Origin of the sequence: Paraburkholderia phymatum, assembly GCF_038900715.1 — a bacterium.
GTDB classification, from domain to species: Bacteria; Pseudomonadota; Gammaproteobacteria; order Burkholderiales; family Burkholderiaceae; genus Paraburkholderia; species Paraburkholderia phymatum_A.
In genome coordinates, this window is record NZ_JAYMRZ010000012.1 from 1 (window position 1) to 230,195 (window position 230,195).

Here is a 230,195-nt window from a genome sequence, read left to right on the forward strand (position 1 = left end):
GGTGCTAAAAACCGCCCTCGAGAGATAGGAAGGAGTCCAAAACCAACCCACACCCGGACCCAAAACCGACCTCAACCCCGACATTTCTAATTAGCCACAACCCCGACATTTCAAAAAAGCCTCGACACCTATTGTAGCGGCCGAGTTGTAATGTCCGCTTCTGGCTAGGTTCAAATGTCCGCTTTCCGGACCATCGCAAGCTGACCGGCCGCCGGCGAACCGGCACCGGGAGCTTCGATGGCTGCGACAGAACGGATCACGATGACGATGCGCGAGCTAACACGTACGAGCAGATCCAGCACGTAGCCGACGGCAGCCACGCCCGCAGTCACGCCGACGGACCTCGCAATGCACCAAATCCAGCGGCTAACTCACCATCATCGCGATCACGCCCCCAGCGGCGTACCCCTCATCAATCGACCCGTATCAGCGAAACCGGCACTCCGGCTTCAACCAGTTCACAGGTGTTGCACTTGTAGATCGCGTTCAGATTGCGCACGGCGCCCTTGACCAGATCGGAGACCGCAAACACGACGCCGTCGCCTTGCCATGGGTCGCACCAGACTGCGTCGGGGCCCCATGAGCGCAGGTTGTCAGACTGCCATCCACGATGCAGGCCGATGCCGACCCACACATGGTCGTAGCCTGCGGTGGCGAACTGCATCAGGTCGAGCGGACGCAGACCTTTGTCATAGAGATGAACGAAGGCGATGATGGCCTGCTCCCAGCAGTTGCCGTATTTCGTGTTTCTCACGTGCTCCGCGGTGCCGCGCAGATTCCCGAGTGTCACCGCGCGCACACCGGCGTCTCGCGTTCTGTCGACGCCCGCTCCCGCAGTGTCGTCGTAGCCGTGACCGACGACGTTATCTACGCCACCCGCCGCCTTGAGGCGATCCCCGAGCTTGTTGCAAGCGAGAACGCCCAGGCTCTTCACCTCTCTGACCGCGCTTTCGCCCAGCCGGATGTTGTCTGCCAATGCCATGATTTTGCCCCTTAAAGTAAATTGATCGTACCTGGCGAATTCGCCTTTAACGGCATTCATTGAAAGCGTGAATGCCCCCAAGAGTCATCTCGTCGGAACCTGTAAGAAGACGGACCGCGTACTGCCGACATCGTCTGCCGCGCCAACTGCGCAACTGCCCACCTGAACCAGAACTGCGCGAATCAAAACCGCGCGAACCAGAACTGCGCGAACCAGAATCGCGTGCTTCAAAACGGCGGTTCTATGACGCCGCCGACGCGCTCGACCATCGCACGGCACGCAGCGCATACATACGATTGAGAGCCGCGCCTCGTATCGAAGACGCCCCCTACTACCGCCCGGCTCCAACGCAGTCCCCGGCCGCCGCGATCGTGGATGTAAGCGGCCATGTTTTCTTCCGCATGAGGCGCCCCGCCGTCTTCGCGCCTGACGCCCTTCAGATGACACGGCACTTCGAGAATGCCCAATCGCTTCAATTCGTCCCGTTGCCTGTCATTGAAGCCAGCCGATGAATTGATGCCCGCGATGAACAGCCGCGTTTCGCCGATCTCGACCCAGGCGATCTGAATCGTCGCTCCGCGCATCCGGTCGCCGAGCGCCTTGATCCTGTTCGCGACGAGCGTCAATGCGTGCTCGCCCTTGCGTTGCATTTCGATTTCCATCAGCGTCGACATATCGCACCTCTCGATCGCATCGACTCGTGTCACCCCGTCACCCTGTCACCGCGTGGCCTCGGCCACTCTCTGCTTCAGCCTGCCGCGTATCGCCGCGACGTCGAATCCATTCGGGCCGGGCGCGTCGGCGAGCGGCATATAAGGCGCGGGCGTATGCAGCAGATAAGCCTGTGCTTCATCGATGACGATCCGGTCGCTCGCGTCATAACCCAACGCTTCCAGTTGGCGCGTCAGTTCCGCGCGCTGCTCGTAGCTGAGCTCGCGCCACCAGAACGAACGGCACGCCTGCGCGTATGCGTTGTCCGAGAAATACTGCCAATGACCCAGTTCGTGGCTGAGGATCGCGGCCCTCACGGGCGCATCGATGATCTCGCCGCCCGGCCCCTTTCCAAGCCCCGGAATCGTGATCAGAAAATCGCGTGCGCTGCGCGCTTGCCAGTCACCGTTGCGTTCGCCGATCAGGCCCATCTGCACGGCAATACGTTGCAGCGCGCGCTCGCCGGGCGTCAGCGTCAGATGCTGACTGCGCGCCAGCTCGAAGAAATGCGCAAGCTCGGTCGAGCTGAAGTTGTTGCCCGCAGTCAGGTCCGCTGCATTGGTGCGAAAGCGCCGCGCGTGCGTGGCGATCTCCGTCGCCGTGACGATGTGATCGCGCGGCATGTCGCGGCGTTCGAACAGCGCGACGACCCGCGAAAACATCGCGCCCTGTCCGGCCAGGCTCGGCGCATGCATCACGTAGAGGCCGGGCTGGTCGGCGATCGCGAAGAGCACGAGCCGCGCGTCGCCCGGCAGCGATGCTTCGAGCCTCGCAAGCGGAACACGTCTGATCTCGACGTGTTCGCTCTGCGCGTCGAGTTCAGCGGCGCCCGCTTGCGCGCAGGCGTCGCCGGCGAGCCATCCCATCGTCGACAACGACAGCGCGCATGCCGCCGCGAACCCGATGCCACGTGTGCGAAAAGACTTCATCGACGCCCGCGCCCCAATCGCCGCTAGTCCGTCACGGTGATGATCGTGACGCGGCGGTTTTCCGGCGCGATCGGATTGCGCCGGTTCAGCGGCTCAGTCGATCCCTTGCCGACCGACGACAGACGCTCCGGCGCGATGCCGTCCTTGTGGGTCAGATAATCGACGACGGCAGCGGCGCGGTCCTCCGACAGCTTCATGTTCGCATCCGCCGAGCCGCGCGGATCGGCATGCCCTTCGACGCGAAACCGGAACGCCGCCAACTGCTCGGACTGCAACGCGTGAGCCACCTTGTCGAGCGCGGCTTGGGCGCTATCGGTGAGCGTCGAGGAGTTGGTCGTGAACGTGATCAGCATCTGCAGCGACGGATGCTTCGCGGGACCGGCAGGCTTCACCGCCGCGCCGGGTTGCTTGTTCGACAGCACGAAGCCGCGCGTGACGATGTTGTCGCCGTTGTCCTCGGGAGCGAGCGCCTTCGTCACCGACTGTTCGTCGATGTCCTGTTCCTTGACGACGGGGTCCGCGGCATGCGCGACATGCACGCATGCGATTGCACTCAGCGCCATCGTCAGCGCCCTGCGTGCCGTGCGCCCGTCCACAAACGAAATGATTGAGCCAGACATACCGCGACCTCCGATCGACGCTTGACCTGTCCACACGCGCGCGAGCTTTCACCGCATTCATCCGCGCTCGTCCGCATTCACCCGCTTTCACCCGCTTTCATTCGCGCAATTTCACAACCCTCTGCCAGCCGCTGCGCGCTTCGTCGAGCAGCCCGACGAAGCGCTCGCCATCGGGCAGTCCCCGTCCGCACAGCAGCGACGCGGGCACCGCGCTCGACCCTTGCGTCCACCACACGCTCGATCCCGTCTCGACGCCGACAGCCAGCAACGCGGACAAGCCGCCTTGCGTGGCGATCGGCTGCATGTCGTCCGCTTGCGCGTGCTCCAGCGGATACAGCCGCCATGCAGGCGCGTCGCTTGCGGCCGGTGCAACTGGCGCGACCGTAAGCGGCCCCCACGCATCGAGTTCCGCATCGAAGCGATCGAGCACGAAATCGTCGGCAAGCGTCGACAGCGCGCGCCGCGTCGCCTCGTCGTACCAGCACTGCGCTCCACTGAGCCACGCGGCCGCATCGCTGCACGGGACGGGTGCGACCGGCGCGGCGATCGTGAACGGAAAATAACGCCCCACCCTGTCGACGCCCGGCATCACGACGCCCGCCCATGCCGACTCGCCGCAAATGGCCGCGCCGAGCGCAAAGCACCAGACAGGCGCATTCAGATACACGGGCAGCCACTGCGCACCGAACCACCGCTGCGCGAACAGCATGCCCTCCTGCAGGCACGCGTCCCACGGCGTGACGAACGCTGCGGGCAGACGCCGCGTGACGAAATCGCCATGCGTGCGAACCTTGCCGAAAAAGCCGGGCCCTTCTGCGACGAACTCGCTCATAGCCGGTCAGGACAGCGAAACTGGTCGAATATCCCTCGACGGAACGGATTGGTCACGCTGCTTGCGTCGAGTTGAAGCGCGAGCGTGCGTCCATCCGAGTCGAAGGTCATCTTGAAACGGTCCGCTTGCGCGGTCGGCTGCAAGCGCGCGTCGTCGACCAGATGCAGCAGCGCCCACGGCCCATCCGCCCGCGGCGCCGACGCATCGCCCGACGGCTCGAAATCGACATGCGCCTGTCCCGTGCCCTTGCCGCTCGGCCACTGGAACACCATCGACTGATCGACATGGGCGGCAACCAGCTGCTGCCCGTCGATGTCGATGGTGGCGTGGTCGATCGCGGGATCGATATCGAGCACCTTGAGCGAGAAGCGCACGGACACGTCGCGCCCGCCCGCGCGGAAAAACGCATCCCTGATCTGCGCAGCCCGCTGAAACTGCGCGAGCACATCCTGCGGAATGCCGAGCGAATCGGCGCCATTGCGCCAGCGCCACTGCGGCCCGGACATGTCGACGAGCGTCGCCAGGTTCTTCTGGAAGAAATCGTCGATCAGGCCACCGGGACCGAGCAGCCGGCCGAAGTCGTCGGATGCCGCATCGCGCGTGGAGCCGCGCACCAGCGGGTAGCGGCCGTCGAGCGCCTGCCGGCAAATCTGCGCGACATTGGCCTGCCACAGCGCATTGAGGCGCGCCCGCTCGCCGCCGATCATCAGCATCGAGCCGCCGTTCGCGATGTCGTCGGCGACGTTCGCGAGCGGCGCGGGCGCGCCCTGCGCGGCGAGCTTCAGCTTGTTCAGCGCGTCGCCGGGCGGCGCTGGGAGCCCTTGCTTGCGGGCGGAATCGGCGGTTTCGAGATACGTCGCCGCGTCCTTGAGCGCCGCGAGCTGCGTATCGAGCGGCACGGGCCCCGCCGCGCCCGGCTTGCCCGCGAGATCGTGCAACGTCTGGAAATGCGCATCGACGGGATTGACCTGCGCGGCCGGCGGCGGCGCTTCATCAGGCTGATTGCCGAGCGCGCTTTCGAGCCGCTTTTTCACCGCATCGAGCTTGTTGCCGAGCGCGGCGACGCCCTGCCCGGCCAGCGACCCGCCCGTCTTGACCGTGCCGAGCGTCGTCTCCTGCGCGGCGGCCAGCATCAGCGCACGCAACGGCGAATCGGGCGCGGCGAGCAGATTCGCGACGCGCGCGCCCTTCTCGACGCCGTCGAACGGCACCACGTCGACATCCGCGAGCAGCGCGTCCCACTGCCGGATGTACTCGTCGTAGTAGAGCCGCGTCATCGCGGACTTCAGATCGTCGATGCCGTTCGGCGTCAGCACCGACTCTTCGCGGCCGAGCACCCAGTCGTCCCGCGCGACATCGATCACGGCCGCGTCGCGCAACTGGCCGAACTTCTGATAGCCCGCCCGCGTATAAGCGCCAGCGACGCCGCGCGTTAGCGGCGCGCCGCTCTTTCTGACGAGCACGAGCGTGGCATTGCGTCCTCCCGCTGCCGCGACGCTGAATTCCGGCAGCTTCGCCTGTTCGAGATCGCGCGCGACGCGATTGAACATGCGCTGCGCGAGCGGCATCTTCGCGAGGTTCGTGCGTGCCTGCGCGATCAGGTTCTTGTCGAGCGGCAGCGACGCATCGAACTGCGCGGGCTGGAACAGCGCGGCGAGATGAGCGTCGATGTCGTTGCGCTGATCGTCGCTCGCATCGCGCAGCGGTCCGCGCCGCCAGTCGATATCGGCCCACAGGCGAACAGAATCCGCGTCGAAGTGCGACGCATCGCCGAGCATCAGATACGCGCGAAGCACCTCGTACTGAAAGTCGGGATTGTTCGCATCGCCGCGCCGCAGTTCTTCTTCCATTCGGCGCACGACAAGAGGCAGCAGCGTCTGCTTCAGGAGCCGCCGGTAGCTCGCCTGCGCTTCGAGGCCCAACTTGTCGCCCTGATACAAGCCGAGCCGCGAAAGCCACGGCACGCTCCTGTCGCGATCCGCGTAGCCGCCCGGCAAATCGCGCGCGGCATTGAGCAACGGCAGCAGCGTGAGCGGATCGTCGCCGGCCCGCGTGTTCTGCGCGAGCTTTTGCAGCGCGGTCACATGCTGCTGGACATCGGCGATATACGCGCGATTGCGCTGATAGCTGATGAAGAACAGCACCAGCGCAATCACGACCGCGAGGCCGATCAACGCGAGCGCGATGCGCTGCAACCATGTTCGACGGCGCTCCAGCTTCGGGTTCGTGCCGGCCAGCCCCGCTTCCTGGAAGATGACGTCGCGCAACAGCCGCGTGATGAAGTACGCGCGGCCGCTCGCCGGGTCGGGCAGCACGACCTGGCGCTGCAAGCCGAGCGCGGCCGCGACGGCGCTCATCACACGATCGATGGGCCGTCCCTCTTGCGTGCCGCTCGTGAAATAGACGCCGCGCAACAGTGCTGCCTCATCGAAGCGCGACGCGCTGAACGTCTCCTGGAGAAACGACGTCAGCACGTTCTCGAGACCGGCGAACTGCTGCGGAAAGCCGTACACGAGCGCGCGCCGCCGCGTGTCGGTCTCCTGCTGCATGCGTCTCAACACACGCGCCTGCAACTGCTTCTCCAGCCCGGCGAACTCGCCGGGGAACGACGCGAGCGCTTCATCCGGCGCGCCTTGCGCGACGTAGGGGAACGTCATGCCCCACACCTGTTCGCGCTCGTCGCGACCGAGGTCGTCGAAGAACTCGGCGAAGCCCGCCAGCAGATCGCACTTCGTGACGACCACATACACGGGAAACCGCATGCCGAGCCGCGTGTACAGTTCCTTTAGACGTTCGCGCACGGCGCTTGCCTGCACCGCGCGCTGGGTGTCGGACAGTTGCAGCAGATCCTGCACCGACAGCGCGACGATCACGCCGTTCAGCGGCCGGCGCGGCCGGTACTTGCGCAACAGTTGCAGGAAGCCGCCCCACGCGGCCTGATCCGCTTCGGCGAAACTGTCCTGGGTCGTGTAGCGGCCGGCCGTGTCGAGCAGAACGGCATCGTCGGTGAACCACCAGTCGCAATTGCGCGTGCCGCCGACGCCGCCGACCGCCTGCTTGCCGAGCCGGTCCGCGAGCGGAAACTTGAGGCCCGAGTGCAGCAGCGCCGTCGTTTTGCCGGTGCCGGGCGCGCCGACGAACATGTACCAGGGCAACTGATACACATACTGGCTGCCGAAGCGCCCCTTGATGCGCGCCTTGCGCAGAATCGCCATCGCATCTTCGAAGCGCTGCTTGAGCGCGGCGACATCCGCCTCCGATTCCTTCTTGCCCGGCTGCGGCGTTGCCTCGGCGACCACGCGCGTGAAGCGCACGTTCGCGAGCCGCACGATCAGCCAGCGCACGCCCCAATAGAGCGCCCACAGCGCGAACAGCACGACGATCACGATCCAGCGGCTCGTCGCCGATTCGAGCGGCGCCTTGCCCGCGAACGCCAGCAACGGGCCTTCGATCCACGCGATCAGCGCGAGCGCCAGCACGCCGAGGAACGTCAGCACGATCGGGCGCCTCAGCCAGCCAAAGAGTTTCATGGGCGATGGCCCTCGCAGGGTTGCGTGCGTTGCGCGCATTGCGTGCACGTGGCGAACGAATTCACGATGCCGCTCCCGGCGCAAGAATGGTGATGTCGACACGGCGGTTCTTCGCGCGATTCGCCGGTGTGTCGTTGGGCGCGATCGGCTCGGTGTCGCCGCGGCCTTCGGCGGTGAAGCGGCCAGGCGAGCCCGCGCGCGCGGCCAGCATGTCCTTCACGACATCGGCGCGCGCCTGCGACAGGTGCCAGTTCGACGGAAAGCGCGCGGACAGCAGACGCTGGTTGTCCGTATGTCCCGCGACGACGACGTTGCCCGGCACATCCTTCAGCGCATCGCCGATGCGCTGGATCAGCGGCAGATAGCTCGACGTGAGTTCCGCGCTGCCCGATGCGAAGAGCCCGTCGCCGTTGATCTCGACGATCGTCCTGTCCGGTTTTTCGGCGACGCGCACGAGCCCTTGCGCGATCTCGGGCGCGAGGAACTGCGACAGCTTCGGCGCAAGCGCGGGCGGCGGCGCGGCCTTCGCGGCGGCGAGCGGCGGCGGCGCGACGCGCACGCCGTGCAGCGCGGCGAACACGCGATCCGACTCGTCGTTCAGACGCAGGCTCAGCACCAGATGCACGCCGACGAGCAGCACGCACGCGACAGCCGCCGCGACCCACAGCGGCACCAGTTGCAGCAGCGGCTTGCGCTCCGCCTTGACGGGCAGCCAGTGCACGGACAGGTCGCGTTCGGCGGCGCCGCGTTGCGCGCGGATCATCGTTTCAAGCCGTTCGCGGATCGTGTCGAGTTGCGTGCGCCCGCCGTCGATCAACCTGTAACGGCCTTCGAAGCCGAGCCCGAGAATCACGTAGATCAGTTCGAGCACATCGACATTCGCGGCGGGATTCTGCGCGAGCCGCTGGAGGATCAGGAAGAAGCGCTCGCCGCCCGACGCCTCGTTGTGAAACGTCACGAGCAGGCTGCGGCTTGCCCACATGCCCGCGCCCCACGGCGTGCTCGCAATCGACTCGTCGAGGAACGTGCACAGGCAATAGCGCGACGCGCCGAGCTTCTCGTCGTCGATACCGCTTGCGCGCCCTTGCGTCTCGAACGTGCGCATCATCTGGATCAGTTGAGTGCGCAACTCTTCGACGTTCGGATGCGTCGGCAGCTGGCGCAGCGGCACGGCCAGTTCGAGCAGCGGATTGGCCGCGCGCAGCAGCGGATTGAGGCCGCCCGCGTTCGGCGCGATGGGCGCCGCGCTCGCCGCGGCCGCCACGAATGCGGCGCGCGCGCCGCCCGGCGTCGGGATCAGGATCGTCGCGCCGGGATCGTCGAGCGGGCCGCGCGGTTCATCTGGAGTCACGATGTGTGTCCTCGATCATTGCTTCAGCGGCGGATGGCCCAAAACTCCATCGCCAGCCCCGGGAATTCGCCCGCGACGTGCAACGCCATGCCGGCGGACGTCGCGAACTGCTTCCACAATTCATTGCCGCGATCGAGCTCGAAGTACGTGAACCCCGCATGAAACGGCAACTGGCGCGGCGCGACGGGCAGCGCGCGCAGCCCGATGCCAGGCAACTGCAGGTTCACGAGATCGCGGATGCGCTCGATCGGTCCGATCTTCACTTGCGGCGCAAAGCCCGTCAGGATGTTTTCCGCGGGCATCTGCGCGCGCACGGCCAGCACGAACATCGCCGAAGCAAACAGGTTCTTGTCCGGCACGAGCGCCACGCGCAGGCCGAACTTGCGTTCTTCGAGCGGAATGGGCACTGCGTGCGGGTCCATCACCATGCTCAGCGACGCGCGCAGATCGTCGATGACGGGCGCGAACGTTTCCTTGAGCCGCTCGTGCCGGTAGACGGGATACGCGGGCGGACGCTTCGTCGGCTGGCTGAACGTCGCGAGTTCGCCCGCAAGCTGCAACGCGATCGCGTACAGCGTTTCGGGATGCAGCCCCGTCATCGTCGACAGATGCGCGGCAAGCGGCTCGTGCCGGTTGATCAGTTGCAGCAGCAGGAAATCCGCCACTTCGGCGACGCCCGTCACGCCCGGTTGCGCGAGCCGCGCGGCCAGCGCTTCGCCGCGCTGATGCAGCAGGCCGACGAGATCGTCGACGAACGCGGCGAGCCGGCGCGCCACGCGATAGTCGAGACACGGCGGGCTGTAGTCGCCTTCGAGCACGACGCGGTTATCCGGCAGGCGCTCGACGACACGCGCAACGCCCAGCACCGCATACGCATTCGCGACATCGGGTTCGAGCGCGAGGCGCACGCGCAGCTTGCCGATCTGCATCAGCGCGGGCGCGGCATTCGGATCGTTGCTGTCGCCGACTTCCAGTTCGGACACGCGGTGCCGCGCGAAATTTTCTTCGCTCTCGTCGCTGCCCGTTTCCGCGACGCCTGGTCGGCGCACGGGCAGCGCCAGCGCGATCAGCGTATTGCGCGTGCCCTCCGGAATATCGAGCGGCTCGGGCAAGTCGTCGTCGGCGGGCAGATTGAACGGCGTGCCGTCGGGCATCACGCCCGCGCACGACAGCAGCGCGACCTTGCCGAGCTTGAGCAGCTGCTCGTCGATTTCGAGCGTCGTCAGCCCCCAGCCATACGGACGCAGTCCCGCAGCCCGCGTTTCCAGTTGCGTCTGCAAGTAGCGGTCGTGCTGCTGCAGATGCTGCGGCTGCAGGAACATCCCCTCCGACCAGATGACTTTGCTGTTCCAGGACATGTTTGTCGTCGCTTGCTAGTGGCGTTCTCGTGGCGAAAATGATCAGCGCTTGTCCGACGGGTCTGTCTTGCCGTTCTTGCGCGCGGCGCGCAGCGCATCGATCTGCGCTTCGTATGCGTCGTTGAACGCGTCGCCGAACAGGCGCTGGAAGTCGTCCTGCGCCTCGCGCGCGACGCTCTCATGCCGTTCGACGAACAGGTCCCACAGCTTTGCCTTGCGGTTGGACAGCACCTTGTCGATCACGCCGCCCTCCTTCAACTGGGCTTCGATCGTGGTGGGATCGAAGCGCGCGAGCACTTCCGCGAGCGCTGCGCGCATGCCGACGATCACGGCCAGCTCGTGCGACTCGATGTCGTCGAACGCGCGCTCCAGCGCCTGCGCCGGCGACAGGTAACCGGCGCCGCGGCCCGTCAGCATCTGCGCGAGCGCGCTGTCGACATCGGGGAAAAACTTCAGCGGGTTGTTGTCTCGCGCGACGATCAGCGTGACGTCGAGCCGCGCCTCGCGACGTGTCATCGAGCGCGCGCGCAGCACGGCCATCGTGCCGCGCAGCGCATCGCGCAGCATCGCGCCGACGAGCCGCGCGAGATCGGCAGGCGGAAGATTGGGCGCGCGCGAAGGATCGAGGCCGAGTCCTTCGAGCAGCGCGGCGTATGCATCGCCCGATGCTTGCGCGGCGCGCGGTGCTTGCTGTTCATTGGACGGCGCGGGTGCGGGTGCCGGCATCGCGCCAGTGTTTGCGACAGATGCGGCAGATGCAGATGCAGGCGATGGCGTTGGCGCTTGCGGTTCGGGCGCGGCTCCTTGCACAGGCTCGCGCGCAACAGGCACAGGAGCCTCCGCGGAAACAGGCGCGACCTCGGTGGGATCTTCGAGTGGCGCTCGCTGTGCGGGCTGCGCGAGCAGATCATCGAATGGCGTCGCTGGGCCACTCGCGGCGGCATCGTCGAGCAGACTGGCTGGCAAACCCGTCGGTCCCTGTTGCGAGATTGGAGCCGATGCGGGCGCAGATGCCGGAGCGGCCGGCGTTGCAGTCCGAGGCGGATGCGTCGGAGCGGACTCGAACGCCGGCGATGGCGGCGGCGCAAACAGCGGCGACGCGGGCGCGGCCACGGCAGGCGCGCCGCCAGGACGCGGCGACGATTCCCATTGCGCGAGCGCGTCCGCGAGCGGATCGTAGTCGGCGGGAATGCCTCCCGGCGATGCAGCAGGCACTGTGGAAGCACCGGACAAACCGGACGAACCGGCCGCGCCACGCGGCAGCGGCGGCACGAGAGGCGCGGACGCCACAGGCGCCGAAAACGCCTGAAACTCCGGTGCCACGTGATCGCTTTCGGAGCCCGCATAGCGCGGCCCTGACGCGACCGGCTTGCGCTCGCCGAAGGCGGGCTGTCCGAGCGGATCGAGCGCGCCGAGGCCGAACGGATCGCCTTGCGCATCGGCGGGCGACGGTTCGCCGAGCACCTTCACCGACGCCAGCGGATCGGGGAGCCCCGTCATGCTGCGCTCGCCCGTCGCGCGTTCGCCGATCGACACTTCGAGCAGATACGTGCCGATCATCAGCCGGTCGCCGCTCGCGAGCCGGGCCTCGCGCGTGCCGCCGAGCGCGCGCTGATTCAGCACGCTCGGATTGCTGCCAAGATCGCACAACAGATACTCGCCGTCACGAAACTCGATGCGCGCATGCACGCGCGAAATCGCGCGCTGCTGGTCGGGCAGGACCAGCGTGCAGTCGGTTGCGCGTCCAATGGTGCCGCCCGCCGTGCCGAACTCGACCGCGATCGGCTCGGCGACAGGCTCGTCATTGAAGCGCGCGACGCGCAACGAAAGAACCGGATTGCTCACGTCTATCATCCCCTGCGAATCATCCAGCCATCCCCTCATCACTTGAGCTTCTTCGTACCATCATCAGCGTCCTTCGGATCAGTCGGCGCGGTGGGCGACGAGCCGCTGCCCGACCCGGCCGAGCCGCCCGAATTCAACAGGATCGGCGTGCCCGACACCGCGACGCTCGCCGGCCCCACCACGACGAACGCACCCCCTGCCTTGAGTGTGATGCTCGCGCCCGCTTCGATCACGACATTCATGCCGGCCTTGATATGGATGTTCATGCCCGCATCGATCGCATAGTCCATTCCGACTTTTTCCTGCAACTTCTGGCTGACGTTCAGCGAGTCGTTGCCCTGCACTTTCGCGTTGCGATCGCCCGTCACGCTGTCGTGCCGCGCGCCCGTCACCGCGATGAATTCGTTGCCCGTCACCTTCAGATGCCGGTCGTTGCCGACGTTCGTCAGCATGTCGTTCTTGATCCACGTTTCATGGTCCTTTTCCGCGTGGAAGAACAGTTGCTCGCTGCCCTTCGTATCGTCGAAGCGCATTTCGTTGAACCCGCCGCCGCCTTTCGTCGAATTGCTCTTCAGCGTCGAGAGCGCGGCGTTCGCCGGCAGGTCATACGGCGGCATCGTGTTCGCGTTGTACACGCAGCCCGTGACGAGCGGCCGGTCGGGATCGCCCTCGATGAAATCGACGAGCACTTCCTGGCCGATGCGCGGAATGAAGAACGTGCCCCAGCGCTTGCCCGCCCAGTCGTGCGACACGCGCACCCAGCAGCGCTTCATTCTCTCGGCTGCATCGGCGGGCGGCGCGAACTGCTCCCAGTGAAACTGCACCTTGATGCGGCCGTACTTGTCGGTGAGAATCTCGTCGCCGTCGGGCCCGACGACCATCGCGGTTTGCGGGCCTGCCACGACGGGGTGCGGCGTGATGCGTTCGGCGCGGAACTGGTTTTCCTTGCGCAGCGCGGTAAAGCTGCAATCGAAGAACGGCAGCGTGCGCCTGTCGTCGCGGTTGTCGTTGCGGTTATGGTTCCCATTGTCGCTATAGGTCGATACGTACGTGTCGGAATTGATTTCGTAGTCGGCGCCGACCACCAGATAGTCGTGGTTCTGCGCATCGCACGCATGGCCTTGCAGCTTGAACAGGCCGCCCGGCCACACGCCGCGCGCGCTCGAACGTCCGCTGATGCTGTCGTTGCGGGCCTGGCGAATCTCGACGCCGACTTTCGCGTAACGGTCGCCGTCGCCGGACTGGATGTGGCCGCTCAGATGCTCCTGCATCGTGTACACGGGCGGGTCGTAGACCTTCGGACGCGTCGCGCGCGACAGCAGCCCTTGCTGGTTGCTCGACGACGGCTTTTCGAAGTCGTATTCGTTCACTTCGTACTTGCCCGTCTGCAACTCGGCGCCCGACGACCACTGATACACGCACTCTTTCTCGTGGCCCGGCTCGTACCATCCGTCGTAGGCGATCGTCGCGTAGTGATCGATCGACGTATGCACGTCCGCCGAATCCGTCATCACGAGCGTGTGCTTGCCGCTCTTGTGCTCGAAGTAGTAGTAGATGCCCTCGTGCTCCATCAGCCGGCTGACGAACGCGAAATCCGTCTCGCGATACTGCGCGCAATGCTCCATCGACGGATACGTCGCCGAGCATTTGTTGCTCATGTCGATGTCGTAATCCTGCAGCACCTTCGCGATGATGTCGGGCACCGTCATCTCATGGAAAAAGCGGCTATGCGACGCACGCGTGAGCAGCCACAGACGCGGCCGCACGACGGCCTCGTAGCGCGCCATCCGGTTGCGCGTGCGATCGCCGGGCGCGACGATGCGAAACGCGGTGACGATGCCGTTGATCTGCCGCTCGCCATCGGACGGCAGCGACACGGCAATCGACATATCCTGGCCGAGCAGATCGCCCGGCTTCAGATCGTTGCTGGTGCTGAGCAGATCCAGATGAAACTCGCTGAGCCGCCCGAGTTCCTCGTGCCCTGTCAGTCGCAGGAACAGCAGGTCGCTGCCGGCAGGCGCGCAACTGACGGTGATGTGGCGGAGCGGATCTTGCGTAGTCATGTCACGGAATCATCGTGTTGACGGTGGCCGGGTTGACGATGGTGACGACGCCGCCCCAGTTGCACATGCACTTCGACACGTTGTCGAGCGACGGCTGGTTGCCGAGCAGCACGGTCGGCGCGCCCGTGAGCCACGGCGACATCGTCGCGGGCACGCACGGCATCGGCGTGAGCACGCCCGACGCGGCGGCCGTCGCCGAGGCGACGGTCGGATTCGCGGGCGAGCTGCACATGCCGAACGGCATGATGTTGACCATCGGCACGTGGTCCATGATGTTCGCGGCGGGCGGCCCTTCGCCCATCACGCGATTCACGGGCAGCACGACGAGCGTCGAAGGCGCTGCGCCGAACGAGCACTGCAACGTGGCTCCGATGCTGACCTGTTGCGGCATATGCATCCTCCGTCAAGGCGCGCGCTCAATCGAACGTATAGACGAACTCGCCGTCGCGCGCGCCGATCTGCACCTTCGATACCGTGGTGCCGTTCATCATCCGCGTGAGGAACTCGTTGCTGATGTGAGGCAGCAGCGTGTTCGTCAGGATCGCGTCGATCATGCGGCCGCCGCTTTCCAGTTCGGTGCAGCGGCTCGCGATCAGCTTCACGACATCGTCGTCATACGCGAACGGAATCTTGTGCGTCGTGCGCACGCGTTTTTCGATCCGCCCCAGTTGCAAGCGGATGATCGCGCCGAGCATCTCGTCGGACAGCGGGTAGTACGGGATCACGACGAGGCGCCCGAGCAGCGCCGGCGGAAACACCTTCAGCAACGGCTCGCGCAGCGCTTTCGCGATGCCTTCGGGCTCCGGCATCAGCTCGGGGTCCTTGCACAGGTTCGCGATCAGGTCGGTGCCCGCATTCGTCGTGAGCAGGATCAGCGTGTTCTTGAAGTCGATCACACGCCCTTCGCCGTCTTCCATCCAGCCCTTGTCGAATACCTGGAAAAAAATCTCGTGCACGTCGGGATGCGCTTTCTCCACTTCGTCGAGCAGCACCACGCTATACGGACGACGCCGCACGGCTTCCGTCAACACACCGCCTTCGCCATAGCCGACATAACCCGGCGGCGCGCCCTTCAGCGACGACACGGTATGCGCTTCCTGGTACTCGCTCATGTTGATCGTGATGACGTTCTGCTCGCCGCCGTACAGCACTTCGGCGAGCGCGAGCGCCGTTTCCGTCTTGCCGACGCCGGACGTGCCCGCGAGCATGAACACGCCGATCGGCTTGTTCGGATTGTCGAGTCCCGCGCGCGACGTCTGGATGCGCCGCGCGATCATCTCGGTCGCATGCCCCTGGCCGATGATCCGCTTGTTCAGGTTTTCCGCGAGCTTCAGCACGTTCTCGATCTCGTTGCGCACCATCCGGCCCACGGGAATCCCCGTCCAGTCCTGCACGACGGATGCGACCGCCTGCTGGTCGACGGTCGGCAGGATCAGCGGGTCTTCGCCCTGATGCGCCGCGAGCTTCGATTGCAGTTCGCGCAGTTCGGCGAGACGCGTTTCGCGCGCGGCGGGATCGACGGAGGCAGCGGGTTCGATCGGCTCTGCGCTCGCCGCGCCTTCGACCTTGCCCGTCTCGTTGCGCAGTTGCGCGCGCAACGCGAGGATGCGCTCGACCAGTTCTTTCTCGCCCTGCCAGCGCGCTTCGAGTTCGGCGAGACGCGCGCGCTCCGTCGTGAGACGCTCCGTCGCGGCCGCGAGCCTTTCGCCCGTTTCGATCCCGACAGCCGTCTCGCGCCCGATGATCGCGAGTTCCGTTTCGAGCGCGGCGATGCGCTTTCTCGAATCGTCGACGGAAGGCGGCGTCGCGTGCTGGCTCACGGCGACGCGCGCGCAAGCCGTGTCCAGCAGGCTCACGGCCTTGTCCGGCAACTGGCGCGCGGGAATGTAGCGATGCGACAGCCGCACGGCTGCCTCCAGCGCCTCGTCGAGCACCTGCACCTTGTGATGCTTCTCCATCGTCGACGTGATGCCGCGCATCATCAAAATCGCCTTCGTCTCGTCGGGCTCGGGCACCTGCACGACCTGGAAGCGCCGCGTGAGGGCCGGGTCTTTTTCGATGTGCTTCTTGTACTCCGCCCACGTCGTCGCCGCGACGGTGCGCAGCGTGCCGCGCGCAAGCGCCGGCTTGAGCAGGTTCGCGGCGTCGCCCGTGCCCGCTGCGCCGCCCGCGCCGACCAGCGTGTGCGCTTCATCGATGAAAAGGATGATCGGCTTCTCGGAGGCCTGCACTTCCTCGATCACCTGACGCAGCCGGTTCTCGAACTCGCCTTTCATGCTCGCGCCCGCCTGCAGCAGGCCGACGTCCAGCGTGCGCAACTGCACGTCGCGCAGCGTCGGCGGCACGTCGCCCGCGACGATGCGTTGCGCGAAGCCCTCGACCACGGCCGTCTTGCCGACACCCGCTTCGCCCGTCAAGATCGGATTGTTCTGGCGGCGGCGCATCAGGATATCGACCACCTGGCGGATCTCTTCGTCGCGGCCGACGATCGGATCGAGCTTGCCATTGCGCGCCTGCTCGGTCAGATCGGTCGTGAAGCGATTGAGCGCCTCCTGCTTGCCCATCGCGGCGGGCGGCACCGCGCCGCCGCTCTCGCCTGACTGAGCCGCGCCCGCTGCCTGAAAGCCGTCGCTCGCGCTCATGCCCGCTTCGGGCGAGCCGCCGAGCAGGCTGTCGAACTCGTCGACGAGCGCCTCTAGCTTGATCCGCTCGAACTGGCGCGAGATGCCGTATAGCGCGTTACGCAGCGACGGCGTCTTCAAGAGGCCGACGACCAGATGGCCCGTGCGCACCTGCGACTCGCCGAACATCAGCGAGCCGAACACCCAGCCGCGTTCGACGGCCTCTTCGACCTGCGAGCCGATGTCGACGACGGAGCCCGCGCCGCGCGGCAGCCGGTCGAGCGCATCCGTCAGATCGCGCGCCAGCGCCGAAGGCTCGATGCCGAAATGCTTCACGATGCGGTGCAAATCCGAGTCCTGCAATTGCAGGATCTGATGGAACCAGTGCACGAGCTCGATATACGGATTGCCGCGCAACTTGCAGAACACGTTCGCACTTTCGATCGCGCGATAGCCCAGCTTGTTCAGCTTGCCGAACAACGCTGCACGTTTGATTTCGGCCATTTTGCTAGTCCTCGGATGAGTGTTGGGGTTCCGGCTGACGAATGCGCGCGTCGCCGCGCCCGGGTTCGCCGGGCCGTCCGGACAACGAAGAGGAACGGGAAGCGGGATGCAGCTTCAACTGACGCTGGTCCTGCGCGGCGGGGCCGCCCAGCATCCACGTCGTATAGCCGAGCCGCGCGCGGCGGCCAAGCGCGAGGCGCGGCACGTCGTCCTGCTTGAGCCACAGGTTCAGGTCCCAGTCGAGACCGTCGCGCACGTAGTTGCGCACCCAGTCGGTCAGACGGCGCAGACTGTCGCCGCCTGGCAGAAAGCGCTCGTAATCGGCGAGTGTCAGCGGCCCGATGACGATGCGGAACTTGTGCTGGCAGTCCCACACGCGCGCGCCGAGCAACGTCGATACGCCGAGCGCGGACGATCCGTCGCGCGCGCCCAGACGCGAGAGCGTGTCGCGCGGCAGCGGCATCCAGTGGCCGACCCATTGCTCGATACGCACGGGCAGGTTGAAGAAGCGCGAGAGAATCAGTTGCAGGCCCGCGGCGGGACGCGTCGGTGCGGCGAGCAGTCCGGCGAAGTGCAGCTTCGCGAAATCGGGCACCGCATCGCGCTCGCGCAGCGTCGCTTCGCCGAGGCCGAACGTGCTGCCCACATAGACAGAAAAGCGGTCGCGCTCCGGCCGGTCGAGACTCACGGCCGGCTGCGCGTTGGCCCACGCCCGATAGAACAGCGACACCATCCGGTGATGGAATACGTCGAGAAAGCGCGCGAACGTCGGGTCGTTCGCATTGCGCGCGCGGTCGCGCACGTATTCGGTCAGATGCACGGGCATCGGCCCGTTCGGCCCCAGCAGTCCCATGAAATTCACTGCGAGCCGTGCCGCATGTCCGTCACGCGATGGGACCAGCGCGGCGAGCGTCGCGGGATGAAAGATCAGTTCCGGCTCCTGTGAAAAGCGCACGGCATCGTCGCGCGGGCGCAGCGATTCGCCGATGCGCGGCTTGTCGCGATGCGCGTTCTCGATGAGCCGCAGCGCCTGAAAGAAGTCGAAGCGCCATGCGTGTGTTTCGAGTTCGCGCAGCAGAGTCAGAGCGTCAGGCATTGTCCGCCCCTCGCTGGCCAGCGCATGATCTCGCCGCGCGACAGCGTTCTCACCACCGTCTCCGCGAACGAATTGATCGACACGTATTGCGCAAAGTAATGCGACAGCACGGCGCCGAGCACAAACGCACCCGCGCCTTCGAAAGCGGCGTCGTCGAGCGTCAGCGTGATCGCAAGGCCTCGGCCGAACACGATCGGCCCTGCAAACGGCAGGCGTCGCGTCACGGAATGCGATTCGACGGAATGCACGCCTTCGATCATCCGCTGTGTCGCCGGGTCCCCGACGGGACAATAGAGGCTCAGCAGATCGCGCAACGCGCGTGCGCCCTCTTTCGCATCGCTATCGACGAGCGATGCATAGTTCAGCGACAGATGGCTCAGCAGCCGCCATGCGACGGCGCCATGCGCATATGACGGCAGCGGGCGGCTCGGGCCGCTCACGCAGCGCACGCTCTCGACGGGCGCTTCGACATCGAGTGTGAAGTCGCTCGCGCCGCTGCCAATCGACAGCGTGAGTGGCAAGTCGCGATTCGTGCAGAGCACCTGCAATCCGAGCTGACGCAGATCGCCGCGAAACGGCGCGTTTGCCGCATCGACAAGCGCGATGAACGTCTCGCTGCCCAGATAGCTCGTGCGCGGTCCGCGTTCGGCCTGCCGCGACGAGCGCATCCGCTTCTCTCGCCGCACCTGGTAGTACGCGTTCGCGCCGTGGCCCGCGCCGAGGTCGCGCGCGTGATAGAACGCATCGAATTTCTGCTCGGCGGCGGCACCCGCGCCATAGCCGGTGACTTCCTCGATCGAATAGATTTCGAAGTCCATCGGCCGCGTGCGATCGGCGATCACGTGATACTCGAATTGCTCGGCGGACAGCGCAATGCGGTCCGTGCGGCGTGAAAACAGATTGATCGCGGGCGTGCAGAAGAGCGCGAAGTTGGATGCGTCGAGCGACTGTTCGAGCAGCGGATCTCCGCGCCTGAGCAACACGATCACTTCGACTTCGTTGTCGCCGCAACGGCGCAGCGCGGGCTGCAAGCCATCGATCGCGACGAACATGAAGCGCTGCGCGAACGCGAAATACTCCTGTAGCAGCCGATAGCCCTGGAACGACTGCTTGCTGATGGGCAGCAGCGCTTCGTCTTGCGCAAAGCCGACGGGCACGACGGCCGTCGCCGGCAATTGCGCATGCCACGTTGCGGGCCGCGACACGGGCATCACGACGACGCCGACGGCCGAGCCGAGCAGGCGCTCATAGGTGCGTGTCGGCAACGCGTCTGCACCGCGCAGATACAGCACCAGCCTGTCGAGCTTCAACTGGTTGATCCTGAGGCCGCCCGTCGCGCGCAGCCGCAGCCGCAGACCCGCTTTCACGCCGGGCGGCAACGCGATGTCCGCGCCGCCGAGCGAGCCCGAGTGCGTGAAGAACTTTGCATCGGCGATTTCGAGCGGCCACAGCGTCAGGTCGTGAGCGCTGCGATATTCGCAGCGCGTCGAACCGTTCTTGTCGAGCACGCTGCGAAACGCGCTGCCGCGCGCGACCTTCACGCCTTCGGCGAGGCCGGGGTTGCTCAGATCGGGCCGGATCTGTACGACGGCCATCGACGGCGTCGGCGCGAGATAGTGCGGATAGACCAGTTCCGCGAGATGCTGCGTGAAGCGCGGAAACTCGGCATCGATCTTCATCTGCACGCGCGCGGCGAGAAAGCTGAAGCCTTCGAGCAGGCGCTCGACATACGGGTCCGCGCATTCGAGGCTTTCCAGCCCGAGGCGCGCGGCGACCTTCGGATATTCCTTCGCGAACTCCCCGCCCATCTCGCGCAAATGCTGGAGTTCTTCGCTGTAGTACTTGATCAGTTCGGGGTTCATGAATTCAACGCGCCCCGCTCTGGTCGATTACTCTGATTTCCCCGGCTTCGAGATCGAGCTCGGTTCTGAAGTACAACCGTTCCGGGTACGGTTGCGCCCACAAGTCGCCTTCGATCAGAAACGCCACGGTGTTATGGCGGCCCGTGGTTTCTTCGGACTGCACGGCCGTCACGCGCACCGTGTCGCGGATGATGCGCGGCTCGAATGCCCAGATCGCGTCGCGCACGTGCTTCTCCAGCTTCGCTGCATCGATGCCCGAAGCCGTCTTGCCCGCGATGTCCGGAAAGCCGAAGTTCAACACCGACGTGCTCACATACGGATAACCCGACAGGTCCTGCACGGAAGCGAGACCATTCGCGTTCAGGAGCCACGCGAGATCGCGCTGCACGCTCTGACGCAGCGCGCGCATCGACAGCACGCGGCGCTCACGCGCCTCCTGCTTCACCTCCGGCTCGTGGTCGGTCAGCCGGTCGAGCAACGAGGGCTGCAGCCGGTCGCGCGTGCTCGCTTCAGCCATGATCCGGCGCGGCGCCCGCGCCGCCCTCGCTGCCGGGCGGTGCGTCGACCGCCAGTTCGATCGTGCGGATATCGAGCAGCGCATAGTCGTTCACGTCGGTCGTCAGCATCCGTTGCCCGACGGGACGCGCTTCCGCCGCATCGCCGCCGACCCATTCGGTCAGGCGCGCGAGCCATAGCGCGTGGCTCTTTTGCGCCAGCGTGCCCGCATAGCGCGTCGGAATCAGCCCGGCCGCCTGGCCTTCGTTCGCCCATGTGAAGGTCGCGGGCGTCCAGACACGGTCGCGCAGATCGGCTGGCGCTTCGATCTCGATGCGCCTGATCCGGAAGAACGGCACCCAGTAGTAACGGCCGTTGAGCACCGTTTCGAGTGTCGGTCCGAGCCGGCCGTCGGCATCGGCGATCCACTCGAACGGCTCGCCGTTGATGCTGCCCGAGGTGGTGGGCGCGTCGGCGAGCGCCTGTTCGCGCGCGGCAGTGGCCGCCGCGCCGTCGCCTGCCGCATCGAGCCGCAACGCTTCGACGAGCAGCGCGAGCCAGCCCGTCGGCTCGCCGAAAATCAGCGGCGCGCGCGTGCCGTTGAACACCTGCTCGCGCAGCGCTTCGCATTGCAACGCTTCGCGGTAGGTCTGCACCATCGGCAACGCGGCGGCGTCGAGATCGCCGACGACGTTCAATTGATTCAGCGCGCGGTCCCACGAGCCCAGCACGGCGAGCAACTGGAACAGGAACACACGAAGGGACGCCTTCGACGGATCGTTGCGAACCTGCATCTGCAATTGGCGCAGGCTCTCGTCCAGATCGCCTTCGCGCAAGCTTTCCTCTGCGGTCATGTCAGTTCGCTCCGTCAGGCCGGGTCAAATGCAACTGCGTGCAACCACGTGCAACTGCGCGACAGCCGGATGCCATCGGCCCGCGCCGTCGCGTTGCCGTGCCACAGCGCCATACGAGTGCGGCACGGCGTTCTGCCCTCGTCTAGTTGCTCGGGTCGTTCTTCGGAATGTCCCACTTCACCTCGACGACGCCGCCCTCCTTCGCGCCCTTCGCGTTTTGAGGCTGATATTCGACATGGAACTTCTCGAAGTTCAGCGTCACGTTTTCGGTGAAACGGTCTTCGCCACCCGAGCCGCCCGTCGAATACGAACTGATCAGCAACGCGGTCAGCGTCACCTTGTAGTACTCAAGCGGGTTGTCGCCGCCCGCCTTGCGCACGGTCAACACGGCCGAGTCGATATGCGAGCCCTTGCAGCAGGCCGCCATGATCGCCGGCGACGCCTTGTCGACGTATTTGGTGAACGAGAGGTCCTGCACGTTCACCTTGCCGGCGCCCCCGCCCGTGCCCATGTGCATCGTGCCGCTCTGGCTCAGCCCCCAACTCCATGCGAGCACTTCGATTTCCTCCTTATGGGTCTTGTCCTGGGACTCGCCCTTGATGTCGCCTAGCTTCATGAACATATCGACGGCCATGTTCTTCTCCACTCAAAAACGTTTCGTCAGTAACAACGGAATTCCGTCATGCCGCCTTGGCGGACGGAAGCTTCGAGACCAGCCGCAACGACACGGTCAGGCCTTCCAACTGGTAATGCGGACGCAGGAAAAACTTCGACGTGTAATAGCCGGGATTGCCTTCGACTTCTTCGATCACGACCTCGGCGGCAGCAAGCGGCCGGCGTGCCTTCGACTCTTCGCTGGAATGAGCGGGATCGCCGTCGACGTATTGCAAAATCCAGTTCTGCAGCCAGCGCTGCATGTCGTCCTTTTCCTTGAAGCTGCCGATCTTGTCGCGCACGATGCACTTCAGGTAGTGCGCAAAGCGGCTGCACGCGAACAGATACGGCAGGCGCGCGGCGAGATTCGCATTCGCCGTGGCGTCGGCGTCTTCGTACTCGGCGGGCTTGTGCAACGATTGCGCGCCGATGAACGCGGCAAAGTCCGAGTTCTTCTTGTGCACGAGCGGCATGAAGCCGTTCTTCGCCAGTTCCGCTTCGCGCCGGTCGCTGATCGCGATTTCCGTCGGGCACTTCATGTCGACGCCGCCGTCGTCGGTCGGGAACGAATGCACCGGCAAGCCCTCGACCGCGCCGCCCGACTCGATGCCGCGAATCCGCGAGCACCAGCCGTACATCTTGAACGAGCGGTTGATGTTGGTCGCCATCGCGTAGGCCGCGTTGGCCCATGCGTATTTGCCGCTGTCGGCGCCGGCCGTATCTTCTTCGAAGTCGAATTCGTCGACGGGGTTGGTCTTCGCGCCATAGGGCGCGCGTGCGAGAAAGCGCGGCATCGCGAGGCCGATGTAGCGCGAATCTTCCGACTCGCGCAATGAGCGCCACGCGGCATGCTCGGGGGTTTGGAAGATCTTCGTCAGGTCGCGCGGATTGGCCAGCTCCTGCCACGAATCCATCAGCATGACGGCGGGGTCCGCGCCTGCGATGAACGGCGCATGCGCGGCGGCCGAGATCTTCGCGATCTGGGTCAGCAGGTCCACATCGGGACCGCTGTTGTCGAAGTAATAATCGGCGACGAGCGCGCCATAAGGTTCACCGCCGAACTGGCCGTATTCTTCTTCATAGAGCTTCTTGAAGAACGGGCTCTGGTCCCATGCAGTGCCTTTGTATTTCTTGAGCGATTTATACAACTCGCCCTTTGAAATATTCATCACGCGGATCTTGAGCGACTCGTCGGTTTCGGTGTTGTTCACCAGATAGTGCAGACCGCGCCATGCGCTCTCCACTTTCTGGAACTCCTCCGAGTGAATGACGAGGTTGATCTGCTCGGTCAGCTTCTTGTCGATCTGCGCAATCAGGCCCTCGATGGTCGCGAGAACATCACTCGAAATAACGGCTGTATCGCGCAGCGCCTGTTCCGCGAGCGTGCGCACGGCCGTCTCGACGGCCTCTTTCGCCTTCTCGCTTTTCGGCTTGAATTCCTTTTGCAGCAGATTGGCGAAGTCGCTCACTTCGAGCGCGCCTTCTGCCTGCTGCGTCTGCTCCTGGGGGGTGGGTTCGGCCATGGTCAGACTCCACTGTTGGTCGCGCTTATTCCTGTGGCTTCGGCGCGGATGCGAGCGATTGCAGCAAGGCCGGATCGTTCAGTACTTTCGCGATCAATTCCTCGGCGCCGGTCTTGCCGTCCATATAAGTCAGGAGGTTCTGCAACTGGCCGCGCGCCTCTAGCAGCTTCGACAGCGCATCGACCTTGCGCGCGACGGCGGCGGGAGAAAAGTCGTCCATGCTCTCGAACGTCATGTCGACGGCGAGATTGCCTTCGCCCGTCAGCATGTTCGGCACTTGCACCGCGACGCGCGGCTTCATCGACTTGAGGCGCTCATCGAAATTGTCGACGTCGATTTCCAGAAACTTGCGGTCCGCGACGGGCGCAAGCGGATCGGCGGGCTGCCCGGACAAGTCGGCCATCACGCCCATTACGAACGGGAGATGCACCTTCTTTTCCGAGCCATACACCTCGACGTCATATTCGATCTGCACGCGCGGCGCGCGATTGCGTGCAATGAATTTCTGGCTGCTTTCCTTGGCCACGACAGTTCCCCTGGTTGACACCGCACCGTCGATAGACGGGGCAGCGTATCAGTTGCGTTGCTGATCAACTCCCCACGACTATTCGTTTTCGATACCGCCAACCTGCCGGGCCTGGCCAAGACCTTCGGGCGCCAGGTCCTCGAGTATTTCCATGAAGTTCTTGTCGACGAGACGCCGCGCGCGGTTCAGCAACAGCGGCACCGGACTCGACGGCTCGTGCTTCTGGTAGTAAGCGCAGATCTTGTCGAGCAGGCGGATCACATCCTGCCGGCTGTTCACTTCACCCGTCGGCGGCGCGCTCGCTCGCGCACCTGTGCCCGTGGGCGCGTTCGTTTCCGCTTCGCCCGCTGCTGCTTCGTCCGCGTCTTCGGCTTGCGGCGCCTCTTCGCCGATGCGCTCGACAAGAAATCCCGACGCCTGCTGCAACAGGCGCGACAACGGCGACAGATCGATGGCCTGGGCCGTGCCGACGCGCTCCGTCAGCAGCGTTTCGATACGTGTGTTGCTGCTGCGCGCGCCCTGCAACGCAGCGACGACGCGCACGGCATCGTCGTGTACGTCGGCGATCGCCGCGTCGATCGATGCGAGCGTCAACGGTTCGACGCCTTCGGGCGAGGGTACGTCGCCGTTCGCATATTCGATGTCCCGCAGCCTGACGATCCCATGCGTGCGCGAAGTGACAAGCGGTGTATCGCGCACGTCAAGCAGCAAGCCGGATTGATCGACGAGAACGGTCAGTGCATTGATGCGCGCAGTCGGGTCGTTGTCGTCGTCGGGATCGAGTTGCGGATGGACATGATTCCAGTGCTGTTCGAGCAGCGCTTCGATCAGCGCAAGCCCTTCGGCAAGACCGGCGAAGCCCTGACGATGCAGCAGCGCGCGCGCAAGATGCGCGGCCACGCGCAAGTCGCGGCTCTTGGCGAACAGTTCGAGAGAAAGCGACTGAGCTATCTTCCAGTCGGGCGGCGTGGCGGCGACTACGGTTGCGCCGTACTGGACATCCGGCTTGCCGTGAACGGCCTGTTCGAGTTCGCGGAACAGCGGGTCGTATTCGACATCGTCCCCACAAGGGCTTTCTGGAGAGATTTCGGCAAGCAGTACCCCGGCATCGAGCGTGGCCATTTCTTGTTTCGCTGCAGTCAGAGACGAATAGTTTTAGCGTGCTCGCTCTTCGCGACGACTCACGCCACGTTAACTGTCGAAACTGGACTTCCCCCGGATCGAAGAGCCAATCGAAAACGATTTGGATTACTTAAGTAGGCACGCGTTTATACAGCCACGTCGTAACGCGGTCACTGCTGCGGCAGACCGATACGAGGATAGCACGCAATCCTTAAAATTAAAGGACAGGTTCGATGCTCTCGCTTTTGTAAAACCGATTCAAAAATTCAATTAAAAATGGCGTCTCTGAACGCCTTAAAAAAACGCAAGATGCGCATACGGCCTTGGTTTTACATGAATGGCAACCTGTGCGTCATTCGTCGGCATTACCATCTAGTAAACGTTCGAGTCTCACAAAATTGAAAAAAAGCACGATTGGACGCAATAAGGTAAACCCTCATATTGGTTTTGTCCCGGCGTGTGCAATACCTAATGCCTAAGGCAGTACTTTTCGCACTATTGCGGTGAATACCTGTTTCCTCTATTAGTCGACGCTGAACAACGGCGGACCGATAGCCGTATGTCAGCTTCCCAGCTTCAAACGAACGGACGCTTTTCGGGTACTGAATCCGCACAGCGCGATGCTGTGCTCATCATGCGGGGTGACGTGTGACACACATAGAATGCGCACGTGCGGTCGACCGTGCTTGCGATGCGGCGTTGCCGGACTTGTGGCAACGCCGTACATGTCTGAATCATGACGAAATGGCTTCAATGTATTTGATCGTTCGCCGCGCACTTCAGACGTATTACCCATTCGAATTACAGGCGCTAGGCGAAGACAAGGAAGAGTTGATCTCGCAGTTCATTTATTTCAAGGTTTTCCGTCTCGAAGCAGCACATGCGCACCCGGAAGCGTTCCCACTGCATAGCGCGCCTTCTAATGGTCACGCGGTGTGCGCATACTTCCGTCGTTATCTGATCGATTGCCTGCGCAATGCCGGTCATCAGCGCAACGTCATGTTCGACAACGAAGACGTATTGGCCGAGATCGAGCAACAGGCAGCCGTGCAAAGCGACCCTGTCGGCTCGGTGTTGCTGCAACACGGACTCGACGAGCGCATTGTGCGGGAATCGGCAGGGCGCTTCATCGCGGGGCTCGACAAAGTCGACCAGTTGCTGCTTGCGGGCAGCCTCGGCTGGCTCTCGAACGAAAAAGGCGGCCTGGCGGAAATCGCCACGCGCTACCGGATCGCGTCGTATCACTATCGCGCCCGCAAGCTCGGCGTCACGCTGAAGAAAGGCTCGCTGCCAACCGATTTCGCCGCGACGAGCATCGGTCGGTGGATCGCGAAGACGCTCGGCATCGACATCGTCGCGGAGAACAGGATCGCGATCCTGCTGGTGCTGGGCATCCTCGCCGAGCAGTCGCGCGCGCCAGCGGCCGAGCCCGCCCCTGAGCGAGGCTTCCTGTGCGACTTGCCACAGCAAGCCTGACGGACCGCGGCGGCCGGCAACGCAACGAAGACTCGCTCGGCGACTGGTCGAGCGAGCGCCTTTATTACTGCGTGCTTGCGGATGGCGCGGGCGGACATGGCGGCGGCGATACGGCATCGGCGATCGTCGTCGATTCGGTGCTTGCGGATCTGCGCTATCTGACCGTCGGCGAGTTGCCGCCGACGGGCCAGCGTCTCGCGAGCGCGCTTGCTCACGCGAACGACAACATCGTCGAAGAGCAGACGAGCGGCGGCGCCACGCTCAAGGACATGCGCTCGACGGCCGTGGTCCTCGCGATCGACTGCGAGCAGCACACGGCGGCATGGGCGCATTGCGGCGATTCGCGTCTCTATTGCTTTCGCGGCGGCAACGTCTGCGCGCAGACGCGCGATCACAGCATGGTTCAGGAAATGGTCGACGCGCGCCTGCTGTCCCCCGATGCAGCGCGTCATCACCCGCGTCGCAACGTGCTGCTCGCGGCGCTCGGCACGCGCGTCGATCTGCACATCACGGGTTCCCCCGGCACCTTCCGTCTGCTCGATCGCGATGCATTCCTGCTGTGCAGCGATGGGTTGTGGGAATACGTCGACGAAACCGACATGTGCGCAGCGCTGCACAACGCCGCGACGCCGGACGCCTGGCTCGAAGCACTCGCCGCGCAAGTGCGCGCTTCGGCGGATGCGAGCCGGGACAATCTCAGCGCAATGGCGGTATGGATCGTCGACGCGGAAGTCGGCGCGGAAGACCCGCAGGCAACCGTATTGCGGACGAGCCGCGCGCCTTCATGACAGTGCACATCGCGCGTGCAGTCGATCGCTGCGCCGACCGCGCCGAGCGTTGCTAGAAATCGCCGCACCCATGCGGACTGTTCAACAACATGCAACTGTTCAGATTGGGCTGCGAGCGCACGCGCTTCCATTCGACGGCGAGTATGTCCTGATTGTCGCCGGGTGCTGCCGTCGTAAAGAGCGGCTGATTCGAACCGATGCAGATATTCGTACCTTGCAGATTGTTTTCATAGACGAAGGTTTGCTCCTCGTTGCTGAAGAACGACTGCAAACCCGCTTGCGCGACGGGATTCAGCGGCGTGATCACGGTCAGCGTCGCGGGCACTTCGTTCACGACATAACCGACGTTCGACATGAAGTTCGGATCGATCGGATATTGGCCCGGCAGCGAGTTCTGCTTCGCGGGCGTCGTCAGTGAACCCGTCAGCGCGCCTGCCGCCGTGTCGCCGTTGATGAGTCCGCTCGCCGTGAACGTGAACGCCGGATTGGGCGCGCCGGCGATGCGCGTCGCGCCATTCGCGGTGACGGTCACAGTGGGCCGCGCGGCATAGACGTAGTGATTGCCCGTCACGGGCACGCTGCCGCCCCAGCTGCATCCGGCGCCGAAGAGGCATCCATAGAAGTTGGGCTGCGCGGTATTCGGCTGCACGTTGCCCCGCACTTCCTGGTTCCACGTGGCGGCCCAGATCCGCCATCCGTTCGTGGCGCTCAGCGCGCCCGGGTTGCCTGCCGTGAAGACGCCGTTCTCCATCACGAGATCGACGGTGCCGCCCGACGTCACACTCGTATTGAGCGCAACGTTGCCCGTCGCGGCCTGCGCGACCAGGTTTCCTGTAAGCGTCGAATGGGTGCCGTCGATCGTGGTCAACGCGCCCGCAGTCGCATTGTATGTCTGACTTGTGACGGGCCCGATAGCGAAGCCGTGCGAATCGACGAAGTTCACGTTGCCCGCGTTGACGAGCGCGAGCACCCCGACGTCGTTTTGCGGATCGGTCAGCGTGAACGAACCGGGCCCCGACAACAGCAGGTTCGCTGCCTGGATGCCGCCCGGATCGCTCACGGCGCCCGCCGACACCAACGACAGCGTATGTCCGGCGCCAAGCGACAATCCGAACGGCAGTTGAATGCCCTGACTGCCCGCACCCGGATTCGACAACGCGAGGTTCATGTTCAGACCGGGCTTCACGAGCTGGCAAGCGCCGCTCGCGGAGGCGCACACACCGTTCACGGTGATGCGACCCGTCTGCGTATCCGAGCCGAGCGTGAGCGTCTGGAAGTTCGTGAAGCTCGCGAACGTCTGCGCGTCGATGCTCATCCCGCCGCTCGTGCCGAATAGCGTAATCGGCGTCGCGTCCTGCGGCGTGAACGCGAACGTCGAAGGATTGACGCTGGCGGGCAGTATCGAAAGCACGCCCCCGCCGCCCGCGATGCTCGCGCTGCGGCTCAAGATGCTTTGCGACGTGTTGTCGTTCGCCGCGCGCAGCACGACCGATCCGTTCGGCGCGCCGTTGATCGACACAGGGCCCGCCGCGTGGAAGAAACTCGAGGCCTCCAACGAACCCATGAATGGCGGCATCGGCACCGCGCCGAACGCGAGACCCGCATCCGACGTGTTGGTCGAGCCGGCGAGCGAGATCGTGCTGCCAGGCTTCGTCGAAGTCACGCTGCCGTTCAGGATCAGCGTGCCGTAGTCGAACTGCACGTTGCCGCCGTTCGCGCTCGTCGTCGGGCTGGTCACGACGCCACGGATATCGATCGCGCCGCCGTTGTTCGACGCGATCTGCGTGCCGTCGGCGATCAGCACGCCTTGCGCATTCGCGCCGGAGCCACTGCCGTCGATGCTCAACTGGCCGCTGCCCGTCGTGACCGTCGAAGGCGTCGGCACAGCCGATTCAGTCAGGCTTTCGAGCACCACGCCCGTGGACGTGAGGTTCGTCGCGGGCGTGCCCGTGGTCCTGCCCGACAGCGAGATCGCGCCGCTCGTCGACGATATCGATCCGTTGTTGAGGTCGAACGCGACGCTGCCCGATGTCGTCGCAGGCGTGCTGCCTACCACGACGATGTTGCCGCTGCCGGTGACGATCAGCGGCAACTGCGTGACAGTGTTGTCGGCGTTCGTGACGAGGAATGCGCCGAACGTGCCGACGCCCGTGCCGAATGCCGTCGCGCCGTTGACCGTGCCGTTCACCGACACGTTGCCGCTCGTCGTGCTCATCGATGTATCGTCGAGCACGACGCCCGAGCCGCCCAGCGTGACATTCGTGGTTCCGCTGATCGACACATTGCCGGCGCCCGCGCTGATCAGCGTGTTCGTGAAGTCGGCGCCGTCGCCGGTGTTGCCGACCGTCGACGTGCCCGTCATGCCGATCGCGCCCGACGCGGCCGTGAGCCTCGCGTTGTTCACGCTGAGGCCGGTGCCCGTCATCGCTTGCGCGCTGCCGTTGACGGAAATCGCGCCCACGCCTGTCGCCGACAAGGCGGGCGTGGTGCCCAGCGGAGCCTGGTTCGTGAAATTGCCACTGACGATCACGCCCGTCGCCGGTCCGGTGGCCGTACTGCCCGCAGCGCCCGTCACGGCAATCGAGCCTTGCCCCGTCGTCCGCAGCGCGCTTTGCTCGATGTCGACGCCCACGCCTCCCAACGTCGACAAGCCGCTCAGGCTCGACGAGCCCGTCACGCTGATGTTGCCGTCGCCCGTGCTGACGAGCGCATAGCCGAGCGCGACACCCGATGCGAGACCCGTCGCCCCGTAGCCGATCGCGACCGCCTGACTGGCCGACGCCGAGCCCGTGATCGATACGCGTCCGCCCGTCGTGCCGATCGTCGCGTTTTGCAGCGTCACGCCCGCGCCCTGATTGGTGATGTCCGCGGAGCCCGTCAACGCGACATTGCCTGTCGTCGCAGCGAGTTGCGCATTGTTGAGATTCACGCCGGAGCCGCTCGTGCTGCCCGTGATGACGCCATTGATCGTGACCGTGCCGCTGCCCGTCACGTCGATGTTCGGAACCAGCGTCGTCGATTCGTCCGGATTCAGTTGCGCGTAGGGCCCGCCGGAGATGTTCACGCCGGAAGCACTGCCGCCGAACAGGCCCGCGCTGCCGCTGCCGCTGAGCGAAATCGCGCCGCTCGCGGTCTCGATCGCGCTCTGCTGCATGTCGATGCCGTTGCCGAACGGGCTCGAACCGGCGAGCGTCACGTTGCCGCTCGTCGTGGCGAGCAGCGAATAGCCGATCGCGATGCCGTGGAATCCCGATCCCGCCGCGCCGGCGATATTGATCGCGCCCGCTTCCGTATGCACCGTCGAGTTGTTGTTGATGATCACCGCGCTCTGGCCGGCGTCGCCGATCGTCAACGATCCGCCGTTGGTATCGATTGCGACGTTGCTGAGCCTCACCGTATTTGCGGGCGTCGCGCCGCCCACGTTCGCGTCGAACACGAGATTGAGCGGGCCTGCCTGCGACGTGATGCTCTGGCCGTCATTCGTGATCGAGCCGGCCGCGCTGAAGGTGAGCGTCGTTGCGTTGTTGCCTGCCGGCGACAGCGCGATCTTCGTGATCGGCGTCTCGATGGAAATATTGCCTGCCTGCTCGCCGGCCGCGCCCGTCGTGATCGTCACCGAGGTGCCGTTGCCAAGCGGCGTTTCGATGTCGGAACGGAACACGACGCTGCTGTTGGTCGTTGCCGCGAACGTCGTCGTGCTGTTCGGCGCCGCTGGTGCGGCAGCCGCCGTGATAGCAGCAAGTGCGGTCGGGTCCGGCTCGATGAAGACATCGAACGGATCGAGCAGCCACGTCCCGGCCCGCCCTTTGACAGCCGACGCGTCGATCTTCGCACCGGCCGTGTCGAGATAATGGCCCGAGGTCTCGATCAATCCGCCGTTGCCGCCCTGTGCGCCGCCCTTCGCCGATAACGTGCCGTATATGCGGCTTGCCGTCGCGCTGTACGCGACGACATGGCCGCCGTTGCCGCTCTGCGATGCGTCGGCGTGAATGCTCGCGCCCGGCGACATCCAGATCGCGTTCGCGTTGCGAATGTCGGCATCGCCGCCCGCCGCGCCGCTTGCATCGACATGCGCGCCGTCGGACAGCGCGACGTCATAACCCGTGATGTCCACGCGTCCACCCGTCAGGCCCGCGCCGCCCGTCGCATCGAGCGTCCCGCCCGCCATCACGACGCCGTTCGCGCCGCCGTCCAGCACGATGTGCCCGTTGCGCTCGGCGAGGCTCTGCGCGCGCACGATTCCCTGCTGGTTGATCACGGTGCCCGCAAGCGCATCGGCTGTCTGCGCGCTCATGATCACCGTGCCGCCGTCGGCCGCGAGCGTCCCGGTGTTGCCGATCAGCGCACGCGCCGCGCCTGCGTTGATCTTCAGCGTGGTCAAGCCGTCGCCGGCGAAGTCCACGGTGATGTCGCTGCCCGCGCCGAGCGCAACCGTGCCGAGACGCGCGCTGACCGTGCCCGTATTGCTGACGGTCCCGCCGAGCAGCGCGATCGTGCCGCCCGATCCCGCCGTGAGCGCGCCGGCGTTGCTGACGGGCGCCGCCGATGCGCCGACAAACCGGTAGTTGCCCGCGAGGAAATCGGCGTTCGAGATGTTGAGCGTCGACGCGACCAGCGAGCCGACGTTCACCGACGAGCCGGGCGCGAAGATCACGCCGGCGGGATTGACGAGGAATACTTTGCCGTTTGCCTGCAGGCGTCCCGCGATCACGCTCGGATCGTTGCCCATCACGCGGTTGAGCAAGGCCGCGCTCGCCGACGGCTGCACGATCTTCACGCCCTCGCTTGCGCCGATCGAAAACGTGTTCCAGTTGACGATCGCCTTCGGCGACGATTGCGTGATGTTCATCTGCCCCGCGCTGGGGGCCGCGACGCTCACCGTTCCCGACACCACTTGCGCACCCGTCGGATTCGCGAGCGCCGCCGGCCCGCATGACGCCGCGAACACCGCAGTCACCGCGCTGGCGATCGTGCCGGCGCGTAGCGAACGCACACCCGGCCCCATACCTCGACCCATGCCCGGACGCACACCCGGCCGCATATCGGATCGCACACTACAGGGCTTGTTCATCGCACACCTCAGGCCGATGGCCCACTAGAACGTCTTCGTCAACTGCACATAAAAGCGCGGCACCTTGTCGTTGCCCGTCGTGTCGGAGCCCGTCGTGCGCCACGCGACGGTGCCCTGCAAAGCGATGCCGCCCGGCGCCGACCAGAACGCGCCGAGGCCCACACCGCTTCTCGTGATCACGTTCGTCCCCTGGTTGGGCCGCGTGTTCGCGTTGTACCAGCCGGTGCCGAAATCGAAGAAGCCGAACACCGTCGCTTTCGACGTGACCGCGTAACGCCCTTCGACGGTCGCGACGAACCCTTCGTCGACGAGCGCCTCGGACGGCGAATAGGCGCGCACCGCGTGCGGCCCGCCGAGCAGGAAGCGCGACGAGTTGTCGAGCGTCGTGGCCGCCCACTGGCCGGAAATGCCCGCGAACATGCTGACGCGCTCCGTCACCGCATTCAGCCGGTTCGCAAAGAAGGTCGCGCGCATTTCGTTGCCTTGCGTGTTGCGGCCGAACGCCGACGCATCGATTGCCTCGGCCTGCGCGTTCCTGAAGTGAACGCTGCCGATCAGCAGCTCGACGTCCGCGCTATTGAAGCCGCCGCCGAGCAACGTATCGCGGCTTTCGTAGCTCAGGCCGACGCTGCCTTCGATCAGCGAACGCGGATTGTGCGAATCGACGACGCCCACGTTGTCGATCAGATCGCGATACTCCAGGTTGACGCGCGCGAGCAGGTTCTGGCTGCGCGTGCGCACGAGCGGATGCGTGAGCGTCAGGTCGACGACAGTCGCCTCGCCCTGTGCGTCGAGCGACGCGAACTCCTTGCCGAGCGCATAGTTGAGCCGCGACACGGCGACGCCGACGCGCGTGCCATACGCATTGACGGGCGCCTCGTAGCCGACGCGGCCATAGACGGTATCGAGCCGTTCGCTGCCGAGCAGGCGCAAGTCCAGGTTGTCGCCGATCATGAAAGGCGAGTTGAGCCGAGCCAATGCGCCCAGGCGCCAGGTTCCGCTTTCCGGCGCGCCGTAGTTGTCGACGTCGACGGCGAAGGTCCAGCGTTTGGCGGGCGAGACGCTGATGCTCAGGTCGACGGTGCCCGGCTCTTCGCCTGTCTCGATTGCCGACGTCACCTGGATGCCCGGCAAGTCGGACAGCAACAGCATCGTGCGTTCGATATCGTGCTGCTGCAAAGGCTTGCCGACAGGAATCTGCGCGACGCGCTCGCGTATCAGGTTTTCGCGGACGGGCGTGCCTGCCGCGATATCGAGCCGCACGTGGCCCACGCGCCCTTCGAGCACGGTGAACTCGACGGTCCCCGCGCTCACGTCCTGCTGCGGAATCACGACCTGCGCCAGCAGGTAGCCGCGCGCGCGATACAGCTGCGTGACCTTGGCCGCGATTGCTTCCAGATCCGCGAAGCCGATCTGCTTGCCGATCTGGTCGCGCACGGGCGCAAGCAACGCGTCGGAGGGGATCGTATCGTTGCCCTTGAACGTGATGCCCTTGAGCGTGAACGTCGGACCGGGCGCCGCGACGGGAGGCGGCGTCGCCGGCGGCACGGCGGGCAGCGCCTCGCCGCCGCCCGGCGGCGCTGGGCGCGTCTCGCGCGGCGCGGTCTGCTGGAGAATGCTGCCCGCGTTCGGCAGCGTCTGGCCCCACGCGAATGTTCCGCTGCAAGTCAATGCCGCGGCGATCAGTCGAAGTGGTGTCTTCATTCTTGTTCTTAGCGCGCGATGCTCAGGCGCCAACCTCCCATCAGGTCGAACGGTGCCCAAAAGAACGGATGCGCAAAGCGCGGATTCTGCATGACCGTGAGTTGCGCGGTCCGCATCGCGTCGATCGCCTCGTGGCCGTCAGCGAGTTGCGAGTAGAAGGTGCGCATCGTCAGCGCGCTCGATTCGTCGGCCACGGGCCACATCGACACGATCAGGCTGCTCGCGCCCGCATAGAAGAACGCGCGCGTGAAGCCGAGTATTTCGTCGCCGCGCGCGATCCGGCCGAGTCCCGTCTCGCACGCCGACAGCGTGACGAGCGATACGTTGTTGAGCTTCAGGTTGTAGATGTCCTTCGCGAGCAGCGAATCGGGACCATCGGCGGGCTGCGTCGCGGGCGCGAGCAGGATGCGCGAATGCAGCGGGTCGATCGTGTCCGCCTCGGCGTGCGTGGCCACATGCAGAACGCGGCCTGCGGGCGCATTGTCGCGAAAGCTCACGCGCGTCGCGCTTGCTTGCAGGAACACTTCGTTGCGCGCGAAGAGCGGCGCGATGCCGCGCACTTCGGCTTCGGCGCCCGGCAGCGCATACGCGGGCGCGATCGTCGGATTGCCGAACGCGACAAGGTTGCTCGCCACTTGCCGCTCGCGTGCTTCGAGTTGCACCGCGACGCTCGCCGACGGTTCGAGTGCGATGGAATGGCGCTGGATCAGAAAGCCATCGGCGCTGTGCAGCGCCTGAAACGGCAGATAGTGAAGCGCGCCGTGCGGCACGATGATCAGCCGATCGTTGTCGCGCAGCCCGAGTGGCGCGATCAGCAGCGCATAGAGCTTGTCGCCATATGTGATCGCGGCTGGCCGTCGGCGCACGATCGCGTTGCGGATGTCGGTGACGGCGGCATCCATGTCGGCGCGCGCGATCGGCAGCGTGTAGCCCTTGAGCCCTTCGTTGCGGATCACCCAGACGACGATAGCCTTGTCGAGGCTGTGATATTCGACGATCGCCTCGTTCGGCTTCAGCGCGTTGCGCACGACGTCGAGGCCCGGCACGTCGCCGTTCAGCTGACGGTCGTCGACGCCCGCGTCGACGCGGTTGCGCACGACGTCCAGCAGCGCGCGCGCGCGGCTGCGCTCGGACAGGCTCCATGCCGATGCATAGTCGCCGACCTCGACGGTCAGCGCGATCGCCTTTTCGAATACCGACTGCGTGTCGCCGAAGAGTCCCGTCTTGAACTCGTCGCTGCGAAAACGCGCGCGGATCTTTTCCGAATCGTCGACGGCGAGCAGATACGCTTCGCGCGCCCTGCCCTTGTCGCCGAGCACGAGATCGGCGCGGCCGATACCCTCGTGCGCCCACAGCCGGTCGTAGTTCGCATCGCCCGAACTGCTCTCCTTCAGGAGCGCGTTGAACGCATTGCGCGCGTCTTCCGGCTTGCCTTCGGCCAGCAGCAGATTGCCTTCGATACGACGGTACGCTGGCGCGAGTTCGGCTGTCGGCGGAGGACTCGCGGCATCGAATGTCGTGCGCGCGCCCGCCGTATCCCCAGCCGCGATCTGCGCATTCGTGATCGACAGCAGCACGAGCGGCCGGTAGCGCGGCGACGCCGTTTCCAGCGCGCGGTTGTACGCCGCCAGCGCATCCTGCGGATGGCCGCGCCGCAGCGCGACATCGCCGAGTACCTTGTTCGCGGGCGCGAACACCTGCTCGGGTGCTTTGGGCGTCGATGCGAGCGCTTCCTGTGCGTATTTTTCGGCGTCGGCGAGATCGCCCGCGTAGCTGTAGGCGATGGCGAGATCGCGCTTCGAGAGCGCGGCAAGATCGGCGTTGTCGGTGCGCTGCGCCATCACCAGCGCGCGGGCGGCCGCTTCGACGCTGTCGCGGAAGTCGCCGCGCTCTGCCGCCGACACCGCCATGCTGCAATAGTCGTAGGCAGGCAGCGTGACGTGATCGCGCGACAGCAGCAAGCGCCCTTCGGCCGTCAACGTCTGCAGTGTTTCGGCGTCGCGTTCGCGCTCGGCGGCCTGGCGAAAGCCGGATGATTCGGGCGCGAGGCCCGGTGCAGCGGAGTTGGGAGATGTGTTGGTGTTGGCGTCGGCGGCGCATGCAGGCGCGCTCAAGACGAGCGTCACAACGACGGCGAGCGCAGCAATGCACACGCTCAACCCTGCGACACGCGAGCGCGCGATGCGACGCTTCGCATCGGACCTATCCGTGCGCACAGCGACGCGCGGCACCGCTCGCCCGGCGTCGCACGCCCTCCAGGATCGCCGGATTCTTCTGAGTTCGTTCACATCGCCTTCCTACGGGACGGTCCTGGGACGCGACTGACTGGAGAGCCGTTGTGACTGAGAGCGCAGGCATGCAACGCGAGCGCCGCGCACACCTCGAACTACACAGAACTAGACGAATCATGCGGCGCTATTTTGAAAGCCGCCGGCGCGCAAGAAGCACGGCGGCATCGCGCGATACAACGCGGCCTCGACAAAGAGGCTTCATCAGCCGCCTTCAAAATCCGTCATGTCATTCGTCTTGTAAGTACACGCGCGTGTGCGTGAGGATGGCGCATGCGTGTTCGCAGCGCCGCGCGGCTGGACTCACATGAGCATCACGACCCGATGACAAGTCCCGACGACAAGACGGTAATCGTGTCGCAAGCGCCCGCTTCCGACAGCCGTCCTGCGACGTCATCGGCCGCGAGCATCGACTCGCATCACGCATTGGCGATCGGCACGCGCGTCGCCGAGTTCGAGATCAAGGGATTGATCGGCGAAGGCGGCTTCGGCATCGTCTACCTCGCTTACGACACGCAACTGGGCCGCAATGTCGCGCTCAAGGAATACATGCCCGCGGCACTCGCCTCGCGCGGCAACAACGCCGAAGTCACGGTGCGCTCGGAACGTCACGAAGAAACGTTTCGTGCGGGCCTGAAGAGCTTCGTCAACGAAGCGCGACTGCTCGCGCAGTTCGATCATCATTCGCTCGTCAAGGTTTACCGGTTTTGGGAAGCGAACGGCACCGCTTACATGGTGATGCCGTATTACGAAGGCGTGACCCTGCGGGACACGCTTCGCGCGATGAGTTCGCCGCCCGACGAAGCATGGCTGCGCGCGCTGCTGACGCCGCTTCTCAGCGCGCTCGGCGTGATGCACGCCGCGCAGTGCTACCACCGCGACATCGCGCCCGACAATATCCTGCTGCTCAAGGGCAGCGGCCGGCCGCTGCTGCTCGACTTCGGCGCGGCAAGACGCGTGATCGGCGACATGACGCAGGCGCTGACCGTGATCCTGAAACCCGGTTACGCGCCCGTCGAACAGTATGCGGAAGTCCCAACGCTCAAGCAGGGGCCGTGGACGGACATCTACGCGCTCGCGGCCGTCGTCTACTTCGCGATCGTGGGCAAGACGCCACCGCCTTCCGTGGGCCGCATGATGAGCGACAGCTATGTGCCGCTCGCGACGCTTGCCGCGAACCGTTATTCGCCCGCATTCGCGCAGACGATCGATCACGCGCTCGCGGTGCGGCCCGAAGAGCGGCCGCAGAGCGTGCAGACGTTCGCGACGGGATTGCGCCTCGCACTGGGCGGCGAGCACGACTCGCACGACGATGCGCTTGCGTCGGCTGCGTCGCGTGTCGCTGCGGCTGCTTCGATTGGCGCTGTCGAGTCTCGCGACGCAGGCGCGGCTGCCGTGGCCCGTCCGGACGCGAACGTTCGAGCGGATTCGCGAGCCTCTGGTTCGCCTGCTTCAGCACGCCCAGCAGATGACGCTCAACCGCATTCGAAGCGCGGGCGTTCTGCGGCGATAGCGGTTGGCGCAGTTGCGGTTGTCGGGCTTGCAGCGTTCGGCGGCTGGTACGCGATGCGTCCCGCACCACCGACGACACCTTCTGGCGTTGCCAGTTCCACCGCTGCTGCTGCCGGTTCGACAGGCCGTACCGACATCGCTCGTTCGGCAAGCAGCAGTCAGGCGGCGCCCACGGTGGCGACACCAACACAAACACGAGCAGCGTCCAGCACGACTGCGCCAGCATCGGCATCGAGCGCGGCCGCGAGCGTAAGTGCGAGCGCAAGCGCCAATGCAGCGCCAAACACGACCCGCGCCGCGGCAGTCCCGCTTCCGCCTTATACGCCAGGCGGCGAACTCGAACGGATCGCCGCGCTTTCCGATCCGTCGATTCGCGTCACGGCGACCTCGCGCAGCAACACCGCGCGGATCAACAAGGATCGTCTGCAATTCAGGATCAGCAGCAGCCGGGCGGGCTATGTGTACGTGTTCATGGTCGACCCGGCCGGGCAATATCTGATGCTGTTTCCGAACGGACTCGACAAGAACAACACGATCGCGGCCGGCCAGGCGATCTCACTGCCGCGCGCGAGTTGGCCGATGACGGCGGGCGCGCCGGCGGGCCCGAATCGCTTTCTCGTGCTGGTGTCGCCGACGCAGCGAGACTTCTCCGACGGCGGCCTGCATGGCGAATCCGTCTTCGCCGAGTTTCCCGAGCAGGCGCAGCGCGCGGCAGCCGTGCGCCGCACCGCAAGCTACTCGCCGTTCGCCGGTCAGGCGCGTTGCAAGGCCGGAGCCACCGATTGCACAGATACATTCGGCGCAACAACTTTCACGATCGACGTCGTCGGCCCGTCGACGTAGCGGACGATGCGAACGTCCGCGAGCGCGCGGCAAGGAGTTGGCATGCAGAGCCTGTATGCGATGCTCGGTGTGGCAGCGATATGCGCCGGTTGCGCGAGCAACCAGCCGGCCACGACGATGACGTTCGGCGCTGAGGCGCAGCCATCGGCGCAATCTTCGGCTCAGTCATTGCCGCAGTCATCGGCTAAGTCATTGTCTCAATCTTCGGCTCAGTCATTGCCGCAGTCATCGGCTGAGTCATTGTCCCAGTCTTCGGCTCAATCTTCGGCTCAGCCATCGGCCGAGGCCTCGTCGCCCTTGCCTGCCGCGAGCGCGCCTTCGACGAAGCCCGATGCGACGCCGCAGGCGGGCGTTCCAGCGCCAGCCGCCTCGGGCGCGATGCCAACCACACCCGCGACGTCCGCAACAGTCGCGAACGCAAACGCGAGCACGAGCGCCGCCTTCTCCACGCGCCACGCTTACTATGCGCCGACCCGTTTCGCCGACTTGCCCGGCTGGAGCACCGACAATCTCGGCAATTCGTGGGATGCGTTCAAGCGCAGTTGCGCGGTGCTCGGCTCGCGCGCCGGATGGTCGGCTGCGTGCATCGCGTCGCGTTCGGTGGATGCGCGCAACGTCGCCGCGATCCGGATGTTCTTCGAGACGTACTTCAACGCGTATCAGATCCGCAATATCGACAAGAGCGGCGAAGGCACGCTGACCGGCTACTACGAGCCGCTGTTGAACGGCAGCCCGCAATACGGCGGCGCGTTTGTCTACCCGGTCTACGGCACGCCCGACGACATGCTGTATCTCGACGCGCGACGCCTGCCGGAGCGCGCACGCGGGGCCGTGAGCGCGGCTCGCATCGAAGGGCGCACGGTCGTTCCCGTCACCGATGGCGCGGCGGGCAGCATCAAGGGTGTCTACGTGCTCGATCTGCGCGACAGCGTGCCCGACATACGCGACAAGAAGATCCGTCTGCGGCTCGATCGCGAGCGCATCGTGCCGTACTACACGCGCGCCGAGATCGAGCGCGGCGCGCTGAAGGCGCCGATTCTCGCGTACGTCGACGACCCGGCGATGCTCTATTCGATGCAGGTACAAGGCGCGGGGAAAGTGCGCATGTCCGATGGCACCGTCCGCCGCTTCGCCTATGCCGAGCAGAACGGCCGCCCGTTCGTGCCGCCTGTCGCGCGCGCGGGCGGCGGCAGTGGGCAGCGGATCACCGTGCGCGGAATGGATGTGGAGATCGAGGTCGTCGATGAAACGTCGACTGGCGCAACCAGCACCGTTGACGCGCAAACACCGGGCGATGCAGCGGGCGGCGTGGCCTCGGCATCGACATCGGCACGCGCGCAGGACGACGACGAACCCGTGTCGCCGCTGCTGCGCGGTTTCAAGCTCGCTGCGGCGACGCCGCAAAGCGGTGGCGCTGTCACGCCGGCGGTCAGTCCTTCGGCTTCGAACGCGGGTAATGCTGCGGCATCGGGTGCAAAAACGGCATCGACGGGAGCAGCAAAGGCGGCATCGACGCAACCGGCGGGCGCATCCACGGCAAGCGCATCCGTCAAGCGTGTGTTCGCGATCTCGGACCCGAGCTATGTCTTCTTCCGGCGCATCCCCGATTCGCCCGACGGACCGCTCGGCGCGCTCGGTGTGCCGCTGTCGGCGGGCCGCTCGGTCGCCGTCGATCCACGCACGACGCCGCTCGGCGCGCCTGTGTTCGTGTCGACGCAGGACGACCCGCAGACGCCCGGCGCCATCGACCGCTTGATGATGGCGCAAGACTCGGGCGGCGCGATCCAGGGCGCGGTGCGAGCGGACTACTTCTACGGCTTCGGTCAGAGCGCACAGGCGCAGGCGAGCCGGACGAAAGAACGCATTCGTATGTGGGTGCTGTTGCCGAAAGGGCTGCATATCGCCGCGCAGGAGGCGACGCTGAAAACGCGAGGCGGCGCGCCGGCGGTATCGAATGCGGATTGCCTCGTCAGCGATCCCGATTTGTGCGTCGACGATACGCCGTGAGCGCGACGTCAGTGAAAAATGCGTTCTTCAGCTTCGCATCCATCGATACAGGCCTCATCAAGCGGTTCCCCAATGCGGTAGTCTTCATTGCGATCGGCGCCGCTAAACGGCACACTGCATCCTCGCGTTACCACATCGGTCGAACCGGCATGACAAACATGACTCGCGCTCTTCATCTCTCCAACGTCCGGCTGGCCGATGGCCAACGGGTTTCCGTATCGGTTGCCGATGGCCGCATCGTGGCGCTCGGACCGCAAGCCGCTGCGCAACCCGGCGTGCCCGTCGAAGACGGCGGCGGCGCATTGCTGCTGCCAGGCTTCGTCGAAGGGCATACGCACGTCGACAAGAGCAACTGGGGCCGGTCGTGGTATCGCAACGAGGTCGGGCCTCGGCTCATCGACCGTATCGACAACGAGCGCGAATGGCGCAAGACGTCAGGCCACGATGCAGCCGCGCAGTCGCTCGCGCTGTCGCGCGCATTCGTGCAGGCCGGGACGACGCGATTGCGCACGCACGTCGACGTCGATACCGATGCGGGTCTGCGCTACCTCGAAGGCGTGCTCCGCACGCGGCAGACGATGCGTGACGTGCTGGACATGCAGATCGTCGCGTTTCCGCAGTCGGGCATGCTGGTCCGCGCGGGCACGACGGAACTGCTCGGCAGCGCGCTCGCCGAAGGCGCCGATGTGCTCGGCGCGCTCGATCCGGCGTTGATCGACGGCGATCCCGTCGCATCGCTGAACGCGACTTTCGAGCTGGCCGAACGCTATCGCAAGCCGATCGATATTCACCTTCACGAGCCCAGCGAAATCGGCGCATTTACGCTGAAGCTGCTGCTCGATCGCGTCGAGGCAATGGGCATGCAAGGACAGGTCGTCGTGAGCCACGCGTTTTGCCTTGGCGCGTTGCCGGAGCGCGAACGCGACGCGCTGCTCGAACGGATCGCTCATCTGCGCGTGGCCATTGTCACGAGCGCGCCCGCTTCGTGCCCCGTCCCGCCGCTGATCACATGCAGGGACAAAGGCATCACGATGTTCGGCGGCAACGACGGCATACGCGACACGTGGTCGCCGTATGGCGTGCCGGATATGCTCGAGCGCGCGATGCTGATCGGCCTGCGCTACGACTTGCGCCGCGACGATCACCTCGCGATCGCGTTCGACTGCGTCAGCGATGCCGCCGCGCGAGGATGCGGTTTCGCCGACTACGGCTTGCGCGTCGGCGCGCGCGCGGACCTCGTGCTGGTCGACGCGGAAACGGTCGCGCACGCGGTGGTGTCCCGGCCGAAGCGCAAGCTCGTTGTCGCCAACGGACGCATCGTCGCGCGCGATGGCGAGCTGACCGATGCGCTGTGAGCGAATCGGATTCTCGAATACGGCGTTTGAACGTTTGACGCGTCGCGCGAACTAACTATGTGAGAGCTTCAGCAAGCGATTACGAAACACCTGGCCTTCACATCCACTATGTCTTTGCACAAGCAGGCGTTGTCGACCGGCGCCGTGACATATCGCACGGCGCGACGCCAACGCAACAGCAGCACAAGCATTTGCGCTTGCGTGCGCGCAGGCATCTGCGCGACAGCCTTGTTCGCGATGGCCGCCTGCTCGACATCGATGCCGCCCAGCGCCGTCCCGCCAGCGTCTCAGGCCACCGGATGCCAGGTGCCGGGCCATTTCTGCGACACGTTCTTCGGACCTTGATCGCAAGCACGCACGGCGTGTTGACGCGCTGCTGTTTGCCTCGCGGAATGTCGAGGGATGCGGCATGCAGCATCTCGACGACATGCGAACCCATACCGAACACGTGCCCGTCAGCCCCGATGAACAGCGCAATCCGACGCGCGGGCCTTCGGAGTCGCCTACGACGACCGCGAAGCCCGACACGAAGCCCCGCCACGCCGCCGGGCACGCAAAGCGACCGCGACCGGCAGCGCTCGACGACTGACACGCATCGCTCGGCAACCGCGCCGCGCTCATCGATTAGTCTTCGATCGAGGACGACGCGCGTACGCGGCTAACGTCCGATACGACGCTGCCCCGCAAGACGCCGCACCGACTTTCCGATCCAACCCGCGAGTCCATTACGCACGACGAGCGATGTGATCCTGCGGGGTCCGATGATCGCGGCACTCACAACGATCAGCGTGAGTAGCGTGACATTCGGCGCGGTTGCAACCAGTTCCTGCACGCGAGAGAAAAGCGGCGGCTTGCGTCCCGGCGCCCCACTTCGCGTTGCGGCTTGCGCGGCGAGCAGTTGAGTACGTGAGGTAGCCATTCGCGTGAGCACCTGTTTCTCGGCGGTGTCCACGTCGGTCAAGCGTGCCGAATGCGTTTGTCCCGTCATTTCAGCGACTCCCTGATCGTTTCGAGATCGCGGCGCACTTCTTCTTCGAGCACCCGAAACGGGCGCCCGGGGTCCTGCATGCGCAGCACGGCGAACGAAATGAGCGACAGCAATAACCATGCACCCGCCACGCCCCAGACGACAGCGAGGAAATACGGCGTACCCCACGCGCTCGCGATGATGGCGATGGAAAAGAACGACAGCGTGAACAGTCCGGCGACGGCAAGCGCCACGAATGCGATCACTTCGCGGACGAGGCTTCTGCGAGTCTGCTGCAGTTCGATCGAGAACAGTTCACCGTAATCGGCGACGCGTCTCGCGCAAAAATAGCTGACATTGCGCCAGCGGGTGACTGCGGAATGAATCGACATCGTGCTGTCCCTTGTTGTTTCTCTTTCAGGTGATTCACGTGCCGGGGCGTGCTGTGTTCGGCGGCGCGTGCCTGGACAAAACGTAGTGCACGATTTGTGCCCCGTATGCGGACTCGCCGCGCGTGCGAAACCGGCGGCCGAACGATATGGGACACACAAAGTGTCGGATCTCCCGAGTTACTGACCGTTACAAGTTGAGCGGCAACGGTTTCACTTCCCCGCATCAGCGGCGACTATTCTGTAAACCGTTGCCTTACAGTTTTGTTTGGCAGAACTCGCGCGCCAGAAGCAAGTTGAAAAGGACGTTGATCATGAAGTACTCGATCTCTCTATTTTTTGCAGTTGCAGTGGCCGTCTGTACACCCGTGTCGGCTTCTGCCCAAGGGAACGTTGGTGTCTATCATGGTCTCGGTGTTCCGGGGCCAGTGGCTACGCCTCCGCCGTCGGTCATCAACCAGCCCGCCTATAACGCTCCCGGCACCTACGGACCGCAGGGTACTTACCAGTCGGCGCCGCCGCCCATCATCTATCAGGCGCCACCCGTCTACGGCTATGGCCAGTGGCATGGCAATGGCTGGCACAGAGGCCACGAGCGTCACGGGCAGTGGGATAACGATTGACAACCGGAAGATCGATCACCCGTAGCGGCTCGCGTCGATGACGCGGCGGCGATCGAACGTTTTTCATGCACGCGCGTTGGTGACGGCCGCGCCTTCGACGAACGAGCCGCGCTAGCGTGCCGTTGCCAGATGCGCATTCACGTGCAGCGGTGGCACGTCGTCGTGATAAGGGGGTTTCGGGCAAAACGTCCCGATGACGTCCGCGCGAAACAACATGCAGAAGGTGCTGCCGCCATACTGGAAGAAGCCGAGTTCATCGCCCTTGGAGACATGCTGTCCCGGCCGTACCGTGACCTGGCACGAAGAAACCTCGGCCATGCCGACGAACACGCACGCCATCTCGCCTATCGAAGCGTCGTCGGCGTCGATCACGATGATGGCGCGCGCCGCTACCGCTGTCGTGTAGCCTTGCGAGTCGTTGAGGCCGCCCGGATCTTCGCCTTCCGCCTCTGCGTCCGAATAGTAAGTGCCGTCTACGTTGTACGCATTGACCACGCGCCCGGCAACGGGCGCATGCCAGCGGTGATAGTTGAATGCGCTGAGATAACCCTGATAGATCGAGCCGCCGACAAAGCGCCGCGCCAGTTCGCGCTCGCCTTCCGTGAGCATGTCGACCAATGAATACGGCTGCTCCTTGATCCAGAATTCGTCCGTTTCCTTGATGTCCGTGCGTATGTTGAAAGGCGATGCTTCGCATGCGCTCACGATGATCTTGTGATTATCCGGTTCGGCGATGGGGCGCACGCCCTCGCGAAAACGCCGGGTAAAAAAGTCGTTCCACGATGAAAAGCCCCAGTATGGCGCGCCCGGCGAGCAGACAAACTGCGAGAGCCCCATCTTCTGCTGCGCCCTCTCGCAGAACCAGCCATCCCGTTCGTCCGCGTTCAGATGCGAGCGCGAGTGCGGGCCCGTCAGGAAACTGCACCAGTACGTCAGCACGCGCCGAAGCTGCGCATTGAACGCGGGATCGCGAAAGGCCGCATAGCCGGAAGGCATGCACATGAGCCAGTCGAGCACCGCGTTGAGCGGCGTCATCACGGGCGCTGTCTCGCTGAAGGGCGGCACATACGTCGTGATGTAATCGATGATCGGGAACAGTTCGTCGGTCGAGCGATAGCCGAGTACATAGCCGGCCTCCAGCGCCTCGCCGATTGCGCGCGAGATGTTCATCCGCAGCACTGCATCGCCGTGAACCAGTTGCGCAAGGTCGCGCACGACGCTCGACAGCGGCGTCCGCGATGCGCGTTCGCGCGCTTTCGCTGCGAGGTCCTGGCGGAACGCCGCGGCGATCTGCTCTTTCTCCGGCATCCAGCCGCCGAGTCTGCGTCGCTCGATGAGTGCTCCCTTGTTGCCGCCATTCATGGGCAAATGCTCCTTGTGTCGATCGTTGCACGAAGTCGCGCAGCACGCGCACGGGTAGTGGCGAGCATCAAGCATGCCTAATTCAGGGAATATTGCGCCGGGCGCAAGGCTCTTCCTGTAGACAGGACCGCTATGTACTTTTCGCGGATGACGAGTGCGAGCCTATTGCTGAGCGACGATCGAGCCGCGCATGAATGGTATTGCCAGGTCCAGGCATCGTGACGGAGAAACTGTATATATCTTTTTTTAGCAGTCACCGGTTCTTTGTGGTCCGGCGCACATGCTTTCACGTGAATTCACGCAAACCGGATGAATTGCGGCGCCGGGAAACAAAAACGCGCGCTCCACCGCGCGCGATGACAAAAAAAATCGGCGGCCAACGCCTGGTCAACGCTGGCCGCCGTCATAGGCGGGTACGGAGGGCTCTCTCCGTCCGCCGCCACAGAGCAGCGAGGGTGCCGATCTGCTGATATCAGCGTACACACGATCGCGCATAAATCCAATATGGCGAAGCTGTACGTAATAGATGCCTATCGGACAACTTGATGATCCCGGCACTGCCGGCGCCATCCGGCTTCAGCGTCCGGACATCGACACATCACGGGTATTAAAACAATATGACGTTAATAACGTTCGATACCGCCGATAAACGCCGACGCTTCTTAAAGCACGTCGCGTAACCGGTAGTAGAGCGTGCCGAGCAGCACTGCCGGCGAGCGAAAGAAACGGCCGCCCGGAAAAGGCCCATGCCGAATCCGCGCAAAAACGTCGAAGCGACCCGCCTGCCCTGCGATCGCTTCGGCGACGAGCTTGCCTGCCATGCCGGAGAACACGAGTCCGTGGCCCGAAAAGCCTTGCATGAAATACACGTTGCTTCCGAGGCGTCCCAGATGCGGCGCGCGGTTCAACGTGACGTCGACGAACCCGCCCCACGCGTAATCGATCCGCAAATCATCCAGTTGCGGAAACACGCCGAGCATGCGCTGCCGCATCCGTTCGACGAGATCATGGGGCGTTTTTGCGTTGTACGTTTCGCGCCCGCCGAAAAGCAAACGGTCATCCGCGCTCACACGGAAATAGTTGAGCGCGAAGTTGTTGTCCGATACGGCCGCGCGCTGCCCAATAAGCGAATTCGCGCGCGAACTTTCCATTGGCTGCGTCGCGACCATATAGCTGCCGACGGGCATGATCCGCGACGAGATCTCGGGCGCGAGTCTATCGCCGAATTCGCCGAGATAGACATTGCCGGCGAGGACCACGAAGCGGCACGCGACCTGCCCCGTGCCTGCCTTGACGACGGCGGTGTCGCCTCGCTCGAGCCGGAACGCGGGCGAACGCTCGAAGATACGCACACCTGTCGTTCGGGCGGCGTCGGCGAGCGCGAGGCAATACTTCAACGGATGCAGATGTCCCGAGAACGGATCGAACGCGCCCGCGAAGAAACGATCGCTACTGATCCATCGGCTCATATCGCCGCGATCGATCCATTGCAACGGATAACGGTACGCTCGCTGCACATGCTCGGCATATTCCAGCAACTCGCGGCATTTGCGTTTGCGGATCGCGACGGTCATGTGGCCACGGCTGTAGTCGCATTTCATCCCGAAGCGCTCGATGCGTTCCTGCAACAGGGACAACCCTTCGACGGAAATGTCCCACGCGCGGCGCGCGTCTTCCGCGCTGGACTGCTTTTCGATCGCGCATTCGCCTTGCGCGCCGAACCCGACAATCGCCTGGCCGCCATTGCGCCCCGATGCGCCCCACCCCACACGAAACGCCTCCAGCAGCACGACCTGAAAGCCGCGCTGCGCCAATTCCAGCGCGCAGGACAAACCCGCATAGCCGCCGCCGACGACGCATGCATCGGCTGTCACTTCGCATTCGAGCGCATCGCACGCGGGTTGGCGCTCCACACTCGCTTCGTACCAGGACTTTTCGATGACGGCGGATTCTCTTTGCAGTAGCACAGCGGCCTCGTCAGTCAACGCGAGAGTTCAGGAACTGCCAAGGGTTCGAGGCGTCGACGTTCTCTTCGTGGAGAGCGGTCCGGTTGCGCGGCGGCATCCGTTGCCCGTATGAGCAGACGCCCGTCGAGGCGTGCGAGTGTCGATGCCTGTTTCATCTGCCGTCCTTCGATATCGCGTGCGTGCATTCACAAGCGAGCATCGCGCGTGCCGACGATGCAATCCATATCGCAAACCGCGCAAACCGGTCGTCATTCGGGTCGGCCGCGATCGATCAGGCAAAAAAATACCGCCATTGGAAGGCGGATCAGGCGCAGTTCCTCATGCGTGAAATCGAATAACAGCGCAAGCGCCGCGCATCGATGAGAACGTCGACGCCCCGAACGCGCGCGGCCCGTCAGGCCGCCTTCGCTTGAGGATTGCCAACCGGCGCGGCAGACTGCGTGTGCCTGCGGAGACAGGCGTGACATGAGCAACCGCCCTCGACCATAGCCGGAGCGCGGCAGCGCAATGGCAGCGCGCGATCCGGGGTGGCTCGAACGGCGCCGACGCCGCCGGGAGTGGGCGTCGTTCAGCTACAGCAAGCAATACCGTACTGGCGACGATGACGGCTTACTGACCCGACGCGTGCGTCCTCAGAAACGCCACATAGCCGTTCTGCGTCTTGAGGATCTTCTCGGCGCACTCGTCGTAGTCTTCGCCCTTTGCCTTATCCGGCCCGTACATTCCACGGCATTGCGCAAAGAGCGTGAGCGTCGCGCCATCGATTTTCGCGACGCGCGTCGCGGAGAACGCGGCCTTGCCCGAATCGTAGGGCACGTCGGTTTCGATTGCGACGGCATCCGCGCGTGTCACGGGCGTGTCGGAGTGCTGCTGGATATAGCGCTTGGTCTCGGCCCACGCCGCGTCGCACTGAGCCGGTGCGCAGTCGACCACCGCATTGCGCTGGGCATCGGTGAGGCTGGTTTCGTTATGGATGAACTCCTGGGCCTGCTTCTGCTGCTTTTCCGGGGACGAGCAACCAGCGAGTGCAAGCGCGACGAGTGCGAAGGCGGCGATCTTTTTCACGTGTCAGTCTTCTCAGTTCACATTCGAGCGCGATTATAGCCGGGCATCAAAAGTATACGCATAGTCCATGTGCCGCTCCCGATAACGGCCCCGTCTCCAGCACAACCGCGTGCACCGAGCGGCACAGCAATTGCTAGAAAGAACTAATTGAGCATACGGGAGCGACCTTGACCCGCCGGGACTTTATTGCAATAGGTACGTCATCGGGCGGGGTCGATGCGCTTCGCGCCGTAGTGTCCATGCTTCCGCACGACCTGCGGGCGGCCATCGCGATCGTGCTGCACGTAGGCACCCACGGCAGCATCCTCCCCGCGCTTTTGAACATGGCCGGACCGCTGCACGCCGTCCATGCCGCGGACGGCGAAACATACGTGTGCGGCAGAATCTACGTGGCGCCGCCCGATCAGCACCTGATTGTCGAAGGCAGCCGGTTGCGGCTCGTACATGGCGCGAAGGAAAATTTTGCACGGCCCGCCATCGACCCGCTCTTTCGCAGCGCTGCCGCCGAGATGGGCCCGCGTGTGATCGGCGTGATCCTGACGGGCCTGCTGGACGACGGCGCGGCCGGCCTCGAAGCGATTCAGACGTGCGGCGGCGCGACGATTGTCCAGGACCCCGCAGACGCGTTCGCGAGAGGCATGCCGTTGCATGCTTCGCCCTTCGCGGACGACATCCTGCCTCTCGCCGGCCTTCCGCGCCGGCTGATCGAACTCATCGACGGCAGACGCGACGCGCGCACCACGGACGAGGCCGCGCCGCGCGACGCCCTCGAACGCGACGCGACCGCACCTCGCGTGCGGGACACCGACAGGACGCCCGCCGGCGCGCGGGGCCGCAGGGCAACGAGATCGCGATGAGGCGCGCGTAGCGGGTATTCCCGAGGGTATTCCGGGGCTTCGGAGCATTTCGCGAGCATTCCGGCCGACTTCGGTGATACGGCGCCCAAAGGCATAAAAGAACGATCCAAACGCGGACGACCCCAACGCGGCGCAGAATGACGGCAGGACTTTTGCAGTCTATGTTCCAGAGGGATAATAGTAGTTTGCGTAGATGCAATGCGGGAGAGGTCCGCATTGCCGCCCGGACCGGGTCTCGGGCGCACTATCATTCTTCGAACAGGACACGCAGCCATGCCTAAGAGACGGGCACAGACCATACCGAGCCAGGCAAACTATCCGATCGTCGGTATCGGCGCGTCGGCGGGTGGATTGGGTGCACTGCTGGAATTCTTCGAAGCGTTGCCGGCGCATACCTCGATGGCGTTCGTGGTGGTCGTCCATCTCGCGCCCGATCACGAAAGCAACCTGGGATCGCTGCTCCAGAAGGCGACCGACATGCCCGTGGCGGAGGTGACGAGCGCGACGCCCATTCAGCCCGATCACGTGTATCTGATCGCGCCTTCGCTCGAACTGACCATGGTCGACGACTTCCTGCGCGTCGCGCCCAACCGGCCGCAGGATGGACGCAGGGCCGCCATCGATCTGTTTTTCCGCACGCTCGCGGAAGCCCATCGCGAACGCGCGATCGGCATCGTGATGTCCGGCGCGGGTTCCGATGGTTCCGTCGGGCTGTCGAGAGTCAAGGAAATGGGCGGCATCACGCTCGCGCAAGACCCGTCGGAAGCCGAATACGACAGCATGCCGCGAAGCGCGATCGCCACGGGCATGGTCGATTTCGTGCTGACAGGCGCCGAGATGCCGCAACGGCTGATGGATCTGTGGTCGACGGCGCGGGAAATTCATCTACCTGTCGTCGAAAGCGAAGAGCGCGTAAGCGATCCGTCGAATGAGACGGCCGAGCGCGCATTGCGCGAAATCATGATCATCCTGCGCACGCGCACCGCGCACGATTTCCGCCATTACAAGCGGGCGACGGTGTTGCGCCGGATCGAACGCCGGCTGCAGGTCAACGGCATCGTCGATCTGCAGGCGTATCGCGACCATCTGCATCTGCATCCCGAAGAAACGCAGGCGCTGTTGCAGGACATGCTGATCAGCGTCACGAACTTCTTCCGCGACAAGGAGGCGTTCGACGTGCTGGAGCGCGAAGTGCTGCCGCCGCTTTTCGAAGGACGCGGCGAGCAGGATCGCATTCGCGTGTGGTCGGTCGGCTGCGCGACGGGCGAAGAAGCGTATTCGCTCGCGATGCTGTTGCAGGAGCGCTCGCTGAAGTCCTCGGAGGGCATCTCGTTCCAGGTGTTCGCAACCGACATCGACGAGCGCGCGATTTCCTTCGCGCGCGCCGGTCTCTATCCCGACTCGATTCTCGCCGACGTGACGCCCGCCCGCGTGCGCCAGTTCTTTTCGAAGGACGCCGCGCATTATCGTGTGAAGAAGGAATTGCGCGAGCACATGCTGTTCGCGCATCACAACGTGCTGAGCGATCCGCCCTTCTCCCGGCTCGATCTGATCTGCTGCCGCAATCTGCTGATCTATCTGGATCGCGAGGCGCAAATGGAAATCCTCAGGATGTTCCACTTCGCGCTGCGTCCGGGCGGCGTGCTCTTTCTCGGCAGCTCTGAGTCCGCCGACAGCGTCAGCTCGATGTTCAGCGTCGTCGACAAGCGCAACCGCATCTACCGCGCGAACATGGCCGTGCGCGGCGACACGCCCGTGCCCGTCGCGATCTCCGGGACGATGAGCACGCGCCCTGTCGTCGCCACGGTGCAGCCGCCGGGACGCCGCCGCTTTTCGTTCGGCGACCTGCATCAGCGGCTCGTCGAGCAATATGCGCCGCCTAGCGTGCTCGTCAGCCGCGACTCGGAGATCGTGCATCTGTCCGATCGCGCGGGCCGCTTCTTGCAGTATTCGGGCGGCGAGCCGTCGCACAACATCGTCGCCGTCGTGCGTCCCGAACTGCGGCTCGAGCTGCGCACCGCGATCTATCAGGCCCTGCACACGAATCGAAGCGTCGAAGCGCGGCGCGTGCGGATCGAGCGCGACGGGCGTTCGTATTTCGTCAACATGACGGCGCGCCCCGTGCACGATGCGGAAGCGAATGCGGACTTCGTGCTGGTGCTGTTCGATGAAGTCGAGGACAGCATGGGCGGCGCGGAGACGTCGTCGGCCGATGCGCAGAAGGACCCGATCATCACCCAGCTCGAACGCGAATTGCAGCGCACGAAAGAACAGCTTCAATCGACCATCGAGCAATCGGAAACATCGACGGAAGAACTGAAGGCCTCGAACGAAGAGTTGCAGGCGATCAACGAAGAGTTGCGTTCGGCGACGGAAGAACTCGAAACCAGCAAGGAAGAACTGCAGTCGATCAACGAAGAGCTGACGACGGTGAACGCCGAGCTGAAATCGAAGGTCGAGGAAACCGGCAAGATCAACGACGACTTGCAGAACCTGATCGCGGCAAACGATATCGGCACGATCTTCGTCGACCGCAATATCTGCATCAAGCGCTATACGCCGCGCGCGACGGACGTGTTCAGCATCATTCCTTCGGATATCGGCCGCTCGCTGCTCGACATCACGCACCGGCTCGAATACGACAAGCTCGCCGACGATGCGGCCGAAGCATTCGACTCGCTGCGCCTCATCGAGCGCGAGCTGAAGAGCAACGACGGCCGCTGGTATCTCGCGCGCTTCGTGCCGTATCGCACGACGGAGGACCGCATCGACGGCGCGGTGCTGTCGTTCATCGACATCACGGGCCGCCGTCAGGCGGAAGACCGGCTGCGCGAAGGCGAACGCCGGATGCGCATCGTGGCCGACGGCACGAAGGACTACGCGATCATCACGTTCGACGACGACGGCATCATCACCAGCTGGAACGCGGGCGCGGAACGGATCTTCGGCTACACGGAAGCGGAAATGATCGGCCAGTCCGCCGACGTTCTTTCGACCGAGGAAGACCGCGCCGGCAACGTTGCCCAGCGGGAGTTCGAGGAGGCGCGCTTGCATGGCCGCACCAATGAGGAACGTTGGCACACGCGCAAGGACGGCTCGCGCTTCTTTGCGAGCGGCGTGCTGTCGCGCCTGGACGAGCCCGGCGTGAGCGGGTTTGCGAAGATCGCCCGCGATCTCGGCGAGGCCGTCGACACGAAGACGGCAGGCCGCGGCGCGCAGATCCAGACGGTTCGCGACGCCAGCGAGCGAGACGCGCAACGGCGGCGCGATGAATTTCTCGCGGTCGTCTCGCACGAACTCAAGCATCCCCTCAACCTGATCTCGGCGAGCGCGGAACTGATTGCGCGCGCACCGGAAACGCGGCAAAGCCTCAATCTCTCGCGCGCGACCGATACGATCCGGCGCACGGTGATAGGCCAGGCGCAGATCATCGACGATCTGCTCGACATTTCGCGCGTGCGCACGGGCAAGCTGTCCGTGGTACGCACGGCCGTCGACATGCGCGAGATCGTGCAGCGCGTGAGCAATGCCGTGCAGGACGATGCGAAACACCGCGGCCTCGCGCTCAATGTCTCGATGACGGAGACGCCCGTCATCATTCACGCGGATCTCACGCGCATCGAACAGATCGTCTGGAACCTGATCAGCAATGCGTTGAAGTTCACTAGTCGCGGTTCGGTGAATGTGTCGCTGGAGGTCAACGAACATACGGAGGCCGTGCTTCGCGTGTCCGATACGGGCAGCGGCATCGAGCCTGCGCTGCTGCCGCATATCTTCGACATGTTCCAGCAGAGCCGCGACCCCACCACGCGCCGCGCCGGGCTCGGCATCGGGCTCGCGCTCGTCAGGGACCTCGTGAACCTGCACGGCGGCTCCGTGCGAGCGGAATCGGAGGGCGTCGGCAAAGGCGCGACGTTCACGGTCACGCTTCCGACACACGGATCGCTCGCGCACGTGAACGCGGACAGCGGCGGCGCGCTCCAGTCGCTGCAAGGCCTGCAGATCCTGATGGTCGACGACGACGCAGCAACGGTTGAAACGTTCAAGCTTCTTCTGGAAAGCGAGGGCGCCGTCGTCCGGACGGCCACGAGCGGCGAAGAGGCATTGACGATGCTCGACGGCCACGTGCCCGACGTCGTGCTGTCCGACATCGGCATGCCGGGCATGAGCGGACTCGAATTCGTCGGCAAGCTGCGAGAGGAGCCGTCGATGAAATCCGTGATCTGCATTGCGCTCAGCGGCTTTGGCGAGGAGGACGATGTTAGCGAGGCAGAAAATGCGGGCTTCGATGCTCACATGAAGAAGCCGGTGATGCTGGAAGATCTGCTCACTGTTTTCTCGCGTCTGCGCAAATAGAGCGTGCGTCAGCACGACCGACGCGAGTGCCGTGAGCTTTGAAGAAACACCGGGCGATGGAAGCGAAGCGGGAAATCATGGACAGTTTCGACAATCTCGGCAACAACGCGAAGGCTCAGTTCGACGAAGCGGTCAGGCGACTGGAGGCAGCGGATGCGCGCGTCCGGGCGCTTTCCGCCAATCCGCTCGCAGACGAATCGACGAAGCAGACCGCGCTGCACGCCTATGAGGAAGCGCGGCTGTTGTGGCTGAGCTGCGAAGCGGTGTTGCGTAGCGCCGCAATCGTCGAGAGCCCGGCGCAGTACGCGGGCAAGAGCATTGCGATCGTTCACGCCAACGCGCACGTCGGCGAGTCCATTGCGCTGCTGTTGCGCCTGCGAGGATTCAAGACAACCGTGCTGCCGACGGAGCGCCTCTCGGATGCGGCCTCGCATGGACCTGCTACGGCCGTTCTCGTCGACGTGGAAAGAAAGCTCGACAAGGCCAGCGTGCTGGCGATCGGCAAACTCAGAACGGCCCCGTCGATCCGCATCATCGCGATGGTGCCGGAAGGGCTTGAGCATAACGAGTACATCGGCTTCGATACCGTCCTCGTCAAGCCGGCTTCGATCGATACGATCGTTCAGGCCATCCTGTTCGAGACCTGACAGCGGCACGCATCGCCCTTCCACGCTTCCCCGGAGACGACACTTGCGACAAACGTACTTCTATATCAACGGCGCGAGCGACAGCCACACTCCGGAACGCGAGCTGATCCAGATCGACAAGGCCGGCTATACCGTCGCACTCAATCGCGTCGCCGTCGACGACGTGCCGCAGTACTTTCCCGCCGCAGACCGGCCACAACTAAATGTTCTGCTTAGACGCATCGCTCGCGATGACTTGCTCGTGGTGCTGAAGCTCTCCGCGCTCGGATGCAGTGCACGAGATGTACTCGCGACACTGACGCGATGCCGCGGCGCGAAGGTATCCGTGCGATGCGTCGAGCTCGGCAGCGTGGATCTGACGGGCCAGCCCGAACCGCAAGCCGTCAGAACGCTGCGCGCCATCGTGCAGATGGAGATCGCGACGAGAAGCCAGCGAAGCAGGAAAGGCCTCCAATCCGCACAGGAAAGCGGACGGCATACCGGCCGCCCCGCGTCGCTCTCGCGCACCGACAGGGCGCGCGTCATGCGCTCGCTCGACAAGGGGTTGTCCGTCAGCGAGGTCGCGCGCAAGTTCGGCACCTCGCGTCAAACCATCATGCGTATACGCGACGCGTCTTCCGCGCAGGCGGCTACGCAGCGCTGAACTACTGCTGGACTACCGCTCGTTCAGCTTCGCCGCCGCCATCGCGATGCGTTGACGCACGACACTGATGGCCTGCTTGAGTGCATAGACATCGTGCAGATAACGTGTCGGCACGCGTATCTGGCTTGCCTGCGCGTCGATGTTCTCGATTTCCTGACGCCATTGCGCAACGAGATCATTCGACGGCTGCGCAGTTTTCCATATTTCGTCTTCCAACGATTTGAGCGCGCGATACCAGACGATAAAGCGGTTCTTTATCCGCGTCTCGACCATTCGCGGCAATGCCTGTACGACGCCGATGAGCACCGCCATGAATGGCAAAAGAATCAGCAGCCGTCTTTCGATAAAGCTCGCGAGCCAGAACGGAAGATAGCGCTGAAGAAAGGGACGCCCCGATTTGAAATAGCGCTCGCTTTCGCTGGAAAGCGGAAACTCGTCGGTATTCAGATTTGGAAACGCGCCGAGCGGCGTGAAATAGTCTTCGCCCGAGTGAACGGTCTTCGCGGCATCCAGCAGCAGATAAACGAGTGCCGGATGCAACGTGTCTTTAGCGACGAGCAGCGCCGTCGCGGCCAGCAATGTGACATCGCTTTGCGGGCGGTCATTCACGATGCTGGTCGAACCGCGCGGGAACGTCACCTTCGAAAGCGACGGGAACTTCTGCACCAGTGCGTCCGCCTGGGCAAAACTCATTAGTTTCAGGTCGCTGTTCAGCAGCGTTTGCTGCATCGACGCATCTGGTCTGCCGATAAAGAATGCGGCATCGAGACAGCCGTCTTCGAGACAGCGATACGCTTTCTCCGCATCGGTTTCGACCAGTTGCGTATTGTCGCGATCGATCCCGCTATAGCCGAGCAACACGAGCGACACATGCAGGAGCCCGCTGCCGGGCACGCCGATGCCGATCCGCTTGCCGCGCAGTTGCACGAGTCGGTTGACGACGGCGTCGCCGCGATAGAACACCCAGATCGGTTCATACGAAACTGCCGCGATCGTCTGCAAGCCGTCCGTTTCCTGCGGCGTGGTGGTGCCCGATTGAATAAAGCCCACCTGGTACTCGCTATGGGGATCTCTCAGCCGCTGATAGTTTTCGACGGAGCCTGAAGAACTGCGTATATCGAGCGTGACGCCGTCGCGTTTGAGGATTGGCGCATACCGGTCGGCAAAGCCGCGATAAATGCCTTTGTCCGCGCCTGTCGTGATGACGATTCGCGTCTGAAATGCCGGCTCGATGATCGTAAACAGCACCCAGCCCAGCGCGGTCAGCACGGCGATCGCGCCAAGGATCAGAAGACGCCGGCGCCGCGGCGTGACGGGCGTCTTCTGGCTACGATAGAGCGCTGGGTTGTCCCTTCGCATCGTCCCTGTCGGGTTTCAGTACTTTTCGGGAACGTATCGAAGTGGCCGGTTCGATTCCCGATAACCTTCGGACTTTTGCCGCTTCGGCAATTTCACTTTCTCGCGCGGCATCGTCTTGTACGGAATGCTGTTCAGCAGATGCGTGATCAGGTTCAGGCGCGCGCGTTTCTTGTCGTCCGATCGCACGACGTGCCAGGGTGCCTGCTCGGTATCGGTGGCGTCGAACATGTCGTCCCGCGCGCGAGAATAGTCATACCAGCGGCTATACGAGCGCAAGTCCATCGGCGTGAGTTTCCATGTCTTGCGCTCGTCGGTGATACGCGCCTGGAGCCGGCGCGTCTGCTCCTCCTCGCTGACTTCCAGCCAGTACTTCAGAAGAATGATGCCCGAGCCGATGATTGCGTTCTCGATGAGCGGCACCGCCTTGAAGAAGTGCTCGACCTGCTCTTCCGTGCAAAAGCCCATTACACGCTCTACGCCTGCGCGGTTGTACCAGCTCCGGTCGAAAAGAACGATTTCGCCGGCAGCCGGCAAATGCGGAAGGTAGCGCTGGATATACATCTGCGTCTTCTCGCGGTCGGTCGGCGCGGGCAGCGCGATGACCCGAAAAACACGCGGACTCACGCGCTCGGTGATCGCCTTGATCGTTCCGCCCTTGCCTGCACTGTCGCGCCCTTCGAAGATCACGCACACTTTCGCGCCCGTTTGCACGACCCACTCCTGAAGCTTGACCAGTTCGACGTGAAGCAACGCGAGTTCTTTTTCGTATTGGTTGTTCTTCAGGCGCCCGTGCGCTGTCAGTGCTTCCAGTGCTTTTTCCGCGTGCTTGCCATTCGCGCCGTTCCTGTCATTCCTGGTCTTGTCATTCCTCATCTCAGCCATCGTTGATCTCCCGTGACTGCCACGCAAAATGGTTGCTGACTGGTTGTTGACGAAGGCGCCGCAATCGCCGTCGAAGCCGTTTGCACGGCCGTCCGCGATGCAGACGCGATGCCGCCCGCAGGAGCGGCCCTACGCGATGCCGTGCGCCCGGAACGTCTTCAGGTCTCGTCGCGCGCCGGTACGACCTGCACCACCAGCGTGCGGCTTTTCCAGAACATGTTGTGTACGCGCGGCTGCAGACTTTGCAGCACGTGTGATGCTATGTCGTTGAAACCGAGCACGACAGCAGGATGTTCGCCCGTTCCTTCGACGCGCTGAATCGTATCGAAAGGCGGAAACCCGTAGTGGCAAAGAAAGGTCTTGATTTCCTCATCCGTCGTGCTGTCTTCGACATTGCCTACCCATAGTTCAGCCATAGCGACTTTCTCCTTTTGGACAGTCGGCTCAACACCTCGACCATGCGCCGCACGACCCGACACACACTCAATATATTCATTGTGCACTCGCGTGTGGCAAATACCTGCCCGAAAACGCATTGCGTCCGCTCAGAAAGATGAATCGATGCTGCGAAATGCGAAATGGCGACAGCGATAAAATCGAAAATTGCAACGCGCTATTTTTCAAGGCGCGGAAGCTGGCTTATCTTTCTCTTGCTTCTGAGGCTCAGCCTGCTGTTGCCCGGCTTGCTTCCTTGCTTCGCGCGCCTTTTGCTCAGCCTTGCGCTGCGCGTCCTGCATCTGTTTCGTTGCGGCCGGTTGAGCGACGGCGACGGGCGCCGCAGCAAACAAGACGGCAAACGAAACGGTGCCACTTGCCGCGACTGCCCGTACAACCAGATCGAATCGGTTCATGGTCTTCTCCGCTGCCTGCTTTTGAATTGAATCTTATAGGGCGCGCATCGTCGCGTCGATATTCAATCCACCCGGCGGCAAATCCGAGCGGCTAAAGCGGACCAGTGCAAAGGCCCGCGTCTCCGGCCTCGGACCGGGAATACGCGCAAAGTGAAATTCGATTTCGCGCGCGCCTTGCACGTTTGCCTTCTGGATCACGTTCATCATGTCGATGCGAATGTGCCGCGTCTTGACGTAGACGTGCTCCGATGGCTTGCTCAGCACTTCGCACACGCCCTTCAAGTCGAGCTCGATGGTTTGCGTCGGCACTCTGAGCGCCGCAAGGCTGTCCGCGTTCTCCGCGATCTGCGCCTGCACGCGGCTGAGTTCGTCCGGCGTTGCGCCGTCGCCGCCGACGACGGCCCGAATACCCGTGCCCTGCCGATGCAGCAAAGCGACGCGCTCCTGCATCAGCTCGCGCCCCCGAGCGAGGCGTTCCGCACGATCGGTCGCGAGTTGGGAAAGCCCTTCCAGCGCCATCTGGTCGATCAGCCGCCGCACCAGTTCCTCACGCAACTCGGGTTCCGTGCGCCCGCATATCCTCACGCGATGATCGCTGAACGACAACGTGGTTTGCACGACGTCATGGCGCAACGTGTCGCCCTCCATCGCGACGCCGAGCACATGACGCTCGTTCAAGGCCATCCCGAGCGTTCCGTGAACATCCACTGCATCGGGGTTCTGCTCGAAAAAGGTGCGCACCGCTTCGGAGCGGCCAAACGCGCGCGCGATGTCTTCCGGCGTCGCAAAGAACGCGCGCAGACAGGGATTGCTGGACCACGCAGCGGCATTGGCATCGAGCGTCGCGGGCAGCGAGGCGATCAGCTCGTCTACGTACTGGAGCGTTGCTGCGACAGGCCGTTTCAGGCGACGCCGGTAATGGCTCGCCAGTTTCAGCCGTGGATGAATGGCGAGAATGCGCTCGACCGCTTCATCGATACGCGCGGCGTCGGCCACTGAAACGTGGACTCGCTCGCGATTGAACAGCCAGCGCAATAGACCCATTGCCGAATTCTCCGAAGGCCAGGCATCATCAAACATAGTCTACGGCGCGTGGGAATGCGCAGCGGGCGATCACGGTCAACGGTGTCGTGCATTTCCGCTCGTAAGGTAAAGCGCGGCTTTCAGCATTTAAGCATCGGCAATCTGCCTGAACGCATCGAACCGCGTAAAAGGCGGCGCAAGTTCTTCGACTTCCATTTTGTCGACGAGCGCCGCGGGCATGCCGTCGATCATCCAGTCGCACATCTCGCGCACCTGCTCCGGCGCGCCCTGGAGCAGCGCTTCGACGGAGCCGTCCATCCGGTTGCGCACCCAGCCCGCGACACCGAGCAGGGCCGCCTGTCGCACGCACGCCGCCCTGTAGCCCACGCCCTGAACCGTGCCCGTTACTCTCACGAGCAGCGTCGCTACTTCGCCATCGAAATCGCCCGCCATCCCCGCTCTCCACCGACAAGATCTGCCGCGACCATATCGAACACTCTATGTGTGGATCGTATGTCACGCCGTGGCGTTAGCAATAGGCCGATTCAATTTTCGTCGCGAGCGAATACGTATCACATGGCCTTTGCCTCTTCTGCGCTCACACAACTACAGGCAACAGATGCATCGCTGACGGAACGCGCGGCGAGGCTCGGCCACAATTCCGATGCGGCGTTCAGCCGGGCGTTCAAGCGCATCGTCGGCATTGCGCCTGATGCAGTGCGGCGCAACGCCGACCACGTTCAATCGAAATCGAACATATCGAACAGCGACTTCTTCTTGCGGCGCGCATCGTAATGCTTGCGATGGTCGTCGTGCGCGTCATGACGCCGGCCCCACTCCTGTTCATGCCGCGCATCGCGGTCGCTGTAGCGCGCATGACGCTCACGCTCTGCATCCGCGCGCTGCGGCTCCGGCGCGTCCTGCATCTGGCCGATCAGCTTGTCGAGTTCGCCGCGGTCTAGCCATACGCCGCGGCACGTCGGGCAATAATCGATTTCGATGTTCTGCCGCTCGGTCATCAGCAGATCGGGGGTCTTGCAAACGGGGCATTTCATTGCATCGCTCCTTTTCATTTCGCCAGTTCGGCATTTCGGTGATTCGGTTGTGTCGCGTGTGCAGCCGCTTCGTGCTCGCGGCTTATCCTCCTGAGGCGCGCCAGCATGTTCATGCCTTCGACGAAGCCGGCAAACGCCATCGCCGCGTAGATGTAGCCCTTCGGCACGTGCGAACCGAAGCCTTCCGCGATCAGCGTCATCGCGATCACCAGCAGGAACGCGAGCGCCAGCGTGACGATGGTCGGATTGCCTTCGATGAACTTCGACAACGGAGCCGCCGCAAACAACATCGCCGTGACAGCCACAATCACCGCGATGAACATGATGGGCAGATGGTCCGTCATCCCGACGGCCGTGATGATGCTGTCGACGGAGAACACGAGGTCGAGCAGCAGGATCTGGCCGATTGCAGCCGTCGCCGTCAGTCCGCCGACACGCACGGCCGCGTTCGACACATCGGCATCGTGGCTCACGTGATGGTGCATTTCACGCGTCGCCTTCCACACGAGGAACAGACCGCCCGCGAGCAGAATCAGGTCGCGCCACGAGAACGCATGGTCGAACACGGAAAACACCGGCTCCGTCAGGCGCGCAATCCACGCGACGGTGCCTAGCAGGCAGAGACGCATCACGAGCGCGAGCATGATGCCGATGCGCTGTGTCCGTGCACGCTGCGCTTCGGGCAGCTTGTTGCTGAGAATGGAAATGAAGATCAGGTTGTCGATGCCGAGCACGACTTCCATCACGATGAGTGTCACGAGTGCCGCCCATGCAGCGGGATCGGCGACGAGAGTCAACAGGGAGTCCATTTGCGCGCGTTGTTGTCCGGGTTTGAGTGAATGCGGCTGATTGCTGGTTCACAGCCTGTAAAGCAAATGATCCGTCATTCGTCACATCGAAAAAACCAGTGATAATCTGATGATGTGTTCGTATTTTTCGAAATCGACGAGGTCTCCGACATGCTCAACTACCGGCATTTGCACTACTTCTGGGTCGTCGTGAAGGAAGGCGGATTTGCGCGCGCCGCCGAACGGCTCGACATGGCCGTGCAGACCATCAGCGCGCAGGTGCGCGAACTGGAGAAATCGCTCGGTCATCAGTTGCTGAAACCGGCGGGGCGCGGCGTCGCGATGACGGAGGCCGGCCAGGCAGCGTTTGCGCGCGCGGAAGAAATCTTTCATCTCGGCAGCACGCTGCACGACGAAGTGCGCGAGGCCGCAAGCGGCGCGGTCGCGCGCTTCGCGGTCGGCCTGACGGACGGCATCTCGAAGCTGGCCGCCCATGCGATTCTCGCGCCCGCGCTGCATACGCCGTCGCTGCGGCTGGTGTGTCATGAAGGAGAATCGGAGCAACTGCTGGCCGAACTCGCGCATCACCATCTGGATCTCGTGCTGTCCAGTCAGGCGGCGCCACATAACGCGAACTTGCGGCTGTCGAGCGAACGCCTGATCGCATCGCCGATCGACTGGTATGGACCGGCCGCCACCGTGCGCAAGAGTGCCATCGATCACTTCCCGCAATGTCTCGCGAGCCTGCCCGTCCTGCTGCCGACGGGACATTCTTCGCTGCGCTCGCGGCTCGACCGCTGGTTCGAGGCGGAAGGCATACGGCCGCGCATCGCGGGCGAGTTCGAAGACAGCGCGTTGATGGCGCTATTCGCGTCGCGAGGGCTCGGCGTGTTTCCGCTCGCGGCATTCGGCGCCGAGCGCAACGATCCGATTCATCGCAGCTTGCGCTGGCTAGGCCGGTCGCCTGATGTGAAAGAGGAAATACATGCGATCGTGTCGCGGCGCGGACGGCATCATCCGTTGACGCAAAAGGTACTCGCTTCCGCTTTGGGCTAACTGTACTGGCCGTAACGCAGACTTCGATTTTTCCGAACTTGCTGTTCCGCTATTTCTGCTTTTTCCGGACACGTCGACACCCGTACTCTTGAGCCGTACCCACGAAGGAGGTGTCACATGCAAATCCTGTTCAAGTCCCGCGACCGTGAAGCCGTTCGTATGCGCAGCTTCGCGCGTCAGCGTATCCGGTTCGTGTTCCGACGTCTGGACTGGCTGATTTCGAAGGCAACCGTCAGTCTTTCGGACATCAACGGCCCGCGCGGCGGGCTCGACAAGCGCTGCCAGGTGCAGGTGCAGACACCCGATGCGACGCCTGTCGTCGTGACGTCGATTGCGAGAGACTGGCGTGGCGCGCTCGATCTGGCGCTCGCTCGCGCGGCGCGTTCCATCGTGCGCAGACAGCAGACACGCGTTGCCGTGCGACGCTTCAGTCAGCGCGAGCCTGCATGGGCCGCTCAGCCGGATTCGGTTTAAGCATGAATGCAGTTGATGGCCACGTGGACGACGGCACCGCCAGCGCGGTGTCGCCCGCTACGCATTCATCGCGCGATCGAGCAGCCTCAAGCCGTCGACTCCGCTTCTCGCGAGTCCGACGCCCAGATGCGACGCAATGCCGAAATCGCGCGGATTGATGCGAATGACGCGCGGCCCGTGCTGCTCGCTGAAAAGACGCACGGTCGGTATCGCCTTGCCCGCGCCGACTTCGATCACGACGAGCCGCTCGACCGTCGACAGCCACGCGCGCAAGCGCGCCTCCTGCTGCTCGGTGCGCAGCGCGATCCAGTCGTAATCGCCGAACATCAGGATATTGGGCCGCGCCACCGCACCGCATGCCGGGCAGCGCGGCAGATCGCTCGTCAATTCGCAGGTCGTTTCATCGACGATGGGGCGCACGTCATCGGCGGTCCATAGCCGGTCGTTACAGACTTCCGAGCATTGCAGAATGTGAATCGAACCATGGCACTCGGCTATCGTCGCATCGTCGAAGCCCGCCTTCTGGAACTGTCCATCGACGTTGCTCGTGAACGCCCATAGTCCGCGCGGCATGGAGTCGGCCCAGCGGCGCATAATGTCGAAGCCCTCGTGTGGAATCGTGCGCCGGTACAGATCGAGACGATGCCCATAAAATCCCCAGCAAAGGCGCGGATGCAACGCCATCACGCGCGGATTCGCCATGTCCCGAAAGGTGAGGCGGTGCTGTTTCAATGCGGGATAGGCGCGCCAGAATCCATCGGCGCCGCGATAATCGGGCAAGCCTGAATCGACGCCCATGCCGGCGCCTGCCGTCACGAGCATCCCATCGGATTCGCGCAGCCACGACGCGGCGCGCCTGATACGTTCGTTTTCGTCCATCGCGCTACTCTAGCAATTCGCACACGAAGCGTCTTGTACGCCGCGCGTCGCGTCATGGACAATAGCGACGCGAGCCGGCACACGGTTCGCGAGGCCATCGTTCAGGCAGCATGGCCACCTTATCGAGGAGACAAACCGATGTCCGCATCCGCCGCTGTGTTCGCCATTCTTGTCGCGCTGTTACTGGGCGCGATGATTCCAGGGCCGAGTTTCGTTCTTGTCGCGCGAAATTCGATCAGCCTGTCTCGCAGCGACGGACTCTCGACTGCGCTCGGCATGGGCGCCGGCGGGATTTTCTTTGGCGGTATTGCGCTCGCCGGACTCTATACGTTACTGGTTGCCGTCGAATGGCTTTATATCGCGCTCAAAGTTGCGGGCGGGTTGTATCTGATCTATATCGCGTCGAAGATCTGGCGCGGCGCGGCTCAGCCCATCGCAATGGATAGCGCCGACGCGACGCATGGCCGGAGCGCGAAGAAATCGTTCTGGATCGGCTTGACGACGCAGCTCAGCAATCCGAAAACGGCGATCTGGTACGGCAGTATCTTTGCGGCACTGCTGCCGCAGCATCCGCCTGTGTGGTGCTATTTCGTGCTGCCGCCGCTCGTTTTTGCAGTGGAGGCCGGCTGGTACACGGTCGTCGCACTGTGCTTTTCGAGCCGCCACCCGCGCGAAGTCTATTTGCGCGCAAAGAAGTGGATCGACCGGATTGCCGCCGGTGCGATTGCGGCGCTCGGGCTACGGCTGATTTTCGCGGCAAGGACGGCGGGAATCTGACCGCAGAGACATAACGGCCGCGCCTCCCGGCGACAGAAGGCTGATGAACAAAAGGGGGAGTACGGCTCGTACTCCCCCTTTTTATTCGGAATGCCCAGCGGCCAATGCTTAGCGGCGATAGGCTTCGGCCAGCACGGCGCAATGCTGCAGATGCAGCTCGACAGCGCGGATCGCGAGTTCGCGCAGACGCGAGAGCCAATTCGTGGACGAGGCGGCGGCGGTCGTAGCTTGTTGCATGGCGGACTCCTTATACGAGTAACCGAGGGTAACACCCTAGGTAATAACCCTAGTATATCCGCACGCATGACGCGGCGCAACAAAATATTCGCCAGCGGGCGACGCGACCTTACAACGTGCCTTCGTCATCTGCGATACGCGTTTATCGACTCAAGGTTCAATTGCCTTCGGGTGAAACCGAATGCGTCCACAACCAGCCGTTGCGCACCGCTGAAGCCACACCAATCAGATAGATCGGATACCTCAATATATTCACGCAAGTGTCGCATCTTGGGACAGCACCCGTTTCGTGACAGCAGTATTTCATTTCCGCCGATACGTTCATTTCGCTCGCGCAAAGAAGTCATGCCGGATTTCACAATGATCCGTCGTTTAACGAAGCGAATTGAAAGCATCGAGTACTGTTGCGTTTGAACCAACGGTCTATTGGAAAAATTAACGTGATCGTGCAAGTGCTTTTGCTCTAAGATTCGCCGTGCTCCAACAACGCCTATCGCTCAAAGGAAAAGTATGGACATCAAGTCGATCCGGCAGTCTGCTTTTGCGATGCCCGTCCACAATCCCGCCTACCCTCGCCCGCCATTCCGATTTCTCAATCGCGAGTACTTCATCATTTCGTATGAAACGGACATGGATGCGCTGCGCGCCGTTGTGCCCGAACCTCTCAAGCCGGAAAACGCGCTGGTCCATTATGAATTCATCCGCATGCCGGATTCGTCGGGCTTCGGCGACTACACGGAAAGCGGTCAGGTGATTTCCGTGCGCGACATGGAAGGACGTCTTGGGAACTACACGCACTCGATGTACCTCGACGACGAAGGCCCGATTGCCGGCGGCCGTGAAATCTGGGGTTTTCCGAAGAAGCTCGCGCGCCCGAAGCTGAGCGTCGACGGCAATGACACGCTGCTCGGCACGCTCGACTACGGCACGCAACGCATTGCGACGGGCACGATGGGCTACAAGCACCGTGTGCTCGACATCGAAGCGGAGCGCGTCAAGCTCGCCGATACGCCGAACTATCTGCTCAAGGTGATTCCGCATGTCGACGGCAGCGCGCGCATTTGCGAGCTCGTGCGCTTCTATCTGCGCGACGTGACGGTGCTCGGCGCATGGAGTGGCCCCGCCGCGCTCGAACTGCATCCGCATGCGCTTGCGCCCATCGCGGAACTGCCTGTCAAGCGCGTGATCGGCGCGCGTCACGTGATTGCGAATCTCACGCTCGATATCGGCGAAGTGGCGTTCGACTATCTCGCGCCCGCGCAAACCACTGCGCAGACCGCGAAGAAGTCGAATGACGATGCACTTGAACTCGCTCTCTAAACCACTCACAGGGAAAAGAACATGTCATTGCAAAACAAGGTCGCGCTCGTTACGGGCGCAGCAAGCGGCATCGGCGAACAATGCGCGCGCAAAATGGCGAGCCTCGGCGCTGCCGTCGTCATTGCCGATCTGAACCTCGAGGCCGCGCAGAAAGTCGCGGCAAGTATCGTCGCTGCGGGCGGCAAGGCACTCGCCGTTGCAATGGATGTGACGAACGAAGAAGCCGTGAATGCGGGCGTCGACAGCGCGGTGAAGCAACTCGGCGGTATTGACGTGCTCGTGTCGAATGCGGGCATTCAGATCGTGGCGCCCATCGAGGACTATGCGTTCGCCGACTGGAAGAAGATGCTCGCGATTCATCTGGATGGCGCGTTCCTGACTACCAAAGCGGCCATCCGGCACATGTACGACAGCAAGCGCGGCGGCTCGATCGTGTATATGGGCTCGGTCCACTCGCATGAAGCGTCGAAGCTGAAGTCAGCCTATGTCACGGCCAAGCACGGCCTGCTGGGTCTCGCTCGCGTCGTCGCGAAGGAAGGCGGTCCGCGTGGCGTGCGCGCGAACGTCGTGTGCCCCGGCTTCGTCCGCACGCCGCTCGTCGAGAAACAGATTCCCGAGCAGGCAAAGGAACTCGGTATTACCGAGGAAGAAGTCGTGAAGAACGTGATGCTGAAGGAAACGGTGGATGGCGAATTCACCACGGTCGACGACGTCGCCAATACCGTTGCGTTCCTCGCGGGTTTCGAATCGGCGGCACTGACGGGACAGTCGGTGATCGTCAGTCACGGCTGGTCGATGCAGTAAGGAGCATGCATGCGCAGTGACACAAAAAAAATCAGCGCGCGGCCAGATGCCTTGGTGTTGCCGCGCTACGACGAGATCGCACTCGTGCTGCAAGGCGGCGGAGCACTCGGCTCGTATCAGGCGGGTGTCGTCGAAGGACTGGCCGAGGCGAATGTCGAGCCGGACTGGATCGCGGGCGTGTCGATTGGCGCGCTCAATACGGCGATCATCGCGGGCAATGCGCCAGAAAAACGCGTGGAAGCGTTACGCGGATTCTGGAATGCGATCTGCCATCCGCTCGACTGGATCGGCAGCGTCAGTGCGTGGACGCTGCCCGGTTTGGGCTTGCAAGACCTGTCGCGCAAGTGGGCCAGCATGTGGGCAGCGGGCCGCGCGCTGGCGGAAGGTCAGCCGGGCTTTTTCGCGCCGCGCTTTCCATTGCCCGTTGCCGGACTCGCGAAGCTGGACCCGAGCCGCGTCAGCTACTACGACACGGCCGCGCTCAAGGCGACGTTGCAGCAGTACGCCGATTTCGATCGCATCAACGACGGCAAGATTCGAGTGTCCGTGGGCGCCGTGAATGTGCGCACGGGCAATCTCACGTACTTCGACAACGCGAAAATGCGTCTCGCGCCGGAGCACTTCATGGCGTCGGGCGCATTGCCGCCGGGCTTTCCCGCTGTCGAAATCGACGGCGAATTCTACTGGGACGGCGGACTCGTTTCGAATACGCCGCTCACGGAAGTTCTCCGCGATTCGGATCACAAGGACACGCTGGTCTTTCAGGTCGATTTGTGGAGTGCGAAAGGCAATGCGCCGGGCGATTTTCTCGACATATCGGAGAGAGCAAAAGACATTCAGTACTCGAGCCGGACTCGCGCGATCACCAACATGCTCGCGGAACGGCAGAAGCACGCGCGCTTTATCAAGGAACTGCTCGAGCATGTGCCTACGTCGGTGCTGAAAGCGGACCCGCTATTCCGGCTTGCCGAAGCGGCCGCGGATGGTAGCGCGATCAACGTCGTGCATCTGATCTACAAGAACAAGCCATACGAAGGCCACTACAAGGATTACGAGTTCAGCATGGATACGATGCTCGAGCACTGGCAAAGCGGCCTCGACGACATTCGCGATTCGTTCTCGCATCGCGAATGGTTCGATGTGCCGAGCCGTGAACAGGGCTTCGCCACACACGACGTGCACCGCCCCGTCGGATCGGTGCCGCAGTCCGACAAGAGCACCGTCGAAACATTGCCGGGCAAGAGCCGCAAGGAAGCAGCCTGAGTACTTTTCGATTCAATTCGCTCTAGATGAAACACGGCTCTGCAATACGCATGTTGCAGAGCCGTATTTTTATCGAGCCGCGCAAATGCTCGCAAGGCTGCGCAAAATTTACATGCCGCCTGGAAAACCTAGCGCAGTCGCTTTCGCGCGCAAATCCGCAAAGCGGCCACCCGGCGGATTGACGGCCGTCGACGATGCCGCGCTCGACGGAAGCTGCTGGCTGCGATCGACGCCGCCGAGCCCAGGTATGATGCCCGCCACCGAGCATTCCACGCCGAAGGTTCCCTGCGTTACCGCAATGGCGGGTGCATCGGTTCGCGCAGCATCGCTGAAATCCAGCGCGTAGGCCATGTTGAAAGTGGCGGGATCGGTTGCGCGCACGCCCAACGGGTCAATGCCGAAGCGCCACGCGAGCAGTTGATGGATCGAGCTGGGATCGAACGGATAGCGCGACACCATGTTCGCGCGTGTACGCGGCCCGAGCATCATGCACGGCACACGAAAGCCCAGGCGGCCGTCGTTGCCCACACCCTGTTCAGCCGTCGACACGGGCCTGACGGGCGGCACTGCATGCTCCATGAAACCGCCCCATTCGTCGTAGACGAGGATCATCAGCGTGGTGCTCCACTTCGGCCCAGTGCGCAACGCGTCGTAGATCTGTCCGAGCAGGACCTGGCCGTTGCGCACGTCCGCATGCGGGTGATCGTCATTGGACGTGCCCTGCGCCTCTCCCGCGAAACTCGGATCGACCATGCAGAACGACGGCAAATTGCCCGACGCTGCATCCGAAAGAAAATTCGCGAAGAGCTTCGAGCGGCCGACATAGCGCGAGCCGTACAACGAGGTGAACGGCACGTCGTGGAAGTAGTAGCTCGATGAGACGTTCTTCGCGTCGAGCCGGTCCCAGATGGTCGGCAGCGAACAGGTATCGGTGCTGTCGTCGAGACGGTCGGTTTCGCCGCTGTGAAGATAGAGACGGTTCGGAAAAGTGGCCGACAAAACGCCCGTCATGTAGTAATCGCAAACCGTGTACTGCGTGACGGCGCCGCGATAAAAGTCGAGATCGGCTGCGCCGAAATAGCCGATCGGCAACAGATCGCCGCGCAAAAGGCTCGTGCCGGGCGTCAGCAGGAAGCCGTTCATCGCGCCATTGGCCAGTTGCGTGCGGGCGGCGCTGTACTGATGGTTCGGATCGGAAAACGAGCAGGCCTGGAATCCGTATGCCGCGCTCGACGTCAATGCGAACGACGACTGAGTCTGTCCGAATGCGTCGGGGAACTGGCGGTTCTGCTGATGCTCCGCATTCGGAACCCAGCCGAGCATGTGATCGAATGAGCGGTTTTCCATCGTGACGAGCACGATGTGATCGACGCCTGACGTGGCCGGGTCGGGCAACGCGGGCCTCGGCAGATTGGCGCGATCGGGCGGAATGCCGCTCGTCGCCCCCGCACTGCCCGACGATCCGCCTCCCCCGCCGCCACAAGCCGACAACGCGACGGTGCCCGCGAGCGCAGCCAGTATCTTGCGGCGCGTGGGATCGGGTGCATTCGAAGACTGATGATCGCTCATGTCGTTCTCCGTTGTTGTAAGGGCTGTTGGGGGTGCCGTTGAGGTCGCTGTCGACGGATCGAGCGGACGGACAAGCGTCGTCAGCACTTGGCGTTCCCGGACGTCGCCGATCGGCACGCGATCCGTGTCAGTGGATTCCCTGGTCCTTTCCCGATGCGGCATGCGCTTTTCGTGCGGCGCGGAACACGGGAAGGCCGTGCGCGAGGACATGCTCATCGATACAGCTTCAAGACTGTATTTTCACTTTACAGTCCAAAGCCTGTATATTGCCAATACAGTCTTTGACCTGTATCCTGACCGACAGGCAGCAACGCATGCGCATCCTCGCCTGCCCGCCTTCAACTGTCTCCTTTCGAGGCCCGCCGTGGATTATTCCGTCAAGACGCTCAGCCAGCTGCGGCCCGTTCTGCGCGGCTTTCGCAAGGCCGCGGGACTCACGCAAGCCATGCTCGCCGAGCGGCTCGGCATCACGCAGCAGAGCTATGCGCAGTTCGAGGCGAATCCGGCGGCGGCCGGGGTCGAGCGGCTGTTCAAGGTTTTGCGGCTGTTGAACGCCGGCATCACGCTCAGTCAGGATGCGCCGTCGCCGGCAAACACGACACCCGTTGCAAAGATGGCGCCGTCGAACCGCGCAGCCCCCGCTAACGGAAACGTATCGAAGGCTCGCCCGGCAACGCCCCGCAAAGCCGGGACGAAACGTGCAGCCCCCGCGCGCAAGACGAGCAAGCGGGCGCAGCCGGACACGGCAGCGCCGGGCGCCCGCATGGCTGCACGCAAGAGCACGTCCGGCCCCAAAGCGCCCGCCCCCATCAAGGCGAAGCAAGCGGCAACACCACCGAAAAAGCGCGAGAACTGGTAAGCATGCGGCGCGGTTCACAGACACAACGACTCGACCTGTGGATGAACGGCCTCGCCGTCGGCTACTGGGAAAAAGCCGGCGGCGGCGAACGGCTCGTCTACTTCGACGACTGGATCGCCGATGAGCAGGGCCGTCCGCTGTCGCTTTCGTTGCCGTTCACGCCCGGCAATCAGCCTTATCGCGGCGCCGTCGTGTCGGCGTTCTTCGACAACCTGTTGCCCGACAGCGAGCCGATCCGGCGACGGATGGCGCAGCGCTACCGCACGGGCGGCACGGCGCCGTTCGATCTGCTCGCGGCGCTCGGGCGCGACTGCGTCGGCGCGATCCAGATGCTGCCGCCAGGCGAAGCGCCCGCCGACCTCTATCGCATCGGCGGCGAGACGCTCACCGACGACGACATCGGCCGCCTGCTGCGCGACACGACATCGGCTGCGCCGCTTGGTCAGCACGATCGGGCGGGCGACTTGCGGCTGTCCATCGCCGGCGCGCAGGAAAAGACAGCGCTGCTGCGCCACAAGGGCCGTTGGGTGTTGCCCTCGGGCAGCACGCCCACCACGCACATTCTCAAGCTCCCACTGGGACTCGTCGGCAACATGCGCGCCGACATGCGCACGTCGGTCGAGAACGAATGGCTGTGCTCGAAGATCGTCGAAGCGTACGGCCTGCCCGTCGCCGCGTGCGAGATCGCGCATTTCGGCGATCAGAAGGCACTCGTCGTCGAGCGCTTCGATCGCCGGCTGTCGAGCGACGGCACATGGATCGTCCGCCTGCCGCAGGAAGACATGTGCCAGGCGACGGGCACGCCGCCTATCGTGAAGTACCAGGCCGACGGCGGCCCCGGCATCGACACCGTGATGGAGATACTGGCGGGCTCGGTCGATGCCGCGACCGACACCACGCGTTTCTTCAAGACGCAACTGATCTTCTGGCTGCTCGCGGCCACCGACGGCCACGCGAAGAATTTCAGCATCGCGCATCTACCGGGCAATCGCTATCGCGCGACGCCGCTATACGACGTGCTGTCCGCGCATCCCATCATCGGGCGCGGCGCGAATCGCATCCCGATGCAGAAAGCGAAAATGGCGATGGCCGTGCGCGGCACGAGCAATCACTATCTGATCGCGCAGATCGTGCGGCGGCACTGGATCGCGCAAGGGCAGCAGGTCGGCCTCGCGCCCGATGCCGTCGATGCGCTGATCGCGTCGGTGACGAATGACACGCAGCACGTCATCGAAAGCGTGGCCGCGCAACTGCCCGCCGCTTTCCCGCAAGACCTCGCCTCAGCGATATTCGACGGCCTGCTCAAACAGAGCAGGAAACTCGCGGCGATGTAGCGCGACGATGAAAGCGCTCAACCAATCACCGGTCCGATCTTGTCGATAGTCAGCGATGGCACGAACGTCTTGTCCTGATACACGTGCGCGAGCGCCTGCTCGCCGATTTCACGCGCGCCCGCAGGCAGCGACGTATCGGCGACGGCATACGCGGCCTCCCACATCGCAGCGAGAAAGCGTGCGCCCGCGCCCATCAGCTTGGCCGTGTCCTCGCCGAAGGCCGTCCACAGACCATCGACGACACGCGCCGAGCTTCCCCCGCCCAGACGGATGTACTCGTCGATCAGCGTGCTCGGCGGGAGAATTTGCGCCGCTTCGCTCATCAACGTCACGGTCGCGAACGCGGCATCGCGGCCGGTTTTGATCGCGGGAATCTTGCCTTTGAACGCTTTCGCCTGCGGTCCGATCTGCGGCAGCAGGTCGCTCGAATGACGGTCGACCATCTTGTCCTCGTAGGTCGAATGCACGCCCTTGCCGGGCCATTTCTTCGCGGTCGCGCCAGGCGCATCCTTGTAGCCGTCCGCGTGATACGAGCCGTGCAACGGCTGACACGCATCGCCGACGTAATGCGCGAGCACGCCCGCCGCGCACAGGAACTTCGTGTCGTTGCGCGCCTTCAGTTGAGCAACCATCTCGTCGAAAATCTGCCACACGCGAAACGGCAGCAGACCTTCATTGCGCGTGTCCTTTTCGCCTTCGTCCGCATACCACTTCGACCATACGGCCACGCTCATGTTGGCGATGTTGTCGAGCGTCACATCGCGCAGCGTCTTGCCGTCCGCGTTGGGCTGATCGATGTCCGCGTAATGATTCGGATGCTCGGGGCCCGCGTTCTGCGCATAGTCGCGCCCGCCCGGCACGCGGTCGGGCGTCTTCTTCCACACGAGATCGGGCACGTCCGCGAGCTCGACGAAATCGCCGCGCGCAAGCTTCTCGCGGATCTGCTCGGGCGTCAGTTCATTCGGCCGGAAGCTGATGCGCTCGACGTTCGCTTCGAGGAAATCATGCAGCGGTCCCTGCTTCACGGATTCGATTGCCGCCGTCGCGATGCTGTAGTGGCCCGTTTGTCCCCAGAACGGATTCGCGCCGACGTTATGCTCGCGCACGAGATCGACGTCGAGTAGTTGACATGCCGTACTCAAGCCCGTTGCGAGCGCATAGTTCAGCCGCCCGTCGCCGTCGCTCGCGAGCGCCTGGCCGCCCCATTCGATCGCAAGCGGATAAAGGCGGCGTGTGCTCTTCACGGCGTTGCGCTTCTTGCCATTACGCGCGGACCCCGTGGACCCGTTCCGCGTGCCGTTTTCCTCTTCCGCACCTTCCGGCGAGACCCGATACCACAACGTGCCCGAATCGCCGGGTTGCGTTTGCGGACTCCCGTTGGCGGGCGCGATCAGAAACTGCGATACGTAGTCGTAGCCCGCGAGCGACTTGTGACGATAGAAGAGCGCCTTGATCGTGCCGTCGAGCGCACCCGATGCGCTGCCGAACGCCGTCACCGGCTGGTCGATCAGTTGCAGATTGAGGCTCAGCTCGTTCAGGTCGACGATATTCCCGATCGTGCCAACGATGCCGAACGGCTGGCTCGACCAGTCGTTGGCGTCGTGCACTTCGACGAGCCCGATGTCGAGCGTCATGAAGCTGCGGTTGCCTGCGTACTCGGGAAACACATCGGTGAACGGCTCGCGCGTCAGTTGCCGGCCCGATGCAATGCCCACTTCTGAAACCGCGCCACGCAACAGCGCCTTCACCGACGAGCCGGGTTCGCCGCACACGTGCCGGTTGGTGAGCGCGTAGACGGTATGTCCATCGGTGACGAGACAACCGACGCTCGCCGTGCGCTCGACGCCCTGCGCATCCGCGATCAACGGGCAGCCGCCGCCGATGTATGTCGAAGGCCAGCGTGCATCCGTGGGCGCGCTCGTCGCGGGCTCGGTCGGCTCGACGGCGACCACGCAGACGGGCAACGCGCGGCCATCGGGCATGTAAAGCGTGCGCGGCACCATGTGATCGGGATCGACCTTGCCATGACCGAACTCCGTCGCATCGATCCAGTCCCGCACCAGCACGATCACGGCGGGCCATGAATAGGGCCGCACCTCCGAGTTGTCGAACGTGCGTATGCCCTTCGCCTTGCCGTTGCGCGCTTCGGGGCCCTTCGTGCCGACGTGCTGGTCGGGCCACGGTTCATCGGTGCGGATCAGATACAGCCCGACGGCCGTGCCGACCACATTGGCCTTGTTCGACAGATGCCAGTGATACAGATCGCGCGCTTCGAGCAGATCCTTCAACGACAGGCTCTGGAAATTATGCTGCGTGGACAGTGGATTCATCGATTCACCTCGACGCTCGCCGGTCGCTTCGACCGGCCGTTGCAGGCACGCCGCCAGTACGATGCGATGCCGCGCTTCACGTGGCATCGCGCGCGGCGGCGCGTGGTCGCAATCAAGGTTCTCCGATGCATGTGACAGCGTCGCGTCATGCGAGCGATCGCTGTCATAAAGATGTCACGTGCGGTACGCACCATCAGCGGACAATACGGTCGAATGGCGGCTGAGAGCGCCATCGCATCGCGCGGCACACGGCGTGCTCAATTTCGTGCTATCGCGTCCCTACATGGAAGAGACACTGTGAAGCAACGTGCGACTGTTGTATGCCGGGTGGGCACACGCATTCTGCTGGTCGGCAAGGCGGATTCGCGCTGGTCGCTGCCGGGCGGCAAGCCTGAAATGGGTGAGTCATTCGAAGCGGCCGCCGTGCGCGAACTGATCGAAGAGACACGCCTTCATCCCATCGGCATGCAGTACCTGTTCGCATTCGCGGGCACGCGCACCTGTCATCACGTGTTCGCCGCGCATATCGACGAGCGGCAATCGCCCGTGCCCAGCAACGAAATCACTCGCTGCACGTGGGCTAAAGTCACCGACATCTCCGATCTCGACACGAGCGTTTCGACGCGAGGCATCGTCGATGTGCTTGCGCTGAATCGCCGGTACGATCCGCGCGTGCAGAGCCGGCACCAGCGCGCGGATGCATTCGTGCAGAACCTGCGCGACGCGTTGCACGATGTGGGGCTCAACGGGTGGACACCTGCGCTGTGATCGAGCGCCGGTTCAAATCCGGACTCGTACTGACTGCGTGCGTGAAAGCCGCGTGACTGATGTTCGCGCACGCGCTTTCACGTTTGCGCAAAAAACAAAACCGCCGGCCTCAGAGACCGGCGGCTTCCTCCAGCAAATCCACTACAACACGGATACCGTCGACTGACGCCGCGCCAGACGCGCGCGGTGCGAACGCGCGACGAGCTTGGCGATCGTCACTCGGCCGAGCGAGCGGCGCGCTTTCGTTGCAACGTTCGCAAGCCGCTTCTCGCTCACGCGATGGCGCGCCCACGCGAATGCCGCGATCCAGCCAATCACCGTCCAGCCGAACAGCACGTTGAACACTGTGAGTGCGAACGCGTCGTCGCGCTCGCGTGCATCGGCGACGATGGCAGGCAGGAAATACACAATCACTGCCGCCAGCAACACCAGTCCTTCAAAAAACGCTCTCATGCTATGACCTCCTGCCGTGGTCGCGATCGTAACGATCGTCAAGATAGTTGCCATGGTCGTCTCCGCGGCGCGCTGCTCGCGCCGCGCGCGACGATCAGTGGCCCTTGAACACGTTCGTTTCGCGAGCGGCTTCAGCCGGTTGATGACGGCTGCCCGATGCCGACGATGTATCGGCCACGCCGCCGACGGCGCTGTTCGCATCGACAGCCTGGTTGCGTTCTGCCGCGATCGTCTGCGCGCTCACGCCGCGTTGCGAAGCCGGCGCGCCAACGGACGGATGATAGAACGGTGCGGGACCGTAGCCCGACGCGAAAGCCGGTGCTGCAACGGCTGCGGATACGGCGACGAGCAAAGCTGCGATAAGACGGGTTTTCATGACGTGACTCCGGAAAGTGTTGAATCAGGAAGACGTCGCAACCGGATGTTCTGGCGCGGCGTCGGTTGGGAATGAGTTTAGGCGAGTCCTATCAAACTTCTATGCTCATAGATTGAAATCACAGTTCCCGTTTTTCAAACAATGGGAAATCGCGCACCGATGCCGGCGCGTTGCCCATGCGGCTCTCAGGGTCGTCGTGCCCGTTGCCGGTGCGATTCGCGCGCCGATGCTAGGATCGGCTTCCGTTCAACCGTCGCAAGCGTCGCGGCAGCAGGTGGCGCACGTTCATGAACTCAATTGCATTCACCACGGAACGCCGGGTGTTTTCCGAAGGCCGTCTGTCGATCGGACTGACGCTGCCGTTGCTGCGCGCGGGCGATATCGTCGCGGACTTCCGCGAGCAAGTGGAACTCGCTGCGCTTGCGGATGCACTCGGCTTCCGCGCGCTCTGGGTGCGCGATGTGCCGTTGAACAGCGCGGACTATCCCGATCCCGTCGGTCATCTCGATCCGTGGGTGCTGCTCGGCGCGCTCGCAACGCATACGACACAGATCGCGCTCGCCAGCGGCGCGATCGTGTTGACGCTGCGTCATCCGCTGCATATCGCAAAGGGCGCGGGCTCGGTGCAAACGCTGTCGAATGGCCGCTTCATCCTCGGGCTGGGTTCGGGCGACCGGCCGCCTGAATACGCGGCGTTCGGGCGCGATGGCGAAGAGCGGCGCGAACTGTATCGCGTGCATTGGAAAACCGTTGCGTCGGCGCTGGGCGAAGCGCCGCGCGTGGTGGCGGATCGCCTTCCGCAAGGCGCACCCGAATTCATGCTCTTGCCGAAGCCGCCTTCGCCCGTGCCGATGCTTGCCGTTGGCTCGGGTGGACAGAGCGTGGACTGGATCGCCAGGCATTCGATCGGCTGGATGACGTATCACCGCGAGCCGGAAACGCAGCGTGCGAGACATAGCATGTGGCGCGCGGCCGTCGAGCGTCTGCCGACATCCGGCTTTCGCGCGTTCGGCGTTGCGATGCGGCTCGATCTGAGCGGCGATCCGCATGAACGCGCTACGCCGCTCCCGCTCGGCTATCGCGCGGGACGGGATGCGCTGCTTGAGTTACTACGCGAGATGCGCGAGAACGGCACACATCACGTGACAATGAATTTGACTTCCGATCGCCCTGTGCGCGAAGTGATCGAAGAACTGGCCGCTGACGTCCTGCCGCATTTCCATACGTGACGTCGCCGTGCGCGCGGCGAGCGTTGCTACCCGCGAGACGAGTGCCGCTACTTTTTCACTGCAGTTTTCTTCACTGCAGTTTTCTTCACTGCAGTTTGCTTCCCTGCACTCTTCTTCACGGCACTTTTCTTCACGGCATTTTTCTTCACGGCACTCTGCTTCACTGCACTTTCCTTCCCTGCACTTTCCTTCACGGCACTTTCCTTCACGGCACTTTCCTTCACCGCACTTTCCTTCACACCCGCCTTCGCCGCACTCGTACTGCGTCCAACCCCTGCACCTTCATCAGTGTCTCTGCTCCCCGACGACGCCCGCCCAATCGCGCCGTGCCGCTCGCCATGCTGCTCGCCGCGATGCTCACCGTTCTGCCCACCCAAATCCAGCTCGACCCACGCCGGTGCATGATCGCTCGCATGCGGCTCACCTCTCACCCAACGGTCGACGCCCGCATCGCGCATTTTCGCGGCGACCTGTTTGCTTAGCAGCAGATGATCGATGCGCAGCCCCGAGTTCTTCTCCCAGTGTTGTCTGAAGTAGTCCCAGAACGTAAAGACCTGTTCGTCGGGAAAGCGCGTGCGCAACGCATCCGTCCAGCCTTGCGCGAGCAGGCGCGTATAGCACGCGCGGCTCTCCGGTTGCAGCAGCGCATCCTTGAGCCACGAGCGCGGGTTGTAGATATCGAAATCGGTCGGCACGACGTTGTAGTCGCCCGCCAGCACGACGGGATGCCCGCTGTCGGCGAGCTTCTTCGCATAGGCGATCAGGCGCTCGAACCACGCGAGCTTGTAGTCGAATTTCGGCCCCGGCTGCGGATTGCCGTTCGGCAGATACAGGCAGCCGACCAGCAGACCGCCGACGGCTGCTTCGATATAGCGGCTATGCGTATCGTCGGGATCGCCCGGCAGGCCGCGGCGCGTCTCGATGGGCTCGCTGTCCTTCGCGAGAATCGCGACGCCGTTCCACGACACCTGTCCATGCCAGATCGCGCCATAGCCGGCCGCGTTGATCTCGGTCTTGGGAAAGCTCGCGTCGGGCGTCTTCAGCTCCTGAAGACACACGATGTCGGGCACTTCCCGCTTAAGCCATTCGAGCAACGCGGGAAGCCGTGAACGAATGCCGTTGATGTTGAATGTCGCGAGCTTCATGATGATCCGGCGCTCGCAAGTGCCATACCCACGCGCGCCGCGAGTCCGCGCGCACGACCGGACCGCGTCGCGCGGGCCGGACGCGGCCGGCCGGGTCGCCCCGCTCTGCCAGTTCGATCGGTTCTGTCAGTTCTTCAGATCGTCGGGCACCTTGCCGCCGTTTTCAGCGAGCTTCGTCATTACCTGCTTGTGCAGCCAGATGTTCATCGACGCCGAGTCGTTGGTATCGCCGCTGTACTTGAGTTCCTCGGCAAGCTGCTTGCGCGCGGCGAGACTGCTGTCCAGCCCGAGCAGTTTCATCAGATCGACGATCGACGTGCGCCAGTTCAGCTTTTCCGGATTCTGATCGGCGAGCGAGGTCAGGATGGCCTCGACATCGACGGGTTCGGCCGACGCGGCAGCGGGCGCGGCCGGCGCTGCGGCGGGTGCGTCGGCGGCGGGCGCGGCTTCTGGCGTCGCTGCCGCGGCCTGCACGGCGGGATGGCTCGACGGGAAGATCTTGCTGAGGATCGTGCTGAAAATGCTCATGGCTTTCCTCCAGACAATCGGTTGCAGACGGGTTGAAGGCGGGTTGAAGGCGGTAACGCCGCACTCGGCGAAACGGCCCCGAACATCCGCCTGATGGGATTTCGCGGGATCGACGCATGCAAGGCGTCCGGTGGAAATTGTAGGCAATCGATGCGCCACACGTGCCCGATGCGCCCGCTCGAACCGCTATCCTCGCCGCAAAAAATGACAGGACGATGCCCGCTTATTCTTACTTGAGGACGTAAAATCCGGCCGCCATTCTTGTGTCGGAATCAGACTCTGAGCCGTCGCCGGCTCATAACAAGGCAAAATACCGCTTTTGACGCGGATTTGGCGCCGGATCCGGCGCGCACCTGGCACACGCGCAGCCGCCCAGTTCCAGCAGCCACGGCGGCTACAGCGGCCACGGCCATCCGCCCCGAACCCCATGCGGCGCGCAGCATCGCACGCCGCGGCAGTACCCAGAGAATCAGGAGCGATCTTTCATGACCGAACCGAACGTTTCGCTGATGAGCAGGCTGTCGCTTGCTTTCGGCACATTTTTCAGCATCCTCGGCGACCGCGAGTTCGCCGCGAGCGTGATGCGCCTGCGCAGCGGCGCGGCGCCCGCTCCGGCGGCGGCGCCCGTCGCGGCACCTGCGCCCGCACCGGCGCCGCGGCCCGCGCCCGCGCCTGTGATCAAGGAAGCCACGCCCGACGCCGCGCTCCAGTTGCTCGGTCTCCTGCAACGCGATGCGCGCTTCATCGATTTCGTCGAAGAGGACATCGCGAAGTACTCGGACTCCGACATCGGCGCCGCCGCGCGCCTCGTCCATGACGGCTGCCGCGCGACGCTGCGCGAGCACTTCACGATCCGCCCGGTGCGCGACGAAGCGGAAGGCAGCCGCGTGACGATCGACGACGGCTTCGACGCGACGGCCATTCGCCTGACGGGCAACGTGGTCGGCAAGGCGCCGTTTACGGGCAGCATCAGCCATCGCGGCTGGCGCGTCGCCGAAGTGCGCCTGCCGAAGCTCACGCAAAGCCATGACGCCACCGTGCTCGCTCCCGCCGAGGTGGAACTATGAGCGATCCACGCTATTCGATCGGTATCGACCTGGGCACGACGCACTGCGCGCTGTCATATGTCGATCTCGCCGCAAGCGACGGCGAAAAGACCGAGCAACGCGTGATGCCCGTCACGCAGCTCACGGCGCCCGGCGCGATCGAGGATCTCGATCTGCTGCCGTCGTTTCTCTACCTGCCGCATGCGAGCGAACTGACGCCTGGCGATCTCGCGCTGCCGTGGACGGGCGAACGCGATTTCGTCGTCGGCGAATTGGCGCGCAGCCGTGGGGCGGGCACGCCGATCCGCCTCGTGTCGAGCGCGAAAAGCTGGCTGTGCCATCCGGGCGTCGACCGCCGCGCGGCCATTCTGCCGAGCGACGCGCCGCCCGAAGTGACGCGCGTGTCGCCGCTCGAAAGCTCGGTGCGCTACCTGACGCATCTGCGCGAGGCATGGAACCACGCGCACCCCGACGCGCCGTTCGACGATCAGGAAATCACCGTGACGATTCCCGCGTCGTTCGATCCCGCCGCGCGCGAGCTGACGGCGGAAGCCGCGAACGCCGCAGGTTACGGGCAGAACCGCGGCCAGATGACGCTGCTCGAAGAGCCGCAGGCCGCGCTCTATAGCTGGCTCCAGAAGAGCGACGGCGCGTGGCGCAAGCAGGTCAAGGTCGGCGACATCATTCTCGTCGTCGACGTGGGCGGCGGCACGACCGACCTCTCGCTGATCGCCGTGATCGAGCGCGAAGGCAATCTCGAACTGCATCGCGTCGCTGTCGGCGAACACATCCTGCTCGGCGGCGACAACATGGACCTCGCGCTCGCACACGTCGTCGCGCGCAAGCTCGCGTCGCAAGGCACGCAAGCCGACCCGTGGCAACTGCGCGCCCTCACCTACGCGTGCCGGGGCGCGAAGGAAACGCTGCTGTCCGATCCGTCGACGGATGCCGTTCCTCTCGTCGTGCCGAGCCGCGGCTCGAAGCTGATCGGCGGATCGATCCGCACCGAACTCACGCGCGACGAGCTCACGCAGACCATTCTCGAAGGCTTCTTCCCGCAAGTCGACGCATCGGCGCGACCCATCGCCCGCACGCGCGCCGGCCTCACGCAACTCGGTCTGCCGTATGCGCAGGACGCGGGCGTCACGCGCCATCTCGCTGCGTTCCTCGGCCGCCAGGTCGCGGCGCTCGCGGAATTGCAAGAGTCGGGGGCACCAGGGCAACTGCCGCTCGAACCGAACGCGACGTTCCTGCATCCGACGGCCGTGCTGTTCAACGGCGGCGTGTTCAAGTCGCCGCTGCTCGTCGAGCGCCTCATGACGACGCTCAACGGCTGGCTCGCGGCCGACGGCGGCGCGGCGGCGCGTCTGCTCGAAGGCGCCGATCTCGATCTCGCCGTGGCGCGCGGCGCCGCTTACTACGGCTACGTGAAGCGCGGGCGCGGCGTGCGCATTCGCGGCGGCACGGCGCGCTCGTACTACGTCGCGATCGAATCGGCGATGCCCGCCGTGCCCGGCATGGAGCCGCCCATCTCGGCGCTGTGCGTCGCGCCCTTCGGCATGGAAGAAGGCACCGATGCGCCGCTGCCGGAACAGGAGTTCGGCCTCGTCGTCGGCGAGCCGGTGCGCTTTCGCTTCTTCGGCTCGTCGGTGCGGCGTCTCGATCAGGTCGGCACAATGCTGGACTACTGGTCGCCCGACGAATTGCAGGAACTCGAAGAGATCGAGGCGTCGCTGCCCGCGGAAGGCCGCACGGTCGGCGAAGTCGTGCCCGTCAAGCTGCACGCGCGCGTGACGGAAACGGGCACGCTCGAACTCGAAGCGATCCCGCGCGGCACCGACGAGCGCTGGAAAGTCGAGTTCGACGTGCGCGGCGGCGCGCAGGGCTGATCGCAGGGTTGACCATCCACGTGTCGACTAAGCGAAAGCAGCCGAAGCCTCAAGCCGTCACGCGCTACACGGTCGGTATCGACCTCGGCACGAGCAATACCGTCGTCGCGTATGTCGAGCCGGGTTCCGACGACATCGGCGTGTTCGATGTCGAGCAACTGGTCGGCCCAGGCGAAGTGGGCGCGCAGCCGCTGTTGCCGTCCGTGCGCTATCACCCGGCGGCAGGCGAGCTGAATCCCGGCGATCTGCAACTGCCGTGGTCGCGCACAACGGGTGAAGCGCGCGACGGATCACGGGACGAACCCGCGCCTATCATCGGGCGGCTCGCACGCGCGCTCGGCGCGCAGGTGCCCGGGCGTCTCGTGACGAGCGCGAAAAGCTGGCTGTCGCATGCGTCGGTGGACCGGCTCGCGCCGATCCTGCCCTGGGGCGCGCCGGAGGATGTCGCGAAGGTCTCGCCCGTCGCCGCAAGCGCGAGCTATCTCGCGCACGTGCGGGCCGCGTGGAATGCGCGCTTCGCCGATGCGCGGCTCGAACAGCAGAACGTGATTCTCACCGTGCCCGCGTCATTCGACGAAGGCGCGCGCGCGTTGACGCTCGAAGCGGCGCGTCTCGCGAAGCTGCCCGCGCTGCGGCTGCTCGAAGAACCGCAGGCGGCGTTCTACGACTGGCTGTTCCATCATCGCGCGCGCCTTCGCGACGAGCTTGCCGACACGCGGCTCGTGCTGATCTGCGACGTCGGCGGCGGCACCACCGATCTCACGCTGATCAAGGTTCAGATCGACGCAAACGGCGAGCCGCAACTGACACGCATCGGCGTCGGCAATCATCTGATGCTCGGCGGCGACAACATGGACCTCGCGCTTGCGCGGCTCGTCGAAACGCGGCTTTCGCAAACGCAGGACGGCCAGACGCGGCTGTCGGCGGCGAGTCTGTCGCAACTGGTCGAGCGCTGCCGCGTTGCGAAGGAGCAGTTGCTCGATGCGAACGCGCCCGCGTCGGTCGCGATCACGCTGCTCGGCGCGGGCTCGCGCGTGATCGGCGGCGCGCGCACCGCGCACGTGACGCGCGAGGAGATCGAAAAGGTCGTCGTCGACGGATTCTTCCCGCAGATCGCCGCCGACGAGATGCCGCGCCGTTCGCGCGCGGCGATCGTCGAGTTCGGCCTGCCTTACGCGAGCGATGCGGCCGTTACGCGTCACGTCGCGGCGTTCCTGAAACGGCTCGCCGCGCAATCGCGCGACGCGCTGGGCCTTTCCAGCCAAAGCGACGAAAGCGAACCAGGCTCCGACCACAGCGACTACACCGGCACGCTGCTCGTGCCCGACACACTGCTGCTCAACGGCGGCGTGTTCCGCGCGCAGCCGCTGACGCAGCGCCTCGCGCAAACGCTCGGCGCGTGGCGCGGCGAACCATTGCATGTGCTGCACAACGATCATCCCGATGTCGCGGTGGCGCGCGGCGCCGTCGCGTATGGCCTTGCGCGCGCGGGCAACGCGCCGCGCATCGGCGGCGGCTCGGCGCGCAGCTATTTCCTCGTGCTCGAAGGCGATCGCGGCATTTGCCTGTTGCCGCGCGGGACGGAAGAAGCGCACGAAGTGCATCTCGATGACCGCGTATTCGCGCTGCGCCTGGGCCAACCCGTGCGCTTTCACCTGGTGTCGACGGTCGCCGACACGCGCTTCGCGCCGGGCGAACTCGCCGATCTGTCGCAAGGCGACTTCGTGCGCCTGCCGCCCATCGCGACCGTCGTGCAACGCCAGCATGCGACGGACGCCGACGAGCGCCCCGTCCGGCTGACGACGTCGATGACGGAAGTCGGCACGCTCGAAGTGACCTGCATCGCCACCGACGATCCCTCGCAACGCTGGCTTCTGCAATTCGAACTGCGGCGCGACGAGGCGGCGGCCGCAACGGACGAGGCAGGCGAAGCCGGGCGCCATCCGTCGCTCGATCACGCGATCGAGTTGATCGAGCGTTCGTTCGGCGCGCGTTCGTCGGACGTGGGCCCGAACGAAGTGAAGCGGCTGCGCGCGCAACTGGAACAGACGCTCGGGCCACGCGACAACTGGGACGTCGCGCTGCTGCGCGAGCTGTTCGGCGCACTGTGGGAGCGCGCAAAACGCAGACGGCGCTCGGCCGCTCACGAGCGGCTGTGGCTCAACCTTGCGGGCTACTGCGTGCGCCCGGGCTTCGGCTATCCGCTCGACGAGTGGCGCGTCGAGCAGCTCTGGTCGATCTTCGACGACGGTATTCAGTACATCCACGAAAGCCAGGTGTGGTCCGAATGGTGGACGCTCTGGCGACGCGCGGCAGGCGGGCTGAACGAAGACGCGCAATTGCAGTTGCTCGAAGCGATGGACTTCCTTCAAGCCGCGAGCATCAAGAAACAGAAGCTGCCATTCGATCCCGCGAAGGTCGGCTACGCGGACATGATTCGCGTGCAGGCATCGCTCGAACGCATTTCCGTCGACCGCAAGATCGCGCTCGCGCAGCAGTTGCTCGAACGGCTGCGCAAGCCTTCGGAGAATCACCAGACGTGGTGGGCGATCGGGCGCATCGGCGCGCGCCTGCCGTTCTATGGCAGCGCGCATGGCGTGGTGCCGCCCGACGTCGCGTTGCCGTGGCTCGATGCCGTGCTTGCGCTCGACTGGAAGAAAGTCGAGCCTGCCGCGTTCGCCGCCGTGCAGTTGTCGCGGATGACGGGCGACCGCTCGCGCGACTTGCCCGACGACGCGCGCGAGACGGTTATCCGGCGTCTCGAAGCGCTCGGCGCGGCGCCCGCGTGGGTGCGGATGGTCCGCGAGACGGTCGCGCTCGACGACGCCGACACCGGACGCGTATTCGGCGAATCGCTGCCGGCGGGACTGAAGCTGATTCGCGGCGCGTGATGCGCGGTTGCGCCTGATTTGCGCTCAGCCTGAATCACGCTCAGCCTGATTCACGCTCAGCCTGATTCACGCTCAGCCCGATTCGCAGTCAACCCGATTCACGTTCGATCCTGCCGCGAGTCAAACGGCCTTCGCGTGAGCCGCGCCTGCGCGCCGCGCGTCGGCCCGCGCCATCGTGCAGTCGTGCGCGCGGCTCGACGCCCGCGTGCCCATCGCGATGAGCACGGTCCGCCGCGTGCAACGCCCGATCACATCGCTCATCCGCTCTTCCCAGAACCTCCACTTCGAAGCGCGGCCCGCGCCGACCACGATCAGATCGGCGTCGATCTGAACGGCGAGATTCGCGATTTCGCATCCCACGCTGCGGCATTGCAGCGGCACGGTGATCGCGCGTGTCGGGATGTCCCATGCTTCGCATTCGAACGTATCGCTGCAACGGCGCTCGACGATACGCTCGACTTCGTGGACCATCTGCAGCGTACCGACGCAGCGATGCTCGGCGCCCGCCATCGCCCACGACGGCATCGTATCGACGACATACACGGCCGTGAGCCGCGCGCCCGTGTCGCGCGCCTTGTCGATCGCTGTCTTCAGCACGGCGTCGTTCGTGCTGGCGCTGACCGCTACCAGAATGTGCCTGATCATCGTGTGTGCCTCCGTCGTTGCGTGTGCGCGATGGAGGCATGATGAAGCGCGAGACTTAGCGCCAAATGAGCGTTGCGCATCAGGCATTGCGCATGCTCGCTGTCATGCGCTTACGGATCGAGGAGAACGCAATGGCCACGCAGGGCGGTGAACGGAGCACGGACGATCGCATCAGGGAACGCGCGTACCATCTTTGGGAGCAGGACGACGATCCGAAGAAGCACGCCGATGAGTACTGGGACACCGCGCGCCGGCAGATCGAAGCCGAGGGCGCCAACGATGCACTGGACGGCCAGCCTGCCGCGCAATCGGTGAAGCGTCATATCGAGAGCGAGGACCCGCAGGAAGGCAACACGCCTCACGACGATATAACCGGCAAGCCGCGCGCGAAACGAACGAGATGACACGCGCGACTCGCGCGACAGGACGAATGTGTTCGACGCGAGTATGTCCGACGCGCGTTGCTCGCCCGAACGCCACGGGTCGTTCACGAGGAGCACCGGGATGACGATCAGGATCGGTATCTCAGGCTGGCGCTATTCGGGCTGGCGAGGCGTCTTCTATCCGGAAGGGCTCGCGCAAAAACGCGAACTCGAATTCGCGTCGCGCGCCGTCGATACGATCGAGATAAACGGCTCGCATTACTCGCTGCAAACCGTCGAGAGCTATCTGTCGTGGTACGACGCAACGCCGCGCAATTTCATTTTCAGCGTGAAGGGTCCGCGCTACCTCACGCATATGCTGCGCTTTCGCGACGAAACAGCGCGCCCGGCAATGGCGAACTTCTTCGCGTCCGGCGTGCTCGCGTTGCGCGAAAAGCTCGGTGTGTTTCTGTGGCAATTTCCGCCGAACTTCTCGTTCGTCCCCGATTCGTTCGAAGCATTCCTCGCGCTGCTGCCCGTGGACTTTGCGTCGGCGGCTCAGTTCGCCGCGCAACACGATGCACGCGTCAGTCATCCCTGGTTCAACGTCGATGTGAACCGGCGCATCCGCCACGCAATCGAAATTCGTCATCCGAGCTTTTGCACTTCCGGATTCGTGGCGCTGCTGCGAAAGTACAAGGCAGCACTCGTGGTGTCCGACTCGACAGCAGGCTGGCCCTACGGCGAAGACGTGACGAGCGATTTTGTCTATCTGCGTCTGCACGGCAGCGAAACGCTCTACAGCGGCGCCTATGCCGATGCCGCGCTCGAACGGCTCGCGGCCCGCATCGATGCATGGTCGCACGGCGGCGAACCGCAAGACGCGGTGCGGTTCGCGCCAAAGCCAGCGACGCAGCGCCGCTCGCGCGACGTACTCGCCTACTTCGACAACGATACGAAAGTCGAAGCGCCGTTCGATGCCGCGCGCCTGAAAGCACGGCTCGATCAGCCCGCACAATCGCCAACCGAAAAGCCACTCCGGCAGAGCGCCAGACGGCCCGCGCGTACACCGCTTCATCACAAGTCGGCATAGCGCTTGCGGCCATCCCTGTTCGAGCGTCGGCGGGCCGGTGAAGGCCTGGCGACACGTTCACTCTTCGCACTCACGGAGGCCAGCATGGCAAACGACAAAACGGAAGGCATCAAGGAAGAACTCAAGGGTTACGTGAACAAGGGAGTCGGCACGATCACGCGCAACGAAGCGAAAAAGGCCAAGGGCGAAGCGCAGATCACGGAAGGCGATAACCGCAAGGATCTCGGCGATCAACGCGACAACATCGAAAAGGACAAGACCGATCCGGGCAATCCGACGAACCTGTAGTCGTGTAATCGTAATCGTGCAATCGCATCGCCGCGCTCGCGCGATGAGCCGGGCGTGTCGCGCACGTCTCAGGGCTGCAACTGCAAATCGGCCCAGACGGCGATCTGCGATGCGAAGCTATCCAGTGCGCCCGTCATCGCATCGCGCACGGAACCGCTGGTGCGCGAGACGATCGGCACGCGCGCAACGAACAGGCGCTGATGCATCGCGCCAGTCGTTGCCTTCAGGCTGACGTCTCCGCGCACGAGCGCATAACCGCGCTTCTTTTCGTTGAAGACCTGTTCATACCGGTCGATATCGATGACGATCTTCGGCGCGTCCCGCGTGTCCCACGTCTCGACACGCGGGCGAACCAGCGTGTCGAGACGTTCGCGCACATGCCGCGCGGCAGCCGGTCCGTCGACGCCGCCGTTCGATCCCGCCACTTCGTCATGCGGCGGCACGGACCGCATCTCCACCACGATGCGCTCCAGTCCTCCACGCTGCGCGCCGCCGGCACTTACGCCGCGCGGCTCGGCGACCTGTGTGCCACCTGTGCGTCCCACATTCGATGCAACGCCCGACGGCGCCTCCGAGCAACCGCTTGCGATCATCGCCGCGACGGGACATACGAGCGCAAGTGCCTTCATGCAACGCCCGCAGCGCATCGCTATCGCGAGTTGCAAAGACGCCAGCGCGATCCCGGCAGCCGGATCGCGAATGCTCCGCAGCCCTTCAGCGTGCCGCAGATCTGCACGAGCACCGACGATTCATCATGCGCCGCGACCAGCAGCGTATGACCCGCTCGCCGGTCTTCATGCAGGCCGGCGACGAAATAGTCCGCGTGCGGCTCGATAAAACGGTTGCCCGCCATGATCGCGAACTGCTCGCCATGCGCCGCGTATTCCGCATGATCCGGCTCGTGCGCCGGACACACGGCGCGCGCGGAGCGCGTCGAAGGACCGATCGGAAAAAGGAACAACGCGCCCGACTCGCGCAGCACCGATTCGTCGAGCAACTGCTGTGCGTCGCATGCATCGCGATACGAACGAAATATCGCGCTCAGGTACTCTGCCATCTGACCGTCCACCCCCGCTTTCCATCGCCCTGTATTCGAGCATCCTGCATGCCGCGCTGACAGGCGCGCGCCGTCGCTGAACGAGGAACGCCGGATGCACGCCGTGACTTCCCCAACCCAAACGAAGGAGACTCGCATGACCACGATCAGCGAAGTCATGACGCGCGACGCAGAAACGCTCGCGCCCAAGGACAGCATCCGTCACGCGGCGGAACTGATGGACCGGCTGAATGTCGGCGCGCTTCCCGTCTGCGACGGTTCACTGCTAGTGGGCATCGTGACGGACAGGGATATCGTCGTGCGCGCGGTGGCGATAGGCCTCGAACCGGCCACGTCTGTCGAAGATGTCGCGAGCGGCCCGGTCGAGTACTGTTTCGAGGACGACGACATCGACGAAGCGGAACGCAAGTTCGCGTCGTCGCAGATACGCCGGCTGCCCGTGCTCGATCGCGGGAAGCACCTCGTCGGAATGGTCTCGATCGGCGACGTGGCGACGGCGCAGGACGGCGGCCTGTCGTCGACGCTCGGCGCGGTATCCGCGCCTGCCACGCCCGACCGCGCGGACAGCTTCCACCGATAGGCGACGCATCGCGTTGCGCAACGCGTGAGCCACTCATTCGGGACACGAAAAATGCGCGAAACACGCGAAAAATATTCAGGGCTGTGGTAACGAAGAGTCAGAGCCGATGCGCGCGGCCCGTCCCGGTTGCGCGCATCTGCATCGCAAGCGCCTCTCGTGTGCGGCTAGACGCAATGCTCGTCGATCCATTCCTTCGCCCATTCGGTGCCGAAAACGATCGCCTCTTTCTCGTCGAGAAAGTTGCCCGGCACTTCGAACTCGTAGGTCTCCATTGCGGCGTCTTCATTGGATGGCCAATAGATCCGCACGCTTGCCACCAGGTTGCCGTCCGCGACGCCGGCCGTGACGCCGACGGTGCATGACGCATAGGTCATTTCCATGATGCTGTCCTCTTGTTCTCCAATGTTGTGACGGCGCACGCCACACCGCGAGTCTCGCAAAGCGAAGCGTCAACGCCGTGAACCGAGCGTGTTGAAGTAATGCTCGACCCGTGAAAGCGCGTACTGCGCGGCGCGCCGCCTGACCTCGTTCCTGTTGCCGTCGAACTGCTTCGTCTCGGTGAATGTCGCGATGCCGCCGCCGCGTAGCCGATACGACCACGCAAAACATTGCGTGCCCGCGGGCGGCCCGCCGGATGGCGCGCCATCGGCGACGCCCGTGTTCGCGACTGCGACGTCCGCGGCGCCCCCTTCATGCTGCAATGCACCTTCGGCCATCTCGCGAGCGACTGGTTCGCTCGTCAGGCCGTAATGTTGCATCGTCGCCTCGCGCACGCCCAGAAAGCCGGCCTTCCCCTCGGGCGAGTACGTGACGAAGCCTGCATCGAGGCAAGCTCCGCTGCCGGGCACCTCCGCGAGCAGCGACGCAATCAGGCCGGCCGTGCACGACTCGGCGGTGGCGAGCCTGAGCCCGCGCGAACCAAGAAACGATACGACCTGCCTCGGCACATTCATCGCATTTGCTCCCGACAACGCTTCGTTGCCGGCCCTCCAGCAATCTGCATGCCGTTCCCCGGGACCGCTCACTTGTGCAGTATTTCGCGCAACGCGCTGACGTCGTTGGCGGTGATCGGCTGCGCGTTGTTGCCCCATGCGCTGCGCACATAGGTCAGCACCTGGGCGATCTGCACATCGGCCAGCGTGCCGACGAACGCGGGCATCGCCTGGCGCGGCGGACCGGTGAGCGTCGACGGGCTGTTGCCGCCTTCGATCAGCAGACGGATCAGCGATGTCGTGTCATCCGCGAGCACGGACGGATTGTCCGCCAGCGCGGGAAACGCGCCGGGAACGCCCGCACCGTCGTCCCGATGAAAACGCGCGCAGAACGAGCGATAGACATTGAAGCCGACCGACAGACTGTCGGGCACGCGGCTGCCGTTGGAGGTCGAGCGGGCTCGATCGGTGTGCGGCGTGTAGGTTCCCGACGGCCGCAGCGCGGCCAGCGACTTCAGGTAGCGGGCGATCGCGTCAAGGGTTCGGGCGCGCAATCGCGTCGCTCATGAAGAGCGCCGTCAGCGTCAGCGCGCGCACGGCACGCGCATGCGCACGCTGCAACACAATCGCGAGGCTTCGACGCAGGTCTTCGTGCATGGCAGTGACCGGACAGGCGGACACACGCCGGCAGCAAATTCCGTACCGCGAGACGGTGCAACGCGTGCCCGCGCGCGCGTCGCTGCGCGAGGCCATCGCGCTACCGTTCGTCCACGCGCGGCAAGTTCGGATTCTCGGGCTGCGTGTAACGCGCGGTGATGGCCGACAGCACGCGCGAACGGCTCTCGCCTGGCGACACCGACTCGTCGCGTTCGACCGCCCTCGTCTCGCTTGCCAGATCGGCATCGCCGATCACGCTTTCGAACCATCGCGAGTAATCGCCGCGTTGAAGGTGAAAACGCCATGTCTCTTCGTCGACGCCTTCGGCAAGCTCGACAAACAGGATGAGATTGTGCGCACGCAGGTTCAGCTGATCGCGCGGCCCGCGAAAGTAAAAGCTGCGCTCGGGAATCAGCAGGCCTTCCGCGTACTTCCTCAGATGACGGCGATGCTGTCCGCGTCCCCGCTCGATCGTCACGATGCAAGGCTCGCCTTGAGCCGGCTCCCAGAACAATGCTTCGCCGCGCTCGACGCCCTTCGTCGGCACGATGGGCAGGTCCATGTCGACAGAGGACGCGAACGCATCGAGCTTGCCGCCGGCATCGTCGCCGAGCGCGATGGCCACGTTCACGTGCTTGAGCAGCGCCGGCGAAAGCGCCTCGGGATGCACTGTCACGACGAGCGCCGATTCGAGCGCTTCAGGAACGGCCGCACTGGCGGACGCCCACGCGCGGGGAAAGAGATGATGCGCCTCATCGAAGACGAGCCAATGAGGCCGCCCCGTTCGCGCGCGCAGCGTCTGCAGCCTCGGCAGCAGCGCGGCGCAATATTGCGGACGCTCGCCGTGCGGCACGCGCATCATGTTGATCGCGACGGCTGGCTGGCGCGCGCCTTCGAGCAGTTGCAACGCGTCGTCTTCGGCGGGCGCGTGCTGCGCGTCGCCGACCACGGCCGTATGGTCATCGCTGCTGTAATCGCCTTCGGGATCGAAAATGCAAAGCTGATGCCCGGCAGCTGCGAGCCTTTCGAGCAGCGCCTCCGTCGTCGTCGACTTGCCCGATCCCGATGCGCCTGCCAGCAACACAACGCTGCCGTATGCATCGATCGACACGCGAGACGACTCGCGCGCATCGCGACGCTTGCCGACAGTGAGTCTGCATTTGGCAAGCGACGATGCATGGCCGCGCAGATCGTCGGCGATCAGCGCGTCGATCAGCGCGGCCACGCCCCGGCCGTCCCGCTGCGCGGTCACGAGATCCGCGTGCTGCTTCAACGCGGGCAACGCGTTTTCCACTGCGACCGACATGCCGCACGCGCGAATCAGCGCATGGTCGTTTTCGGCGTCCCCCACGCCGACGACGTTGAGCGGCGACAGCCGCAATGCCGCCAGCGCCGCCATCAAGCCGGACGCCTTGCTGACGCCGGGCTGAAGAATCATCACGGCATCGCCGTTGAACACGACATTCAGTTCGAGGCCGAGATCGCGTATCGCTTCGAACGCGATCCGTTCGTTCGGCTTCATCGTCGCGACCAGCGTTTCGCTGACGCTGAAGTGCTCGAGTCCACGCTCGCGCAACGCGTCGACGAACGCCTGCGGCGGCGCATCGGCGAGCAGCCGCTTGTCTTTCGTTGCGGGATCGAACAGCACGCCGCCGTTTTCGGCGACCACGCGCGAGAACATGTCGACGCGCGGACAGACCGTCATCAGGTCGTCGAGCTCGCGTCCCGTGACGAGAATCGGATAGCGGCCGGACTCGCGCAGCCTTTCGAGCGCGGCCCACGTGGCGTCAGCCACGCAGCCGTGTTCCGCGAGCGTGTTGTCGTAGTCCGTCGCCAAGGCCAGATAACGCATGACACCTCCGCATCAGCGCGCGCAGGATCTGCGCTGCGCGTGGTCGACCAGCGTCGCGTAGACCTTCAGATACTCATCGGCCATGCGCGATGCCGTAAAGCGTTTTTCGAATTCGGCGCGGCAGCGTGAGCGGTCGATCCCGCCGATCTTCCTGACGGCATCGACGGCTTCATCGACTGTCTCGACGACATAGCCCGTCACACCATCATCGATGATCTCGGGCACCGAGCCACGCCCGAACGCAATGACGGGCGTGCCGCATGCCAGCGCTTGCGCCAGCACGAGCCCGAATGGCTCGGGCCAGACGACACGTTCCGTGCCGCCATAAGCAACGGGCGGCACGCGTTCATAGAGTGTCGAGACTTGCGCGATACGCATCGCTTCGTTTCCAGCACGTTGATCGACGACCTTTATTGCGCGAGTTCGCCGACGCGCCGCTCGCGACGCGCCCGCCGCCGCGCATTCGAGTCTCGCTTCACCGCTGCGCGCATGGCAGACGATTACATCGAACTCTATACGAGCCTGTGCGGGGCGCTGGCCTGCAACACATGACTAGACGCGGCGCCGTGCTTCCTCCCGCGCCAAAGCGCGTTAAAGGATAGGCACGCTAAAGAATCGGCGCGCCGTCCGTCACCGCGACGCTTCATATCGCCCGGCACGCTTCGGCGCACTTGCGGCATGCGTCGCTGCACGCCGCGCAATGCGCCGCCGGATGCCGCCCGCACTCGTCCGCGCACGCATCGCAAATGCGAGCACACAACTGGCAGAATTCACCAGCGAATTGCGATTGCCGCGCAAGCGCCTCCGATGTGAATCGGCACAACGCCGCGCAGTCCAGGTCGAGGCGTATGCACTTTTCCATCTCCGGCAACGCGCCTTCCGCGATACACGCGGAGTAGCACGTCGCGCATGCCCTGGCACAGTCGTCCAACGCGCGAATGGTTTGCTCGGGTGTCATAGGTTCTCCGTGCTCGATTGATCCTCGCTGCGTTTGCAACGCAAACACGCGCTGTTCAGTCTTCGTTGCCCACCGCCTTCGATACTTCAGCAGGGTTTGCGTACTCATCGTCCGGCAATGCCGCCAGCGCTTCCATCGTTTCTTCGTCAGCGCCATTCTGCTTCGCCGTATTCAGCAGATCTTTTTTGGCAGCGGGATAAGACGCACCTTTAAGCGCCTTTTGCACGTCGATGAACTTCCGGATGGCCGGATTCTTCGCATTCGATGTGGACATCATCTGGCTCCATTGAAGAATTGCTATAGCCGGAGTTGTGCATCCCACGTTCCAAGGCCAGCGCTTGCACTGCGGCCTACCGGCTTCACTCAGGCAACGCGCGGACACCCGCTTTCGACTTCATGAGGCGACGGCACGACGGTTGCTCAGTCCCTGTGAAGCGCACGCGCTAACCCGGCGCGGCCTCATAAAGGAGATCCCTACCATGCTTTACTACGCTCTCGTTTTCTTCATCATCGCGATCATTGCCGCCGTCTTCGGATTCGGCGGGATCGCTGCGGGCGCGGCCAGCATCGCGAAGATCCTTTTCTTCATCTTCCTCGTGATCTTCATCGTGACGCTGCTGATGGGCGTCGTGCGGCGATAACGTAACGGCAAGCGCAAGAAGCGGCGATGCGAACGCGTGAACGTCGTCGATCGGACGGCTCGCATCGCCGCCGCCTCGCATCAGGCGCGGTTATAAGGTGCTTCTATAAGGCGCTTCTGCGAGGTGCTTCTTTTACACGCAGCGGCTCACGCATCGTGCGGCGCAGTGCGCCCGCGATGCTGATCCGTTTCGACGGCGGCGCTCACGCGTCGCAGATCGTCGAGAAAACGCAAGACGTGCTCGCGCGCGCCCTGCTCCCAGACATCGACATGTCCCGCGCCGTCGATCAATTCGAGCCGGCGCGGCGCGCGGACAGCCGAGTAAAGCCGCGCGAAGTGCGCAGGCGGAATGACGGCGTCGGCGAGGCCGCCGCATATCAGCACGGGCGCGCGCACGCGGCCGATGCTCGCAAGGTTGTCATAGCGGTCTCGCACCATGCAGCGGAATGCGAACAACGGAAAGCGCGCTCTCGCCACGTCGGCGATGGAGGTGAACGGCGCTTCGAGAATCAGCGCAGTAAGCGCTTCGTACTCCGACGCCATTCGCACCGCGACACCCGTGCCGAGCGAAAAGCCATGCACGGCGATCCGGTTCGTGCGCTGCGCGACGAAGTCGAGTGCCGCGCGGCCATCCGCATACAGGCCCGCTTCCGACGGATGTCCCGGCGCGCCGCCATAGCCGCGATATTCGGCGAGATACACGCCGTGCCCCGCCGCGATCAGATCATGTGCGATTTGCACGCGTTGCGACAGGTCTTCTCCGTTTCCATGAAACAGCACGACGGTGAATGCATCGTGTCGGCTTGCGGGCGCATAGCGGCCGGGCAGCACGAGGCCGTCCGCCGTGCGCACCGTCACAGGCTCGATGTGATCGGCAGCCGCGTTGCGCGCGACGCCTCGGATCTGTTCGAGCGGATAGACCAGCCGCCCCTGAAGCCAGAACAGCAGCGCGACGACGATCGCATAACCGGCTAGCACGACGGCAAGCAGCGACAGCAGAATCAGCCGCACCGTTTCGCTCATGCCGTCGCGCCCTGGACGGACGCGCGCTCGGCGCACTGCACGCGATGCGCCGCGCCATGCTGTCGAAGCAGCGCTTCGAAGCGCGCGCAGGTCAATGCAGGCGGTGTCGGAAATTGAGGATCGAGGCGCGCAAGCGCGCGGCCGAAGCGCGCGAAGGTCGCGAAGTCGCGCGGATAGTGCGCCTCATCGACGCCTGCGAAGCGGCCCTCGCTCTTCGCCGTATCGAGCAGCGCGCGCCAGCGATCGATCGGCGCATAGCCGATGCTCTCGACGCCATGCGAGAACAGCATCATGTCGATTTCGTCGAATGCGGGCTGCGTCTGCAGATAACGCTGCAACGCATCCGCCGAAGACTCGACGCAGAACAGCAGCCAGAACGGCAGCGCGTGAAGACGCATCGTGGTGAGCGGCTCCATCAGCAGGAACGAATCGACGACGAGCCTGCGCGGCACGATCCCCACATCGCGATACCAGTCGCGATACACGGCCGCCGTCACGAAGCTCAGGCTCTCGGGCTCCTCGTAGCGGATCTCCACGATCCGCCATCGCATCTGCGCCGCCAGCCATTCGATGTCGCGCATCAGCCGTTCGTCGAAGCCCCACTCGGCTTCGGGCGCGATGTCGTTGGGCGCGGGCGGCGCCCAGTGCGTGCGCTTGCTGCCGTAGCGCGCGAGGCTCGCTTTCACGGATGGGCCGCCGTGCAGATACTCGTCCTCGGTCGCGCCGCCCGTCGCGCCGAACTGATAGACGGAGCGCGAGCTCGTGCGCGTGACGGGCCATGCGCGCGTGCACGCGTTCACATACAAGGTTCCGCCAGGCCGCAGGCTGCTCAGCAGAAACTCGCGATACGCAAGCGGCAGCGCGAGATGCTTGAGGCGGAAATAGTGCATCGCGTGCAGCATCAGCCTGTCCTGATTCGGGTCTTGCATATGATGGACCGCGATGCGCTCGTCGGCGGCGAGCAACGCCTCCACGATGCGGCGGCCTTCGTTGAAACCGCGCTGCGCGTCGTCGGGGTCGCGGAACGGGGCGCGCACGGGGCACAGGAACGTCTGCGGCAGCCATGGAATCCGCAACGCAGCCGCGAGATGAACCAGTGCGCCATTCGACGACCCGACGATGGCGGCGTTGTATTGCCGTTGAGGATACAGCCCCGTGATCCATTCGGCGATGCGTTCGATATCCAGCTTGCGCACCTGACGCCGCCGTATCCCTTCCATCATGCCGCCAATGCTGTAGCAGCGTTCGCGGGCGCGCGGCGACAACCGGTTGGCGGACGACATCAGCCAGTCTTGCACACGCGACTGGCTCGGACTCACGAACGGCTTGCCGTGCAACGTCGCGGCCAGCGCCTGCGCCATGCCGGCCGCCGAGTCGAAACGGGCAATGCCGCGCGGTGGCCTATTCATGGTCGTGCGGCCTCGGTTGCAAGAGTGTGCGCGCCTGCTGTCAGGAATGGCGCGACCGCCAGCGCAAAAGCGTGCGGATAGACGTAGTTCAACGTGTGCGTGCCTCCCTCGATCACAGCAAGCGTTCCGCGCGGGACGAGCCGCGCGACGGTGGCCGCCCATTCGAGCGGCACCACGGAGTCGCGCGTACCGGCCACGACCAGCGTCGGCGCAGCAACGTGCGGCAGCCGCTCTTCGATCCTGTCGCGAATCAATATTCGCATCGTCGCGAACGCGCGCGGCAGGCCCGCCTTCGCGTAGTCGATGCGTCCCGTCGCGGCGGGTGAGCGCATCTGCTCGCGCCGGCCGTTGACGAGATCGCGATACACCTGCTTCATGAGCGAGCGAGCCTTGGGATCGGTCGTCGGCCCTTGCAGAACGAGCCGGTCGACGACATCCGGATGACGGCACGCGAGATCGGTGATGATCTGGCAGCCGAACGAATTGCCGACAAACGCCGCCCTTTCGACGCCGAGCGCTCGCAGCCAGTCGCGCAACGCGTCGGCGAGTTGCGCAAGCGACAACGTCCGCGCGTGGCTGCCGTCGATCAGCCGGCTTTCGCCGAAACCTGGCAGGTCCGGCGCGAGCACGCGGAAGTGACGGCCCAGCGCGCTCGCAAGCGGTTCCATATAACGGCTCGATATCACAAGGCCGTGGACCAGCACGACGGGCATCGTCTGCTGCGTCATGGCCGGTCCGGGATGCACGCGATGAAACATCCGGCAGCGGCCGACCTCCGTATAGACGCCGCCGATGCCCGCGGCACGGCTGGCCCCGGTCAGCGCGGGCGTGGCCTCGAGCCGTCGCCACGCGAGCGTGAGCCAGGCGCCGCCGAGCACGATGCAGACGGCGAGGCAGACAGGAAGAACTTGCAACGTCTTGTGTCCGTTGAAAAGCAGTAGCGGCACGCGTCGGCGGCGCATGCATGCGTCGGTGCCGCGTCGGAATCAATGATGTGAGCAATTGCTGTTCCTGCTGCAATGCACGCGAGCAAACGCGGTCAAGGTCGCGGCGTCAAGCGTGCTGTCAGGAATCGACTGAGCGCAGAGGCGCAAGCCGTGTGGCTTGCGATTGCGTCGAACGCAGCAGCGAAGCCGGTCTGCGGGTCGTGGTTCCGGCTGTTTGTCTAGCCGCTAAAGCTGGGCTTCGATGGCGGCCTTGTCGATGACCGACCAGACTTCCTTGATCTTGTCCGCCCGGAATTCATAGAACACGTTCTCGGCAAACGAAACACGCTTGCCGTTCACCGGAAGGCCAAGAAATACGCCCCGTGGCGTGCAGTCGAATTGCAATCGGCTTGCGATAAAGGGCGGATCGCAGACCAGCAACTGAATGTTGAAGTAAAGATCCGGGATTTCCGCGAAGTCCCGCTCAAGCATCGCGCGATACCCGGACAAGCCGAGTCGCCGGCCATTGTGAATCGCGGCGTCGTGAACGAACTGCGCGAGGCCCGGCCAGTCCTGCCCGTTCAGGCACGCGATGTAATCCCGGTAGATGGCGGGCAGACGCGTTTCGATCATGGCCGTGGCTCCTGGCGCATCCGAAGTGCATGAGCAATGAATCTTGCCGACGTGCGCTGCCCGAATCAAGTGACGCTTTCTACGCACTCTCCAGTTGCTCGACTACCGCATCGCAACTTCGCCGCATGAGTTCCGTCAGCCGTTCGGCAGGCTGCGGTCTCGCCAGCAGGTAGCCCTGCCCCTGATGGCAGCCCACTTCTTGCAGGAACGCAAGCTGTTCCGGCGTCTCCACGCCTTCCATCACCACATCGAGGCCGAGCGCGCGCGCCATCACGACGACGGCGCGAATGATCGCGCGATCCGGATCGTGCGCGTCGCTGCTGCCGAGAAACGAGCGGTCGATCTTCAGCGTATCGACGGGCAGATCCTTCAGGTACGCGAGCGACGAGTAGCCCGTGCCGAAATCGTCGATCGCAAGGCTCACGCGTCGCGCGACCAGCTCGCGCAACAGCGTGCCGATCTCTTCGCGCGTGTTCATCGCCATGCTCTCGATCAGTTCGAGTTGCAGGCGCTCGGGCGGCAGCGCCGTCTCGCTGAGAATGGCGGACAGGTCGCCGAGGAACTCGTCGGTAAGGCACTGCCGCGCCGACAGGTTCACGGCGATACGGCCGAACTCGATGCCCGCATCCAGCCACGCGCGCGCCTGGCGGCACGCCTCGCGCAGCACCCAGCGGCCGAGCGGCACGATCAGTGTCGACTGCTCGGCGATGCCGATGAATTCGCCGGGCGGCACGAGCCCGCGTTGCGGGTGACGCCAGCGCAGCAGCGCTTCGACGCCGACCGCGCGGCCGGTCGCCAGATCGTATTGCGGCTGGTAGTACAGGCAGAATTCGTTCTGCTCGAGCGCGCGGTGCAGCTCGCCGAGCGTCTCCAGTTGTGCGATCGCCGACGACGTCATGTTGCTCTCGAAGAACTGGAACACGTTGCGTCCACGGCTCTTCGCGCCGTACATCGCCTGATCGGCGCGCATCATCAGTTGCTCGGCGTGCACGCCGTCGTCGGGATAGATGCTGATGCCGATGCTCGGCGTGGTGAAGATCTCGCGTCCGCCGAGGTCGATCGCCTGCCCCACCGATTCGAGCAGCATCCCCGCAAGATGGCCCACGTCGCGGACATCGTTGAAGTCTTCCAGCACGAGCGCAAATTCATCGCCGCCGAGCCGCGCGACCGTGTCGCTTTCGCGCAGACCAGCGCGAAGCCGCTCGGCCACCACTTTGAGCACCTTGTCGCCGGCGCTGTGGCCGAGCGTGTCGTTCACGAGCTTGAAGCGGTCGAGATCGAGACACATCACGGCGAACTTGCGCCTGCTGCGGCCCGCATGAATGATCGCCCGCTCGAGCCGCTCCTCGAACAGCACGCGATTCGCGAGCCCCGTCAGCACATCGTGCGTCGCGAGGTAGCGCAGCCGCTCTTCCGTCTGACGACGCTGCGTGATGTCGGAGAAGATGCCCGCGTAGTGCGAGATGTCGCCGTCGTTGTTGCGAATGCTCGTGATGGTCAGATACTCGAGATACAGCTCGCCGCTTTTGCGGCGGTTCCAGATCTCGCCTTGCCAGTGTCCGTCGGTTTCGAGCGAGCGCCACAGCTCCGCGTAGAACCCGGGCGGCTGATGGCCCGAGTTCAGCAGACTCGCGTCGCGCCCGAGCACCTCTTCTTGCGTATAGCCCGTGAGGCGCGTGAACGCCTGGTTCACGCGCTCGATCTTCGCGTTGCGATCAGTCACCATGATGCCTTCGAGCGCCGACTCGAACACGCGGTCCGCCATCCGCAGACTGAAGCGCGCCTGACCGAGCGCCTCGTCGCGCTCGCGCACGGCGTTTTGCAGCTCGCTGACGTACTCGTCCTCGATGTTTTGCAGAAGATCCGCGAAGCTGAGCAATCCCGCGAGGCGTCCGTCGCCGTCACACACGCCGACATGACGGATGTGCCGCTGCAGCATCAGGCGCTGCGCGGCGTACAGGCTCTGCGTCGCCGCGAGCGACTGCAACGGACGGCTCGCCCGATCGCCGACCGCGCCGTCGAGCCGGTCGTTCACGATCAGACGCAACACGTCGCGCTCGGTCAGGATGCCGTGCTCGCCGTCGTCATACTCGACGACGACGGCATCGAGCTTGCGCGCCCGCATCTGCGCGATCGTGTCGTGCAGCGGCTGATGCGCCGGCACCGCGACGTGCTGGTGTACGTGAATCGATTCGATCGGCTTCAGGCGCAGGAAAAATTCGGCGCCCTGGTTCACGATCACGTCCGTCTGCGTGAGCACGCCGATGCAGGCGCCGTCCCTGACCACGCCGAAGTGCCGAATGCCCGACTGCTTGAAACGGACAGCCGCTTCGCCGAGCGGCGTGCCTGCATCGAGCGTGAGAAGCGGCGCGCTCATCACGTCGCTGATCGGACGATCGAGTGCATCGGCGTCCTCGCCGGCGGCGAGCGCATCCTGTTCCGTCCAGATGCCGACGGGCTTGCCGTCGTCGATCACGACAATCGAGCTGCAACGTTCCGCGAAGATGCGCCGCGCGACTTCGCGCACGGGCGTGGCTGGGGCGCACGTCACCATCGGACGCGCGATGAGGCGTGAAACGGGAATAGCGTAACTGCTCGTGTTTATCATCGACTGGCTCAAAGCGGCGAACCTTCGCGGCCGTCTGCATGACATGCGCGCAGGCAAAGCCGGACGGCCTCGCAGGTTCGCTGCTGCATCGACGGGGTCTGCGGACGCCCAACGGAGTGACACTTCAACCTTCCTCTTGACGGCAGGTCGAGCGCCAAACCTGAGTGGCAGAATGTCGCAGGAGGATCACACGGGAATGCGGCGCGAAGGCTCGCGCAGCCGTACTCGTTGTGCGCCCGCGCGTATCGCAGGCGCACGGCCGCTGCATCGAGGCAGCATCGAGGCTGCACTCAAGCGATCAGATGATCAGACGGGAAATCTTCGAGCCTTCGAGCGACACGCCCGCCATCAATCCGCCGTTCGTCAGCACGAAGGCTTCGACGGGGCTCGTCGCCGTCGACGTATCGACGTTGCCGTTCGCGCCGACCTTCAGCACCGCGACGGTCGCATCGACGCCCGCCGCCCAGCCCTGGCTGCGCGTGAAGCTGTTGAGCGCGTCGTCCGTCATGAACAGCATGATGATCGCCTTCGACTGCGCGCCGATCTGCAAGCCGAACGACGCCGCCGTGATGCTGTAGTAGCCCGACGTCTGTCCGCCGACGCGCAGCGCGCCCTGCCCGTACTGTCCGCCGAACCAGAAGCCCGCCGAGATCACGGAAGGAAACACGAGAATGCCGCGCGCCTTGTCGGCGAGTTCGCGCGAGCCGCCGATCGTGTTGAACAGGCGCGTAAGCGTCGCGTTGACGTCGGCGTCGATCGACTGGCGCTTGCCGGCGTTCGCCTCAGGCGTCGCATCCGACGACGGCCCCGTGGTCGTGCAGCCGGCAAGCGACAGGCCGCTCGTGGCGACTGCGGCAGTGGTCATGACGAGGAATCGGCGACGGCGCATTGTTTTCTCCCTTTGTAGTTCCGAATTGTTGTCGCGACGGCGGCTCTGTCCTTGCGTCGGCAGAGGACGGCCCTATTTGATGACAGCGAATGCGTCGCCGGAGTTCCTTCGGGCGAATGCATTGGGCGAATGCATTGGGCGAATGCATTGGGCGAATGCATTGGGCGAATGCATCGGGCGAATGCATTGGGCGAATGCATCGGGTGCTTGCATCGGGTGCTTGCATCGGGTGCCTGCATTGCGCACCTGCATCGGGAACCTGCATTGCGCGCCTGCATCGGTACCTGCCATTACGCGCCCGCATCGGGAACCTGCATTGCGCGCCATCGAAAGCCGCCACGGCCGCGCAGCGCCCGAGCGTGATCCGGCAGTTGGCGCGCTGCACCCGATCGCGATCATCGTTTCGCGCCAGTTGTCGCGCAGTGCGGCACCCCGCATTCCGCGAGCGCGCCGCACATGACTTTTTTATTCGGCTTTAATGCGGATCGCGCTACGCTAGTGATCGTGTCAAGGTCTGGAGAGACGGCATGACGAAGACAAGTGCCATCCTGCGCGCGATTTTCGGCGTTCACCGCGCCCGCGCGGATGCCGCGCGGCGGCACACGGCCGGTCGCAGCGTGATGATGCGCGTGACGCTCGACTCGCAGCATGTCACGCCTTTGCGGCGCGCGCTCACCCGCGACTGCGCAGGCCAGCCCTGGACCATCCGCATCGCGACATTGCCGCATAGCGATCGCGTGCAACTGTCGCTGTATCTGCCGAAGGACGCCGTCAACGGCGCCATCGCACAGGTGACGCGCATCGCGCCCGCCGCGCAATTCGGCCATCTGTTCGAGATCCCCGAAACGCCGACGGACGGCTGGCGCGATCTGTTGCGCGCGACGTCCTGGACACACGCGGCCAACGCGCTGCGCGCAGCGAGGCAGCCGCCCGTCAGCGACGACGTCGAGTCGCTCGACCGTCTGCTGAACCCCGGCAACGTGCTGCTCGATGCGGGCATCGCGGATCGCGCCGCGCTCTTCGCCCGGCTCGGCGAGCTTTGCGAAACGCGCTACGGCGTATCGGCGGATGAAGTGGTCGCGGGACTGAGCGCGCGCGAAGCATTGGGCTCGACGGGTCTCGGACAAGGCGTCGCCGTGCCGCACAGCCAGATCGCCGGCCTGCGCAACGCGGTCGTCGTGTATGTGCGGCCCGCCGTGCCGTTCGATTTCGACGCACCCGATGCAAAGCCCGTCAGCGATGTGATCGCGCTGCTCGTGCCGGAAGGCGCGAACACGACGCACCTGAACCTGCTCGCCGACGTCGCGCAGCGCTTTTGCGATCAGCACTTTCGCGAGCGTCTGCGTGGATGCGGCAGCGCGAGCGAGGTTTGCCGCCTGTTCGGCGGCGACGTCGAAGACGACGGCACGCTCACACCGTCGTTGACGCCGATGCAGCGCCCCGCTGGCACTAACGGCGCATCGGGGACGCGTCTGAGGGCGTAGGGTCTGAGGGCCTAAGCGTCTGAGGGCCCAGGATCTGAGCCCTTGGCCTCCATGCCCGGCGCCGAAGCGCCACGTCGTTGCGCTCGGCATCGCGCGTCGACCGCGTTCATTCCCAACGTCCTTCGTGGCGGCTTTGCGCCGCTGCGACGCGCAACGTTTCCTGCGTGCGTCTGAACACGCGTGGCGGCACGCTCGGCGAATCTTCCGCGAGCCGGTCGAGCGTCTCGCGGACCGCGCTCACATAGAGGCCGTCGCGCGAGCCGGGATCGCCGGCGTAGATCGCTTCCAGTTGACGCCGCACGGCGCCATAGCGCGCGCCCGCCGAGCGATGCTCTTCTGCCCGTTCTGCGTAGCGCATGAACGTCTGCAACGCCGCCGATACGGCCGCCGCAATGCTCACCATGCCGACCACGAGCCGCGCCCACCGCGAGTCCGCCGACGCCACCAGCGACAGAAACACGGTCGTGCCGACCACGGCCGAAACAGCCGTCACGCCGATGCCGAACAGGCGGTTGCGCGCAGCCAGCAGATCGGCCATGTCGTAATGGCTCTTCTGCGATTCGCGCGCGCGGCGTATCCATTTCAGCAGCAGTTCGTCTTCGGTGACGGGCGGCCTGTACTCGACCTGCGCGCCCGAACCGGGTGTCGCTTGCGTATCGACCATCGTCATGCGTGCCGCCTCTCTTCGACAAGGAAAGTCCAGCATAGCATCGTGCGGTGCGGCATGGTCCTTGCGCACGGCGCGTGCATCGACGTCGAATCGATGTCGCCTCGGCCTCGTGTCAGCCTCGTATCGACCGCATGCACGGCCCGCTTCGCGACGCGCAGACGCGAAACGCGGAGTTCACGCAGGCGCGGCGGACACGGTACGATGACGGGATTCGTGGGAGCAAGTGATGCCTGTGTACGACTATGAGTGCGCCGACTGTGGCGCGTTTGAAGCAGTGCGGCGTATCGCGCAACGCGACGAAGCAGCCGACTGTCCCCGTTGCGGGAGCCCCGCCGAACGCGTGCGGATCGGCGCGCCCGCCTTGCTCGGCGGCTCGTCGGCGTCGGGCGGCGCCGCGTCCGACGGCGAAGGCGGATACGGCATGCGGCATCGCGGCTGCACGTGCTGCCCTTGAGCACTTGAGCACTTGAGCACTTGAGCACTTGAGCACTTGAGCCGTTGAGCCGTTGAGCCGTTGAGCCGTTGAGCCGTTGAGCCGTTGAGCCGTTGAGCCATTGAGCCATTGAGCCATTGAGCCATTGAGCGATCGAGCCATCGAGCCATTGAGCCATTGAGCCATTGAGCCATTGAGCCATCGAGCCATCGAGCCATCGAGCCATCGAGCGGCACGCGAATGGGCCACAGGCATTCTGCGCTATCGGTCGATGAGCGCCGACGTCAACCATCACGCCAGAAGGACGTGTCATGCCGCTTCGCCTGCCTCCGCTGAACTCGCTGCGATTCTTCGAGGCGGCGGCGCGGCACGGCAGTTTCAAGCTCGCGGCCGCTGAACTCAACGTGACGCCGAGCGCCGTCAGTCACGGCATCGTCGCACTGGAAGAAGCGCTCGGCGTCGCCCTCTTCGTGCGCGAGCCGCGCAAGCTGTCGCTGACGCCCGCAGGCGAGCTGTATTTTCCGTATATCGCCGAGGCGTTCTCGTTGATCGCACTCGGCACGCAGCGGCTGCCCGACAGCCGCACGCACCACACGATCTCCGTGAGCTGCGCGCCGACGCTTGCCGTGCGCTGGCTCGTGCCGCGCCTGCACGACTTTCGCGCGCGCTGGCCCGGCGTCGACGTTTCCGTCGACACGTCGCGCCGCCAGGTCGGCTTTCCCATCGACGGCTTCGACTTCGGCATTCGACTGAGCCGTGGCCCGGTTCCGGGCAGCGACTGGAGCCGGCTGTTCGGCGAGCGGCTGGTGCCCGTTTGCAGCGTGGCCTATCGCGCGACGCTCGTCGATGCGCAGGGCCACGTCGATCTGCGCCGCGCAACGCTGATCCACGTCGATACCGCGAGCGAGGACTGGCAGGCGTGGCTGGACGGCGCGGGCATCGCCGACATCGACGCTTCGCCGGGGCTGCGCTTCGACACGATCCAGCTGGCGCTCGAAGCGGCGTCGACGGGCATGGGCGTCGCGATCGGCCGCCGGCCGCTGGTGAACCGCGAGCTCGATGCAGGCACGCTCGTCGAAGCCGCCGCGCCGACCGTCGAAGCGAAGACCGCGTACTGGCTCGTCAGCGCGGAGGGCGCCGACGAGCGGCCCGATCGGCAGGCGTTCAAGCGCTGGCTGCTTCACGAAGCACAGGCGTTCGACGATCAGCATTCCGTTGACGAGGCGGCGGCGTCGTCGCGGTAACGCTGCGGGCACTTCCCCGCGCGATCGACACCGGCGAGTCCTTCGTCATGAGTGAATTCTGTTCATCTATCGCCGAAAACTTTTCGTTTGTCGCGTGGCCGCGCTGCTGCGACGATGGCCGCGAGGAGGAAACGAACCATGTCGACGGCCAAACCCGCTCATGCAACAACGCACGCAACAACTCTCGCAACAACGCTGAAGAACCCGACGTTCTACGTGATCGTCGCCGCCGCGCTGATCCTGAGCGTCGCGATGGGCATCCGGCAGACTTTCGGCCTGTTCATCGGGCCGTTTTCGTATGACCGCGGCCTGCCCGTCACGCTGATCGCGTTCGCGATCGCGCTGCACAATCTCGTATGGGGCTTCGCGCAGCCGTTCGCAGGCGCAGCCGCCGACCGCTACGGCGCGGCACCCGTCGTCGCGTTCGGCGCGACGACGTTCGCGGCGGGCCTCGCGCTCGCAGCGGGCGCGCCGTCGGGGCTCGCGCTCATTGCGGGACTCGGGCTGCTGGTCGGCATCGGCGTCAGCTGCACGACGTTCGGCGTCGTGCTGACGTCCGTCGGACGCGTCGCGTCGGCCGAGCAGCGCAGCATGGCGATGGGCATCGCGAGCGCGGGCGGCTCGCTCGGCCAGGTGCTGATGGTGCCCTTCGCGCAGACGCTGCGCGAAACGTCGGGCATATCGACGTCGCTGTTCGCGCTTGCATTCCTGATGCTGATCGCGGCGCCGCTCGGCATCGTGCTCGACCGCCGGGGCAAAGGGGCTGCCGCGCCGCATGCGGCGGCATCACATGCGGCGGCGTCGCCCGCATCATCGCCTGTAGCGTCGCCCGCATCATCGCCTGGAACGTCGCTGCGCGAGACGCTCGCGCACGCGACGCGCCATCGCGGCTACCGGCTGCTGACGCTCGGCTTCTTTACGTGCGGTTTCCAGCTTGCGTTCATCGCGACGCATCTGCCTGGATACCTGACGTTGTGCCATATGCCGATGGGACTCGGCGCCACCGCGCTCGCGCTGATCGGGCTCTTCAACATGGCGGGCAGCTGGGCGTGTGGCTGGCTCGGCGGGCGCTTGCGTCAGCAGCACGTGCTCGGCTGGCTCTACCTGATTCGCGGCGCGACGATCGCATCGTTCTTCCTGCTGCCGAAATCGACGCTCTCGGTCGTGCTGTTCGCGTCCGTGATGGGCCTCACATGGCTCGGCACCGTCCCGTTGACGAGCGGACTCATCGCGAAGGTGTTCGGCACGCGGCATCTGGGGACGCTGTTCGGCATCGTGTTCCTGAGCCATCAGATCGGTTCGTTTCTCGGCGCGTGGCTCGGCGGTTTCGTGTTCGACGTAACGGGCTCGTATTCGCTGATCTGGGGCGCGACGGCGCTGGCGGGACTGTTCGCGGCGCTGCTGCATTTCCCCATCGACGATACGGTTCATTCGAGCGGCGCGTCCACCGAAACGGCGCGCGCCTGAAGTGCCTGAAGTGAAGTGCCGCGATGCGCCGGGGGCTTTCAGGTCTTCGGCGTATCGCCGAGCATCACGGTCCAGCCGAGCCCGCGCACGTTGCGGATCACCGACTGTCCGAACTTCTTGCGCACGGAGTGGATGAGCACGTCGACGGCGTTGCTCTCGACTTCCTTGCCGCAGCCGTACAGCTTGTCTTCGAGCTGATCGCGCGACAGGATCGTGCCGGGGCGTTCGAGGAACGCGAGCATCAGCGCGAACTCGCGCGCCGACAGCACCGACGACACGCCGTTGCAGCACAGCGTGCGTTTGTCGAGATCGAGGCTCAACGCGTCGTCGCCGAGCCGCGACGATGCATAGCCCGCCTTGCGGCGCAGCACGGCGCGAATGCGCGCGAGCAGTTCGGGAACGTCGAAGGGTTTGAGCATGTAGTCGTCGGCGCCCACGTCGAGGCCCTGGACGCGCGCTTCGAGATCGTCTCGCGCGGTGAGGATCAGCACGGGCACCGTGTTGCCCGCCGCGCGCGCAGACTTCAGCAATTCGATGCCGCCCATGTCGGGCAAGCCGAGATCGAGCAGGACGACCGTGTATTCGGCGGCCGCGATGGCCGCGCTGCCCGCTTTGCCGTCGCGTACCCAGTCGACGCTGTAATCGGCGTCCTGAAGCGCGCGCAGCAGACTCTGGCCAATCTGCAGATCGTCTTCAACCAGTAGCACTCGCATGATGTCGTGTCCACGGCAACGAAGCATTGTCGTTGGCTGCGGCGCGAGGACCGTTCGCGGCGGAGCGACTCGCGCCCAGGCGGCGAATTGTGATTCCAGGCCGTAGCCTGCCGGTGCGAACCCGCTATCGCACGCCGGCCACAACGCATGATAGCCGAGTTGTTTGCGTCGTTTGGCTTGCGTTTATATGGTGGACGTCGCGCAGGTTTCGGCAGTGATGAAGGCGAAAAAAAGCCGACCGCTCGCGCAGTCGGCGGAAAGATTCTGGCGTGCGCTCGTCGCCATGCCAGAACCAGAGGGGCCTGCTCCAACGGTTCCATCATGGGCGCGCAAAGTTAGCAAACAATGAGCAAGCGTGAATGAGCGCCACGCGTGAGCGCAAGCGCTCAGGGCACGGCGTCGAATCCGATCGAAGCGACGATGCCCGACTGTCCATCCGTGCGATTGCGCAAGTTCGCCGCGCCGCCATAGCGGTTCACGATGGCCTGCACGATCGACAGCCCCAGCCCGCTGCCTTCTATCTGCGCGTTCGCGCGAAAGAAGCGGTCGAACACGCGCGGCAACAGCGCCTCGTCGATGCCGGGCCCCGTGTCCACGACCTCGATCCACACCATGCCGTCGCGCGCGTGCACGCTCAGATCGACCTTGCCGCCATCCGGCGTGTAGCGGATCGCGTTGCTCACGAGGTTGCGCAGCGCAATGCCGATGTCCGCTTCGTTTGCGCGCACATGCGCGCTCGCCATTTCGTCGGCGCCGATATCGATGCCGCGCTTCATCGCAATCGGCAGCACTTCGGCAACGGCATCGACGACCACTTTCGTCACGTCGACGCGCGTCAGCGTGTCGGGCTGCAGCGCGGCATCCGCACGCGCGAGCCGCAGCAGTTGCGCGATCAGTCTGCCGCTGCGCCGTATGCCGCTTTGCAGTTCGCGAAAACGCGCCTGATTTCCGGGCGCGATGTGCGGCTGAAGATTGTCGGCCTGCAACTGCAACGCGGTGAGCGGCGTGCGCAATTCGTGCGCGGCGTCGGAGATGAACTTTCTTTCGCCTTCGATCGACTGCGCGAGACGCTCGAACATCTTGTTGATCGAAACGATGAAGGGGCGTATTTCGGTCGGCACGCCCGATGTCGACAACTGCTCGAAATGCGTCATGTCGATCGCCTGCACCTGGGCGCCGAGGCGCGTCAGCCGCCGCAGCGCGCGCCGCACGACCAGCAGCACGGCGAGCCACACGAGCGGCACCAGCACGACCATCGGCCACAGCGTATTGATCGAGCGCGCCTGCGCCAGCTCATGCCGCACGCGCGAACGCTGCGCGACCTGGACGACCATCCCCGGCTCGCGCAGCGTGTAGATGCGCCAGCTTTCGCCGTCGACTTCCGTCGTCAGAAAGCCCGCCTCGGCATTGCGCGGCAACGCGAGCGCGGGTTCCGTCGAACGATAGGGCGTTTCGATGTCGTCTTTCCAGACGGTGACGACGATATCGCGCTCGGGCTGCGAACCGCGCGAGGGTATCGCGGGGAGCGACTCGGCAAGGCCGCTGCTATAGAGGCGCGTCGCCGCCTGTTCGAGTCGCAGGTCGAGCAGCGCGCTCATCCCCGCCTTGGACAATTGATATGAACTGACGCCCTGCACCACGCCGACGATGCTCACCAGCACACACAAGGCGAGCACGATCTGATTTCTTAGCGACCGGATCTTGGGCATGGACATGGTGATGAAGCGTGCCGTCCGAAGAGCGTTGTGCGTGCAGCTTTTGCAGCTTTGAACGCGACGGCCGCGCGCGAAAGAACACGTGCAGGCTTTGTCGTTGCGAGCCGATTCTACACCGCGCTACCGGCCCTTCTCGTTCTCAAAGCAGCGATGCGGACGCGCCGATTGCTCCGCGCGTCCACAACTCACTGCAACGAAAAATGCTGCCGGCAGACGTTCAATGCCCGACGTAGATCGACTTCAATCCGACGTCGTTTTGCGGATGATCGAACGCGCCGCTTTGCGATGTGCCATCGGCGACACCGCCGTATTCGACTGCGTTCTGCGCCTGAATACGTGCCTGCGCCGCCTGCAGGTTCGCGGGATAGTGCGCGTAGTCGCTAGCGGGCTCGTAGCCCGCGCGATCCAGTTGCGCGAGTTCGGCCTGCACGTCGGCTCTCGTGACGGGCGCATTGGTCTGCGCGAACGATGCAACGGGCAATGCGAGGAACACAGCGACGGTAGCCGTTTGAATCAGCGATTTCATGACGTTTCTCTCCAGAGGTTATCGAATGAGTTGCCGATGCCGTGCGTTCGATGCATCGGTTCATTCGCATTCTGGCCGTCAATAGTGAGCACAGAATGAGCGCCGCTCACATCCGGCTACCGCCGGCCTCGATATGTCACGTCGTGTCCTATCCGATCGTCCCGCCGCAGGATTTCCGCATGTATGACCTCATTTCCGGCTAATTCGGCGTGACTACGATGCAATCCGTCGATGCAGCGGCCCGACTCCAAGCAACAGACGGCACGCCGATTTCAAGCGCATCGCATCCACGCCGCGACGCGAACCGTTCGTTCGCCCGCACGTTCCCGATTCTTTGCATCACTGAAGGAGCCCATCATGTTGACCCGACTCGCTCACCGTCTCGGCGCGCTGTTCACGCACACACGCGAACGTGAACGCAATGCCTTCCTCGCTTCGTCGACCGATCTCGCCGATCTCGAACGGCGCATGCGTCGGCTCGACGACGGCGGCCATCCGTTCCACGTCCATTCGAGCATGATGCCGCGCGACTGGATCGCATGAGCGGCGGCATGCCGCACAAGACCGGACTCAATCGATCAATGCAAATGGAGATCTGAAATGCGTCACTATCGATGCGACAGCCCCGAAGCCGCAGCCCGTATCGTCGCGGCCTGCCTGCTCTCGGATGGACACGTGGGCATCCACGAACTCGAAGCGCTGGACCGTTACGGCATGGAGGAGCGGCTCGGGCTGAACCGAGAACGACTGCTCGCCGTCATCCAGCAGATGTGCGAAGACCTCACGACGACGGCCTATCTGAACTGGGGCGACACCTGCCGGCTCGATCCCGCCGTGATCTTTCAGCTGGCGCAGGACATCAAGGATGCGCGTCTGCGACGCGAAGTCATCGCGCTATGCAGGGAAAGCGCGCACGCCGACGGTCATCTGTCCGAAGGCGAGGACATGTTCATGCGCGTGCTGCGCGCCGCGTGGCGAATGCCGCTAGAGAACGCGAGTCGCCGCAACGCTCGCGCGAGATGTCGAAGGTCGTGAGCGCAACGGCCGTGTAGCGATGCTGGATCGGTGCCGTCGTCATGCCGCCGTGCGTTCAGCAAGCCGCATGGCGGTTCGCGGCACGATGGCTGGACCGCCGGAAACTAGAACTCGCCGCGGCCGATCGCCGTCGCCTGCATGCTGCCCGGCGTCGCGTACAGCATGACGCTGATATGCGTCGCGTCGAGACCGTTGCCCACAGCCTGCTCGGTGAGCCCGAACGGCTGCGACTTGTAGATGCCGCCGTCGTCGAGATTCTGGTAGCGGATGTCGTAGCTTCCGGGCGTGACGTCCTTCAGCGTGAAGGTCCGCCCTGCCGGCACGAAGAAGTGGCGCACGGGTTGATCGAACACGGACGCGTTGTAGACCAGCTTGCCGAACACATCGAAGCGGTTGATCGAGTTGTCGATCGTCACCGACGAATGCCCGCCCGATGCGCCGACGGGCGTTCCGTCGAGATAACCCGCGGTGGCCGGCCACGGCGCGCCGTTCGGCGCGACGCTGGGGCGCACGTATGCGGCGGCCGCGCGCGCGTCGCTTGCGGCACCGGATGCGTCGTTCGTCCACGGCGACGTCGCTGCCTGCGCCGACGCCATCGCAGTCATCGCGCGGCCGTTGCTGTCGGTTGCGGCCGGGCTGTCGGCATCGGTGTGGCCGTGTTCGCCGTATGGCGCACCGGATGTGATGTTGCGCGTGAACGGCCACGGCGACATCGATTCCGTAATCACGACGTAGCCGACGAACGCGCATGCCGCAATCGCGATCCAGCCGCGCAACGAGACCCTGCGCAGCACATGTCCGAACGACATGCGCGGCTTCTTGCGCGCAGCGGCGCGCGGATCGACCCGAGCCTGGGACGTCCAGCCACTTCCGCGCGGCGCGGCGCGCGCCGTCGCCTCGGCTTGCGCGGCGGCATAGCGGGGCATCTGCTGGGAGGCCGACGCGGAAGATGCAGACGAGGCGGACGATGCTGACGAATGCGATGAATGCGACGAACCGCCCGGACGCGACGCCGACGCCGCCGTCGCGGCAGCAGCCGACGCCTCGCGCTCCTTGCGCGCGAGCCATTCGTCGTGTTCCTTGCGTTGCGCCGGGTCGCTCAGGACCGCGTAAGACGCGTTGATGATCTTCATCACCCGCTCGGCGTCCGGATCGTCGATCCGCCGGTCCGGGTGATATTTCTGACACAAGGTCCTATAGGCCGCGCGGATCACTTCCTGAGGCGCGTCCCGCGAGACTTTCAGATTGTCATAGTGGCTGTGAATCTTCACGCCCTTCCCTTCCCCGATTGCCGTGCTGTCTTTTATGTCGATTCTACGCGACCCAAAGCGAGCCTACCGGCCGCGGGCGCGCCCGCGCCCCGGCTTTCGAATCGCCGTTGTGGTCTGGACCGCACTTCCCGTTGCGCTGTTTCTACATCGTGCGAGGTGGCGCGCGCCGCCGTTCCCGACGCCGTTCGTCATGCAGTCTTCCGTTTATGCCGTCTTCTCGTGGGAAAACTGCACGGCCGATTCTGCCGTTTCCTCGTTACGTTTTTGCTGCTCGTTCCAGATCTGGCTGTCCGGGAACCAGAATGCGGTTGCGCGCGGCGGGACGGCAAGCTTGACGGGCAGCGACGGATTGAAGATCTTCGACCACGCCGACAGATACGACGGCGTCTTCAGCAGATAGCCGCAGCGCGCGAGCAGCAGGCTCGCGACCAGCGCCTCGCGCCCGATGGCGAGCCCCGGATGTCCGCTGAAATGCACGGGCGTGACGCCCGAGGCCAGCAGCCGCGCGGGCGCGACGTTGACGGGCACGGCAAACGGACGGGCGGCGATGAAATCGAGGAACGGCTGCTCGTCGCTCGACACGAAGATGTTCGTCAGATGCGGCTCTTCGGCGAGTGTCGCATCGATGAGCCGGCAAAATTCTTCCCAGCCGATCGTATGCGCCTCGACCTTCTTGTCGGTGCCGCGATAATGCACGCCGAGCGTCGCCGCGCCGATGCCGAGCCGCTGGCAGATTGCGTCGACTTCCGCGCGGATCGGAGCGGCCGGCCGGTAGTGCGCCGTGAAAAGCGCGCTCGAATGCTCCAGTTCGAGCCGCGGCTCGTAGCGACGGCGAAAGCCGAGCACGCTGAGATCGCGCACGACCGACGTTCGCAGCCGCACGCTCGCGCCCGGCCTCGGCGACACACTGACGGTATCGAAGTATTCGGCGAACCAGTCGACCTGGCCCTCGCGGTCGCCGTAAATCCCGCCGCGTGCGGAAATCAGCGGCGTCAGGCCCTTCTCGTCGCAATACATCAGGATGAACAGCACCATCTGCATCACGGAGAAAAAACCCGAATGCGCGCGAATTTCAATCGCGAAGTAACCGTGGTTCAAGCGCTGCTGCGCATGCAGCGAGATGCGGCCCGGTGTGCTGATCGATTGTTTGAACCGTTCGCTGCGCCGGATATCTCTTGCGATATCGATCAACTTGCTCAACATGCCACGTCCCTTTCCGCTCACCGGGCAGCCCTACCCGATACGGCGTCTGTGGTCGAAGGATGCAGGCGCGATGCGGCGCTTCGCACGACAGCGGCGAGACGCCCTTCATGCTGGAATGTCCAGCGCGTCTTGCACATCGTGCGAAGCGGACCGCCGGCCCAATGCGAAATCAGCCAGCAAATAGACGCGTTCCGTCACGCGCCATCATATAGGGCAGAAACGCGGCGGTCGAGCAGGAAAATCCGGCTGTGTGCGACGCCCAACATTTCCTTGCGCTCTTCTAATCGTCTGAATTTAAACGATTTTTCGGGGCGCTTAAGTGGAAACGGGATCGTTGCGGCTGAGGCGGTCGATGGCCCGCCGCGATTGTCCGGGGGGCCTGCCGTCGATGCTTCCATCAGCCTTTCATGTCGACCCAGATGCGGCCCCAGGCGGTCGCGTATTTGAGTGCCTGTTCGCCGTCGTAGAAGTAGTCGAGCGCGTTGAACGTGCGGGGCGGCAGCCCCGGCTTTTCGATGATCAGGTCGGCCGCATGCATGCCGTTGTCGCCCATGGCGGCGCTGGCTTGCAAACGATAGCCTCGGTGTGTCGTCAGCATGGGAATCGTCATTGATACGTCTCTGGCTCTTCAAGGTAGTGCGGGCCGATGCGCTGTGTCCCGAACGACGGGAGCCGCGCCTCGTGCCCACTTTCGGGCCAGGATTCGCATTATCACGACGCCCCGTTACTGTTCGGTGACGGCCGGCGTTTTTGCACGCCGGTCCGCCTTTATGCGCGCATTCTGATCAATCGGCGATCGGCTTGCCCGAAGCGTCCTTTACCTTCGCCTTCCACTGCGTGCGGATTTCGGATACGACGGCATCCGGCAACGTGATGTAGTCGAGGTCCTGCGCGGTCTGGTTGCCGTTCTTGAATGCCCAGTCGAAGAACTTGAGCGTTTCCTTGCCGTGATCCGGCTTCTCCTGCGACGAATGCAGCAACACGAACGTCGCGCCGACGACCGGCCACGCTTCCTTGCCCGGCTCGTTGGTGAGAATCTGGTAGAACGACTTCGACCACTCGGCGCCCGCGGCGGCGGCCTTGAAGGTTTCCGTCTTCGGCTCGACGACGGCGCCCGCCGAGTTCTTCAATGAGGTGTACGTCATCTTGTTCTGCTTCGCGTACGCCCATTCGACGTAGCCGATCGCGCCCGGCAGACGCTGCACGAACGCCGCGACGCCGTCATTGCCCTTGCCGCCCGTGCCCGTCGGCCAGTTGACCGTTGTGCCTTCGCCGACCTTGCTCTTCCACTCCGGATTCACCTGCGACAGATAGTGCGTCCAGATGAAGCTCGTGCCCGAACCGTCCGCGCGGCGCACGACGGCGACGTCGGTATCCGGCAGCTTGGCGCCCGAATTGAGCGCGGCGATGGCCGGGTCGTTCCACTTCTTGATCTTGCCGAGGTAGATGTCGCCAAGCACGGGACCCGAGAGGACCAGCGAACCCGGCTTCACGCCGGGCAGGTTGACCACGGGCACCACGCCGCCGACGACGGTCGGAAACTGGAACAGCCCGTCCTTGGCCAGTTCGTCGTCCTTGAGCGGCGCGTCGGAGCCGGCAAAGTCGACGGTCTTCGCGAGCACCTGCTTGATCCCGCCCGATGAGCCGATGCCCTGGTAGTTGATGCGGGCGCCGCCCGTCTTCTGATACGCGTCGGCCCATTTCGTGTAGATGGGCGCCGCGAACGTGCTGCCGGCGCCCGTGATGTCGGCCGCCTGCGCGAAGGAACTGGACAGCGCGCCGATCATGCCGGCCACGGCGAGGAATGCGAGTTTCATGGTCACCTCCTATCGTTGATCCAGAGTCAGCGCTTTAGCTGTCGGCCGGAGTTAGTGCTTTAGCACTTACTCCGGCCCCATGCAGAGCAGTCGGGTGGAGTTCGTGCTTCAGCATTTACGCCGGCCCCATGCAGAGCAGTCGGGTGGAGTTAGTGCTTTAGCACTTACTCCGGCCCCATACAGAGCAGTCGGCCGGAGTTTGCGCTTCAGCATTTACGCCGGCCCCATGCAGAGCAGTCGGCCGGAGTTGGTGCTTCAGCATTTACGCCGGCCCCCATGCAGCGCAGTCGGCCGGAGTTTGCGTGCTTTGACACTTGCTCCCGCCCCATGCTGAGCACTTGTCTCGATCCCATGCAGGCTGTCGATCCAGCGTTGGCGCCTGGTTTGGTGCCTTGTGCCGTCTCATGCCTTACTGGTCCCATGCAAGACAGTTGCAGAAAGCTTTGTATGGGGTGCGTTTCGAAATTAGCCGTGCTTCGTGACATTGCGGTGACGGATGCAATGCGGCTCGCGGCGTAGTTCGGGCAGGTCAAAAAAACGCGGCTTTACGGCCGCGCGGATCGCTTCGCGTGGTTTTGCCGAAAGAGATCGCACAGTGGATGTAGCGCGTCGGCGATTCGTTCGTCGAAAGGCCGTCGACCGCCAGGTATATGCGGATGCCGATGCGGATACACACGCCAGCAATCGCCGCGCATTCGCCTCAGGCCGTAAATGGCAACTCCGCCTGCACCGGCAGCGGCTGCGCGTGCTCGCTCGCATGCGACAGCCCGCTCACTCGCACGCCCAGCAATCGCAGCTTGCGCGTCAGCGCGACGCGCTTCAGGCATTCGGTCGCCGCGCGCCGGATCGCCGCTGCATCCGACGTGGCGACGGGAATCGTCAGATCGCGCGTGACGGTCGAGAAATCGTCGAAGCGCAGCTTGATGCCGACCGTATGCCCGACATAGCCCTTACGTTGCAAGTCTTCAGCCACGCGCACGCACAGGCGCGTGAAGGACTCCGACAGCGCCGGTCGATCGTGGCGCGGATGCAGATCGCGTTCGAATGTCGTCTCGCGGCTCATCGACTTCGGCTCGGATTCGACGACGACGGGACGCTCGTCGATACCCTGCGCGACGTGCGTGAGCCACGTCGCGTACCTGAGTCCGAAGTTGGACTGCAGCAGGTCGGGCGCCGCATGCGCCAGATCGCCGACCGTATGGATGCCGATCGTGGCCAGCCGCTCGCTCGCCTTCGGCCCGATGCCGTTGATCTTGCGCGCGGCCAGCGGCCAGATGCGCGACGGGATGTCGGCAGGCGTCAGGATCGTCAGGCCGTCGGGCTTGTCCAACTCGGAGCCGACTTTTGCCAGCAGCTTGTTCGGCGCGACGCAGATCGAGCACGTGAGACCCGTCGCATCGCGCACGGCCTGCTTGATGCGCGTGCCGATGTCGGCGGCATCGCCGGGCACGTCCGTCAGATCGATATAGATTTCGTCGATGCCGCGATCTTCGATACGCGTCGTGAACTTCGCCACTTCCGCCTTGAAGAGGCGCGAGTAATGGCGATACGAATCGAAGTCGGTGGGCAGCAGAATCGCGTCCGGCGCGAGCTGCGCGGCCTTCATCATGCCCATCGCCGAAAAGACGCCGAACGCGCGCGCCTCGTAAGTCGACGTGGTGACGACACCGCGCCCCGCATAGTCGCGCAGCCGCGCGAAGCGGCGCGTGCCGTCGGGCAGCGTTTCAGGCGTCGCGTTGCGTCCTCCGCCGATCACGACCGGCTTGCCGCGTAACTCCGGATAGCGCAGCAGTTCGACGGATGCGTAAAACGCGTCCATGTCGAGATGCGCGATACGGCGAGTGATGACGCTCATGTTGCGTGATGCGGCGTGCGATGGATGTGGGCGGCGGCAGCGGATGCTTCAATTAGAACCTGACTCGACGATACGCCACGTTCTGCTTGTGTGCTTTTCACGCCGCTCGCACTGCTGGCATGTGTTGCGGCGGGCTATGTCGCGCGGTCGTGGAATTTGGCAATACACAGGCTGAAAACAGCGACGCAAAATGCGGGCGCGAGACAGCGGCTTCAGCAAGAGACCTGCTTCAAACAAGCTGCTTCAAACAAGTGGCTCAAAACAGCGTCGCACGAAGCCGCTTGCAGCTCGCATCAAACACGGAACACGTTGCCGTCGGGACCGATTTTGCGCGGGATACTGCGGTTCGGCGCCTTCTTCGACGACACCACCGATGAAGCGCCCTGGTCCGGGTGCTGGCTGCCCGGCTCGGTGATTTTCCGCGCGAGCCGTGGCGCCGTTTGCGTGTGCGGGCGGGCGTGCTTTGGCGCCGGTGCGGAATGACCGCGCGCCTCCGGCGGGTTCCAGATTTCGACGTACTTTTCCGCGTGCGCCGCCGAAGCCATCAGCAGCGCGATCAGCCCGGCTGTCATTCCGGATAAGAGACGACGACCTGCATTCATTGCTTTATCTCCTTGCCTCGCGCGTCTTACCGGGCATCGTTTGCCGCTGCGTGGGGATGTTCGTGCGCCGGGCCCGCGCTCACCGGCGAACTCGCCGTTCCCACCGACCGGCCGTTCTCGCATGCATAAAACGTGGGCTCGCCAGCCTTGCCGCGGCGGATCGCTTCATCGATTTGCCGTTCGCCGAACGCCGACTTCAAGGCCGCGACAAAAGCCGCGATTTCCGGCATAGGATGGCCAACAGGTTTGTTCACGCGCATATCCACGACGCACGCTCCTCGTCAATCGCACCCCAGTACTGTATATCCATACAGGTTTTTATGCAATTGGCCGGAACGGTCATTGCGTATCAGTGCGTGAAGCTCAAGCCCCAAGCCCGCCGCTGCGCGCAGCAGTCTACCGCGCTGATCCGGCACGCGGACAAACAAAAGCCGGGTCGTCGCAATCTCGCGACGCCCGGCTGGACAAATCACACAAATCAAATGGCGCAAACGATTGCAGCGCCAAAAACAACGCCGTCAGAACGCGTGTCGTATGCCCACCATCCCGACGAACTGCGACGGCCCCGACGACGGCGTCGTGTTCTGCGAATCGCCGACCACGGCCACGGCATCGGCGATCGTCGTGCCCGCGCCCGACGCGATCCGCGATTTGCCGCGCGCCAGCTGCCAGGCTTCGAGCGCATACAGCGTCGTGCGCTTCGACAGGTTGTAGGTCTGCTCGAGCGAAATCTGGTGATACTGCGCCGGATCGTCGATGCCGTTCGCCTTGCTCGCGCGCGTGTAGCTATAGCCGATGCCGGCGATCACGGCCGGCGTAAAGCGATACGTCGCAATCGCGCCATACGTGTTGAAGACCGCCTCGCTCGCGAACAACGAGTGCGAGCCGGGCGCGTACTGCACGTTCGAGTAGTTCACGCCGATCATCAGATCGTTGAAGTTATAGCGGGCGGCTGCGGCGATCATCTGCGTGCTGCTCGCCGTCGCATAGCCGTTGTTGACGGGCGAATTGATCGCGAAGCTGCCGAGCGACTGGCTCGTCGCGATGTCCTTCAGCTTCACGTAGCCCGCCGCGACCGAAAGTGCCTGATAGTCGTAGCGCAATGCCGCGCTGAAATTGCTGCCGCTCGTGACGCTGCCCGGCACGCCGCCCAGCCCGTATTGCGCGCCGAAGGTCAGGCCGGCAATGTTCGGCGACATGTACGTGATCGAGTTGTTGAAACGCAGCGTCGTGTCGAGCGCGTCGAGATCGCCAGGGTGCGCGCCCGTTGCGCCCGTCAGCACGCCTGTCGGCCCGAGCGCGCCGACCATGTTGAAGTACGGCGTGTACTGGCGCCCGAGCGTCACCGTGCCGTAGTTGTCGTTACTCACGCCGACGTAGGCTTGCCGGTTGAAAATGAGGCCCGCGCTGCTTTGCGCGCCCGTCAGCGAGTTGAAGCCGCTTTCGAGCCGGAAGATGACCTTCGTGCCGCCGCCGATATCTTCCGCCCCTAGCAGACCGAACTTGCTCGCCTGCAGATTGCCCTGGCTCATGTAGAAATTCGCGTGGCCGCGCTGATTGCTGACGTAGCTAAACGCGTTGTCGACGACGCCATACAACGTGACGCTGCTTTGCGCGAACGCCCCCGTCGAGAGCACGGCGCCCGCAATCGGCAGGCATGAGAGGGCCAATGCACGCGTGCGCGTGCGCTTCAAAGTATTCATTGCTTGTCAGTCTCCCTGATTGCAAATAGGACCTGTGGGTCAGGCCGGTCGTTTATTCATTGGGCGATACGTTGCGCGACGCACTGGGCGAACCGTTGCGCGATTCATTGAGTGGAGCCGTTGCGCGATTCATTGAGTGAGCCGTTGCGCGATTCATTGAGCGAACCGTTGCGCGATTCATTGAGCGAGCCGCAGCGTCAGACGCCGCCAGCCGTCCACGACCGAATCGCCGACGACTTCGCCGTTCGCACAGTGGGCCGTGCGCGTATCCAACGCGGGCACGCTGAGTCGAACCTCGTGCTGCGCGAACGGCATCTGCCCTTCGCGCTCGACGGAGATGCGCAACGTGTCGGCGTCGCTGGCGATCGTCACGTTCCAGCGCCCTTGCGCGCCCTCGCGCCACGCTTGCGTTTCGCCGTCGTCTTCTATGCAGCCGCCTTGCGCCATGCCGACACCCGCAAACGGCAACGCGATGAACGCGCGCTCGTCGGCGGGTTGCGCGAAGTGCTGTTCCGCGATGTTCAGCGGAATCACACAGCCTTCGCGCAGCAGCATCACCGGTTGCTCGAACGGCGCGGGCAATCTGACGCTTTGTCCGCCATCGAATACCTCGCCGCTCCAGTACGACGCCCAACGCGCGCCCGCCGGCAACCAGACTTCGCGCTCGCGCTGCGCTTGCTCGACGACAGGCGCAACGAGCAGCGACGCGCCGAGCATCATGTCGTCGCCATCGGCGAGGCAGCGCGGATCGTCCGGAAATTCCGCGAACATCGGACGCAGCACGGGTTCGTACGAACGGTGCGATTGCCACAGCAGTTCGTACAGGTACGGAATGAGCCGATACCGCAGCTTGATGAGACCGGCGATCTGGTTCGTCACTTCGGGATACATCCATGGTTCGTTGACGGTGCCGTCGTCGTTCCACGAATGGATGCTGAAACGCGGCAGAAAGATGCCGAAGCCGACCCAGCGCACGAGCAGTTCCGGTGTGGGGGCGGGACCGGAGAATCCGCCGATGTCATGTCCGCTGTTCGACACGCCCGACATCGCGAGACCGAGGCCCATCTTCAAGTTGTAGCGCAGCGTTTCCCACGACGTGTAGTTGTCGCCGGACCAGGTCTGCACATAGCGATGCATGCCGACGCCGCCCGAGCGCGACACGAGAAACGGCCGCTCGTGCGGCGCATGTTCGCGTTGAGCGTCGCGTGACGCGCGCATCATCAATTGCGTTTGCAACACCGTGGCTTCGCGTGCCGGGAACGGCTGGCCGAAGCCGTGCGCCATCGCATCCGGCGTCCAGATCTCGAACTCGTTGTTGTCGTTCCACGTCGACGCAATGCCATGGCGCAGCAAGCTGTCTTTCACGCGCGCCTTCCACCAGGCTATCGTCGCGGGATTCGTGAAGTCGAGATACGCGCCGACTTCGTCCCAGAACTGCACCCACGCGGGCTCGCCGTCGCGTACCTCGATCAGCAGACCCGCTTGCGCGGCTTCGTCGAATGCCGGATGGTCTTGCAGCAGACACGGCTTGATGTTCGCGCACAGGCGCACGCCCTCGCGCAGATAGTCCTGCACGAAGCCGTCGATATCCGGAAACTTCTCGCGATTCCAGTTGAACACGTAACGCTTCGCGCCAATCGACGTATAGCCGGACGACAGATGGAACGAATCGCACAGCACATCGTGCTCGCGGCAGCGCTCGATGAATTCGCCCATGCGCCGCTGCGCGTCGGGCGCGTCGGTGTAGCTCATCGTCGAGCCGGAATAGCCGAGCCCCCACTTGGGCATCCACGCGGGCCGGCCCGTCAGCCATGTGAAGCGGCGCACCGCATGCAACGGCGTATCCGCCGACGCGATGAAGTAATAGTCGAGATCGCCGTGCTCCGCGACGAAATGCCGGTAGTGCCCGTGATAGTTGTCGAGTTCGCGCCCCATGTCGAATCGGCAGTCGGCGAGCGTGTCGTAAAAGAGGCCGAATCCCATCGACGTCTGCGGCTGCCACGTCACGTAGAACGGGATGTGCTTGTAGAGCGGATCGGTCGTGCGCGCGCTGTAGCCCATCGCGTCGATGTTGCGCATCTCGTAGCTCTGGTTCGCGCGATCGAGCGCGCCCGCCCGCTCGCCGAGACCGACGTACATTTCGCCGCGCTGTCTCTCGACGTAGTGATACACGCGCTCGTCCCACCAGCCGAAGTTGTACGCTTGGGTCTTTCGGTCGTTCATCACGTGATGCCAGATGCCGTCGCGCGCGATTTCCCACGAGCAGAAGCCGCCGTCCAGCGCGACCGTCAGGCGCACGCGCGCAGTTTCGACGACAGCACGCTCCGCGTCGCTATCGAAACGAAACGCGGCGGACGCGAAGCCGCTCATGTCGCGCCTGTCGCGTCCTTCGAGCGGCACATCGTCGGTGCCCGGCGCAATCGACCACGTGCGCGGCCCTTGCAGCGCGCCCTTCGGCAGCACCAGCACGCGGATGATGTCGTCGGCCAGCACGAACAGTTCGATTCGCGCGCCATCGGCGGCGTCGAGGACGATCGGGTTGCCGGCTTGTTGCTGAACGGGAGCAGACGCCGAACGAGACGCCGAAGCAGACGCGGAACCGGACGCCGAAGCGGACACCAATGCCGACCCCGAAGCCGCCCCCGAAGCAGTCACCGGCGCGGAGACCGAAAAGCGCGGTCGATTTTTCAACGTAGCCATGATGTGTATCCAGGTCAGTCAGTTCACGCCGCGCTGCCCGCGCCGTTTTCGACGCGATGCGGACGGGCGTCGCGTGACACGCCGCGCATCAGAATGACGAGCAGCGTCGCGCCGATCAGGTCGAAGGCGCCGAGCGCGCCGAAGAGCGGCGTATAGCCGATCCTGTCGGCGAGCGCGCCCACCATCAGCGAGAAGCCGAGCCCACCGATCCACGCAGCCATGCCCGCAAAACCCGCGGCTGTGCCGACTTCGCCGGGCTCAAACACGTCGGCGGCCAGTGTGTTGACGAGCGCCGAAATCATCTGGTGCGCGAAGCCGCCCACGCAGAAGAGCGCGATGGCCTGATACGGCGACGCGACGAGCCCGATGCATGCCGGGCCGATCATCATGAACGCGCCGAGCACGACACCCACGACGCGCGACCAGATCAGCGGCACGCGCAGACGCTTCATCAGGAACGGCGACAGATAGCCGCCGAACAGCCCACCCACGTCCGCGGCGAGAAACGGCAGCCACGCGAACAGCGCGATCTGTTTCAGGTCCATGTGACGCTCGGTCGCGAGATACAGCGGAATCCAGAAGCTGAAGGTTTGCCATGCGGGCTCGGCGAAGAAGCGCGCCTGCGCGATCGCCCAGAAACGGCGCGTGCCGAGCACTTCACGGATGCGCCGCCTGTCCTGCGCATGAGCGCCAACGGGCGTCTGCCCTTCGATGATCGCCGCGCGCTCCGAGTCGCCAATCCGCGCGTGATCGGCAGGTCCGCGATAGAACAGATACCAGACGGCCGCCCACACGAAACCCAGCGCGCCCGTCACGGCGAACGCGCTTTGCCACCCATAGCGCAGCGACAGGAATACGACGAGCGGCGGCGCGAGCAGCGAACCGAGCGACGTGCCCGCGTTGAAGTAGCCGACGGCCACCGACTTCTCGCGGTTCGGAAACCATTCCGCGACCACCTTCATGCCCGCCGGAATCGCGACCGCTTCCGACAAGCCCATCAGCCCGCGCAGCGCGGCGAGCGACAGCCAGCCGCTCGCGAGGCCATGCAGCATGCCCGTCGCCGACCACAGGCATGCGAACAGCGCGAAACCCAGACGGAGCCCGATCAGATCGATCACGAGCCCGCAGACGGGCTGCATGATCGTGTAGCCGATCTGAAACGCGCCGACGACATACGAGTACTGCTGGGTGTTCATGTGCAGCAACGTCTTCAGCTCGGGCGCCATGACGCCGAGCGCGTTGCGCGACAGGTAGTTCACGATGGTCCCCGCGCACACGAGCGCGATGATCCACCAACGCAGGCCAATGATTGTTTTCAAGTCTGTCTCCTGTTCGAACCGGGATCGGGGCCGCCCGGCCTGGTCGCCGACCCGATGCGCGAATTCGAACATTGGATCTGCGTTTATCGTCGGTCATCGTATCACTCGGCGGGCTGTAGGATACCAGGGAAAACGATGTAGGACAGCGAATAAATCGCTGGGAATCCCTGTCAGATGGCCGTTTTGCACATTTACCGTGCGACTGTGTTGTGAAAAGAGAAGTACGCTCGGGTTTTCTCGCAATGTTCATTCGAACATCAGATTGTTCTTTTACGCGTTCGCGCGAACATGGAAAGCGCAGGACGGTGCTCAGGAAAATCGCCGGCAAGACGTGATGGTGGCGCAGTTCCATAGGCATTTGGCGCCGCGCTCGCTAAGCTGAATGCGCACATTGCCCGAACAACGCATCCGGAGGACGTCATGTCTCAGACACTCAAGGCCGGCTTTATCGGACTCGGCATCATGGGCCGCCCGATGGCGGAAAACCTGCGCAAGCACAACGTCACGCTGGCCGCGTACACGCGCAGCGGCGTGCCCGATGAACTGAAGCAGGCGGGCGTCGTCGCGTGCGGCAGCGCCGCCGACGTCGCCGCGCAAGCCGACGTGATCTTCATCATGGTGCCCGACACGCCCGACGTCGAACGCGTGCTGTTCGGCGAGAACGGCGTCGCGCAGCGCCTGCGCACAGGTCAGATCGTCGTCGACATGAGCTCGATTTCGCCGATGGCCACGCGCGGCTTCGCGGCCCGCGTGCGCGAGAAAGGCGCGGATTATCTCGACGCGCCCGTATCGGGCGGCGAAGTCGGCGCGAAGGCCGCGTCGCTGACGATCATGGTCGGCGGCTCGCAAGCCACCTTCGACAAGGTCAAGCCGCTGCTCGACATGATGGGCAAGAACATCTCGCTGATCGGCGAAGTCGGCGCGGGCCAGGTGTGCAAGGTCGCGAACCAGGTGATCGTCGCAGCGACGATCGAAGCGGTCGGCGAAGCGCTGCTGCTCGCGTCGAAGGCGGGCGTCGATGCGGAAAAGGTTCGGACGGCGCTGATGGGCGGCTTCGCGTCGTCGCGCATTCTCGAAGTACACGGCGAGAGGATGACGAAACGCACGTTCAACCCGGGGTTCCGGATCGAGTTGCATCAGAAGGATCTCAATCTCGCGCTGTCGACGGGCCAGGCGCTCGGCGTGCCCTTACCGGCTACGTCGACGTGTCAGATGCTGTTCAACGCATGCACCGCGCATGGCGGCAAGGCGTGGGATCACTCGGGCATGGTGCGCGCGCTCGAAATCATGGCGAACCATGAAATCGGCCAGAAAGTGAAAGAATGACGCGCACGCGTTCTTTTGAGATACGTCGTCGTACAAGCTGGCGGCATATATAACCGCGCATTCCGCACAAACTAACTTTCTTTTACCTTTCTTTTTCTTTCGATTTAGACTGGCGCCACCTGTCAAAAATCAAGGAGCGCTATATGCGGAATCTGGGCGGTTTCATGCAAGGTGCAGTCGCGTTGGGCGGCTGCATCGGGCTGTACACGATAATCGTCTGCGTCGTCGAGCTGTTCAACGGCTGATCGTCCGGTCAGCGCGGGAGACCATGCAACAAGCAAAGAGCCGTCGCGCGCCGACGGCTCTTTCATTTTCAGTGCTCCTCGACTGCCACGCCTTCTTCCTTCATCGCCCTCACCCGCTCGGCGAAATCCAGCAGCGCAGCGAGCGATCCATGCACGCTGTGGTATTCCTGCCGCCCGATCCGCGCTTCGAGCACGACGGTCATTCCCGCTTGCCGCGCTACATCGATGATGTCCATGTGAGCCTCCGTATTCGCTTGCATCCACAATCGCGTGGCGCCGTAAAAACCGGCGTCCTTGATATTGATTCTATGGAGCGGGCGCAAGACATCAATCGCATGCACAGGGAATCTCTGTTCGGCTGAAGGCAACAATGCCTGGCGCCCGTTGGCACGCATCGGCGCGCAAGCCGCGTGCATGCGCCAGATGCCCGACTTCGAGCGCCCCACCGCGTGCCGCGTCCCTGTACGATTGCCGTTGCTGCGCGATGGCCTTTGCCGAAATCGCGCGGCGCTGAAGCCGCAACGGCGAAGCATCGTCATTCGCAACCACGAAAGCACGAAAGCACGAAAGCACGAAGCACGACGCCACGAGGAGAAACTCATGATCGTGTACAAGTTCGGAGACGGTTCAGGCGCGATGCCACCCGATCTCAGCCCGTTCGTCGTGAAACTCGAAACGTGGCTGAGATTCTCAGGCATTGCGTACGAAGGACGGATCGGCAATCTCAACGCGATGCCGAAGAAAAAGCTACCCGTCGCGGTGATCGACGGCGTGATGGTCAGCGACTCGTCGGCGATCATCGACTATCTGCAACGACGTCATCCGAATGCGCTGAGCGACGCGCGGCTCGATCGCGTGAAGCGCGCGCAGTCGGCGGCGATCAAGGCGCTGCTGGAGACGCATCTGTATTTCGTGACCGTGTATTTGCGCTGGGCCGTCGACAGCAACATGGCCATCTACCGGCCGTACCTGATCGAATACGCACGGCTGACCGCGCCGCCGCCCGCGCGTGCGCTGATCGGCACGGTGGCGCCCGCGGTGATACCGATCATTCGCCGCAAGGTGCTGCGTCAGGCGTGGGAACAGGGCATAGCACGGCATGGCTATGACGACATCGTGCGAATGGGCATCGACGCGTGGCAGGCCATCGCGGACCTGCTCGGCGACCAGCCGTATCTGCTCGGCGACGAAGCCACGACAATCGACGCGACGTGCTTCGCGTGGATTCACACGACGGCCATGCACGCGTTCGAAAGCCCGGTACGCGATTTCGTCGCCCAGCAGCCGGCGCTGATGGCGTATCACGAGCGGATCGCGCAGCGCTGCTGGCCGGAGCTTGCGAAGGCGTCGCGCGGCGGCCCGAGCGGATCGAGTGCGTGAAGAGGCTGTGAAGAGGCTGCACCTCGCGCCGACTGTGCAGAACCGTCCGGCGCAACCCGTTCTTCTGGCCTGCCTGACGTCCGTCGAACTGTCTATTCCTCACGCGATGTGGACCCCGGACAATCACCCGATCCTTCACCTACGGCGCGACCATGACCAGCATTCCGCTTCTTTCCGTGAACGTCTCCGCGAACCTGCTGTTTGCGTATTCCGCGTACTTCGTCGGCACGGCGAGCCCTGGGCCGAGCAACCTCGCCATCATGTCGATCGCGACGACGGACGGACGCAAGGCGGCATTCGCGTTCGCGGCGGGCGTCGTGTGCGGGTCGTGCTTCTGGGCGATGCTGGCGGCGCTCGGGCTATCCGCGGCGCTGCTCGCGTTTTCGGGTTTGATGGTCGGACTGAAGATATTCGGCGGATGCTATCTGCTGTGGCTCGCGTTCAAATCGGGCCGCTCGGCGCTGCAATCGACAACGGCCAGAACGCAGACGACGAACGCGCATCTGTCGCTGCGTCGGCTCTATACGCGCGGCGTGCTGCTGCACCTGACGAACCCGAAGGCGATTCTCGTATGGATCTCGGTCGTCGCGCTTGCATCGCCCACGCACGGCGGCGCGCCGCACATGCTGACGACAGTCGCCGGATGCCTCGCGATCGGCATGCTCGTGTTCGGCAGCTACGCCGCGCTGTTCTCGACGCCGCTGGCGCGGCGCGTCTACCTGTCGATCCGCCGCTGGCTCGACGGTGGGCTCGCCGTCGTATTCGGGCTCGCCGGTCTCAAGCTGCTGACGTCGCGCACGTGAGCATCTGAGCACGTGAGCACCTGAGCACCTGAGCACGCGAGCACGCGAGCACCCTAACACCTGAGCACGCGACGCCGCGCGACACGACGCCTGCTCCGGCTGTTTCATAAGCGAGCGACGCACGAACCGCGACACGACGACCGTCAAATGCCCGCTCGCAAGCGCTGCGCTTCGCGCGCGAATTCCCCCGCCGCGGCTGGCCGACCGAACAGATATCCTTGCTGCCGCTCGCATCCGATCGAGCGCAAGAACGCCGACTGCTCATAAGTCTCGACACCTTCCGCCGTCACGTTCATGCCGAGCGAGTGAGCCATCGCGACGACGGCATGCGTGATCGCCACCGCATCGCGATGCGCGGGCAGCCCCGCGACGAACGACCGGTCCACCTTCAGGCTATGCAGCGGAAAGCGCTTCAGATACGACAGCGATGAATAGCCGGTGCCGAAATCGTCGACGGAGATGCGCACGCCCATCCGCGCAAGCGCCGACAGCAGCGGCATCACGGTGTCGGTGTCGCTCATCAGCACGCCTTCCGTGATCTCCAGTTCGAGCGCCGACGGATCGAGCCCCGCGCGCTCCAGACTCGAACCGACATCGTCGATCAGCTCGCCGCTGATCTGCCTCGGCGACAGGTTCACCGCGATCATCAGATGCGGTATCAGCGTCCCGCGCCACTCGACAGCCTGCCTGCACGCGTTCTCCAGCACCCAGCGGCCGATGTCGACGATGAGCCCCGTGTCCTCGGCGACGGGGATGAACTCGGCGGGCGACACATTGCCCAGTTCGCCGTTGTGCCAGCGCAGCAGCGCCTCGGCGCCGACGATGCGCCCCGTCGCCCCTTCGACGATCGGCTGATAGGCGAGGCTCAGTTCGTCCGCGAGCAGCGCGCGACGCAACGACTGCTCGATCGCGAAGCGCCGCTGAAGACGTTGTCTCAGCTCGGCCGTGAAGAACTGGAAGTTGTTGCGGCCGCGCTGCTTCGCGTCGTACATCGCGGAATCGGCGTTGCGCATCAGCGTCGGCGCATCGCGTCCGTCGTCGGGAAAGAGACTGATGCCGATCGACGCGCCCAGGTAGTACTCGTTGCCGCCGACCGCGAACGGTTGCGCAATCGTATCGAGCACGCGCTGCGCGAGCGCCGTCAGGAAGGACGCGTCCGCATAATCGCCCGTCACGATCACGAACTCGTCGCCGCCGACGCGCGCAAGCGTGTCCTCGCCGCGCACGCAGCCCGACAGCCGCTCGGCGACGCTGCGCAGCAGCGCATCGCCCGCTTCGTGGCCGGCGATATCGTTGACCTTCTTGAAGCCGTCGAGATCGACGAACAGCACAGCCAGTTTCGACAGGGCCGGCTGACGTGCGGAAGGCTCGGGAACGGAAGACTCGGGCACGAAAGCGTCGGATGCAGCCGGCTGGCCCGCGCCAGTCTCGCGCGGCGCCAGGCGCTCGCTCATCCTGTCCGCGAGATACGCGCGGTTATAGAGGCCCGTCAGCGAATCGCGCGTGGCGAGCTGCTGCAATTGCGCCCGCGCGGCCCGCACGGCGCTGATGTCGTTGAACGAAATGAGCACGGCGCCCGGCTCGGTCTCGCCCGGCTTCACGATGGGCACGAGGTTCTCCGTGACCCAGATCGATTCGCCGCATGTCAGCTCGAGCCGCAGCGTCACGCCGACGAGCGGCTTGCCGGAGCGCAGCACGCGCTCCGTCGGCCGGTCGCCGGGCTCGACGTGCGAGCCGTCCTCCCAGAACGCCGCGCGCATCACCGTATAGATGCCCTGCCCGATCACATCGTCCGTCGCGCGCAACATGCGCCGCGCGCTCGGATTGCACGCAAGCACGATACCTTCGCGCGACTGCACGACGATGCCTTCGTTCAGGTGATCGACGACGAGCCGATGATGTTCTTCGCTCTGTGCGAGCCGCTTGCGTATCGCGTCCTGATGGACGGCGAGGCCGACGCTGTTGCCGATCTCGCGCAGCAGTTCCTGTTCGCTTTCGTCGGGACGCCGCACGTCGCGGTAGTAGACGCCGAATGCGCCGAGCACATGGCCCGCATCGTCTTCGAACGGGACCGACCAGCACGCGCGCAGGCCGAACGGCAACGCGAGATCGCGGAAGTTGGCCCACAGCGGATCGTGTTCGATGTCGTCGACGACGACGAGACGCCGCTCGAACATCGCGGTGCCGCACGAGCCGGTGGCCGGACCAATCATCGCGCCGTCGATGGACGCGCTGAATTGCGCCGGCAGCGACGGCGCCGCGCCGACGCGCACGGTCACGCCGTCGCTGTCGAGCACGAGAATCGAGCAGGAGGCGCCGACGCCCAGCAATGTCTCGGCGCGCCGGCACACTTCCGCCAGCAGTTCGGGCAGCGGCGTGCTGCGCGTCAGAAGGCGCAACACCGTCTGCTCCGACGCGAGTACGCCCGCCGCCAGATCCGGCTCGTAGCGAGTGCATCCGGATGGCTTGTCAGTCGCTCTGTCTGCGGTCACTTGACGACTCATGGTTGCACTCCTCACGCGACAACGGCAGGCAGATGCCCACCGCGCATCCGGGTTTACCCCTCATCTCAATCACAGCCGCAGGCGCTACGCCCGATGCGGATTGAAGATACGCCCTTCGATCCGGCCGAGCTTCGCGACGATCGCGACCGATTCGGGCACTTCCTCCCACAAGCCTTCGAGATCGACGAGCGGTTCCGACAGCACGAGAAACGCGTCGCTGCCGACGGCCGCGAGGCGCGGATCGTCGGGATACAGTTCCATCAGATGACGGATCGACGTGCTGTGATAGAGCGAGCGCGACTGCCGCTCGCTCGAATAGCGCACGGCGACGATCCGCGCGCCATCGGTCGCGCAGACGGTCATGTTCAACGGCGCTTCGACGCCGTGCCGCTGCCCCGTCTCTTCGACGAACCGCGCCATGCGCTCCAGCGCCCGCACGGGATCGATTTCGAGGCCGAACGTCAGCGCGAGATAGAACATGACTTCGGAATCGGTCGAGCCTTCGATCGACGCGAACAGATCGGGATCGATGCCGAGCATCAGGTCGCGCCGCACTTTCGGGTAATCGCGCACGAGGCCGTTATGCACGAAGAGCCATCGCCCGTAGCGGAACGGATGACAGTTGGTTTCCTGCGATGGGGTGTCCGTGGCCGCGCGGATATGCGCGACGAACATCGGCGCGTGCACGGCGCGCGCGGCGTCGCGCAGGTTGCGGTCGCTCCATGCGGGCTGCGCGCAACGATAGCGAAACGGCGGTTCGGCCGGCGAGCCGTACCAGCCGACACCGAAGCCGTCGCCGTTGGTCGTCGTCTGTCCGAAGCGCGAATGCAGACTCTGATCGATCAGCGAATGCTTCGCCCTGAACAGCACGGCTTCGAGCTGTATCGGGTTCCCTCTGTAAGCCAGCCAGCGGCACATGATCGGTCTCCTCGATGAAAAACGTCGTTGCGCGCGCCTGTTGAAAGCGACTCTCACGGCGGCCGGCCGCTGCGTCCATTGCGTTCACGGCAATCAGTTGCACCCGGTTGCACTCAGTTGTTCATGCGCGCAAGCGGCGCAAGAAACTCGGACAGCCCCGTCAGGATGATCTGCACGCCGATGCACAGCAGCAGGAACGCCGACACGCGCAATGCGACCTTCGTCCCTTCCTTGCCGAGATAACGGGCGAAGGTCGTCGCGTGGTTATACGTGAACCAGATCGCGAGCATGATGAAAAACGAAATCGTCACGGACGCGATCGACGACATCAGGAACTCCGACACCTTGTGGCTGCGGTTCGCGTTCAGCGCGATCGCCGTCGCCATCGTGCCGGGGCCCGTGGTCAGCGGCACCGTCAACGGAAAGAAAGCCTTCGACATCGCGTTGTCGGGATCGACGGGTTTCACGGCGGCCTCGTTCGGCTGCTTCTCCGGTGCATTGAGCATATTCCACGCGCTGACGGCGACGGCAAGTCCGCCGCCGATACGCAACGCCTCCATCGAGATGCCGAAGAAATGCAGGATCGGCGTGCCGACGAAGAACACGACGAGCAGCACGATGAACGCGTTGATCGCGACGCGCCTCGCGAGCGCGGCGCGTTCGCTTTCTGTCAGCGAATCGGTACGGTCGACAAACACGAATGCAATCGCGATGGGGTTGATGATGCTGATCAACCCCGTGAAGCCAAACAGAACCTCCGAAACCAGGCTTGAAATCATGGATGACCCGCTCGATTCTGGTTGTGTTTTTTGCGCCGCGCCACCGTGCAGCTTGCAGTGTAGAGCGTATTAATGCAATGAAAATTGCATGCGGCCCATGCGCGAATTTCATGCAATGCAGCACCGCGCGGATGTCTGCCGTGCGATACGCAAGCCATGCGGGCATTGCGTTTGCGCATCTCCCTTTCAATCGACCTTCACATTTTTGACACCCTTTACCGGAATACCGTGAAGGGCATACAGTCGGTGCGCGGCACCTTCAATCATTGCTTCATGAAAAGACGTTCGCATCGACCACCTCCATCTCATCCGAGGAGTTGTCCCATGTCATTTCGTCTGCTCGCCGTGCTGCCGTTCATCGGCATCCTGCTCGGCGTTCCGTTCGTCAATCGCGTCGAGCCGCTCGTGCTCGGCATGCCGCTCGTGCTTGCATGGATCGTCGCCTGGGTCGTGCTGAGCTCGCTCATCATGGCCATCATCTACCGGCTCGATCCCACCAACCGGCACACGTCCGCCGGCGAGGAGGTGCGTTCATGAGCAGCGCACTCGTCATCATCGCCGCGATCACGCTATTTGCGCTCTATCTCGGCGTCCGTGCGCGGCACGGACACGACATGAGCCTCGAACAATGGACGGTCGGCGGCCGCAGCTTCGGCACCGCGTTCGTGTTCCTGCTGATGGCGGGCGAGATCTACACGACGTTCACGTTCCTCGGGGGAAGCGGCTTCGCGTATGGCAAGGGCGCGCCCGTCTACTACATCCTTGCGTACGGCACGCTCGCGTATGTGCTGTCGTACTGGATGCTCCCGCCCGTGTGGCGCTTCGCGAAGGCGCACCGGCTCGTGTCGCAGCCGCACTTCTTCACGCGCAAGTACGACAGCCATGCGCTCGGCGTGCTGGTCGCGATCGTCGACGTGGCCGCGCTGATTCCCTATCTCGTGCTGCAACTCAAGGGGCTCGGCATCATCGTGTCGACGGCTTCGTATGGCGCGATCTCGTCGTCGGTGGCGATCTGGATCGGCGCGATCGTCGTCACTATTTACGTGACCGTGTCGGGCGTGCGCGGCTCCGCGTGGAACTCGGTCGCGAAGGACCTGCTGATTCTCGCGATCGTGCTGTTCCTCGGCATCTATCTGCCGATGCACTACTACGGCGGGCTCGGCCAGATGTTCCATGCAATCGACGCCGCGCGTCCCGGCTTCCTCACGTTCCCTGAGAAAGGCTCGAGCGTCACGTGGTTCCAGTCGACGGTGCTGCTCACGGCGCTGGGCTTCTTCATGTGGCCGCATACGTTCGGCTCGGTGTTCACCGCGAAGGACGAGCGCATCTTCCGCCGCAACGCGATGGTGCTGCCGCTCTATCAGCTGATCCTGCTGTTCGTGTTCTTCGTCGGCTTCGCGGCCGCGCTGAAGGTGCCTGGGCTCAAGGGCGGCGACATCGACCTGTCGCTCTTCAAGCTGTCGCTGCAGACGTTCGATCCGTGGTTCGTCGGCGTGATCGGCGCGGCGGGCGTGCTGACGGCGCTCGTGCCCGGCTCGATGATCCTGACGACGGCCTCGACATTGCTCGCCAACGACGTCTATCGCGGTCTCGTGCAGCGCAACGCCACCGATGAAACGGTCACGAAGCTCGCGCGGATCTTCGTGCCCGTCGTCGCGCTCGTCGCCGTACTCTTCACGCTGCATGGAGGCGAGACGATCGTCGCGTTGCTGCTGATGGGCTACAACTTCGTCACGCAACTGTTCCCGGCTGTGATCTGCAGCATCGCGCCGCGCAATCGCGCGACGAAGCAAGGCGCGTTCTGCGGGATCGTGGTCGGCGTGGCCGTGGTCGCCGTGACGACGCTCTTCCACATGAGCGTCGGCCAGATGATGCCGTTCCTGCCGGATGCGCTGAAGGACGTCAACATCGGCTTCCTCGCACTGGCGCTGAACGTGGTCGTGCTCGCGATCGTCAGCGCGTTGACGCAGCCGCAGCCGCAAGCGGAACGGTCGCACGCGCACTGATGTTGGCGGGCCCGATGCGCGCCGTTGCAGGCGCGCATCGGGCCCGACGCATGATTCAGCCTTCCTTCGAATACAGCGTCGATTCCGCGAAATGCTCGGCATCGAGCACGCGGCCGACGAGTATCAGCGCGGTTCGCTCGATATCCGTCGCCTCCACCTTCGCGACGATATCGGCGAGCGTGCCCGTCACCTTCTCCTCATCCGGCCAGCTCGCGCGATAGATCACCGCGACGGGGCAATCGCTGCCGTAGTGCGGCGTCAGTTCGTCCACGATGCGCGCGAGATGGCGCACGCCCAGATGAATCGCCATCGACGCGCGATGCCGTGCAAGATCGCCCAGCTGCTCGCCTTCGGGCATCGACGTCTTGCGCGCGTAGCGCGTGAGGATCAGCGTCTGCGATACGTCGGGCAACGTCAGCTCGACGCCGAGCGCCGCCGCGCACGCGGCCGTCGCCGTGACGCCCGGCACGATCTCGTACGGAATGCCGAGCGCGCGCAAGCGCCGGATCTGCTCGCCGATCGCGCCATACAGCGAAGGATCGCCGGAATGCACGCGCGCGACGTCCTGGCCTTTCGCGTGCGCGTCGGCGAGCAACGCGACGATCGCATCGAGATCGAGCTCGGCCGTGTTCACCACTTTTTCGGCGGCGTTGCCGCTCAGCACGGCTTGCGGCACGAGCGATCCTGCGTACAGGATCACGGGACACGTGCGCACGAGGCGCTGCCCTTTCACCGTGATCAGTTCGGGGTCGCCCGGCCCCGCGCCGATAAAAAACACCGTCATTTCACTGCACTCCCTCTTCTTCGTTCAATGCGCGCAGCACCTGCTGCGGGCTGTCGAATTCGCGATCGAACGCACCGCCAAGTTCGGGCAGCAACGGACGCCGCGTCATGACGACGGGCACTTTCCGTTCGCGCGCGACATCGAGCTTTGCGCGCGTTGCGTCGCCGCCGCTGTTCTTGGTCACGAGCACGTCGATCGCGTTCAGCGCGAACAACGCGCGCTCGCCGTCGATATCGAACGGGCCGCGCGCATCGATGATGCGCGCGCGCTCGTTGCCCGGATGCGCGTCGAGGCAACGCACGAGCCAGAACTGATGCGTGGGAATCTCGTCGAGATGCGCTAGCGGTTCGCGGCCCGATGTGAACAGCACGCGCTTGAACGGACGTATCGCGTCGACGATCCCGTTCCAGTCGTCGACCATGCGCCAGTCGTCGCCCGCTTGCGGCGTCCAGCCCGCGCGGCGCAACGCCCATCGCGGCACGTTCGTGTCGCGGCACGCAGCCGCCGCGTTCGCGCTGATCCGCGCGGCGTACGGATGCGTCGCGTCGATCACGAGGCCGATGCCTTCATCGACGATAAAGCGCGCAAGACCAACGCTTCCGCCATATCCGCCGACGCGCACCGCGCATGCCAGGCTTTCGGGCACGCGTCCGAGCCCCGCGAGGCTATAGACATGTCGAGGCCCGAGCTGACGCGCGATCTGCAACGCGTCGCCCGTGCCGCCGAGCAAGAGCACGCGCTTCATCGCGCCGCTCCGACGATGTTGCCCTTGCGGTCGATCGCGAACATCTCGACGGCCACAGTGGCTGGCACGATCTCGCGCGCGACGTCGCGCGCACGCGCGCACACGATGTCGCCGAGCGGCACGCCCTTGTCGAGCGCCATCGCAAGCGCCTCCTGGCTCGTATTCGCGCCGACGATCGCCGCCTGCAACGCGGCGTCGCTGGCGTCGTGCTCCGCGGACCACGCGGCGAGTCGAGGCAAGTCGATGCTCGAGTTGCGGCTATGCAGATCGAGATGCCCTGCCGCCAGCTTGCTCAGCTTGCCGAAGCCGCCGCACATGCTGAGCGTGTCGACGGGCGCGCGCTTCAGATGCTTGAGCACGGCGCCCGCGAAGTCGCCCATTTCGATCAGCGCGATCTCGGGCAGCTGATAGTACGCGCGCATCGCGTCTTCGCTCGCGTTGCCCGTGCATGCGGCGATATGCGTGTAGCCGTTCGCACGCGCGACATCGATGCCCTGATGAATCGACGCGATATACGCCGAGCACGAGAACGGCCGCACGATGCCCGTGGTGCCGAGTATCGACAGCCCGCCGACGATGCCGAGGCGCGGGTTCATCGTCTTTTGCGCGAGCGCCTCGCCGTTCTCGACGCCGATCGCCACTTCAAAGCCGCCCGCGTAGCCGTGCTCGGCGGCGAGTTCGGCGAGATGATCGGTCATCATCTGGCGCGGCACGGGGTTGATCGCCGGCTCGCCGACGGCAAGCGTGAGGCCTGCGCGCGTCACCGTGCCGACGCCCGGCGCCGCATGAAAGCGCACGCCCGGCGTGTCGCTCAGACGCACGCGCGCGAACACGACGGCGCCGTGCGTGACGTCCGGATCGTCGCCCGCGTCCTTCACGGTGCCCGCCTCCGCGCCGCCTTCCGTCAGGCGGCAGAACACGAGCTTCATCGGCACGTGCTGGCCCTTCGGCAAGACGATGTCCGCGACGTCGCTGGCGATGCCCGTGAGGAGCAGGCGCGCCGCCGCCAGCGAGGTCGCCGTCGCGCAGCTTCCCGTCGTGTAGCCGCTGCGCAGCGGCGCGGGTTGTTCGGGTGTCTCGTCGCGCATCACGGTTTGCGGGTGTCGAGTAGCGTGATGGGAAGCGCGGGACGCCACGTCTCGAAGCCGCCGAGCGGCTGCGCGTCGGCCAGCGCGATGCGCGTGAGCGTGCCGCCGTGCCGCGCGCGCCACGCGGCGAGCGCCGCTTCACCTTCGAGCGTGACGGCGTTCGCGACCAGCCGGCCGCCGCTTTTCAGCGCGCGCCAGCACGCGTCGAGCACGCCATCGGCCGTCACGCCGCCGCCGATGAAAATCGCGTCCGGTTCGGGCAGGCCCTGCAACGCATCGGGCGCGCTGCCCGCGATCAATTGCAATGCCGGCACGCCGAGCGCGTCGCGATTGTGCTCGATGAAGCGCTGACGCTCGCTGTTCGCTTCGATCGCGATCGCGCGGCATGTCGGGTGCGCGCGCATCCATTCGATGCCGATCGATCCGCAGCCCGCGCCGACGTCCCATAGCAGTTCACCGGGCGCGGGCGCGAGCCGGCCGAGCGTCAGCGCGCGAATGTCGCGCTTGGTCAGTTGGCCGTCGTGGCGATAGGCGTCGTCGGGCAGTCCGGGCGTGAGCGCAGGCTGAGGCGCCGATGCGTCGCGCCGGCATTCGAGCGCGATGACGTTCAGTGCTGCCGTTTCATTCATTTGCCACGACGCGGCGCGCGCGTCGATCACACGTTCGGACGCGCCGCCCAGATGTTCCAACACGACCATGCGTGTCGCGCCGAAGCCGCGCTCGGCGAGCCGCGCGGCGACGGCGGCAGGCGTCGCGCCATCGGCGCTCAGCACGAACACGCGCGCGCCGTCGTGCAGATGCACGTGCAACGCGGCGAGCGGCCGCCCGACGAGCGACACCGTCGCGACGTCCTGCAACGCCCAGCCCAGCCGCGCGGCAGCCAGCGACACGGACGACGGCGCGGGCAGCACGCGCAATTCGTCGGCGGGAAGATGGCGCGCAAGCGTCGCGCCGACGCCGTAGAACATCGGATCGCCGCTCGCGAGCACGCATACGCGCGCATCGTGCGCATCGCGTGCGTTGCGCTGCGCGAGCACCGCTTCGATATCGAACGGACGCGGCCACGGTTCGCGCCGCGCGGACAGGCAGACGGGCAGCATCGCCAGATGGCGCTCGCCGCCGTAGATCACCGACGCGTCGATCAGCGCGCGCCGCGCCGCCTTTCCCAGACCGGCAAAACCGTCATCGCCCATTCCCACCACGGTCAGCCAGGCCGGCATGCATCTTTCCTCATCGGATATCGGATTGCAGATAACGCTGCGGCGAGCCCCATTCAAGGGCCGCGACATCGTTGTGCTGTTCGAAAAAAGGCATAATACCCGCTCGCCGGTGCCTTTCGGGGCCTAAGAGGGAACACGTCGTCGTGACTGCCCCCGCAACTGTATGCAGCGAGTCCACGCCAATTTGCGCCACTGGTGTCACCGGGAAGGCCGGCGTGGATGATGAACTGCTAGTCAGGAAACCTGCCGGCCAACCTGTTCGTGCCAGCCAACATCGGGCGGGGTGTACCGATGCCGAGCCGCTCTCCGTTCGAGATGCCCGGGGCCGTCGCGCGACGCTAACCCGGTGACGTCTTGAGCCACGCTGACCTTTCGTCCGACGCTAGCCGCTTGCGCCCTTCGGCCTGTCCGGGGCTGTTGCGCATCGTGCCCGCGCTCGACGGCGGCATCTGCCGCGTGAAGCTCGCGCGCGGCGAGCTGAGCGCCGCGCAGGCGTTGTCGATCGCCGATGCAATCGACGAACACGCTTGCGGCATCGTCGACATCACGAATCGCGCGAATCTGCAATTGCGCGGCGTGAAGCGCGATCATGAAGAGCCGCTGATTGCGGCGCTGCTTTACGCGGGACTCGGGCCTTCGGGTCCACAAGACACCACGCATGCGTTCGCCGACGATGTGCGCAACGTGATGGTCAGTCCGTCGGCGGGCCGCGATGCGGGCGCATTGATCGACACATCCGCGATTGCCGACGGCATCCTCGCTCGACTGCAAAGCGATGAGCGCTTCGCGGCGCTGTCGCCGAAATTCGCGCTGCTGCTGGATGGCGGCGAACGTCTCGCGATGCTCGATCATCCACACGACATCTGGCTTTCAGCGATGCGCGATCCCAGGCGCGACGACGTGCTGTTCGCCTTCGGCCTCGCGGGCTGCCCGCCTGTCGAAGAAAAACACGCCGGCGCGGTCGCAGCCGTCGCGGCTTCGAACGTCGCCGCGCTGACGCACGCGCTCGTGAACGCGTTTCTCGATCTCGCCGCGCCCGAACACACACGCATGCGCGACCTGCTTGCCGTGCAATCCGTCGAGCGCGTGCTGACGCATGTCGAAAGCAAGACGGGTATCGCGCCGCTGCGCGATGCGTCGATCGAACGATGGCGCCGCGCGCCCGCCGATCCGTCACTGCGGCTCGGCGCACACCGGCAGCGCGACGAACGCCGATCGCATGTGGGTGGGCAGCCCGTGCTCGGACGCATGAACAGCGCGACGCTGCGCGGCCTCGCGCGGCTCGTGGAAGACAACGACGGCGCGACGCTGCGCATGACGCCGTGGCAAGGCGTGCTGCTGACCGATATCGACGCGGCACGCGTCACGCCTGCGTTGCAGGCCCTGGAAGCGCTCGGCCTCGCGTGCGACGCGCGGAATCCGCTGACCCGCGTGATCGCGTGCGCGGGCTCGGCAGGCTGCGCGAAGAGTCTCGCCGATACGAAAGCCGACGCATCGAAGCTCGCCGCGTGCCTGCCTGCTGATGCGCACGTCCATCTGAGCGGCTGCCCGCGTTCATGCGCGGCCGCGCATCGCGCGCCTTCTACGCTGCTCGCCGTCGCGCCCGGCCGCTACGACCTGTACCACACCCGCGACCCGCGCGATCCGACGGGCTTCGGCCGCTGTCTCGCGCGCGGTCTGACGATCGACGAAGCCGCCGGCATGCTGGACCATGCCGCGCTTCCACCGATCCCACCTCTTGACGAGCCATTCGATGCCTGACTACCTCCGCGACGGACAAGCCATCTATCGCCAGTCGTTCGCGACGATACGCGCGGAAGCCGACCTGTCGCGCATTCCCGCCGACCTCGAAAAACTCGCCGTGCGCGTGATCCACGCGTGCGGCATGGTCGATATCGTCGGCGACCTGCGCTTTTCGGAAGGCGCAGGACGTGCCGGCCGCACTGCGCTGGCAAACGGCGCGCCCATTCTCTGCGACGCGCGCATGGTCGCCGAAGGCATCACGCGAGCGCGCCTGCCCGCGCACAACGAAGTGATCTGCACGCTCGCCGATCCACGCGTGCCCGCGCTCGCGCGCGAGCTGGACAACACGCGCTCGGCGGCTGCGCTCGAACTGTGGCGGCCGCAACTGGAAGGCAGCGTCGTCGCGATCGGCAATGCGCCGACGTCGCTCTTCTATCTGCTCGACATGCTCGACGCGGGCGCGCCCCGCCCCGCGCTGATTCTCGGCTTCCCGGTCGGCTTCGTCGGCGCGGCGGAATCGAAGGCGATGCTCGCCGCCGACAGCCGAGGCGTGCCGTTCGTCGCCGTGCAAGGCCGGCGCGGCGGCAGCGCGATGGCGGCGGCCGCCGTGAACGCGCTCGCATCGGAGGAAGAATGATGGCGGAACAGGCGAACGGCACGCGCGGACGTCTCTTCGGGCTAGGCGTCGGTCCCGGCGATCCCGAGCTGATCACGGTGAAGGCGCTGCGTCTGCTGAAGTCGGCTCACGTGGTCGCGTACTTCGTCGCGAAGGGCAAGAAAGGCAATGCGTTCTCGATCATCGAGTCGCATCTGTCGAGCGAGCAGCAGCAGTTGCCGCTCGTCTACCCGGTGACGACGGAAGCGCTCGAACCGCCGCTGTCGTACGAAGCGATCATCGCGGACTTCTACGACACGGCAGCGGAAGTGGTTGCGGCTCACCTCGACGCGGGCCGCGACGTGGCCGTGATTTGCGAAGGCGATCCGTTCTTCTACGGCTCTTACATGTATCTGCACGACCGGCTCGCGAACCGGCTGTCGCCGCGCTTCGACGCGGAAGTGGTGCCCGGCGTGTGCTCGATGCTCGGCGGCGTCGCCGTGCTCGGCCAGCCGCTCGTGTATCGCAACCAGACGCTCTCCGTGCTGTCGGGCGTGCTGCCCGAGGACGAACTCAAGCGCCGTCTCGCCGATGCCGATGCCGCCGTCGTGATGAAGCTCGGCCGCAATTTCGACAAGGTGCGCCGCGTGCTCGACGAGCTCGGACTCGCGGACCGCGCGCTCTACGTCGAACGCGCGACGATGGCGAACCAGCGCATCGTGCCGCTCGCGGAGGTCGATCCGATGGCGTCGCCCTATTTCTCGCTGCTCGTGGTGCCGGGGGAAAAATGGCAAGGATGACGACACCGCCCGCGATCGTGATACTCGGCGTCGGCGCGCTGGCGACGGCGCGGCGAGTGCAGTCCGCAGTGCAGTCCACTGTGCAGTCCGCTGGGCTGTCCACCTACTCCGGCGCGAGCGTGCATGGCCTGCAAGGACGCGTCGCCGATGCCGATGTGGACGTCGCCTTCACCGAACTCGCTGCGCATCTTCGCGAGCTGTACGCGAGCGGCACCCCGATCGTCGCGTTGTGTGCGGCGGGCATCGTGATCCGCTGCATCGCGCCGCTGCTTGCGAACAAGGGCAGCGAGCCGCCCGTGCTCGCCGTCGCCGAGGATGGCAGCGCCGTCGTGCCACTGCTCGGCGGTCTGTCGGGCGTCAACGCGATGGCGCGCGAGATCGCGGCAGCGCTCGATGTAAAGCCCGCGATCACGACGAGCGGCGAGCTGCGCTTCGGCACCTGCGTGCTGAATCCGCCCGATGGCTACACGCTCGCGAGCATCGATCAGGGCAAGCGCTTCGTGTCCGATCTGCTGGCGGGCGAAGCGACGCGTGTCGAGGGCGACGCACCGTGGCTCGACGACGTGCAACTGCCGCGTGCCGAAGATGCGCGGCGCGCGATCCGTGTGACGCCACTTGTATGGAGCGGCGCGACGGACGAACTGGTCATTCATCCGCGCAGCGTCGTCGTCGCGATCGGCGAGGAGCGCGATGTACGCGATGTGCGTGACGAACGCGACGAACCTGACGAACGCAACGAACGCAACGAAGCGCTGCACGAACACATACTCGAAGCGGCGCGCGAGCGCGGCCTTGCCGCGCCGGCGCTCGCCGTGCTGCTCGCACCCGCGGCCCGCATCGGCGATCCGGCGCTTCAGCAGGCCGCCGACGCGTTGCAGATTCCATTGCGCTTTGCCGACGACGATGCTCCGTCCGATCCCGCCCGGCTGCTCGGCAAGACCTTGCGCGTGCCGCACAAAACACTTGGCGACGGCAACCGCGCGCCCATCGCATTCGCGATCGCGCACGCGCCCGTCGATCCCGCGACGGTCGGCCGCGCGCGCGGCAAGCTGAGCGTGATCGGGCTCGGCCCCGGCGATGCGTCGCTGATGGTGCCCGCCGCGCGCGCGGCGCTCGCGCAGGCCACCGACATCCTCGGCTATGAGACCTACGTGAAGATGGCCGGCCCGTTTCGCGCGGACCAGCGCGTGCACGGCACCGACAATCGCGAGGAAATGCAGCGCGCCCGTCACGCGTTCGAACTGGCGAGCGCGGGGCGGCGTGTCGCGATGGTGTCGTCGGGCGATCCGGGCGTGTTCGCGATGGCGGCCGCCGTGCTCGAAGCGCTCGACGACGCGCGTGACCCGGCATGGGCCGCCGTCGAGCTGGAGATCGTGCCCGGCGTGTCCGCCGCGCTCGCCACTGCCGCGCAGGCGGGCGCGCCGCTCGGCCACGACTTTTGCATGCTGTCGCTGTCCGACAATCTGAAACCGTGGCCCGTCATCGAAACGCGTTTGCGGCATGCCGCCGAAGCCGATCTCGTGATGGCGTTCTATAACCCGATTTCACGCGCGCGTCCGTGGCAGCTCGACAAGGCGCTTGAAATCGTGCGCGATTTTCGCGAACCGGCGACGGTCGTCGTGCTCGGCCGCGATATTGGCCGTCCGGGCGCGGCGCTCAAAACCACGACACTCGCCGAACTGAAATCCGCCGACGTCGACATGCGGACGATGGTGATAATCGGTTCGTCGATGACGCGCGCCTTTCGCCCCGCCGACAAGGCCCGCGAATGGGTTTATACGCCACGCTGGTATAAAAGCGCCGATTTTAACGTTTAAATCGGTTTAAATCGGGGGCGTTCCCGATCCGATAAAGCAATTGAATATGCGATTGAAAGCCGGACCGATCGACCGCTAAAAAAGAAATTAAAGTTTTTCTAAAAGACGACGTTACACTGGTTATCTCGTCCAACGCTTTCATTCGCCATCATGCACACCAGTGAAGACGCTGTCGATGCACGCGCGAGCCCGCCTGTGACGTCTCGTTCGCTTGCGCCCGAGGCCGTGCCCGTGGGCGTGCCGCTCGATTTCCCGATTGTCGACAGCGACGACACGCTGCTGTTCGAGCGCGGCGCGATCGTGATCGGCGCGGACGAGCACCGCTTTCTCTTTCAGCATTTCAGGCCGCAGCGCGGCGACGTCGATTCGGGTTTGCCGGACTCGGCGGCGGAATCCGCCGGCAAAGCGGGTGAAGTCGAAACGCTCAGGGACATGCACCTGACGATCGGCGCGCTGATCGGCGTGCGCTCGCAGGTCGGCATGGGCGCGCCGATGCATCCGTCGCGCATCATCGGCTTTGCGCCGAACGAGTCGCTGTTCGTCACGCCGCCGCTCGTCGACGGCAAGCCGATGACACTGTCCGTCGGCGAGAACGTCGAGATTCTCGCGATCGCGAGCCAGGCGGTGTTCCGCTTCGTCTGCACGGTCGATTCCGTGTGCGTCGCGCCTTTCCAGTATCTCGTGCTGTCGAAGCCCGGCGTGGTCCGCCGGCTGCGCGAACGCAAGTCGATCCGCGTGCGCGCGAGCCTGCCGCTGCGCTTCGGCATCGACGCGGAAGGCACCGGCTACGAAAGCCTCGGCCTCGTGCAGAGCGTGAGCGCAATGGGCATGTCGTTCGCCGCGCCGTGGAAAGTCGGCGAAGTCGGCAAGCGCATTCGCGTGGCGTTCCGGCTGTGCTCGAAGGACATGGATACGTCGATCGAAGCGACGGCGATCATCCGCAACGTCCAGCAAGGGTCGGGGCCCGGCGATCCGACGACGCACGGCATCGAGTTCGAACAGCTCGATCAGGTCGAGCAGATGGCGCTGAAGGTCTACGTGTTCGACCGGATCGACGATGTGATCTTCTGGACGAGCGGACCGAAGTAAACACGCCCGCGTTTTCCCATGCCACAAATAAAGCAGCCCGGTCATTCGCATGACCGGGCCGCTTCGCTATTGCGGGACGTTACTGCGGTTGCTGTTGCTGCTACGGTTGCTGTTGCGGTTGCTGTTGCTGCTACGGTTGCTGTTGCCGCTGCGGTTGCTGCTGCGTTTGCTGCGGCTGTACCTGCGGCGCCTGGCGCGGCGCGGCGGCCGGCTGCGCGACCAGCGCGCTGACGCGAACCTCGACGCGCCGGTTCGGCGCGAGGCACGCGATCACGGCGGGCGTCTTCGCTCCCGGACACGTCGCGACGGGCGCCGTCGAGCCCGCGCCGCGCACGTCGAAGCGCGCGGCGCTCACGCCACGCCGCTTCAGCCCGTCGGCGACGGATTGCGCGCGACGCGCCGACAGATCGCGGTTGTGCTCGACGCTGCCGAAGCGGTCCGTGTAGCCCGTCAGCGTGACGGCATCGATCGAGCGCACCTGCTTCAGCTTCGACGCAAGATCGTCGAGCGCGGCGTTGCCGTTGCGCGTCAGCATCGCGCTGTCGAAATCGAACAGCGCGTCGGTGGACAGCGCGACGGGTTTCTCGACTGCCGCCGGAACGTCGACGGGCGGCGGCGGCGCGCAGTGGTTCAGCTCATCGTTGACCTGCTCGCTCAGCTTCTTCGCGCGCTCGATCGATTCCCAGCCGTGCACCCAGCGCGTGCCGTGCGTTTCGTCCTGCTCTTTCCAGATTTCGTCGGTGAGCGCAAGCAGCCGGCCCGCCGATTCGCCCTTGCAGGACGACGCCGACGCACGCACATTGGTCGCTTCGATCGCGCGGATCGCCCCCTGGACCCAGTTGTCGCGCGTCGGCCAGTTCTTCGCACTGAACAACGGCTGCCACGGCACGCTGCCGTCGATCACATAGCGTGCGTTGCCGAGCGCCCGTTTCGCCGCGTCGTTGTAGACGTTCGACACGAGCACATGGCTGTCCTGCCGCTCGGCGATTTCGAGGTAGGCTTGCGCGACGCCGCGCCGGTACGGATCGGCGATGCGCTGTGCTGCGGGCATCAATGCCTCGGCGTCGCTCTTGACGCTGGTCGCGAACGCCGGCGCAGCAAGGGTCGCTGCGCAGGTCGCGGCAAGCGCAGTGAGCACCGCGCTGCGTAGTATTGGTTTTTTCATAGATTTCTCCGCGCCCGCCGCGTTATTCGCGCGGCGGGCGTGCCCGGCACTCAGAACCCGATCGTCGCGCCGATCGATGCGCCCGTGCTCGCGCCGTTGCCCGTCGCCCGCGTGACGTGCGCGTTCAGGAGCACGCGGTCGCTGACCCAGTAGTTCGCGCCGACCGCAATAGCGGCAGCCCCGCCATACGTGCCCGCCGCAGCCGACATCTGGAAGTTGCCTTCCGCGCGCGCATTCGGAATCAGCGACGTCGCCGCCATGGCCGCCGCGCCCAGCGAGTTCATCTTGTTGTTCATCTTGCTGAACTGCTGGTCCGTGTACGCGTTCGCCGCCTGCACCGCCTGGTTGCCCATCTGCGAGAGCATGTCGTTGACCTGGCCGAAGTTCACTGCGTCGCCAGGCGCCGTACCTGCTGCAACGTTGGTGATGCGGCGCTGCTGCGAAGCCGAGCCGACGGACACGGTGTTGTCCTGATCGGCGACGGAGCCCGCGCCGAGCGCCACCGCGTTGCTGCCGCTCGCCGTGGCGTTCGTGCCGATCGCCGTTGCCGTCGGGCCGCTTGCAGCCGCGTTCGCGCCCGTCGCGACAGAGCCGTCGCCGGCTGCCTTCGCATTGAAGCCCGTTGCAATCGACTGGCTGCCGCTCGCGATCGCGGTCGGACCCATTGCCGTTGCGTGCGTGCCGCTTGCCGCCGCTGCCTCGGTATCGCGGTCGCCGTCCGCTGTGAACATCGGATCGACTGCGTTGTTCGCGAGGTTCGTCACGTTCTGAATGGCCGCGTTCAACTGGTTGACGTTGACGACATCCGTGCCCGCCGTGCCGGCCGCCACGTTGGTGATCTGGCGTTCATTGCCCGCCGACCCGACCGACACCGTGTTGTCGCGACTTGCAATCGAACCCGAACCCAGCGCAACCGAATCGGTCGCGGTGGCCGTCGATGCGTTGCCGAGCGCCGTTGAATTCGACCCAGCCGCCGTCGATTGACCGCCGACTGCGACGGAATTCGATCCAGTCGCCGTCGACTGGCCGCCGACTGCCACCGCGCTCGCCGCCCCCGCTGTCGCCGCGCCGCCGATGGCCACTGCGTCCCTGCCCGTCGCAGACGAGTCGGCCAACGTCGAGTTCGCGTGGAAGTACTTGATGCCGCCACCGTTGACGATGTTCGTCACCGCGTTGTCGATATTGGTCACGCGGCCATCGAGGTTGGTGATCGCGGCGCCGACGTTGCTCACGGTCGTGTTGCCGTCGTTGAGCACGTAGGTCGGTGCGGAGATCGTGCCCGTCGTCGGGTCGAAGGTCGAGCCGCCGCCCAGCGCCGCTGCCGTCGACTGCGATACGTTGTACAGCTGTGCGCCGTTCACGGCATCCGTGCTCGATGCATTCATGTTGCCGTTGAGCAGCCCTGTCAGCCTGCGTGCGCCAGCCGTGCCCGTGAAGTCCACGACCGTACCGTCCGTGCCCTTCGCGACCGTGATGGTGCGTGTCGATTGATCCTGCTGAACCAAGCCGATTGAGCCGTTGTTGATCTGCGTCTGGATGTTGCTGATGTCCGTCGTGTTCTGCGTCACGCGGCCATCGAGGTTGGTGATCGCGCCGCCGACGTTGGTCACGGTCGTGTTGCCGTCGTTCAGCACGTAGGTCGGCGTGGAAATCGTGCCCGTCGTCGGGTCGAAGGTGGAGCCGCCGCCGAGCGCCGCTGCCGTCGACTGCGACACGTTGTACAGCTGTGCGCCGTTCACGGCATCCGTGCTCGATGCATTCATGTTGCCGTTGAGCAGCCCTGTCAGCCTGCGTGCGCCCGCCGTGCCCGTGAAGTCCACGACCGTACCGTCGGTGCCCTTCGCGACCGTGATGGTGCGTGTCGATTGATCCTGCTGCACCAGACCGATCGAACCATCGTCGATCTGCGTCTGGATGTTGCTGATGTCCGTCGTGTTCTGCGTCACGCGACCATCGAGGTTGGTGATCGCGCCGCCTACGTTGGTCACGGTCGTGTTGCCGTCGTTCAGCACGTAGGTCGGTGCGGAGATCGTGCCTGTCGTCGGGTCGAAGGTGGAGCCGCCGCCGAGCGCCGCTGCCGTCGCTGCGCCTTCCGCATTCACCTTGGCGTCTTCCGATCGCAACTGGCTCACGTTCACGGCATCCGTCGCGGCAGACCCGGCCGCCACGTTCGTCACGCGACGTTCCTTGCCTGCCGAGCCCACCGACACCTCGCCGTTAGCAGCCGATGCCGTACCCGACAACGCGGTGCTGCCCGGGTTATAGCCCGCCGCCGACAAATTGGCCGTCGTCGTCGAGCCCGAACCGAGCGCCACCGAGTTCCGGGCTATCGCGGTAGCCGCACCGCCGATCGCCACCGAATCGACACCCGATGCCGTCGAATCCGACAGCGTCGAGTTGGCGTGGAAGTACTTGATCCCGCCGCCGGTGATGATGTTGTTCATGCGGGCATCGATGTTCGTGATCGCGCCCGCCACGTTGGTCACAGTCGAGCCGCCCACGACGTACGTCGGGTTCGAAATCGAGCCATCGCTGTTCACCGTCGAGCCGCCGCCGATCGCGTTTGCCGCCGAGTTCGCCAGGTTGTACAGCTGCGAGCCATTGACAGCATCGACGCTCGATACGTTCACGTTGCCGTTAGCCACGCCCGTCAGCCTGCGTATGCCTGCTGTCCCTGTGAAGTCCACGAGCGTGCCGTCCGTGCCTTTTGCGACCGTGATGGTGCGTGTCGATTGATCCTGCTGCACCAGACCGATCATGCCGTTATTGATCTGCGTGGTGATGTTGCTGATGTCCGTCGTGTTCTGCGTCACGCGGCCGTCGAGGTTGGTGATCGCGGCGCCTACGTTGCTCACGGTCGTGTTGCCGCCGTTGAGCACGTAACTCGGCGCCGAGATCGCGCCTGTCGTCGTATTGAAGGTCGAGCCACCGCCGAGCGCCGCCGCCGTCGCTGCGCCTTCCGCATTCACCTTGGCGTCTTCCGATTGCAGCTGGCTCACGTTCACCGCGTCCGTGCCGTTCAGACCGGCTGCGACGTTCGTGATGCGGCGCTCCCCGCCCGCAGTGCCGATCGACACTTCGCCCGCAGCCGCGGCCGCTGACAGAGTACCGCTGCCCGGGTTATAGCCGGACGTGGCAAGGGTCGCGGAGTTCGCGACCGAGTGGTAGCCGAGTGCCACCGAGTTCGTCGTCGTGGCACTCGCTCCCTCGCCGAGCGCCGACGAGTTGGTTCCCGTTGCGCGCGTGAACGCACCCAATGCCGTGGACTGGTCGCCCGTCGCCGATGATTGCGACCCTATCGCCGACGCATAGTTGCCCGAAGCGGTCGAACCCGTACCGATAGCGTCGGTCGCCCAGTTCGAAGCCGTCGCCCACGTACCCAGTGCCAGTCCTTGTGAGGTCGAGGCGTCCGACTTCCCGGCAACGCTGCCATAACCGATTGCGACGTTCGCGCCAATGCTGTTCGAATATGCGCCATACGCCGTCGCGCTTCCGCCAATCGCGATGGCTCCCGGGCTGTTGGTTGCGCCTACGGCAGTCTTCGCATTGTTGCCGATCGCCACGTCCGACGCGTAAGCTGCGGTCGCTGCCGGCCCAACCGCCACGGAGTTGACGCCTGCAGCCGACGAATCGGCCAGCGTCGAATTCGCGTGGAAGTACTTGATGCCCCCGCCGTTGCTGATGTTGTTCACGCGAGCGTCGATGTTCGTGATCGCGCCTGCCACGTTGGTCACGGTCGAGCCGCCCACGACGTACGTCGGGTTCGAGATCGAGCCATCGTTGTTCACAGTCGAGCCGCCACCGATTGCATTCGCCGTCGAGTTCGCCAGGTTGTACAGCTGCGAACCATTGACCGCATCGGCGCTCGACGCGTTGACAGCACCAGCGGCGAGATCCGTGATCTTGTTCGAATTCATGCTCACGGTGTTCAGCATGCTGATGCCCGCCGCGCCCTTCAGTTCCAGCAAGCCAGTCTGATAACCGGTAACACGGGCCGTCGATGCCGAAAATCCATACGACCCATTGGTGTCACCCGTATTGTTCAGCGAGAACGAAAGAGGGTTGCTTCCCGAAATGGTGCAGTCCAGGTTGTTCACATTCGTCGCGTACCCAAACGAAGAACCTATGCCTCCCGTCGCGAGTCCCGGGCACAGCTCGAGCGAGCCGTATCCATTCGTGACGGCTGCCTGTGCGCCGCTCGCCGCAAGCCCCAGGCCCGCACCGACGACGCCAATGACGGCCGCGAGACTCTTCTTCGACGACCCCTTGCCGCGCCCAGCGGCATTTTCCTGTGCGGCGGCCCACGTGCCCGTCGTTTCGTTCCACACAGTCCGGTAAACTCTATTCATTTGTCATCCTAACTTTTCTAAATAAATGATCGGCTTCAGTCCAGCGATCGGCTCAGATATCGGAACGGTTTCCGCTTTGTGGTGGCGTTTCGAATGCGGAAAAAGGCAACGTCTGCACGTCGACTTTTTTCACGCGTCGCAGACAATCCACGTCCAATCGACGGGTTAGCAGCGTCGGCAAGTTATGCGAAAGGGCAGAGTTGCTGAATAGGAGCAGTCTTATTTAGATTTTTGCCACTGATAGTTCGAAGCATCCCTACGTATGTCTTCGAAAAAGACTTGAAAAGGGATGGCGATATCTCGAACCGATGCGGACAGCGGGCAAGCATGTGTCGCGCAAGCTTGCGATCACGGCAATGCCATGCGCACGATGAGCGCGATTACCTTGCGGCAATCAACCCGTCAGGAAGCACGTACTCGACGCCCCATGCTTGCGCGAGTTGCGCACAGCGACCGAGCCGCACCGTCTCGTCGCGCTCGAAGTCGACGAAGACGACATGATCCGCGGCATCGGGCCGCGCGGGCGTGCCGCTGCTGCGGCCGTCGGTGAGAATCCACAGCCAGCGCTGCTGGCCGGGCTTGCGGCGTGCCGCGCATTCGAGCACTTGCGCGGCTGTCTCGGTGCCGAGCGTCAAAGGCGTGCCGCCACCGCCGCCGATAGGCGACAGCCACCGCTCGTTCCACCAGCGCGGCACGGCGGGACGAAAGCGCACATCGGCACGTTGCCCGCCGAAGCACACGAGCGCCGCCTCCGATCGCTCGGCGCGCGCCTGATCGAACAGCGCGACGAGCAGCCCCTTGGCAAGCGCAAGCCTTTGTCCAGCGAGCATCGAGCCGGAGCAATCGAGCAGGAAACAATGCAGCACGCCGCCATGTGCTGTTTCACGAACGAAGCGCAGATGATCCGCACGCAGACGTTGATCGCGCTTCGCGGCAAGCGTGCGCGGCCACGCGATACGCGCGCCGGCCGAGCCGTCGCGCGACGCATCGCCTGCGCCCTGTCGCCATCGAAAACCGCTGCGCATTGCGCGCGCGGCCGCGCCCTTCCGATGGCTCAGTGTTTTTTTGTCGGAAGTGGAATGACCTGCTTGACGTGCGTAACACCCGTCCGTTCGGGCGGGAGATAGCCGTAGTCGCTTTCCGTGGAGGGATTCGCGCCATCAGTTGAAGAAGGCTGTCGATCAGAAGAAGAAGCGGCCTCCTGAGGCTGTCCGGTTTCATCGTCATGCAAGCTCCGCCGATGCAGCAACACCGACTCCGCAACGCGATCGACATGCCCGGGCGTCACGTCATCGGCCTGCTCGAACGCGGCCAGCGCGCGCGCCGCGCGCAGCATCACGAGATCGGCACGCAATCCATCGACGCCTGCAGCAATGCACAATGCGCTGACGTGCGCGTGCACGGCATCGTCGAACGACAGCCGCGTCAAAGACGCGCGCGCATCGCGTATGCGCGCGACGAGCGCTTCCTGCCGTTCGACATGACCCGCGCGAAAACCGAAGGGATCGAGATCGAACGCGAGCCGCGCTTTGACGATGTCCTGGCGCGTCTGCGGCTCGTAGCAATTCTCCAGTTCGACCATCAGGCCGAAGCGGTCCGTCAGTTGCGGACGCAGTTCCCCTTCTTCCGGATTCATCGTGCCGATCAGCACGAAGCTCGCATCATGCGTGTGCGAAACGCCATCGCGTTCGACCGTGTTCACGCCGCTCGACGCCGCATCGAGCAATGCATCGACGAGCGCATCCGGCAGCAGATTCACTTCATCGACATACAGCACGCCGCGATGCGCGCTCGCCAGCAGCCCCGGCGAAAAGCGCACGGAAGCATCGCGCAGCGCCGCTTCGATATCGAGCGTGCCGATCAGCCGGTCCTCGCTTGCGCCGAGCGGCAGCGTCACGAAGCGGCCTTCGGGCAGCAGTTCGGCGAGCGCGCGCGCCGCCGTCGATTTCGCCGTGCCGCGCGGCCCGCTGACCAGCACGCCGCCGATGCCCGGATCGACGGCGGCGAGCAACAAGGCCTGTCGCAACGGCGCCTGGCCGATCAGCGCGGAAAACGGAAACACGGCAGGCGTCGTGCGGGTCTCGCTCATGATCGTGATCCTTCGATGTGCTGTTCGCTGTCCAGCAGATGTTGTTCGATTTGCGCGCGATAGGCGCCGGGCTGCTGCCAGAGTCCACGCTGCATCGCTTCGACGAGCCGCTCGCACACGGCATGCAGCGCATGCGGATTGTGCCGGCGCATGAACTCGCGGGTATCGCTGTCGTTCAGATACGCATCGGCGACGAGCGCATATTGATGATCGGCGACCACACGCGCCGTCGCATCGTAGCCGTACAGATAATCGACCGTCGCGGCGATTTCGGCCGCGCCCTTGTAGCCGTGACGCTTCACGCCGTCGAGCCACTTCGGATTCACCACGCGCGAACGGATCACGCGTGCGATCTCTTCATGCAGCGTGCGAACGCGAGGCGCATCAGGGTTGCTGTGATCAGCGTGATAGACGTGCGGCTGGTTGCCCGCAAGATGCCGCACGGCCGCCGTCATGCCGCCCTGGAACTGGTAGTAGTCGTTCGAATCGAGCACGTCGTGCTCGCGGTTGTCCTGATTCTGCAACACGACATCCATCGCCGCGAGCCGCGTGCCGAATGCGTGCCGCGCCTCTTCGCCCGTGCTCTTCTGCGTGTACGCGTAGCCGCCCCACGACAGGTACGCATTCGCGAGATCGGCGTCCGTCTGCCATTGCCGTGTGTCGATGATCTCCTGCAGGCCCGCGCCATACGCGCCGGGCCGCGCGCTGAACACGCGGAAGCCCGCGCGCCTGCGCGCTTCGTCCGGCGCGACGCCGCGCGCAATCCACGCATCGCGCTCGCGCATCACGCGCGCGCGAACAGGGTTCACGTCGTCGGGCTCGTCGAGTTCGGCGACTGCCTGCACGGCCGCATCGAACAGATGCATCACGTTCGCGAACGCATCGCGAAAGAAGCCCGACACGCGCAACGTCACATCGATGCGCGGACGGTCGAACGCGGCGATCGGCATGATCTCGAAGTCGGTCACGCGATGGCTGCCGGGCACCCACTTCGGCCGCACGCCGAGCAACGCGAGCGCTTGCGCGATATCGTCGCCGCCCGTGCGCATCGTCGCCGTGCCCCAGACGGACAGGCCGATTGCGCGCGGATAGTCGCCGTGCTCCTGCAAGTGGCGCTCGATCAGCGTCTGCGCCGACTTCAGTCCCAGCGACCACGCGGCTTGCGTCGGGATCGCGCGCGTGTCGACGGAATAGAAGTTGCGGCCCGTCGGCAGCACGTCCGGACGTCCGCGCGACGGCGAGCCGCTCGGGCCGGGCGGCACGAAGCGCCCTTCGAGGCCGCGTTTCAGATGCATCAGTTCGTGCGCGCCGCATGCGTCGAGACGCGGCAGGATATCGATGCGCAAGCGTTCCAGCACGCGCGCCGCATGCGGCAACGCATCGGCATCGGGTTGAGTGCGCGAACCGCGAGGCAGCCCGCACATATCGTCGAGCAAGCACGACGCGAGCAGTTCGAGTCGTTCCCGCGTGTCGCCATTGTGACGCCACGGCGCATCGCTGATCTGTTCGAGCAACGCGGGACGCGGCCCTTCCCATGCCGCCGACCAGTCCGCCGACAGCGGATCGAACACGCGATCGACCTCCAGATCGCGAGCGAGCGCATCGATGAGCCCCGCCCTCGCGCCCTGTCCATCGCCGATGGGAAAGCGTGCGAGCGCGAGCAGCGTATCGCGCCGCTGCACGCCCTGAGGCGACTCGCCGAACGTGTGCAAGCCATCGCGTATCTGCGCTTCCTTCAGCTCGCACAGCCACGCATCGACGCGCGTGAGCAGCGCGTCTTCCGCGTCCGTATCGTTGGGCGCGTCGACGCTCAGCTCTTCATGCAGCCGATGCGTGACGATCGTATCGAGAATGGTCTTGCGCAACAGCTTCGCGCGGCGCGGATCGACCATCAGCGCGTCATAATATTCGTCGACCTGGCGCTCGAGGTCTTGCAGCGGCCCGTAGTTTTCGGCGCGCGTGAGAGGCGGCATCAGATGATCGACGATCACCGCTTGCGCGCGGCGCTTGGCCTGGCTGCCCTCGCCAGGATCGTTGACGATGAACGGATACAGATGCGGCAGCGGCCCGAGAATCGCATCGGGCCAGCACCCATCGCTCAGCGCGACGCTCTTGCCCGGCAGCCATTCGAGATTGCCATGCTTGCCGACATGCACGACGGCGTCGATATCGAACTGATGACGCAGCCAGAAATAGAACGCGAGATACGCATGTGGCGGCACGAGCTCGGCATCGTGATAGCTCGCGTAGTCGTTCTGCTCGCGCGAGCGCGGCGGCTGGATGCCGATGAACACATGTCCGCAGCGCCAGCCCGCGATCATGAAGCGTCCGCGCCGCAAGGTCGGATCGCGTTCGGGTGGGCCCCACTTCGCGTTCAGCGCATCGCGCAGCGATTGAGGCAAACGCGCGAAGTGCATGATGTAGTCGCTCAACGCGAGGCTTTGCAATGCGGGCCGCAGATCGCGCACGACGAGATCGTTGGTCACGCCTTGCGTCAACGCGTCCATCAACGCATCGCCCTTCATAGGCACATCGTCGATGCGATAGCCCTCGTCGCGCAGCATCTTCAGGATGTTCACGACTGACGCAGGCGTATCCAGTCCCACGCCATTACCGATGCGCCCCTCGCTCATCGGATAGTTCGCGAGTATCAGCGCGAGCCTCTTGTCAGCGTTGGGCGTGCGGCGCAGCTTGCACCAGCGCTCGCTCAGCTCGGCGATGAACGCGACGCGCTCGTGATCCGGCTGATAGCGAACGACGTCCACTTCGGTATGCGGACAGCGATACACAAGGCCCTTGAAACTGATCGCGCGCGTGATGATGCGGCCATCCACTTCGGGCAGCGCGACATGCATCGCGATATCGCGCGAATTGAGGCCGTGATTGTCCTTCATCCAGTCTTCGCGGTTGCCGCCGCTCAGGATCACCTGCATCACGGGCGCGTCGCCTGCCAGCGCGAGCGGCTCGGGATCGTCAATCGCAGAAGCAGCAAACGCCGTCGTGTTCAGCACGAGCGCGATGTCATGCTGCGCGGCGAGTCGTTGCACGACGTCGCGGCTGATCGCATCCTTCAGCGACGTGATCGCGACCGGCAACGGATTCATGCCGCGCGCTTCGAGCGCATCGATCAGCGCATCGAACACGGCCGTGTTGGCCGCCTGCAAATGCGCCTTGTAAAACAGCACCGCGACGACGGGCGCGCCCTTGGTCCAGCGCGCCTGCCAGTCTTCGATGGTCGCCGCGTCGCTCGCGGGGTGATAGAGCGCGGCCGCGGGCAACGGGCTCGGCAGCGCCGGCTCGTCGCCCCAGCCGAACGCGCGCCACGCGATGCAGCGCATGAACGACTCGGCATTGCGCGCGCCGCCCTCGCGCAGATAGCGCCACAACCGATGACACAGGTCCGCGTCGGCCGTACTGCGCGCGAGCAGATTCGGGTCTTCCTGCAAGTCGCCGGAAAACATCGCGAGCGTCTGCCCGTTGCGCTGCGCGAGCGCGACGACCTGTTCGATCCCGTACGGCCAGTACGACTCGCCGCCCAGATGATCGACGACGACGACGCGCGCGTGCTGCAACACATCGTCGATATAGAAATCGACGGAAGCCGGCTGCCGCAGATACGTGACGTTCGCGAGCCGCACGCTCGGAAAGCCTTCGCCAAGTCTCGGCACGACGCTCGCGAGCAGCGACAGCGTCGTGTCCGCGGAACTGAGGATCACGATATCAGCGGGCTTCTGGTCGATACGGATGACGCCCTTCGTATCGTCGACGAAGCCGCCGGGGACGGTGCGCAGCAGATGCATCGCGCCGCCTTCAGGCCTGTTGCGCCTGGGCGTTCGCGACGTCGTTCAACGCTTCGTCGAGCGCGCGCTGCAACGCACGCTGATCGAGATCCGCGCCGATCAGCACGAAGCGGCTGAGCGCAGAGCCAGAAGAAGCATCGATTTCGCCTGCCTGCCAGCGCCGGTCGAAATAGCTGTCGAAACGCCGGCCCACGCCCTGGATCACGAGACGCATCGCCGCGCCCGGCAAGGCCGCGAAACCCTTCACGCGATAGATCGTGTGTCCTTCGACCACTTGCCTGAGCGCCGCGATCATCGTGTCGCGCGACGGCGCATGCGCCGTCACGACGACGGAATCGAACTCATCGTGATGGTGATCGGCGTGATTGGGATCGTCGGAGGAGCCGTGATGATCGTGCCGCAGATGAATCGTTTCTTCCGACGCGGATTCGAGCCCGAGCAGCGCGTGCAGATCGAGCTGCCCCCTGTGCGCGCGCACCACTTTCACCTGAGGCGGTATCTCTTCGCGCAACGTCGATTCGACGGCGGCCTGCTGCGCTTCGTCGAGCAGATCGGTCTTGTTGAGGATCACGAGATCGGCCGCCGATAGCTGGTCTTCGAACAGCTCGTGCAGCGGCGATTCGTGATCGAGATTGGGATCGGCCTTGCGCAACCGGTCGACGGCGGCAGGGTCGTCGGCAAACTGGCCGCTCGCGACGGCGGGACCGTCGACCACGGTGACGACGGCATCGACGGTGAAGCTGTTCTTGATCGACGGCCAGTTGAAGGCCTGCACGAGCGGCTTCGGCAACGCGAGGCCCGACGTTTCGATCAGCACGTGGTCGATCTGGCCGCGCCGCTCGACGAGCTGCTCCATCACGGGAAAGAACTCTTCCTGCACGGTGCAGCACAGGCACCCATTGGCAAGCTCATACAATTGGCCTTCCGTTTCGTTGCCGTTCTCGTCGCAACCGATGCCGCAACCCTTGAGGATTTCGCCGTCGATGCCGAGCTCACCGAACTCGTTGACGATCACCGCGATGCGCAGGCCGCCCGCGTGCTGAAGAATGTGACGCATCAACGTCGTCTTGCCGCTGCCGAGAAAGCCTGTGACGATCGTCACGGGAATCTTGCGCATCTGTGTCTGCATGATGGCTCCGTTGCCCGATGTGTTTGTGGGCGACTCTGGAATCGCAACGCCGCGAGCGATGCGAGTCAACGTGATTCACGGGGACGGAAAACGGCGCCGCAAACGCTTCGCAGCCTGAAGAAGCCAGCGCGAAACGGGCACGCGGCGCGTGCGGAATCGTGAACGCAGTGCCGCATCCCCGCAGCATTGCGTCGTTTTCTCGGGCCGGTATCCGGGCTGATGAAAGCGCCGCCTCTCCTTCCCGCGCGAGCGTTTTCGCGCAGTGGATGATCTGCATGGGCCACTGTTGGACGCACATGCAGCGAGACGGCTCCGCATCGACTTCGCGATGCCTTCACCTACCGTTGCGGGGAGCAGCATAGTTTGGCCCTGTGACGATACGAGCGACACGAGGGGCCGGCTATTTCCCGTTTAACTGCGCGAGCAGAAAGCGCGCGCGAGCACCAGAGTGCGTGCGAGTTTAGGCTCGCACGCGTGGAGCGTCAAGAATGGAGGCGGCGTGCCTTCTTCGCACGCGTTGCAGCGCGCCGATCGAGGGAACCCGAGGAAACTCCGCAGCGACGTTCAAGATCGGCTGTGCTATCGTATGCGCGCGTCTGGTGCCGTGCCTGCGCTCGCTTGCACGGTTAAACGGGAAACAGGGAAGCGCCTCTTTTGTACGGCACATGTGTATGGCACATGACGTGCGGCGAATGAAGTGCTCAGCCTGTGCTGTCCCCGCAACGGTCACGCGGCGAGCGGAAGAAATTTCTTCCGCGCAGTGCGTTCAAGGCCACTGCCTGCATCATGCAAGTGGGAAGGCGAACGCGATGAGCCGCCAGCCCGGATACCGGCCAGATGCAAGGGGGCGACGAGACGGACGAAACCGGTCGCCATTCGCTGGAGCCGCGGGAAACGGACGCCAGCGCCCACGCGCGACGCGCCGCCTGCAAGCCTATGAGTCGGCTTCAGGCAATGGCGCCGTGCATCAGATGCAGCATCGCATGACCCACATTTCTTCAAGGCCCGCCCACGCAGCGGCGCTCCACTCGCGATGAGCCGCGCCTGGCTGATCGGCGCCGGCCCCGGCGACGTCGAACTGCTGACGCTTAAGGCCGTCCGCGCGCTCGCGCAGGCCGACGTCGTGCTCGTCGACGATCTCGTGAATCCCGAAGTCCTGCAATTCGCGCGCGACGATGCGCTGATCGTGCACGTCGGCAAGCGCGGCGGCCATGCATCGACACCGCAATCCGCGATCGTCGCGACGATGCTCGATCATTTGCGCGCGGGCCGCAGCGTCGCGCGTCTGAAGGGCGGCGATCCGTTCGTGTTCGGACGTGGCGGCGAAGAACAGCAGGCGTTGCACGCGGCGGGAATACACGTCGAGATCGTCAGTGGAATCACGGCGGGCATCGCCGCGCCTGCGGCAATCGGCATTCCTGTCACGCATCGCGATTACGCGCAGGGCGTGATCTTCGTCACGGGCCACGGCGCGGGCGAGCACGAAGCCGACTGGCATGCGCTCGCCGCCACGCGGATGACGCTCGTGATCTACATGGGCATGCGCCGCCTGAACGACATCGTTCACGCGCTGCTGTGCGCCGACATGTCGCCGGATACGCCGTGCGCCGCAATCGAATCGGCGACGCGGCCCGAGCAGCGTCACCTATGCGCGGCGTTGCGCGATCTCACCACGCGGGTCGCGGATGCGGGGCTCGGCTCGCCTTCGATCGTCGTGATCGGCGGCGTCGCGTCGCTGGCTGCGCCCGTCGATGCATATGTTCAGCACGCGTCGCCATGACGGAGATCATCGTGGGCATCGGCTGCCGGCGCGGCGTGTCCGCGGAACAGATCGAAGCGGCCGTGCGCGATGCACTCGGCGATATGCTGCCATTCGATGCGCTCGACGCCGTCGCAACCATCGATGCGAAAGCCGGCGAAACCGGCCTCGTCGCGTTCTGCGCACGCCACGCGTTGCCGTTGCGCACGTTCACGCGCGAACAGATCGCCGCGCTCGACGCACGCACAGATGCATCGCAAGCCGTGCGCGAGCATATGGGCGTCGATGGCGTCTGCGAACCGTGCGCGCTGCTCGCGACGCAAAACGGACGGCTGCTCGTGCGCAAACGCGCGCGCGACGGCGTCACGGTCGCGATCGCATCCTCCGCTAATCACATCAGCGCCAACCATCAGCACTCAAACGACACACACCGAACGAAGGACAATCGATGAAGACCGATCCCGAATCGCACGCACGCATGACGCAGCGCCGCCGTGAAGGCCATGAGAAGAAGCAGGCACAGGCGACCATCGAAAAAGGCCTGCTGATCGTCTACACGGGCACGGGCAAGGGCAAGTCCACGGCTGCGTTCGGCATGGCCGTGCGCGTGCTCGGCCACGGCCTGAAGCTTGGCGTCGTGCAGTTCATCAAGGGCGCGCTGCATACGTCGGAGCGCGACTTTCTCGGCTCGCAGTCGAACTGCGATTTCGTCACGATGGGCGACGGCTATACCTGGAACACGCAGGACCGCGAAGCCGACATCGCGACGGCACGCAAAGGCTGGAACGAAGCGCGCCGCATGATCGAAAGCGGCGAGTATCAGATGGTAATTCTCGACGAGCTGAACACCGTGCTGAAGTACGAATATCTGCCGCTCGATGAAGTGCTGAGCGTCGTCAACGCGCGGCCCGAAATGCTGCACGTCGTCATCACGGGACGCCATGCACCCGACGCGCTGATCGACGCCGCCGATCTCGTCACCGAAATGCGCCTCGTCAAGCATCCGTATCGCGAGCAGCATGTGAAGGCGCAGCGCGGCGTGGAGTTCTGAACGATGCCCGCGTGCCCCGCTCTCTTCATCAGCGCGCCGGCGTCGGGCCAGGGCAAGACGACGATTACGGCTGCGCTCGCGCGGCATCATCGGCGGATGGGGCGTGACGTGCGCGTGTTCAAGACGGGCCCGGATTTTCTTGACCCGATGATCCTCGCGCGCGCGAGCGGCGCGAGCGTGCTGTCGCTCGATCTGTGGATGGTCGGCGAGCGTGCATGCCGCGCGCTGCTCGCCGATGCGGCGCGCGACGCGGATCTGATCCTGATCGAAGGCGTGATGGGTCTTTTCGACGGCACGCCGAGCAGCGCCGATCTCGCCGCGAAATTCAACGTGCCCGTCGCGGCCGTGATCTCCGCGAAAGCGATGGCGCAGACCTTCGGCGCGGTCGCTTTCGGGCTCGCGCGCTTTCGGCCGGACGTGCCGTTTCATGGCGTGTTCGCGAACCGGGTCGGCTCCGAGCGTCATGCGCAGATGCTCGAAGAGTCGTTGCCCGCCGATCTGAAAATGCTCGGCTATCTGTCGAGCAGCGATGCAATCGAATTGCCCGATCGACACCTGGGCTTGCTCCAGGCCGCCGAGATCGGCGATCTCGACGCACGGCTCGATCACGCGGCCGACGCGCTCGCGTCGACGGCGCTCGCGCAATTGCCGCCTGTCGTGACGTTCGACGAGCCCGCGCACGAAGCGCCGTTGCCGCGACTGCTCGACGGCATGCATATCGCCGTCGCGCGCGACGCGGCGTTCGCGTTCATCTATCCGGCGAACGTGCAGCTGCTCGAAGCGCTGGGCGCGCGCGTCACGTATTTCTCGCCGCTCGCCGACGAGCCCGTTCCCGTCGACGCGAGCGCGCTCTATCTGCCCGGCGGCTATCCGGAACTGCATGCGCCCGCGCTCGCGGCCAACGCGCGCAGCGCTGCATCCGTCCGCGCGCATGCGGCTGCGAACAAGACCATCGTCGCCGAATGCGGCGGCATGCTGTATCTGCTCGACAGCGTTACCGACACGCAAGGTGTCACGACGCCGATGCTCGGCCTGCTGCCCGGTCATGCCGCGATGCAGACGCGCTTCACCGCGCTCGGCATGCAGCAGATCGACGACGGCGCGCACGGCACGCTGACGGGCCACACGTTTCACTACTCGCGCGTGAGCACGCCGCTCGCGCCCGTGCGTCACGCAACGCGCGCACAGTCCGACGCACCCGGCGAAGCCGTCTATCGCGAGGGTTCGATCGTCGCCACTTACATGCACGGCTACTGGCCGTCCAACCCAGCCTTCGCGGCTGCCCTCTTCGATGGCCGAGCCTTTTGACGACGCCGAACGCGCGGCGGTCTACCGCGCGATCTACGAGCGGCGCGACATGCGCCACTTCGTGCCCACGCCCGTCGATCCCGACGTGCTCGCGCGCCTCGTCGACGCCGCGCATCACGCGCCGAGCGTCGGTTATATGCAGCCGTGGCGGATCGGCCGCATCACCGATCCCGCGCTGCGGCAGAAGCTGCATGACGCCGTCGAACGCGAGCGCTTGCTGACGGCCGATGCGCTCGGCAAGCGGCGCGACGAGTTCATGAAGCTCAAGGTCGAAGGCATGCTCGAGTGCGGCGAGCTGCTCGTGATGGCGCTGATGGACGGCCGCGAGAAGCACATCTTCGGACGGCGCACGCTGCCGGAAATGGATCTGGCTTCAGTGGCGTGCGCGATCCAGAACATGTGGCTCGCGGCGCGCGCCGAAGGGCTTGGAATGGGCTGGGTGTCGCTGTTCGATGCCGACGAAGTGCGCGCGATGCTCGGCATGCCGGAGGGCGCACGGCCCGTCGCCATTCTGTGCCTCGGGCATGTGGAGCGTTTTTATCCGCAGCCGATGCTCGAATCGGAAGGCTGGGCGAAACGCATGCCGCTCGATGCGTGTCTCTTCGAGAACACGTGGCGCGATCAGGAATCCGCTTGTGAAGAAGCGCCGTCGATGCATCGGCAGGCGCACGACGATGCGCGCTAAGGGCTGCGCCAAGGGCCGGGTGTCGGGCCGCTCAAACGGCTTTGCGCGTGCAGCTTACGTCTCGCCCTTTTCGATGCGTTCGAGCCGGTAGCCGTAGCCGTAGATCGGCATCAGCCGATAGCCGTTCTCGGGACGCAAGCCGAGCTTCGTGCGCAGCATCGACACGTGCGTGTCCATCGTGCGCGACGGAATGGTCGCCGCCTGCTTCCAGATCGCATCGAGAATATGCGAGCGCGACAGCGGCCGGCTCAGGTGCTTGAAGAGCAGCAGCGCGAGCTCGAATTCCTTGTGCGTGAGCGTGACGGAATGGCCGCGCACATGCACGCGTTTCGAGCCCGGCTCGAATTCGTATTCGCCGAACACTTCCTTCCCCACCGCCAGCTCCTGGCCCGTGCCGCGCAGCAGCATGCCGACGCGCGCGAGCAACGTCGCCGCGCTGACGGGCTTGACGAGACAATCGTCGACGTCCGCCAGCGGGTCGGATGTATCGTCTGCGCTCATCGTCAAAAGAACAGGCAGACGCTCGGCGAGGTTCTCGCGGACCCAGTGCAGCACGTCGTCAGCGGGCAGGTCCGGCACATCGCGATCGAGCACGAGCAGATCGAATGGCTGGCTGCGCAGTTGCCCGATCAGCGCCTGTCCGTTCTCGAACGCATGGCAGGTGTGCCCCGCCGCCGACAGCGTCCCGCACACGAATCCGGCTTGCGCCTGTGTCTCCTCCAGAACTGCAATTCTCATAAAACCCCGCAACGCTCAATCGTTGTTTCCGTCCGACCGGGAAATCGTTGATGAAGGACCGCAACCGGCAATATGAAATTGGAATTCCACATTGGCCCGGATCTTCAAGCCCTGCATCGATTGCGGGCCAATTCCTTCCCATTGCCCGACAATGCCCTGATAGCCCGATATTGCTTTAATGCCTTCGCACCCTATTACGGCTCATCGAAAAGCCGCTTTTATAAGAGGCGCGAAGCCGACTTCTTTTGACCGCCCGGTGCGAGCGGATTTTTCTTGCGTTTTGCTTTCTGCGTACTTCACAACGCTAGTCGTGCCGACGCCCCGAAACGAGCGCCGCTGCTCGCTTTACGGGGGAATGCCACAGCTTTTCGCTGCTGGAGATGACTGGCAGGCGACTGACAACGGCCGGCGGACAAGAGCCGCCGGTACATGCGGCACTGCGTCACAAACATCCTTTTGCGCATTTAACATTCACGCAATAAAAGAGTTCGTGCCAGTTACCGGAAAGATTTAACAATTCGAGCGTCGCCGTTGACGCTTTCGATTTAAATCGGGGTGAAGATTATTAGAACGAATTCAATCAGTCAATTAACCTCTCATTTTTGGCAGCCGGTGAACCATTTCGTTAAATCGGCCGATCGCGGCGATAAGCGGCTTATGGGCTTCACAGGCCAATGCCAGAGCCGATGACGTCAATGACGCCGATGACAGTCCCTTCGATCCGTTAGCGGCTGTTGCGGCGCTGCACTTTAGGTCCGCGTGCTGACGCAGCCTGCCGCACCCGATCAGATGCCGGCCCGGCCTGCTTCACCCGGCGCGGGCGCCGCGCAGATCGTTTCGACGCCCGCCGCCGCCAGCACCTTCGACAGCGCCGCAGCCGGCGCGACATCGGTGACGAGGATGTCGAGACCGTCCGGGCCGAATACGTGAGCGAGCGCGCTGTGGCCGAACTTCGTGTGATCGGCGGCGACGACGCGCCGCTCCGCTTGCGAGAACGCCGCGAGCGCGAGTGCGGCATCGGCGGGCTGCGCGTCCATGAAGCGCCCCTTTGCGTCGATGGCCGTCACCGACACGATCGCATAACGCACATGGAATTGCCGGACGAAAGCGAGCGCGCTCTCGCCAACAGCGGACGCATCGTCGGCGCGCAACTCGCCGCCCGCCATCAGCACGCGGTTGCCGTTGCGCGGCGCGAGCAGGCGCGCGATTTCGGCGGAATTGGTGACGACCGTCAGGCGCGAATGCGATTCGAGCGCGTGAGCGATATGCACGCAGGTCGTGCCGCCGTCGAGCAAAAGCGAATCGCCGTCGCCGATCATCTGCGCGATGCGCGACGCGATCGCGCGCTTGGCGTCGCGCTGCTCGACCATCCGGAGGCGAAACGGCGGCTCGTCAAGTTGCGCGGGCAACATGATGCCGCCATGCACCTTGACCAGCAGCCCTTCGGCGACGAGCGGCTTCAGGTCGCGACGGATGGTTTCATCGGACACTGCGAACGTGTTCGCGAGATCGGTGATCGTGCAGGTCTGTTGCGCGCGGACGAGCCGCAGGATCTCGTTCTGTCGGTGGGTGGCGAACATCGGCGGCGGCGGTTGGAATTTGGCGCGAGTCTAGCAGACACGTGCGCCCGAGGCCAACACGAATCCAAGCAATTCCACACGACTCCGCTTTATCTATTTGCTCGAACGCGCCCGAAGACGTTGCGTCGTGCGGATTTTTGCGGCAAAGTACGCATCAACGCATTCCCACACATTTCAACGCAATTCAACACGTCCCGGCGAGATCCAACATATGTCAACCAGTCTTCCGACGCAGGCGCGCGTCGTCATCGTGGGCGGCGGCATCATCGGATGCTCGCTCGCCTGGCATCTCACGAAACTCGGCTGGACGGATGTCGTGCTGCTCGAACAGGGCCAGTTGTCGTGCGGCACGACGTGACATGCGGCCGGGCTCGTCGGACAGTTGCGCGCGCAGGAAAGCATGACGAAGCTGATCCGCTATTCGACGGCACTCTACGCCGAACTCGAAGCCGACACGGGTCTCGCGACGGGCTGGAAGCAATGCGGCTCGCTGTCGGTGGCGCGCACGGCCGAGCGGATGACGCAGCTGAAGCGCACGGCCGCCGTCGCGCGCGCGTATGGCGTGACGTGCGACGTGATCGGCCCGAAGGAAGCGGGCGAACTGTGGCCGCCGATGCGCACGGACGATCTGCTCGGCGCCGTCTGGCTGCCCGGCGACGGCAAGGCAAACCCCACCGATCTGACGCAGGCGCTCGCGCGCGGCGCACGGCGGCGCGGCGCGCGTGTCGCCGAGAACACGCGCGTCACCGCGATCCACACGCGGCAGACGCGCAAGGGCCGCGAGGCGAGCGGCGTCGCGTGGCGCGACAAGGCGGGCAACGAAGGCGCGATCGCGGCGGAGATCGTCGTCAATTGCGCGGGCCAGTGGGCGAAGGCCGTGGGACGCCTATGCGGCGTCACCGTGCCGCTGCACTCGGCCGAGCACTACTACATCGTCACCGAGCGGATTGCGGGCGTGCATCCCGATCTGCCCGTGATGCGCGACCCGGACGGCTACATCTACTTCAAGGAAGAAGTCGGCGGCCTCGTGATGGGCGGCTTCGAACCCGATGCGAAACCGTGGGGCATGAACGGCATTCCCGAGAACTTCGAGTTCCAGTTGCTGCCCGATGACTGGGATCAATTCCAGATCCTGATGGAAAACGCACTGCAACGCGTGCCCGCGCTGGAGACAGCCCAGGTGCGCCAGTTCTACAACGGCCCGGAGTCGTTCACGCCCGACAACAACTTCATCCTTGGGGAAGCGCCCGAGCTGCGCAACTTCTATGTCGGCGCGGGATTCAACTCGATGGGGATTGCGTCGGCGGGTGGCGCGGGCATGGCGCTCGCCGAATGGATCGTCGCGGGCGAGCCGACGATGGACCTGTGGCCCGTCGACATTCGCCGCTTCGCGCGCTTCAACGGCAACGACACGTGGCTGCACGACCGCGTGAAGGAGACGCTCGGCCTGCACTACGCGATGCCCTGGCCGAATCGCGAACTCGATAGCGCGCGGCCCTTCCGTCGCTCGCCCCTCCATACGTTGCTGCGGGACGAAGGCGCATGCTTCGGCAGCAAGATGGGCTGGGAACGCGCGAACTTCTTCGCGCCGACGCGCGAGCAGGCGCGCATCGACTATGCGTTCGGCCAGCAGAACTGGCTGCCGTGGAGCGGCGACGAACATCGCGCATGCCGCGAACGCGTTGCGCTCTTCGACATGACATCGTTCTCCAAATTTCTCGTCAAGGGACGCGATGCCGAAGCCGTGTTGCAGCAGATCGTCGCGAACGACGTTGCGGTGCCGCCGGGCACGGCCGTCTATACGGGCATGCTCAACGCGCGCGGCGGCTACGAATCGGATTTCACGCTCACGCGTCTCGCCGCCGACGAATACCTGCTCGTCACAGGCTCCGCGCAAACCACGCGTGACTTCGACATGATCGACAAGCGCATTCCGCACGACAGCCACTGCATGCTCGTCGACGTGACGGGTCATTACGCGGTGCTCGCGGTGATGGGACCGTGCGCGCGCGATCTGCTCGCGAGCGTCTCGAAAGCCGACTGGAGCAACGACGCATTCGCGTTCGGGCAGAGCCGCGAAGTCGATATCGGCTACGCGACGGTGCGCGCGACGCGCATCACGTATGTCGGCGAGCTCGGCTGGGAGTTGTATGTGCCTGTCGAATTCGCGGTGGGCGTCTATGAAACGCTGCATCGGGCGGGCGCGCGTTTCGGCCTGAAAAACGCGGGCTATTACGCATTGGAGTCGCTGCGCATCGAGAAAGGCTATCGCGCATGGGGACGCGAGCTGTCGCCGGATACGAATCCGTTCGAAGCCGGGCTCGCGTTCGCGTGCAAGCTCGACAAGGACATTCCGTTCGTCGGGCGCGATGCGCTCGTCAAGCTGCGCGGCGAGCCGCTACGCAAACGTCTCGTCGTGCTCACCGCAGATGGCGCGAGCGATCGCATGCTATGGGGCGGCGAGGCGATCCTGCGCGACGGCAAGGTGGCGGGCTTCGTCACGTCGGCGGCGTTCGGGCATACGCTCGGCTGCCCGGTCGCGATGGGTTACGTGAAACGCGACGACGATCGCGCGCTCGACGAAGCGTGGCTCACGAGCGGCCGCTATCAGATCGACGTCGCCGGCGACCTTCTGCCGGCGACGCTGCATCTTAAAGCGCCGTACGATCCCGCTTCGGCACGCGTGAAAGGTTGAATCACAGGCGCAGGCGGTGCGCACGCGCCGCCTGCGCTAGCGCGCAACGATCAGCCGTCCCTCGCCGTTGCGGGCGAGATCGCGCGGCGTCACGCCGAGCAGCCGCTTCATCCAGTGCGCCATGTGGCTCTGATGTGCAAAGCCGGTTTCGAGCGCAACCTGGCTCGCGCTCAGGCGCCCTTGGGACAGCAGCGCTTGCGCGCGCTCTACGCGCCGCTGCACGACATGCCGATGTACGGGCACGCCGAACGTCTCGCGAAACAGCACCTTGAAATGCGGCACGCTCAGTGCGGCGAGCGCCGCGAGTTCGGCGAGCGTCAGACGTTCGTCGAGATGCGACTCGATGTAGTCGCTCACGCGCGCAGCAGCACGCGGCGACAACGTGCGTCTTTTGTCGTCGCGCGGGACGCCGCCAGCGAGCCGCACGATCATTGCTGTGCAGAGGCTCTCCGCATAGAGCGGATCGGATGCATATTCGGCTTCGAGTTCCGCGCGCATGGCCCAGGCCAGATGCTGAAACCGCGCGTCGCGCATCTGGAATTGCGGGCGAATCTGCGCATCGGCTGCGCGCAGGCCGAGCTGGTCGAACGTCTCGCGCGCGAAATCGTCGGCGATCCAGATGCGCAAGATCGTACAGCTCGCGTCATCGGACCACTCGCCGTCGAGCCCGGCCGGAATCACATCGGCATCGCCATGCGCCTGAATACGCGCGTAACGGTGGCCGTTGCATCGGCACACGGCTCTCACAGGCGCGCCGACATGCACGCCAACGCGATGATCCGCCATCGCCGGAATGCGATGCGCGCCGGCGGCCACCCCGACGAGTTCCGCGCCGAAACCGGACCAGCCGAGCGGCGCGCTCGAACGCAAGCTCTCGCGCGCGCCGGAGTGCGGCACCAGCCGACGGTTGACTGCATTCATCGCCTGCCCCTCCCGTCATCGTTCAGATCGATGCATTGTGCTTGGTTTCGCGCCTGCCTGCAGGCCGTCGATTCATGTGGACCGCCATCGCACGCAGATCGTCATCCGGATCTGCTGTTTTGCATCCTTGCATGCGCGCTTCGAACGTCGTCGCGGCTTACGCTTGACGCCATCTGAACGATCAAGGAGCCGGATGATGTTCGTGATTTTTGGCGCAACGGGCAACGTGGGACGCACGGCGGCAACGGCATTGCGGCACGCGGGCCACGCCGTGCGCGCCGTTGTGCGAAACGCTGCCCAGCGCGAGGCGCTCGAGCGCCTCGGTTGTGAAGTCGTGCTGGGCGATCTGACGGACGAGGCATCGGTGACGCGCGCGCTCGTCGGCGCTCGAGGCGTGCAGATGCTGTGCCCGGTGCCGCATCATGATCCCGATCCCGCCGGCACGATGCGTCGCACGATCGATGTGGCAGCGCGCGCGCTGCGCGAGCATCCCGACGTTCATGTCGTCGCGCTGTCCGACTATGGCGCCGAACTCGATACGGGCACGGGCATCACGATGCTGTTCCATTACCTCGAAACGGTATTCCGCGAAGCTGTGCCACGCCTGACGCTGCTGCGCTCGGCAGAGCACATGCAGAATTGGGCGCGCGTGCTGCCGGCCGCGCTCGCGACGGGTGTGCTGCCGAGCCTGCATCATCCCGTCGACAGGGCGTTCGCGTCGGTGTCGGCGCACGATGTCGGCATGCTTTCCGCGCAGTTGCAGATCGACGGACATGCAGGCGATGCCGTCCGCGTCGTGAGCGTCGAAGGCCCCCGGCGCCACGATGCGAACGGCGTCGCGAGTGCGTTGAGCGAAGTGGCCGGGCGCACCATCGTCGCACGCGCGTTGCCGCGCAGCGACTGGACGGCGACGCTCCTGCGCGCAGGACTCAACGCCAATCACGCGCAACTCATCGTCGATCTCTACGACGCGCAGAACGCGGGGCGCATCGATGTCGAAGCGGGCGCAAGCGAGCGGCGCTATGGCAGGACTGAACTGCGCGACGTGTTTGCCGCGCTGGTGTCAGCGACCGGCGCGAGCTAGATGCTGTCGCTGATTGCTGTCGATACGCGCGCCTCTCTTGCGAGGAGCTTCACATGCAGTGCTGTCCTTTGTTGAGCATGAGTCAGGACGCTTCAGCTCGACGCCGCGACGCGCGTCACGACGCGGCACAGGCATTGTATGCGTTCGCGACGCAACTGGCCGCGCGGCTCGGATGCTATCGGCTGGAACAGTTGCTGAACGCGATCCCTGACAGCAACGATGACTTCATGATCTTCTAAAGCTAAAAAACAAATGGCCTCGTCATCGACGAGGCCATTGCATCAGATCACTTGAGTTGAATCAGGCGAGGCGCATTACGCGGCACGCAAGAGACGCAAGAGACGCAAGAGCAAACCGCAAAAGCGTCACTCGTTCTCCTCGAAGTAATGGCGTGGGCTTATCCGACGGACCTCTACATCCAAACCTACGCCAAAACCTACGCCGGCGCACCTCGCGACACTTTGGCATTTTTTTGTCGCATTTTGGCAACAGATGAAGCAGATCCTTGATCTGCAGCAGTTTAATCGGGCCATAGATCCCTGCATATAATGCGTTCGGGCGACATCACCCACTCGATCATCAACAGTACCTGCTGCGCCTTATCTGACGGGGCCTCATGGTAACTCGATCGCATCGATACACGGAAAATACCATTTCGAGCCAGGATCAGCGTTTAACAGGCTCCAGGCCGTTTTCCGCGCGACGCACGTTGACATCGTCTATGAGTTCAGCAAGTTCCGAAGGCCTGTGAATATTGCGCAGGATATCTCCGCCTTGGCGGTGAATCACGAAGGCGCCCCCGCGTTGGATTGCGCTATCCGCCGCCGCAATGACGCTCGCGAAGGCGATAGTGTTCCTGCTGTTCTGAAGGTCGCTCCACACATCGGTTTCGATCAGCAGATTTTTTCGTCGAATGCAACGGGCACGCTCATTGTGGCTCGCTCCTACTACTTTGAAATATTAGGGGCGGCGACAATAACATGAATTGACCGTATTCGCAGGCTCTTCGATGAGCGTTTGCGCGGCGACCGCGCCGCAGACTACGCGGCCGTCCCCTTGGCGGGTTTTGGCCGGGGCTCGGCGTGCATCAATCGGCAGGAGAGAGGTTGAGAAAGCTACGCGCCTCGTCCGCATAGCGTCAGCGCGCAACGGCGTTTCGAACCCACAGGCGGATTTGGCCCTTATTCCGGCGCTGCAAGAATTCGACCGCTTGCGCTCGGCTAGCGCGATGTTCGTCGTCATCCGCCGGATGCAACGAGTGCGGCGCAGTTGAACACAACAAATTTGTTGGGTAAAATCCCAACATGTCTTCGCAAGCTCTTATCACCAACGACCGCCAGGCCCGGGAAGTCACGGGGCTCATCGAGGAAATGTCGCACGCAACCTCGTCCGAGCAAGTGCTCAAGTCGGTGGTCAGCGGCCTCCCCCCAGAGGTCATGGCGGGTGTCCAGCGCGCCTTGACCGCAGAGCGCTCAGAGCTCACGGCAATGCTGGATGCTTACCGGGAAGCTAAGCGTGGCAATCTGGAGCCGCTTAAGGCGCGGGCCCAAAACGATTTGGGCGAGATGCTTATCGTGGCCCGGATTGCCAAGGGCTGGTCCCAAAAGGATCTCGCGCGGCAGATTGGCCTACGTGAGCAGGCTGTCCAGCGCTACGAAGCGGATCGCTACCGCTCCATCAGCCTAGCCGGCTTCGTTCGGCTGGCCAAGGCGCTAGGACTGAATCTTTCCGCCGATATCTGTCCCAATGCCACCGCCGCCTGGATGTCGCCGCCTTCGCTAGATGTTTCCGCTGAACAGGCCCAGAAGGTGTTGAAACATGCGCGGGAGCATGGCTGGCTGGAAAACACCGACTCCGATGAGAATGCCCTGAGTCAATTGGTGCGCTATGTCGCAGAGCACGTGGGAAGCCACGGAAAGCCCTCATTGTTTCGAACCGGCCTGGTTGTCGAGCACCACGCCGATGACTGGTCGCTGCTCTGCTGGAAGGCGCAGGTCACGCGTCGCGCCAAGGCGACCATTGACTCACGGAAGGTCAAATACCGCCCCCTCGAGATGGCATGGCTGAAAGACCTTCCCGGCCTGAGCGCAATCAAGGACGGTCCGCTCCTTGCCCGAGACCTACTACTGGCCCACGGCATCGTGGTCGTCGTCGAGCGCCACGTTCCAGGCATGAAGGTCGACGGGGCAGCGTTCCTGGTCGATGAAATTCCAGTGATCGGCCTGACGCTTCGCCGAGACGCACTGGACAATTTCTGGTTCACGCTGCTGCACGAGGTAGCGCACGTGATCCTCCACTATCGGACAGGCCTAGCTGCTGGCTTTTTCGACAACATCGAAACGCGGGAAGTCGACGAGATGGAGGCGGAAGCTGATCAGTTCGCCGGTAACCTTCTCATCCCGCAGGAGCTCTGGTTGCGCTCGCCCGCACGTATTGCGAAGACGGCCGACACCATCGAGCGCTTCGCGCAACGCCTCGGCATCTCTCCCGCCGTGATCTTTGGCCGTATCCGGATGGAGCGGCAGAATTACGCAATATTTTCAGACAAGATTGGTTCAGGTCAGGTTCGTAAGCTGTTTTTTCAACAGTAGTCGGAGGTTCTGAATGCATGAGGGTTCGAAGGTCCTGTATTGCCCCGCATTGCGCCTAAAAGCTGGCGAGCTGGCTGGCGTAAGGGAGCTTGACGACGGGGTCGCGCGGCACGTCCTGCCCCGCTTTATCGTCCCGCCAGCGGCCGATCGTGGCGATACGCCCCAGCAGCGGCTCTTCGACTCCGAGTGTTGCGTGCCGGACGTGGGCGGTCTTCTGAGCGGTCACTGGCTAGGCCGGCGGGCATTCGTCGACTTCTCTTATCTCATTCCAGAATGCGGGGCTGCACAGAGCGAAGCATGGTTGCCGCCGATCTTCGCCCGCACCAGATCGCTCCATGTCCGAGCGATTCCCTTCGTATCGGCAGACAAGCTGGAACCCGAACTGATTGCCGCCGTAAAGAAGATTTTGCCCGCCGACGAGACGCTCAAGCTCGGGATAAGCGTGCGATCGGGCGACCTGGAAGATCCTCAGCTCGGGGAAACGTTCCGCACGATCCTGAGTGAACTGTCTCTGGAGTTCCGCGACTGTGCCGTCTTCGCCGACTTCACAGACGCGGACTTTTCAGAGTTCCAACTGGTGAGTCCGATTATCGGTTTTGCTCTGGAGGCGTTGCAGGATCTCGGCCCCTGGCAGCTTATCGTCTTTCAGGGTACTCACTATCCCGAAAAAAACCCCGCCACCCAGGCAGGCCAGACGGTAGCGTGGCCTCGCAACGAATGGCATGCCTGGCACAACGCCGTAAAGTTCGACGCCAATACAGCAGAGCACCTGATCTTCGGCGATTACGCTGCGGACTGCGCAAAGATGAATTTCAAGAAAGCGCGTGCTCAAGCGATTCGCCACTATCGCTACGCGACGCCGACGGACTGGCTAATCGTGCGCGGCGACAATGGTGGCGGAGATTCGCGCATCATGATGGACGTCTGCCAAAGGATCGTCGACAGCGGCCAGTTCCCAGGGGCCGACTTTTCGTGGGCAGATCGGTACATCCGCGATAACGCCACTGATGGCACCAACCCGGGCAATCCGCAGATCTGGCGTCAGGTCAACACGACGCATCACATTACGCAAGTCGTGACCGACGTTGCGAAGGTGCGGGGCATTCATATCGCACCGTTGCGCGCAGAGCCCGCAATACTCCAGGCACCCTTGTTCGCGCCTTACGAGTAAGGCCACTTGGCGTGCGCGTCTTCAGATTTCTGCGCGCCCACAAGCACGAGGTGCCGTGCACGTTACGTGCTCATTGCGACGTACTTCAATGGCCTGCACACAAGTGACAAGGATGCGGAAGCAGCCTATCGAGACATCACCGAGATTCTGGCTACACCGATGCAGCTCGCTCATCAACGTGTTAATCAGGGCCTAAAGATCTTGGTCTGCTGGTATAGGAAATATTCGCCGTATCCGCTGGATTCGAAATTCAGCGGCTCCAGCTATATCGCTTGCGGCGTCACAATTAATTTCAGAAGCATCGAGACTGGTAATGGCAAATGCGATACGTATCAACTCTGGTGTTGACATCATCGGAACAAAGATTACAGGAAAAACAGGCTCCTTTTCAGCCAAGCACATACCAGCACTATGCATTATCATCGAAGATACGCTAGCGAGAGCCGTGATTGACTGCCTATTTAGCGAAGAAATTCACATTCCACGCAGATATATTTATTCTGGCGCATGGGCAAATCAAGCCTCCTGTCTTTATGGATTTTTCACCTACGGTCTCGAGTTAAGCGAAAATTATAATATTCCATCGTTTGGAGTTCTGGCCATAACCGACGGTGACGTCTCGGAAAAATCAATCCAAAAAAGAATAAACGAACTAATAAGGGGAAATTATAAAAATACGGATCAAATTACAATATAGGAAATGATCTCGAAATCCATCTCATCCTTTCAACTTGAATTCAGCCATGAAAATATAAATGGACTTCCAGAATATAATCACAAAAAATGGTTTGAAGAAATAAATGAAGAGAAAATATCAATCACACACAAAAATGGAAATCAACATTTCCTCAAAAATAAGCGAGAAATCTGCACCATGCTTGAAATCATAAGTTTCTCAAAGAGCATCTCGCAAGAACACCCGTTGATTACCAATAAAAAAGGCAAACCTGATTATCACACGTACTATGATATTTTGAAGGAACTCAAGCCAAGTAACACCGATCACAAGACAAACAACATTCATTGGTATATTCTCAGCGCAATTAAATATTACAATTCTGAAAAATGGAACCCATACATCCAGCACGTCAGAGCAACGATATTAAACTCGTATGAAGAGCATAAAAGTAGATTCCTTAAAAGCAATTTCGATTTCCGATGAGTTGGTCGACCTCTCCCAAGAATCAAACACAATTCTACTCACGGATCCGCGAAACCAAAGCGTCAAATCCACCCTGCGCGGCGAGTAGCGCTAATGGGCGGCGCCGCTAATCGTCCTCATCGATGCCGTTGAATAAATCAGCGTCCGGTCGCTCGCGCCTCGGAAGTTGACACGGCGCTGACCCGGTACAGCCTCCTGCGACAGGCGATGGACCGTTCCGCGGTCGGCCGAAGGACTATGGCGTTGATACGGGGGCGTCCGGCGAAGTCCTGTCAAATTTCGAAAAATTTCTGGCGGACAGGCAGGGCGACGTGGTGGCGCGTTTTATCGCCGGACGTCGATCCCAATGATCCACGCCTGCTGCAGACCATCGACGAACAGCTCGCAAAGCATTGATCCCGGGACCGCAGCGACATCCGCACCGCCGGTGCGAAGCAGGAGATCGCCCCGAGGATGTCAATCCAGACGAATCGGAGCCCGGAGACGGGAATTGAGCCGATCGGCCAGCCATATCAACCCGCCACGCCAGAATCCGAAGAGCCGCGCCTGGTGACGACGATAAAGCATGGCATGGCTCACCTGCGCGAGCCGTCCATGAAAGGTCGCGCCCTTGAACACACCGAACTTGCCCAGCGATCCATACGCGTCATAGTCGGCCAGCGAGACGAGGGAGCCAAAGTCCCGATACGCGAAGGCTGGAACCGGCTGCCCGCGCTCCATGGCGAGCGGCAGATGGCGAATCAGGTGCGACGCCTGCTGACTTGCCACCTGGGCCGTCGGCGGCAGCGGACGTTGTGCACCTTGCAGTTTGAGGCTCGAGCAGTCGCCGATCGCATAGATATTGGCATCCCGGGTCGTCTGAAGCGAAGGGAGCACGACGAGCTGGTTGCCGCGCGTGGTTTCCAACCCGTCCATGTCCAGCAGAAATTCAGGCGCCTTGACGCCGGCTGCCCAGATCTTCAGCGATGCTGGCAGCTGCGTGCCACTGGCCAGCAAAAACCCTTCGACTGTTGCGTCAGTGACCTTTGTCGACGTCAGGACCTTGATGCCAAGCGCCTCCAGCTTCTGCTGCGTGGCCGTCGAGATGTCTGTCGGGAACGCTGCGAGCAACCGTGGTCCGCTTTCGACGAGCGTCACACTGATGCGTGAAGCAAGCCCCTTTGCACCGTACGCCACGGCCGCCTGGGTCAATTGCACCATCTCGGCAGCGAGCTCGACACCAGTCGCTCCCCCACCCACGATCGCAATCGACAGCGATTCGTCTTTCGCCAGGCACTGGAGAATCCGGATACGTACCTCCCGGTTAAACGCGTCCGCCTGCAAACGTGAATCGATCCGGAAACAATGCTCTCGGGCACCAGGCGTCCCGAAGTCATTGGCCTCACTTCCGACTGCGACGATGAGCGCGTCGTAGGCAAGACGCCTCGCAGCAATCAGCTCGCGCCCGTCCGGTGCATACAGCGGTGCAATGAGAACCTCGCGGCGTGCGCGGTCCAGACCGCATATCTCCCCCGGCTGATAAGCGAAACCTGCGTCACGGGCCTGCGCGACATAAGGGGTCTGTTGCTGCGCGATATCGCGCGTTCCCGCAGCGATGGTATGCAACATCGGTTTCCAGACGTGAGCCGAGTCCCGATCGACAAGCATGACCTCGGGGGCGTCGTTGCGCCCGCGCCAGTTCCGTGCGAGCGACGTCGCCGTCTCAAGCCCGGCTACGCCGCCACCGACGATCAGAACGCGCTTACGCTGCTGGCCGTATCCCATTTAGTATTATCCTAAAGTCAAGCGTTCGCGCTGCCGACGCCCGTCGAATCCTCTGCGTCAGATCTCCGCGATGTGCGCTCGATGTCTGCCAGATAGACCGACATCGCTCGAACCACCTCCTCCAGATAAAACGGCAGCCGGTCGGGGTCTTGCACAAAAGCGATGTGCAGTGTGCCGGCGGCAATCGCATGCAGCATCGCGGCATAACGATCCCGGGCAGCAGGCCTAGACGTCGGAAGTCGGGCATCAAGCATACGTCTGACTCCCTGAATGAAGCTGGCGGTGTTTTCGTCTGACCGCCGGCCATGCATCAGCGGAAAAAAATCGGTATATCGCTGCACATATTCGACGTACGGCATCATCAGTCTTGCTATCGCATTGGCCGCTGACGACGAACGCCAGACCTCGCGCGACACCTTACCCAGTTCGCCATTGATTTCCCGAATTCCGTTTTGATGCCGATCGACGAGCGCCTGCACCACACTCTCCCTATCAGGAAAGAAGTGATACAGCGACCCAATGGATGTCTGCGCACTGCGGGCAATCCCGTGCATAGTCAGCCCGGCAAGCCCCTTCTCCGAAAGAATGGTCCCGGCCGCGTCCAGAATGGCCTCAACCCGCGCGCGGCCGCGTGACTGGATTGGCGGGCGGCCCGCAGTCCGAATCCGGCTCCCAACCGGCAACGCTACCTGCGAATCTGCCGGCACAATGTCCCCCTCTCACCGATTGCAGTCGTCATGCACGGATCGTCACAAACTAGACACACGATTCCAATCTAATCAAAATAGACGCTTTCGTCTAGTCCCAGCCACGATGCCATGCAACGACTCCCCGGCCTGATTGCCTGCGAGCACTGCGACAGCGTCTACCGGCGCCGACCGCTGGGACGCCACGAAGTCGCCCATTGCGAACGCTGCGCAGCGGTACTGTACCGGTCGACATGGCTTGCCCTCGATCCCTGGCTTGCATTGACCATCGCTGCCGCAGTCACGTTCGTTATCGCCAACGTGTGCCCGGTGATCCGCATCAGTCTCGATGGAAGGCACAACGATACGACGCTCTGGCGCTCGGCGCTCGCGCTTTCACATGGTGCGGCCGCCCCGATCGCCTTGCCTGCCGCACTCGCCATCATCATCGTTCCGTCACTGCAGATCATGCTGCTCGGCTGGGTACTGGCGTTCGCGCGCGCCCGCCGCCGCGCCCCTGCGTTTGCCCCCGTTATGCGCGTGCTGGCGCTGCTGAGACCATGGAGCATGATCGAGGTCGGAATGCTCGGCATCCTCGTGGCCAGCATCAAACTGTCGGACCTCGTTCAGGTCGTGGCAGGAGCCGGTCTCTGGGCCAATGCTGCACTGATGGTGCTGGTAACGCTCATCGCCAGTCGCGATACCCGTCCGCTCTGGGACTGGACCGAATCCGGTGGACCAGCGGCGGTAGATTCGGCATGACATTGCCCGTGCGCGCCCATCCGGTCGGCATGATTGCCTGCCATACGTGCGGCCTCGTATGCAGGCTGCCTGGCTCAACCTCCGTTGGGGGCCCGTGGAAATGCCCACGTTGTAGCTCGACGCTGCATCCCCGCCGCCCGGACAGCTTTGCGCGCGCATGGGCGTTCCTGATCGCCGGGCTTGTCTTTTACGTGCCCGCCAATGTGCTGCCAATCATGTACACCAGGGCGTTCGGTAGCGGCAGCGACAACACGATCATGAGTGGCGTCGTGCAGTTCTGGAAGTCCGGCTCGTACGGCATTGCCATCGTGATCTTTGTCGCGAGCGTCGCCGTACCGTGCACAAAATTCCTTGCGCTTGCAACATTGCTGCTTACCACGAAACGACGCAGCCGCGGGGCAATGCGCGAGCGCGCCCGGCTTTACCGGCTGATCGAACTGGTCGGCTACTGGTCCATGCTCGACGTGCTGGTCGTCGCCATCGTCGCCGCGCTCGTCAAGTTCGGCGCGCTCGCCAGTATCGAGCCGCGAGTTGGCATTCTCTTCTTTGGAGTCGTCGTGATTCTGACCATGCTGTCCGCCATGAGTTTCGATCCCCGGCTGATCTGGGATGCGGAGGAACCATGAGCCCCGTCGCGGGTCCCCCCACGCCCGAACCGCAGGATCCCCCGGTTACGCGGTACCGCTGGCGCTTCTCCCTGATCTGGCTGGTGCCGCTTGTCGCTGTACTGATCGGACTGACGATGCTGGTACACACCTGGCTGTCCACCGGCCCGGAAGTCACCATTTCGTTCAACACGGCGACAGGACTCGAAGCCGGAAAGACGCCGGTCAAATACAAGGATGTCGCGATCGGTACCGTGAGCGGTATTGCCCTGAGCGATGACGCGTCGCGCGTGACCGTATCGGTGTCGTTTGTGAAAAGTGCGCAGAAGCTGCTACGCGCCGATACGCGGTTCTGGGTCGTACGGCCGCGAATCGGCATGAGTGGGGTTTCGGGCATCGATACGCTGATATCCGGCGCATACATTGGCGTCGACGCGGGCCGGTCACCGCAGCCCAGGAGGGTCTTTACGGGGCTCGAAACGCCCCCGACCGTGGTCAACGGCACGCCCGGTACCCACTTCACGGTCCAAGCGCCGGACCTGGGTTCTCTCGACATCGGCTCGCCTGTCTACTACCGGCGCATCCAGGTGGGCCGTATCGCCTCGTATGCACTCGATGCAAACGGCCGAGATGTGGGACTTCAGATCTTCGTGGATGCGCCTTACGACCGGTTTGTCACCACTGCTAGCCGGTTCTGGAATGCAAGCGGCGTGGACGTGTCGCTCGGCGCCGACGGTCTGAAGCTCAAGACCCAGTCTGTCGCGACGATCATGGCCGGCGGCATCGCGTTCGCCACGCCCGAAGACGGCGCGGCCAAGCCCGCGCCTGCGGGCAGCCAGTTCTCGCTCGCAAGGGATGAGCAAACCGCAATGGCAACCGACGATGGCCCTTCGCAGTTTATCGAATTGCGCTTCAACCAGCCGCTGCGCGGACTGTCTGTTGGCGCACCCGTCGAGTTTTCAGGAGTCGGGATCGGACGCGTGACGTCAATCAAACTGGACTACGACCCGCAGACGCAGCGCTTTCCTACGATTGTGGGCTGCGTCGCGTACCCTCAGCGGCTCGGCCCGGTGCAGCAGAAATTGCCCAGACCCGGCGACGACGATGACCGGCAAGCGGCCCGGTTCCTTGCAGGCATGGTGGCGCACGGCCTTCGCGCGCAGGCACGCACGGGCAACCTGCTTACGGGCCAGCTTTACATCGCCCTCGACTTCGTGCCCAGTGCTCCAAAGGTGGCGTTCGACGCGGACGCGCGACCGCTCTCTATTCCGACCATTGACGCCGGTCTTGGAAAGATGCAGGAACAGCTGACCACCATCGTGGACAAGCTGAGCAGGATGCCGCTCAATTCCATTGGCCTGCACCTGGATGCAAGCCTCACGGACCTCGATAGCACTCTGAGGCACATCGACGGTCAGGTTCTGCCCGCTACGACCCAGACCTTGGGACAGGCCCGCCAGAGCTTCGGTGCTGCCCGGGACGTGCTTTCGGAAGACGGTCCGCTGCAGGAGAGCCTCGGGCAAACGCTCGAGGAGCTGCAACGCACCGCGCGTTCGCTTCGTGCACTGACCGACCTGCTGGGACGGCACCCCGAAGCGGTGCTGCGCGGTCAGACCGCCGATCCACCGCCTGTGCCACCGGCTACCCCGATTAAGACCTCCCCTGACCGGGAGCCTGTCCGATGAGCTTCTCTCTTCACACTGCACTGGCAGATCTGGCGGCGGCCTCCACGCTGATGCTTGCTGCCTGTGCCTCCGCTCCGGTACATTACTACACGCTGGTTCAACCGCGCCCGTCCAGAAGCGCCGTGACCGTTTCAGCAGCTGCTCCTTTCGCCGTCGACGTCTTCCCAGTTGGCGTTCCGGCACAACTCGACCAACAGCAGTTGGTCGTGCGGGAAAGCGGGGGCAGCGTGGCCGTGCTCGACGGCGAGCGGTGGGTATCGCCCCTGGGTGACGAGTTGAGGTCCGCAATCTCTTCTGGGGTCGTTGATCAACTGGGCACATACGATATCGCAGGCCTGCCACGTCCCCAGGATCGTGCAGTCGTCACCATCCGGGTGCAGATCCGTCGCCTTGATGCCTGGGCCGGACGGTCGGTACAGCTCGAGGCGGACTGGAGCACCGGTGTACGGCAGAAAGCGGGCAATGCGCGGGTGACCTGCCATACTTACCTGGAAAAGGCCACGCAGGGTGGTTACCCGGAAATGGTTCGCGCGCAGCAGCAGGTGGTTGGCCTTCTGGCCAGTCAGATCGCAACAGCGGCACGCAGTGTCGCGAGCTCCGGAAACGCAGCATGTCCGGCAGCGTGACGATTAGCTGCAGCGTACGTCTCGCCTGCTCCTCTCCGGCGCACATCGATGCTGTTTCATCCGCTCAGAACGTACGGATTCAACGAAGTCGATGCAACACGCTAGCGACTGCACAAGCTGTGGTTTCGCGAGCGCAAACATGGGAAGCGGCGGATCGCCTGGCGCGATGAGATCGATTTCCATGTCGGTGCGACACGGCAACGCCGCCGGCCGTTCGGCGACAGCGCGCGACACCCGATGCGCCCTGATGCCGCCCATGATGTAGAACTACTTTGGCCGCGCGCTGAACGGCGACAATTACCCCCGCCGACCGGCCTTTGCGCGACAGACCGCTCCAGCTTTCTGGCTTTTAGCTCAGGAAAGCCTTGTTGAGCTTCGTACGGTTTCGCTCACCACACGTTCAAGCGGGACAAGCTCGAGGAGAGCTCCGCTTCCGGCAGCCTGTGCGCCGTTTTCGATGATGTGCGCAAACTCAACGGCGGGATCGGCTTCCAGTCTCTCCCTGAGTGCACGAAGACGGGGAAAGTCCTTTGGATCAATTGCCCGATGAAAATCCGCCCAGCGCGCCACGCCAATGAAGAGTGCATCTGCCAGGGTGGGTCTTTCTCCAAGGAGATAAGCACTGTGGCCAAGCATCGCTTCGAGCTGTCGATGCCGCTTCCTAACCGCGCCACGACCGAAACTGCCGAGCGTCTCGCGGAATTCGTCGGAGACTCCCTTCATCTCTAGGGCAGCCCATAATGGGCTGAATGCTGCGGTATAGCTGCTGTTCAAGAAAGCCATACACTGGTGCAGATGATCCGCTTGAGGACTTTCTGCCGGGAAACTGACTCGGCGCTCTTTGTCGCGCGTCTCTATCCAAAGCGCGATTGCCATCGTTTCAGTGAGAATGCCTTCGTCGCTGATCAGAACGGGTGTTTCGCGCCTGCCGTTTAGCCTCACATAGGCGTCGGTCAGCATGTCGTCCGGCATCTTCACTCGCGACAGCCTATAGGGTTGCCCCAACCACTCCAGAGCGGCGACAAGCCCAAGCGAGCTTCCTTGCGGAAAGCCCGCCAGAAGTATGGGAACCATGGATCACTCCCTCCGTCAGTATCCATGGGTATGTTAATTCGGTGGACTTAAGCGCGGTAGACGGCCTATCATGGCAGCAATGTCCACACCCATGGACTTTGTCGTGTTCAATCTGAACGATCTCCACTTCTTTGTGCAGGCTATCGATGCCGGCGGGTTCGCACCCGCCAGCCGCCGGCTCGGATGCCCCAAATCTACGGTGAGCAAGAGAGTCGCCGAACTCGAAGCCGCCCTGGGAATCCTGCTGGTGCATCGCACCTCGCGTAGTTTTGTCCTGACCGATGTTGGACATGAGTTTTACGACCATGCACGCGCCGCTCTCATCGAAGCAGAAGCGGCCGAGGAAGTCGCACACCGACGGCTATCCGAACCGGCCGGAGTCGTTCGCATGACGGCCTCCGTTCCAGCCACGCAATTTCGCTTGGCACGTCAACTGCCAATGCTCGCACGCAAATACCCGAAGCTCCAGATTCGGCTGCATGTGACCGACCGTTTTGTCGACCTCGTGCAAGAGGGTTTCGATATTGCCATCCGAAGCCACCGCGCACCCCTCCCCGACTCGGGACTGTTGAGCAGGCAGATTAGGGTCGAACCAATCGTGTTTGTCGCTTCTGCTGACTACCTATCGCGACGGGGAACGCCCTCAGTTCCTAGTGACCTAGGTACCCATGACGGCCTGCTTATAGGCGCATCTGCAGCAGATTGGACGCTCTTCGGTCCCGGCGGCCAGAAAGTGAGCGTGTCCACTATTCCTCGGCTCTTCGCAGACGAGTCGATCGCGCTATTGAGGTCGGCAGAAGCGGGATTAGGTATTGCGGCACTCCCGCGGGCCATCGTCGAGTCTGCCATCGAAGATAATCGGCTGGTTCGAGTACTGCCCGAGTGGCGCGCCGGCAACGTGACATCCACCATCCTTACCCCGCACCGCCGAGGCCAGCTTCCTGCCGTGCGCGCGATCATAGACTTTCTAGCGCAAGATCCGAGTTCGAATTCCAAGCCAGCAACAAGGCTCGACTAGGATCGGCACCCAGCCATGCTGGGCGCTTCGGCGCGAATCGCCCGTCCCATCTATTGAGTAAGTCCTACACACCGTCGACCGATATTGGCGTCAAACCGAGCATCGCTTTTTCACATGCAAGGCAGTCATCGTAGGGCCGGCCCAAAGCGCGACGACAAGAACGGAGTTGACGACGAAACCGAGCAATTAGAGCTCTGCGATGTGCAGCCGCCGCCACGGAACGGCTGTGCCGGCGCGCACCGTCAGCGCAGGCGGTACGCCCAATCCGGCGACGACGGTCAGAACCGTCGGCGGCCGCCAGCCAGTCCCGGGAAACTTGAGCATACCGCGAAGAAGGTAGAGCGCCGCAAGAAGTGAAAGCGCCCAGGTCTAAAGTGCTCGTGCGGCTGCGGAGGGCGTTCCCATGGCACTTTCCTAGACCATCACCTTGCCGCCGTTCACGTCGAGCACCTGGCCGGTGATCAACGACGAGGCGGACGACGCCAGGAAGAGCGCCGCCTCCGCGATGTCCCGCGGCTCTCCCAGCCTTCGGATGGGGCGGCTCTCGGCGACCTTGCGCTGAAGCTCAGGCGGCATGTTGCGATCAATCTTTTCGTTGCGGACGATCGACGGGGCAATCGCATTGACGCGCACTCCAGAGGGCCCAAGCTCCTGCGCTAGATGGCGCATCAACATCAGGGTCCCTGCCTGGGCCGCGCCGTAGGCAGCTGAAGCCTCTGAGACCAGCCGGCCCGAGGCAGAACTCATTAGGATGATTGCGCCGCTTCCCCTCTCGCACATCGCCGGCGCAAAGGCGCGCACCGTAAGAAACTTCGAGGTGAGATCGGCATCCAAAGTGCGGCGCCAGCCAGCTTCATCGAGCTCCAGCACCGGGATCGGGTAGCCAAGACCGCCGGCGTAGCAGGCGAGGATGTCGGGCGAGCCGAACCGCTCCGTCACGCTGGCGCGCAGCCTGTCGATATCGTCGGCGTTTGTGACATCGGCGGCAATGCCAACAGCGTCGCCGCCTGCATCACGGATCGAGGCGACCACACTCTCGATCGATTGCACGTCGCGGCCGTTGACGGCCACCCGCGCGCCCTCCTTTGCAAAGGCGCGCGCCGTCTCCGCGCCGAGCGCCTTGGAGGCGCCGGTAACAAGCACTGTTTTGCCGGCCAGGTCGGAGTAGCGTGTCATGCGTCAACCGTTACGCTGGTTGCCGGCGCCCGGGCGCGAAGCTCGAGTGTCGTGCCATAGTGCAGGCTCGGGTAAGCCCACGCCTGCTCCAGCACCTCGTCAGCGCTCCCAGCATCGAGATACATGTTCATGGCCAGGCTTGGATCGACCGGGACGGGCGCGGCGGCGTCGTGATCGGTCACGCCGACCGTGGCGATTGTCCGGCCCGGTGGTCGGGGATCGATAGCGACGCCCGACTTGCGCGCGGCGGCGATCCGTTGCTGAATCATCTCGGCGGAGCGCCGCGCAACCTCCTCGGGCGTGAGGTCGCGAGTCGTGCGAAAGATGATCATGTAACGGTTCATGCGACGGCTCCTTCGGCAAGACTTCGATGTGCCGCAATCATATAATTCCTCATTAGGAACGATTCTTCAAGAAGAATATTTTTGTCGGAGGTGGAATGCGCAGGAAAAAGCAAGAGACGAAGCTTGGCGATTCGGAAGGTGGCGGCGCCTTCCTGCTTTCACAGCTCGGGGCACATTCCGCGCGGCTGTTCGCCGAGCGGGTTTCATGTCTCGGGTTGACGCCCGGCCATGCCGGAACCTTCCGCATTCTGAGCGCCACCCCCGGCATGACGCAGAAGGAACTCGCCGATGCGCTGGGCACGCTTCCGAACCGCATCGTGGGCCTCGTCGATGAGCTCGAGGCCAAGGGCTTGATCAAGCGCGAGGCGCAGGCGCAGGATCGGCGCCGCCATGCACTCGTCATTACTGAGGCTGGCCGCGCCATGGGCGAGGCGCTTCGGAACGCGGCGCGCGACCACCAGGCGACGCTATTGGCTGCACTCGATGAACATGAGCGCCTGCAACTCGCCACGCTCCTGCAGCGCATCGCTGATGAGCAGGGCCTGATCCGCGGCGTTCATCCGGGCTATGCTCGACGGTGGAAGTAAGATCGTCCCCCTGCGTTCGTAGCCCCTCAAACGACTCTATGTCTTTCCTGCTCGCGAGTGACGCGAGTGAAGAAATCGCGAACCGACGAGGGTTTAACCAAGTCGTCTCGACTCTATAAGCATTTCACGTCACGCGTCAAACGATAAGGCACCAAGTAGGCAAGGGCCTCCTCGTAAGGCCGACGATGCGGACTGGGTGCAGGAGGTCTCAATGCATCCGGACAGGAAACGCTGGATTGCAGTTCCTGCGATCGTCGTTGCCCATACCATTTACTCTGGCGCCGGACAGACGTCGAGAAAGACGACCAGAGATGCAACGTCATTCTGTTCGGCCACCATCTGCTCAGCTATCGCCTTTCGCGCATCTGCCACCGGCATTTTCTGCACAAGGCCCTGGGCATCTGCGCACCAAACGGGGACATCGCACATCTCCGCGAGTTCACACGCCTGGGCTCCAAACAACCTGCTCGTTCCCGTCACTGGTCGCGGAATTCTCTGCACGATTGCGTGCTCCGCAATGATCTGCGCAAGAATGCTTTCCGTATACCCGTCGTCTCGCGCGCTCTCAACTAGATTGCGAACCGCAGGAACGAATTCGTCGTTGAATTCCTCTTCCCAATCGATGCAGTCAACAAAGTGCCACTGGCCATCAACAATCGTCACGGCGTCGGTTTCGTCCAAAGGTACACCAACGGGCTCGTCCGCAATCTCAGACAAAAGACATTCCTGTTGGGTCGCAAGGATCCGCTCCCTAGGCCACAGTACCCATCGGGCGCCAAAATTGCCCAGAGACTGAAGCGCGAGATCTCGAAGCACGGTTCCCAAAAAAATTGCGGCTTTCCGGTGGTGAGGAACGCACCAAGGCTGGATACCCAGATGAACGAAAACATTGCTGAATCTTCCCTGTGCCTCATAGAAGACCAGCACCGGCGTCTCGATGTCAAAATTGCAAACCGTATAACCGCAAGGCTTGTTATTGCCGGCCTGGAACGGATTTTCGATGTCGTCGGGCAATACAAAAATGAACCGCGCGCCACCATAACGATCCAGAATGTCGCGAAGCAGACTTTTCACGTTTCCGAGCGAACGCCACCGAGAGGAGTCAAAGTATTCTCCGATCCGCTCCGAGCTACCGTTTAGCCAGTCGAGCGGGACATTGAATTCCCGGGATATAGCCTCACAGGTTTCGCTAGTCAGGTATGGATGTAGTCCGTGCGCCGTCGTCAAGGCGGCACGTGGCACGCCAGGATCGACCCGCAGCGCCTGAACGATGCTGGACGGCGGCAGGTCGTGAGAGGTCAGTATCCTTAAAACACGATCGGCCGTCCTGTCGAATCCACTTAGTAGTCCACACGCTCGTTGTCCAAGTTCTTTCTCCAGACGAGCGACCGCATCACCGATTCGAGCTTCGCTGCGCGATTGGGCGATATTGAATAGTCCCCCGAGATCGAGGATGTTCTTGCCGACAGTGAAATCCAAGCCGGAACTCCCGAGACTCTTTCCGATAGACTCCTCGCTGTAACTGTCTTGCCGCCCGCAGAGCATCACGATATAGAGTTTTTCAGGCTTCGGATCCAACGCCACGAACTTTTCAATTGCGTCCTTCACTTTCTCGATGCCTCGTGTCGAGGTAACCTGCACCCCCGTCTTTCCGTCGAGCGAGAGAAGATCGATAGCCGCATGGTTGGGATTTTCCATGTTCAGATTACTGAATGGTCCCCAACCACAGAGGTCCGATAGCAGGTCACACATCAAGGTCTCCGCGAGGCGACTGCTGTCGAACAGGAACCCTCCGTTCTTGATTTGGACATAGTCCTTGAATATGGACAGCGCGAGAGCCAATCGGTCCAGCACCGCGTTCCTTGAACCATCTCCAGTTTCAATCCCGTTCATTGGTCTCAGATACCCTGTTTCAAATGATCGCGTTTCAGGGCAACGTAGCTTTCCCCTTCAATCGGACAGCTCTGACTCGACGATGCCCTGCTGGTAAGCGGCTCGGGATGGCCGTCATAGACGGCCGCGAGGATCGGCATCAGAGTGATGTCCATCATTTTCGAAGTGGTGGACACTATTTTGTCAGAGCCAACACAGAGGCCCGGCAGCCGTAAAGGACGCCCGAACCATAGCCCCGAATTCCGTCGTCGCCTGGCGATGGCAGCTTGCGAACCAGGGGTGTCAATCGCCAGGTTGGCCCGTGAGAACGGCTTGAACGCAAACCTCGTGTTCACGTGGCGGCGCCGGTATCTGGCGGAACAGCAAGCCGAGGCAGTGCAACTCGTTCCAGTAGCAATCGTGAACGAGGTGTCATCAGTCAATGAACCTCCTGCGCTGCCAGAGTCTGAGGTCGTGAGGCCGGCTGTGCCGGCCGGTTCAATCGAGGTTCGAATCGGCCGGGCAGTGGTCAAGGTCGACGGCATTGTCGACGCTGAGATGCTTCGGACGGTGCTGGGGAGCCTGCGCTCGTGATTTCTCTGCCAACCGGTACGCGTATCTGGCTTGTTGCGGGCATCACGGACATGCGCTGCGGTTTCCAGGGCCTGGCTGCCAAGGTGCAAATGGCGCTCGAGGAGAATCCGCTGGGTGGCAACCTGTACATTTTCCGCGGGCGCCGCGGCGATCTCGTGAAGCTTCTGTGGGCGACCGACGACGGGCTTTGGTTGGTCGCAAAGCGTTTGGAGCGAGGCCGTTTTATCTGGCCACACGTGTTGCCTCACGGGAGGATGTTACTCCCGGGTAATTGTCACCGTGCGATTGTTTTGCAATGAAGGCTGGCGCTGCGTAGCAGCGTCAGCCTTCATTGCGTCGGCGCCGTCGAGTATCCGGGTCACCAGTTCCCGCGCTCGATTCGATCGCCACGCCTTCACGCGGCGCTGCAGGGTGCGCAACTGGGCGCTGGAATACATGGCGGGAGCCATCGCGGTGAGACGCTCATGGAGCTTTTTCGCCGTGATGCCGGGCTCCGTTTCGAGCCACTGCTGTATCTTCGGCCAGGTATGCTCGAACGGATCCTCGCGCGTGCGCCAGTCATGTGGGACGCGCGCTTTTCGGTGATGCGTCGGCCGTACCTCGCCCGCCTGCCACGCTGTCCCAAGACTTGCCAGGAAATCCGCAAGTGGAACTTGATCCGCTGTTTTTGTCGCTGTCGGCGCCGTGCCGGACGCGCTGCATTCGGCAACGCGCTGTTGGGCTTCGCGCATTCGACGTAAGAGGTCCAGTGGATCAAGCGTCCTGAACTGGGTACGCAGTCGGCGCTTGGTTGACTCCGGCACCGAAGCCGAACGCAGCACGCGCTCGAGCGGCGTCAATGGCGCTTCGTAGCGCTTTGTCACCTTCGCGCCGTGACGTGTCTTCGATTTCAGCTTGAATGAGGGCTGGAAGAAGTTGATGTACAGCCGCGACACTTGATAAAGCGAGGCTAGCGTTTCTGTGGCTTCGAGGCCTCGTAACCGGCCATATCCGACGAGGCGACGCACGATTGATCCGTTCTTCTGCTCGACCCAAGCCTGGTCGTTTTTCTTGTATGCGCGTGAGCGTGTCAGCTCGATACTCGTTGCCTTGCAGAAGTCGAACACGGCTTCATTCATGAAGGCGGTATCGTTGTCGCAATCCAGACCACGCAGTGGAAACGGCAAGGCACGGCTAACACGCTCGACGTGCTCGAGAACAAACGCCCCACTGCGATACGGCATGGCTAGACATTCGGTCCAGCCGGTTGCGATATCTGTCATCACGAAGCTGTGCACGAAGTCGCCGTCGATCTTGGTGCCGCCGCAATGCTCGACGAAATCAACCTCGAAATAGCCGGGCAACGGATCGTTCCAGTCAGAGAACGTGCGGATCGGCACCGCACGGCGAATCGCATTGCCGACTCCGCCAGCACGCCGGTGTTGACCGGCGAATGCTTGATCCCGCACGTCCCGCAGCATCCGATCAATGGTAGCGGCGCTGATTTGCTTGTAAGCGTCGCGCCGACACCGTCTTGACCTGAATGGCGGTTACTTTCGCCCCCAGCCGTTAGCCGCCATTCGCAGAAGCGCCGCGTTTGCGGCGCGGCGGTCGAACAACTCTGCATCGAAGTCGCGCCCGGCCCACCGCCGCAAATCGCGCGCTTCCTCGCTTCTGGGTTGCTCGCGTAGCGTTTCGAGGAACCTTTGATATCCGTGTGGACCGCCGACGTCTTCCGGCGGGCATGCGCGCGCTCCAGCGACGATATAAGCAGAGCCGTCAGGCTCGGCATCGATGATGTCGATTTTCTCCACTACGACATCGTGGTCCCAGCAGTCACCAAAGTCATACTTGTAGACGAAGCGGAGGTCCTGATACGCGACCTTCTCGAGCTTCACTTTTCTATCGTCGAACGTTTTTTTCGGGTCCATGAATTCGAGTATGTCTTCGACGTCCATCATGACGTAGCTGTTATCGTCGATCTCGAACTCGTGCAGATGTGCGTCGTGCCAGCCGAATGCGGCCTGCAGAATGTGATGAAGCTTGCGCAGCGAGTCGCTGCCTTCGACTTGCACTCGGCGCCAGATGGGAGGATCGATGTCGCGGATTTGCGCGTGCAGAGTGAACAGTCGGTAGGACTTGGCCATGGCGTAGTGAGAATCGAAGGTCGAGGCGTATTATCGCTTCAGCCCACTAGAGTGCTCACGTTCCACGGTAGTAGTTCATCAACGCGGTTGATCGGATGCTCTGCGATGCGTGCAAGCACGTGTCGCAGATACGTCTCAGGATCGATGTCGTTGAGCCTGGCCGTGCCGATTAAGCTGTAAATGGCAGCGGCACGTTCGCCGCCCGAGTCTGCGCCCGCGAACAGGTAGTTGCGCCGCCCGATGGCTACGCCGCGCAGGGCGCGCTCAACCGGCAGGTTATCGATTTCAAGTCGTCCGTCATCGCAGTAGCGCGTCAGCGCCTCCCAGCGGTTGAGCGCGTAGAGGATTGCGCGGCTCGTATCCGATTTTCGCGAGAGAGTGGCAAGCATCTCGCTTAGCCAGGTATGAAGCTGATCGAGCAAAGGCTTGGCATGCAACTGGCGATAGGCGCGACGCTCGTCGGGAGGCTTGCCGCGGATGGTTTCTTCGATTTTGTAGAGCGCACCGATTCGCTCGAGGGCCTCAGTGTTGAAGGCATTCGGCCGCGCGACGTGGAGTTCATACAGCTGTCGTCTCGCATGGGCCCAACAAGCTGCTTCCACTACGCGTCCGGTTTCGTAAATCGCTCGATAGCCGCCGTAGGCATCGGCTTGCAATGTGCCGGCAAACGACTCGAGATGTTGTTGCGGGTGAATGCCCTTGCGGTCTGGCGTGTAGGTGAACCATACAGCAGCCGGCGTTGCATCGCCTGATGGCCGATCGTCGCGCACGTACACCCATAGTCGTCCGGTCTTGGTCGTGCCGTTGCCGGGCGCGAGCACTGGCACGGGAGTGTCGTCGGCGTGCAGTTTCGATGCCTCCATCACGTGGCGACGAATGGCGTCGACCAGGGGGTGCAGCAACGCAGCGCTATGACCGACCCACTTGGCCAGCGTCGAACGTTCGAGCTCAACACCTTCGCGGGCATATATGACGGATTGCCGGTAAAGCGGCACATGATCGGCGAACTTGGAGACGAGCACGTGTGCGAGCAACCCCGGGCCGGCTAAGCCGCGTTCGATCGGGCGGCTCGGCGCGCTTGCTTGTGCGATGTGATCGCAGCAGGTGCATGCGAACTTTGGTCGTACGTGCCGGATGACCCTGAAGCTCGCCGGCACGTACTCAAGCTGCTCCGAAACGTCTTCGCCGAGTTGCTTCATCGCGGAACCGCATTGCGTGCAACGCTCGCCCGATTCCGGCAGATAAGTGCGCGTATCGCGCGGCAGATGCTCGGGCAGTGGCTTGCGTTGCGGGGCCTCCGGCGCAGTGCGCGCCTTCTTCGGGATCTCGACAGGAGCAGCCCCCTCGTCGGCTTGTAGATCCTCAAGACGTAGCTCGAGCTGCTCGATCTGGCGATCCAACTTCTCCGATTTGCGGCCGAACTGCATGCGGCGCAACTTGGCAATGAGCAGTTTCAGATGTTCGACTTCTGCCGCGCGCGACACCAGCGCGGCCTTCTGTGAATCGACCGTCTCTTGTAGTTTCGCCACTTGCGTGTCGCGCTCGCGCAGCGCGGCTTCCTGCTCGATCAGCATGGCCTTTAAAGCCTCGATGTCGTTGGGAAGTGCGCTCGCACGGGTCATGCGGGCAGTTTACGCGCCGGCGGCGACGTTTACAACGCTGAAGTCGGTCGCGCCGTTCTCTTCGGTTGCCGCCAGTCGATGCCCTCCAGCAGCATCGATAGTTGCGCCGGGCTAAGGCAAATGACGCCGCTGTCCGCTTGAGGCCAAATGAAGCGTCCCTTCTCGAGTCGCTTGTAACATACCTCGGAATGCGAACCTTGTTGTTGCCTCAGAACACCTTGTCCGCATTACCCATCCGTTTCACCCATTCAGCGGGCAGCGACTTCTGTGTATTGGTGAACGCTATAACCGGTCTGGCAGACGTCTCTTGCTGCGCATCGACGACAAGAGCTATTGCTCCGTTCCTCCGAAGTGGACCGATATGAGCGAACCTGATCCTGAAGTTACGATAGGACGAGCTCGCGCGCTGTTCACGGTTGCGGATTTGATGGAGCTTACGCTCCTCGTGAGACGCTTCTCTTCGCACAGGCATGCAGAGGACGCCTCGTCTATGTAAGAGTAATTATGTCGCTTATGTAAGGTAATTAACGCCGCACATCCTGACTTTTGTTTTTTTCTCTTCGCTGATATTTCCCATATTTATTGTCACCACTGTTCATAATCATAGAGCTTGACAAGTTTCATTGTGCGGCATAATTTAATTACAACAACGTGCAAACTTTCGGAGTGACCGTGCCACCGAACGAACGCAAGCGCTCGAAGACCGATGTTCTCGCGGAAGACGGTACGCTGAATCAGGCACCAGAGAGCGTTCTTGATCCCAAGTTCCAGGAAGGCGGATTCTTCGATCCCCACGACGCCGTGCAGGTCAAGTACGAGATGTTGCGCCGGGTCTCGGTAGAGAAGGCATCGGTGACGCAGATCTCCGACGAATATGGTGTCTCGCGACCGACCTTCTATCAGGCGCGGGCAGACTTCGAGGAAGGAGGGATCGCAGGTTTGGTCCCGAGGAAGCGTGGACCTCGTGGTCCACACAAGATCCAGGGCGACGTATTGGCCTTTCTCAAATCGCAGTTCACGCCCGGAGAACCGATTCGGGCACGCGAACTGGCAAAGCTGGTTCGCAAGGAATTTGGTCTCGATGTGCATCCTAGAACGATCGAGCGCGCCTTCGGTGTAAAAAAAACGGCGGAATAGCACGAACCGGTGCTTGGCCGTTGGTAGTTTCATCTGCAATCGCTGCGCAATACGAGGTGCTGCGCTCCGCCGTGCTTGGCGAGGCCTTGCCCGCAGAGGCTCGCCGCGGACTCAGCGTCTTTCTTGCTCGAGGCATGTGGGCATGGGCACGCATGATGGTTCCAGGGCGTGCTCCACTGGATCCGATCGGTACCCGGTCCTCTCCGTACACACAGTCCTTCGAGCGCCAGAGCGTCATCTATGCACTCGCAGGCATGGCTATGGCGCTCAATGAGCGGAGAAGACCGTGAATGCATCGCTTAAAGTTCAACCTCACCACCTCGAACGGAGTGCTTACCTTTACATCCGGCAATCGTCGATGCGGCAAGTCGTCGAGAACGTTGAGAGCACGAAGCGGCAATACGCCTTGCGTGGGCGTGCGACCGCGCTCGGCTGGCGCGACGAGCAGATCGTCACGATCGACAGCGATCAGGGCGAATCGGGAGCATCAGCGTCATGGCGGGAGGGGTTTCAACGGTTGGTCACTGATGTTGGCATGGGCCGCGCGGGCATCGTCATGGGCCTGGAGGTTTCACGCCTTGCAAGAAACAATGCCGACTGGCATCGGCTGCTGGAAATCTGCGCGCTTGCGGACACGCTGATTCTTGACGAGGACGGGATATACGATCCGGCAAGCTTCAACGATCGGCTCCTGCTTGGGCTCAAGGGAACAATGAGTGAAGCCGAACTGCATGTTCTCAAGGCACGACTACGCGGCGGAATCCTGAACAAGGTGAGCCGTGGCGAGTATCGCTGCCTGCTACCGACCGGCTTTGTATACGACGAACTCGGCAATGTAGTGCTTGACCCAGATTCGCAGGTCAGGGAAACCATTGCTTACTTCTTCGAGACATTCTCGCGGGTCGGCTCTGCCTGTCAGACGGTCAAGGTCTTCAAGAATGAAGGCCTTCTGTTCCCCTCCCGGACGCGCAACGAGAAGTTCGTCATATTCCAGCATCTGACCGCGTCGACGGCACTTCGGATGCTGAACAATCCGCGCTACGCAGGTGCTTATGCCTATGGCCGACGGCAGTATCGGCGAATTGCAGACGGGCGGAAGGTGCCTCGAAGACGTAATCGCGATGACTGGCTTGCCTGTATCCCGGACGCCCATCCGGGATACATCACCTGGGAGCAGTTTCAGCAGAACCTCAAGGTCCTGGAAACGAATGGTCGCGGATATGAAGTTGCGCGATCATCGCCGCCTCGCGAGGGGGCCGCTTTACTGCAGGGGCGCGCCATCTGTGGACGTTGCGGCAGGCATCTCCGGCTCCGGTACGCTACCCGACGCGGGCGACAGGAGGCGTGGTATATCTGCGATCGAGCGAAAGGCACCCGTGGAGAACCTGCCTGCCAGTCGATTGCCGGAGCACCGATCGACGAGGCAGTTGGTGCATTGGTGGTCGCGTCGATGACTCCAGCTGCAGTTGAGTTGGCGTGGGAGATTCGCAGGGAGGTTGAGGCTCGTCACGATGAAGCCGACCAGTTACGCGTTCGCGCCATCGAACGCGCCCAGTTCGACGCAGATCTTGCCCAACGGCGGTTCATGCTAGTCGATCCGAACAACCGGCTGGTTGCCGACACACTCGAGCACGAATGGAACGATAAGTTGCGCACATTGGCCGACGCCAGGGAGCAAAGGGAGCGTAGCCAGCAGCAGGAGCGTCTTGCGCTCGACGATGCGATTCGCGACCGGCTCGTCGCCATGACGGCTGACTTCAAGACGCTTTGGGGAGACCCGTCCTTGGCAAATCGGGAGCGTAAGCGGCTGCTCGCCTATATCGTCGAGGACGTCACACTGGTCAAACTTCCAGACGAAGGAACAACCAGGATCCACGTTCGCTTCAAGGCCGGCAAGACTGAAACGCTCACGGCGCAGAATCCCAAATCCTCTGCACAACAGGTCAAGACGCGGCCAGAGGTCCTGGATCTTATCGACAAGCTTCTCGATATCCATACATGCTCAGAGATTGCGGTAATCCTCAACAATCAGGGCATCCGCCCCGGTGGCTGCATCCGGCCGGGCAAGGCGGACATCCGATTTACCGCGATGCGCGTCTCATATGCCGCTCAGCGAAACGGCTTACGCTCGCGTCGCGACAGACTGAGAGACCGTGGCATGTTGACGAGAGCAGAGGCCGCCTCCCGGCTCGGAATCCATGAAGCCACGCTCATCAGGTGGGTTGAGTACGGGCTCGTCACCAGACACGCCTACAACGACTATGCGTTTCTCTACGAGGTCCCAGATTCGAACCCGCCGGTGAAGCACAGCAGCCGATGGGACTCACTCACTGACCGCGCAGCAGCAGCCCGGGCGGCATTGGGATCCAAAACCCTCTGATCTAACTGAAGGAGTTGTAGTATGAAGCCAGATAGTTCATGAGCAAACACATACCGTCGCCACTCCACCACAGCACCTTGAGCAGGTCACCGCGCTTGCCGCGAAACACGAACACGTGGCCAGAGAACGGATCGCGCTCGAGCACGGTCTGCACTTTGGCTGCAAGGCTGTTGAAGCCGGCTCGCATATCTGTCACACCGGCTGCCAGCCATACGCGCGTCCCTGCGGGCAGACCAATCACGAGGCCGACCGTAACGTTGTTAGCACCGTCCTGAGCACGTCCAGGTCAAGTGGCCCATCCAAGCGGACCCGTACGGCGCCACATTCGACGATGAGACTGGACGTCACTTGCGCCGGCACGGGCAACTGCACCGGAATGAACGTTTCGGCGGGCTGCGCATGCGTGGTCGATTGGTTGCGCTCATACAGGCGCCGCCAACGCGCGATCATGTTGGCATTCAGGCCATGCGCATGCGCCACATCCGCAATCGAACGGGATGGATCGTTCGCTTGCGCCACGACCATTGCCCGGAATTCCTTCGAGTAGTTCTTGGACCCAAGCCGCCGACCCGGTGCCTTCGTTTCCATCGTTCTAATTCCCACTTGATCTGGTGGGAATCAGGTTGCCGACTTCACGCCCTCATGAACAGACGGTAGCGGAGCCACGCTTACATTTGCTTGAGCCGTTGGCGCACCTTTTTCGATAGCGACAGGTGACCATGCCGTGTCATCGAATCGATCAGTGTTGGGATGAGCGCTTTCAGTCGCTTGCCGCAGATCCTGTCGGCAGCCTCCCACAGCGTGATCAGCGCGGCACGCACCTCATCGTCATACCATCGCTGCGGGCCGGGCTTCGCCCTCGGCGGCTGCGGCTCTCGGCACAGCACACGGATCGCGTGCTTGCGATGATAGCCTGTCAATTCAACGAATTCGTCCAGGATCTGGCGTTTCTCGTTTCGACCAGAACGGCGGTAGCGCTCGCCAACTGCCTCAGTCAATTCCCGTCGTGTTGTCATGCTGAGCCGCCTCGTCATAAGTCGCCCCCGCCAGCCGTCTGACGGGTAGCAAAATACTTGAGGCAACGAGCCTAGCTCGGTAACAAAAAACCTGAGTCAATGCGCCACAGGCCGATGGCGGCAAGATTCATCTGACGGGCGCACAGTTGTCGATGTTGCTCGAGGGCATCGACTGGCGACAGCCACGACGCACCGCCGCACTCTCGATGTTGTAAACCGCGAGGAAGGCTCGTAAACTGCGACGCATGCCCGATCAAGCGCCGCTTCCGGATACCGTCGCCGAGCTCCGTGCCATGGTGCTCGCGCAACAGGCATCGCTGCTTGAGCACCAGGCATCGATCGCGAAGATGGTGGAGGAACTCGCCGCGCGAGATGACGAGATCGAGCGCCTGAAGGCGCAGATCGACAAGCTCAGGCGGATGCACTTCGGGCGCAAGTCTGAACAACTCGCGAAGCAGATCGACAAGCTCGAGGCGCAGTTGGAGGACCTGACGGGCGGCCGTGGTGCTGCCGAGGCGCGTAACCAGCGAGACAGGACACCGAATGCGCCGCCCAGCAAATTGCCTTCGCGAGAGCCGCTCCCGCCGCACCTGCCGCGCGAGGAGATCGTTCTCGAGCCCGATCCGCTCTGCCCCACGTGTGCGACGACCATGCAGCCGCTGGGCGAGGACGTATCCGAACAGCTCGCGCGCGTAGCCGCCGCATTCAAGGTGATCCGCACGATCCGGCGTAAATTGCTTTGCCCCGGCTGTGGCCATATCGAACAACTGCCGATGCCGAGCCTGCCGATCGAGCGCAGCATCGCGCATCCAAGCCTGCTGGCCGATATCGCGGTATCGAAGTTCGCGGATCACCAACCTCTGTATCGCCAGTCGGAGATCGCGGCCCGCGACGGCGTGACGCTTGATCGCGCCAGCATGGGCCGCTGGGTCGGCCAGATCGTCGAACTCTGCATGGTGCTGGTCGGGGCGATTCAGCGCTACGTGCTGGCTGCCGACAAGCTCCATGGCGACGACACGACGGTTCCCGTCCTCACACCGGGGAACCAGAAGACAACAACCGGCCGATTCTGGGTCTATGTGCGCGACGATCGACGCTCGGGCTCGACAGAGCCTGCGGCTGTCTGGTTCACGTACTCGTCGGACCGCAGGGGTGTTCATCCGCAAACGCACCTCGCCCACTTCAAGGGAATCCTGCAGGCTGATGCCTACGTCGGCTTCGATCAGCTGTACGCAAGCGGCGACGTCTTCGAAGCGGCATGCTGGGATCACGCGAGGAGGTACATATACGACGTTCACGAGCGTACGCCGACTCCGGATACCCAGAAACTGCTCGAGATGATCGGCGAGCTCTACAGCATCGAAGCCGACATTCGCGGCAAACCTCCCGATGAGCGGTTGCGTGTGCGGCAGGAGAAGAGCAAGCCTCTGCTCAACACGTTCGAATCGACGATCAGGGCCAAGCTTGCGACGCTGTCGAAGAAGTCTACGCTTACGGGCGCGATCAACTACTCGCTGAACCACTGGGCGGCGCTTACGTTCTACTGCGAGGACGGACGTGCCGAGATCAGCAATGTGCTTGCAGAAAATGCCCTGCGTTGTGTAGCGTTGGGCAGGAAAAACTATTTGTTCGTTGGCTCCGACAGCGGCGGTGAGCGTGCGGCGGCGATGTACAGTCTCATCGGTACGTGCAAACTCAACGAAATCAACCCGCGTGCCTACCTCGAATACGTGCTCACTCATATCGCGGACCACAAGGTCAACCGCATCGACGAACTGCTTCCCTGGAACGTGGCCGACAAACTGAAGCCGGCAGCTCCGCCCACGCACACCGTTTGACCGGGTAGGACCCAGATAGGTCGTGTCAACGATCATGGAAACGATCTCACGTGATCTACCGGGACCTCCCCACGCTCTCACATCATGCCCCACGCGCGCGCGAATCGGGGACCGGCCCTGCTGAGCCGCTTACCCCTGCTGCGGTATTTATGGAGCAGATCATCGAGGCGCAAGCCGGCACACGCCAAATACGTGGCAACCCGCGATTCGAAAGTATGGACCTCTTCAGAGGTTACATCTAGATGCAAGTCTTTCGCTGGACACCGTTCGCAACGGTGATTTATGCGCTATCCGTTGTCGACCTACCCAGCATATCGAGCTGCTCCACGACTTGTTCCACGCGATCCACTTCCGCCGGTGAAACATCAAGTTTCCCTGGTCCACCCGAGGAAGAAGTAAACCTCGGGCGAAACACCAGTCCGCCATCTGGGTTCTCGCGCCAGATGAGATATTGCGCGATCAACACTGCGCTCTCTTCAGATGCAGCCGCAGCAATTATCCGATTGCAAAACTCAAGAAGATGCGCACTATGCAGAGTCAGGCGTTCCGTAGCCAAGGCAACCAGAAACTCCATAAGCGACTCGGACCGATCACTAATCTGCTCCGCCGGGACCGAGTGCAGCAGTACGTTGAGCATTCGCTCGCTCAGCGTGACATCACAAGCACCGTAGCTTAGTTCTTTCGGTCGAGCCGCGCGTAACAGACAAGCCTGTAGCACTCCGTCATTGAATCGGTCAAAGTTGTCCGGCGAAATAATCGAGCGTTCGTAAGCGTTATATGACAAGCGCCGCCCGGCGTCGGAACTGATCCGCAATTGCGAAAGCAGCAGGCTCACGACGACGTAAAGGTCCGCCTGGGTGGCGGCTGGAGGACGACGAGCGTCGGTCAAGAGCGAGAAATCTGACCGCAAGGCAAGCTGCCGGTCGCTAGCAGCAGGCCAAAAGAGATCGTCGATTAATCCCGTGCCCGGCGCCTCCTGCAAACGCGAGATTCGCGTCTCCATCTTTGTGGGCACCATGAGGTCGTTCCTGTCCGCAAACGACTGGATCCGCAGCAGTTCCTGAAGCTCTCTCGACCAGCTAGCTTCCTCTTCGTAGCAGTTGACAGGCAAGCTTATCAAACAGTGCATCGAAAATGTACCTGGCCCGTGCTGACCGAACGTCAAGTTAGACCGTAGCCGATCAGCTTCGGCCTTCGGACACATCATATGCAAAGCGGCCAGGTACGTCGTCGAGCCATTCTCCTGCACATCTCTGAGCGTGCGCGACACCGCTAGCAGCTCTCTTCCCTCGTCGATGCATGCCGACACCACGACCGTCGACGTACCCGCCTCGGGTACTGCTGAGCGGAGCTCATCCGTCGACAATACTCGTGGTCGGCCGTCGTCCCTCAGCAGGGGGCGGATCGTTTGTGCAATAGCTTCTGCAATCTCCGTGGACCGGGGATACGAACAGGTCACAATGTGCCTTAAAGACACGGAGGACGACCGTCGCATCAACGATACCCACTCCTGACGCTTCTGGGTTAGAAAGCCCCGATTCTTTTCTGTGAGAGGAGCACTCAGGATAGGTTCAACATTTGCCGCTATCGAAGCTACGCGACCACCGTCGCGCCGGCGAAAAGCGCAGAATACTCGCAGCCCGAGGAGAGCCGACAGAGTCGGCTTCAGCTCCCCGGGCAGGTCCGTCGCCTTGATTTCCACCGACGAGACGTTCGGTGGGGCGATAGCGAACTGGTCGCCCTGTATTTGGATACGGTGATAGTGCTGTTTGCAGGACGGGCAGTCCTCTTCCCGGTAGTTCCTTATAGGCTGAAGCCCCTGCCCATCTGTGCCACGAAGGTCGCACAGCACACGCCCTGATTCCGAATTCGAATCCGAGAGAAAAAACAAGGTTACGAGACGATCCGGCAACGCACCCTGCCTGATGAGACGCTGTGCTAACCCACCCGACGTTGACGCCGAAATCAGAAACAAAGCTTCCCGCGCATGATGCTCCGCAATCTCATCAACGCCATCATGAGATCGATGCGACCAGACCAGTGGTTGCCCAACTAACCCGCCGCGAGCAGCCACTTCGTAAATCATCTTTTGCGCGACGGAATAGATGCCAGATGTGTCGACCACGACATATCGTATGGGTGCGTTCCACAGGTACCCGGCGAGCCAGTACGCCAGAAGACAGACGTTCGCTCCGTCCTCGAGCACATTTGACACCCGCAGGAAACGCTCTGCATGACTTTCAGAGGTCTTTACATAATGGGTGCCTGTGGGCGCCCGCTGCTCGCCGCCGCCGGCCTTGAACGCTGCGAGTAGAGCCGCTTGCTGCTCCATCTGGAGATCGCTGCTCGCTCCACTTCGACGTCCATCGATATCTTCATCGACGTGCTGTCCCTGTGCCTCGTCGAACAGGATGAACCGCACACCGGTTTCGATCGAGCCGATGAGGTTTTCAAACCGTCCGAGCAGAACGCTCCCATCTTCACGCACCCATTGCCGAACGCGATCAACGTCCTCCTGATACCCAACAATGTGAACAGTATCGACCGTAGCAGTGTCGCCTGATATTGCATTTACGACAGCTTCATCGAGTTCTTGCAGCGTCACGCCATGATTTGCGACGAAGATACTGAGCACCTGTTCCTGCCGGCCGGCAACGTTCTTGCTATAAGTATGGATCGCCAATGCGTTCATGCGCCCCCCATCGGGATCAGGAACGACACCACGGTGCCCTTCACCTCGGGATAGTTGCTCGGAACAGTCGACAGCCCTCTCTTCCAGTCCAGTAGTTGCTCCTTTGGAACACGGGCCCCATCCGTACTTTCAGTTGACGCAAGGTCGAAAGCGAAACCGAATTGTCGATAAGCGTGTATCGCATTCGTACGGACACTGATGAACCCCCGAAGTTGCTCGAGGCTCATCAAGACCTTCCAAAGACCAAAGCCGCGGCCGTTTGACCCCGTGGTGGTGCGCCCTTTCTGAAAACAACTCAATACGGCTTCGAGCTGCGACTTCCGATCAGCCAGATCCCTCGTTTTGCCAAGCCATCTGGCAGCCATTCCCGGGCCGGAGTCCATTATGCTGATTTCTAAAAATCCCCCAATGGATGGGCGAGGGGAAATGCGAACGCCCGGCTTCGGCTCGCGCGGCACAAAGGAAGCAAGGTACCGCTCCGCAGGCGTGGCAGTCGGGAGCCTTAAAATCTCTAAGTCCGACTCGACCTCGTCGATGGAATAAAACCTGGAGTAAATGCCTCTTACCGAAGTTTGAACGTCAGCGCCGGTCACCTCCGATCGCGCATGATCATGCGTGTTCTTAAACGTTTCAAAGACGATTGTCGTGAGCGCCTCCCGCAGCATCGGACCGGCCGCCTCCCACGTCGGCGTTTCGGCGGGACTCACTGCAGAGATGAACTGGTCAAGCAACGGCCCAAAGCTTTCCCAAGAAAGCAGCGTGTCCAGCGTTTGACGACTGTATAACTGCCTGGGTAAGCCGTATTCGGGAGGCTTGTGATCCGCGCAGAGAATAAATGCAGTACTGCGTACCGACGCCAGATCGGGCCAACGGGATTGCTCAAGAAGAAGTAGTTCTTGATACTTCCGCCGGTCGCGCCGTCTTTTGGGGTCCGGGACAGAGTCAGGTAGTGCCTGTAGAGCAGCGACAGCAGAAGAAAGATGGGTCCCCCACCTCGACAGAGACGATTCCTCCTCGGTCTCGCCTAGTACGATTCCCTTCTGCCCTGCGGTGACCACTCGTTGAGCAACCAGTGGCTCCGCCAGCGTTGGCGCGCTAGCTGCCAACAGCTTTTCGAGTGCGACCTCTGCTGGCGTTACGGAATGCACCGTATCGGAGAACGGCTCAAGCCAAGAGGGTTGTTGCACATCCGTCGACACGATACCCACCATTTCTACGCATCCTATTGCTGATCGGAAGGCGGTTGGACGTACCGCTTCTGCGGAGCGAAGTACCCCTTCCATCCGTCGCTCGAGATCGCAGCCCTCAATTCCGCCCACACCACATGATCAGGCGTACCGCGACGGAGATTATTGTAACCAATGGCAACAGCCATAGTCACGCTTGTGTGGGCTTCTGCTTTGCACCGTCCCGCTGCGTCACTGCATCTCATTGCCTGCGCCACGTCGCTCCATTGAAAGCTGGAACGACGCGGGGATAATCAAAGCGGACCAAAAAGCGGAAGGGTATGCGCCATGGATCAAGTAATGCGCATGAAAGACGTCGTGAAAAAAATCGGGCTGTGCCGTGCCACCATCTATGCGATGATCAGTCGCGGCGAATTCCCGCGCCCCATCCGTATCGGTGAACGCGCAACAGGTTGGCGTGAGTCTGAACTGGAAGCGTGGCTCGCCAATCGGACGGTGGCACGGGAGCGGCCGGCGTCCGCGCGGCAATCAGTTCGCTGATCGAACCGGCTCGCGATCTCAGGAGCCGACAGCCAGCATCGTACCGCGGCATCCGGACGCGTTGCATCGGCAGAAATAGCTCAATCTTGTTTCTTCGTCCGCCGGATCGTCAACGGTCAACTGGTAATCCAGGAACAGCTCCTCGCCGGGCGCGATCGCTATCGATGCGTGAATAAACACACGGTCCTCAACCTCGATTGCCTCGCAGTTGGGGTTGCACGAGTGGTTCAGCCAGCGTACGCTATTTCCCCCTCGCCCGCCGTCGATCACGCGTCCGTCGGACAAGCCGAAGAAATACGTGTGGCCAGTAGCACCACTCTTCCGGTGTTGGCTGATGGCTGTCCTCCAGGCGATGACCTTGCCCTTGTACTCGAATAACTGTTCGCCGGGCTCAACTGCCCGCAACGCGAACACGCCGCGCCCGTGCACGGGCGAGCGCCGAACCACTACACGTCGCTGCATGACCTGCCTGTCCTCCTTTTTTGTCGTCGCAGTATAGGGCGGCAAATTAAAGCCTAGGTGTATTTCTTGAAGTATTTGGCCATGTTCCATACCGCGATCACCGTCATCAACGAGACCGGCCAGAAATGGAGGTAGATCGGTAGCGGCACCGGCGCCAAAAGCCAGATGACCGCCCCCAACGGGATCACGCCAAACATCAGCAGGTGCTTTGCTTGGTGGTAACGCGTTGCGGACTCGTGCCCGCCCTGGGCGCGCCTCACGTGTCGCGCCACCAGCCCATCTGCGAATGCCACAGCAACCGCCAGCACGAATTGCGGGATCGTCATCACGAGCATCGCAAAGCGGATCCCGAACAGCTTGATCCCATACATTGCCACGATGAGCGCCTCACGCGTCGATCCGGAGAACGCCGGTCGCAACATTGAACCGAGCCCCTGCGTCGGTAACGTTCCCGCCTGCCAAGCCCGCGCCGAGGCATCGACGCCAGTCCAACCAAACCAGCTCCAATACGCGAGGTCCGCGGCATGCCTCGCAAGTTCCGGATCAGTCGTCTCACCGAGGTAATAGCGGACCAGAGCCTCGATGCCATCTATCGGATCATCGCGCCAGAGAAGGTGTGCAGCCGCGACATCGACCAGCACTGACAGGAACGACGCGAGCAGCAGCCACAGCACCGCATGGATCGCCAGATCCACGATCCAGAAAAACGACTTAACGCCATCCGCGTTGCTGTCCCGATGACTCGGACTCACGTCTGCTCCTCTTAGAACCCGGCGCCCCTGCCCTCGACCGCCCATGGTTCAGTGCCCAAAGTCCGGCCGTTCCTGTCAGCAGGCAGAAAACTGCCCACCGAGCCGCCGATGCCGTCAGGCCCCACCCCGCCCGCTTCCTCGAACGGCGATACAGCCTGTACGTACGTCGCGTACTTTGTGCGCATATCGGCCACCACGTCGTCGAGCCCCGGCAGCCGGATGGGATCGTTCTCCTCTAGCAATGGGAGCCGGACCTTCACCGGTTGTCCACCCTCGATGAGCGCAAACGCCTGCCCCTTGGGCAACTGTGTCAGGTCGGACGGCTGCAGCATTGGGACTGGCCGCACGGAAACCTGGTCGTGCGTCTGCGCCGTAAAATGCACGCCCTCACCACGCCGCACCGCGTCCGTCGCCGAAGAGGCCAGCGTCAATGTCTTCACGTCGACCATCGGCAACTGGTCGGTCAGGATCTTCGCGGTCGTGACGTACTTCACGCGCAGCATCACGAGCGTGTTGAAATTCCCGAAGATCTGTTCGGCCTTCGCCCGTGAGCCGGTCTTCGCTTCGAGATCGGCGCTCGTCTGCGTGTAGGCCGTCACCTGGTAGCCCGCGCCGCCCGCCTTATTCACCATCGGAACGAACTCGTCGCCGACCAGTTCGTTAAACTCATCGGCGTGGATCGACACGCGCCGTTTCCCGCCGGCCACCCTTTGGCCGTAACCGTGCCCGTACTTGTAGATCCGGCCGGCGGTCGAGGTCAGATCCGCGAACATCGCGTTACCGACCACGCCTGCGACCTCGAAGTCGGACAGCGCGTCGAGCCCGACATACACAATGCCGCCCCGATCCATCACGCGGTTCCAGTCGAATACCGGGCGCAGGTCATCCGGATCGCTGTAGTCGGGCGACAGCAGCTCCGATGTGCGCCCCGTGGTGAGCTTTTCCAGGAGCGGATACAGCGACGAGATCAGCTTGTCGAAGTATGAGCGCTCGTTGCTGATCACCGAGAGCAGTCCGTTCGCGATCGGGTCGGTCCACCCCTGCTGACGGATGAGGTTCGCGACCTGCAGCACTTCCTGGTTTCGCTGCAGGCGCATCGCCTGCCTGGCTTCCTCCTTCTCAAGGGGCTCAAGCTCGTCCTCCCAGCCTGGGTGATCGCGATCAAGCCAAAAGCGGAAGTACCGGAGCGCGAGTCCGTCGATGTTCACCGCGTTCTGGTAGATCATCTCGTAGGTCGGGCGAATGCCGAGTGCACTCATCGCGCGCGCCATCACATTAACGAACCGCCACACAAAATCACGAAATGCGGCCGACTGTCCTTCCTTTGGAAGATTACCCGCGATGCGCGTCGCCACCTCCGTGATTCTCGAGTACGTGCCGATCGGGCTGTAACGCGCGGATTTGTCGGGATAACCCAAATGGAAGAACGTGAACTCGCCATCCCGACCGCAGCGCTTCGCCTCCGCGTACATGCGTAGCAGGAGATCGACGTCGCCCTTCGGATCGAACACGATGACGATGTCACCGCGCCGTATATCCTGCGCGACCAGGACCTCGCACAGCCGGGTCTTGCCAACGCGTGTCGTGCCGAGCACGGCCATATGCCCGACACGCTCGCCAAGGTCAAACCAGACATCACGCTCTTCCGGTTCGACACCATGCAGCGCGGGATCGCCGCCGACGGGCGGCAGAGGGGCGACCGGATTCCACCACGCCTGCTTGCGCGTGATACGCGCGAGTCGCTCATCTGGGTGCCGCCGCTCGTAATCCCGCGCGCGGTCGTAAAGGTCGTTGCGGGCAAGCAATCGCCGGTTTTCAGGAAGGCGGGCCTGATACAGCCGCTGCGTGTGAATACCGCTCCACCGGAAACCCCGGCCGAGAAACACGTCCCGGTCGGAGCATGGAATCGCGGCTGCCGGAATCACGTACTGAGGCAGGCGCCGCAGATTGCGCTGAAAGCGGATCAGTTGCCATGCCTGACGTGTGCGCGTGAACGCGAGCACGAGTAGCGCCAACGTCGTGACTACTCCTGTTGCGGGCGTGACCAGGAAGAGCGCGGGATGCGACCACAACACGCCCGTTGCCACGAGCGCGGTAATGGACGAGAGCAGTTCGACGGGTTTCCGAAAGCGGTTCTCGACCGGATGTGCCATCGCCGTCTCGCTCGCCCTCAACGCTTACGCCTGCGCCGGGTCGATCGCATCCTGCGACGGCTTCTGCTTCGGCTGGATCATCGCGTTCGGCGGTGGTACCGGATTGAAGAATCGCTCCGGCTCCGGCACCAGCATCACCGACAGCTGCCGCCCACCGGCACCCTTGATGTTGTAGTGAATCAGATACGACCGGCTGGCACCGCCTGAATCGGCCGTCACCGGATAGCCCGACTTCTGGAAATCACGCTGGACCTGTTTCCACGGTTCCGGCGTTTTACCGTCATCGGCGACCGTCTGCTCGATCGCCTCCGGATGCGCCTGCGCGAAGTCCTTGAAGACGGCTGGCGTGACGAGCAGCATGCCCTCCGGCACAAAATGTACGCGCGCCATCGACTCGTTATACGGCAAGGCGCCCGTGGCAATCCCCTCCTGGACCCAAGCCATGAACCGCTCGGCGTTCGGGCGAGGCTGCCGTCCGCTCTGGCGTGATGCGAGCGATTTCGCCGGCACCTTCGCCTTCTGCTTCGGGCGCACGGGCGACGTGACCACATCTGGCACCGGACGGCCCGTGCTCGGAACGTCGCGGCGACCGTTTGTCTCCGCCTGCAATGCCACGGCGCTTTCTGTTTCAGGCAGGAATTCGGCGGTATGGTCGTCCGAAGCCGGTACAAGTATGGCTGCCTCGGGAGTCGGCGCAGCTTCATCGCATGCCTCGCAGGTGGAATCGGGCATCGTCGGCACGGCCGATGACACCTCTGGCTCCGTCGCCGGCGCATCGCTCCACGCTCGCTCGATGTCACTGCTTAACGAGTGATCGGGCCCGTCCGTACCTGGCGAATCCGGTTGCTCTTCGTCGAAATCCGATTGCATCTCGTCGACGCTGCTCATTGCGGATAACGCCTCGCGTTCCGGCGCGGGTTCTTCGTCCTTGCCAACCTTGACGACATGCACCGCGCCGACCGGCAACGCGCGCGGGTACCGGCCTGGGTCCGCATAGAGCCGGTCGAGCGGAAAGCGCAGGACCGTGAAGGTCTGCTTCCAAGTGCCGACCACAACCTCGACGGTCCAGATCGCGCCACCCTCCGGCGTCGGAACAAGCGCCCCGTACTCCTGCCAGGTATCAAAAAGTCGGTTGTTGTCGGACGGAATGCCCGCTGCGCCCGACTGCTGCTGTTCGTTGCACGCCAGATACGCACGCACGGCTTCGGCTAGCGTCTTCGCCACGCACCACAGATACTCGCCGTCGCAGTAGCCCGTCGCGCCCGCACGATTGAGCGGCACTCCGCCTTCCGCGAGTAGCCGACGCAACCCTTCCATCAGCCGCTCTATCAGCGGGACCGCACGAGCAGTTGCAAACCGTGTGCGTGGGCCCGTGAGCAGATTCTGCGCAACCGATCGCCGGTCCGCCTCGCCGACAATCTTCGCGAGCGTCCCTTCCTTCACCCCAGCGTCGCCCGACAGATATGCGGCGAGTTCGTCGAGCACCGGCGGATACTGCGCTAGCCAAGCCAGCGCAGCGGAAGGCACGAGACGCTGGAGCAACACAATAGCGAGACGGGCGTGGGCGCCGTAGTCCCGTTGCGCCGGTTCCGGGAAATCGACCCGATACCACTGACCACCCTGCTCGTTCATGCTGCCCGCGAGCGGCACCCACGGCTGCGCGTCCGTCCCGGTAACGAGTTCGATCTTCAGGTCAGCCAAAGGCTTGCCAATGTCGTGCAACAGCGCAGCGACCAGCACGGCATAGCTGCAACGTGCGCCGTGCCGCATCTGGTCCTCGGGGCAGGCGCCGAGCGGTAAGCGGTATCCCTCCCGGAAATGCAGGGCGTATCGCGCCACCTCGAGCAGATGAATCAACAGGCCGCCCGGCTGCGCATGGTGGTGGGATTCCGATGCGGGCAACAACTGCACGAATTCCGTGAGTCGCCGAATCAGCGGTTCGATGTCGCGCCGCTCATTCTCCGTTGACAGGCCCACACTGCCGCCAATTCGGAGCACCGTGCCGTGCATGCCGGATCGCGCAAGAAGCTCGCTGAATCCCAGCACTGGGAGATGCTGGAGAGAAGGCGGTGATCGTTCAAGAATCGGTGCAGCAGCGAACGACGCGGACTGCGAGTTGATCCGGGGCGGGTTTGCCGACGCCCGGGTCAGCCCCAGCCAGGTCAGCGTGGTACTCAATGTCATATGAGCTTGCTATCGCGATTGGAGAATTGCGTTCCTAGTGAGGGACGCACACCACGCGTCACATCGTTCCCCAAGGTTAGGCAGTCGACCTGGCGCCCAGGCCGGAATGACTGAACGGCATGTCGCGACCGCAAGCAGTCATGCCTCAGGCCGGGACATCAGCGCGCACGCGTTCAGCCGAGCCATCCTTTCTCGGCCTTCTACGCCTTACGTGGCATGGGCCGCAGCGCTTTTTGACCGTTGCGCCAACGCCCTTTTTTGCCCTTCGCCATTTGAGCCTTTGAGCGGGTGAAGCGTCTCATCCCAAGCTTCACCCGTGGCCTTTGGATTGGGCCCTTCCCTTTGAGCCGTCCTTTGTTCCCCTTGCCTTTTCAGCCTTCTGCAAATGTCTTTGGATTGTGCTGGACGGGCAGCCTCACGCGGCGCTGGCCAATGCGCGGGCGACAAAAAACGTGCTTACCCAACTGTGCTTGGGGCAGGAATCCGGCCCAGTCGCGCGTCTTCGCTGCCTACAGTGAACCCGTCGGTCCTTCCCCCTGGGCCGACGCGCGCTGTTGGCCTGCCGGAGTGCTCCCCGCGCCCGGCAGGTCCTTTTTCTCTGATGGCTAACGCAGCCAGGTCGTGGTCACCGGATCACGCACGAACAGACGAGGTGAAAGTGAAGCGTGTCGCGATAGTTCTTGCTGGTGCAGTGCTCCGCGGCTCAGTCATTACTGCGCGGGCCGACTGCATCGACGACGCCGCGCAATTTCAATACGTGAACGCGCGGCTCGTGCGTGCGATCGCCACCGTCGAATCCGGGCAGCGCGCAAACGTCATCCACCTCAACGCCGACGGCACCACCGACATTGGCCTGATGCAGATCAACAGCCGGTGGCTCGCGACGCTATCGCGCTTCGGCGTCTCACGCGCCGATCTCCGTGACCGCTGTACCAATGCCTACGTCGGCGCGTGGATCCTGTCGCAGAACATCCGCCATCTCGGCCTGAACTGGGATGCCGTCGGCGCCTATAACGCCGGCACACACGTGAAGCGCATTGCTTACGCACGCCGCGTCTATCGCGCACTCAACACGGCCTCGCCGCTGCCGTCCGCGCCGGCCACTCCGATAGCGGGGCAAGAGCCGGGGTTAATCGCGAAACTGTTTCGGCCAATCGCGTGGGGCGATACATGGGAGGCTGGACGATGAGCCGGCTCACGTACGAATACGCGATCGAGGTACTGAACGACTACCTCGGCCCGCTGCAACCAATGCTGGCCGATCCGGACGTGCTGGAGATCATGGTCAACCGCGCCGATGCGATCTTCGTCGAGCGCAATGCCACAGTGAAGTATGTCGCCGGCTGCGACCTGGACCCGGATGCACTGGATCGTGGCATCACGATTCTCGCAAACGTTAATGCCAAGGAGCAGACGCCGCTGCTCGATGCACGACTGCCGGGTCTGCGCATTGCTGCCGCCCGGCATCCTGTGGCTGTCCACGGCGACATGATGTCGATCCGCAAGCACACACGCCGCCGCATTGGACTTGCCGATTACGAGCGCGGCGGGGCATTCGACGTCCTGCCAGGCACGAAGTCACCCGCCGCGCGCCGCCGCAATACCGCACTACTGGACCGTCTGGCATGGGGCGGCGCCGCGCTGCGAGAGTTCTTTGAATGGGTCATGCACGAACGGATCAACGTCGCATTCTCCGGTGGAACGTCATCCGGCAAGACCACAATGCTCAACGCGATGATCGATGCGATGCCGCAGGAAGACCGCGTCGTCACGATCGAGGACACGGCCGAGCTGCAGGTGCATGCGCCCAATCACGTTGCGTTCGAGACCAACCTTGGGATTACCATCCGCGATCTCGTGCGCTTTTCGCTGCGCGTGCGCCCTGACCGCATCATCGTCGGCGAGGTACGTGGAGCCGAAGCCTTCGACCTGATGGAAGCACTCAACACCGGACACCCCGGCTCGATCGTCTCGTTCCATGCAGACTCGTCCGACACCTCCCCGGCGCGGCTCGAGTCGCTCATCCGCATGAGCGACGAAGGGCGGCTCCTTTCGATTGACGACCTGCGCCAGAAAATCGCGTCCACGTTCCGGTTCTTCGTGCATGCAGAACGCCAGGGCGCGGTACGCGGCCCCGTCGAAATCCGCGAGGTGCTCGGTGCCAAGGACGGCCGCTATCAGACCCGGTGCCTCTTTTCCCGCTTTGCGTCCCCCGAGGAGCTGGTCCATGCATGAACCACATCGCCGGCGCCGGTGGCTCCACGCCGTGCGTCTCTTCGTCACCGCGCTTCGCAACCGCTGTATGGATCTGCGCGACGCGTGGCGAACCGTTCTCACCCGTCATCGCAATGCGCTGCGCCTGTTGTTCACGGCCATCTGGCTCGCGTTTATTCCGGCCATTGCGCACGCGGGCATCTGGAACGGCGGACTCTGCACCGTCTACCAGGACGTGCTCGACAACGAGTTGCTCGAGGTCGTGTCGCTCTCGGCGCTCGTCGGCTCGATCGTGCTGTGGCTGCTCGACGATGGTCGCAGCAACATCAAGACGCATGTGCTGCGCGGCGTGCTCGGCACGCTCGCGATCCTGAACATGCCGCTGCTGTGGGCGCAGGTGTTCAACCACGGCGCTGCCTGCACGGGCACCCTCTAGGGAGGTCCGGCATGGACACGCATCGCCCCGACGCACGTGACGCATCCGCCGGTTCTGTCGATCCGCTGGATCCAGTTGATCCGCTCGCTGCGCGCGTTCGAAAGACCATGCTCGAACAGTTCCTGCTGCTCGGCATCGACCGCAAATGGTGCATCGCGCAGGGTGCCATCGTCATCACGTTCGCCGCTGGCCTGCGCAACGGCTGGGTACTGCTCGCGGTGCTGGTCACGCATCCCGTATTGTGGCTCGCCGTGCGGCGCGATCCCGACCAGATCCGCTGCTACTCGAAATACAGCCGGCAGGGCGACTACTACGAGCCACGCCAGCTGCTGCGCCAGAAGATCAATGCTCGCCCGAAAGGCTTCGCCCGGGGGATGCCATGCTGAAGCCCACCCCCTCGCCGTTTGACGCCGAGTCGCTCGCACAGGTCGCGCAGCGCACCGATGGCGATCGCCGTTCCACTGCTGAGATGGTGCCGTGGCTCTTTCGCTTTAGCGACACGCTCATCGTCAACAAGGACTCGTCGGTAATGGCGACCTATGAGTTCTCCGGACCGGATGCCGACGCGTTGTCGACCGGCCATGTCCTCGAACTGATGGAGAACCTGATCACGTCACTGCGTGACATCGCCCGTCGGCCCGTCACAATGTGGTGGACGATTCACCGCCGCCGCAGTGCGCGCTATCTCACGGTACCGATGCCGGACCCGGTGGCGCAACGGGTCGACGATGCCCGGCGCGAGACGTTTGAGCGCGGTGCCAACTACACGAACCGTCATTTCGTGACGTTCACGCTGGCCCCGGATGTCGGCATCGACCGGTTCGCCGGCAAGATCACGCATGGCATGACGCATGACGGGCTGTCGATCGCACAGTCACTGATGCAGGCCGTGCGAGGCACGTTCTCCGACCAATACCTGTTCGCGTATACGGCGTCAGAGCTGGCCGCCGTCGTCGAGATCTTCGAGAACATTCTGTTCGGCTTCGTCGCAAGCAACCCGCGCTTGGCCTGCCGGCGCCTGAGCGGTCCGGCACTTGGCGCGTTCATGCATGCGTGCTGCTCCCCACCGGGCGATCACGTATCGGCGGTGCCCATACCGGACATCCCGGCGCTCGACCTCGCGATGTGCGATACCGAGGTCCGACCAGGTCATGACTACCTGCACTTCTACTCGCATGGCCGCCAGCGCTTCGCGATCGCGGCGGGTGTTCCTGCCCGCCGCGACTTCTGGCCAGACACGGTGTTGCCCACGAGCCTCGACGGCCTGCTGAAGGTGCCAGGGGAACTCACGGTCAGCCACTGCTTCCGTCTGACCTCGCCCACCGCCGCGATGCGTTTCATCGACAGCGTCCGCCGCTATCACGAAGGCCGCCGGCTCGACACGCGTTCACTGCTCGCCGCTACGCTGCGCGGGGGCGACACGTCGGGCGCGCGCCAGAACCAGTCGCGCTCCGCCGCCGCAGACGAAGCCAACCGGCGCGTGGGTAAGGTTGAGATGGCCGAAGAGACATACGGCTACTACAACCTGTCGGTCCTCTCGTACTCGCCCGTTTTCGAGACGTCGCCCTTCGATGATGGGACGGCCGCCGAAGCGGCCTGGACGCAGGTAGTCGCCACCCGCCGTGCAGTCGAGGAAGCGCTGCGAGCCGCGCACTTTGCGCCCGTGCGCGAAACGCTTCACGCGTTCTCAGCCTTCGCTACGAGCATCCCCGGCATGTGGCGCGAATGCGCGCGCTGGTCTTTCATCGACACCGCGGCGCTTGCCCGCCTGCTGCCGCTGCGCGGTGTTTCCGACGGCCACCCGATCAACGCACACCTGACGAAGGAAACCGGCACGCTCTGCCCCGCGCTTGCCGCCTTCCCGACCGAGTTCGGCACGCCCTACTGGTTCACCGCCTTCCTCGCCGACGTCGGGCACATGCTGGTCTGTGGCCGCACCGGATTCGGCAAGACGATCTTCATGCTGCTGTGCGCGACGTTGTTCCGGAAGTATCCGAACGCCTTTTTATACGGGTTCGACAAGGACCTGTCGATGCGCATCCCGACGACCCTTCAGGGCGGACGTTATCTGCAGTTCGATCATGACGCAGCCGGCACTTCCGCGAACGAACGCGCGCAGATGAATCCGCTCGTGCTGCTCGCGGACCTGCGCCACATGGAATTCCTCGTCGAATGGATCGTGATGCTGGCGCAGCAGCGCGACGCCTACCGTGTGACCGCGGGCGACCGCCGCGAACTGGGGAAGGCGCTCGCCGCAACACGCAGCCGGAGCGACCGGCGCCTGTGGCGGCTTCGTACGGTCCACGCGTCGCTGCCTGCGGGGCCGCTTGCTGACGAGCTGGCTCTGTGGGTGGGCTCCGCCTTACACGCGCATTACTTCGACAACGTCGCCGACAGTTTCGACGACACGCGATGGGTGTCGATGGCGACTGACCGGATTCTCGCAAACCCTGTAATCGCGCGGCCGTTTCTGTCGTATGTCACGTATCGCATCCAGGATTCGATGGAACAGCGGCGTGCGAAGGGCGTCATCGGCCCCACGCTCGTGATGCTGCCCGAGATCTGGAATCTGTTGGATGACGATACGTTCGCCGCGCAGATCGGCAACTGGATCGTCACGATGCGCAAGAAGCTCGGCTGCGTCTGGATGGATGCGCAGTCGCCCGAGCAGGTCTCGACCTCGAAGATTTGGCCGCAGATCCGCGACAACGTCCTCGTGCGCGTATTTGTGCCGGTCGAGAACTTCACGCCCTCTGCGAAAACTGCCTATCAGCGCGATTTCGGTCTTTCCGACGGACAGATCCGCACCATCCAGCAACTCATCGCGAAGCGCGACTACTTCATCACCGAACAGGGCGGCGCATCGCGCCGCATCTCAGTGCCGCTCGATCCCGCGTCGATCGCGATTCTCCGGTCGGAGATGAGCGCTCAGCTCATGTTTGACCGGCACTTGAATTCCGGTCGTCCGGACTGGAGAGAGCGATACATCGACGAAGCCATGGCACAGGCCAGTATGGACACGGCGGCATTGGTCGACCTGGAGGTCCATCATGCGTGAGCCCGTGCTTCTTCGGGCCGGCGTAGCCGCTGCCCTTGCCCTTTTCCTTCACACAAACTCCGTTCGCGCCGGCGGCGGGATGACGGGCGGCGCAACCGAAGTTACACAGTTGTTGAACCACGCCGAGCTCGTGTCGTCGGTCGCTCAGCAGGCGCAGATGGTCGAGCAGAACGTTCAGGCGCAGATCACCCGCCTGCAGCAATACGTCACAATGACCCAGAACCTGAGGCAAGTTCCGGCATCGCTGATCGATCAGACCATCGCGCCCTACCGCACGCAGATCGCGAATTTTCAGTCGCTGTCAACGGCTATCACGCAGCTTGAGCAGGCGGCGAGCGCCACGAATAGCCTCTTCGGCCGCAGCCTCGCCGAGATGAATACCACGGGCATGTCGCCTGCCCAGTGGTTGTCGGCCTATACATCCCTCGCCTCGACGCGCGGCGGCATCTACCAGCAGCAACTGACGCAGGACATGCAGAACCTCGACACGCTCGCCGAACGCGCGCAGAACCTGCAACAGATCCAGTCGCAGATTCCGAACGTCACTGGCGCCGTGCAGGGCTTGCAAATGTTAAACCAGCAGTCGAACGTGCTCGCTGGCGAGATGGTCGACCTGCATGCCCTCATGCAGCGGCAGGTCGCGCAACAGATGCAGGACCACATCGCACAATCGCAGGCCCAAGGTGACGCGGCGAAGCTCGCCGCCGCGCGCGCTGCGGCGCTCGGCCACGTCAACCAGCAGGAACAGCGGACGACACAGGGTGCGCCCGACTTCGACCTGCTGCAGGACCAGTAGCGAGTGAGCCGTGCTGTTGCGCTGGCTGATCCGCCACCTCTGTACGACACCCGCCGAATTGCGTGTGGTGCTGCATGCAATCCGCGAATACCGGATTCGCAGCGTTATTCCCTTCGATCAGCGCGATCCGGGCTGGACTTTCGACCGACGCATTACCCGCAGCGTCCGGCTGTCGCTGCTCGTTGGGCTGCTAGTGGTGCACGCGGAAAATCCGCAGGTTTTCGCGGCGGCCTGGATCGCATTGCCGCTGGCCGTGCTGCTGGGGCTGCTGCGCCTTGCCGGCGGTCTGCGCTAGCGGTGCCCCTTTACAACTGAACCAGGTCATGAACGACGTCATCTCCGTGCTCAACGCCCTCTTCGCCACGATGCAGGCGAAGGGCACGAGCCTGCAGACGCTGTTTCTCTCCGATGGCATCGACCTGCTCGCCGCGCTGGGCCTCGTCATGGCGACATGGCATGTCTTCCTATGGCTGCTCGAAGGGGACTTCCCAGGCTTCTTCGCGAACCTCTTCCGCCATCTGATCAAATGCGCAGTCATTCTAGTGATGCTCACAGCCTGGTCCGGCACGGTGCATAGCTATTTCGTCGACAACATGCAGACCATGGCCTCGCGGGTGTCCGGTGGCGAAGGCAATCCTGGTGACCTGCTGCGAGCGCTCGTGAACGCCGCGTCGACCATCATGCAGGGCGTGCGCACCGAGGCGGCCCAGGTCTGCGAGCAGGTGCCGGACGTCACCCCTGACGGCGTCGTAATCCCGAACACGGAACATCAGGTATGCGGGGCCACGAGCGACGCGGGAGCGAATTCGGCGGGCCTGAACTCGATCTGGACGCTCATCAAGAACCTGCCACTTGTCCTGCTAGCGTTCCTTGCCAAAGCGCTCGCGGTCGTTGCGATCACGCTCATGACGATGATATTCGTGGTCGTTGTGCAATTCGGCTCGTTTCTGCTCGACATCGCCTTCTGCCTCGGGCCCGTACTCATCCCTTGGTACGTGCTGCCCGCGGGCGAATTCCTCTTCGATGGCTGGCTGCGCTTCACAATTTCCGCAGGGCTATTCAAAGTCGTCGCGTGGCTGATGATGGCGATCGTCTATAGCGGCGTGTTGCCTGGCATCCAAAGTCTCGTGCAACAGAGTGCGACGCAGAACGGCACGAATAGCGACGCGTATTACGCGACGAACTACCTGGCGATGCTGGCGCTCGCGCTCGTCTGCGGTGTCGGAGCATTCATGATGTGGCAGGTACCGGACATCGCGAAATCGCTCGTCTCTGGCGGCGCCGGTGGTGGATTGCGTGGCTTTGGAAAAGGCGTCATAGGAAACAAATTGACGCCCAACATTCTGAGATGAGCTCAGTGATGATGACGCTCGTTGTGTTGATTCGCGTAGTACGCATTCCAGGACGCATCGGCGTCCCGGTAGTGCTGCTCATCACGGTCACGCGATTGCGCGCGGTCGCTGGGCGTTCGGCCGAGCGCAGCCCAAGCGAGAAACACAACTGCTCCCACCAATATCATCGCCACGCCGAAATGCTGCGCGCCGACCTGATACAGGACGAACGCCGCGAACAACAGAATCGGCAGCACGAAATACAGGAGGAGGATCTTCAGTTTTGCCATGGCTGCACCCTTGCAGCAGGTGAATTCCGTCCCAGTGTAGCACCGACCGCATGCTGCTGCCGGAAGGGTTGAGCCATGCGCAAACACTTGTCATTCCGCTCGTCTCCCGGCACCCAGACGCCCGCCGCCGACCTTCCGTCGCCACCGCATATCGGCGAAGCGGTCACAGCCTGGTTTGCAGCCTTCCAGCGCCCTTTCTGGGAAAAGCGGCTTGCCATCAAAATCGCCGCCGCGTTCGCGCTGATCGCTGCCGGCGAATGCGCTGCACTCATTGTGCAAAGTGCGCACAGCGGCCCACGCCCCTACTTTGTCGAGCACGATGAGAAAAGCGGCGCGGTGTGGGTCTCGGACCGCTATGCCGAAACCTACTCGGTCACCTCCGCAAACAAGCGCTATTTCCTCGTGAAATGGGCGTCACGTGTCTTCACGATCGAGGCCGACAGCCAGGACACCCTCACCCGGCAGATCCCCTCTGCATTCGGCTGGACCTCGGGCGCCGCCACGCAGGAACTGGAAACCTACATCACCGTTACCGATCCGGTCGCGCAGCGTGTCGTTCAGACGCGAGGTCTCACCCGCGAATTCATCGAAAACTCCACCTCGTTCTCGCCCGATGGCCAGGTCGCCTACCTGATCTTCACCTTGATCGAGAGTGTGAACGGCAAACCGTCCCGCCCGAAACAGATGCTGCTCACGGTCAGCTTCCTGCTCGCACCCGAGACGCTGAAGCCCGGCGAGGAAAAGGACAACCCGATCGGACTGCGCATCACCCACTTCAGCCTCACGCCCTATCTGGGCGTCAATCCCGGAGCCACGCAATGAAGCTTGCCCTTTCCACTGCGTGTTTCGCGACACTGTTTGCCACGTACATCACCTCAGCTAGCGCCCAGATCGCATCGTCATCGCCCGCGCCGTCCATGCCCCTGCCCGCCAATATGGTGATGACTGTCCCGACGCAGTCCGCGAAGGATGCCGTTCGCACACCGACGCCGCGGCTCCGTGCCCGACACACACCTGCGTCCCGTGCGCGCATCAACGGTCCATATTCGGCGCCCGACGATTCGTCGCTCGTCGTCTACGACTTTGACCCGGACTACCTCTATCCCGTACTTGTGCGCACCAACCAGGAAACGCACCTGGTGTTCGGCCCCGATGAGGAAGTCACCGGCGTCTACCTGTCCGATACGGGGAAGCGTTGGCTCGAGCATACGGCGCTCACCAAGCGCGACGTGTTCATCGAGGCGCGCCTACCCGGGCTCGACAATGCCGCGACGATCATCACCTCGCGTCGGCGCTATGAGCTGGACCTGCGCTCATCGGACAATGGGACGGTCTATCACCGCGTCTCATGGCACTACCTCGATACAGACGCGCAAATGACAGCGGGACGGGTCTCGCCCTTCGGCATCGAGTACCCGAGCAATGCTCCTGCGCAAAACACGCGGGCACGGGCGAATGAAGATGCGCAGGCGGATTCGCTTGGCGATGCACGCTCAGGCGGTCCGCGCATCGCACTCGACCAAGCGAACTTCGATTATCGCGTGGAGGGAGATGCACCGTTCACGCCAGTGACCGTTTTTGACGATGGAAGGTTCACGTATCTGCAGTTTCCCCACCACGCCGAACTGCCCGCGATCCTGCTGACGGACGACAAGGGCCATGCCGAGATCGCCAGCTTCGTACCGCTCGGCAACGACCTGTTCGAGGTGCAGCAAATCGCCCCATACGGCCTGCTGCTCAGACGCGGCAAAGAGGAAGTACGGGTCTTCAACGGTCGGGGCAAAGGCTGCGGACTGTTCGGCTGTGATTCGGCCCGCATGAAGAACATCTACGGGAAACCGTGAACATGGCCGCCCCGGAAAAAAGCGGCACCCCGCTCACGGCTGAGCCAGCCAGGCTCACACGCATCCGCCGGAACCTCGCGAAAACGCTGCTCATCGCGCTGTGCTCCGCACTACTCGCGATCGTCCTGGTGCACGCGCTGTCCCATCCGCACGAGACCGCGGCCGAGCGGCGCGAGCGCGAGCAGATTGAGGCGGATGCGCGGCAGCCGAAGGCCTCACCGGATGCGATCCGCAAGCGCCTCGAAGACCAGCGGAACCTGGCGCTGGCACGCGCGGGCGATGTCGCGTCGGCAGCCAGCGCCCCGCTCGGCGGCACACCGCTCGATGGCATCCCCAAGGGCGTGCCCGGAGACGATGCCGGCCCGCTGCCCCGAAACTACCGGACGTCTGGGCCGGGCACCCCCGATCACGACGCCGATCGACTCGCACTGCAACGGCAGATCGAAGCCATGCAGAGCCAGTCGCTCGTCGCTTACGAGGACACGAGTGGAAGCAACAACAACTCGCCCACGGGGAATGGGCTATCTACCGATAGCATCGCAGGCAGCCTAGCGCAACTTTCAGGCTCGCAGGCAGAGCCAGGCAGTACGTCACCGGGCAGTCCCACGGGGACAACTGCGTCAGGTCTCTCGCCCGCCAATGTGTCGGGCGCCACTGACCGGCGCAACGCCGACTGGGTCAGACAACAGGGCAACGCGACTGACGATGCGAAGCCGCTGGTTCCAGTCCCCATCGATTCGCCGTACATGGTGATGGGCGGCACACCGATTCCCACGGTGATCCTGCAAGGCGCGAAAAGCGACATGCCCGGTACCTTCCGCGCGATGGTCGACCGCGACATCTATGACAGCATCGATGGGAGCTGTAAGCTGATCCCGAAGGGAACGCGGGTTCTCGGTCGGACAAACAACGATGTGGCGATCGGCCAGGACCTGATGCTGATGGCGGCCACCCGGATGATCTTCCGGCACGCGACTATGCGTCTCGATGGGCTGACCGGCAACGATCCCGACGGCGAGGCCGGCGTCACCGCCGAGGTCAACAACCACTTCTTCAAAATCTTCGGGTCGACCTTCCTGATCGCCGGCGTCGCCGCCTGGATCGGCCACAATCAGAGTCAGCCAAGCGGCACGACAATCAACGTCAACGGGGGCGCGGCCACCGACCTGTCCGAAGCGGCAGCACAGTCCCTGTCGCAAACGACCCAGACCATTCTCCAGCGCAACATGAACATCCAGCCCACCCTGAAGCTCGAGCCCGGTCAACGCATCACGTTCATCACACAGCGCGACATGATGCTGCCGCCCAACGTCACTGACGGGAGTTGCAATCGATGAAACATCCAACCACGCTTTCTGCCACCTAGCTGATGTGTCGGGGTTCGCTGAAATTCGAACTTTCGTCACTTAAGGTCTGAATCTTTCAACGCAGCAGATTCGGGCGTGTCCCGCCGTTGCGCTCGTTCATCTGCGAAGAGACATCGGCCGCGAGGGGCTGATGTCGAACGAGCTGCCTTTCAGCAAACGGGGAAGCGATTCGCTCGAAAACCAACCATCCCCGAGTAGCTGGCCGCAGTAAGGCAAACAATGGTTGATAGACATGTGTTCCGCCGTGGAGGAAGTCCATCGGCCAGACGGCTGTTTTGTCGGGAATCCCTTTGACTTTTCAATCGGTTTCGCCGCGTCAGTATATCGACGCGGCGATTACAGCGCATGCCAAGCGCAGACGAGAACGCGGGGTAACCAGCCGATGCAGCCCTATGCGGCATACGCCGTCTAGAAGACGCGTTCATAAGAGACGACGTTGCAAGTCGGCGTGCTTCACGCCCCGTCAACGTTGGCTACGGCTTGCGCCACTTATCGGGGCCACCTTTGTCTGTATGCCGCACGCGCTCGACGAGCGGAGGGTTACCATCATTCAGCTGCTTTGCCCGCTCGATGGCTTCTCGCTGAGTAGGCAACACATCACTGGCCCGTTGTGAATTTGGGCGGCGCACCGCATAGTCGCCCTCCGGGCGACGCTCAACAAAGATTTTTTTTGACATATCAGGCTCCTAGTCAAGTCATCCGATCAGAGGAGCTACGAAGGCGGCCTCCTCTGATTCCTACGCTGGTTCTACGTCGTTACTTCGCTTTGGGGTTGCGAAGTACGATGCGGAACGGTTGGCCATTCGGTCGACGAATTACTCGACCCTTGACCGTGATGGTCATCCGATAGATGACCTGTTCTTCGCTGTCGTTCGTAGCCATTTTTGGCTCCTATTTCAGCGATCTCAGCATGGAACTTGATGTTGACAAGCCTGCCTGACAAGGCATACTATTTCTGCTCTCACACAGAGCAACAGCAAGACGCTTCACTCATGAGATCGTTGAGTGTCGCGTTTTCGAAAGTTTTCCTCAAGGCCTCCAGCGCGCCAACGCTTGAGGCCTTTTTATTCGTCGCGAAAATCCAGCGTGAGCTGCTTGCTCGATGTGATGCCCATCCGCGACATCAAGTATTCCGCGAACTCATCCGCCTGCCATTCGGCATCCTCTCCTTGAGACGGCTTTGCACTTTTTTCGTTGTGCAGGACCGCCTTATGCGCCAATACTAGGTGCCCGATCTCGTGACAGATCGTACTGATCGCTGTCTCGTCCCCGTTGCATGCTTTGACATATGTGCTCTCGGGGACGAGGATCGTGAACGTTTCAGGTGAACAGATCGCGTCAGTGAACAACAACCACTCGCTATCCTCGATCGGATCGATGCAGATCGAACGCGCCGACAACGACTCGAAGAACTGCGCAATGTTCAAGCGCGTCTTCCTGTTCACGCGGAACATCCGGCAGAACGTCTCCGCGCTGTGAACGATTTCGCCGGCGGTTCGGTGTACCACTCGATTTCCTCGCATCGCATACGGTGGTTTGTCTGCGTCCGACATGATTACTCTTTTTTCCGTTTGTTGATCTTCTCGAGCAACTGAGCGATTTGCTTCAGTTCCTCGGCCGTAAAACTCGACTTCGCGAAACCTGCCACCAGCATCTGTTGCTGCAGCGGCAGGCCATCGACCGGAACCGCTTCATTGGACACGGCAGCCAACTGGTCAAGGTCTGCAATCGGATGCCCTTTCTGTTCGAAGAACTTGCCGATCTTCCCCACCCATTGGGCGCTGATTTTTTTGCGTCCCGTTTCCATGGCGCTGAGGAACGACGCCGTGGTATCCAACTCTGCAGCCATCGACAACAGCGTTTGCCCAATATCGACCCGCGCTTTCCGCACGGCCTTGCCGAATGCGGTGAGTGCCATTTCTTGCTCCCGTTTGTATAACAAAGTCCTTCGGCGGGAGTGTAGCAAGAGCCGACCCGATTACGCAACCAGTATCTCAAAAAAAATGTACCAATTTGGTTGAAATTTTTCGGCGACATCTGTTTGGTCTGATGACTTATTGTGCCAGAGCGCTTAAGCTTGCGCACATGCCTTATCCACAGATGGTGCCAAATATGGCACTCGTTCATGACGCCCGAACAACAACTCGAATTCCTGCAGTCCGCGACTCAGCGGGACATCGCGAAGTACCTAGCCATGCGTGTGCGCGGGGAGCGAGTCCGAAGCGGATTCTCTCAATCAGCGTTCGCCGAAAAAGCGGGCATCCCCCTGAGGACGTACAAGCGATTTGAGCTGAGCGGCGCGGGTAGCATCGAAACGCTTGCACGCATCTTGATGGCCCTGGGCCATGCACGTGGCTTCTATACGCTCTTCCCTCACCCCAAACCGGTTGCCCAGCCAACCCTCGCGGAGCGCATTGAGGCTATAAGTGCGACGACCAATAGATCTGCGTGAAGTAGCTTCTCGTCCAAAAATTTCTCTCGTCTACGTGCCGTGGATGATCCGTCATTTTGGACAAACCAGCCGTATCCAAATTTTTATTCTGTCCACGGAACGTGTACAATGAATGAACTTGGACAATCGCGACCTTGTCATGCATCCGACCGATCACGATCTGCCCCCTCTGCTGGAAGCTGCCGCCACCGCGTTCGGCGATGCGACCGGCGTGTCCGTCCACCTGCGTAAGGCTCCGCCCCGATCCGGCGCGGACGCAGTACTGGAGTTCCATGTCGGCACCCGCCGCTACAAACGCCTCGCGCATGTCAAGCGGACGATCGACCGCTACGGCACCTTGGCCGCTGTCCGTGCGCAGGCCGCGCCGGGCGACGGTGACCGGCTCCTGCTCGTGACGTCGTATTTGTCCCCTAACATGATCAATGCGTGCCGCGACATGCAGGTTGATGCGCTCGACCTGGCCGGCAACGCCAGTCTTCTTCTAGGCGATAGCGTCATTCTCGTGTCTGGGCGCCCACGCCCGGACAGCGACTTGCCGGCACTTAGCCGGACTTGGACCAAATCGACACTGCGCGTCGCGCTCGCCCTGCTCGCGGTCCCTTCACTACTGGAAAAAGGCTACCGGGATATCGCACAGGTTGCCGGCGTCAGCCACGGAACGGTCCAGAACGCCATTCACGGAATGCTGGACCGGCGCGACCTCATCGAGCAGCCCGGCGGGCGCGGCATGCAGTTCGCCGACGCAGGCCGGCTCATCGATGAATGGACCACGCTGTACCCGACACTGTTGCGTGGATCGCTTCAGCTCGGCCGCTTCCGCACCGACATCCCCGACTGGTGGAGAAGCGTTCCCGAGCTTCCCGACCGGTGCCAGTTTGGCGGAGAGCCGGCAGCAGCCATCCTTACGCAATACCTGAAACCAGCCACATTCACCGTATACTGTGCCAGCGAGATCCCACGGGAGTGGATCGCGAAGGCTCGCCTGCGGCCTGATCGCGACGGCAACATTGAATTTCTGAGGTCCCCAATCCAGCTTCAAACTGCGGCTGGACTTCCGCAAAACATCGCGCCGCCCCTGCTCGTCTACGCTGATCTCGTGGCGAGTGGCGACTCGCGCAATCTCGAAACGGCCCGGTTAGTGCGTGAACAATATCTCCCCGCTTGAGCCTCGCCCCCATCGCCCATTCCCCCCCGAAATGGTCGCCCTTCTGCGTGAAGTGGCCGCCATCGCTTCCGAAAAGGGCATCCAGTGGTTTGTCGGTGGGGCGAGCGCACGTGACATCGTGCTGACGCACGTCCACGATATCGAACCGACACGGGCCACGGCAGACGTCGACATCGGCATTTCTATCGAAAGCTGGGCCGGCCATGAAACACTGAGAACGGCGCTGCTCACGTCTGGCCACTTCGAGCAGCGAGGTAGTGCGACCCACCGGCTGCACTACCAGTCCCCCGAGACTGGCGCCAGAACCTGGCTCGACATCGTACCGTTCGGTGGCATCGCAGACGATGGCGGCGAAATCGCCTGGCCACCCGATCAGGTCATTCGCATGAATGTCGCCGGCTTCGAACAGGCGCTGCAGGTCGCTATGCCAGTACGCATGGATGCCGATCTCGTGGTGCTTGTCGCGTCCCTTCCGGCGCAGGCAATGCTCAAGATCATTGCCTGGAAAGATCGTCACGCGATCGATCGCAAGGACGCGACCGATCTGATTTTCCTGCTGGCATGGTATGGCGAGGCAGGAAATCTCGATAGGTTGTACGCCGACGACGCCTTCGCCCTGATCGAACGGCACGAGCACGATCCCGATATCGGCGGCGCGGCCCTCCTCGGCCGCGACGTGGCAGGTATCGTCACGCCGGACGTGCGCGATCAGGTCCTCGCGGTCGTTGCGCCGGACAATCCGTCGCCCCTGATACTGACGCACATGATGGCAAGCCGTGCACGGATTTTCGGCGGCGATACGGCTGAACGGATCAGTCAGCTCTTTGACGCGTTCCGCCAGGAATTTGTCGCGGCGGTTCAGCGAGGAAGCGGGATTTGACCAACCCGGGCAGGCAGCATTCCCGAGGGCTGTCCGGCTAACCAAGCACGCCCTGTCCTGCCCGCGCCTGGAGGTCCATCAACTGAGTAAGCGCATCCCGAGCGCGCTCCACTGGCACAAAAATGTGATCGTGAAATGCGGCAGCAACGACGTTGCAACTGATGCGGGCCCTAGTCAGCGCTTCAGCCACCGCAGCCGTAAGTCCCACAGCCTCCAGGTCGGAATGGACGTTCAGCGTGATCCAGGCTGCCCGGAAAAGAACAGGTAACCCTTCGCGCAGCGCCGTCGGTTCATCGATGATGACGGTCAGCCCCTCGCGCTCACGAAACGTCGCCAGGGGAGCGAGTTGCGACACATCCCTGCCTGCCTGCACGGACGAAAAGACATAGGCGCCTTCATTCAGCTCTGGCTGCATTGATGCCAGCAGCTGTGCGAGATCCGAGACGGGTTGGCTCACTGCGCTCCCTGTATGAGAAGTGGGTCAATCGAGCGGGTACACCGGCCGCGGCATCGCGAGCCCTGCCCACGTCGAATATCAAAACCGTTGCCGCCAACTTGCAGAATTGTCACTCATAGTGCGTGTCATGATAGAGCGTGGCCTCAAACAGGTCAAATACGTACGCTTCGATATCTTTCCGATCGAGATGTCGATGCAGTACGACCCCCTTGCCCTGTTTGGGAAACGCCTGGTCGAGCTTCGCAAGGCGCGCGGCTGGTCACAGGAGCGCCTTGCGCTCGAAAGTGGCCTCGCCCGGTCGTACGTGGGTGGCATTGAACGCGGGCAGCGCAACATTGCGCTCTATAACATCTGCGTGTTGGCCGCCACACTCGGCGTTTCTCCTGCTTCCATGCTGGATTTTGATGAGCTCACGTGACATTGCGTGATTGCTCTGCTGTGCAATCCCACCACTTGCAGCAACCAGAGCGCCGGCAACATCCGTCGACCACCCAGGTCTTCGCTTGTGAGACATCGTGACGCATCGGGAGATCAAGTTCAATCCTGTCAAATTCTTTTGAACAGCGAACAAAAATGATTGGGCAAACCGCCTTGATTTTTCGGCATCGCCGACTATGATTCGCGATTGAAGTCGCCCGCTGGAGCCCATCCAGCGCCCTTCGCAGTACCGTCGCTCGTGCGACACCGTTCGCGGTTCGCTTCGTCCCTCTGTCTGGATCACCGCAGGTCTTTTGACCAGAAGCTTTCTTTTTTGCCCGCCTGGGGAATTGTCATTCCCCTACACGGGCACTGGCGTTTCCCCTTTTTCGTTCTGGAGAATCGTCATGAATCAGCCTGTCGAACCCCGCAAGTATTTCGATCTTCATCTGCGAGGCCTCGGTTATCTGTCGCGCGTGCGCGACGTGACCGCCCGGGGAAATGGTCGCAGCAAGGCCAAACCCTTTCTCGCATGCTCCATCTCCGCGTTTCATGGCGATCCGAACGTCGAGAACGGCGTCGTCTATCTTCCACTCGATCTGATCGTCTCAGGCGAGAAGGCGAAGGAAGCAGTCCGTGCCGTGATGGACGACGCGAACGATCCGGATGTAAAGGTCCTCGTCTCCTTCCGCGCGGGTGACCACTACATCCGCACCTTCGAGCGTACCGGCAATCGCACGGGCGAAACCGGCGCTGTCCTCAAGGGTCGTCTGCTCAAGCTCTTCTGGATCAAGGTCGACGGCCAGGAAGTCTACCGGGACGAAGGCGACGACGACGCTGAAGCAGGCGACGCCGACACTTCCGCGGAGCCCGTCAACGGGCATGAACCGTCGACGGGCGATCGCGACCAACGCAATACGCCTTCTGCGGAGAAGCCGGCCAACGGCCGCGACATCGGGGCCCCAAGCAACGATGCCGCATCGGCTGACCGCACGGCCGACTCCACCGCAACGCGTAGCAACCGCTATCCGCCGCTGCGCCGCCATGCGAACGGAAGCACCCGCCGCCCGTCCGCCAACGCGGAATAACCGGCGCCCCTCGGTCCCCGCCTCGTGCGGGGGCTTCTCTCCCGCACTATCGGACCGCCGGTTTTCCAGGGCGACGCTCCTCGAGCCCGCTCCGGAAAGCCGGTACCGTCCCGCAGATCGTCGACCGGGTCCACGGTGGCCCCACTACGCCGTGCCGTTTGCGCCGGACCGATCGTCCCGGCCCAGACACGCGCCTGGCAGGGGTTAACTGCCAGGCGTTATGCGTCATTTGCACTCACTGCCAACCAGCGCCGTTGAGGACCAATGAGGCATAACGTGTTCACTGCCGACTTGCCAGTTGCAGGTCCGTCTGTCGCCGCGTCAGGCGACACCTTCACAGCCATCTTCCGGTGCCATTGTCTGCACGGCTGTACCAGCGTCGCCATGATGCCGGGTCCGGAATAGCTCGCTTCCCCGCTCTCAAGTCGTTCCTTTGTTCAACCCCCGCGGGGAATGCGCTTCCCCTCCCGGGCAGCCATCCTCCGCGCCTTTTCCGGAGGATGTGATGAACGAGACCACTGAAACGCACGACATCGTGGCCACCCTTGTACCCGAGGACCGTCGGTTGGAAATCCTGCCGCGTTATTTCGGCAAGCACGTGATCCGTGCCGAAGTCGCTGTCTACACCGCAATGTCGTCGTTGTGCGCGACGTACCACGGCGGATTCTGGGACTACGTCGAACTCTCCAACGACGCGTTCTACATGGCGCCCCGTCTGGATGGCCCACTGCCCATCACCTGCGATGGCAATGGATACGATGGCGAAATGAGCTGCGACGCCGCCGGCATCGTGGCCACGCTCTTCGCCCTGAACGCCATGGCGTGGACGACAGAAGACGCCAAGTTCACAGAGCTCTATCACAGGCTGCTCGCCTTCGTCCCGTTTCACCCAGAGGCGCGCGAGATCTTTGCGGCAATCGATTAATGGGCTGACGGACTAACGCGCAGCCCACCCTTCATGCCTTGCGGAACGCTGCCCGCACGGCGCGTCTCCGCAATTCTCCCGGAGACAACGATGTCAACCTGCACTTCCATCGCCCCTTCTCGCCGTGCCATCAGCGGCTTTGATTCGAGCATGCGTCACGGATCACTGGCACGCGCGTACTGCTTCCAGCACGTTCCAGCGTCACAGCTTCATGCTGCCGAGCAGCCCGATGATGACGACAATCCATCGCATCAGGCTTTTGAATGCCGCGACGGGCGCACATTGCCCCGCTATACAGCGCAGAACGTCGACCTTCCCGACGGCCTCTACCTGGGGCTCTTCAACGGACGCGACGATCCGCTTGCGTCCCCGCTCGTTACAGGATTCGATGGCCCGCTGATTGGCCGGCTGCGTTATTGCCATACGGTCGAGGCCCGCGACCTCAAACTAGAATTCCTCGATCCGTTCGAAGGTCTTCGATTCTTCCCCGACATGGAGCGCATCGCCGGACCCGACGGCGAGATGCCCACCGGCAGGATCACAATGCCAATCCAGCTCGTACTGAACGCGGGCGCAATTGCTTTCGACGGTCGGTACTTCGCCGACTGGACAGTGTTCGTCATCAGCTCGGTGCGCCCCGTCATCGGTCGCGACCTTCGCTCGCAACGGCGCGCGTGACCGGAGACTTGTCACCGCATCACATCATTCTTCCACCTGCACCAGATCAACGGTGCGTTCCCCGCGGGGCATTAAACGCGCTTTGGGAGAAATGCCTCGACTCACCGTGCGAGGTACACCATGGGTTGGCTTTTTGGTCATGGACAAACGCGTGCGCAACTGATTGCACGCCTCATACGCAACGCGGAGCACGATGACTGTTCACGCCGCTGCTTGCGACACTGTTGCAGCGGCAACGTGCTCTGGACGGTTTGGGAAATCGAACGCCCCAGCGACGCACCGTTGCGTTACATCGGCTGCGACCTGCTCGCGTGGGACAAAGGCTGCGCCGGCTGGGGTTACAAGGACCTGTGCGAGGAAATGGAGCCGTTCTATTACTCGTGCCCGCTCGCGTATCTCGAGATGGTCCCCCCCGCTTCACCGGCGTGGCGCGAAAAGGTCCGAGCGTGGCATGCGGCGCGCTCGCGTGTGTTGAGGCCCGGCGACATGTTGACGCTCAAAGGGCTGTCGATCACCGAGGCTGTCGTCGTCGGCCGACGTCATCGCACATGGATCGTCGAAAGTGGCGGCCGCCTGTTTCGCCTTCCGCCTCGGCTCTTTCATCACATCGTCGAGCAACAACGCTCTGACGAACCTGCCGCGCAACTCGCTAGCTAGGTTCGTCAACGCCGCATAGGCGCGTGGGCCAGTCTCCGGGGTCATTTCTGAGGCGCCGCATTCGTGGCGCTTCAATCGAGACCCATTCCTCTCGATCCGTTCGATTTGGATCCGTGCGTCGCCGCTTCACGCGAAAGCTATAGCCGCTTCCGGCGCACTCGCCGGGTACCTGCCCGTCACGTTGTCAGACGGGATCGATCCGTATCTCTTCAACCCAACCGTGGGACGCCATGCCCGCGAGGGTGCGTCCCGCCTCACTTTCTGGAGGCATCGTGATCTCTCTTTCCGGCACGCTCGACGTGCGCACCATCAAGGGCAGCAACGGCCCATTCCAGGTCGGCGAACTGACCACATCTGTCGGCGAATTCAAGGTCAAGGATAAGGTGCTCGAGCAGTTCGAGCCGGGCGCCTACACAGGGACGTTCCTCATCGACAAGATCTATCCGCACAGCTACGTGTGGTACGGCAAGGTCACCGTCGAAATCCGCGCGAGGCTCGCCGATGCACAGCTCGACAACGACGAGCCGTTCAGCGAGACGAACCAACCGCCCTCGTCGGCGGAGCCGGATCCGGCCGATGAAGAACGCACACCAGGCACCACAGCGCTTGCGCGTACCCATGAAACCCCAACGACCGCCCCGCAACCCGCAGGCGAATCTGGCGAGCTGTATCTGCCCGATCTGTTCGGCACCGAACTGGCCGATGCGATGGTAGCCGGCGAGCCGGTCAAGCTCGACCCGACCGTCGATCGCGGCGTGTTCCGTCAGCAGCGCGACCAGCTTCGCGCGTTCGGTTACGCCTTCCAGGCTTCCACCCAGACCTGGCTCAAGACCTGATTCCTTCCACTCTCGTGTGCCCGGCCTTCGGGCCGGCGACACAGCACGCCTCGATGGAGTTCGACATGGCCCTCATCTTTCCTCGTCTCGCCCGAAATTTCATTCGCAACGGGTACTTCCCCACCGATGCGGTCACGCTTGAGCGGATCATTCCGGCCCTCGCGCTGACCGATTCCGACAGCCCCGTGCGGCTGCTCGATCCCTGCTGCGGTGAAGGCGCCGCGCTGCACGACCTGAAACAGGCACTCGCGCAACAGTGCGCGACCCCCGACACAATCCGAACGTTCGGCGTCGAGTATGACCGTGAGCGTGCGTGGCACGCGAAGGACGTGCTGGACACCGCTGCACACACCGACGTCCAGGACATGTTCGTCACTGCACGCAGCATGGGACTGCTGTTCCTCAACCCGCCGTATGGCGACGTCGTTTCGGACAAGGCGCAGACTGGCGAGCGTCAGCCCGATCGCCTAGAAAAGCTCTTCTATCTGAAGACGGTCCCGTGGCTCGCGTTTGGTGGCGTGCTCGTGCTGAGCGTGCCGTACTACGTGATGGACCGCGAATTCGCCACGATGATTGGCCGCAACTTCGCACAGGTCGAAGTGTTTCTCGCGCCCGATCAGACGTTCAAACAGCTTGTCCTCTTCGGCGTCAAGCGTCGAGCCGATGGTGTCGACACGGCACTGGCCACACGCCTCGCGCGAATCAGCGACGGCGAACTGCCCCCGGAGTTGCCCGAGGACCGGGCAGCAGAGCCGTATCGCATCCCCCCGACGATGGGCGAATTTGCCTTCATGTCCACACGGATCGATGCGGCGCAGCTCGAGCACGAACTGCGCCGCCTGCAGCATGCCACGCTGTGGACGCAGTTCGCCGCGATGTTCTCGTCGAAGGCGGTCAAGCCGCGCCGTCCGCTGCGCGACCTTTCCGACTGGCATCTTGCCCTGGCGCTAGCGGCCGGACAGATCACCGGCGTGGTTACCGGTGTCGACGGCACACGTCTGCTCATCCGCGGCGACACCATCAAGCAGAAAGAACAGGAAGTCCAGATCGAGGAAACGGACAAGGGTGACATCCGCACCACGATCCTGATGCGCGACCGGTTTGTTCCGACCATCGCCGGCATTGACTTCACGCCTGGCCCGAACCTCGGTCGGATTGTCTCGATCCGCTAACGCGGGTCACGTCTTCAACCCCGCGGGGCTTGACCCGCAGGGGGCGGGTTCCGCCCAGAAAGGACACCCGAATCATGACTAATACGAGCTCCACGAACCAGCCACTGACCGCTTACCTGGTCGGCTATAGCCTCGACCATACCCACCGGGTCGTCGTCGGCATCCGGGCCGCCAGCGCCGAGGCTGCTTGCGCCATCGCGCGTGCGGCATTCGACGCCGGTACGTTGTGGGATGACGCACCGAACATGCCGCTGCTCTACGACGACTATGAGGAACTCGATGGACAGATCCTCAGTTTCGATGCAACGGGAGTCACCGCATGGCCGGCCGCCGACGTCTCGGTCCGTGCTGTGCGACTGCACGCAGCCGCACACCCGCTCCTATCGTTCGCACGACTAGTCGACGACCGATTGCCTCGAGCAGCATCGATCGAGACCTGGCATCCCGAAGCCTTGGTATCGATGACCCTCACAGCCGGACAGCTCCGCGAACTTCGCGCGCTGCTGGAAACACTGTCCCAATGCTGACCCGCTGCCATGCACATCCGCGCCCTGTCTTCAGGGCGCTTTCCCCGACTGTTCACCGGGACGCTCAAGGAAAGCGCTTCGCGCTGCACGTTTTCCCGCTGGTCTGCCGGTAGCAGACCCGTTGTCGCCCGTGACGCGACACCTTCAGCCGTACCCCAGCCGCTCTTTCCGGCGCCTTCATCTGCGCATCGGCAGCTCCCTTGCAGGAGCCACGGAATGGTCCTTTAACCCGCCCGGGTCAGCGCCCGGTGGGTGCGCCGGGCATTCACGCTGGAGCACCCCATGCTGTATCCCATCAAGGAACTGCAGGACATCTTCATCGACGCCTGCGTGCGTGCACCCGACGGTGAGCTCGCCTTCGTATCTGTCTTCGGTCGCGATGGCGCCGTTCAGCAGCTGTACGCCTCGCTGCATCTGGGCGTCCAGGAAGGCGGCATCCGTCAGATCACCCTGATTGACCCCGACAGCAGCCAGACGATCGCCGCCGTACCTATCGGCGATCCGCGGCGGCTGGACAAATACAGCGGTCGTCTGCCGAAGGACAACCTCTTCGGCAACCTCGTGCATACGTGGATCTACGACGAGTCGCTGCTAACACCGTCAAAGGCCACCGGCTCGGCATGGCTGCTGGTTGACCGTGAAACGCAGGCGCACGACGAGGCGGCGCTGGAAGCACGTGCTTGGTCGCTGATTGAACAGCTCAGTCCGATACCGCTGTTGCCGCATTGGCGTTCGCTAGTCCTCACCGAACTCGGTGAACGACTGGTCAGCAGGCTCGACGAGACACCCTCTGCACCCGTCGGACGCCTCGACGCATTTCGGATCGCGCTCCCTGACTCGTTCACTGAAGCGATTTCCGGCTTCGTCCGCAGCGGTGCGCTCGCAATCGACTAACGAGCCTGACTGAGCTGGCCGTCTCTGAAGTGATGAGCGGCCTTCCTTCAATTTCTCTAATCCAGCGGGACCCGCATCCCGTCCCGGGGGCACGTGGCCCGCATCTTCTGGAGACGCATCATGGAAGATCTGCAATCCGCCGTCGTCGACGGCGATGCCGCACGCGACGACATCGCAACTGACGACAATGCCGGCGACGTGATCGCCCTGCCGGACTTCATCTCGAACTTTGGCGCCGGCCTGCTTGACGCCGTCCGCCAACAAAACCCGTCGATTTACGATGGGCAGCGCCCTTTACAATGGGACGCATTGCTCGACGAACTGTCGCGACAACCGTTCCCGGCGCAACGGGAAGTGATTCATGCGATCACGACACTGTTGACGCAACACGCACCGGGCGGCGTCATCAATGCCGAAATGGGTACCGGCAAGACGCTGATGGGAATCGGTGTGGCTGTCCTGCTCCATCATTGCGGCTTTCCGCGCACGCTGGTCATCGCGCCGCCGCACCTCGTGTACAAGTGGCGACGTGAGATCAAAAGCACGGTGTCGGGTGCTCGTGTCTGGATCCTCAATGGCCCGGACACGCTGCGCAAGCTCCTCCAACTCCGTGTCATGCGTTCGCGGCCAACGGTACCCGAGTTTTTCATTCTCGGCCGCGTACGCATGCGCATGGGGTTCGACTGGAAGCCTGCCTTCGCCCGCCGCGTCGCAACCCTCGATATGGAGACGGACGCCATCACGCGCGTGTTTGCCTGCTGTCCTGCCTGCGGCGAGTTCGTATGCGACGAAGACGGCAATCCGCTGACACCTACCCAGGCTCGTCCCGCGCTCAACGAGAAGCGTCGCGCGTGCAGTTGTGGCGAACGACTGTGGACGCTGGCACCGAAAGGCCAGGGCACGCGGTCGATGCGCGAGCTCGTGAAGGGAGCGCTGCTGCAGATGCCTACCGTCGGCGAAAAAACCGCCGAACGCCTGCTTTCCCGGTTTGGCGAATCGATGCTCGCGGACATGCTGCAGGATAACCTGTACGAGTTCATTAACCTGATGGACGACAGCGGCGAACTCGTGTTCTCGGACCGGCAGGCGAAGCGCATGGAACGCGCGCTCGCCCATACGGAAATCTCATTCGGGCAAGGCGGTTACCAAGCCTCAGAGTTCGTTAAGCGGTATCTGCCACAAGGCTACTTCGGTCTGCTGATCGCCGACGAAGGCCACGAATACAAGAATGAAAACTCGGCCCAGGGCCAGGCAATGGGCGTACTCGCTCGGAAGGCGTCGAAAACGTTGCTGCTCACGGGTACGTTGATGGGCGGCTACGCCGACGACCTTTATCACCTGCTCTATCGCCTGAATCCAGCCATGCTGATCGAGGACGGGTTCAACTACAACAGGAACGGCTCGATGGCGGCCGCAACAATGGCGTTCATGCGAGAGCACGGCGTGCTCATCGATATCCACAAGCAGGTCGACGAAGGCTCGCACCGCACCGCGAAAGGCGACCGTAAAAGCGTTTCGACGGTGAAAGGTCCTGGCTTCGGTCCAAAGGGCATCATGCGGTACGTCGTGCCGTATACGGCCTTCCTGAAGCTCTCGCAGATCGGCCAGAACGTTCTGCCGCCCTATGACGAGTCTCTCCTCCCAGTTGCGCTGACCGAGGAAATGGCAGCAGCGTATCGCACGCTCGAATCGATGCTCACATCGGAACTGCGCGCTGCGTTACGCTGCGGCGACAAGAGCCTGCTCGGCGTGGTGCTCAATGCGCTGCTCGCGTGGCCGGAATGCTGTTTCCGTCCTGAAATCGTGCGTCATCCTCGC

General features: G+C 63.5%; 208 protein-coding genes, 6 pseudogenes and 3 riboswitches (1 of these 217 running past the window's edge). Of the genes and pseudogenes, 92 read left to right on the plus strand and 122 right to left on the minus strand.

Annotated elements, in window-relative coordinates; genetic code table 11:
- Positions 1-170: 170 nt before the first annotated feature.
- From VSR68_RS21690 to tssA, 21 genes are all read right to left on the minus strand, one after another.
- On the minus strand, positions 171-332 hold the full coding sequence (locus VSR68_RS21690) for a hypothetical protein (protein WP_342941797.1): 162 nt from the start codon (positions 330-332) through the stop codon (positions 171-173).
- 80 nt (positions 333-412) lie between these two features.
- Entirely contained in the window at positions 413-1,063 is a 651-nt protein-coding gene (locus VSR68_RS21695) for a hypothetical protein (protein WP_342941798.1), read from the minus strand.
- Positions 1,064-1,209: 146 nt separating this feature from the next.
- On the minus strand, positions 1,210-1,656 hold the full coding sequence (locus VSR68_RS21700; protein WP_342941799.1) for a hypothetical protein: 447 nt from the start codon (positions 1,654-1,656) through the stop codon (positions 1,210-1,212).
- Between the two features lie 45 nt (positions 1,657-1,701).
- A complete protein-coding gene (locus tag VSR68_RS21705; protein WP_342941800.1) occupies positions 1,702-2,622 on the minus strand; it encodes a hypothetical protein in 921 nt (306 codons plus the stop codon).
- Positions 2,623-2,645: 23 nt separating this feature from the next.
- The gene (locus tag VSR68_RS21710; protein WP_342941801.1) at positions 2,646-3,242 is read right to left on the minus strand and encodes an OmpA family protein; all 597 of its coding nucleotides are present in this window, start codon (positions 3,240-3,242) and stop codon (positions 2,646-2,648) included.
- 97 nt (positions 3,243-3,339) lie between these two features.
- A complete protein-coding gene (tagF, locus tag VSR68_RS21715) occupies positions 3,340-4,074 on the minus strand; it encodes a type VI secretion system-associated protein TagF (protein WP_342941802.1) in 735 nt (244 codons plus the stop codon).
- Positions 4,071-7,604, minus strand: coding sequence for a type VI secretion system membrane subunit TssM (tssM, locus tag VSR68_RS21720; protein WP_342941803.1), 3,534 nt, complete (start codon positions 7,602-7,604; stop codon positions 4,071-4,073). Before tssM ends, tagF begins: the two co-directional genes overlap by 4 nt.
- A 61-nt stretch (positions 7,605-7,665) precedes the next feature.
- Complete coding sequence (locus VSR68_RS21725) at positions 7,666-8,955, minus strand: DotU family type VI secretion system protein (protein ID WP_342941804.1); 1,290 nt, start codon at positions 8,953-8,955, stop codon at positions 7,666-7,668.
- A 23-nt stretch (positions 8,956-8,978) separates the two neighbouring features.
- A complete protein-coding gene (gene tssK / locus VSR68_RS21730) occupies positions 8,979-10,313 on the minus strand; it encodes a type VI secretion system baseplate subunit TssK (RefSeq protein WP_342941805.1) in 1,335 nt (444 codons plus the stop codon).
- Positions 10,314-10,355: 42 nt separating this feature from the next.
- Positions 10,356-12,158, minus strand: a complete 1,803-nt coding sequence (tagH, locus tag VSR68_RS21735; RefSeq protein WP_342941806.1) for a type VI secretion system-associated FHA domain protein TagH — start codon at positions 12,156-12,158, stop codon at positions 10,356-10,358.
- Between the two features lie 38 nt (positions 12,159-12,196).
- On the minus strand, positions 12,197-14,221 hold the full coding sequence (locus VSR68_RS21740; protein ID WP_342941807.1) for a type VI secretion system Vgr family protein: 2,025 nt from the start codon (positions 14,219-14,221) through the stop codon (positions 12,197-12,199).
- A 1-nt stretch (position 14,222) separates the two neighbouring features.
- The gene (locus VSR68_RS21745) at positions 14,223-14,612 is read right to left on the minus strand and encodes a DUF4280 domain-containing protein (protein WP_342941808.1); all 390 of its coding nucleotides are present in this window, start codon (positions 14,610-14,612) and stop codon (positions 14,223-14,225) included.
- 25 nt (positions 14,613-14,637) lie between these two features.
- Positions 14,638-17,346 (minus strand): type VI secretion system ATPase TssH, encoded by a 2,709-nt coding sequence (tssH, locus tag VSR68_RS21750; RefSeq protein ID WP_342941809.1) that lies wholly within the window; start codon positions 17,344-17,346, stop codon positions 14,638-14,640.
- A 4-nt stretch (positions 17,347-17,350) separates the two neighbouring features.
- Positions 17,351-18,442: a type VI secretion system baseplate subunit TssG gene (gene tssG, locus VSR68_RS21755; RefSeq protein ID WP_342941810.1), complete on the minus strand. Its 1,092-nt coding sequence runs from the start codon at positions 18,440-18,442 to the stop codon at positions 17,351-17,353.
- Positions 18,427-20,304: a type VI secretion system baseplate subunit TssF gene (gene tssF, locus VSR68_RS21760; RefSeq protein WP_342941811.1), complete on the minus strand. Its 1,878-nt coding sequence runs from the start codon at positions 20,302-20,304 to the stop codon at positions 18,427-18,429. Before tssF ends, tssG begins: the two co-directional genes overlap by 16 nt.
- Before the next feature lie 4 nt (positions 20,305-20,308).
- Positions 20,309-20,821, minus strand: coding sequence for a type VI secretion system baseplate subunit TssE (gene tssE / locus VSR68_RS21765; RefSeq protein ID WP_342941812.1), 513 nt, complete (start codon positions 20,819-20,821; stop codon positions 20,309-20,311).
- Complete coding sequence (locus VSR68_RS21770; protein WP_342941813.1) at positions 20,814-21,653, minus strand: type VI secretion system accessory protein TagJ; 840 nt, start codon at positions 21,651-21,653, stop codon at positions 20,814-20,816. The genes tssE and VSR68_RS21770 overlap by 8 nt, the downstream gene beginning before the upstream one ends.
- 142 nt (positions 21,654-21,795) lie before the next feature.
- The gene (locus VSR68_RS21775; RefSeq protein WP_342941814.1) at positions 21,796-22,287 is read right to left on the minus strand and encodes a type VI secretion system tube protein Hcp; all 492 of its coding nucleotides are present in this window, start codon (positions 22,285-22,287) and stop codon (positions 21,796-21,798) included.
- 46 nt (positions 22,288-22,333) lie between these two features.
- Positions 22,334-23,830: a type VI secretion system contractile sheath large subunit gene (tssC, locus tag VSR68_RS21780; protein ID WP_342941815.1), complete on the minus strand. Its 1,497-nt coding sequence runs from the start codon at positions 23,828-23,830 to the stop codon at positions 22,334-22,336.
- Between the two features lie 25 nt (positions 23,831-23,855).
- Positions 23,856-24,356 (minus strand): type VI secretion system contractile sheath small subunit, encoded by a 501-nt coding sequence (gene tssB / locus VSR68_RS21785; RefSeq protein WP_028369702.1) that lies wholly within the window; start codon positions 24,354-24,356, stop codon positions 23,856-23,858.
- Between the two features lie 78 nt (positions 24,357-24,434).
- Positions 24,435-25,478, minus strand: a complete 1,044-nt coding sequence (gene tssA, locus VSR68_RS21790) for a type VI secretion system protein TssA (RefSeq protein WP_342941816.1) — start codon at positions 25,476-25,478, stop codon at positions 24,435-24,437.
- A gap of 744 nt (positions 25,479-26,222) precedes the next feature.
- Between tssA and VSR68_RS21795 the strand changes: the two genes are divergently transcribed.
- Both VSR68_RS21795 and VSR68_RS21800 read left to right on the plus strand, forming a co-directional pair.
- The gene (locus VSR68_RS21795) at positions 26,223-26,954 is read left to right on the plus strand and encodes a hypothetical protein (RefSeq protein WP_342941817.1); all 732 of its coding nucleotides are present in this window, start codon (positions 26,223-26,225) and stop codon (positions 26,952-26,954) included.
- Positions 26,930-27,742, plus strand: coding sequence for a PP2C family protein-serine/threonine phosphatase (locus VSR68_RS21800; RefSeq protein ID WP_342941818.1), 813 nt, complete (start codon positions 26,930-26,932; stop codon positions 27,740-27,742). Before VSR68_RS21795 ends, VSR68_RS21800 begins: the two co-directional genes overlap by 25 nt.
- Before the next feature lie 52 nt (positions 27,743-27,794).
- On the opposite strand, the pseudogene VSR68_RS42840 reads toward VSR68_RS21800, so the two are convergent.
- From VSR68_RS42840 to VSR68_RS21815, 4 genes and pseudogenes are all read right to left on the minus strand, one after another.
- A pseudogene (locus tag VSR68_RS42840) lies at positions 27,795-28,277 on the minus strand (MBG domain-containing protein); the annotation flags it as partial.
- 3,633 nt (positions 28,278-31,910) lie between these two features.
- Positions 31,911-32,813 (minus strand): annotated as a pseudogene (locus tag VSR68_RS42845) (filamentous hemagglutinin N-terminal domain-containing protein); the annotation flags it as partial.
- 24 nt (positions 32,814-32,837) lie between these two features.
- Positions 32,838-34,517, minus strand: coding sequence for a ShlB/FhaC/HecB family hemolysin secretion/activation protein (locus VSR68_RS21810; protein ID WP_342941820.1), 1,680 nt, complete (start codon positions 34,515-34,517; stop codon positions 32,838-32,840).
- 8 nt (positions 34,518-34,525) lie between these two features.
- Positions 34,526-36,748, minus strand: coding sequence for a CHAT domain-containing protein (locus tag VSR68_RS21815; RefSeq protein WP_342941821.1), 2,223 nt, complete (start codon positions 36,746-36,748; stop codon positions 34,526-34,528).
- Between the two features lie 330 nt (positions 36,749-37,078).
- Between VSR68_RS21815 and VSR68_RS21820 the strand changes: the two genes are divergently transcribed.
- The 3 genes from VSR68_RS21820 to VSR68_RS21835 all read left to right on the plus strand — a co-directional run bounded on the left by VSR68_RS21820 (position 37,079) and on the right by VSR68_RS21835 (position 42,522).
- Entirely contained in the window at positions 37,079-39,160 is a 2,082-nt protein-coding gene (locus VSR68_RS21820) for a serine/threonine-protein kinase (protein ID WP_342941822.1), read from the plus strand.
- A 42-nt stretch (positions 39,161-39,202) separates the two neighbouring features.
- Complete coding sequence (locus VSR68_RS21830; RefSeq protein WP_428983551.1) at positions 39,203-41,167, plus strand: MltA domain-containing protein; 1,965 nt, start codon at positions 39,203-39,205, stop codon at positions 41,165-41,167.
- A 158-nt stretch (positions 41,168-41,325) separates the two neighbouring features.
- The gene (locus VSR68_RS21835) at positions 41,326-42,522 is read left to right on the plus strand and encodes an amidohydrolase family protein (RefSeq protein ID WP_342941825.1); all 1,197 of its coding nucleotides are present in this window, start codon (positions 41,326-41,328) and stop codon (positions 42,520-42,522) included.
- 658 nt (positions 42,523-43,180) lie between these two features.
- Here VSR68_RS21835 and VSR68_RS21840 read toward each other — a convergent pair.
- Complete coding sequence (locus VSR68_RS21840; RefSeq protein ID WP_342941826.1) at positions 43,181-43,441, minus strand: hypothetical protein; 261 nt, start codon at positions 43,439-43,441, stop codon at positions 43,181-43,183.
- 65 nt (positions 43,442-43,506) lie between these two features.
- On the minus strand, positions 43,507-43,881 hold the full coding sequence (locus VSR68_RS21845) for a phage holin family protein (RefSeq protein ID WP_342941827.1): 375 nt from the start codon (positions 43,879-43,881) through the stop codon (positions 43,507-43,509).
- A 425-nt stretch (positions 43,882-44,306) separates the two neighbouring features.
- Here VSR68_RS21845 and VSR68_RS21850 point away from each other — a divergent pair, with 425 nt between their 5' ends.
- Positions 44,307-44,501, plus strand: coding sequence for a hypothetical protein (locus VSR68_RS21850; protein WP_342941828.1), 195 nt, complete (start codon positions 44,307-44,309; stop codon positions 44,499-44,501).
- Between the two features lie 111 nt (positions 44,502-44,612).
- Here VSR68_RS21850 and VSR68_RS21855 read toward each other — a convergent pair whose 3' ends face one another.
- The 3 genes from VSR68_RS21855 to VSR68_RS21865 form a co-directional block, all read right to left on the minus strand.
- Positions 44,613-45,863, minus strand: a complete 1,251-nt coding sequence (locus VSR68_RS21855) for a phosphatidylserine decarboxylase family protein (RefSeq protein WP_342941829.1) — start codon at positions 45,861-45,863, stop codon at positions 44,613-44,615.
- A 662-nt stretch (positions 45,864-46,525) separates the two neighbouring features.
- On the minus strand, positions 46,526-47,830 hold the full coding sequence (locus VSR68_RS21860) for an FAD-binding oxidoreductase (protein WP_342941830.1): 1,305 nt from the start codon (positions 47,828-47,830) through the stop codon (positions 46,526-46,528).
- A gap of 609 nt (positions 47,831-48,439) precedes the next feature.
- Positions 48,440-48,895 carry a hypothetical protein gene (locus VSR68_RS21865; RefSeq protein ID WP_342941831.1) on the minus strand — a complete coding sequence of 152 codons (456 nt, stop codon included), beginning with the start codon at positions 48,893-48,895 and terminating at the stop codon, positions 48,440-48,442.
- Between the two features lie 239 nt (positions 48,896-49,134).
- Between VSR68_RS21865 and VSR68_RS21870 the strand changes: the two genes are divergently transcribed.
- From VSR68_RS21870 to VSR68_RS21885, 4 genes are all read left to right on the plus strand, one after another.
- Positions 49,135-49,752 carry a chemotaxis protein CheB gene (locus VSR68_RS21870; protein WP_428983552.1) on the plus strand — a complete coding sequence of 206 codons (618 nt, stop codon included), beginning with the start codon at positions 49,135-49,137 and terminating at the stop codon, positions 49,750-49,752.
- Positions 49,753-50,025: 273 nt separating this feature from the next.
- A complete protein-coding gene (locus VSR68_RS21875; RefSeq protein ID WP_342941833.1) occupies positions 50,026-54,108 on the plus strand; it encodes a CheR family methyltransferase in 4,083 nt (1,360 codons plus the stop codon).
- Between the two features lie 77 nt (positions 54,109-54,185).
- Complete coding sequence (locus tag VSR68_RS21880) at positions 54,186-54,755, plus strand: hypothetical protein (protein WP_342941834.1); 570 nt, start codon at positions 54,186-54,188, stop codon at positions 54,753-54,755.
- A 43-nt stretch (positions 54,756-54,798) separates the two neighbouring features.
- Complete coding sequence (locus VSR68_RS21885; RefSeq protein ID WP_342941835.1) at positions 54,799-55,398, plus strand: recombinase family protein; 600 nt, start codon at positions 54,799-54,801, stop codon at positions 55,396-55,398.
- 12 nt (positions 55,399-55,410) lie between these two features.
- Here VSR68_RS21885 and VSR68_RS21890 read toward each other — a convergent pair whose 3' ends face one another.
- From VSR68_RS21890 to VSR68_RS21925, 8 genes are all read right to left on the minus strand, one after another.
- On the minus strand, positions 55,411-56,757 hold the full coding sequence (locus VSR68_RS21890; RefSeq protein WP_342941836.1) for a TAXI family TRAP transporter solute-binding subunit: 1,347 nt from the start codon (positions 56,755-56,757) through the stop codon (positions 55,411-55,413).
- A gap of 15 nt (positions 56,758-56,772) precedes the next feature.
- Positions 56,773-57,639 carry a polyphosphate kinase 2 gene (gene ppk2 / locus VSR68_RS21895; protein WP_342941837.1) on the minus strand — a complete coding sequence of 289 codons (867 nt, stop codon included), beginning with the start codon at positions 57,637-57,639 and terminating at the stop codon, positions 56,773-56,775.
- Between the two features lie 158 nt (positions 57,640-57,797).
- On the minus strand, positions 57,798-58,055 hold the full coding sequence (locus tag VSR68_RS21900; RefSeq protein WP_342941838.1) for an RNA-binding protein: 258 nt from the start codon (positions 58,053-58,055) through the stop codon (positions 57,798-57,800).
- Between the two features lie 204 nt (positions 58,056-58,259).
- A complete protein-coding gene (locus VSR68_RS21905; RefSeq protein ID WP_342941839.1) occupies positions 58,260-58,490 on the minus strand; it encodes a hypothetical protein in 231 nt (76 codons plus the stop codon).
- 33 nt (positions 58,491-58,523) lie between these two features.
- Positions 58,524-59,534, minus strand: a complete 1,011-nt coding sequence (locus tag VSR68_RS21910) for a hypothetical protein (RefSeq protein ID WP_342941840.1) — start codon at positions 59,532-59,534, stop codon at positions 58,524-58,526.
- A 126-nt stretch (positions 59,535-59,660) separates the two neighbouring features.
- Positions 59,661-59,966: an acylphosphatase gene (locus VSR68_RS21915; protein ID WP_342941841.1), complete on the minus strand. Its 306-nt coding sequence runs from the start codon at positions 59,964-59,966 to the stop codon at positions 59,661-59,663.
- Positions 59,967-60,253: 287 nt separating this feature from the next.
- Positions 60,254-60,568 (minus strand): zf-TFIIB domain-containing protein, encoded by a 315-nt coding sequence (locus VSR68_RS21920; RefSeq protein WP_342941842.1) that lies wholly within the window; start codon positions 60,566-60,568, stop codon positions 60,254-60,256.
- 14 nt (positions 60,569-60,582) lie between these two features.
- Positions 60,583-61,377, minus strand: coding sequence for a TerC family protein (locus VSR68_RS21925; protein WP_342941843.1), 795 nt, complete (start codon positions 61,375-61,377; stop codon positions 60,583-60,585).
- Between the two features lie 150 nt (positions 61,378-61,527).
- On the opposite strand from VSR68_RS21925, the gene VSR68_RS21930 reads away from it, so the two are divergent.
- Together VSR68_RS21930 and VSR68_RS21935 are read left to right on the plus strand one after the other, a co-directional pair.
- Positions 61,528-62,412, plus strand: coding sequence for a LysR family transcriptional regulator (locus VSR68_RS21930; RefSeq protein WP_342942015.1), 885 nt, complete (start codon positions 61,528-61,530; stop codon positions 62,410-62,412).
- 117 nt (positions 62,413-62,529) lie between these two features.
- The gene (locus tag VSR68_RS21935; RefSeq protein ID WP_342941844.1) at positions 62,530-62,886 is read left to right on the plus strand and encodes an HPF/RaiA family ribosome-associated protein; all 357 of its coding nucleotides are present in this window, start codon (positions 62,530-62,532) and stop codon (positions 62,884-62,886) included.
- A 57-nt stretch (positions 62,887-62,943) separates the two neighbouring features.
- Here VSR68_RS21935 and VSR68_RS21940 read toward each other — a convergent pair whose 3' ends face one another.
- Entirely contained in the window at positions 62,944-63,765 is an 822-nt protein-coding gene (locus VSR68_RS21940; protein ID WP_342941845.1) for an SIR2 family NAD-dependent protein deacylase, read from the minus strand.
- 138 nt (positions 63,766-63,903) lie between these two features.
- On the opposite strand from VSR68_RS21940, the gene VSR68_RS21945 reads away from it, so the two are divergent.
- Positions 63,904-64,542: a LysE family translocator gene (locus VSR68_RS21945; RefSeq protein WP_342941846.1), complete on the plus strand. Its 639-nt coding sequence runs from the start codon at positions 63,904-63,906 to the stop codon at positions 64,540-64,542.
- 108 nt (positions 64,543-64,650) lie between these two features.
- Here the strand turns inward: VSR68_RS21945 and VSR68_RS21950 are convergent, their stop codons facing one another.
- Complete coding sequence (locus VSR68_RS21950) at positions 64,651-64,779, minus strand: hypothetical protein (RefSeq protein WP_281248513.1); 129 nt, start codon at positions 64,777-64,779, stop codon at positions 64,651-64,653.
- Positions 64,780-65,289: 510 nt separating this feature from the next.
- On the opposite strand from VSR68_RS21950, the gene VSR68_RS21955 reads away from it, so the two are divergent.
- From VSR68_RS21955 to VSR68_RS21965, 3 genes are read left to right on the plus strand one after another with little or no spacing between them, the layout of a single operon-like run.
- Complete coding sequence (locus VSR68_RS21955) at positions 65,290-66,099, plus strand: acetoacetate decarboxylase (RefSeq protein WP_342941847.1); 810 nt, start codon at positions 65,290-65,292, stop codon at positions 66,097-66,099.
- 21 nt (positions 66,100-66,120) lie between these two features.
- Positions 66,121-66,903 carry a 3-hydroxybutyrate dehydrogenase gene (locus tag VSR68_RS21960; RefSeq protein WP_342941848.1) on the plus strand — a complete coding sequence of 261 codons (783 nt, stop codon included), beginning with the start codon at positions 66,121-66,123 and terminating at the stop codon, positions 66,901-66,903.
- A 9-nt stretch (positions 66,904-66,912) separates the two neighbouring features.
- Complete coding sequence (locus VSR68_RS21965) at positions 66,913-68,166, plus strand: patatin-like phospholipase family protein (protein WP_342941849.1); 1,254 nt, start codon at positions 66,913-66,915, stop codon at positions 68,164-68,166.
- 108 nt (positions 68,167-68,274) lie between these two features.
- Here the strand turns inward: VSR68_RS21965 and VSR68_RS21970 are convergent, their stop codons facing one another.
- Positions 68,275-69,735, minus strand: coding sequence for an alkaline phosphatase family protein (locus VSR68_RS21970; RefSeq protein WP_342941850.1), 1,461 nt, complete (start codon positions 69,733-69,735; stop codon positions 68,275-68,277).
- A 364-nt stretch (positions 69,736-70,099) separates the two neighbouring features.
- Between VSR68_RS21970 and VSR68_RS21975 the strand changes: the two genes are divergently transcribed.
- Both VSR68_RS21975 and VSR68_RS21980 read left to right on the plus strand, forming a co-directional pair.
- Positions 70,100-70,594, plus strand: coding sequence for a helix-turn-helix domain-containing protein (locus VSR68_RS21975; RefSeq protein ID WP_428983562.1), 495 nt, complete (start codon positions 70,100-70,102; stop codon positions 70,592-70,594).
- 2 nt (positions 70,595-70,596) lie between these two features.
- Complete coding sequence (locus VSR68_RS21980; RefSeq protein ID WP_342941852.1) at positions 70,597-71,928, plus strand: type II toxin-antitoxin system HipA family toxin; 1,332 nt, start codon at positions 70,597-70,599, stop codon at positions 71,926-71,928.
- 17 nt (positions 71,929-71,945) lie between these two features.
- Here the strand turns inward: VSR68_RS21980 and VSR68_RS21985 are convergent, their stop codons facing one another.
- The gene (locus VSR68_RS21985; RefSeq protein WP_342941853.1) at positions 71,946-74,258 is read right to left on the minus strand and encodes a S1/P1 Nuclease; all 2,313 of its coding nucleotides are present in this window, start codon (positions 74,256-74,258) and stop codon (positions 71,946-71,948) included.
- 297 nt (positions 74,259-74,555) lie between these two features.
- Here VSR68_RS21985 and VSR68_RS21990 point away from each other — a divergent pair, with 297 nt between their 5' ends.
- On the plus strand, positions 74,556-75,026 hold the full coding sequence (locus tag VSR68_RS21990; RefSeq protein ID WP_342941854.1) for an NUDIX hydrolase: 471 nt from the start codon (positions 74,556-74,558) through the stop codon (positions 75,024-75,026).
- Positions 75,027-75,167: 141 nt separating this feature from the next.
- On the opposite strand, the gene VSR68_RS21995 is transcribed toward VSR68_RS21990, so the two are convergent.
- Together VSR68_RS21995 and VSR68_RS22000 are read right to left on the minus strand one after the other, a co-directional pair.
- Positions 75,168-75,479: a superinfection immunity protein gene (locus VSR68_RS21995; protein ID WP_342941855.1), complete on the minus strand. Its 312-nt coding sequence runs from the start codon at positions 75,477-75,479 to the stop codon at positions 75,168-75,170.
- Positions 75,480-75,573: 94 nt separating this feature from the next.
- A complete protein-coding gene (locus VSR68_RS22000) occupies positions 75,574-75,855 on the minus strand; it encodes a hypothetical protein (RefSeq protein WP_342941856.1) in 282 nt (93 codons plus the stop codon).
- Between the two features lie 287 nt (positions 75,856-76,142).
- Here VSR68_RS22000 and VSR68_RS22005 point away from each other — a divergent pair, with 287 nt between their 5' ends.
- Positions 76,143-77,084 (plus strand): LLM class oxidoreductase, encoded by a 942-nt coding sequence (locus VSR68_RS22005; protein WP_342941857.1) that lies wholly within the window; start codon positions 76,143-76,145, stop codon positions 77,082-77,084.
- A gap of 47 nt (positions 77,085-77,131) precedes the next feature.
- Here VSR68_RS22005 and xth read toward each other — a convergent pair whose 3' ends face one another.
- Positions 77,132-78,229, minus strand: coding sequence for an exodeoxyribonuclease III (gene xth / locus VSR68_RS22010; RefSeq protein ID WP_428983553.1), 1,098 nt, complete (start codon positions 78,227-78,229; stop codon positions 77,132-77,134).
- Between the two features lie 126 nt (positions 78,230-78,355).
- The gene (locus VSR68_RS22015; protein ID WP_342941858.1) at positions 78,356-78,757 is read right to left on the minus strand and encodes a DUF3597 domain-containing protein; all 402 of its coding nucleotides are present in this window, start codon (positions 78,755-78,757) and stop codon (positions 78,356-78,358) included.
- 485 nt (positions 78,758-79,242) lie between these two features.
- Here VSR68_RS22015 and VSR68_RS22020 point away from each other — a divergent pair, with 485 nt between their 5' ends.
- From VSR68_RS22020 to VSR68_RS22030, 3 genes are read left to right on the plus strand one after another with little or no spacing between them, the layout of a single operon-like run.
- Positions 79,243-79,824, plus strand: a complete 582-nt coding sequence (locus tag VSR68_RS22020; RefSeq protein WP_342941859.1) for a DUF2760 domain-containing protein — start codon at positions 79,243-79,245, stop codon at positions 79,822-79,824.
- On the plus strand, positions 79,821-81,692 hold the full coding sequence (locus VSR68_RS22025) for an Hsp70 family protein (RefSeq protein ID WP_342941860.1): 1,872 nt from the start codon (positions 79,821-79,823) through the stop codon (positions 81,690-81,692). The genes VSR68_RS22020 and VSR68_RS22025 overlap by 4 nt, the downstream gene beginning before the upstream one ends.
- Positions 81,693-81,712: 20 nt before the next feature.
- Complete coding sequence (locus VSR68_RS22030; protein ID WP_342941861.1) at positions 81,713-84,583, plus strand: Hsp70 family protein; 2,871 nt, start codon at positions 81,713-81,715, stop codon at positions 84,581-84,583.
- A gap of 120 nt (positions 84,584-84,703) precedes the next feature.
- Here the strand turns inward: VSR68_RS22030 and VSR68_RS22035 are convergent, their stop codons facing one another.
- Positions 84,704-85,228, minus strand: coding sequence for a universal stress protein (locus tag VSR68_RS22035; protein ID WP_342941862.1), 525 nt, complete (start codon positions 85,226-85,228; stop codon positions 84,704-84,706).
- A gap of 131 nt (positions 85,229-85,359) precedes the next feature.
- On the opposite strand from VSR68_RS22035, the gene VSR68_RS22040 reads away from it, so the two are divergent.
- The 3 genes from VSR68_RS22040 to VSR68_RS22050 all read left to right on the plus strand — a co-directional run bounded on the left by VSR68_RS22040 (position 85,360) and on the right by VSR68_RS22050 (position 86,971).
- The gene (locus tag VSR68_RS22040) at positions 85,360-85,632 is read left to right on the plus strand and encodes a DUF2934 domain-containing protein (RefSeq protein WP_342941863.1); all 273 of its coding nucleotides are present in this window, start codon (positions 85,360-85,362) and stop codon (positions 85,630-85,632) included.
- 100 nt (positions 85,633-85,732) lie between these two features.
- Positions 85,733-86,683, plus strand: coding sequence for a DUF72 domain-containing protein (locus tag VSR68_RS22045; protein ID WP_342941864.1), 951 nt, complete (start codon positions 85,733-85,735; stop codon positions 86,681-86,683).
- A gap of 84 nt (positions 86,684-86,767) precedes the next feature.
- Positions 86,768-86,971 (plus strand): CsbD family protein, encoded by a 204-nt coding sequence (locus VSR68_RS22050; protein WP_342941865.1) that lies wholly within the window; start codon positions 86,768-86,770, stop codon positions 86,969-86,971.
- Positions 86,972-87,039: 68 nt separating this feature from the next.
- On the opposite strand, the gene VSR68_RS22055 is transcribed toward VSR68_RS22050, so the two are convergent.
- A complete protein-coding gene (locus VSR68_RS22055; protein ID WP_342941866.1) occupies positions 87,040-87,600 on the minus strand; it encodes a hypothetical protein in 561 nt (186 codons plus the stop codon).
- 20 nt (positions 87,601-87,620) lie between these two features.
- On the minus strand, positions 87,621-88,028 hold the full coding sequence (locus VSR68_RS22060; RefSeq protein ID WP_342941867.1) for a hypothetical protein: 408 nt from the start codon (positions 88,026-88,028) through the stop codon (positions 87,621-87,623).
- Positions 88,029-88,164: 136 nt separating this feature from the next.
- On the opposite strand from VSR68_RS22060, the gene VSR68_RS22065 reads away from it, so the two are divergent.
- Positions 88,165-88,608 carry a CBS domain-containing protein gene (locus tag VSR68_RS22065; protein WP_342941868.1) on the plus strand — a complete coding sequence of 148 codons (444 nt, stop codon included), beginning with the start codon at positions 88,165-88,167 and terminating at the stop codon, positions 88,606-88,608.
- A gap of 164 nt (positions 88,609-88,772) precedes the next feature.
- Here the strand turns inward: VSR68_RS22065 and VSR68_RS22070 are convergent, their stop codons facing one another.
- The 8 genes and pseudogenes from VSR68_RS22070 to VSR68_RS22105 form a co-directional block, all read right to left on the minus strand.
- Entirely contained in the window at positions 88,773-88,988 is a 216-nt protein-coding gene (locus VSR68_RS22070; protein WP_342941869.1) for a hypothetical protein, read from the minus strand.
- Positions 88,989-89,057: 69 nt separating this feature from the next.
- Positions 89,058-89,561, minus strand: a complete 504-nt coding sequence (locus tag VSR68_RS22075; protein WP_342941870.1) for a CinA family protein — start codon at positions 89,559-89,561, stop codon at positions 89,058-89,060.
- Positions 89,562-89,629: 68 nt separating this feature from the next.
- A pseudogene (locus VSR68_RS22080) lies at positions 89,630-90,079 on the minus strand (c-type cytochrome); the annotation flags it as partial.
- The gene (locus tag VSR68_RS22085) at positions 90,075-90,197 is read right to left on the minus strand and encodes a hypothetical protein (protein WP_342941871.1); all 123 of its coding nucleotides are present in this window, start codon (positions 90,195-90,197) and stop codon (positions 90,075-90,077) included. The pseudogene VSR68_RS22080 and the gene VSR68_RS22085, both read right to left, overlap by 5 nt.
- 100 nt (positions 90,198-90,297) lie before the next feature.
- Positions 90,298-92,049 carry an HAD family hydrolase gene (locus VSR68_RS22090; RefSeq protein ID WP_342941872.1) on the minus strand — a complete coding sequence of 584 codons (1,752 nt, stop codon included), beginning with the start codon at positions 92,047-92,049 and terminating at the stop codon, positions 90,298-90,300.
- Between the two features lie 12 nt (positions 92,050-92,061).
- Positions 92,062-92,358, minus strand: a pseudogene (locus VSR68_RS22095) (glycosyltransferase); the annotation flags it as partial.
- Between the two features lie 334 nt (positions 92,359-92,692).
- The gene (locus tag VSR68_RS22100) at positions 92,693-93,163 is read right to left on the minus strand and encodes a four-helix bundle copper-binding protein (protein WP_428983554.1); all 471 of its coding nucleotides are present in this window, start codon (positions 93,161-93,163) and stop codon (positions 92,693-92,695) included.
- Entirely contained in the window at positions 93,063-93,284 is a 222-nt protein-coding gene (locus VSR68_RS22105) for a DUF2795 domain-containing protein (protein WP_342941874.1), read from the minus strand. Before VSR68_RS22105 ends, VSR68_RS22100 begins: the two co-directional genes overlap by 101 nt.
- Before the next feature lie 202 nt (positions 93,285-93,486).
- On the opposite strand from VSR68_RS22105, the gene VSR68_RS22110 reads away from it, so the two are divergent.
- A complete protein-coding gene (locus VSR68_RS22110) occupies positions 93,487-93,648 on the plus strand; it encodes a DUF1328 domain-containing protein (protein ID WP_087739237.1) in 162 nt (53 codons plus the stop codon).
- A 146-nt stretch (positions 93,649-93,794) separates the two neighbouring features.
- Here the strand turns inward: VSR68_RS22110 and VSR68_RS22115 are convergent, their stop codons facing one another.
- The 6 genes from VSR68_RS22115 to VSR68_RS22140 form a co-directional block, all read right to left on the minus strand.
- A complete protein-coding gene (locus VSR68_RS22115; RefSeq protein WP_342941875.1) occupies positions 93,795-94,670 on the minus strand; it encodes an alpha/beta hydrolase in 876 nt (291 codons plus the stop codon).
- A complete protein-coding gene (locus tag VSR68_RS22120; protein ID WP_342941876.1) occupies positions 94,667-96,079 on the minus strand; it encodes a hypothetical protein in 1,413 nt (470 codons plus the stop codon). The genes VSR68_RS22115 and VSR68_RS22120 overlap by 4 nt, the downstream gene beginning before the upstream one ends.
- Entirely contained in the window at positions 96,076-96,993 is a 918-nt protein-coding gene (locus VSR68_RS22125) for an alpha/beta hydrolase (RefSeq protein ID WP_342941877.1), read from the minus strand. Before VSR68_RS22125 ends, VSR68_RS22120 begins: the two co-directional genes overlap by 4 nt.
- Positions 96,994-97,251: 258 nt before the next feature.
- A complete protein-coding gene (locus VSR68_RS22130) occupies positions 97,252-97,638 on the minus strand; it encodes an ester cyclase (RefSeq protein WP_342941878.1) in 387 nt (128 codons plus the stop codon).
- Between the two features lie 79 nt (positions 97,639-97,717).
- The gene (locus VSR68_RS22135; protein ID WP_428983555.1) at positions 97,718-100,246 is read right to left on the minus strand and encodes an EAL domain-containing protein; all 2,529 of its coding nucleotides are present in this window, start codon (positions 100,244-100,246) and stop codon (positions 97,718-97,720) included.
- A gap of 298 nt (positions 100,247-100,544) precedes the next feature.
- On the minus strand, positions 100,545-101,135 hold the full coding sequence (locus VSR68_RS22140) for a BPSL1445 family SYLF domain-containing lipoprotein (protein WP_342941879.1): 591 nt from the start codon (positions 101,133-101,135) through the stop codon (positions 100,545-100,547).
- A gap of 527 nt (positions 101,136-101,662) precedes the next feature.
- On the opposite strand from VSR68_RS22140, the gene VSR68_RS22145 reads away from it, so the two are divergent.
- Positions 101,663-102,619 (plus strand): PTS sugar transporter subunit IIA, encoded by a 957-nt coding sequence (locus VSR68_RS22145; protein WP_342941880.1) that lies wholly within the window; start codon positions 101,663-101,665, stop codon positions 102,617-102,619.
- A gap of 106 nt (positions 102,620-102,725) precedes the next feature.
- Here VSR68_RS22145 and VSR68_RS22150 read toward each other — a convergent pair whose 3' ends face one another.
- Entirely contained in the window at positions 102,726-103,289 is a 564-nt protein-coding gene (locus VSR68_RS22150) for an SLATT domain-containing protein (protein ID WP_342941881.1), read from the minus strand.
- A gap of 226 nt (positions 103,290-103,515) precedes the next feature.
- Between VSR68_RS22150 and VSR68_RS22155 the strand changes: the two genes are divergently transcribed.
- From VSR68_RS22155 to VSR68_RS22165, 3 genes are all read left to right on the plus strand, one after another.
- The gene (locus VSR68_RS22155) at positions 103,516-103,743 is read left to right on the plus strand and encodes an FmdB family zinc ribbon protein (RefSeq protein WP_152756664.1); all 228 of its coding nucleotides are present in this window, start codon (positions 103,516-103,518) and stop codon (positions 103,741-103,743) included.
- Between the two features lie 290 nt (positions 103,744-104,033).
- Positions 104,034-104,966: a LysR substrate-binding domain-containing protein gene (locus tag VSR68_RS22160; RefSeq protein WP_342941882.1), complete on the plus strand. Its 933-nt coding sequence runs from the start codon at positions 104,034-104,036 to the stop codon at positions 104,964-104,966.
- 138 nt (positions 104,967-105,104) lie between these two features.
- The gene (locus VSR68_RS22165) at positions 105,105-106,433 is read left to right on the plus strand and encodes an MFS transporter (RefSeq protein ID WP_342941883.1); all 1,329 of its coding nucleotides are present in this window, start codon (positions 105,105-105,107) and stop codon (positions 106,431-106,433) included.
- Positions 106,434-106,471: 38 nt separating this feature from the next.
- Here the strand turns inward: VSR68_RS22165 and VSR68_RS22170 are convergent, their stop codons facing one another.
- The 3 genes from VSR68_RS22170 to VSR68_RS22180 all read right to left on the minus strand — a co-directional run bounded on the left by VSR68_RS22170 (position 106,472) and on the right by VSR68_RS22180 (position 109,387).
- On the minus strand, positions 106,472-107,146 hold the full coding sequence (locus VSR68_RS22170; protein WP_342941884.1) for a response regulator transcription factor: 675 nt from the start codon (positions 107,144-107,146) through the stop codon (positions 106,472-106,474).
- 386 nt (positions 107,147-107,532) lie between these two features.
- Positions 107,533-108,861 (minus strand): sensor histidine kinase, encoded by a 1,329-nt coding sequence (locus tag VSR68_RS22175; RefSeq protein ID WP_342941885.1) that lies wholly within the window; start codon positions 108,859-108,861, stop codon positions 107,533-107,535.
- A 217-nt stretch (positions 108,862-109,078) separates the two neighbouring features.
- Positions 109,079-109,387 carry a DUF4148 domain-containing protein gene (locus VSR68_RS22180; RefSeq protein ID WP_342941886.1) on the minus strand — a complete coding sequence of 103 codons (309 nt, stop codon included), beginning with the start codon at positions 109,385-109,387 and terminating at the stop codon, positions 109,079-109,081.
- A gap of 357 nt (positions 109,388-109,744) precedes the next feature.
- On the opposite strand from VSR68_RS22180, the gene VSR68_RS22185 reads away from it, so the two are divergent.
- Together VSR68_RS22185 and VSR68_RS22190 are read left to right on the plus strand one after the other, a co-directional pair.
- Complete coding sequence (locus tag VSR68_RS22185) at positions 109,745-109,930, plus strand: DUF3563 family protein (RefSeq protein ID WP_342941887.1); 186 nt, start codon at positions 109,745-109,747, stop codon at positions 109,928-109,930.
- Between the two features lie 57 nt (positions 109,931-109,987).
- On the plus strand, positions 109,988-110,422 hold the full coding sequence (locus tag VSR68_RS22190; RefSeq protein ID WP_342941888.1) for a TerB family tellurite resistance protein: 435 nt from the start codon (positions 109,988-109,990) through the stop codon (positions 110,420-110,422).
- Positions 110,423-110,526: 104 nt separating this feature from the next.
- Here VSR68_RS22190 and VSR68_RS22195 read toward each other — a convergent pair whose 3' ends face one another.
- The 11 genes from VSR68_RS22195 to VSR68_RS22245 form a co-directional block, all read right to left on the minus strand.
- The gene (locus VSR68_RS22195) at positions 110,527-111,693 is read right to left on the minus strand and encodes a J domain-containing protein (protein ID WP_342941889.1); all 1,167 of its coding nucleotides are present in this window, start codon (positions 111,691-111,693) and stop codon (positions 110,527-110,529) included.
- 204 nt (positions 111,694-111,897) lie between these two features.
- Positions 111,898-112,896, minus strand: coding sequence for a hypothetical protein (locus VSR68_RS22200; protein ID WP_342941890.1), 999 nt, complete (start codon positions 112,894-112,896; stop codon positions 111,898-111,900).
- A 194-nt stretch (positions 112,897-113,090) separates the two neighbouring features.
- Positions 113,091-113,294 carry a hypothetical protein gene (locus tag VSR68_RS22205; protein WP_342941891.1) on the minus strand — a complete coding sequence of 68 codons (204 nt, stop codon included), beginning with the start codon at positions 113,292-113,294 and terminating at the stop codon, positions 113,091-113,093.
- Positions 113,294-113,506, minus strand: coding sequence for a hypothetical protein (locus VSR68_RS22210; RefSeq protein ID WP_342941892.1), 213 nt, complete (start codon positions 113,504-113,506; stop codon positions 113,294-113,296). The genes VSR68_RS22205 and VSR68_RS22210 overlap by 1 nt, the downstream gene beginning before the upstream one ends.
- Positions 113,507-113,681: 175 nt before the next feature.
- Positions 113,682-114,713, minus strand: a complete 1,032-nt coding sequence (pstS, locus tag VSR68_RS22215) for a phosphate ABC transporter substrate-binding protein PstS (protein ID WP_342941893.1) — start codon at positions 114,711-114,713, stop codon at positions 113,682-113,684.
- 700 nt (positions 114,714-115,413) lie between these two features.
- Positions 115,414-116,568, minus strand: a complete 1,155-nt coding sequence (dinB, locus tag VSR68_RS22220; RefSeq protein WP_342941894.1) for a DNA polymerase IV — start codon at positions 116,566-116,568, stop codon at positions 115,414-115,416.
- A 293-nt stretch (positions 116,569-116,861) separates the two neighbouring features.
- Positions 116,862-117,170 (minus strand): hypothetical protein, encoded by a 309-nt coding sequence (locus VSR68_RS22225; protein WP_342941895.1) that lies wholly within the window; start codon positions 117,168-117,170, stop codon positions 116,862-116,864.
- A gap of 26 nt (positions 117,171-117,196) precedes the next feature.
- Positions 117,197-117,436, minus strand: coding sequence for a hypothetical protein (locus VSR68_RS22230; protein ID WP_342941896.1), 240 nt, complete (start codon positions 117,434-117,436; stop codon positions 117,197-117,199).
- A gap of 252 nt (positions 117,437-117,688) precedes the next feature.
- Complete coding sequence (locus tag VSR68_RS22235) at positions 117,689-118,873, minus strand: porin (protein ID WP_342941897.1); 1,185 nt, start codon at positions 118,871-118,873, stop codon at positions 117,689-117,691.
- Between the two features lie 177 nt (positions 118,874-119,050).
- Positions 119,051-121,573 carry a glycoside hydrolase family 31 protein gene (locus VSR68_RS22240; protein WP_342941898.1) on the minus strand — a complete coding sequence of 841 codons (2,523 nt, stop codon included), beginning with the start codon at positions 121,571-121,573 and terminating at the stop codon, positions 119,051-119,053.
- A 23-nt stretch (positions 121,574-121,596) separates the two neighbouring features.
- Positions 121,597-122,892 carry an MFS transporter gene (locus VSR68_RS22245; protein WP_342941899.1) on the minus strand — a complete coding sequence of 432 codons (1,296 nt, stop codon included), beginning with the start codon at positions 122,890-122,892 and terminating at the stop codon, positions 121,597-121,599.
- 420 nt (positions 122,893-123,312) lie between these two features.
- On the opposite strand from VSR68_RS22245, the gene VSR68_RS22250 reads away from it, so the two are divergent.
- Positions 123,313-124,218: a 2-hydroxy-3-oxopropionate reductase gene (locus tag VSR68_RS22250; protein WP_342941900.1), complete on the plus strand. Its 906-nt coding sequence runs from the start codon at positions 123,313-123,315 to the stop codon at positions 124,216-124,218.
- A gap of 122 nt (positions 124,219-124,340) precedes the next feature.
- On the opposite strand, the gene VSR68_RS22255 is transcribed toward VSR68_RS22250, so the two are convergent.
- The gene (locus VSR68_RS22255; RefSeq protein WP_342941901.1) at positions 124,341-124,529 is read right to left on the minus strand and encodes a hypothetical protein; all 189 of its coding nucleotides are present in this window, start codon (positions 124,527-124,529) and stop codon (positions 124,341-124,343) included.
- Between the two features lie 2 nt (positions 124,530-124,531).
- Entirely contained in the window at positions 124,532-124,699 is a 168-nt protein-coding gene (locus VSR68_RS22260) for a hypothetical protein (RefSeq protein WP_342941902.1), read from the minus strand.
- Between the two features lie 364 nt (positions 124,700-125,063).
- Between VSR68_RS22260 and VSR68_RS22265 the strand changes: the two genes are divergently transcribed.
- Entirely contained in the window at positions 125,064-125,843 is a 780-nt protein-coding gene (locus VSR68_RS22265) for a glutathione S-transferase family protein (RefSeq protein WP_342941903.1), read from the plus strand.
- 152 nt (positions 125,844-125,995) lie between these two features.
- Positions 125,996-126,646, plus strand: coding sequence for a LysE family translocator (locus VSR68_RS22270; RefSeq protein WP_342941904.1), 651 nt, complete (start codon positions 125,996-125,998; stop codon positions 126,644-126,646).
- A 143-nt stretch (positions 126,647-126,789) separates the two neighbouring features.
- Here VSR68_RS22270 and VSR68_RS22275 read toward each other — a convergent pair whose 3' ends face one another.
- The 3 genes from VSR68_RS22275 to VSR68_RS22285 form a co-directional block, all read right to left on the minus strand.
- On the minus strand, positions 126,790-129,150 hold the full coding sequence (locus VSR68_RS22275; RefSeq protein ID WP_342941905.1) for a putative bifunctional diguanylate cyclase/phosphodiesterase: 2,361 nt from the start codon (positions 129,148-129,150) through the stop codon (positions 126,790-126,792).
- An 84-nt stretch (positions 129,151-129,234) separates the two neighbouring features.
- Positions 129,235-130,068, minus strand: a complete 834-nt coding sequence (locus VSR68_RS22280; protein WP_342941906.1) for a class II glutamine amidotransferase — start codon at positions 130,066-130,068, stop codon at positions 129,235-129,237.
- 113 nt (positions 130,069-130,181) lie between these two features.
- A complete protein-coding gene (locus tag VSR68_RS22285) occupies positions 130,182-130,847 on the minus strand; it encodes a MarC family protein (RefSeq protein WP_342941907.1) in 666 nt (221 codons plus the stop codon).
- A gap of 324 nt (positions 130,848-131,171) precedes the next feature.
- On the opposite strand from VSR68_RS22285, the gene VSR68_RS22290 reads away from it, so the two are divergent.
- Positions 131,172-131,384, plus strand: a complete 213-nt coding sequence (locus VSR68_RS22290; protein ID WP_342941908.1) for a DUF3311 domain-containing protein — start codon at positions 131,172-131,174, stop codon at positions 131,382-131,384.
- On the plus strand, positions 131,381-132,853 hold the full coding sequence (locus VSR68_RS22295; protein WP_342941909.1) for a sodium:solute symporter: 1,473 nt from the start codon (positions 131,381-131,383) through the stop codon (positions 132,851-132,853). Before VSR68_RS22290 ends, VSR68_RS22295 begins: the two co-directional genes overlap by 4 nt.
- Positions 132,854-132,908: 55 nt before the next feature.
- Here the strand turns inward: VSR68_RS22295 and cobM are convergent, their stop codons facing one another.
- Genes cobM through cbiE form a run of 4 tightly spaced genes read right to left on the minus strand, consistent with a single transcriptional unit; the run spans position 132,909 to position 136,690 of the window.
- Positions 132,909-133,637, minus strand: a complete 729-nt coding sequence (gene cobM, locus VSR68_RS22300; protein ID WP_342941910.1) for a precorrin-4 C(11)-methyltransferase — start codon at positions 133,635-133,637, stop codon at positions 132,909-132,911.
- A gap of 1 nt (position 133,638) precedes the next feature.
- A complete protein-coding gene (locus VSR68_RS22305; RefSeq protein ID WP_342941911.1) occupies positions 133,639-134,382 on the minus strand; it encodes a cobalt-precorrin-6A reductase in 744 nt (247 codons plus the stop codon).
- Entirely contained in the window at positions 134,379-135,470 is a 1,092-nt protein-coding gene (locus tag VSR68_RS22310; protein WP_342941912.1) for a cobalt-precorrin-5B (C(1))-methyltransferase, read from the minus strand. The genes VSR68_RS22305 and VSR68_RS22310 overlap by 4 nt, the downstream gene beginning before the upstream one ends.
- Positions 135,470-136,690, minus strand: a complete 1,221-nt coding sequence (cbiE, locus tag VSR68_RS22315) for a precorrin-6y C5,15-methyltransferase (decarboxylating) subunit CbiE (RefSeq protein ID WP_342941913.1) — start codon at positions 136,688-136,690, stop codon at positions 135,470-135,472. Before cbiE ends, VSR68_RS22310 begins: the two co-directional genes overlap by 1 nt.
- Before the next feature lie 90 nt (positions 136,691-136,780).
- A riboswitch (cobalamin riboswitch) is annotated at positions 136,781-136,955 on the plus strand.
- An 89-nt stretch (positions 136,956-137,044) separates the two neighbouring features.
- On the opposite strand from cbiE, the gene cobG reads away from it, so the two are divergent.
- The 5 genes from cobG to VSR68_RS22340 all read left to right on the plus strand — a co-directional run bounded on the left by cobG (position 137,045) and on the right by VSR68_RS22340 (position 142,734).
- Entirely contained in the window at positions 137,045-138,451 is a 1,407-nt protein-coding gene (cobG, locus tag VSR68_RS22320) for a precorrin-3B synthase (RefSeq protein WP_342941914.1), read from the plus strand.
- Positions 138,444-139,070 (plus strand): precorrin-8X methylmutase, encoded by a 627-nt coding sequence (locus VSR68_RS22325; protein ID WP_342941915.1) that lies wholly within the window; start codon positions 138,444-138,446, stop codon positions 139,068-139,070. The genes cobG and VSR68_RS22325 overlap by 8 nt, the downstream gene beginning before the upstream one ends.
- Positions 139,070-139,828, plus strand: a complete 759-nt coding sequence (locus tag VSR68_RS22330) for a precorrin-2 C(20)-methyltransferase (protein ID WP_342942017.1) — start codon at positions 139,070-139,072, stop codon at positions 139,826-139,828. Before VSR68_RS22325 ends, VSR68_RS22330 begins: the two co-directional genes overlap by 1 nt.
- A complete protein-coding gene (gene cobJ / locus VSR68_RS22335) occupies positions 139,816-141,645 on the plus strand; it encodes a precorrin-3B C(17)-methyltransferase (protein WP_342941916.1) in 1,830 nt (609 codons plus the stop codon). Before VSR68_RS22330 ends, cobJ begins: the two co-directional genes overlap by 13 nt.
- 150 nt (positions 141,646-141,795) lie before the next feature.
- Positions 141,796-142,734 carry a flagellar brake protein gene (locus tag VSR68_RS22340; RefSeq protein WP_342941917.1) on the plus strand — a complete coding sequence of 313 codons (939 nt, stop codon included), beginning with the start codon at positions 141,796-141,798 and terminating at the stop codon, positions 142,732-142,734.
- A gap of 130 nt (positions 142,735-142,864) precedes the next feature.
- On the opposite strand, the gene VSR68_RS22345 is transcribed toward VSR68_RS22340, so the two are convergent.
- The 6 genes from VSR68_RS22345 to cobW form a co-directional block, all read right to left on the minus strand.
- The gene (locus VSR68_RS22345) at positions 142,865-143,899 is read right to left on the minus strand and encodes an OmpA family protein (RefSeq protein WP_342941918.1); all 1,035 of its coding nucleotides are present in this window, start codon (positions 143,897-143,899) and stop codon (positions 142,865-142,867) included.
- Between the two features lie 50 nt (positions 143,900-143,949).
- Entirely contained in the window at positions 143,950-148,248 is a 4,299-nt protein-coding gene (locus VSR68_RS22350) for an ESPR-type extended signal peptide-containing protein (RefSeq protein ID WP_342941919.1), read from the minus strand.
- A 380-nt stretch (positions 148,249-148,628) separates the two neighbouring features.
- Positions 148,629-149,273 (minus strand): vWA domain-containing protein, encoded by a 645-nt coding sequence (locus tag VSR68_RS22355; RefSeq protein WP_342941920.1) that lies wholly within the window; start codon positions 149,271-149,273, stop codon positions 148,629-148,631.
- 29 nt (positions 149,274-149,302) lie between these two features.
- Positions 149,303-150,337, minus strand: a complete 1,035-nt coding sequence (locus tag VSR68_RS22360; protein ID WP_342941921.1) for an ATP-binding protein — start codon at positions 150,335-150,337, stop codon at positions 149,303-149,305.
- Positions 150,334-154,137, minus strand: coding sequence for a cobaltochelatase subunit CobN (gene cobN / locus VSR68_RS22365; protein ID WP_342941922.1), 3,804 nt, complete (start codon positions 154,135-154,137; stop codon positions 150,334-150,336). The genes VSR68_RS22360 and cobN overlap by 4 nt, the downstream gene beginning before the upstream one ends.
- A 10-nt stretch (positions 154,138-154,147) precedes the next feature.
- Positions 154,148-155,266, minus strand: a complete 1,119-nt coding sequence (cobW, locus tag VSR68_RS22370; protein ID WP_342941923.1) for a cobalamin biosynthesis protein CobW — start codon at positions 155,264-155,266, stop codon at positions 154,148-154,150.
- 185 nt (positions 155,267-155,451) lie between these two features.
- Positions 155,452-155,729, minus strand: a riboswitch (cobalamin riboswitch).
- A 117-nt stretch (positions 155,730-155,846) separates the two neighbouring features.
- Positions 155,847-156,118, plus strand: a riboswitch (cobalamin riboswitch).
- A gap of 181 nt (positions 156,119-156,299) precedes the next feature.
- Here cobW and cobA point away from each other — a divergent pair.
- From cobA to bluB, 5 genes are read left to right on the plus strand one after another with little or no spacing between them, the layout of a single operon-like run.
- Entirely contained in the window at positions 156,300-157,046 is a 747-nt protein-coding gene (gene cobA, locus VSR68_RS22375; protein WP_342941924.1) for a uroporphyrinogen-III C-methyltransferase, read from the plus strand.
- Entirely contained in the window at positions 157,043-157,477 is a 435-nt protein-coding gene (locus tag VSR68_RS22380; protein ID WP_342941925.1) for a cobalamin biosynthesis protein, read from the plus strand. The genes cobA and VSR68_RS22380 overlap by 4 nt, the downstream gene beginning before the upstream one ends.
- A complete protein-coding gene (cobO, locus tag VSR68_RS22385) occupies positions 157,474-158,076 on the plus strand; it encodes a cob(I)yrinic acid a,c-diamide adenosyltransferase (RefSeq protein WP_342941926.1) in 603 nt (200 codons plus the stop codon). The genes VSR68_RS22380 and cobO overlap by 4 nt, the downstream gene beginning before the upstream one ends.
- A 3-nt stretch (positions 158,077-158,079) precedes the next feature.
- Positions 158,080-159,384 carry a cobyrinate a,c-diamide synthase gene (locus VSR68_RS22390; RefSeq protein ID WP_342941927.1) on the plus strand — a complete coding sequence of 435 codons (1,305 nt, stop codon included), beginning with the start codon at positions 158,080-158,082 and terminating at the stop codon, positions 159,382-159,384.
- A complete protein-coding gene (bluB, locus tag VSR68_RS22395) occupies positions 159,368-160,069 on the plus strand; it encodes a 5,6-dimethylbenzimidazole synthase (protein WP_342941928.1) in 702 nt (233 codons plus the stop codon). Before VSR68_RS22390 ends, bluB begins: the two co-directional genes overlap by 17 nt.
- 54 nt (positions 160,070-160,123) lie before the next feature.
- On the opposite strand, the gene VSR68_RS22400 is transcribed toward bluB, so the two are convergent.
- The gene (locus VSR68_RS22400; RefSeq protein ID WP_342941929.1) at positions 160,124-160,807 is read right to left on the minus strand and encodes a response regulator transcription factor; all 684 of its coding nucleotides are present in this window, start codon (positions 160,805-160,807) and stop codon (positions 160,124-160,126) included.
- A gap of 785 nt (positions 160,808-161,592) precedes the next feature.
- The gene (locus tag VSR68_RS22405; RefSeq protein WP_342941930.1) at positions 161,593-162,387 is read right to left on the minus strand and encodes a DeoR/GlpR family DNA-binding transcription regulator; all 795 of its coding nucleotides are present in this window, start codon (positions 162,385-162,387) and stop codon (positions 161,593-161,595) included.
- A 127-nt stretch (positions 162,388-162,514) separates the two neighbouring features.
- Between VSR68_RS22405 and VSR68_RS22410 the strand changes: the two are divergent.
- Positions 162,515-165,082: pseudogene (locus tag VSR68_RS22410) on the plus strand (GcvT family protein).
- Between the two features lie 36 nt (positions 165,083-165,118).
- Here the strand turns inward: VSR68_RS22410 and VSR68_RS22415 are convergent.
- Positions 165,119-166,003 carry an AraC family transcriptional regulator gene (locus VSR68_RS22415; RefSeq protein ID WP_342941931.1) on the minus strand — a complete coding sequence of 295 codons (885 nt, stop codon included), beginning with the start codon at positions 166,001-166,003 and terminating at the stop codon, positions 165,119-165,121.
- A gap of 196 nt (positions 166,004-166,199) precedes the next feature.
- On the opposite strand from VSR68_RS22415, the gene VSR68_RS22420 reads away from it, so the two are divergent.
- From VSR68_RS22420 to VSR68_RS22445, 6 genes are all read left to right on the plus strand, one after another.
- Positions 166,200-167,087, plus strand: coding sequence for an NAD(P)H-binding protein (locus VSR68_RS22420; protein WP_342942018.1), 888 nt, complete (start codon positions 166,200-166,202; stop codon positions 167,085-167,087).
- A 53-nt stretch (positions 167,088-167,140) separates the two neighbouring features.
- A complete protein-coding gene (locus VSR68_RS22425; RefSeq protein ID WP_342941932.1) occupies positions 167,141-167,326 on the plus strand; it encodes a hypothetical protein in 186 nt (61 codons plus the stop codon).
- A gap of 508 nt (positions 167,327-167,834) precedes the next feature.
- Positions 167,835-168,071 carry a hypothetical protein gene (locus tag VSR68_RS22430; protein WP_342941933.1) on the plus strand — a complete coding sequence of 79 codons (237 nt, stop codon included), beginning with the start codon at positions 167,835-167,837 and terminating at the stop codon, positions 168,069-168,071.
- Between the two features lie 320 nt (positions 168,072-168,391).
- Positions 168,392-169,678: an XRE family transcriptional regulator gene (locus VSR68_RS22435; RefSeq protein WP_342941934.1), complete on the plus strand. Its 1,287-nt coding sequence runs from the start codon at positions 168,392-168,394 to the stop codon at positions 169,676-169,678.
- A gap of 13 nt (positions 169,679-169,691) precedes the next feature.
- Positions 169,692-170,849 carry a beta family protein gene (locus VSR68_RS22440; protein WP_342941935.1) on the plus strand — a complete coding sequence of 386 codons (1,158 nt, stop codon included), beginning with the start codon at positions 169,692-169,694 and terminating at the stop codon, positions 170,847-170,849.
- Between the two features lie 313 nt (positions 170,850-171,162).
- Positions 171,163-171,546 carry a hypothetical protein gene (locus VSR68_RS22445; RefSeq protein WP_342941936.1) on the plus strand — a complete coding sequence of 128 codons (384 nt, stop codon included), beginning with the start codon at positions 171,163-171,165 and terminating at the stop codon, positions 171,544-171,546.
- Positions 171,547-172,467: 921 nt separating this feature from the next.
- Here VSR68_RS22445 and VSR68_RS22450 read toward each other — a convergent pair.
- From VSR68_RS22450 to VSR68_RS42850, 3 genes and pseudogenes are all read right to left on the minus strand, one after another.
- Positions 172,468-173,775, minus strand: a complete 1,308-nt coding sequence (locus tag VSR68_RS22450) for an NAD(P)/FAD-dependent oxidoreductase (protein WP_342941937.1) — start codon at positions 173,773-173,775, stop codon at positions 172,468-172,470.
- 17 nt (positions 173,776-173,792) lie between these two features.
- Positions 173,793-174,254: a hypothetical protein gene (locus VSR68_RS22455; protein ID WP_342941938.1), complete on the minus strand. Its 462-nt coding sequence runs from the start codon at positions 174,252-174,254 to the stop codon at positions 173,793-173,795.
- A pseudogene (locus tag VSR68_RS42850) lies at positions 174,255-174,482 on the minus strand (TetR/AcrR family transcriptional regulator); the annotation flags it as partial.
- 111 nt (positions 174,483-174,593) lie between these two features.
- Here VSR68_RS42850 and VSR68_RS22460 point away from each other — a divergent pair.
- The 4 genes from VSR68_RS22460 to VSR68_RS22475 are packed head-to-tail and all read left to right on the plus strand — an operon-like array spanning position 174,594 to position 178,139.
- The gene (locus VSR68_RS22460) at positions 174,594-175,223 is read left to right on the plus strand and encodes a paraquat-inducible protein A (RefSeq protein WP_342941939.1); all 630 of its coding nucleotides are present in this window, start codon (positions 174,594-174,596) and stop codon (positions 175,221-175,223) included.
- Positions 175,220-175,849, plus strand: a complete 630-nt coding sequence (locus VSR68_RS22465) for a paraquat-inducible protein A (RefSeq protein ID WP_342941940.1) — start codon at positions 175,220-175,222, stop codon at positions 175,847-175,849. The genes VSR68_RS22460 and VSR68_RS22465 overlap by 4 nt, the downstream gene beginning before the upstream one ends.
- On the plus strand, positions 175,846-177,513 hold the full coding sequence (locus VSR68_RS22470) for an intermembrane transport protein PqiB (protein ID WP_342941941.1): 1,668 nt from the start codon (positions 175,846-175,848) through the stop codon (positions 177,511-177,513). Before VSR68_RS22465 ends, VSR68_RS22470 begins: the two co-directional genes overlap by 4 nt.
- Positions 177,510-178,139, plus strand: coding sequence for a PqiC family protein (locus VSR68_RS22475; protein ID WP_342941942.1), 630 nt, complete (start codon positions 177,510-177,512; stop codon positions 178,137-178,139). The genes VSR68_RS22470 and VSR68_RS22475 overlap by 4 nt, the downstream gene beginning before the upstream one ends.
- 354 nt (positions 178,140-178,493) lie before the next feature.
- Here VSR68_RS22475 and VSR68_RS22480 read toward each other — a convergent pair whose 3' ends face one another.
- Entirely contained in the window at positions 178,494-179,213 is a 720-nt protein-coding gene (locus tag VSR68_RS22480; protein WP_342941943.1) for a glutathione S-transferase family protein, read from the minus strand.
- A gap of 70 nt (positions 179,214-179,283) precedes the next feature.
- On the opposite strand from VSR68_RS22480, the gene VSR68_RS22485 reads away from it, so the two are divergent.
- Positions 179,284-180,231, plus strand: coding sequence for a LysR substrate-binding domain-containing protein (locus tag VSR68_RS22485; RefSeq protein WP_342941944.1), 948 nt, complete (start codon positions 179,284-179,286; stop codon positions 180,229-180,231).
- Positions 180,232-180,645: 414 nt separating this feature from the next.
- Here the strand turns inward: VSR68_RS22485 and VSR68_RS22490 are convergent, their stop codons facing one another.
- Together VSR68_RS22490 and VSR68_RS22495 are read right to left on the minus strand one after the other, a co-directional pair.
- Positions 180,646-181,407, minus strand: coding sequence for an SDR family NAD(P)-dependent oxidoreductase (locus VSR68_RS22490; protein ID WP_342941945.1), 762 nt, complete (start codon positions 181,405-181,407; stop codon positions 180,646-180,648).
- Positions 181,404-181,751 (minus strand): hypothetical protein, encoded by a 348-nt coding sequence (locus VSR68_RS22495; protein ID WP_342941946.1) that lies wholly within the window; start codon positions 181,749-181,751, stop codon positions 181,404-181,406. Before VSR68_RS22495 ends, VSR68_RS22490 begins: the two co-directional genes overlap by 4 nt.
- A 95-nt stretch (positions 181,752-181,846) precedes the next feature.
- On the opposite strand from VSR68_RS22495, the gene VSR68_RS22500 reads away from it, so the two are divergent.
- Positions 181,847-182,338, plus strand: a complete 492-nt coding sequence (locus VSR68_RS22500; RefSeq protein ID WP_342941947.1) for a MarR family winged helix-turn-helix transcriptional regulator — start codon at positions 181,847-181,849, stop codon at positions 182,336-182,338.
- 270 nt (positions 182,339-182,608) lie between these two features.
- On the opposite strand, the gene VSR68_RS22505 is transcribed toward VSR68_RS22500, so the two are convergent.
- Positions 182,609-184,231 carry an SMEK domain-containing protein gene (locus VSR68_RS22505; protein WP_342941948.1) on the minus strand — a complete coding sequence of 541 codons (1,623 nt, stop codon included), beginning with the start codon at positions 184,229-184,231 and terminating at the stop codon, positions 182,609-182,611.
- Positions 184,232-184,378: 147 nt separating this feature from the next.
- Between VSR68_RS22505 and tnpA (VSR68_RS22510) the strand changes: the two genes are divergently transcribed.
- Both tnpA (VSR68_RS22510) and tnpB (VSR68_RS42855) read left to right on the plus strand, forming a co-directional pair.
- Positions 184,379-184,804: an IS66-like element accessory protein TnpA gene (gene tnpA / locus VSR68_RS22510; protein WP_342941949.1), complete on the plus strand. Its 426-nt coding sequence runs from the start codon at positions 184,379-184,381 to the stop codon at positions 184,802-184,804.
- Positions 184,801-185,103 (plus strand): IS66 family insertion sequence element accessory protein TnpB, encoded by a 303-nt coding sequence (gene tnpB / locus VSR68_RS42855; RefSeq protein WP_428983557.1) that lies wholly within the window; start codon positions 184,801-184,803, stop codon positions 185,101-185,103. Before tnpA (VSR68_RS22510) ends, tnpB (VSR68_RS42855) begins: the two co-directional genes overlap by 4 nt.
- Here tnpB (VSR68_RS42855) and VSR68_RS22515 read toward each other — a convergent pair.
- From VSR68_RS22515 to tnpB (VSR68_RS42860), 4 genes are all read right to left on the minus strand, one after another.
- Positions 185,062-186,264, minus strand: a complete 1,203-nt coding sequence (locus VSR68_RS22515; protein ID WP_342941950.1) for a transposase family protein — start codon at positions 186,262-186,264, stop codon at positions 185,062-185,064. The genes tnpB (VSR68_RS42855) and VSR68_RS22515 overlap by 42 nt on opposite strands.
- A gap of 69 nt (positions 186,265-186,333) precedes the next feature.
- Positions 186,334-186,930, minus strand: a complete 597-nt coding sequence (locus VSR68_RS22520) for a plasmid pRiA4b ORF-3 family protein (RefSeq protein WP_342941951.1) — start codon at positions 186,928-186,930, stop codon at positions 186,334-186,336.
- A gap of 38 nt (positions 186,931-186,968) precedes the next feature.
- Complete coding sequence (tnpC, locus tag VSR68_RS22525; RefSeq protein WP_428983558.1) at positions 186,969-188,552, minus strand: IS66 family transposase; 1,584 nt, start codon at positions 188,550-188,552, stop codon at positions 186,969-186,971.
- A gap of 29 nt (positions 188,553-188,581) precedes the next feature.
- Positions 188,582-188,764, minus strand: coding sequence for an IS66 family insertion sequence element accessory protein TnpB (gene tnpB, locus VSR68_RS42860; protein ID WP_428983563.1), 183 nt, complete (start codon positions 188,762-188,764; stop codon positions 188,582-188,584).
- A gap of 14 nt (positions 188,765-188,778) precedes the next feature.
- Between tnpB (VSR68_RS42860) and VSR68_RS42865 the strand changes: the two genes are divergently transcribed.
- The 3 genes from VSR68_RS42865 to VSR68_RS22535 all read left to right on the plus strand — a co-directional run bounded on the left by VSR68_RS42865 (position 188,779) and on the right by VSR68_RS22535 (position 192,069).
- Complete coding sequence (locus VSR68_RS42865) at positions 188,779-189,048, plus strand: DUF5372 family protein (protein WP_428983564.1); 270 nt, start codon at positions 188,779-188,781, stop codon at positions 189,046-189,048.
- Positions 189,049-189,224: 176 nt separating this feature from the next.
- Positions 189,225-189,689, plus strand: coding sequence for a helix-turn-helix domain-containing protein (locus VSR68_RS22530; protein ID WP_342941952.1), 465 nt, complete (start codon positions 189,225-189,227; stop codon positions 189,687-189,689).
- Positions 189,690-189,975: 286 nt separating this feature from the next.
- Complete coding sequence (locus tag VSR68_RS22535; RefSeq protein WP_342941953.1) at positions 189,976-192,069, plus strand: recombinase family protein; 2,094 nt, start codon at positions 189,976-189,978, stop codon at positions 192,067-192,069.
- 1 nt (position 192,070) lies between these two features.
- Here the strand turns inward: VSR68_RS22535 and tnpB (VSR68_RS22540) are convergent, their stop codons facing one another.
- From tnpB (VSR68_RS22540) to VSR68_RS22550, 3 genes are all read right to left on the minus strand, one after another.
- Entirely contained in the window at positions 192,071-192,310 is a 240-nt protein-coding gene (gene tnpB, locus VSR68_RS22540; RefSeq protein WP_342941954.1) for an IS66 family insertion sequence element accessory protein TnpB, read from the minus strand.
- Positions 192,307-192,657 (minus strand): IS66-like element accessory protein TnpA, encoded by a 351-nt coding sequence (gene tnpA / locus VSR68_RS22545; RefSeq protein ID WP_342941955.1) that lies wholly within the window; start codon positions 192,655-192,657, stop codon positions 192,307-192,309. The genes tnpB (VSR68_RS22540) and tnpA (VSR68_RS22545) overlap by 4 nt, the downstream gene beginning before the upstream one ends.
- Before the next feature lie 80 nt (positions 192,658-192,737).
- Positions 192,738-193,085: a hypothetical protein gene (locus VSR68_RS22550; RefSeq protein ID WP_342941956.1), complete on the minus strand. Its 348-nt coding sequence runs from the start codon at positions 193,083-193,085 to the stop codon at positions 192,738-192,740.
- A gap of 245 nt (positions 193,086-193,330) precedes the next feature.
- On the opposite strand from VSR68_RS22550, the gene tnpC (VSR68_RS22555) reads away from it, so the two are divergent.
- Positions 193,331-194,923: an IS66 family transposase gene (tnpC, locus tag VSR68_RS22555; RefSeq protein WP_428983559.1), complete on the plus strand. Its 1,593-nt coding sequence runs from the start codon at positions 193,331-193,333 to the stop codon at positions 194,921-194,923.
- A 280-nt stretch (positions 194,924-195,203) separates the two neighbouring features.
- Here tnpC (VSR68_RS22555) and VSR68_RS22560 read toward each other — a convergent pair whose 3' ends face one another.
- Together VSR68_RS22560 and VSR68_RS22565 are read right to left on the minus strand one after the other, a co-directional pair.
- Positions 195,204-197,615, minus strand: a complete 2,412-nt coding sequence (locus tag VSR68_RS22560) for a hypothetical protein (protein ID WP_342941957.1) — start codon at positions 197,613-197,615, stop codon at positions 195,204-195,206.
- Positions 197,612-198,826 carry a hypothetical protein gene (locus VSR68_RS22565; RefSeq protein ID WP_342941958.1) on the minus strand — a complete coding sequence of 405 codons (1,215 nt, stop codon included), beginning with the start codon at positions 198,824-198,826 and terminating at the stop codon, positions 197,612-197,614. Before VSR68_RS22565 ends, VSR68_RS22560 begins: the two co-directional genes overlap by 4 nt.
- Before the next feature lie 303 nt (positions 198,827-199,129).
- Between VSR68_RS22565 and VSR68_RS22570 the strand changes: the two genes are divergently transcribed.
- On the plus strand, positions 199,130-199,342 hold the full coding sequence (locus VSR68_RS22570; protein WP_342941959.1) for a helix-turn-helix transcriptional regulator: 213 nt from the start codon (positions 199,130-199,132) through the stop codon (positions 199,340-199,342).
- An 18-nt stretch (positions 199,343-199,360) separates the two neighbouring features.
- Here VSR68_RS22570 and VSR68_RS22575 read toward each other — a convergent pair whose 3' ends face one another.
- From VSR68_RS22575 to mobH, 4 genes are read right to left on the minus strand one after another with little or no spacing between them, the layout of a single operon-like run.
- Positions 199,361-199,804 (minus strand): SET domain-containing protein, encoded by a 444-nt coding sequence (locus VSR68_RS22575; protein ID WP_342941960.1) that lies wholly within the window; start codon positions 199,802-199,804, stop codon positions 199,361-199,363.
- Between the two features lie 53 nt (positions 199,805-199,857).
- The gene (locus VSR68_RS22580; protein WP_428983560.1) at positions 199,858-200,601 is read right to left on the minus strand and encodes a DUF4400 domain-containing protein; all 744 of its coding nucleotides are present in this window, start codon (positions 200,599-200,601) and stop codon (positions 199,858-199,860) included.
- Complete coding sequence (gene traD / locus VSR68_RS22585) at positions 200,568-202,709, minus strand: type IV conjugative transfer system coupling protein TraD (protein WP_342941962.1); 2,142 nt, start codon at positions 202,707-202,709, stop codon at positions 200,568-200,570. Before traD ends, VSR68_RS22580 begins: the two co-directional genes overlap by 34 nt.
- A gap of 24 nt (positions 202,710-202,733) precedes the next feature.
- Positions 202,734-204,893, minus strand: coding sequence for a MobH family relaxase (gene mobH / locus VSR68_RS22590; RefSeq protein WP_342941963.1), 2,160 nt, complete (start codon positions 204,891-204,893; stop codon positions 202,734-202,736).
- 658 nt (positions 204,894-205,551) lie between these two features.
- Between mobH and VSR68_RS22595 the strand changes: the two genes are divergently transcribed.
- From VSR68_RS22595 to VSR68_RS22630, 8 genes are read left to right on the plus strand one after another with little or no spacing between them, the layout of a single operon-like run.
- A complete protein-coding gene (locus tag VSR68_RS22595) occupies positions 205,552-206,082 on the plus strand; it encodes a lytic transglycosylase domain-containing protein (protein ID WP_342941964.1) in 531 nt (176 codons plus the stop codon).
- Positions 206,079-207,128, plus strand: coding sequence for a CpaF family protein (locus tag VSR68_RS22600; RefSeq protein WP_342941965.1), 1,050 nt, complete (start codon positions 206,079-206,081; stop codon positions 207,126-207,128). The genes VSR68_RS22595 and VSR68_RS22600 overlap by 4 nt, the downstream gene beginning before the upstream one ends.
- The gene (locus VSR68_RS22605) at positions 207,121-207,543 is read left to right on the plus strand and encodes a hypothetical protein (protein WP_342941966.1); all 423 of its coding nucleotides are present in this window, start codon (positions 207,121-207,123) and stop codon (positions 207,541-207,543) included. Before VSR68_RS22600 ends, VSR68_RS22605 begins: the two co-directional genes overlap by 8 nt.
- A gap of 11 nt (positions 207,544-207,554) precedes the next feature.
- Positions 207,555-207,929 carry a VirB3 family type IV secretion system protein gene (locus VSR68_RS22610; protein WP_342941967.1) on the plus strand — a complete coding sequence of 125 codons (375 nt, stop codon included), beginning with the start codon at positions 207,555-207,557 and terminating at the stop codon, positions 207,927-207,929.
- A complete protein-coding gene (locus tag VSR68_RS22615) occupies positions 207,923-210,601 on the plus strand; it encodes a conjugal transfer protein TraC (protein WP_342942021.1) in 2,679 nt (892 codons plus the stop codon). Before VSR68_RS22610 ends, VSR68_RS22615 begins: the two co-directional genes overlap by 7 nt.
- Positions 210,594-211,397 carry a conjugal transfer protein TrbJ gene (locus VSR68_RS22620; protein ID WP_342941968.1) on the plus strand — a complete coding sequence of 268 codons (804 nt, stop codon included), beginning with the start codon at positions 210,594-210,596 and terminating at the stop codon, positions 211,395-211,397. The genes VSR68_RS22615 and VSR68_RS22620 overlap by 8 nt, the downstream gene beginning before the upstream one ends.
- 10 nt (positions 211,398-211,407) lie before the next feature.
- Positions 211,408-211,692, plus strand: a complete 285-nt coding sequence (locus tag VSR68_RS22625) for a hypothetical protein (protein WP_107153655.1) — start codon at positions 211,408-211,410, stop codon at positions 211,690-211,692.
- A 28-nt stretch (positions 211,693-211,720) separates the two neighbouring features.
- On the plus strand, positions 211,721-212,749 hold the full coding sequence (locus VSR68_RS22630) for a type IV secretion system protein (protein ID WP_342942022.1): 1,029 nt from the start codon (positions 211,721-211,723) through the stop codon (positions 212,747-212,749).
- A gap of 2 nt (positions 212,750-212,751) precedes the next feature.
- Here VSR68_RS22630 and VSR68_RS22635 read toward each other — a convergent pair whose 3' ends face one another.
- On the minus strand, positions 212,752-213,018 hold the full coding sequence (locus VSR68_RS22635; protein ID WP_342941969.1) for a hypothetical protein: 267 nt from the start codon (positions 213,016-213,018) through the stop codon (positions 212,752-212,754).
- A gap of 75 nt (positions 213,019-213,093) precedes the next feature.
- Here VSR68_RS22635 and VSR68_RS22640 point away from each other — a divergent pair, with 75 nt between their 5' ends.
- Genes VSR68_RS22640 through VSR68_RS22650 form a run of 3 tightly spaced genes read left to right on the plus strand, consistent with a single transcriptional unit; the run spans position 213,094 to position 216,199 of the window.
- Complete coding sequence (locus VSR68_RS22640; protein ID WP_342941970.1) at positions 213,094-213,840, plus strand: VirB8/TrbF family protein; 747 nt, start codon at positions 213,094-213,096, stop codon at positions 213,838-213,840.
- A complete protein-coding gene (locus VSR68_RS22645; protein WP_342941971.1) occupies positions 213,837-214,862 on the plus strand; it encodes a TrbG/VirB9 family P-type conjugative transfer protein in 1,026 nt (341 codons plus the stop codon). The genes VSR68_RS22640 and VSR68_RS22645 overlap by 4 nt, the downstream gene beginning before the upstream one ends.
- 2 nt (positions 214,863-214,864) lie before the next feature.
- A complete protein-coding gene (locus VSR68_RS22650) occupies positions 214,865-216,199 on the plus strand; it encodes a TrbI/VirB10 family protein (RefSeq protein ID WP_342941972.1) in 1,335 nt (444 codons plus the stop codon).
- A gap of 503 nt (positions 216,200-216,702) precedes the next feature.
- Here the strand turns inward: VSR68_RS22650 and VSR68_RS22655 are convergent.
- From VSR68_RS22655 to VSR68_RS22670, 4 genes are all read right to left on the minus strand, one after another.
- Positions 216,703-216,906 (minus strand): DUF2188 domain-containing protein, encoded by a 204-nt coding sequence (locus tag VSR68_RS22655; RefSeq protein ID WP_342941973.1) that lies wholly within the window; start codon positions 216,904-216,906, stop codon positions 216,703-216,705.
- A 79-nt stretch (positions 216,907-216,985) separates the two neighbouring features.
- Positions 216,986-217,111, minus strand: a complete 126-nt coding sequence (locus VSR68_RS22660; RefSeq protein WP_342941974.1) for a hypothetical protein — start codon at positions 217,109-217,111, stop codon at positions 216,986-216,988.
- 182 nt (positions 217,112-217,293) lie between these two features.
- Positions 217,294-217,782: an ImmA/IrrE family metallo-endopeptidase gene (locus tag VSR68_RS22665; RefSeq protein WP_342941975.1), complete on the minus strand. Its 489-nt coding sequence runs from the start codon at positions 217,780-217,782 to the stop codon at positions 217,294-217,296.
- A gap of 2 nt (positions 217,783-217,784) precedes the next feature.
- Positions 217,785-218,147 (minus strand): helix-turn-helix transcriptional regulator, encoded by a 363-nt coding sequence (locus VSR68_RS22670; RefSeq protein ID WP_342941976.1) that lies wholly within the window; start codon positions 218,145-218,147, stop codon positions 217,785-217,787.
- A 673-nt stretch (positions 218,148-218,820) separates the two neighbouring features.
- On the opposite strand from VSR68_RS22670, the gene VSR68_RS22675 reads away from it, so the two are divergent.
- Both VSR68_RS22675 and VSR68_RS22680 read left to right on the plus strand, forming a co-directional pair.
- Positions 218,821-219,846 carry a type IV toxin-antitoxin system AbiEi family antitoxin gene (locus VSR68_RS22675; RefSeq protein ID WP_342942023.1) on the plus strand — a complete coding sequence of 342 codons (1,026 nt, stop codon included), beginning with the start codon at positions 218,821-218,823 and terminating at the stop codon, positions 219,844-219,846.
- Positions 219,847-219,877: 31 nt separating this feature from the next.
- Positions 219,878-220,726 (plus strand): nucleotidyl transferase AbiEii/AbiGii toxin family protein, encoded by an 849-nt coding sequence (locus VSR68_RS22680; protein WP_342942024.1) that lies wholly within the window; start codon positions 219,878-219,880, stop codon positions 220,724-220,726.
- A gap of 37 nt (positions 220,727-220,763) precedes the next feature.
- On the opposite strand, the gene VSR68_RS22685 is transcribed toward VSR68_RS22680, so the two are convergent.
- A complete protein-coding gene (locus tag VSR68_RS22685) occupies positions 220,764-221,183 on the minus strand; it encodes an ACT domain-containing protein (protein WP_342941977.1) in 420 nt (139 codons plus the stop codon).
- Between the two features lie 193 nt (positions 221,184-221,376).
- On the opposite strand from VSR68_RS22685, the gene VSR68_RS22690 reads away from it, so the two are divergent.
- From VSR68_RS22690 to VSR68_RS22735, 10 genes are all read left to right on the plus strand, one after another.
- Positions 221,377-221,601 carry a helix-turn-helix domain-containing protein gene (locus VSR68_RS22690; RefSeq protein ID WP_027196504.1) on the plus strand — a complete coding sequence of 75 codons (225 nt, stop codon included), beginning with the start codon at positions 221,377-221,379 and terminating at the stop codon, positions 221,599-221,601.
- A gap of 406 nt (positions 221,602-222,007) precedes the next feature.
- Complete coding sequence (locus tag VSR68_RS22695; protein ID WP_342941978.1) at positions 222,008-222,688, plus strand: DUF3577 domain-containing protein; 681 nt, start codon at positions 222,008-222,010, stop codon at positions 222,686-222,688.
- 505 nt (positions 222,689-223,193) lie between these two features.
- The gene (locus VSR68_RS22700) at positions 223,194-223,613 is read left to right on the plus strand and encodes an antirestriction protein (protein ID WP_342941979.1); all 420 of its coding nucleotides are present in this window, start codon (positions 223,194-223,196) and stop codon (positions 223,611-223,613) included.
- A 90-nt stretch (positions 223,614-223,703) separates the two neighbouring features.
- Positions 223,704-224,291, plus strand: a complete 588-nt coding sequence (locus VSR68_RS22705; protein WP_342941980.1) for a hypothetical protein — start codon at positions 223,704-223,706, stop codon at positions 224,289-224,291.
- Positions 224,292-224,528: 237 nt separating this feature from the next.
- Positions 224,529-224,948 carry a hypothetical protein gene (locus VSR68_RS22710; protein WP_342941981.1) on the plus strand — a complete coding sequence of 140 codons (420 nt, stop codon included), beginning with the start codon at positions 224,529-224,531 and terminating at the stop codon, positions 224,946-224,948.
- Positions 224,949-225,220: 272 nt separating this feature from the next.
- Positions 225,221-225,784, plus strand: a complete 564-nt coding sequence (locus tag VSR68_RS22715; RefSeq protein WP_107153734.1) for a DUF3275 family protein — start codon at positions 225,221-225,223, stop codon at positions 225,782-225,784.
- Positions 225,785-225,849: 65 nt separating this feature from the next.
- Positions 225,850-226,956, plus strand: a complete 1,107-nt coding sequence (locus VSR68_RS22720) for a DUF6094 domain-containing protein (RefSeq protein ID WP_342941982.1) — start codon at positions 225,850-225,852, stop codon at positions 226,954-226,956.
- 74 nt (positions 226,957-227,030) lie between these two features.
- Positions 227,031-227,483, plus strand: coding sequence for a hypothetical protein (locus tag VSR68_RS22725; RefSeq protein WP_342941983.1), 453 nt, complete (start codon positions 227,031-227,033; stop codon positions 227,481-227,483).
- 282 nt (positions 227,484-227,765) lie between these two features.
- Positions 227,766-228,377, plus strand: coding sequence for a hypothetical protein (locus VSR68_RS22730; RefSeq protein ID WP_342941984.1), 612 nt, complete (start codon positions 227,766-227,768; stop codon positions 228,375-228,377).
- A gap of 120 nt (positions 228,378-228,497) precedes the next feature.
- Positions 228,498-230,195, plus strand: partial view of a DEAD/DEAH box helicase gene (locus tag VSR68_RS22735; protein WP_342941985.1) — the 5' portion only. Its footprint extends 600 nt past the window's final position; the window shows 1,698 of its 2,298 coding nt (coding positions 1-1,698); its start codon is at positions 228,498-228,500; its stop codon lies beyond the right edge, outside the window.

Excerpts from the sequence above, each read along its gene's own strand:
- cobN (WP_342941922.1), bottom strand. The coding sequence starts at position 154,137 with ATGCATCTGCTGCGCACCGTCCCCGGCGGCTTCGTCGACGATACGAAG.
- VSR68_RS22260 (WP_342941902.1), bottom strand. The coding sequence starts at position 124,699 with ATGGACATCATCGATGTAGCGCGGCAAGCGGGAATGACCGTCGTGCTC.
- VSR68_RS22135 (WP_428983555.1), bottom strand. The coding sequence starts at position 100,246 with ATGATAAACACGAGCAGTTACGCTATTCCCGTTTCACGCCTCATCGCG.
- tagF (WP_342941802.1), bottom strand. The coding sequence starts at position 4,074 with ATGAGCGAGTTCGTCGCAGAAGGGCCCGGCTTTTTCGGCAAGGTTCGC.
- VSR68_RS22360 (WP_342941921.1), bottom strand. The coding sequence starts at position 150,337 with ATGAGCGAGACCCGCACGACGCCTGCCGTGTTTCCGTTTTCCGCGCTG.
- VSR68_RS22180 (WP_342941886.1), bottom strand. The coding sequence starts at position 109,387 with ATGAAATCGCTGATTCAAACGGCTACCGTCGCTGTGTTCCTCGCATTG.
- VSR68_RS22140 (WP_342941879.1), bottom strand. The coding sequence starts at position 101,135 with ATGCGCCGTCGCCGATTCCTCGTCATGACCACTGCCGCAGTCGCCACG.
- VSR68_RS22480 (WP_342941943.1), bottom strand. The coding sequence starts at position 179,213 with ATGGTTCCCATACTTCTGGCGGGCTTTCCGCAAGGAAGCTCGCTTGGG.
- VSR68_RS22415 (WP_342941931.1), bottom strand. The coding sequence starts at position 166,003 with ATGAATGCAGTCAACCGTCGGCTGGTGCCGCACTCCGGCGCGCGCGAG.
- tssK (WP_342941805.1), bottom strand. The coding sequence starts at position 10,313 with ATGTCCTGGAACAGCAAAGTCATCTGGTCGGAGGGGATGTTCCTGCAG.
- VSR68_RS22345 (WP_342941918.1), bottom strand. The coding sequence starts at position 143,899 with ATGAAAAAACCAATACTACGCAGCGCGGTGCTCACTGCGCTTGCCGCG.
- VSR68_RS21995 (WP_342941855.1), bottom strand. The coding sequence starts at position 75,479 with ATGAGAGCGTTTTTTGAAGGACTGGTGTTGCTGGCGGCAGTGATTGTG.
- VSR68_RS22440 (WP_342941935.1), top strand. The coding sequence starts at position 169,692 with ATGCATGAGGGTTCGAAGGTCCTGTATTGCCCCGCATTGCGCCTAAAA.
- VSR68_RS22690 (WP_027196504.1), top strand. The coding sequence starts at position 221,377 with ATGCAGTACGACCCCCTTGCCCTGTTTGGGAAACGCCTGGTCGAGCTT.
- VSR68_RS21870 (WP_428983552.1), top strand. The coding sequence starts at position 49,135 with ATGCTTCCGCACGACCTGCGGGCGGCCATCGCGATCGTGCTGCACGTA.
- VSR68_RS21710 (WP_342941801.1), bottom strand. The coding sequence starts at position 3,242 with ATGTCTGGCTCAATCATTTCGTTTGTGGACGGGCGCACGGCACGCAGG.
- tnpA (WP_342941955.1), bottom strand. The coding sequence starts at position 192,657 with ATGGAAACGAAGGCACCGGGTCGGCGGCTTGGGTCCAAGAACTACTCG.
- cbiE (WP_342941913.1), bottom strand. The coding sequence starts at position 136,690 with ATGCCGGCCTGGCTGACCGTGGTGGGAATGGGCGATGACGGTTTTGCC.
- VSR68_RS22005 (WP_342941857.1), top strand. The coding sequence starts at position 76,143 with ATGAACTCAATTGCATTCACCACGGAACGCCGGGTGTTTTCCGAAGGC.
- VSR68_RS22675 (WP_342942023.1), top strand. The coding sequence starts at position 218,821 with ATGCATCCGACCGATCACGATCTGCCCCCTCTGCTGGAAGCTGCCGCC.
- VSR68_RS22640 (WP_342941970.1), top strand. The coding sequence starts at position 213,094 with ATGCGCAAACACTTGTCATTCCGCTCGTCTCCCGGCACCCAGACGCCC.
- VSR68_RS22700 (WP_342941979.1), top strand. The coding sequence starts at position 223,194 with ATGAACGAGACCACTGAAACGCACGACATCGTGGCCACCCTTGTACCC.
- VSR68_RS21985 (WP_342941853.1), bottom strand. The coding sequence starts at position 74,258 with ATGAATCCACTGTCCACGCAGCATAATTTCCAGAGCCTGTCGTTGAAG.
- VSR68_RS22500 (WP_342941947.1), top strand. The coding sequence starts at position 181,847 with ATGCGCAGGAAAAAGCAAGAGACGAAGCTTGGCGATTCGGAAGGTGGC.
- VSR68_RS22105 (WP_342941874.1), bottom strand. The coding sequence starts at position 93,284 with ATGATGTCCACATCGAATGCGAAGAATCCGGCCATCCGGAAGTTCATC.
- VSR68_RS22570 (WP_342941959.1), top strand. The coding sequence starts at position 199,130 with ATGGATCAAGTAATGCGCATGAAAGACGTCGTGAAAAAAATCGGGCTG.
- VSR68_RS22330 (WP_342942017.1), top strand. The coding sequence starts at position 139,070 with ATGGCGGAACAGGCGAACGGCACGCGCGGACGTCTCTTCGGGCTAGGC.
- VSR68_RS21705 (WP_342941800.1), bottom strand. The coding sequence starts at position 2,622 with ATGAAGTCTTTTCGCACACGTGGCATCGGGTTCGCGGCGGCATGCGCG.
- VSR68_RS22650 (WP_342941972.1), top strand. The coding sequence starts at position 214,865 with ATGGCCGCCCCGGAAAAAAGCGGCACCCCGCTCACGGCTGAGCCAGCC.
- VSR68_RS22730 (WP_342941984.1), top strand. The coding sequence starts at position 227,766 with ATGCTGTATCCCATCAAGGAACTGCAGGACATCTTCATCGACGCCTGC.
- VSR68_RS22420 (WP_342942018.1), top strand. The coding sequence starts at position 166,200 with ATGTTCGTGATTTTTGGCGCAACGGGCAACGTGGGACGCACGGCGGCA.
- VSR68_RS22655 (WP_342941973.1), bottom strand. The coding sequence starts at position 216,906 with ATGTCAAAAAAAATCTTTGTTGAGCGTCGCCCGGAGGGCGACTATGCG.
- cobM (WP_342941910.1), bottom strand. The coding sequence starts at position 133,637 with ATGACGGTGTTTTTTATCGGCGCGGGGCCGGGCGACCCCGAACTGATC.
- VSR68_RS22040 (WP_342941863.1), top strand. The coding sequence starts at position 85,360 with ATGGCCACGCAGGGCGGTGAACGGAGCACGGACGATCGCATCAGGGAA.
- cobJ (WP_342941916.1), top strand. The coding sequence starts at position 139,816 with ATGGCAAGGATGACGACACCGCCCGCGATCGTGATACTCGGCGTCGGC.
- cobA (WP_342941924.1), top strand. The coding sequence starts at position 156,300 with ATGAGCCGCGCCTGGCTGATCGGCGCCGGCCCCGGCGACGTCGAACTG.
- tnpC (WP_428983558.1), bottom strand. The coding sequence starts at position 188,552 with ATGACCCGTGCGAGCGCACTTCCCAACGACATCGAGGCTTTAAAGGCC.
- VSR68_RS22160 (WP_342941882.1), top strand. The coding sequence starts at position 104,034 with ATGCCGCTTCGCCTGCCTCCGCTGAACTCGCTGCGATTCTTCGAGGCG.
- VSR68_RS22615 (WP_342942021.1), top strand. The coding sequence starts at position 207,923 with ATGCTGAAGCCCACCCCCTCGCCGTTTGACGCCGAGTCGCTCGCACAG.
- tssG (WP_342941810.1), bottom strand. The coding sequence starts at position 18,442 with ATGCCTGACGCTCTGACTCTGCTGCGCGAACTCGAAACACACGCATGG.
- VSR68_RS22115 (WP_342941875.1), bottom strand. The coding sequence starts at position 94,670 with ATGAGCGAAACGGTGCGGCTGATTCTGCTGTCGCTGCTTGCCGTCGTG.
- VSR68_RS21940 (WP_342941845.1), bottom strand. The coding sequence starts at position 63,765 with ATGGACGAAAACGAACGTATCAGGCGCGCCGCGTCGTGGCTGCGCGAA.
- VSR68_RS21905 (WP_342941839.1), bottom strand. The coding sequence starts at position 58,490 with ATGAACCGATTCGATCTGGTTGTACGGGCAGTCGCGGCAAGTGGCACC.
- VSR68_RS22175 (WP_342941885.1), bottom strand. The coding sequence starts at position 108,861 with ATGTCCATGCCCAAGATCCGGTCGCTAAGAAATCAGATCGTGCTCGCC.
- VSR68_RS22325 (WP_342941915.1), top strand. The coding sequence starts at position 138,444 with ATGCCTGACTACCTCCGCGACGGACAAGCCATCTATCGCCAGTCGTTC.
- VSR68_RS22290 (WP_342941908.1), top strand. The coding sequence starts at position 131,172 with ATGTCATTTCGTCTGCTCGCCGTGCTGCCGTTCATCGGCATCCTGCTC.
- VSR68_RS21745 (WP_342941808.1), bottom strand. The coding sequence starts at position 14,612 with ATGCCGCAACAGGTCAGCATCGGAGCCACGTTGCAGTGCTCGTTCGGC.
- VSR68_RS22560 (WP_342941957.1), bottom strand. The coding sequence starts at position 197,615 with ATGAACGCATTGGCGATCCATACTTATAGCAAGAACGTTGCCGGCCGG.
- ppk2 (WP_342941837.1), bottom strand. The coding sequence starts at position 57,639 with ATGGCTGAGATGAGGAATGACAAGACCAGGAATGACAGGAACGGCGCG.
- tnpC (WP_428983559.1), top strand. The coding sequence starts at position 193,331 with ATGCCCGATCAAGCGCCGCTTCCGGATACCGTCGCCGAGCTCCGTGCC.
- VSR68_RS21855 (WP_342941829.1), bottom strand. The coding sequence starts at position 45,863 with ATGAATGGCGGCAACAAGGGAGCACTCATCGAGCGACGCAGACTCGGC.
- VSR68_RS22635 (WP_342941969.1), bottom strand. The coding sequence starts at position 213,018 with ATGGCAAAACTGAAGATCCTCCTCCTGTATTTCGTGCTGCCGATTCTG.
- VSR68_RS21810 (WP_342941820.1), bottom strand. The coding sequence starts at position 34,517 with ATGAAGACACCACTTCGACTGATCGCCGCGGCATTGACTTGCAGCGGA.
- VSR68_RS21700 (WP_342941799.1), bottom strand. The coding sequence starts at position 1,656 with ATGTCGACGCTGATGGAAATCGAAATGCAACGCAAGGGCGAGCACGCA.
- VSR68_RS22600 (WP_342941965.1), top strand. The coding sequence starts at position 206,079 with ATGAGCCGGCTCACGTACGAATACGCGATCGAGGTACTGAACGACTAC.
- VSR68_RS22310 (WP_342941912.1), bottom strand. The coding sequence starts at position 135,470 with ATGCGCGACGAGACACCCGAACAACCCGCGCCGCTGCGCAGCGGCTAC.
- VSR68_RS22725 (WP_342941983.1), top strand. The coding sequence starts at position 227,031 with ATGACTAATACGAGCTCCACGAACCAGCCACTGACCGCTTACCTGGTC.
- VSR68_RS22630 (WP_342942022.1), top strand. The coding sequence starts at position 211,721 with ATGAACGACGTCATCTCCGTGCTCAACGCCCTCTTCGCCACGATGCAG.
- VSR68_RS22280 (WP_342941906.1), bottom strand. The coding sequence starts at position 130,068 with ATGTGCCGCTGGCTGGCTTACAGAGGGAACCCGATACAGCTCGAAGCC.
- VSR68_RS22050 (WP_342941865.1), top strand. The coding sequence starts at position 86,768 with ATGGCAAACGACAAAACGGAAGGCATCAAGGAAGAACTCAAGGGTTAC.
- VSR68_RS21910 (WP_342941840.1), bottom strand. The coding sequence starts at position 59,534 with ATGGGTCTATTGCGCTGGCTGTTCAATCGCGAGCGAGTCCACGTTTCA.
- VSR68_RS22130 (WP_342941878.1), bottom strand. The coding sequence starts at position 97,638 with ATGATCGAAACGCGTCTGCCCGCCATCTACCGGGATTACATCGCGTGC.
- VSR68_RS22515 (WP_342941950.1), bottom strand. The coding sequence starts at position 186,264 with ATGCTGCGGGACGTGCGGGATCAAGCATTCGCCGGTCAACACCGGCGT.
- mobH (WP_342941963.1), bottom strand. The coding sequence starts at position 204,893 with ATGACATTGAGTACCACGCTGACCTGGCTGGGGCTGACCCGGGCGTCG.
- VSR68_RS22120 (WP_342941876.1), bottom strand. The coding sequence starts at position 96,079 with ATGAATAGGCCACCGCGCGGCATTGCCCGTTTCGACTCGGCGGCCGGC.
- cobO (WP_342941926.1), top strand. The coding sequence starts at position 157,474 with ATGAAGACCGATCCCGAATCGCACGCACGCATGACGCAGCGCCGCCGT.
- VSR68_RS21830 (WP_428983551.1), top strand. The coding sequence starts at position 39,203 with ATGCAGAGCCTGTATGCGATGCTCGGTGTGGCAGCGATATGCGCCGGT.
- VSR68_RS22255 (WP_342941901.1), bottom strand. The coding sequence starts at position 124,529 with ATGAAAGAGCCGTCGGCGCGCGACGGCTCTTTGCTTGTTGCATGGTCT.
- VSR68_RS22075 (WP_342941870.1), bottom strand. The coding sequence starts at position 89,561 with ATGAATGTGCCGAGGCAGGTCGTATCGTTTCTTGGTTCGCGCGGGCTC.
- VSR68_RS22495 (WP_342941946.1), bottom strand. The coding sequence starts at position 181,751 with ATGAACCGTTACATGATCATCTTTCGCACGACTCGCGACCTCACGCCC.
- VSR68_RS22605 (WP_342941966.1), top strand. The coding sequence starts at position 207,121 with ATGCATGAACCACATCGCCGGCGCCGGTGGCTCCACGCCGTGCGTCTC.
- VSR68_RS21945 (WP_342941846.1), top strand. The coding sequence starts at position 63,904 with ATGTCCGCATCCGCCGCTGTGTTCGCCATTCTTGTCGCGCTGTTACTG.
- xth (WP_428983553.1), bottom strand. The coding sequence starts at position 78,229 with ATGAAGCTCGCGACATTCAACATCAACGGCATTCGTTCACGGCTTCCC.
- tssC (WP_342941815.1), bottom strand. The coding sequence starts at position 23,830 with ATGGCCGAACCCACCCCCCAGGAGCAGACGCAGCAGGCAGAAGGCGCG.
- VSR68_RS22155 (WP_152756664.1), top strand. The coding sequence starts at position 103,516 with ATGCCTGTGTACGACTATGAGTGCGCCGACTGTGGCGCGTTTGAAGCA.
- VSR68_RS22400 (WP_342941929.1), bottom strand. The coding sequence starts at position 160,807 with ATGAGAATTGCAGTTCTGGAGGAGACACAGGCGCAAGCCGGATTCGTG.
- bluB (WP_342941928.1), top strand. The coding sequence starts at position 159,368 with ATGGCCGAGCCTTTTGACGACGCCGAACGCGCGGCGGTCTACCGCGCG.
- VSR68_RS22295 (WP_342941909.1), top strand. The coding sequence starts at position 131,381 with ATGAGCAGCGCACTCGTCATCATCGCCGCGATCACGCTATTTGCGCTC.
- VSR68_RS22350 (WP_342941919.1), bottom strand. The coding sequence starts at position 148,248 with ATGAATAGAGTTTACCGGACTGTGTGGAACGAAACGACGGGCACGTGG.
- VSR68_RS22305 (WP_342941911.1), bottom strand. The coding sequence starts at position 134,382 with ATGAAGCGCGTGCTCTTGCTCGGCGGCACGGGCGACGCGTTGCAGATC.
- VSR68_RS22340 (WP_342941917.1), top strand. The coding sequence starts at position 141,796 with ATGCACACCAGTGAAGACGCTGTCGATGCACGCGCGAGCCCGCCTGTG.
- VSR68_RS22285 (WP_342941907.1), bottom strand. The coding sequence starts at position 130,847 with ATGATTTCAAGCCTGGTTTCGGAGGTTCTGTTTGGCTTCACGGGGTTG.
- VSR68_RS21890 (WP_342941836.1), bottom strand. The coding sequence starts at position 56,757 with ATGCGAAGGGACAACCCAGCGCTCTATCGTAGCCAGAAGACGCCCGTC.
- VSR68_RS22275 (WP_342941905.1), bottom strand. The coding sequence starts at position 129,150 with ATGAGTCGTCAAGTGACCGCAGACAGAGCGACTGACAAGCCATCCGGA.
- VSR68_RS22565 (WP_342941958.1), bottom strand. The coding sequence starts at position 198,826 with ATGGTGGGTATCGTGTCGACGGATGTGCAACAACCCTCTTGGCTTGAG.
- VSR68_RS22065 (WP_342941868.1), top strand. The coding sequence starts at position 88,165 with ATGACCACGATCAGCGAAGTCATGACGCGCGACGCAGAAACGCTCGCG.
- tssF (WP_342941811.1), bottom strand. The coding sequence starts at position 20,304 with ATGAACCCCGAACTGATCAAGTACTACAGCGAAGAACTCCAGCATTTG.
- VSR68_RS22660 (WP_342941974.1), bottom strand. The coding sequence starts at position 217,111 with ATGGCTACGAACGACAGCGAAGAACAGGTCATCTATCGGATGACCATC.
- VSR68_RS22550 (WP_342941956.1), bottom strand. The coding sequence starts at position 193,085 with ATGACAACACGACGGGAATTGACTGAGGCAGTTGGCGAGCGCTACCGC.
- VSR68_RS22200 (WP_342941890.1), bottom strand. The coding sequence starts at position 112,896 with ATGTTGAGCAAGTTGATCGATATCGCAAGAGATATCCGGCGCAGCGAA.
- VSR68_RS22185 (WP_342941887.1), top strand. The coding sequence starts at position 109,745 with ATGTTGACCCGACTCGCTCACCGTCTCGGCGCGCTGTTCACGCACACA.
- VSR68_RS21875 (WP_342941833.1), top strand. The coding sequence starts at position 50,026 with ATGCCTAAGAGACGGGCACAGACCATACCGAGCCAGGCAAACTATCCG.
- VSR68_RS21820 (WP_342941822.1), top strand. The coding sequence starts at position 37,079 with ATGCGTGTTCGCAGCGCCGCGCGGCTGGACTCACATGAGCATCACGAC.
- VSR68_RS21795 (WP_342941817.1), top strand. The coding sequence starts at position 26,223 with ATGGCTTCAATGTATTTGATCGTTCGCCGCGCACTTCAGACGTATTAC.
- VSR68_RS21965 (WP_342941849.1), top strand. The coding sequence starts at position 66,913 with ATGCGCAGTGACACAAAAAAAATCAGCGCGCGGCCAGATGCCTTGGTG.
- VSR68_RS21955 (WP_342941847.1), top strand. The coding sequence starts at position 65,290 with ATGGACATCAAGTCGATCCGGCAGTCTGCTTTTGCGATGCCCGTCCAC.
- VSR68_RS22100 (WP_428983554.1), bottom strand. The coding sequence starts at position 93,163 with ATGGCGCTGACGAAGAAACGATGGAAGCGCTGGCGGCATTGCCGGACG.
- tssM (WP_342941803.1), bottom strand. The coding sequence starts at position 7,604 with ATGAAACTCTTTGGCTGGCTGAGGCGCCCGATCGTGCTGACGTTCCTC.
- VSR68_RS21935 (WP_342941844.1), top strand. The coding sequence starts at position 62,530 with ATGCAAATCCTGTTCAAGTCCCGCGACCGTGAAGCCGTTCGTATGCGC.
- VSR68_RS22055 (WP_342941866.1), bottom strand. The coding sequence starts at position 87,600 with ATGAAGGCACTTGCGCTCGTATGTCCCGTCGCGGCGATGATCGCAAGC.
- VSR68_RS22240 (WP_342941898.1), bottom strand. The coding sequence starts at position 121,573 with ATGGCTACGTTGAAAAATCGACCGCGCTTTTCGGTCTCCGCGCCGGTG.
- VSR68_RS22025 (WP_342941860.1), top strand. The coding sequence starts at position 79,821 with ATGAGCGATCCACGCTATTCGATCGGTATCGACCTGGGCACGACGCAC.
- VSR68_RS22015 (WP_342941858.1), bottom strand. The coding sequence starts at position 78,757 with ATGAGCATTTTCAGCACGATCCTCAGCAAGATCTTCCCGTCGAGCCAT.
- traD (WP_342941962.1), bottom strand. The coding sequence starts at position 202,709 with ATGGCACATCCGGTCGAGAACCGCTTTCGGAAACCCGTCGAACTGCTC.
- tnpA (WP_342941949.1), top strand. The coding sequence starts at position 184,379 with ATGTCCATCATTTTCGAAGTGGTGGACACTATTTTGTCAGAGCCAACA.
- VSR68_RS22665 (WP_342941975.1), bottom strand. The coding sequence starts at position 217,782 with ATGTCGGACGCAGACAAACCACCGTATGCGATGCGAGGAAATCGAGTG.
- VSR68_RS22035 (WP_342941862.1), bottom strand. The coding sequence starts at position 85,228 with ATGATCAGGCACATTCTGGTAGCGGTCAGCGCCAGCACGAACGACGCC.
- VSR68_RS21835 (WP_342941825.1), top strand. The coding sequence starts at position 41,326 with ATGACTCGCGCTCTTCATCTCTCCAACGTCCGGCTGGCCGATGGCCAA.
- VSR68_RS22435 (WP_342941934.1), top strand. The coding sequence starts at position 168,392 with ATGTCTTCGCAAGCTCTTATCACCAACGACCGCCAGGCCCGGGAAGTC.
- tssH (WP_342941809.1), bottom strand. The coding sequence starts at position 17,346 with ATGGCCGAAATCAAACGTGCAGCGTTGTTCGGCAAGCTGAACAAGCTG.
- VSR68_RS21970 (WP_342941850.1), bottom strand. The coding sequence starts at position 69,735 with ATGAGCGATCATCAGTCTTCGAATGCACCCGATCCCACGCGCCGCAAG.
- VSR68_RS21775 (WP_342941814.1), bottom strand. The coding sequence starts at position 22,287 with ATGGCCGTCGATATGTTCATGAAGCTAGGCGACATCAAGGGCGAGTCC.
- VSR68_RS22470 (WP_342941941.1), top strand. The coding sequence starts at position 175,846 with ATGAGCCCCGTCGCGGGTCCCCCCACGCCCGAACCGCAGGATCCCCCG.
- VSR68_RS21960 (WP_342941848.1), top strand. The coding sequence starts at position 66,121 with ATGTCATTGCAAAACAAGGTCGCGCTCGTTACGGGCGCAGCAAGCGGC.
- VSR68_RS22000 (WP_342941856.1), bottom strand. The coding sequence starts at position 75,855 with ATGAAAACCCGTCTTATCGCAGCTTTGCTCGTCGCCGTATCCGCAGCC.
- VSR68_RS22680 (WP_342942024.1), top strand. The coding sequence starts at position 219,878 with ATGGTCGCCCTTCTGCGTGAAGTGGCCGCCATCGCTTCCGAAAAGGGC.
- dinB (WP_342941894.1), bottom strand. The coding sequence starts at position 116,568 with ATGAGCGTCATCACTCGCCGTATCGCGCATCTCGACATGGACGCGTTT.
- VSR68_RS22145 (WP_342941880.1), top strand. The coding sequence starts at position 101,663 with ATGACGAAGACAAGTGCCATCCTGCGCGCGATTTTCGGCGTTCACCGC.
- VSR68_RS22720 (WP_342941982.1), top strand. The coding sequence starts at position 225,850 with ATGGCCCTCATCTTTCCTCGTCTCGCCCGAAATTTCATTCGCAACGGG.
- VSR68_RS22210 (WP_342941892.1), bottom strand. The coding sequence starts at position 113,506 with ATGACGATTCCCATGCTGACGACACACCGAGGCTATCGTTTGCAAGCC.
- VSR68_RS22045 (WP_342941864.1), top strand. The coding sequence starts at position 85,733 with ATGACGATCAGGATCGGTATCTCAGGCTGGCGCTATTCGGGCTGGCGA.
- VSR68_RS22460 (WP_342941939.1), top strand. The coding sequence starts at position 174,594 with ATGCAACGACTCCCCGGCCTGATTGCCTGCGAGCACTGCGACAGCGTC.
- VSR68_RS21740 (WP_342941807.1), bottom strand. The coding sequence starts at position 14,221 with ATGACTACGCAAGATCCGCTCCGCCACATCACCGTCAGTTGCGCGCCT.
- VSR68_RS21925 (WP_342941843.1), bottom strand. The coding sequence starts at position 61,377 with ATGGACTCCCTGTTGACTCTCGTCGCCGATCCCGCTGCATGGGCGGCA.
- VSR68_RS22465 (WP_342941940.1), top strand. The coding sequence starts at position 175,220 with ATGACATTGCCCGTGCGCGCCCATCCGGTCGGCATGATTGCCTGCCAT.
- cobW (WP_342941923.1), bottom strand. The coding sequence starts at position 155,266 with ATGCAGACACAGATGCGCAAGATTCCCGTGACGATCGTCACAGGCTTT.
- VSR68_RS21880 (WP_342941834.1), top strand. The coding sequence starts at position 54,186 with ATGGACAGTTTCGACAATCTCGGCAACAACGCGAAGGCTCAGTTCGAC.
- VSR68_RS22150 (WP_342941881.1), bottom strand. The coding sequence starts at position 103,289 with ATGACGATGGTCGATACGCAAGCGACACCCGGTTCGGGCGCGCAGGTC.
- VSR68_RS22490 (WP_342941945.1), bottom strand. The coding sequence starts at position 181,407 with ATGACACGCTACTCCGACCTGGCCGGCAAAACAGTGCTTGTTACCGGC.
- VSR68_RS22610 (WP_342941967.1), top strand. The coding sequence starts at position 207,555 with ATGGACACGCATCGCCCCGACGCACGTGACGCATCCGCCGGTTCTGTC.
- VSR68_RS21920 (WP_342941842.1), bottom strand. The coding sequence starts at position 60,568 with ATGAAATGCCCCGTTTGCAAGACCCCCGATCTGCTGATGACCGAGCGG.
- VSR68_RS22620 (WP_342941968.1), top strand. The coding sequence starts at position 210,594 with ATGCGTGAGCCCGTGCTTCTTCGGGCCGGCGTAGCCGCTGCCCTTGCC.
- VSR68_RS22475 (WP_342941942.1), top strand. The coding sequence starts at position 177,510 with ATGAGCTTCTCTCTTCACACTGCACTGGCAGATCTGGCGGCGGCCTCC.
- VSR68_RS21915 (WP_342941841.1), bottom strand. The coding sequence starts at position 59,966 with ATGGCGGGCGATTTCGATGGCGAAGTAGCGACGCTGCTCGTGAGAGTA.
- VSR68_RS22270 (WP_342941904.1), top strand. The coding sequence starts at position 125,996 with ATGACCAGCATTCCGCTTCTTTCCGTGAACGTCTCCGCGAACCTGCTG.
- VSR68_RS22505 (WP_342941948.1), bottom strand. The coding sequence starts at position 184,231 with ATGAACGGGATTGAAACTGGAGATGGTTCAAGGAACGCGGTGCTGGAC.
- VSR68_RS22695 (WP_342941978.1), top strand. The coding sequence starts at position 222,008 with ATGAATCAGCCTGTCGAACCCCGCAAGTATTTCGATCTTCATCTGCGA.
- VSR68_RS22380 (WP_342941925.1), top strand. The coding sequence starts at position 157,043 with ATGACGGAGATCATCGTGGGCATCGGCTGCCGGCGCGGCGTGTCCGCG.
- VSR68_RS22575 (WP_342941960.1), bottom strand. The coding sequence starts at position 199,804 with ATGCAGCGACGTGTAGTGGTTCGGCGCTCGCCCGTGCACGGGCGCGGC.
- VSR68_RS22165 (WP_342941883.1), top strand. The coding sequence starts at position 105,105 with ATGTCGACGGCCAAACCCGCTCATGCAACAACGCACGCAACAACTCTC.
- tssE (WP_342941812.1), bottom strand. The coding sequence starts at position 20,821 with ATGGCTGAAGCGAGCACGCGCGACCGGCTGCAGCCCTCGTTGCTCGAC.
- VSR68_RS22085 (WP_342941871.1), bottom strand. The coding sequence starts at position 90,197 with ATGCACGAAGACCTGCGTCGAAGCCTCGCGATTGTGTTGCAGCGTGCG.
- VSR68_RS22110 (WP_087739237.1), top strand. The coding sequence starts at position 93,487 with ATGCTTTACTACGCTCTCGTTTTCTTCATCATCGCGATCATTGCCGCC.
- VSR68_RS22645 (WP_342941971.1), top strand. The coding sequence starts at position 213,837 with ATGAAGCTTGCCCTTTCCACTGCGTGTTTCGCGACACTGTTTGCCACG.
- VSR68_RS22520 (WP_342941951.1), bottom strand. The coding sequence starts at position 186,930 with ATGGCCAAGTCCTACCGACTGTTCACTCTGCACGCGCAAATCCGCGAC.
- VSR68_RS21845 (WP_342941827.1), bottom strand. The coding sequence starts at position 43,881 with ATGTCGATTCATTCCGCAGTCACCCGCTGGCGCAATGTCAGCTATTTT.
- VSR68_RS22265 (WP_342941903.1), top strand. The coding sequence starts at position 125,064 with ATGATCGTGTACAAGTTCGGAGACGGTTCAGGCGCGATGCCACCCGAT.
- VSR68_RS22020 (WP_342941859.1), top strand. The coding sequence starts at position 79,243 with ATGACCGAACCGAACGTTTCGCTGATGAGCAGGCTGTCGCTTGCTTTC.
- VSR68_RS22485 (WP_342941944.1), top strand. The coding sequence starts at position 179,284 with ATGGCAGCAATGTCCACACCCATGGACTTTGTCGTGTTCAATCTGAAC.
- VSR68_RS22445 (WP_342941936.1), top strand. The coding sequence starts at position 171,163 with ATGGCAAATGCGATACGTATCAACTCTGGTGTTGACATCATCGGAACA.
- VSR68_RS21980 (WP_342941852.1), top strand. The coding sequence starts at position 70,597 with ATGCGGCGCGGTTCACAGACACAACGACTCGACCTGTGGATGAACGGC.
- VSR68_RS22705 (WP_342941980.1), top strand. The coding sequence starts at position 223,704 with ATGTCAACCTGCACTTCCATCGCCCCTTCTCGCCGTGCCATCAGCGGC.
- VSR68_RS22450 (WP_342941937.1), bottom strand. The coding sequence starts at position 173,775 with ATGGGATACGGCCAGCAGCGTAAGCGCGTTCTGATCGTCGGTGGCGGC.
- VSR68_RS22225 (WP_342941895.1), bottom strand. The coding sequence starts at position 117,170 with ATGAATGCAGGTCGTCGTCTCTTATCCGGAATGACAGCCGGGCTGATC.
- VSR68_RS22060 (WP_342941867.1), bottom strand. The coding sequence starts at position 88,028 with ATGGCAGAGTACCTGAGCGCGATATTTCGTTCGTATCGCGATGCATGC.
- VSR68_RS22670 (WP_342941976.1), bottom strand. The coding sequence starts at position 218,147 with ATGGCACTCACCGCATTCGGCAAGGCCGTGCGGAAAGCGCGGGTCGAT.
- VSR68_RS21840 (WP_342941826.1), bottom strand. The coding sequence starts at position 43,441 with ATGGCTACCTCACGTACTCAACTGCTCGCCGCGCAAGCCGCAACGCGA.
- VSR68_RS22090 (WP_342941872.1), bottom strand. The coding sequence starts at position 92,049 with ATGCGTTATCTGGCCTTGGCGACGGACTACGACAACACGCTCGCGGAA.
- VSR68_RS22405 (WP_342941930.1), bottom strand. The coding sequence starts at position 162,387 with ATGTTCGCCACCCACCGACAGAACGAGATCCTGCGGCTCGTCCGCGCG.
- VSR68_RS22580 (WP_428983560.1), bottom strand. The coding sequence starts at position 200,601 with ATGGGCGGTCGAGGGCAGGGGCGCCGGGTTCTAAGAGGAGCAGACGTG.
- VSR68_RS22355 (WP_342941920.1), bottom strand. The coding sequence starts at position 149,273 with ATGCGCAGCGGTTTTCGATGGCGACAGGGCGCAGGCGATGCGTCGCGC.
- VSR68_RS21900 (WP_342941838.1), bottom strand. The coding sequence starts at position 58,055 with ATGGCTGAACTATGGGTAGGCAATGTCGAAGACAGCACGACGGATGAG.
- VSR68_RS21930 (WP_342942015.1), top strand. The coding sequence starts at position 61,528 with ATGCTCAACTACCGGCATTTGCACTACTTCTGGGTCGTCGTGAAGGAA.
- VSR68_RS22190 (WP_342941888.1), top strand. The coding sequence starts at position 109,988 with ATGCGTCACTATCGATGCGACAGCCCCGAAGCCGCAGCCCGTATCGTC.
- VSR68_RS22250 (WP_342941900.1), top strand. The coding sequence starts at position 123,313 with ATGTCTCAGACACTCAAGGCCGGCTTTATCGGACTCGGCATCATGGGC.
- VSR68_RS22170 (WP_342941884.1), bottom strand. The coding sequence starts at position 107,146 with ATGCGAGTGCTACTGGTTGAAGACGATCTGCAGATTGGCCAGAGTCTG.
- pstS (WP_342941893.1), bottom strand. The coding sequence starts at position 114,713 with ATGAAACTCGCATTCCTCGCCGTGGCCGGCATGATCGGCGCGCTGTCC.
- VSR68_RS21770 (WP_342941813.1), bottom strand. The coding sequence starts at position 21,653 with ATGACCGCAGAGGAAAGCTTGCGCGAAGGCGATCTGGACGAGAGCCTG.
- VSR68_RS22070 (WP_342941869.1), bottom strand. The coding sequence starts at position 88,988 with ATGGAAATGACCTATGCGTCATGCACCGTCGGCGTCACGGCCGGCGTC.
- VSR68_RS21950 (WP_281248513.1), bottom strand. The coding sequence starts at position 64,779 with ATGCAACAAGCTACGACCGCCGCCGCCTCGTCCACGAATTGGCTCTCG.
- VSR68_RS22390 (WP_342941927.1), top strand. The coding sequence starts at position 158,080 with ATGCCCGCGTGCCCCGCTCTCTTCATCAGCGCGCCGGCGTCGGGCCAG.
- VSR68_RS22205 (WP_342941891.1), bottom strand. The coding sequence starts at position 113,294 with ATGGAAGCATCGACGGCAGGCCCCCCGGACAATCGCGGCGGGCCATCG.
- VSR68_RS22425 (WP_342941932.1), top strand. The coding sequence starts at position 167,141 with ATGCAGTGCTGTCCTTTGTTGAGCATGAGTCAGGACGCTTCAGCTCGA.
- VSR68_RS22235 (WP_342941897.1), bottom strand. The coding sequence starts at position 118,873 with ATGAATACTTTGAAGCGCACGCGCACGCGTGCATTGGCCCTCTCATGC.
- tssA (WP_342941816.1), bottom strand. The coding sequence starts at position 25,478 with ATGGCCACGCTCGATGCCGGGGTACTGCTTGCCGAAATCTCTCCAGAA.